This window comes from Paenibacillus sp. 01T431 (assembly GCF_056398625.1).
This window is the reverse complement of record NZ_JBFTPT010000004.1, coordinates 1-230,686: the sequence shown is the minus strand read 5'-3', so window position 1 is coordinate 230,686 and position 230,686 is coordinate 1. Positions and strand designations below refer to the sequence as shown.

Annotated in this window: 207 protein-coding genes, 4 pseudogenes, 1 riboswitch and 1 other annotated feature; of the genes and pseudogenes, 59 read left to right on the top strand and 152 right to left on the bottom strand. The window is 43.2% G+C overall.

Annotated features, from left to right (window positions below):
- Window positions 1–143: 143 nt before the first annotated feature.
- Window positions 144–1,658 carry a carboxypeptidase M32 gene (locus AC1DM9_RS08775; RefSeq protein ID WP_477579772.1) on the bottom strand — a complete coding sequence of 505 codons (1,515 nt, stop codon included), beginning with the start codon at window positions 1,656–1,658 and terminating at the stop codon, window positions 144–146.
- 139 nt (window positions 1,659–1,797) lie between these two features.
- Here AC1DM9_RS08775 and AC1DM9_RS08770 point away from each other — a divergent pair, with 139 nt between their 5' ends.
- On the top strand, window positions 1,798–2,127 hold the full coding sequence (locus tag AC1DM9_RS08770) for an iron-sulfur cluster biosynthesis family protein (protein WP_477549370.1): 330 nt from the start codon (window positions 1,798–1,800) through the stop codon (window positions 2,125–2,127).
- Window positions 2,124–2,690: a beta-class carbonic anhydrase gene (locus tag AC1DM9_RS08765; RefSeq protein WP_477549371.1), complete on the top strand. Its 567-nt coding sequence runs from the start codon at window positions 2,124–2,126 to the stop codon at window positions 2,688–2,690. The genes AC1DM9_RS08770 and AC1DM9_RS08765 overlap by 4 nt, the downstream gene beginning before the upstream one ends.
- Window positions 2,691–2,713: 23 nt before the next feature.
- On the opposite strand, the gene AC1DM9_RS08760 is transcribed toward AC1DM9_RS08765, so the two are convergent.
- Window positions 2,714–3,256, bottom strand: coding sequence for a DUF309 domain-containing protein (locus AC1DM9_RS08760; protein WP_477579510.1), 543 nt, complete (start codon window positions 3,254–3,256; stop codon window positions 2,714–2,716).
- Between the two features lie 192 nt (window positions 3,257–3,448).
- On the opposite strand from AC1DM9_RS08760, the gene AC1DM9_RS08755 reads away from it, so the two are divergent.
- From AC1DM9_RS08755 to AC1DM9_RS08745, 3 genes are all read left to right on the top strand, one after another.
- On the top strand, window positions 3,449–3,865 hold the full coding sequence (locus AC1DM9_RS08755) for a hypothetical protein (protein WP_076265784.1): 417 nt from the start codon (window positions 3,449–3,451) through the stop codon (window positions 3,863–3,865).
- A 2-nt stretch (window positions 3,866–3,867) separates the two neighbouring features.
- Entirely contained in the window at window positions 3,868–4,146 is a 279-nt protein-coding gene (locus AC1DM9_RS08750) for a YxcD family protein (protein WP_076265783.1), read from the top strand.
- A 235-nt stretch (window positions 4,147–4,381) separates the two neighbouring features.
- The gene (locus tag AC1DM9_RS08745) at window positions 4,382–6,247 is read left to right on the top strand and encodes a glycosyl hydrolase family 18 protein (RefSeq protein ID WP_477579508.1); all 1,866 of its coding nucleotides are present in this window, start codon (window positions 4,382–4,384) and stop codon (window positions 6,245–6,247) included.
- Window positions 6,248–6,300: 53 nt separating this feature from the next.
- Here the strand turns inward: AC1DM9_RS08745 and AC1DM9_RS08740 are convergent, their stop codons facing one another.
- The 3 genes from AC1DM9_RS08740 to AC1DM9_RS08730 all read right to left on the bottom strand — a co-directional run bounded on the left by AC1DM9_RS08740 (window position 6,301) and on the right by AC1DM9_RS08730 (window position 9,920).
- On the bottom strand, window positions 6,301–7,431 hold the full coding sequence (locus AC1DM9_RS08740; RefSeq protein ID WP_477579506.1) for an ATP-binding protein: 1,131 nt from the start codon (window positions 7,429–7,431) through the stop codon (window positions 6,301–6,303).
- A gap of 489 nt (window positions 7,432–7,920) precedes the next feature.
- A complete protein-coding gene (locus AC1DM9_RS08735) occupies window positions 7,921–9,297 on the bottom strand; it encodes an MATE family efflux transporter (protein WP_477579504.1) in 1,377 nt (458 codons plus the stop codon).
- 179 nt (window positions 9,298–9,476) lie between these two features.
- The gene (locus AC1DM9_RS08730; RefSeq protein WP_477579502.1) at window positions 9,477–9,920 is read right to left on the bottom strand and encodes a MarR family winged helix-turn-helix transcriptional regulator; all 444 of its coding nucleotides are present in this window, start codon (window positions 9,918–9,920) and stop codon (window positions 9,477–9,479) included.
- A gap of 235 nt (window positions 9,921–10,155) precedes the next feature.
- Between AC1DM9_RS08730 and AC1DM9_RS08725 the strand changes: the two genes are divergently transcribed.
- The 3 genes from AC1DM9_RS08725 to AC1DM9_RS08715 all read left to right on the top strand — a co-directional run bounded on the left by AC1DM9_RS08725 (window position 10,156) and on the right by AC1DM9_RS08715 (window position 13,455).
- A complete protein-coding gene (locus tag AC1DM9_RS08725) occupies window positions 10,156–10,929 on the top strand; it encodes a DeoR/GlpR family DNA-binding transcription regulator (RefSeq protein ID WP_477579500.1) in 774 nt (257 codons plus the stop codon).
- Window positions 10,919–12,076 carry an N-acetylglucosamine-6-phosphate deacetylase gene (gene nagA / locus AC1DM9_RS08720; protein WP_441875522.1) on the top strand — a complete coding sequence of 386 codons (1,158 nt, stop codon included), beginning with the start codon at window positions 10,919–10,921 and terminating at the stop codon, window positions 12,074–12,076. Before AC1DM9_RS08725 ends, nagA begins: the two co-directional genes overlap by 11 nt.
- 110 nt (window positions 12,077–12,186) lie before the next feature.
- Entirely contained in the window at window positions 12,187–13,455 is a 1,269-nt protein-coding gene (locus tag AC1DM9_RS08715; protein WP_441875519.1) for an alkaline phosphatase, read from the top strand.
- Window positions 13,456–13,528: 73 nt separating this feature from the next.
- Here the strand turns inward: AC1DM9_RS08715 and AC1DM9_RS08710 are convergent, their stop codons facing one another.
- The 3 genes from AC1DM9_RS08710 to AC1DM9_RS08700 form a co-directional block, all read right to left on the bottom strand.
- A complete protein-coding gene (locus AC1DM9_RS08710; RefSeq protein ID WP_477579497.1) occupies window positions 13,529–14,356 on the bottom strand; it encodes an AraC family transcriptional regulator in 828 nt (275 codons plus the stop codon).
- A gap of 175 nt (window positions 14,357–14,531) precedes the next feature.
- The gene (locus AC1DM9_RS08705) at window positions 14,532–15,539 is read right to left on the bottom strand and encodes a zinc-dependent alcohol dehydrogenase (RefSeq protein WP_477579495.1); all 1,008 of its coding nucleotides are present in this window, start codon (window positions 15,537–15,539) and stop codon (window positions 14,532–14,534) included.
- 841 nt (window positions 15,540–16,380) lie between these two features.
- Window positions 16,381–17,400 carry a zinc-dependent alcohol dehydrogenase family protein gene (locus tag AC1DM9_RS08700; RefSeq protein WP_477579493.1) on the bottom strand — a complete coding sequence of 340 codons (1,020 nt, stop codon included), beginning with the start codon at window positions 17,398–17,400 and terminating at the stop codon, window positions 16,381–16,383.
- Between the two features lie 114 nt (window positions 17,401–17,514).
- Between AC1DM9_RS08700 and AC1DM9_RS08695 the strand changes: the two genes are divergently transcribed.
- Complete coding sequence (locus tag AC1DM9_RS08695; RefSeq protein WP_477579491.1) at window positions 17,515–17,907, top strand: winged helix-turn-helix transcriptional regulator; 393 nt, start codon at window positions 17,515–17,517, stop codon at window positions 17,905–17,907.
- A gap of 49 nt (window positions 17,908–17,956) precedes the next feature.
- Here the strand turns inward: AC1DM9_RS08695 and AC1DM9_RS08690 are convergent.
- Window positions 17,957–18,121: pseudogene (locus AC1DM9_RS08690) on the bottom strand (ATP-binding cassette domain-containing protein); the annotation flags it as partial.
- 173 nt (window positions 18,122–18,294) lie between these two features.
- Here AC1DM9_RS08690 and AC1DM9_RS08685 point away from each other — a divergent pair.
- Entirely contained in the window at window positions 18,295–18,708 is a 414-nt protein-coding gene (locus tag AC1DM9_RS08685) for a nuclear transport factor 2 family protein (RefSeq protein WP_477511897.1), read from the top strand.
- A 3-nt stretch (window positions 18,709–18,711) separates the two neighbouring features.
- On the opposite strand, the gene AC1DM9_RS08680 is transcribed toward AC1DM9_RS08685, so the two are convergent.
- The 4 genes and pseudogenes from AC1DM9_RS08680 to AC1DM9_RS08665 form a co-directional block, all read right to left on the bottom strand.
- The gene (locus AC1DM9_RS08680; RefSeq protein WP_477579489.1) at window positions 18,712–19,395 is read right to left on the bottom strand and encodes a DUF7002 family protein; all 684 of its coding nucleotides are present in this window, start codon (window positions 19,393–19,395) and stop codon (window positions 18,712–18,714) included.
- Between the two features lie 162 nt (window positions 19,396–19,557).
- Window positions 19,558–21,987, bottom strand: a complete 2,430-nt coding sequence (locus AC1DM9_RS08675; protein ID WP_477549384.1) for a heavy metal translocating P-type ATPase — start codon at window positions 21,985–21,987, stop codon at window positions 19,558–19,560.
- A 24-nt stretch (window positions 21,988–22,011) separates the two neighbouring features.
- Complete coding sequence (locus AC1DM9_RS08670; RefSeq protein WP_477579487.1) at window positions 22,012–22,212, bottom strand: copper ion binding protein; 201 nt, start codon at window positions 22,210–22,212, stop codon at window positions 22,012–22,014.
- Window positions 22,213–22,467: 255 nt separating this feature from the next.
- Window positions 22,468–23,028: pseudogene (locus tag AC1DM9_RS08665) on the bottom strand (chitinase).
- Between the two features lie 646 nt (window positions 23,029–23,674).
- Between AC1DM9_RS08665 and AC1DM9_RS08660 the strand changes: the two are divergent.
- Window positions 23,675–24,022 carry an EamA family transporter gene (locus AC1DM9_RS08660; RefSeq protein WP_441875486.1) on the top strand — a complete coding sequence of 116 codons (348 nt, stop codon included), beginning with the start codon at window positions 23,675–23,677 and terminating at the stop codon, window positions 24,020–24,022.
- Between the two features lie 77 nt (window positions 24,023–24,099).
- Window positions 24,100–25,014: an apurinic/apyrimidinic endonuclease family protein gene (locus tag AC1DM9_RS08655; RefSeq protein WP_477579485.1), complete on the top strand. Its 915-nt coding sequence runs from the start codon at window positions 24,100–24,102 to the stop codon at window positions 25,012–25,014.
- Window positions 25,015–25,063: 49 nt separating this feature from the next.
- Here the strand turns inward: AC1DM9_RS08655 and AC1DM9_RS08650 are convergent, their stop codons facing one another.
- Complete coding sequence (locus tag AC1DM9_RS08650) at window positions 25,064–25,678, bottom strand: TetR/AcrR family transcriptional regulator (RefSeq protein ID WP_076265770.1); 615 nt, start codon at window positions 25,676–25,678, stop codon at window positions 25,064–25,066.
- Window positions 25,679–25,850: 172 nt separating this feature from the next.
- Here AC1DM9_RS08650 and AC1DM9_RS08645 point away from each other — a divergent pair, with 172 nt between their 5' ends.
- Window positions 25,851–26,612 carry an SDR family oxidoreductase gene (locus AC1DM9_RS08645; protein WP_430058767.1) on the top strand — a complete coding sequence of 254 codons (762 nt, stop codon included), beginning with the start codon at window positions 25,851–25,853 and terminating at the stop codon, window positions 26,610–26,612.
- 107 nt (window positions 26,613–26,719) lie between these two features.
- Here AC1DM9_RS08645 and AC1DM9_RS08640 read toward each other — a convergent pair whose 3' ends face one another.
- Both AC1DM9_RS08640 and AC1DM9_RS08635 read right to left on the bottom strand, forming a co-directional pair.
- Window positions 26,720–27,094, bottom strand: a complete 375-nt coding sequence (locus AC1DM9_RS08640; RefSeq protein ID WP_076265768.1) for a DoxX family protein — start codon at window positions 27,092–27,094, stop codon at window positions 26,720–26,722.
- 249 nt (window positions 27,095–27,343) lie between these two features.
- Entirely contained in the window at window positions 27,344–27,781 is a 438-nt protein-coding gene (locus AC1DM9_RS08635) for an RrF2 family transcriptional regulator (RefSeq protein ID WP_477579482.1), read from the bottom strand.
- A gap of 259 nt (window positions 27,782–28,040) precedes the next feature.
- Between AC1DM9_RS08635 and AC1DM9_RS08630 the strand changes: the two genes are divergently transcribed.
- The 3 genes from AC1DM9_RS08630 to AC1DM9_RS08620 all read left to right on the top strand — a co-directional run bounded on the left by AC1DM9_RS08630 (window position 28,041) and on the right by AC1DM9_RS08620 (window position 29,206).
- Window positions 28,041–28,223, top strand: a complete 183-nt coding sequence (locus AC1DM9_RS08630; protein ID WP_477579480.1) for a hypothetical protein — start codon at window positions 28,041–28,043, stop codon at window positions 28,221–28,223.
- 155 nt (window positions 28,224–28,378) lie between these two features.
- Window positions 28,379–28,666: a DUF6199 family natural product biosynthesis protein gene (locus AC1DM9_RS08625; RefSeq protein WP_477512792.1), complete on the top strand. Its 288-nt coding sequence runs from the start codon at window positions 28,379–28,381 to the stop codon at window positions 28,664–28,666.
- A gap of 111 nt (window positions 28,667–28,777) precedes the next feature.
- Window positions 28,778–29,206, top strand: coding sequence for a VOC family protein (locus AC1DM9_RS08620; RefSeq protein WP_430058757.1), 429 nt, complete (start codon window positions 28,778–28,780; stop codon window positions 29,204–29,206).
- Window positions 29,207–29,289: 83 nt separating this feature from the next.
- On the opposite strand, the gene AC1DM9_RS08615 is transcribed toward AC1DM9_RS08620, so the two are convergent.
- Window positions 29,290–29,826, bottom strand: a complete 537-nt coding sequence (locus AC1DM9_RS08615; RefSeq protein WP_477579479.1) for a DUF1697 domain-containing protein — start codon at window positions 29,824–29,826, stop codon at window positions 29,290–29,292.
- A gap of 220 nt (window positions 29,827–30,046) precedes the next feature.
- Here AC1DM9_RS08615 and AC1DM9_RS08610 point away from each other — a divergent pair, with 220 nt between their 5' ends.
- The gene (locus AC1DM9_RS08610; RefSeq protein WP_477549393.1) at window positions 30,047–30,340 is read left to right on the top strand and encodes a hypothetical protein; all 294 of its coding nucleotides are present in this window, start codon (window positions 30,047–30,049) and stop codon (window positions 30,338–30,340) included.
- Window positions 30,341–30,409: 69 nt separating this feature from the next.
- On the opposite strand, the gene AC1DM9_RS08605 is transcribed toward AC1DM9_RS08610, so the two are convergent.
- From AC1DM9_RS08605 to AC1DM9_RS08595, 3 genes are all read right to left on the bottom strand, one after another.
- A complete protein-coding gene (locus AC1DM9_RS08605; RefSeq protein WP_477549394.1) occupies window positions 30,410–31,309 on the bottom strand; it encodes a hypothetical protein in 900 nt (299 codons plus the stop codon).
- A 128-nt stretch (window positions 31,310–31,437) separates the two neighbouring features.
- Window positions 31,438–31,776 (bottom strand): hypothetical protein, encoded by a 339-nt coding sequence (locus AC1DM9_RS08600; RefSeq protein ID WP_477579478.1) that lies wholly within the window; start codon window positions 31,774–31,776, stop codon window positions 31,438–31,440.
- Between the two features lie 239 nt (window positions 31,777–32,015).
- Complete coding sequence (locus AC1DM9_RS08595) at window positions 32,016–32,630, bottom strand: acyl-CoA thioesterase (protein ID WP_477579477.1); 615 nt, start codon at window positions 32,628–32,630, stop codon at window positions 32,016–32,018.
- A 167-nt stretch (window positions 32,631–32,797) separates the two neighbouring features.
- On the opposite strand from AC1DM9_RS08595, the gene AC1DM9_RS08590 reads away from it, so the two are divergent.
- Window positions 32,798–33,688: a LysR family transcriptional regulator gene (locus AC1DM9_RS08590; RefSeq protein WP_441875454.1), complete on the top strand. Its 891-nt coding sequence runs from the start codon at window positions 32,798–32,800 to the stop codon at window positions 33,686–33,688.
- A 36-nt stretch (window positions 33,689–33,724) separates the two neighbouring features.
- On the opposite strand, the gene AC1DM9_RS08585 is transcribed toward AC1DM9_RS08590, so the two are convergent.
- The 3 genes from AC1DM9_RS08585 to AC1DM9_RS08575 form a co-directional block, all read right to left on the bottom strand.
- Window positions 33,725–34,537, bottom strand: coding sequence for a helix-turn-helix transcriptional regulator (locus AC1DM9_RS08585; RefSeq protein WP_477579476.1), 813 nt, complete (start codon window positions 34,535–34,537; stop codon window positions 33,725–33,727).
- A complete protein-coding gene (locus AC1DM9_RS08580; protein ID WP_477549398.1) occupies window positions 34,537–35,286 on the bottom strand; it encodes a phytanoyl-CoA dioxygenase family protein in 750 nt (249 codons plus the stop codon). The genes AC1DM9_RS08585 and AC1DM9_RS08580 overlap by 1 nt, the downstream gene beginning before the upstream one ends.
- 287 nt (window positions 35,287–35,573) lie before the next feature.
- The gene (locus AC1DM9_RS08575) at window positions 35,574–36,980 is read right to left on the bottom strand and encodes a sialate O-acetylesterase (RefSeq protein ID WP_477549399.1); all 1,407 of its coding nucleotides are present in this window, start codon (window positions 36,978–36,980) and stop codon (window positions 35,574–35,576) included.
- A gap of 263 nt (window positions 36,981–37,243) precedes the next feature.
- Between AC1DM9_RS08575 and AC1DM9_RS08570 the strand changes: the two genes are divergently transcribed.
- Window positions 37,244–38,737, top strand: coding sequence for a stalk domain-containing protein (locus AC1DM9_RS08570; RefSeq protein WP_477579475.1), 1,494 nt, complete (start codon window positions 37,244–37,246; stop codon window positions 38,735–38,737).
- A 73-nt stretch (window positions 38,738–38,810) separates the two neighbouring features.
- Here the strand turns inward: AC1DM9_RS08570 and AC1DM9_RS08565 are convergent, their stop codons facing one another.
- Window positions 38,811–39,491 (bottom strand): vWA domain-containing protein, encoded by a 681-nt coding sequence (locus tag AC1DM9_RS08565; protein WP_477579770.1) that lies wholly within the window; start codon window positions 39,489–39,491, stop codon window positions 38,811–38,813.
- A 63-nt stretch (window positions 39,492–39,554) separates the two neighbouring features.
- Window positions 39,555–40,073, bottom strand: a pseudogene (locus tag AC1DM9_RS08560) (TerD family protein); the annotation flags it as partial.
- 188 nt (window positions 40,074–40,261) lie between these two features.
- Here AC1DM9_RS08560 and AC1DM9_RS08555 point away from each other — a divergent pair.
- Window positions 40,262–40,669, top strand: coding sequence for a hypothetical protein (locus AC1DM9_RS08555; protein WP_477579474.1), 408 nt, complete (start codon window positions 40,262–40,264; stop codon window positions 40,667–40,669).
- Window positions 40,670–40,769: 100 nt separating this feature from the next.
- Here the strand turns inward: AC1DM9_RS08555 and AC1DM9_RS08550 are convergent, their stop codons facing one another.
- Window positions 40,770–41,627 carry a helix-turn-helix domain-containing protein gene (locus AC1DM9_RS08550; protein WP_477579473.1) on the bottom strand — a complete coding sequence of 286 codons (858 nt, stop codon included), beginning with the start codon at window positions 41,625–41,627 and terminating at the stop codon, window positions 40,770–40,772.
- Window positions 41,628–41,685: 58 nt separating this feature from the next.
- On the opposite strand from AC1DM9_RS08550, the gene AC1DM9_RS08545 reads away from it, so the two are divergent.
- Entirely contained in the window at window positions 41,686–42,495 is an 810-nt protein-coding gene (locus AC1DM9_RS08545; protein ID WP_477579472.1) for a phytanoyl-CoA dioxygenase family protein, read from the top strand.
- 69 nt (window positions 42,496–42,564) lie between these two features.
- Here the strand turns inward: AC1DM9_RS08545 and AC1DM9_RS08540 are convergent, their stop codons facing one another.
- From AC1DM9_RS08540 to AC1DM9_RS08510, 7 genes are all read right to left on the bottom strand, one after another.
- Window positions 42,565–43,620, bottom strand: coding sequence for a glycoside hydrolase family 88/105 protein (locus tag AC1DM9_RS08540; RefSeq protein WP_477579471.1), 1,056 nt, complete (start codon window positions 43,618–43,620; stop codon window positions 42,565–42,567).
- A gap of 42 nt (window positions 43,621–43,662) precedes the next feature.
- On the bottom strand, window positions 43,663–45,408 hold the full coding sequence (locus AC1DM9_RS08535; RefSeq protein ID WP_477579469.1) for a hypothetical protein: 1,746 nt from the start codon (window positions 45,406–45,408) through the stop codon (window positions 43,663–43,665).
- Window positions 45,409–45,537: 129 nt separating this feature from the next.
- Window positions 45,538–49,245 carry an Ig-like domain-containing protein gene (locus AC1DM9_RS08530; RefSeq protein WP_477579467.1) on the bottom strand — a complete coding sequence of 1,236 codons (3,708 nt, stop codon included), beginning with the start codon at window positions 49,243–49,245 and terminating at the stop codon, window positions 45,538–45,540.
- An 83-nt stretch (window positions 49,246–49,328) separates the two neighbouring features.
- Window positions 49,329–50,921: an extracellular solute-binding protein gene (locus AC1DM9_RS08525; protein ID WP_477579465.1), complete on the bottom strand. Its 1,593-nt coding sequence runs from the start codon at window positions 50,919–50,921 to the stop codon at window positions 49,329–49,331.
- Between the two features lie 25 nt (window positions 50,922–50,946).
- Window positions 50,947–51,843, bottom strand: a complete 897-nt coding sequence (locus AC1DM9_RS08520; RefSeq protein WP_477579463.1) for a carbohydrate ABC transporter permease — start codon at window positions 51,841–51,843, stop codon at window positions 50,947–50,949.
- A 2-nt stretch (window positions 51,844–51,845) separates the two neighbouring features.
- Window positions 51,846–52,703: an ABC transporter permease gene (locus tag AC1DM9_RS08515; protein WP_477579769.1), complete on the bottom strand. Its 858-nt coding sequence runs from the start codon at window positions 52,701–52,703 to the stop codon at window positions 51,846–51,848.
- Between the two features lie 352 nt (window positions 52,704–53,055).
- Window positions 53,056–55,380, bottom strand: coding sequence for a helix-turn-helix domain-containing protein (locus AC1DM9_RS08510; RefSeq protein ID WP_477579461.1), 2,325 nt, complete (start codon window positions 55,378–55,380; stop codon window positions 53,056–53,058).
- A 491-nt stretch (window positions 55,381–55,871) separates the two neighbouring features.
- Between AC1DM9_RS08510 and AC1DM9_RS08505 the strand changes: the two are divergent.
- A pseudogene (locus AC1DM9_RS08505) lies at window positions 55,872–56,172 on the top strand (sensor histidine kinase); the annotation flags it as partial.
- A 44-nt stretch (window positions 56,173–56,216) separates the two neighbouring features.
- Here the strand turns inward: AC1DM9_RS08505 and AC1DM9_RS08500 are convergent.
- Window positions 56,217–56,543: an antibiotic biosynthesis monooxygenase gene (locus tag AC1DM9_RS08500; protein ID WP_076265747.1), complete on the bottom strand. Its 327-nt coding sequence runs from the start codon at window positions 56,541–56,543 to the stop codon at window positions 56,217–56,219.
- Window positions 56,544–56,773: 230 nt separating this feature from the next.
- Between AC1DM9_RS08500 and AC1DM9_RS08495 the strand changes: the two genes are divergently transcribed.
- Window positions 56,774–57,553: a hypothetical protein gene (locus tag AC1DM9_RS08495; RefSeq protein WP_477579459.1), complete on the top strand. Its 780-nt coding sequence runs from the start codon at window positions 56,774–56,776 to the stop codon at window positions 57,551–57,553.
- A 172-nt stretch (window positions 57,554–57,725) separates the two neighbouring features.
- A complete protein-coding gene (locus AC1DM9_RS08490) occupies window positions 57,726–58,493 on the top strand; it encodes a methyltransferase domain-containing protein (protein WP_477579457.1) in 768 nt (255 codons plus the stop codon).
- 100 nt (window positions 58,494–58,593) lie between these two features.
- On the opposite strand, the gene araA is transcribed toward AC1DM9_RS08490, so the two are convergent.
- Complete coding sequence (gene araA / locus AC1DM9_RS08485; RefSeq protein ID WP_339202805.1) at window positions 58,594–60,084, bottom strand: L-arabinose isomerase; 1,491 nt, start codon at window positions 60,082–60,084, stop codon at window positions 58,594–58,596.
- Window positions 60,085–60,392: 308 nt separating this feature from the next.
- Window positions 60,393–60,578, bottom strand: coding sequence for a hypothetical protein (locus tag AC1DM9_RS08480; RefSeq protein ID WP_076265743.1), 186 nt, complete (start codon window positions 60,576–60,578; stop codon window positions 60,393–60,395).
- Window positions 60,579–60,819: 241 nt separating this feature from the next.
- On the opposite strand from AC1DM9_RS08480, the gene AC1DM9_RS08475 reads away from it, so the two are divergent.
- From AC1DM9_RS08475 to AC1DM9_RS08465, 3 genes are read left to right on the top strand one after another with little or no spacing between them, the layout of a single operon-like run.
- Window positions 60,820–61,686 (top strand): class I SAM-dependent methyltransferase, encoded by an 867-nt coding sequence (locus tag AC1DM9_RS08475; protein ID WP_339202809.1) that lies wholly within the window; start codon window positions 60,820–60,822, stop codon window positions 61,684–61,686.
- Complete coding sequence (locus AC1DM9_RS08470) at window positions 61,686–62,399, top strand: RluA family pseudouridine synthase (RefSeq protein ID WP_441875393.1); 714 nt, start codon at window positions 61,686–61,688, stop codon at window positions 62,397–62,399. The genes AC1DM9_RS08475 and AC1DM9_RS08470 overlap by 1 nt, the downstream gene beginning before the upstream one ends.
- A gap of 20 nt (window positions 62,400–62,419) precedes the next feature.
- The gene (locus AC1DM9_RS08465; protein WP_477579455.1) at window positions 62,420–63,667 is read left to right on the top strand and encodes a CapA family protein; all 1,248 of its coding nucleotides are present in this window, start codon (window positions 62,420–62,422) and stop codon (window positions 63,665–63,667) included.
- A 20-nt stretch (window positions 63,668–63,687) separates the two neighbouring features.
- On the opposite strand, the gene AC1DM9_RS08460 is transcribed toward AC1DM9_RS08465, so the two are convergent.
- The gene (locus AC1DM9_RS08460) at window positions 63,688–64,092 is read right to left on the bottom strand and encodes a MarR family winged helix-turn-helix transcriptional regulator (RefSeq protein ID WP_076265740.1); all 405 of its coding nucleotides are present in this window, start codon (window positions 64,090–64,092) and stop codon (window positions 63,688–63,690) included.
- A gap of 204 nt (window positions 64,093–64,296) precedes the next feature.
- Here AC1DM9_RS08460 and AC1DM9_RS08455 point away from each other — a divergent pair, with 204 nt between their 5' ends.
- Window positions 64,297–64,464 (top strand): hypothetical protein, encoded by a 168-nt coding sequence (locus AC1DM9_RS08455; protein ID WP_179089723.1) that lies wholly within the window; start codon window positions 64,297–64,299, stop codon window positions 64,462–64,464.
- On the opposite strand, the gene gyrA is transcribed toward AC1DM9_RS08455, so the two are convergent.
- The 14 genes from gyrA to leuC form a co-directional block, all read right to left on the bottom strand.
- Window positions 64,445–66,907, bottom strand: coding sequence for a DNA gyrase subunit A (gyrA, locus tag AC1DM9_RS08450; RefSeq protein ID WP_477579452.1), 2,463 nt, complete (start codon window positions 66,905–66,907; stop codon window positions 64,445–64,447). The two genes, AC1DM9_RS08455 and gyrA, sit on opposite strands and share 20 nt — an antisense overlap.
- 12 nt (window positions 66,908–66,919) lie before the next feature.
- On the bottom strand, window positions 66,920–68,890 hold the full coding sequence (parE, locus tag AC1DM9_RS08445) for a DNA topoisomerase IV subunit B (RefSeq protein ID WP_076265738.1): 1,971 nt from the start codon (window positions 68,888–68,890) through the stop codon (window positions 66,920–66,922).
- 996 nt (window positions 68,891–69,886) lie between these two features.
- Window positions 69,887–70,174, bottom strand: a complete 288-nt coding sequence (locus tag AC1DM9_RS08440; protein WP_477509611.1) for a YqkE family protein — start codon at window positions 70,172–70,174, stop codon at window positions 69,887–69,889.
- Window positions 70,175–70,204: 30 nt separating this feature from the next.
- Window positions 70,205–71,389, bottom strand: coding sequence for a formate-dependent phosphoribosylglycinamide formyltransferase (gene purT / locus AC1DM9_RS08435; RefSeq protein WP_339202818.1), 1,185 nt, complete (start codon window positions 71,387–71,389; stop codon window positions 70,205–70,207).
- Between the two features lie 156 nt (window positions 71,390–71,545).
- Window positions 71,546–73,369, bottom strand: a complete 1,824-nt coding sequence (locus AC1DM9_RS08430) for an ABC transporter ATP-binding protein (RefSeq protein ID WP_441875380.1) — start codon at window positions 73,367–73,369, stop codon at window positions 71,546–71,548.
- The gene (locus AC1DM9_RS08425) at window positions 73,369–75,156 is read right to left on the bottom strand and encodes an ABC transporter ATP-binding protein (protein WP_441875584.1); all 1,788 of its coding nucleotides are present in this window, start codon (window positions 75,154–75,156) and stop codon (window positions 73,369–73,371) included. Before AC1DM9_RS08425 ends, AC1DM9_RS08430 begins: the two co-directional genes overlap by 1 nt.
- A 295-nt stretch (window positions 75,157–75,451) precedes the next feature.
- Window positions 75,452–79,171, bottom strand: coding sequence for a dynamin family protein (locus AC1DM9_RS08420; RefSeq protein ID WP_477579449.1), 3,720 nt, complete (start codon window positions 79,169–79,171; stop codon window positions 75,452–75,454).
- On the bottom strand, window positions 79,119–79,391 hold the full coding sequence (locus tag AC1DM9_RS08415) for an NAD/NADP transhydrogenase alpha subunit (RefSeq protein ID WP_076265731.1): 273 nt from the start codon (window positions 79,389–79,391) through the stop codon (window positions 79,119–79,121). The genes AC1DM9_RS08420 and AC1DM9_RS08415 overlap by 53 nt, the downstream gene beginning before the upstream one ends.
- 5 nt (window positions 79,392–79,396) lie before the next feature.
- A complete protein-coding gene (nth, locus tag AC1DM9_RS08410; protein ID WP_076265730.1) occupies window positions 79,397–80,092 on the bottom strand; it encodes an endonuclease III in 696 nt (231 codons plus the stop codon).
- A 163-nt stretch (window positions 80,093–80,255) separates the two neighbouring features.
- Entirely contained in the window at window positions 80,256–82,739 is a 2,484-nt protein-coding gene (locus tag AC1DM9_RS08405; protein WP_477509614.1) for an S-layer homology domain-containing protein, read from the bottom strand.
- A 96-nt stretch (window positions 82,740–82,835) separates the two neighbouring features.
- Complete coding sequence (locus AC1DM9_RS08400; RefSeq protein ID WP_477509615.1) at window positions 82,836–83,381, bottom strand: GerMN domain-containing protein; 546 nt, start codon at window positions 83,379–83,381, stop codon at window positions 82,836–82,838.
- A 19-nt stretch (window positions 83,382–83,400) separates the two neighbouring features.
- Complete coding sequence (locus AC1DM9_RS08395; RefSeq protein ID WP_477509616.1) at window positions 83,401–84,816, bottom strand: N-acetylmuramoyl-L-alanine amidase; 1,416 nt, start codon at window positions 84,814–84,816, stop codon at window positions 83,401–83,403.
- A gap of 158 nt (window positions 84,817–84,974) precedes the next feature.
- A complete protein-coding gene (gene leuD, locus AC1DM9_RS08390) occupies window positions 84,975–85,574 on the bottom strand; it encodes a 3-isopropylmalate dehydratase small subunit (RefSeq protein WP_441961270.1) in 600 nt (199 codons plus the stop codon).
- A 32-nt stretch (window positions 85,575–85,606) separates the two neighbouring features.
- Window positions 85,607–87,016: a 3-isopropylmalate dehydratase large subunit gene (gene leuC, locus AC1DM9_RS08385; RefSeq protein ID WP_076265725.1), complete on the bottom strand. Its 1,410-nt coding sequence runs from the start codon at window positions 87,014–87,016 to the stop codon at window positions 85,607–85,609.
- Between the two features lie 162 nt (window positions 87,017–87,178).
- Between leuC and AC1DM9_RS08380 the strand changes: the two genes are divergently transcribed.
- Window positions 87,179–88,072 (top strand): LysR family transcriptional regulator, encoded by an 894-nt coding sequence (locus AC1DM9_RS08380; protein WP_477509617.1) that lies wholly within the window; start codon window positions 87,179–87,181, stop codon window positions 88,070–88,072.
- On the opposite strand, the gene AC1DM9_RS08375 is transcribed toward AC1DM9_RS08380, so the two are convergent.
- Window positions 88,073–88,873 carry a carbon-nitrogen family hydrolase gene (locus AC1DM9_RS08375; RefSeq protein WP_477509618.1) on the bottom strand — a complete coding sequence of 267 codons (801 nt, stop codon included), beginning with the start codon at window positions 88,871–88,873 and terminating at the stop codon, window positions 88,073–88,075.
- A 122-nt stretch (window positions 88,874–88,995) separates the two neighbouring features.
- Here AC1DM9_RS08375 and AC1DM9_RS08370 point away from each other — a divergent pair, with 122 nt between their 5' ends.
- From AC1DM9_RS08370 to mtnB, 8 genes are all read left to right on the top strand, one after another.
- Complete coding sequence (locus AC1DM9_RS08370; RefSeq protein WP_477509619.1) at window positions 88,996–89,460, top strand: hypothetical protein; 465 nt, start codon at window positions 88,996–88,998, stop codon at window positions 89,458–89,460.
- A gap of 86 nt (window positions 89,461–89,546) precedes the next feature.
- Window positions 89,547–90,737, top strand: a complete 1,191-nt coding sequence (locus AC1DM9_RS08365; RefSeq protein WP_477509620.1) for an aminotransferase class I/II-fold pyridoxal phosphate-dependent enzyme — start codon at window positions 89,547–89,549, stop codon at window positions 90,735–90,737.
- Between the two features lie 336 nt (window positions 90,738–91,073).
- The gene (gene proB, locus AC1DM9_RS08360) at window positions 91,074–92,180 is read left to right on the top strand and encodes a glutamate 5-kinase (protein ID WP_441875353.1); all 1,107 of its coding nucleotides are present in this window, start codon (window positions 91,074–91,076) and stop codon (window positions 92,178–92,180) included.
- A gap of 16 nt (window positions 92,181–92,196) precedes the next feature.
- Complete coding sequence (locus AC1DM9_RS08355) at window positions 92,197–93,447, top strand: glutamate-5-semialdehyde dehydrogenase (protein ID WP_477509621.1); 1,251 nt, start codon at window positions 92,197–92,199, stop codon at window positions 93,445–93,447.
- A gap of 47 nt (window positions 93,448–93,494) precedes the next feature.
- Complete coding sequence (proC, locus tag AC1DM9_RS08350) at window positions 93,495–94,364, top strand: pyrroline-5-carboxylate reductase (RefSeq protein WP_477509622.1); 870 nt, start codon at window positions 93,495–93,497, stop codon at window positions 94,362–94,364.
- Window positions 94,361–95,590, top strand: coding sequence for a 2,3-diketo-5-methylthiopentyl-1-phosphate enolase (locus AC1DM9_RS08345; protein ID WP_477509623.1), 1,230 nt, complete (start codon window positions 94,361–94,363; stop codon window positions 95,588–95,590). The genes proC and AC1DM9_RS08345 overlap by 4 nt, the downstream gene beginning before the upstream one ends.
- 8 nt (window positions 95,591–95,598) lie before the next feature.
- A complete protein-coding gene (locus tag AC1DM9_RS08340) occupies window positions 95,599–96,273 on the top strand; it encodes a 2-hydroxy-3-keto-5-methylthiopentenyl-1-phosphate phosphatase (protein ID WP_477579766.1) in 675 nt (224 codons plus the stop codon).
- Window positions 96,270–96,923 (top strand): methylthioribulose 1-phosphate dehydratase, encoded by a 654-nt coding sequence (mtnB, locus tag AC1DM9_RS08335; RefSeq protein ID WP_477509624.1) that lies wholly within the window; start codon window positions 96,270–96,272, stop codon window positions 96,921–96,923. Before AC1DM9_RS08340 ends, mtnB begins: the two co-directional genes overlap by 4 nt.
- Window positions 96,924–97,113: 190 nt before the next feature.
- Here the strand turns inward: mtnB and AC1DM9_RS08330 are convergent, their stop codons facing one another.
- Together AC1DM9_RS08330 and AC1DM9_RS08325 are read right to left on the bottom strand one after the other, a co-directional pair.
- Entirely contained in the window at window positions 97,114–97,488 is a 375-nt protein-coding gene (locus AC1DM9_RS08330; RefSeq protein ID WP_477579443.1) for a helix-turn-helix domain-containing protein, read from the bottom strand.
- A 24-nt stretch (window positions 97,489–97,512) separates the two neighbouring features.
- Window positions 97,513–98,157: a Type 1 glutamine amidotransferase-like domain-containing protein gene (locus tag AC1DM9_RS08325; protein ID WP_441875338.1), complete on the bottom strand. Its 645-nt coding sequence runs from the start codon at window positions 98,155–98,157 to the stop codon at window positions 97,513–97,515.
- Window positions 98,158–98,403: 246 nt separating this feature from the next.
- On the opposite strand from AC1DM9_RS08325, the gene AC1DM9_RS08320 reads away from it, so the two are divergent.
- Entirely contained in the window at window positions 98,404–99,435 is a 1,032-nt protein-coding gene (locus AC1DM9_RS08320; RefSeq protein ID WP_477579764.1) for a MerR family transcriptional regulator, read from the top strand.
- Between the two features lie 52 nt (window positions 99,436–99,487).
- Here AC1DM9_RS08320 and AC1DM9_RS08315 read toward each other — a convergent pair whose 3' ends face one another.
- From AC1DM9_RS08315 to AC1DM9_RS08155, 33 genes are all read right to left on the bottom strand, one after another.
- Entirely contained in the window at window positions 99,488–100,168 is a 681-nt protein-coding gene (locus AC1DM9_RS08315) for a DnaD domain protein (RefSeq protein ID WP_076265712.1), read from the bottom strand.
- 21 nt (window positions 100,169–100,189) lie between these two features.
- On the bottom strand, window positions 100,190–101,410 hold the full coding sequence (locus AC1DM9_RS08310; protein ID WP_339202846.1) for an acetate kinase: 1,221 nt from the start codon (window positions 101,408–101,410) through the stop codon (window positions 100,190–100,192).
- Complete coding sequence (locus AC1DM9_RS08305; RefSeq protein WP_477509626.1) at window positions 101,411–102,346, bottom strand: 3-hydroxyacyl-CoA dehydrogenase family protein; 936 nt, start codon at window positions 102,344–102,346, stop codon at window positions 101,411–101,413.
- A gap of 87 nt (window positions 102,347–102,433) precedes the next feature.
- Entirely contained in the window at window positions 102,434–103,927 is a 1,494-nt protein-coding gene (locus tag AC1DM9_RS08300; RefSeq protein WP_477509627.1) for an AAA family ATPase, read from the bottom strand.
- 1 nt (window position 103,928) lies between these two features.
- Window positions 103,929–104,459 carry a hypothetical protein gene (locus AC1DM9_RS08295; RefSeq protein ID WP_477509628.1) on the bottom strand — a complete coding sequence of 177 codons (531 nt, stop codon included), beginning with the start codon at window positions 104,457–104,459 and terminating at the stop codon, window positions 103,929–103,931.
- A gap of 114 nt (window positions 104,460–104,573) precedes the next feature.
- A complete protein-coding gene (locus AC1DM9_RS08290; protein WP_477579439.1) occupies window positions 104,574–105,104 on the bottom strand; it encodes a cell wall elongation regulator TseB-like domain-containing protein in 531 nt (176 codons plus the stop codon).
- Window positions 105,104–106,405 carry an amidohydrolase gene (locus AC1DM9_RS08285; RefSeq protein WP_477549425.1) on the bottom strand — a complete coding sequence of 434 codons (1,302 nt, stop codon included), beginning with the start codon at window positions 106,403–106,405 and terminating at the stop codon, window positions 105,104–105,106. The genes AC1DM9_RS08290 and AC1DM9_RS08285 overlap by 1 nt, the downstream gene beginning before the upstream one ends.
- Window positions 106,386–107,042: a redox-sensing transcriptional repressor Rex gene (locus AC1DM9_RS08280; RefSeq protein WP_076265706.1), complete on the bottom strand. Its 657-nt coding sequence runs from the start codon at window positions 107,040–107,042 to the stop codon at window positions 106,386–106,388. Before AC1DM9_RS08280 ends, AC1DM9_RS08285 begins: the two co-directional genes overlap by 20 nt.
- Window positions 107,039–109,945 carry an ATP-dependent DNA helicase DinG gene (gene dinG / locus AC1DM9_RS08275; protein ID WP_477549426.1) on the bottom strand — a complete coding sequence of 969 codons (2,907 nt, stop codon included), beginning with the start codon at window positions 109,943–109,945 and terminating at the stop codon, window positions 107,039–107,041. The genes AC1DM9_RS08280 and dinG overlap by 4 nt, the downstream gene beginning before the upstream one ends.
- 16 nt (window positions 109,946–109,961) lie before the next feature.
- Window positions 109,962–110,720 (bottom strand): hypothetical protein, encoded by a 759-nt coding sequence (locus tag AC1DM9_RS08270; protein WP_477579437.1) that lies wholly within the window; start codon window positions 110,718–110,720, stop codon window positions 109,962–109,964.
- Between the two features lie 77 nt (window positions 110,721–110,797).
- Window positions 110,798–111,181, bottom strand: a complete 384-nt coding sequence (panD, locus tag AC1DM9_RS08265; RefSeq protein WP_076265703.1) for an aspartate 1-decarboxylase — start codon at window positions 111,179–111,181, stop codon at window positions 110,798–110,800.
- Complete coding sequence (panC, locus tag AC1DM9_RS08260) at window positions 111,108–112,058, bottom strand: pantoate--beta-alanine ligase (RefSeq protein ID WP_477579435.1); 951 nt, start codon at window positions 112,056–112,058, stop codon at window positions 111,108–111,110. Before panC ends, panD begins: the two co-directional genes overlap by 74 nt.
- On the bottom strand, window positions 112,055–112,966 hold the full coding sequence (gene panB / locus AC1DM9_RS08255) for a 3-methyl-2-oxobutanoate hydroxymethyltransferase (RefSeq protein ID WP_441961192.1): 912 nt from the start codon (window positions 112,964–112,966) through the stop codon (window positions 112,055–112,057). Before panB ends, panC begins: the two co-directional genes overlap by 4 nt.
- A gap of 256 nt (window positions 112,967–113,222) precedes the next feature.
- A complete protein-coding gene (locus AC1DM9_RS08250) occupies window positions 113,223–114,197 on the bottom strand; it encodes a biotin--[acetyl-CoA-carboxylase] ligase (RefSeq protein WP_477579433.1) in 975 nt (324 codons plus the stop codon).
- 52 nt (window positions 114,198–114,249) lie between these two features.
- Window positions 114,250–115,527 carry a CCA tRNA nucleotidyltransferase gene (locus AC1DM9_RS08245; RefSeq protein WP_477549429.1) on the bottom strand — a complete coding sequence of 426 codons (1,278 nt, stop codon included), beginning with the start codon at window positions 115,525–115,527 and terminating at the stop codon, window positions 114,250–114,252.
- 30 nt (window positions 115,528–115,557) lie between these two features.
- Window positions 115,558–116,724 carry an N-acetyl-alpha-D-glucosaminyl L-malate synthase BshA gene (gene bshA / locus AC1DM9_RS08240; protein ID WP_441875300.1) on the bottom strand — a complete coding sequence of 389 codons (1,167 nt, stop codon included), beginning with the start codon at window positions 116,722–116,724 and terminating at the stop codon, window positions 115,558–115,560.
- A 64-nt stretch (window positions 116,725–116,788) separates the two neighbouring features.
- Complete coding sequence (gene bshB1, locus AC1DM9_RS08235) at window positions 116,789–117,484, bottom strand: bacillithiol biosynthesis deacetylase BshB1 (protein ID WP_477549430.1); 696 nt, start codon at window positions 117,482–117,484, stop codon at window positions 116,789–116,791.
- Window positions 117,484–117,903 carry a methylglyoxal synthase gene (locus tag AC1DM9_RS08230; protein ID WP_339202866.1) on the bottom strand — a complete coding sequence of 140 codons (420 nt, stop codon included), beginning with the start codon at window positions 117,901–117,903 and terminating at the stop codon, window positions 117,484–117,486. The genes bshB1 and AC1DM9_RS08230 overlap by 1 nt, the downstream gene beginning before the upstream one ends.
- A gap of 29 nt (window positions 117,904–117,932) precedes the next feature.
- A complete protein-coding gene (dapB, locus tag AC1DM9_RS08225; RefSeq protein ID WP_477549431.1) occupies window positions 117,933–118,739 on the bottom strand; it encodes a 4-hydroxy-tetrahydrodipicolinate reductase in 807 nt (268 codons plus the stop codon).
- Window positions 118,740–118,744: 5 nt separating this feature from the next.
- Entirely contained in the window at window positions 118,745–119,287 is a 543-nt protein-coding gene (locus tag AC1DM9_RS08220; RefSeq protein ID WP_477509639.1) for a tetratricopeptide repeat protein, read from the bottom strand.
- Between the two features lie 54 nt (window positions 119,288–119,341).
- Entirely contained in the window at window positions 119,342–119,677 is a 336-nt protein-coding gene (locus AC1DM9_RS08215) for a nucleotide pyrophosphohydrolase (protein WP_076265695.1), read from the bottom strand.
- 243 nt (window positions 119,678–119,920) lie between these two features.
- Entirely contained in the window at window positions 119,921–120,790 is an 870-nt protein-coding gene (locus AC1DM9_RS08210) for a sporulation protein YpjB (RefSeq protein WP_477549432.1), read from the bottom strand.
- 42 nt (window positions 120,791–120,832) lie between these two features.
- A complete protein-coding gene (locus AC1DM9_RS08205; RefSeq protein WP_477549600.1) occupies window positions 120,833–121,465 on the bottom strand; it encodes a DUF1405 domain-containing protein in 633 nt (210 codons plus the stop codon).
- A gap of 90 nt (window positions 121,466–121,555) precedes the next feature.
- Complete coding sequence (locus AC1DM9_RS08200; protein ID WP_076265692.1) at window positions 121,556–122,425, bottom strand: menaquinol-cytochrome c reductase cytochrome b/c subunit; 870 nt, start codon at window positions 122,423–122,425, stop codon at window positions 121,556–121,558.
- 18 nt (window positions 122,426–122,443) lie between these two features.
- Window positions 122,444–123,115 carry a menaquinol-cytochrome c reductase cytochrome b subunit gene (qcrB, locus tag AC1DM9_RS08195; protein WP_053376377.1) on the bottom strand — a complete coding sequence of 224 codons (672 nt, stop codon included), beginning with the start codon at window positions 123,113–123,115 and terminating at the stop codon, window positions 122,444–122,446.
- A 16-nt stretch (window positions 123,116–123,131) separates the two neighbouring features.
- Window positions 123,132–123,665 (bottom strand): Rieske (2Fe-2S) protein, encoded by a 534-nt coding sequence (locus AC1DM9_RS08190; protein WP_339202870.1) that lies wholly within the window; start codon window positions 123,663–123,665, stop codon window positions 123,132–123,134.
- Window positions 123,666–123,906: 241 nt separating this feature from the next.
- Window positions 123,907–124,329, bottom strand: coding sequence for a DUF2487 family protein (locus AC1DM9_RS08185; RefSeq protein ID WP_441875282.1), 423 nt, complete (start codon window positions 124,327–124,329; stop codon window positions 123,907–123,909).
- Window positions 124,330–124,525: 196 nt separating this feature from the next.
- Window positions 124,526–124,708, bottom strand: coding sequence for an IDEAL domain-containing protein (locus AC1DM9_RS08180; protein ID WP_076265688.1), 183 nt, complete (start codon window positions 124,706–124,708; stop codon window positions 124,526–124,528).
- Window positions 124,709–124,730: 22 nt separating this feature from the next.
- A complete protein-coding gene (locus AC1DM9_RS08175) occupies window positions 124,731–125,237 on the bottom strand; it encodes a gamma carbonic anhydrase family protein (protein ID WP_339202874.1) in 507 nt (168 codons plus the stop codon).
- A gap of 105 nt (window positions 125,238–125,342) precedes the next feature.
- Window positions 125,343–126,518: a hypothetical protein gene (locus AC1DM9_RS08170; protein WP_441875278.1), complete on the bottom strand. Its 1,176-nt coding sequence runs from the start codon at window positions 126,516–126,518 to the stop codon at window positions 125,343–125,345.
- Between the two features lie 189 nt (window positions 126,519–126,707).
- Window positions 126,708–127,289, bottom strand: coding sequence for a histidine phosphatase family protein (locus AC1DM9_RS08165; protein WP_477549433.1), 582 nt, complete (start codon window positions 127,287–127,289; stop codon window positions 126,708–126,710).
- Between the two features lie 69 nt (window positions 127,290–127,358).
- Entirely contained in the window at window positions 127,359–127,961 is a 603-nt protein-coding gene (locus AC1DM9_RS08160) for an anti-sigma factor family protein (protein ID WP_430058651.1), read from the bottom strand.
- Entirely contained in the window at window positions 127,958–128,554 is a 597-nt protein-coding gene (locus tag AC1DM9_RS08155; protein ID WP_076265683.1) for an RNA polymerase sigma factor, read from the bottom strand. Before AC1DM9_RS08155 ends, AC1DM9_RS08160 begins: the two co-directional genes overlap by 4 nt.
- A gap of 396 nt (window positions 128,555–128,950) precedes the next feature.
- On the opposite strand from AC1DM9_RS08155, the gene AC1DM9_RS08150 reads away from it, so the two are divergent.
- The 7 genes from AC1DM9_RS08150 (at window position 128,951) to AC1DM9_RS08120 (ending at window position 132,778) form a co-directional block, all read left to right on the top strand.
- Entirely contained in the window at window positions 128,951–129,295 is a 345-nt protein-coding gene (locus AC1DM9_RS08150; protein ID WP_477549434.1) for a hypothetical protein, read from the top strand.
- Window positions 129,296–129,339: 44 nt separating this feature from the next.
- Window positions 129,340–130,032, top strand: a complete 693-nt coding sequence (locus AC1DM9_RS08145; protein ID WP_477579431.1) for a class F sortase — start codon at window positions 129,340–129,342, stop codon at window positions 130,030–130,032.
- 255 nt (window positions 130,033–130,287) lie between these two features.
- Entirely contained in the window at window positions 130,288–130,473 is a 186-nt protein-coding gene (locus AC1DM9_RS08140) for a hypothetical protein (RefSeq protein ID WP_339202884.1), read from the top strand.
- Between the two features lie 392 nt (window positions 130,474–130,865).
- Window positions 130,866–131,045: a hypothetical protein gene (locus AC1DM9_RS08135; RefSeq protein ID WP_430058644.1), complete on the top strand. Its 180-nt coding sequence runs from the start codon at window positions 130,866–130,868 to the stop codon at window positions 131,043–131,045.
- Between the two features lie 127 nt (window positions 131,046–131,172).
- Window positions 131,173–131,286, top strand: coding sequence for a sporulation protein YjcZ (locus tag AC1DM9_RS08130; protein ID WP_083681477.1), 114 nt, complete (start codon window positions 131,173–131,175; stop codon window positions 131,284–131,286).
- Between the two features lie 202 nt (window positions 131,287–131,488).
- Window positions 131,489–131,599, top strand: coding sequence for a YjcZ family sporulation protein (locus AC1DM9_RS08125; protein ID WP_441875260.1), 111 nt, complete (start codon window positions 131,489–131,491; stop codon window positions 131,597–131,599).
- Between the two features lie 276 nt (window positions 131,600–131,875).
- Entirely contained in the window at window positions 131,876–132,778 is a 903-nt protein-coding gene (locus AC1DM9_RS08120; RefSeq protein ID WP_477579429.1) for an NAD-dependent epimerase/dehydratase family protein, read from the top strand.
- A gap of 12 nt (window positions 132,779–132,790) precedes the next feature.
- Here AC1DM9_RS08120 and AC1DM9_RS08115 read toward each other — a convergent pair whose 3' ends face one another.
- Together AC1DM9_RS08115 and AC1DM9_RS08110 are read right to left on the bottom strand one after the other, a co-directional pair.
- On the bottom strand, window positions 132,791–133,279 hold the full coding sequence (locus AC1DM9_RS08115) for a MarR family winged helix-turn-helix transcriptional regulator (RefSeq protein WP_339202888.1): 489 nt from the start codon (window positions 133,277–133,279) through the stop codon (window positions 132,791–132,793).
- Between the two features lie 123 nt (window positions 133,280–133,402).
- On the bottom strand, window positions 133,403–134,248 hold the full coding sequence (locus tag AC1DM9_RS08110; protein WP_477549436.1) for a copper amine oxidase N-terminal domain-containing protein: 846 nt from the start codon (window positions 134,246–134,248) through the stop codon (window positions 133,403–133,405).
- A gap of 218 nt (window positions 134,249–134,466) precedes the next feature.
- On the opposite strand from AC1DM9_RS08110, the gene AC1DM9_RS08105 reads away from it, so the two are divergent.
- A complete protein-coding gene (locus AC1DM9_RS08105) occupies window positions 134,467–135,957 on the top strand; it encodes an RtcB family protein (protein WP_477579427.1) in 1,491 nt (496 codons plus the stop codon).
- Window positions 135,958–136,080: 123 nt separating this feature from the next.
- On the opposite strand, the gene AC1DM9_RS08100 is transcribed toward AC1DM9_RS08105, so the two are convergent.
- The 3 genes from AC1DM9_RS08100 to AC1DM9_RS08090 are packed head-to-tail and all read right to left on the bottom strand — an operon-like array spanning window position 136,081 to window position 139,135.
- On the bottom strand, window positions 136,081–136,314 hold the full coding sequence (locus AC1DM9_RS08100; protein WP_477509648.1) for a hypothetical protein: 234 nt from the start codon (window positions 136,312–136,314) through the stop codon (window positions 136,081–136,083).
- 10 nt (window positions 136,315–136,324) lie between these two features.
- The gene (locus tag AC1DM9_RS08095; protein WP_441875245.1) at window positions 136,325–137,527 is read right to left on the bottom strand and encodes a Ger(x)C family spore germination protein; all 1,203 of its coding nucleotides are present in this window, start codon (window positions 137,525–137,527) and stop codon (window positions 136,325–136,327) included.
- 3 nt (window positions 137,528–137,530) lie between these two features.
- Window positions 137,531–139,135: a spore germination protein gene (locus tag AC1DM9_RS08090; RefSeq protein WP_477509649.1), complete on the bottom strand. Its 1,605-nt coding sequence runs from the start codon at window positions 139,133–139,135 to the stop codon at window positions 137,531–137,533.
- Window positions 139,136–139,377: 242 nt separating this feature from the next.
- Between AC1DM9_RS08090 and AC1DM9_RS08085 the strand changes: the two genes are divergently transcribed.
- The 4 genes from AC1DM9_RS08085 (at window position 139,378) to cydS (ending at window position 143,354) form a co-directional block, all read left to right on the top strand.
- The gene (locus tag AC1DM9_RS08085) at window positions 139,378–140,475 is read left to right on the top strand and encodes a GerAB/ArcD/ProY family transporter (protein ID WP_477549438.1); all 1,098 of its coding nucleotides are present in this window, start codon (window positions 139,378–139,380) and stop codon (window positions 140,473–140,475) included.
- A gap of 382 nt (window positions 140,476–140,857) precedes the next feature.
- Window positions 140,858–142,210, top strand: a complete 1,353-nt coding sequence (locus AC1DM9_RS08080; protein WP_441875236.1) for a cytochrome ubiquinol oxidase subunit I — start codon at window positions 140,858–140,860, stop codon at window positions 142,208–142,210.
- Window positions 142,207–143,220 (top strand): cytochrome d ubiquinol oxidase subunit II, encoded by a 1,014-nt coding sequence (locus AC1DM9_RS08075; protein ID WP_441875233.1) that lies wholly within the window; start codon window positions 142,207–142,209, stop codon window positions 143,218–143,220. Before AC1DM9_RS08080 ends, AC1DM9_RS08075 begins: the two co-directional genes overlap by 4 nt.
- 47 nt (window positions 143,221–143,267) lie before the next feature.
- Window positions 143,268–143,354, top strand: a complete 87-nt coding sequence (cydS, locus tag AC1DM9_RS08070; RefSeq protein ID WP_441875572.1) for a cytochrome bd oxidase small subunit CydS family protein — start codon at window positions 143,268–143,270, stop codon at window positions 143,352–143,354.
- 63 nt (window positions 143,355–143,417) lie between these two features.
- Here the strand turns inward: cydS and AC1DM9_RS08065 are convergent, their stop codons facing one another.
- The 10 genes from AC1DM9_RS08065 to AC1DM9_RS08020 all read right to left on the bottom strand — a co-directional run bounded on the left by AC1DM9_RS08065 (window position 143,418) and on the right by AC1DM9_RS08020 (window position 154,035).
- Window positions 143,418–144,887, bottom strand: a complete 1,470-nt coding sequence (locus AC1DM9_RS08065) for a phytoene desaturase family protein (RefSeq protein ID WP_477509650.1) — start codon at window positions 144,885–144,887, stop codon at window positions 143,418–143,420.
- On the bottom strand, window positions 144,884–146,119 hold the full coding sequence (locus AC1DM9_RS08060) for a glycosyltransferase family 2 protein (RefSeq protein WP_477579422.1): 1,236 nt from the start codon (window positions 146,117–146,119) through the stop codon (window positions 144,884–144,886). The genes AC1DM9_RS08065 and AC1DM9_RS08060 overlap by 4 nt, the downstream gene beginning before the upstream one ends.
- The gene (locus AC1DM9_RS08055) at window positions 146,074–146,829 is read right to left on the bottom strand and encodes a lysophospholipid acyltransferase family protein (RefSeq protein WP_477549442.1); all 756 of its coding nucleotides are present in this window, start codon (window positions 146,827–146,829) and stop codon (window positions 146,074–146,076) included. Before AC1DM9_RS08055 ends, AC1DM9_RS08060 begins: the two co-directional genes overlap by 46 nt.
- Window positions 146,798–147,472, bottom strand: coding sequence for a carotenoid biosynthesis protein (locus AC1DM9_RS08050; protein ID WP_477579420.1), 675 nt, complete (start codon window positions 147,470–147,472; stop codon window positions 146,798–146,800). The genes AC1DM9_RS08055 and AC1DM9_RS08050 overlap by 32 nt, the downstream gene beginning before the upstream one ends.
- A gap of 44 nt (window positions 147,473–147,516) precedes the next feature.
- Window positions 147,517–148,392 (bottom strand): phytoene/squalene synthase family protein, encoded by an 876-nt coding sequence (locus tag AC1DM9_RS08045; RefSeq protein ID WP_477549444.1) that lies wholly within the window; start codon window positions 148,390–148,392, stop codon window positions 147,517–147,519.
- Window positions 148,393–148,396: 4 nt separating this feature from the next.
- The gene (locus AC1DM9_RS08040; RefSeq protein WP_477549445.1) at window positions 148,397–149,839 is read right to left on the bottom strand and encodes a phytoene desaturase family protein; all 1,443 of its coding nucleotides are present in this window, start codon (window positions 149,837–149,839) and stop codon (window positions 148,397–148,399) included.
- On the bottom strand, window positions 149,830–151,380 hold the full coding sequence (locus tag AC1DM9_RS08035) for a phytoene desaturase family protein (protein ID WP_477549446.1): 1,551 nt from the start codon (window positions 151,378–151,380) through the stop codon (window positions 149,830–149,832). The genes AC1DM9_RS08040 and AC1DM9_RS08035 overlap by 10 nt, the downstream gene beginning before the upstream one ends.
- Window positions 151,381–151,475: 95 nt before the next feature.
- Window positions 151,476–152,402: a MerR family transcriptional regulator gene (locus AC1DM9_RS08030; RefSeq protein ID WP_477579418.1), complete on the bottom strand. Its 927-nt coding sequence runs from the start codon at window positions 152,400–152,402 to the stop codon at window positions 151,476–151,478.
- On the bottom strand, window positions 152,402–152,902 hold the full coding sequence (locus AC1DM9_RS08025; protein ID WP_477509657.1) for a glycosyl-4,4'-diaponeurosporenoate acyltransferase CrtO family protein: 501 nt from the start codon (window positions 152,900–152,902) through the stop codon (window positions 152,402–152,404). Before AC1DM9_RS08025 ends, AC1DM9_RS08030 begins: the two co-directional genes overlap by 1 nt.
- Window positions 152,899–154,035, bottom strand: coding sequence for a glycosyltransferase (locus tag AC1DM9_RS08020; RefSeq protein ID WP_477579416.1), 1,137 nt, complete (start codon window positions 154,033–154,035; stop codon window positions 152,899–152,901). Before AC1DM9_RS08020 ends, AC1DM9_RS08025 begins: the two co-directional genes overlap by 4 nt.
- A gap of 478 nt (window positions 154,036–154,513) precedes the next feature.
- Between AC1DM9_RS08020 and AC1DM9_RS08015 the strand changes: the two genes are divergently transcribed.
- On the top strand, window positions 154,514–156,019 hold the full coding sequence (locus AC1DM9_RS08015) for a phytoene desaturase family protein (protein ID WP_477579414.1): 1,506 nt from the start codon (window positions 154,514–154,516) through the stop codon (window positions 156,017–156,019).
- Window positions 156,020–156,091: 72 nt separating this feature from the next.
- Here the strand turns inward: AC1DM9_RS08015 and AC1DM9_RS08010 are convergent, their stop codons facing one another.
- From AC1DM9_RS08010 to AC1DM9_RS07935, 16 genes are all read right to left on the bottom strand, one after another.
- Window positions 156,092–157,279: a chromate transporter gene (locus AC1DM9_RS08010; RefSeq protein ID WP_477549601.1), complete on the bottom strand. Its 1,188-nt coding sequence runs from the start codon at window positions 157,277–157,279 to the stop codon at window positions 156,092–156,094.
- 134 nt (window positions 157,280–157,413) lie between these two features.
- Entirely contained in the window at window positions 157,414–157,890 is a 477-nt protein-coding gene (locus AC1DM9_RS08005) for a C40 family peptidase (RefSeq protein ID WP_339202917.1), read from the bottom strand.
- 3 nt (window positions 157,891–157,893) lie between these two features.
- Window positions 157,894–158,028, bottom strand: a riboswitch (cyclic di-AMP (ydaO/yuaA leader).
- Window positions 158,029–158,263: 235 nt separating this feature from the next.
- Complete coding sequence (locus tag AC1DM9_RS08000) at window positions 158,264–159,616, bottom strand: MATE family efflux transporter (RefSeq protein WP_477579412.1); 1,353 nt, start codon at window positions 159,614–159,616, stop codon at window positions 158,264–158,266.
- Window positions 159,617–159,694: 78 nt separating this feature from the next.
- Window positions 159,695–160,594 (bottom strand): CehA/McbA family metallohydrolase domain-containing protein, encoded by a 900-nt coding sequence (locus AC1DM9_RS07995; protein WP_477579410.1) that lies wholly within the window; start codon window positions 160,592–160,594, stop codon window positions 159,695–159,697.
- A gap of 24 nt (window positions 160,595–160,618) precedes the next feature.
- Window positions 160,619–161,530 carry a carbohydrate ABC transporter permease gene (locus tag AC1DM9_RS07990; protein WP_477579408.1) on the bottom strand — a complete coding sequence of 304 codons (912 nt, stop codon included), beginning with the start codon at window positions 161,528–161,530 and terminating at the stop codon, window positions 160,619–160,621.
- 130 nt (window positions 161,531–161,660) lie between these two features.
- A complete protein-coding gene (locus AC1DM9_RS07985) occupies window positions 161,661–163,373 on the bottom strand; it encodes an extracellular solute-binding protein (protein WP_477579406.1) in 1,713 nt (570 codons plus the stop codon).
- A gap of 91 nt (window positions 163,374–163,464) precedes the next feature.
- On the bottom strand, window positions 163,465–164,406 hold the full coding sequence (locus tag AC1DM9_RS07980; RefSeq protein WP_477579762.1) for an ABC transporter permease: 942 nt from the start codon (window positions 164,404–164,406) through the stop codon (window positions 163,465–163,467).
- Between the two features lie 50 nt (window positions 164,407–164,456).
- Window positions 164,457–165,182, bottom strand: coding sequence for a glycerophosphodiester phosphodiesterase (locus tag AC1DM9_RS07975; RefSeq protein ID WP_477579404.1), 726 nt, complete (start codon window positions 165,180–165,182; stop codon window positions 164,457–164,459).
- A gap of 266 nt (window positions 165,183–165,448) precedes the next feature.
- Window positions 165,449–166,243, bottom strand: a complete 795-nt coding sequence (locus AC1DM9_RS07970; RefSeq protein WP_339202926.1) for a DeoR/GlpR family DNA-binding transcription regulator — start codon at window positions 166,241–166,243, stop codon at window positions 165,449–165,451.
- Window positions 166,244–166,250: 7 nt separating this feature from the next.
- The gene (locus AC1DM9_RS07965; protein ID WP_477579402.1) at window positions 166,251–168,017 is read right to left on the bottom strand and encodes a LamG-like jellyroll fold domain-containing protein; all 1,767 of its coding nucleotides are present in this window, start codon (window positions 168,015–168,017) and stop codon (window positions 166,251–166,253) included.
- A gap of 5 nt (window positions 168,018–168,022) precedes the next feature.
- Window positions 168,023–168,589: a 5' nucleotidase, NT5C type gene (locus AC1DM9_RS07960; protein WP_477549454.1), complete on the bottom strand. Its 567-nt coding sequence runs from the start codon at window positions 168,587–168,589 to the stop codon at window positions 168,023–168,025.
- Between the two features lie 240 nt (window positions 168,590–168,829).
- Window positions 168,830–169,927 (bottom strand): aspartate-semialdehyde dehydrogenase, encoded by a 1,098-nt coding sequence (gene asd, locus AC1DM9_RS07955; RefSeq protein ID WP_441875172.1) that lies wholly within the window; start codon window positions 169,925–169,927, stop codon window positions 168,830–168,832.
- Between the two features lie 143 nt (window positions 169,928–170,070).
- Window positions 170,071–170,331, bottom strand: a binding site (T-box leader).
- A gap of 179 nt (window positions 170,332–170,510) precedes the next feature.
- Entirely contained in the window at window positions 170,511–171,518 is a 1,008-nt protein-coding gene (locus AC1DM9_RS07950; protein ID WP_441875169.1) for a FecCD family ABC transporter permease, read from the bottom strand.
- Window positions 171,515–172,522, bottom strand: a complete 1,008-nt coding sequence (locus tag AC1DM9_RS07945) for a FecCD family ABC transporter permease (RefSeq protein WP_477579400.1) — start codon at window positions 172,520–172,522, stop codon at window positions 171,515–171,517. The genes AC1DM9_RS07950 and AC1DM9_RS07945 overlap by 4 nt, the downstream gene beginning before the upstream one ends.
- A gap of 18 nt (window positions 172,523–172,540) precedes the next feature.
- Entirely contained in the window at window positions 172,541–173,509 is a 969-nt protein-coding gene (locus AC1DM9_RS07940) for an ABC transporter substrate-binding protein (RefSeq protein WP_477579398.1), read from the bottom strand.
- Window positions 173,510–173,646: 137 nt separating this feature from the next.
- Window positions 173,647–175,302: a helix-turn-helix domain-containing protein gene (locus tag AC1DM9_RS07935; protein ID WP_477579396.1), complete on the bottom strand. Its 1,656-nt coding sequence runs from the start codon at window positions 175,300–175,302 to the stop codon at window positions 173,647–173,649.
- A 325-nt stretch (window positions 175,303–175,627) separates the two neighbouring features.
- Between AC1DM9_RS07935 and AC1DM9_RS07930 the strand changes: the two genes are divergently transcribed.
- A complete protein-coding gene (locus tag AC1DM9_RS07930; RefSeq protein WP_475442594.1) occupies window positions 175,628–175,975 on the top strand; it encodes a winged helix-turn-helix transcriptional regulator in 348 nt (115 codons plus the stop codon).
- A 76-nt stretch (window positions 175,976–176,051) separates the two neighbouring features.
- On the opposite strand, the gene AC1DM9_RS07925 is transcribed toward AC1DM9_RS07930, so the two are convergent.
- Both AC1DM9_RS07925 and AC1DM9_RS07920 read right to left on the bottom strand, forming a co-directional pair.
- Window positions 176,052–176,618, bottom strand: a complete 567-nt coding sequence (locus AC1DM9_RS07925) for an NADPH-dependent FMN reductase (protein ID WP_477579394.1) — start codon at window positions 176,616–176,618, stop codon at window positions 176,052–176,054.
- A gap of 15 nt (window positions 176,619–176,633) precedes the next feature.
- On the bottom strand, window positions 176,634–177,692 hold the full coding sequence (locus AC1DM9_RS07920; protein ID WP_477579392.1) for an LLM class flavin-dependent oxidoreductase: 1,059 nt from the start codon (window positions 177,690–177,692) through the stop codon (window positions 176,634–176,636).
- Between the two features lie 254 nt (window positions 177,693–177,946).
- On the opposite strand from AC1DM9_RS07920, the gene AC1DM9_RS07915 reads away from it, so the two are divergent.
- Window positions 177,947–179,362: a PepSY-associated TM helix domain-containing protein gene (locus tag AC1DM9_RS07915; RefSeq protein WP_477579390.1), complete on the top strand. Its 1,416-nt coding sequence runs from the start codon at window positions 177,947–177,949 to the stop codon at window positions 179,360–179,362.
- A gap of 19 nt (window positions 179,363–179,381) precedes the next feature.
- Complete coding sequence (locus AC1DM9_RS07910) at window positions 179,382–179,873, top strand: FixH family protein (RefSeq protein WP_477579388.1); 492 nt, start codon at window positions 179,382–179,384, stop codon at window positions 179,871–179,873.
- Window positions 179,874–179,939: 66 nt separating this feature from the next.
- Here the strand turns inward: AC1DM9_RS07910 and AC1DM9_RS07905 are convergent, their stop codons facing one another.
- The 6 genes from AC1DM9_RS07905 to AC1DM9_RS07880 all read right to left on the bottom strand — a co-directional run bounded on the left by AC1DM9_RS07905 (window position 179,940) and on the right by AC1DM9_RS07880 (window position 185,044).
- Complete coding sequence (locus tag AC1DM9_RS07905) at window positions 179,940–180,677, bottom strand: ABC transporter ATP-binding protein (protein ID WP_477579386.1); 738 nt, start codon at window positions 180,675–180,677, stop codon at window positions 179,940–179,942.
- Window positions 180,670–181,491, bottom strand: a complete 822-nt coding sequence (locus tag AC1DM9_RS07900; RefSeq protein WP_477579384.1) for an ABC transporter permease — start codon at window positions 181,489–181,491, stop codon at window positions 180,670–180,672. The genes AC1DM9_RS07905 and AC1DM9_RS07900 overlap by 8 nt, the downstream gene beginning before the upstream one ends.
- The gene (locus AC1DM9_RS07895; protein WP_441875133.1) at window positions 181,488–182,057 is read right to left on the bottom strand and encodes a nitrous oxide reductase accessory protein NosL; all 570 of its coding nucleotides are present in this window, start codon (window positions 182,055–182,057) and stop codon (window positions 181,488–181,490) included. The genes AC1DM9_RS07900 and AC1DM9_RS07895 overlap by 4 nt, the downstream gene beginning before the upstream one ends.
- Window positions 182,054–183,394 (bottom strand): right-handed parallel beta-helix repeat-containing protein, encoded by a 1,341-nt coding sequence (locus tag AC1DM9_RS07890; protein WP_441875130.1) that lies wholly within the window; start codon window positions 183,392–183,394, stop codon window positions 182,054–182,056. Before AC1DM9_RS07890 ends, AC1DM9_RS07895 begins: the two co-directional genes overlap by 4 nt.
- Window positions 183,391–183,690: a hypothetical protein gene (locus AC1DM9_RS07885; RefSeq protein WP_477579381.1), complete on the bottom strand. Its 300-nt coding sequence runs from the start codon at window positions 183,688–183,690 to the stop codon at window positions 183,391–183,393. The genes AC1DM9_RS07890 and AC1DM9_RS07885 overlap by 4 nt, the downstream gene beginning before the upstream one ends.
- A gap of 259 nt (window positions 183,691–183,949) precedes the next feature.
- On the bottom strand, window positions 183,950–185,044 hold the full coding sequence (locus AC1DM9_RS07880) for an alpha/beta hydrolase (RefSeq protein WP_477579760.1): 1,095 nt from the start codon (window positions 185,042–185,044) through the stop codon (window positions 183,950–183,952).
- Between the two features lie 386 nt (window positions 185,045–185,430).
- Here AC1DM9_RS07880 and AC1DM9_RS07875 point away from each other — a divergent pair, with 386 nt between their 5' ends.
- Entirely contained in the window at window positions 185,431–186,204 is a 774-nt protein-coding gene (locus tag AC1DM9_RS07875; protein WP_477579379.1) for an IclR family transcriptional regulator, read from the top strand.
- A gap of 18 nt (window positions 186,205–186,222) precedes the next feature.
- Here the strand turns inward: AC1DM9_RS07875 and AC1DM9_RS07870 are convergent, their stop codons facing one another.
- The 6 genes from AC1DM9_RS07870 to AC1DM9_RS07845 form a co-directional block, all read right to left on the bottom strand.
- A complete protein-coding gene (locus AC1DM9_RS07870; RefSeq protein WP_477579377.1) occupies window positions 186,223–187,398 on the bottom strand; it encodes a Ger(x)C family spore germination protein in 1,176 nt (391 codons plus the stop codon).
- 5 nt (window positions 187,399–187,403) lie between these two features.
- A complete protein-coding gene (locus tag AC1DM9_RS07865; protein WP_441875121.1) occupies window positions 187,404–188,882 on the bottom strand; it encodes a spore germination protein in 1,479 nt (492 codons plus the stop codon).
- Window positions 188,879–189,961, bottom strand: a complete 1,083-nt coding sequence (locus AC1DM9_RS07860) for an endospore germination permease (protein ID WP_441875118.1) — start codon at window positions 189,959–189,961, stop codon at window positions 188,879–188,881. The genes AC1DM9_RS07865 and AC1DM9_RS07860 overlap by 4 nt, the downstream gene beginning before the upstream one ends.
- A gap of 215 nt (window positions 189,962–190,176) precedes the next feature.
- Window positions 190,177–191,217 (bottom strand): NADH:flavin oxidoreductase, encoded by a 1,041-nt coding sequence (locus AC1DM9_RS07855; protein ID WP_477579375.1) that lies wholly within the window; start codon window positions 191,215–191,217, stop codon window positions 190,177–190,179.
- 196 nt (window positions 191,218–191,413) lie between these two features.
- A complete protein-coding gene (locus AC1DM9_RS07850) occupies window positions 191,414–191,989 on the bottom strand; it encodes a TetR/AcrR family transcriptional regulator (RefSeq protein WP_339202960.1) in 576 nt (191 codons plus the stop codon).
- A 68-nt stretch (window positions 191,990–192,057) separates the two neighbouring features.
- Window positions 192,058–193,512, bottom strand: coding sequence for an MFS transporter (locus AC1DM9_RS07845; protein ID WP_477579373.1), 1,455 nt, complete (start codon window positions 193,510–193,512; stop codon window positions 192,058–192,060).
- Between the two features lie 158 nt (window positions 193,513–193,670).
- Here AC1DM9_RS07845 and AC1DM9_RS07840 point away from each other — a divergent pair, with 158 nt between their 5' ends.
- Window positions 193,671–194,102, top strand: coding sequence for a MarR family winged helix-turn-helix transcriptional regulator (locus AC1DM9_RS07840; protein ID WP_477509825.1), 432 nt, complete (start codon window positions 193,671–193,673; stop codon window positions 194,100–194,102).
- A 173-nt stretch (window positions 194,103–194,275) separates the two neighbouring features.
- Here the strand turns inward: AC1DM9_RS07840 and AC1DM9_RS07835 are convergent, their stop codons facing one another.
- The 10 genes from AC1DM9_RS07835 to AC1DM9_RS07790 all read right to left on the bottom strand — a co-directional run bounded on the left by AC1DM9_RS07835 (window position 194,276) and on the right by AC1DM9_RS07790 (window position 216,820).
- A complete protein-coding gene (locus tag AC1DM9_RS07835) occupies window positions 194,276–200,590 on the bottom strand; it encodes a family 78 glycoside hydrolase catalytic domain (RefSeq protein WP_477579371.1) in 6,315 nt (2,104 codons plus the stop codon).
- Window positions 200,591–200,631: 41 nt separating this feature from the next.
- Window positions 200,632–201,645 carry an S-layer homology domain-containing protein gene (locus AC1DM9_RS07830; RefSeq protein WP_477579369.1) on the bottom strand — a complete coding sequence of 338 codons (1,014 nt, stop codon included), beginning with the start codon at window positions 201,643–201,645 and terminating at the stop codon, window positions 200,632–200,634.
- Between the two features lie 74 nt (window positions 201,646–201,719).
- Window positions 201,720–207,143, bottom strand: coding sequence for a family 78 glycoside hydrolase catalytic domain (locus AC1DM9_RS07825; protein WP_477579367.1), 5,424 nt, complete (start codon window positions 207,141–207,143; stop codon window positions 201,720–201,722).
- A gap of 181 nt (window positions 207,144–207,324) precedes the next feature.
- Window positions 207,325–208,422, bottom strand: coding sequence for a rhamnose ABC transporter substrate-binding protein (gene rhaS, locus AC1DM9_RS07820; protein WP_477549469.1), 1,098 nt, complete (start codon window positions 208,420–208,422; stop codon window positions 207,325–207,327).
- A gap of 67 nt (window positions 208,423–208,489) precedes the next feature.
- Window positions 208,490–209,479, bottom strand: a complete 990-nt coding sequence (locus AC1DM9_RS07815; RefSeq protein WP_339202968.1) for an ABC transporter permease — start codon at window positions 209,477–209,479, stop codon at window positions 208,490–208,492.
- Between the two features lie 4 nt (window positions 209,480–209,483).
- Window positions 209,484–210,533: an ABC transporter permease gene (locus tag AC1DM9_RS07810; protein WP_441875092.1), complete on the bottom strand. Its 1,050-nt coding sequence runs from the start codon at window positions 210,531–210,533 to the stop codon at window positions 209,484–209,486.
- Between the two features lie 15 nt (window positions 210,534–210,548).
- Window positions 210,549–212,063 carry a sugar ABC transporter ATP-binding protein gene (locus AC1DM9_RS07805; RefSeq protein ID WP_477549470.1) on the bottom strand — a complete coding sequence of 505 codons (1,515 nt, stop codon included), beginning with the start codon at window positions 212,061–212,063 and terminating at the stop codon, window positions 210,549–210,551.
- Window positions 212,064–212,287: 224 nt separating this feature from the next.
- Entirely contained in the window at window positions 212,288–213,937 is a 1,650-nt protein-coding gene (locus AC1DM9_RS07800) for a response regulator transcription factor (RefSeq protein ID WP_477579364.1), read from the bottom strand.
- A 2-nt stretch (window positions 213,938–213,939) separates the two neighbouring features.
- Window positions 213,940–215,775 (bottom strand): cache domain-containing sensor histidine kinase, encoded by a 1,836-nt coding sequence (locus AC1DM9_RS07795; protein WP_441962882.1) that lies wholly within the window; start codon window positions 215,773–215,775, stop codon window positions 213,940–213,942.
- Entirely contained in the window at window positions 215,765–216,820 is a 1,056-nt protein-coding gene (locus AC1DM9_RS07790; protein WP_477579362.1) for an autoinducer 2 ABC transporter substrate-binding protein, read from the bottom strand. Before AC1DM9_RS07790 ends, AC1DM9_RS07795 begins: the two co-directional genes overlap by 11 nt.
- A 365-nt stretch (window positions 216,821–217,185) precedes the next feature.
- Here AC1DM9_RS07790 and AC1DM9_RS07785 point away from each other — a divergent pair, with 365 nt between their 5' ends.
- Window positions 217,186–217,338, top strand: coding sequence for a hypothetical protein (locus AC1DM9_RS07785; RefSeq protein ID WP_477579360.1), 153 nt, complete (start codon window positions 217,186–217,188; stop codon window positions 217,336–217,338).
- A 303-nt stretch (window positions 217,339–217,641) separates the two neighbouring features.
- Here the strand turns inward: AC1DM9_RS07785 and AC1DM9_RS07780 are convergent, their stop codons facing one another.
- The 3 genes from AC1DM9_RS07780 to AC1DM9_RS07770 all read right to left on the bottom strand — a co-directional run bounded on the left by AC1DM9_RS07780 (window position 217,642) and on the right by AC1DM9_RS07770 (window position 220,186).
- Window positions 217,642–217,989 carry a c-type cytochrome gene (locus AC1DM9_RS07780; protein ID WP_477579358.1) on the bottom strand — a complete coding sequence of 116 codons (348 nt, stop codon included), beginning with the start codon at window positions 217,987–217,989 and terminating at the stop codon, window positions 217,642–217,644.
- Window positions 217,990–219,460: 1,471 nt separating this feature from the next.
- Window positions 219,461–219,796 (bottom strand): DUF4181 domain-containing protein, encoded by a 336-nt coding sequence (locus tag AC1DM9_RS07775; protein ID WP_477579356.1) that lies wholly within the window; start codon window positions 219,794–219,796, stop codon window positions 219,461–219,463.
- A 75-nt stretch (window positions 219,797–219,871) separates the two neighbouring features.
- Window positions 219,872–220,186: a hypothetical protein gene (locus AC1DM9_RS07770; RefSeq protein WP_477579354.1), complete on the bottom strand. Its 315-nt coding sequence runs from the start codon at window positions 220,184–220,186 to the stop codon at window positions 219,872–219,874.
- 307 nt (window positions 220,187–220,493) lie between these two features.
- Between AC1DM9_RS07770 and AC1DM9_RS07765 the strand changes: the two genes are divergently transcribed.
- On the top strand, window positions 220,494–222,320 hold the full coding sequence (locus AC1DM9_RS07765; protein WP_477579352.1) for an APC family permease: 1,827 nt from the start codon (window positions 220,494–220,496) through the stop codon (window positions 222,318–222,320).
- Window positions 222,321–222,385: 65 nt separating this feature from the next.
- Here AC1DM9_RS07765 and AC1DM9_RS07760 read toward each other — a convergent pair whose 3' ends face one another.
- The 6 genes from AC1DM9_RS07760 to zwf form a co-directional block, all read right to left on the bottom strand.
- Window positions 222,386–222,967, bottom strand: a complete 582-nt coding sequence (locus AC1DM9_RS07760; RefSeq protein ID WP_477579350.1) for a hypothetical protein — start codon at window positions 222,965–222,967, stop codon at window positions 222,386–222,388.
- A gap of 232 nt (window positions 222,968–223,199) precedes the next feature.
- The gene (locus AC1DM9_RS07755; RefSeq protein WP_477579348.1) at window positions 223,200–223,517 is read right to left on the bottom strand and encodes a hypothetical protein; all 318 of its coding nucleotides are present in this window, start codon (window positions 223,515–223,517) and stop codon (window positions 223,200–223,202) included.
- A 196-nt stretch (window positions 223,518–223,713) separates the two neighbouring features.
- Window positions 223,714–225,132, bottom strand: a complete 1,419-nt coding sequence (gene gndA / locus AC1DM9_RS07750) for an NADP-dependent phosphogluconate dehydrogenase (RefSeq protein WP_477579346.1) — start codon at window positions 225,130–225,132, stop codon at window positions 223,714–223,716.
- Between the two features lie 161 nt (window positions 225,133–225,293).
- The gene (gene fsa, locus AC1DM9_RS07745; protein WP_076265617.1) at window positions 225,294–225,962 is read right to left on the bottom strand and encodes a fructose-6-phosphate aldolase; all 669 of its coding nucleotides are present in this window, start codon (window positions 225,960–225,962) and stop codon (window positions 225,294–225,296) included.
- Between the two features lie 52 nt (window positions 225,963–226,014).
- A complete protein-coding gene (tkt, locus tag AC1DM9_RS07740) occupies window positions 226,015–228,006 on the bottom strand; it encodes a transketolase (RefSeq protein ID WP_477579344.1) in 1,992 nt (663 codons plus the stop codon).
- Window positions 227,999–229,507 (bottom strand): glucose-6-phosphate dehydrogenase, encoded by a 1,509-nt coding sequence (gene zwf, locus AC1DM9_RS07735; RefSeq protein ID WP_477579342.1) that lies wholly within the window; start codon window positions 229,505–229,507, stop codon window positions 227,999–228,001. The genes tkt and zwf overlap by 8 nt, the downstream gene beginning before the upstream one ends.
- 123 nt (window positions 229,508–229,630) lie before the next feature.
- Here zwf and AC1DM9_RS07730 point away from each other — a divergent pair, with 123 nt between their 5' ends.
- Window positions 229,631–230,506 (top strand): LysR family transcriptional regulator, encoded by an 876-nt coding sequence (locus AC1DM9_RS07730; RefSeq protein WP_076265614.1) that lies wholly within the window; start codon window positions 229,631–229,633, stop codon window positions 230,504–230,506.
- A 77-nt stretch (window positions 230,507–230,583) separates the two neighbouring features.
- On the opposite strand, the gene AC1DM9_RS07725 is transcribed toward AC1DM9_RS07730, so the two are convergent.
- Window positions 230,584–230,686 (bottom strand): IS3 family transposase (locus tag AC1DM9_RS07725; RefSeq protein WP_441878013.1); only part of this gene is annotated, 103 nt, incomplete at its 5' end.

Genomic DNA, 230,686 nt, shown 5'->3' with positions numbered 1-230,686 from the left:
TGCAACTATGCGTTTAATAAATGTACTTCAGCCTATGCGCTTTAGCGAAGGGCGGTGAATACATGCACAAAAAGAAGGCTACCCATTATCGTCATTGGACGATTGGACAGCCTTCTCATCTTGTTAGTAAATTTAGCTGCTTATTACAGCTTGTAGATGTCTGTATATTTTTTCGTTAAATAAGCAACCAAATGCTGTGGATCAAGCGGCTTGCCAGTTACGCTCTGGATAAGCTCAGATGGTGTTCTCAGCTTGCCGTATTTGTAAATGCGCTCGCTAAGCCATTGCTTAATCGGCAGTAAATCCCCTTTTTCTACACTGCCCCAGAAACCTTGCAGATCACGCTCCATCGTATCTGCGATTTGTGCCGCATACATATTGCCAAGTGAATAGGAAGGGAAATAACCAAAAGCTCCACCTGACCAGTGAACATCTTGGAGAACGCCTTCTGAATCATTTTGCGGAGTCACGCCTAAATACTCTTTGTATTTTTCATTCCAGATAGCTGGAAGATCTGCGGCTTTCGCGCCGCCATTAAATATAAGCTTTTCGATCTCATAGCGGATAATGATATGCAGATTATAAGTCAACTCATCTGCTTCTATTCTAACTAGCGATGGCTGCACAACATTATTCCCGCGATAAAATTGATCAACGCTTACATCAAGCTGACCAGGAAAACGTTGTTGAAGCTCGCCGAAATAACGATTCCAGAACGGTCTGCTGCGGCCAATGACATTTTCCCAGAAGCGGGATTGCGATTCGTGAATACCCATGGAAGTTCCGGTGCAAAGCGTTGTGCCGATAAGCTCTTCCATAATATTTTGCTCATAAAGCGCATGACCGCCTTCATGAATTGTTCCGAACAATGCGCTTGTTACATCGTCCTCCAAATATCTTGTCGTAATTCGAACATCGCCGGGATTAAGTCCTGTAGCGAATGGATGAGCGCTCTCATCGAGCCTGCCTGCTTCAAAGTTGTAGCCCATTTGCTCCAATATGTATAGACTAAACGCTTTTTGAGACGATTTATCATAGTTTTGCTTCAGAAATGAAGTATCTGGCTGATGCGGCGAGTTTGCGATCGCTGCTGCTAGCGGTACGAGCTGCTCGCGTAAACCGCCAAACACTCGGTCAAGTTCAGCAACGGTCATGCCCGGTTCATATTGATCAAGAAGCGTATCATAACGAGTCTCTTTCGGTCCCCAAAGGTCAATAAATTGATTTGTATAGGAAATGACCTTCTCCAAATAGGGCTGGAAGCTTGCATAATCATTATTTTCCTTCGCTTCTTCCCATTTGCTTTCGGATTGCGAGGATAACACCACATGTTCTTGATAGAGCTTCGGTGGTATTTTGATGCTGCGATCGTACTCCTTGCGAGTTTCCGCAACTAAACGCTGATCAATTTCACTGAGCTCTGAGTATACAGAACGATCCTCCAGTGTGGACAGATTTTCTCCTAGTTCAGGTGATGTTGCCAGCTTAAAATGGTCGCCGGATAACACGCCAATGACCTCTGAGCGATTATCCATTCCTTTGCGCGGAGCGCCTGTGCGCAAATCCCAATATAGAACTCCGAGTGCTTCCTCATAGCTCGAAATTTTGCGAATGGTTTCTCTGAAATTTTGCAGAGCTTCCGTATGTTTTGTAGACATCATTGTTCCACCTTCCTGCTTCGTTTTTACATTGATTATGATTCATGGGATCTTTACTTGATCTTACTTATTCCAATCCTTATAATCATCTTAAACCTGCAAGACATCCAGTGCAAGAGATAGAAAGAGAGGAAACCATATGCATATCATTTTTTCCAAAGCAGCTACTGATCGGTTAACTCCTTATTTAAAAGAGGGGAAAAACCAATTAAAACTGCTTCATGATACAGAAGGATGCGGTTGTGTCGTTAGCGGCGTTCCTGCCCTTCAGTTGATTAGTGAGCCCACGGTGGACGACAAACTCGCACAAGGCGATCCTTTGCCCTTCTATTATGAACCTCGCCATGAAATATATTATGAACCCCAGCTGCGTGTTGATTACAATGAGGAACGAAGCAGCTTTAGCCTCAAGAGCGACAGCCAAATTTATACGGTAAACCTTCGTTTTCTAAGCGGAGGAGAAGCATGAACAAAATTGATGAAATTTTAAATTACAATAAAGAATTTGTTGAGAACCGGAAATACGAGAAATATTCCACGAGCAAATATCCAAACAAAAGAATGGTCATCGTTACTTGTATGGATACAAGGCTGACAGAAATGCTGCCCAAAGCTATGAATCTTAAAAATGGCGATGCCAAAATTATTAAAAACGCTGGTGCTATCGTAACACAGCCTTTTGGCAATATTATGCGTAGTGTCCTTGTCGCCTTATATGAGCTGCAAGCCGACGAAGTATTTGTCATCGGGCATAGCAATTGCGGGATGACTGGTCTCAACCCTGAACTCATCATTCAGCATATGGAAGAGCGAGGCGTCTCCAATGAGACGATTACAACCTTGAAGCATTCAGGTCTTAATCTGATGCGCTGGCTGACTGGCTTCGACAACGTCAGAGACAGTGTTCTAAACAGTGTAAGCATCATCCGCAATCACCCCCTGCTGCCTGCTAATATTTTAGTTCATGGATTGATTATTGATTCAGAAACTGGTGAACTAGAGCTTGTAGACGCTGCAACATCTCAATTGTAAACAAAAAAACGGGAACACAGCGGTTATTCAATCATACCGCTACGTTCCCGTTTTTTTGCTTCATAAGCTGCAACTCTAGCTTCTATCACATCGGATCTGTCTCTCTTTGAATGCCTGTGAATGATTGCATCATCATCTAATGGGCTCGTAGCTCCCCAAATCAATCCTCTTTGGTCACACATTTGCTTACACAATAAAACGACGTCTTCGTTTACAATTTGCAAATTAATATCTGTATAGGGAGTTTCGTCCTCCGCCTGCAAATAAGCTAATCTTGCACTTAATTGCATCTGCAAGCTGTTCTTACCTAAACCAAGCTCATCAAGCGGGGCTGCAGACAGTCTGCGATCTGCTTGTGTTAGCATCTTGACTGCGCCGCGAACATTGCCTCTGCGCTCGTGATAGAGGCCAACAGCCAGTTGAATAAGTCCAACCCAAGTATCTGCAAATCGATCACCGGGATTCTCTTTCCAGTACTCCTCCAGAAGCTCGTGACATTCGAAATAATCTCTGGATGCATGGAACTCCACTAAATAAGCAATATACGCTTTCGGAAAAGAAATCATAAAAACCTCCATATTACTTGTTCCAATCGAATTCATCGTTTCATTAATAATAAAAATATTAGCATATGTCGCTTATACTTTCATACATTTAAACCAATCCTATAGAAATAAATGAAACCAACATGTCTATTAGCCGTATATTATCTATGTTTGTAAAGAATGTATTAAAGATATCAGGAGGAGAAAACACAGATGAAAAAGGGATTCATGGTCATGCTGGCACTCACACTATTCATCACACTAGGTTTCGGACAGTATGCCGATGCAAAACCACGAGGCGGAATGAAATCTCCGAAACAAAGTGTTACGCAAAACCCTAAGAAATCGGATAACGTTAATCAATCGAATCCAGGCAAGAAAGCTGGAGCAACTACTGGCGCTACAAAACCTGGATTTTTTAGCGGCGGCGGCTTGATGAAAGGCCTTATGATTGGCGGTTTGGCAGGCTTGATGTTCGGCGGTTTGTTCGCGGGCATGGGCGCATTCGGTAATATTCTAGGTCTAATGATTAATTTAATGGCTATTTTCGCCATCATCATGCTAATACGTGTAGCATTCGTATATCTGCGCAGCAAGCGTAACCCGCCAGATCAACGGAGACCCTACTAATCGTGCGCATCTATACAGATGAGATTATAAACGCTATCTGCCTTCATATGTCTGAACGACGGGGAGTTAACCCTACCGATGTGGAAGTGCAGCTCTCATGGGAAGAAGAGTATGGGTATACGGCCGAGGTTTGGGTGAAGGGCCGCAGCCAGTACATCATTGAAGCGAATATCCTCGAGGCTATCGAGCAATATATGTTCACACAATATAATCGGCGCGTTTTCCGCTCCAACATTACGCTCGATGCGGATGAAGAATTTTGGGCAGACATTTCCGATTAGCATAAAAGAAGCATCCAATAGCTTGCATTATCTTATGGATAAGCAGTTAACGGATGCTTTTTTTTGTGCCAAAAAATGCTCTACCAATAATTACTAGAGAAATATTAATAGATTTCCAGCAACATCCTCGTCCTCCCTGCGTCTAATCATTAGACTAGAGAGGAGTGTATATGACAAATCTATGAGAAAAAAAATGAGTACAGCGCTGCTTTTGCTTTTCTTTTGCCAAACAATCATGACAGCAACGGCAGGCATTGCAGATGCTGCAGCAAATCAAATGACAAAATTCCGTGTTTATCAAAATGACCAAATGCTCCGTGAGTTCACTACGGAGGGCCAAGCGATTTCCTATGCCGGGAAATTCGGTTACAGTCATGTCGAGAAAATTGCCGATCGTGCTTGGGTATGGGATAACTTCCCTCGTTACAAGGTTTATCAGAACGGTCAAACTCTCCCGAAATGGGAGTTTAGCACTTACAATCAAGCATTATCTGTTGCTAAAAACCTAACTAACGTACATATCCGTGATCTTGAAAACATTGGCTGGAGTTATCAATCCTACGCCAAGTTCAAGCTTTATCAAGGCGAATACACTCGTGACAATTGGTCCTTCCTTACACTTGCTGCCGCTAAGCAGGAAGCCAAAAAATGGGGAAATGCCCATGTAAACGACTTAACAACGAACAAATGGGTTTGGGGAAACCAGACAGCTGCACAAACTAAAGCACAGCGCGCAGCTGCACCCGTCTATCAGATTACTGTGGATGGGGCACCTGTAGAAGAGTTACCGCTTTACTCCTACCTTCTCGATGCTATGAATGCCTCATACTCCATTTCTGGCAGTCAGGTATTAAATACATCAACGAGTAAGATCGTTCATTCGAATGTACCTGCTTATTTAGTAAAACAAAATGGTGCTGTGGTCGGCTCTTCTATTAGCTTAGATGGGGCTGTACAGCTTGCGAAAAAAACACCAAATGCAGAAGTTACCTTTAATGAGAAAGTATACTGGTCCGGTATTCCTTATTTAGCCGTTTATCAAGGCGACAAGAAATTAAGAGCCTTCAATACAAAGACCGGTGCAATTGCGTATGCGAAGGGTTTTGCGAACAGCACTGTTCAAACGAGCGAAGGCCGTAAAATTTTCAGCAATACCAAAAGCCTAGTTTATATGGGATGGAATGGCAGCGCTACAAGCGCAACGATTATCAGCCATGTCGCTAATACGCAAGGATTGTCGATTGACTCCCCTACTTGGTTTGAGCTCTCCGCTGCGGATGGCTCAATGATCGACACTTCAGATCAAGTAGTCGTAGACACATTCAAAGAACAAGGAATTAAAGTAATGCCGCTCGTTCACAATCAATTTAACAAAAAAATGACGACGGAATTTTTAAAGAACAACACCGCCCAGCAAGCTTTCATTAAGACGCTTGTAGCGAAGCTTACTCAACTCGGTGTTGCAGGCATCAATCTTGATTTCGAAGAGGTCGCTGGAACGGATCGGGCTGCCTATACCGCCTTTGTTACAGCACTTGCTAAAGCCGTGCATGACAAAGGTATGCAAATATCTATCGATTTGCCACGCGGCAGCTTAAGCTGGAATGATAGAACCGCTTACGACCATACCGCTCTATCGGCAGTCGTCGATACGATTATCATTATGGCTTATGATGAGCATTGGAAAGGAAGCGAGGTGCCTGGTTCCGTTGCTGGCCTCAACTGGGTTGAAGAAGGCGTTAAGCAATTTTTGAGCTATGGCATTCCGCGTAACAAGCTCATGCTAGGCATTCCTTTTTACGTACGAGAATGGAAGCTTGACAGCACGAATAAGCTAGTCAGCAACCGCGCCATATTTATGAAGGAAATACCTAAGCTTATTGCAGATACGAACGCTCAAGGTGAGATGGACCCGGAATCTGGACAGATGAAATATAAGTATACCAAAGACGGCTTCACCTATTTATTCTGGGCTGAAACCGAAAACACGGTCAAAGCTCGTATCGATATAGCCAAAACTTACGATTTGGCTGGCGTTGCAGCTTGGCGCCTCGGTTATGAAAGCTCTGATTTGTGGACGATGATGCTTCGCAATAAATAACATGAATAGCCCCATTCTCCTATGGAGAATGGGGCTATTCTTCATTTATAGACTTATTTCAATTGATCTACGGCTGGGAATTTCAGCAATACCTTCGTCCCCTTTCCGAGCTCGCTTTGAAAAGCAATTTTACCCTTTAATGCTTCGACAATCCGAAAGGTTACCAAAATGCCTAAGCCTGTCCCCGTTTCCTTTGTCGTAAAAAAAACGGTACCTAATTGCTCCAATTCCTCTCTGGATATGCCCTTTCCAGTATCAATAATTTCTATACAAATTTCTTCTTTGTAATAATAGGCATTGACAGTCACTTCACCTTTATCTGGGATCGCTTCTACCCCATTTTTAATTAGATTTAATATCACCTGAGTCAGCTTCGGTTTGTCTGCCCTTATATAAAGATCCGTTTGATTACAGTTTAAGTGGATTTGCACATTTTGAATTAACCCATAAGAATTCATAATTTCCAATGTATGTACCAGAAATTCAGAAATCTCGATTACTTCCAGCTGATCTGCTTGCGGCTTAGCAAGATTCAAATAATCAGAAATAATATACTCTGCTCTATCCAATTCAGCTAAAGCAATATTCAAGTAATCCTTTTTTTTGTCATCGACAGATTCCTTCAACAGCTGTAAAAATCCTTTCACTACCGTCAGAGGATTTCGCACCTCGTGAGCTACGGAAGCAGCAATTTGACTTACGATCTTCAATTTTTCACTACGCTCCAGCTCATTTTTCAAATATGCCGTTTCGATAAAATGCTCTTTCAGTAATATAGAGACACCCATTCCAATAAATGATGCTGCAGCTAAAATCGAAATGATAAAAATACAGTCTGAATGAATCTCGTTTGTGTAGGAGTTAATCTCTAGATAAACAAAAAAAGATAAAATGAACACAATAACGGAATAAATCGATAAGTTCATACAAATCAGCATACGTCTGGTAGCTTGTTTTTTACGCAACGACTTTAAAAAAAAGAAACACGGCCCCACACTTAGCAACAATGTTGCTGTAGAAAGGAAGACATCATCTCCTCCCATACACAAGCAGTATAAGATGGCAGCAGCAAGGGCAATAATGCCAGGTACAACATACTCATAGCCATAAATGATCAGAACAATTAAAGGAATGCTTCTTAAATCGCCATGAAAGTTGCCCATCACATAAATAGGATAAGCCATACAAAGGATAGAGGATGCTCCAAACACAAATCCATTTAGAACTTGATAAGAAATTCTATTAATTAATTTATTTCGAGAATAAAAAAATTGTTGGATAAAGATCGGAAAACATATGATAATTAGATGAATTAATAATTGATTTATCATATCTAGATATCAATTCCCTCTCCTTTTTGCTATTTTTTCTTCATTCTTTCGAACGATCTTGTCCCCTGTATAATATCATAAAAAATAGAAAATAATCATGAAATTTTTGGAAGATATCAGTAAAAATGAAAAACCCATGTCATAAGACATGAGCTAGTTTAAGATATTGGGAACCTAAGCTTACGTTCTCTGCTTTTCCGCTCTGTTTTTGCTGCCATGAAAAGAAACTATATATTCCTTAGAATGTTATATATTTATTTTTGAGTACGAAGTACTTCTACACAGACTCGATGAAGTTCACTATTGCCGTTACTTACCTTCCTCTTTCCTAACGTTTACATTTCAGCCCTCAAATGAGCCCATTTCCGGCGCTATCGTCAGCTTATTACGAAGTACAAAGAGCAGTACGCTAGCGATGACCAAAGCCATAAAATCAGCGATGACAATGGACCAAATAACACCATGAAACTGCATATAATGATTCATCACAAACAGAGTTGGAATAAAAATAACTCCCTGGGCAACCGCCATAACAAGAGCTGCCTTTCCTTGTGCTGTAGCTTGAAAAATACCAGTAATTAAAAGCGTAAAACCTGTCATAAACAAGGATAGAAAAACTACTTTCAAAATATAACTCCCTGTTGCAATCAGCTCTTGATCGATCGTGAACAGACCTATTAGATGATTCGAGATGAAGAATACAATAGTACCGCATAAGACAGCAATCGAAATGACAGCAGCAGCAGTAAACTGGATGACTTCTTTCATACGTTTCTTATTTGCTGTAAAACAATAGGCTATCAAAGGAATCACTCCTTCACATAAGCCCATTATAATAAATTCAGGAAATTGCATAAGCCGAGAAGATGTTCCAAAGGCCGCAACAGAGGTATCTCCATAAATGGCGAGAAAATGATTAAAAAACAATGCCGTCGTTCCCATAAAAACGCTGAGTAAAAAAACAGGAACACCAACACTTAAAATATTTCGAATCATAGTTATCGTTACTCGACAAGCCTTCAAGGAAAGCGTTAAAAATGGGCTTTTACGATGAATATATTGGCCATAATAAACTACAGACGCAAGGTTTGCGAGCATAGTAGCGACAGCAATTCCTTTCATCCCCCAGTCGAATACAAAAATAAAAAGAGCATCCAAAACAATATTCAAAATCACACTTAATATCATGCCATACATCGATACTTTGGCTGCTCCTTCAGATCTAACAGTCTGTTCCAGCGCAAAATTTGCGATTACAGCCGGAGCTCCAATAAGCATTATGGTCACATAGTCTTTCGTATGGAGAAACGATATGGAGCTCGCTCCTAATCCATAAACGATTGAACTTATGAACGGAATACTAACCAAACAAATGACAATTCCTAAAAGAATCGAACTATAAAATGAAAAAGAAGAAACTTGTTTCACGCTTATATATTCTTTTTCCCCTAAGAGCCGCGATATATAGGTTCCCCCACCGACGCCAATTAGATTCCCAAATGCCATCAGAATAGCAAAGACGGGCAAGGTGAGCGTGATCGCCGTTAACATTTCTGAGTTATGAAGGAAACCAATAAAGTACGCATTAATTATTGAATAAATAACACTAGCAGACATCCCTAACATCATGGGTATGCTAAAATGAGCAATTGCTTTGGGTATTGGGGCTTTTTCAAAATAATAAATACTTTCGTTCGATTCAACGACGGATTGTTCCATGAAAATCACTTCTTTCTGTTTTTTTGAGGAGCCAACAACTGTGATTTTAGTTAGATATCTAACTAAATACTGAAAAATGACAACCCATCTTTCAAATTCAAAGCACGTCTACACAAAAATAATTTCGAGTAATACTGTTAGATATCTAACTATATTCTGAAAATAACTGCTGTTACGTATTATAACAGCTTATTTTCCTGATCAAGATTTTTATTGATTGTATCCAAAAATGCAAATAGCTTCACTTGATCTTCGCTGCTCAATCCTTTCATCATGAGGTTCTCCGTTTCACTGAAAAACTGATCAAAATCCAAAACAACATCTTTTCCTTTTGCTTGCATGCGTATTATTTTTTTGCGTTCATCCTTCGCATCCGTCTTCCTTTCAATAAAGCCGTTTTTCTCTAAATTATGAACGATACTGCTAATGGAAGATCCTTTACGTTGAAATGCACGTTCCAAATCTTTCTGAGACACGCCTTTCTCTTCATTGTGAAATACATATTCAATGAGTTTGGCTTGCTCGAACGTTATTCCATGAGCTTCAAGCTTTTTGTCCGCATAATTTTTTAGTTTGTGGCCAATTGCGCGCACTTGATACTGTAGAGTATGTTCGATTTCCATCAGCCTCCGCATAATCGTTAGATTTCTAACTAATAATAAATCACATCGATTACTAAGTCAATCTCGTAATTGACAAATGGTCTGACTTTCCTTATTGCAATCCGCCCGCCCGAAAAATCACTTCAACTTACTTACAATTTACTTCTAACTACTTAAATAATACTTCCATTTACTTAAAAAATACGATAAACTTACTTACAAGGAGGTGTTCATCATCTATCAAGAGCAGAGATTATTGAAAATACTCGAATATTTAAAAGAACATCAAACGATGAGTGTCATGGATATTTGCACCCATCTCGGTGTATCAAGGGATACAGCTCGAAGAGATATCGTTAAATTAGTACAAGAAGGTGTAGTCAATCGAACACATGGTGGAGTAGCCTCTCCTCAATTACAGAAGGAGCTTGCTTCCTATCAGGAACGGCTAATTGATGAGACAGATAGCAAAATCAATATTGGTTTGGTAGCAGCAAAGCTCATTCATGATCATGAGACGGTCATATTAGACGTTTCTACAACGGTGCAGGCAGTGGCCGAACAAATCTCTGCAAAAAATATTACAGCTATTACTCAGTCCATAGACATCGTAAGAATTCTCTCTGATCGAGATGATCTGCAGGTTTATGTACTCGGTGGTTATTTACACGTAAAGAACCGCTTGCTGTATGGTCCCTCCGTTATTGAAAAGCTTCGTGAAATGAGAGCTGATAAGGTGTTTATTGGCGCCGCGGCGATTCAATCAGATGGGCTCTACTACCCGTTTGAAGAGGATGCTTATATCAAAAAAGAGATGGCACGCAGATCAGACCAGGTTATCGCTGTAGCTGATTTTACGAAGTTTAAAAACAAGTCGGTTTATCGTTTAGATTTTGACTATATTGATATTTTAATTACCGATCAAGAAGTGCCTAGCGAAATAGAAGAAATACTTGATCAGAAAAATATAACAGTTATTTGCTCTGAGATGAACAACAAACTCGAGGAGGAAAATAAAAATGACTTATAAAATCGTGCATAACGTTCAAATAGTTCAGCCTGATGTTATTTTGCCAGCTAGTACCGTCTGGATTAGAAATGGAATCATCGAAAAAATAGAAAATAATCATACTCCCCTTTCGCCTCTTCCAGAGGAGGAATATGAGCTTATAGATGGGAACGGGCAATGGTTAATCCCCGGTATGATCGATGTGCATATACATGGAGCTAACGGGTTCGATATGATGGATGGAAGCGAAGCGAGTATTCAAGAGGTTTCTCGTGCATGTGCTGCAACGGGCTGTACCTCGTTTCTTGCTACATCAGTAAGCTCTACAATGGATGAATTATTAGCTATGATTCGTAGTGTAAAACGTGTCGTTGGGCTTGAGGTCGGCGCCAAAATTGCTGGACTTCATTTAGAGGGACCTTATCTGAATCCGAAACGTAAAGGGATGCAAAATGAAAAGTATTTACGTCATCCGCATCTTGGTGAGATGAAGCGAATTTTCGAAGAAGCAGATGGACTTATTAAAATGGTAACGATAGCCCCAGAATTACCCGGTGGAATGGAACTCCTCTCTTATTTGAAAGAAATGGAAGTTATCATTGCTGTCGCACATTCTGATGCAACGTATGAGGAAGCTAAGTTAGCATTTGATGCTGGAGCTAGCCATGTTACACATTGCTTTAATGGCATGAGGCCGATTCATCATCGAGATCCCGGGCTCGTCGCTGCTGCTTTTGAAGCAGATCATGTGAGTATTCAAGCCATTGTCGATGGCGTCCACCTCCATCCTGCTATTGTTCGTTTGATGCATCGCATTAAAGGACCCGAAAACATGGTACTGATCACTGATGCATTACAAGCTATGGGTTTAGGAGATGGCAGCTATCTCTTTGGCGGCCATCAAGTAACAGTAACCAATGGCGTTGCACAGCTAGCGGATGGAACATTAGCCTCTAGTGTAGTTACAATGAATGAAGCACTCCGCTTCACGACCGAAACCGGTATTTCCATGCTCGACGCTATTCAAATGGCCTCAACGACTCCTGCACGAATATTAGGTATGGATCATATGACAGGTACAATCAAAACAGGATTAGATGCCGATCTTGTTTTGATGAATGAAGATTTCCAAGTAGAATGGACCATGATTAAAGGTAATGTTATCTGAATGTACGGAGGTTGAGAAACCATCTTTTACAATAACAAGAAATGAAGAAAACACTCTCTTAATGTAATTACTCTACTATAAAATAGTAAACTTACTTTAGGAGGGAATTTATGAAACTTGTTAAAAAGAACGGAATTAAGGCCGCGATTGTAGGTACAGCAGCTACTGCCCTTCTGATTACGAGCATTATCAGTACACAATCGCCTAATCAAGTTGAAGCAGCTACTACAAAAACGAAAAATGTCATTTTGTTTATTGGCGATGGGATGGGAACGGCTCAACGTGATGCTATCCGCCTTGCTACCGTCGGTTTAAAAGGCAACCTCGCTATGGATTCAATGCCTTACGTAGGTTTGCTGCACACGAGCTCTACTGTTCCTGTAACCGATTCAGCTGCATCAGCTACGGCATATGCCAGCGGTGTGAAAACGTACAATGGTGCAATTGGAATGGATGCCAATAAAGTAAAAGTAAAAACGATCATGGAATACGCCAAGGAATCTGGAAAATCAACTGGAATTGTAACAACAAGTCAAGTAACAGACGCTACGGGAGCTGCTTTCGGCGCACATGTTGATGATCGCTCTAAACAAAGTGAGATCGCTTTGCAGCTATTGACACAAAGCAAAGTTGATGTCATTCTCGGTGGAGGCGAAGATTTCTGGTATCCAGCTGGAGAGCCTGGTAAATTCCCAGATGAGCCGATCGAAGATCCTTCTGAAAAAAGCAAAGGAACACAAGGAAATCTCGTAAATAAAGCAAAACAATTAGGGTACAGTTACGTTTCAAGCAAAACAGAAATGCAAAAAGTGAAAAAAGGCAAGCTGCTTGGTCTGTTCGCTAATGAAGAAATGTTCCAACAAAAACCTGAAGGCGAAGGCGATATTTATAACCCCGTTGTATCTCTAGCAGAGATGACAAAAAAAGCGATAGATACGCTCGCTACAAATAATAAAGGCTTTTTCCTAATGGTTGAGGAAGAAGGAACGGATGAGTTTGCTCACCAAAACAATGCCAAAATGACGATCAAAGCCGGTCAAGAATTAGATAAATCCGTTCAAGTCGCCAAAGATTTTGCCAAGAAAAACCCGAATACACTTGTCCTCGTATTAGCCGATCATGAAACTGGCGGCTTCTCCATCGAAGAAGTGAATGCCGATGATGAGTCCGGCGACGGAATTTCCAAAGAAGATGGTCCTTTCGCCGTTGCTAACAGCAAATTTAATTTTGTTGTGGATTGGACAACATCGGGCCATACTGCCGTAGATATTCCGATTACAGCTATGGGTCCAAATGCTGAGTTGTTTACAGGAATCTACGAAAATACAGATGTATTTCATAAACTTATGCAAGCTTTAGGACTTAAAATTAAAAAATAACAACGAATTGGCTCCCCATAACAATGGAATACCACACAAAACAGAAATGCCGCCAGATCACTGGCGGCATTTCTCACAATTGTATGACTTTAGTTTGTGCACCCGCAAAGCCACTGGGCGTTATGCCTACAGCGGCTTTAAATGAACGACTAAATAAATAGATGCTGGAGTAACCAACATTTTCAGAAATTTCTGTCACGGTATACTTCCCTTCCATGATCAGTAATTTTGCATGCTCAATTCTAATATGCGTTACATATTTATGAATGGATATCCCAAGCTGCTGCTTAAACAAATGAGATAAATGATTCGTAGACACCCCGACATATTTACTAATAGAAACATTATTTAAATCAGGATCTTGATAGCTGTCATGGATGTAATGGATTGCTCTTTCAATGAATGCCCAGCCTTTAGTCAATTTCCCTTCATTGCGATCCGTTTGATTTTTAAAAAATAAATATAACAGCTCCAAGCATATTGATTTTGTTAATAAAAAATGTCCAGCTCTTTTCTCCTGAAAATGTTTGTGAAGCTGCAAAAACTTCTTTTTCAGCTCTATCCTGTCTGCCAACTGTATGTGTGAAATGGGAATAATGGATGTTAACTGCATTTCCTTATCCACAATGTAAGTATTATGAATTTTAGAAGCTGTTGTGAACTCCAATAAACTTTTTTCCTCATCATAATACAGATCAAAATGAAAAATATATTGAATTAATGGTTGATCAGAGATCGATCGAATAATGTGAGGCATAAAAGGATGCATCAACAACACATCGCCTTCTTGAGCAACATATTTAACACCACTCAAGAAAAACTCAGCTTCACCTTGTTCGATATAGGTAAACACATGATCATGATCCATCCATTCACCGGCTAAGGATGAAGTCGTCATCATTCTCACCGCCCTTACGAAAGGCGATATGCTGTTCATCCAAGACTCATCCATTGCTTTCACCTCTGCTATCGTAACGCGTCTATCCATCCTCCTCCCATTATAAATGAAGCATATTAAAATTACTCATAATTAAATCTGTTAATCCTCTAGAATAGATCATTCAGCCGTTATCCTCTTAAGACCAGTCAAACAATACACCATTATACTGATCTTTATTGACTCTTAGTCCCTCGTACGCTTCTTGTGCTTGCTCCGGCTTAATCACATGACTAATTAATGGTTCGATCTGCAGCCTATTTTGTTTCATAAGCTCAAATACAATTTCTGAATTTCTAACTAATGAGTGTTTAACAAATTCATTAGGTTCAACCGGATAACGCCACTCATGCGCGCCCTTAAACGTAATACAGCCTCGGCCATAAAGATGACAATAGTTTAATATATCAGTAACATCTGTGTTGTACTCTCCGCGAGGACTTCCCAAGAAAATGATTTCGCCAAGCTTAGCAATCCACTTCAGACTGTCAACTCCGACAGCAGGTACGCCAGTTGCCTCAATATGTGTGGATACACCAGCACCCTTGGTTAACATTGATATCTGTTGCTTTGTATCTTCTACTCCACCATCAATCGTGTAATCCACGCTGCATGCCTCGGCAGTCCGAATTCTTTCTTTTGATAAATCGACCCCAATAACCGTAGCTCCCTGAAGCCGAGCTAGCTGAGCAGCCAAATTACCGACTAATCCAAGCCCAGTCACACTTACAAAGTCACCAATTTCAATTTCAGAAACACGTACCGATGTGAAGGCGACCGTAGCCATACGGGTAAATGGCACCCATTTTAAATCCAGATTTTCAGGAACTTGAATACATAGCTCATTCGTGTTAACAACTTGATATTTGCTATGCTGTCCATAATGAAACACGATATCGCCTGGCTGCAAATCTTTAACGCCCTCACCTGTCTCCATTACTTTGCTTACGCTTGCATATCCCGGACATAGCGGAAGCTTAGCCCATTCTTCTTTACCCGTTAACATTGCTAGTTCAGTTCCTGGGCTAATGAGGGAATATATCAATTGCACAAATATTTCATTTTCATTCAATTTTTTTAGAGTGTAATTCTCTTTAACCGTCTCAACTTTTAAGGGGCTCACGAACATGACTTTTGTATTTTCCATCGAAATCACTCCTCTGTAAATGCTTTCCCTATTAATATAAGACTTTGTGATGTCGATGTCTTTGCTCGCTTAAACGATTTTTTATCTAAAACACCGAAATTAATATGAGCTGCTATGTTTGTATTCTATAAGGCTATTATCATACCAGTACAACCATCCAATCACTTCGCTCTATCAATACATAATTTATAGTGTAGTCAAAACACAGGGGGTGAATGTTTGATGGGAAATATCGGTTTTATTCTAGTTCTGTTCATTTTGTTGGTTATTATCGCTACTCACTGCCGTGACCGCGCTTAGAACAAAAACTGTATAGATAACAAACCCTGTTCTGTCATACGTCGAATGAATAAAACCATAACAGCACCTGCCACAATGTATGCTCATTTAACCTATAACATCTCATAGTAAAAAAGAGAAAGTCCATGCCATGGGCTTTCTCTTTTCTTACAAACCGCTTATTGGGCAAACATCCTTACAGAACAAACGTCCAATCATACCGTACCATACACACATAAACTACAGTGTACTTTAAACATTGGAGGTGAATGTTTGATGGGTGGATTTGTTGGTGGTGCTAATCACAGTGTTGGTATTATCCTGGTTCTGTTCATTTTGTTGGTCATTATAGCTTGTAGTTGCGGCATCTTTGGCGGCGGCTGTGGCTACTAATCAGAATGCTTAATGCCTTCCATCTATTCAGACAGTGAATATTTTCTTAAATAGCATGAACACAAAAAGCCCATTGTATGGGCTTTTTGTGTTTTTCTCCTCATCGAACGGGGAAATATTAGATATGAGATTGTAGAAAAAGAATCATGTTTACTTAAAAATAATCGCATTAATGTTTAAATGAAATAACAACTTTCCCAAAATATGACCCCTTCGTCAAGTACTGAAGCGCATCTACAGCATGTTCAAATGGATACACTGAATCAACTATGGGATGTAGCTCGCTATGTTCAATAGCAAAATTCATCGCTTCAAACATGTCCCGGCTGCCTACGTTGATCGCTTGCAGACGCGCTTTTCTAACAATTGCAGGGATAATGTCAAATCCTTCTACACGAAACCCCGATAGACCGCCGATCATGCTGATATGTCCACCTACACGGAGTGCTGAGATCGATCTATTTAACGTAGCTGATCCGCCAAGATCAACGATATGGTCTGCTCCACGTCCCTCCGTCAGTGAAAGTACAGCCTTATCCCATTCGGGTGTTTGCTTATAGTTAATGCCAATATCCGCCCCAATTTCCTTCGCTCTATTAAGCTTCTCTTCACTGCTTGATGTTACAATAACAGTTGCTCCATACAGTTTTGCGAATTGAAGTGCGAACAAGGAGACGCCACCTGTCCCCTGTACGACAACGGTATCACCCGCTTTAATCTTGCCTTCCTCAATGAGAGCATGCCATGCTGTCACACCTGCACAAGGCAGGGTTGCCGCTTCTATATCCGTCAATCGATCAGGTACATGAACTAACCCTTCTTCTGGCAGCACAACAAATTCAGCGAGCAGTCCATTCAACGGACTGCCTAGTGTACTTACCCAGTTTTGTTGTGTCGGCTCACCCGTAATCCAGCTTTGAGTGAAAATTCCATTTACTCTATCCCCAATTTTGAATTTGTTTGAGTTTTCTCCGAGGGATACAACTTCACCTACACCATCAGATACTGGAATTAATGGCTTATTTAAATTGGGGTTATAAAACCCATCGATAACGCCTAAATCTCTAGCGTTTAAAGAAACCGCGTGCATTTTGATAAGAACTTCATTTGAACGGGGCACTGGTATTGGACGGTTAGATAACTTCAATCGATCAATTCCAAATTCACCGTTAATTTCGTATACTTTCATAATATTCTCTCCTTTATGGATAATATAGACATACAATAATATACAAACTAAAATAAAGTAAGAAGGCACTTTAAGGTTTCCAATGAACCAAAAAGTGCATAAGGAGGGCCTTAAATGAAATCATCATCCTCACTTAAAACCGTTCAACCCGACATTTCGATATCTGAATGCTCTTACAGTAAAGTACTTGAAATCATTGCAAACAAATGGTCAGCATTGGTCATTTATGCATTGGAAGACGGTATTATTCGATACGGAGATATTAGCAGACGGATTGATGGAATTTCCAAAAAAATGCTAACGCAAACTTTGCGGCAATTGGAACGTGACGGTTTGGTTCAGCGAGATATGACTCCGTTTGTTCCACCAATCGTTGAGTATTCGCTCACCAAGTTGGGCGAGTCTTTGCTCGAGCCACTGAGTTCCTTGAAGCAGTGGACAAGAACAAATTATTCTCTTGTTGAATTGGCTAGATCATCATTTGATCAAGCTAACGAAAAGGAATAATACAAAACAAAAAAACACCAACTGAGCGTTAGTGTCCTTAGGAGTGATTTTCACCCGCAGCTTTGGAGTTCAGAGCGCCAATTGTTACGTCGCCAAAAAGAATATCAGGCTGATTAATAAGAGCCCTGCAAATAGCTGCTCTTTGTAGCTGGCCATCTGAAACCTGCGTAATATCACGATCAGCTAACTCTCCTATTCCTGTTCTCTTCATTAACTAAGCTAATAAATGATTAAACTTAAACCAACTTAATATCCAAGCGATTATAAGAAAACTTACGATCAACATATGCAGCCCCCGCTCTAGAAAAATAATTTGTATTGTTAGATTTAGCATAAAAGCTTACAATCTGCAATCATCACAGTATGGAATAAGAAAGGAATAAAATAATGTCGCATATGGCTCCTCAAAATCAGGAATTAAAAATACTGTGTCCAGTAGATTGCGGAAACGCGCCTAGAAAATCGATTCTTAAATCATTTAATATTGCTTTTGCTCAAAAGGATATGCCTTTTATTGCGGATCAAATTACAGATGATGTGCAATGGAACATTGTCGGTTCATTTCCCGCTATACACGGAAAAAATGAATTTCTCGAAGCACTCACTCAAATGAACATAAGCAAGACCATCGAATTACAAATTACAAATATCGTCACACACGGAAACACGGCAGCAATGAATGGAGTCATAAAACTTGAGAACGACAAAAGTTATGCTTTTTGTACTATGTATGTGTTTAGCAGCGCCTCCAAACAAGCAAAAATAAAAGAAATGACCTCATATGTAATTGAAGTATCATAAACTCTAAGAGAAACTTTCCAACGGCTTCACAAGTTTTCTCCAGTTCTCAGGTAATCCATTATCATGATCAGCATAAATGACCTGTACATATTGATTAAGATTAATAACTTGGCCTTTGAACAGCAGCTCATGTATTTCAGAAGCTTTCACAGGAACAGTGTTATTCCGTTTTTTCTGGAAATCATCTAAAGAAAGAAACATCTCTAAACTTTTCTTATACTTGCAGCTCTTTGGAAACCTTGGTGAACTCCCCGAATCGTATTTGGACAATTTAACGGCCGAATAATGATCCATCAATAATGGAAATGCTTCGAACTGTAAAATAACAAATGCTTCATCCGGTTCTCTTCGTTTGTATGTATCCAACATTTTGCGACAATCCTTTAATGTGGGCCAAAAGAACACATGTTGATCAAGATAAGCCCGAAATTGTTCATGTGTACAATTCGCATCCATCATACTCTCAACAATCCTTAGATGCGCATTAATGACAACCGTATCTTCGAAATATTTAACTTCTTTGACCTCTGATCGCCGCTCGCCGATATGAAATGGATAAAGATGTTTGCTCGACCAAAGTGCATTATGATGTACGATCGCAGGCAAGTTCCTTACTCGTGTAAAATGGTAAAGGCTTTTCCTGCCTTTTGATTTTGTTATCGCTGAAACGATCGCTTTCTTATCCACTATGCCCTCTCCTTCTGCCCATATGATTTCACGAATCCGATTGAATCATTCCCATCATTAGAGTAAGAACATAGATACAAAAAAAAGGTTGCCGATGGCGACCTTTTTTAAGAACCAAATTTATTATGAAAATCAATTGATTAATATCGAATTTTTAGCTAGTTATACTTTCATCCGCTGCAAACGAAGTGCATTTAACACAACGGATACGGAGCTAAGTGCCATAGCAGCGCCAGCGACCCATGGGGCTAACAATCCGATTGCTGCAATAGGAATACCCAACGAGTTGTAAGCCAGCGCCCAAAATAGATTTTGTCTAATATTGCCCATCGTTTTACGGCTCATAAAGATGGCATCAGGGATGCTATTCAGATCACCGCGCATTAGTGTAATATCAGCAGCCTCCATCGCAACATCTGTACCTGTACCAATAGCCATTCCAATGTCCGCCATTGCTAAGGCCGGTGCATCATTTATCCCATCACCAACCATCGCTACTTTTTTGCCTTGTGCTTGTAATTTTTTCACTTCTTCAGCTTTACCTTCTGGAAGTACTTCTGCCAGCACATGATCAATGCCAACTTGCCGTGCGATAGCTTGGGCAGTTCGTTCATTGTCACCAGTAATCATAACGACTTGAATCCCCATTTGCTTCAAACGAGAAACGGCTTCTTTCGAAGTCTCCTTAATGGTGTCAGCAACAGCTACCATGCCTGCATATTGGCCATCAATCGCGAACAACATCGTTGTTTTTCCTGCTTGCTCTAGGTTGAACATTTGTTCAAAAGCATGCTCTGCTTGAATATTATATTTCCCCATCAGCTTCCGAGTTCCGGCTAAAATCTCTTTGCCATCCACAATTGCCCGAATGCCATACCCAGGAATCGCTTCAAATTCATCAGCGTTTGGAAGCTCAATGTCTTTAGCCAATATGCCGGATACAATTGCTTCCGCAAGCGGATGCTCTGAATTTTTCTCAGCAGCGCCGACGAGACGCAAGAAAGCATCTTCATCCATCGACTCCACAAATACATCCGTTAATTCGGGTTTGCCTTTAGTCACCGTTCCCGTTTTATCCAAAATAATTGCATCAATTTTATGCGTTGATTCGAGATGCTCGCCGCCTTTAAAGAGAACTCCGAGCTCTGCAGCACGACCAGAACCTGCCATAATCGACGTAGGTGTTGCAAGACCGAGAGCACACGGACAAGCGATGACAAGTATCGCGATCGCAATCTCTAAAGCATTAGCGAAATCGCCAGGACTTATCCAGAAGTACCATACAACAAAAGCTGCAAGTGCGATTCCAACAACGATCGGTACAAAGATACCTGAGATAACATCAGCAACACGCTGTATTGGTGCTTTTGAACCCTGCGCTTCTTCTACAACTTTGATAATTTGTGCTAAAGCCGTTTCTTTGCCGACCTTTGTTGCTTTCACTTTCAACCGACCATTTTTGTTAATCGTCGCTCCGATTACATGGTCGCCAATTTTTTTATCCACTGGAATGCTTTCACCAGTCAGCATAGACTCATCCACCGCTGAAGTACCTTCGATGACTTCACCATCCACCGGAACCTTCTCACCCGGTTTTACCAGCACAAAGTCTCCAGTAAGCACTTCCTCGACAGGAATCGTTAGCTCTTGACCATCACGAACGACTAACGCAGTCTTGGCTTGCAATCCCATTAGTGTCTTGATTGCTTCAGAAGTACGCCCTTTCGCCAAACCTTCAAATAATTTACCGAGAATAACGAGTGTAATTAAAACTGCGCTTGTTTCATAATACATGGATGGACTGTGGTGCATATTTCCAGACATCGTTGCCCAATCTATTGTCAGGTATAGGCTATAAAAGTAAGCAGCTGACGTGCCTAGAGCTACCAGAACATCCATATTGGCACTTTTGTTGCGTAGTGCTTTGTAGGCTCCAACATAAAAATGTTTTCCGACATAAAATTGAACCGGAGTGGCAAGTGCAAGCTGAAACCAAGGATTCATAAAAATCTTTGGCATCCAAATCCATGATGTAAATGAAAAATGAGTCACCATGGACCAAAGCAGCGGCAGCGACAAGATGGCAGATATGAGAAGCTTGCGCTTTTGTTGTTTAATTTCTTTTTGACGATGCTCTGCCGGATCGCCAACTTCTTGTTTTGGCACTGCTTTGTAACCGAGTTTCTCGACTCGTTTTTGCATATCTGACAAAGTTACATCTGAAGGATTGAATTCTACATGAGCAGTTTCTATTGCGAAATTAACGGTAGCATTCGTGATACCAGGCAGTTTATTCAATGCTTTCTCGATTTTAAGTGCACAAGCTGCGCAAGTCATCCCAACTAGCTGCAAATCAACGCTTTCTTTAGCAGTGCTGTACCCAAGCTTCTGTATGCTTTGTTCCATATTTGCAATGTTTGTTTTGCTTGGATCATAAATAACGGTAGCGCGTTCCATTGCAAAATTTACATTCGCTTCCGAAACACCTTCAAGCTTATTTAATCCTTTCTCAATCCTATTCGCGCAAGCTGCACAAGTCATCCCAATAATTTGCAGGGAAATTTGTTTCGTATCTGAGCTAGTCGCTTCCATGATGATCACCTCTTTTTTTCTCGATTAATGAACTTCATATCCTTGTTCTTCTATGGTTTCCTTGATCGTTTCAAGTGTTAGATTACTTTCGTCGAACACAACTTGAACCGATTCACTCGCCAGATCCACTTTTCCTTGTGCACCTATCGTCTTTAATGCTCCTTCGATGGAATTAACACAGTGATTACAAGACATTCCTTCAACATTTAATGTTACATTTTTCATTGTTCATATCTCCTTTATGTGAATCATTTATTTTTAACTTCGTATTGAAAATACAATGTTTAAGAAGTTTACTGCTCTTTCTCATAAATACACTATACCCCCCTACCGTATATTGTGTCAATTATTTTATCTATTTTCTTTCTATATTGTGTCATTGACCATTTGCTTACTCCATCTGAAACAGAGCAATTTGCACAAAATGCATAGTATGTTATCCATTTCGATTAATTCATTTAAAAGTTAAACTGGAAGAAATCAATAAAACGCTTCTAATCTAAGCACCATGATGGTAATGCCAAACCCTGGCTGCTTTAAACCTTTTGCAATATCCTCTTTCGATGGCTTCCATTTGTTCACGATAACATCATGAGCTGATGGCTAAGGCGCCTGCGGTGTCATCCAAAATAAAATAGCAATCATAAAACCTACCTTACCGTCCGCAGCTACGATTTCAGGATTGCTAAGAAGCACATTTTTGTCTCCATAAATAATAGAGCTGAACAAGCCGTAGTTGAAATTTCAACTCAACATGATCGGTCCACTTCCATAATAACGTTAGCCCGTTACGTCCGGATAGAGAGCACTGCTTGCTTCATCCACGAAAGCGGATTCATTTACACCCGTTCTTCCAGCAATATTTTCATTCCAGAACAGCCCCCACTTCAGTTCACCGCCAGGTGCTGTAGCCCAGCCTCCGCCAGTCTCATGTGCCAGATTGGCAAGAAATGCGGCGAGATCACGCTTACGATCTTTCTTAAAACCCTCCTTGAGGAATGTGCCAAAATCGATGACAACCGTTTCAATTTCTTTCTTCAAATTGTCTGGCGAATTAATCTCGGCCGAACGGGAGATCAGTGTCTCGATTCTAGCATCCTTATCCAATCTATGTATTTCCTGAGCGCTGTTGTCTCCTTTGCGTGTGCTAACTCTTAACTTAAGATTTGACACCTCAGTTACAACAGCGATCAAATGATCTTAAGAGAAATAATCCGATTGGTCTTCTTTAAAATTCTCCTTGCCTTTAGCTACTTTATACCATTCAGGAGAACCTAAGCGGTTTGGAAACAGTTCTTCGTATATTTTTTGAGGAAGAACTGCTTTAACCGCGTCTACAGCTTTTTCAGGCGTATATTCTGGATCAATTCCATCCCATACYCTTTCAATCTCCTTTAACGATAAAAAATGGTTTTCACCAACCGCAAGTGTGCTTCCTTTGTAAGTAATAGCATTATGAATCGAATGTAAATAGTTCTTACCTCCTGTACGAAAATGATTTCGTTGATTATTTATGATAATTATTTTAAAACAGCTTGATTTTTCAAGTATTCTGTCAGATTAAATCTTTATCATGGATAAAAAAGTTGGCTTCAGGAAACATTAATCGACGAAAGCAATCAAAGATTTTTCACATGCAATTCATAAAAAAACAAACGAATTTAAAAACAATAGTTGGAGGGTTCTTATGACTTACCTGTATAGCTTCGCGCTTTTATTTGGAGGATTATTTGTAGTTAATTTTATTTTTTCTTATCAAGGGAAACATATTGAGCCCCAATTTTGGTCAACTTTAAAGTTTCAATTGCTAATGTTACCCTTCTTTTTAATGGCTAATTTATCTATTGGTTATGGTGTAAAGTATGGTCTCAAATCTTCCGGGAATCTTAGCTTTACTTTAGTAGCCGCTAAGTGTTTGGAAATATTAATTTCGTTAATTATGGGGTACTTGTTTCTAAAAGAATTCCCCAATTGGAAAAACTGGGTTGGCTTAGTGATTATCGTTATTGGGCTGTTCCTCGTTAAACAAAAGTAGCCACTTCCATAAGAGAGAAAAATTTATGACTTCTATAACAGGAAAATGGGGTTTTCTGTCGAATTGTAATGACGTCTATGGAAGAGGAGGAGATTTTCATCAAACAATTTATGATCGGGCAATACGGAGGATTCGATGACCGTAAATATGAAAAGGATTTTAGAGATAGTTTTTATGGGATTGAAGCATGTTTGTTCCATACTCATGAAGATTACTTAAAGCTTATTGAAGAAGCAAAAAAAAGAGGTTTTCATATCGGAGTACATTTTCCTATGCGAGCTAATGCTTCAAGACTAAGAGACGCATTAATTTTATCCTTAGATGATAAGATTAGAACTGATGCATTCAACAATATCGAAGAAGAGCTGAATTATTTAGCAACAGCCCCACTTGATTATATTTTGTTCCATTATCCTAAACCAGTCCTATTGGATGACAGCGTCAACTGGGATACATGGAAATTTACGAATAGCACGGAATACATTTTAGAAAGCAATTATTGTTTTGAGCAATTTGTTGAAAAAAGCGAATACCTTTTCAACTGGCTTACGGAAAAAAGCGAGCAATATCATTTCACCCCATTACTGGAGTTTGACGCACTAAATAAGTATATCTATGATACGGATTTCTTGGAAAATTTGCTTTTAAAGTACCCGAAAATTAAGCTGTGCCTGGATACGGCAAGACTATTTCATCAAGAGAGTATAGATCCTTCGTTAGATGCAAGAAAAATATTTAGAAAGTATACGAAATATGCTGCTTCGATTCATTTGTCAAACATGCAAATTACCGATACCATTCAAAATAGACATCATCCGGCACTCCCCGAACTCAGTCCCGATGAGGGATGGGCACCGATAGAAGATTATTTGAACATTATTAGAGAAGAAAATAATAAAGTAAGGATCATGTTCGAGCACAGGTCTGATCGTATTAGCGAACAACAATTAGAAAGCTGTTATTTATGGGTAGACAGCATTCTCAATAAATAAGATTCACCTATAAGCTGCCATACTAATTAGAGGCAGCTTTTTAATTGCCTTATGGAATGACATATGTCCGCAAATTGAAAACCTGACTAGAAGCCATCGTTATTTTCAGCATCTGCCGTGAAATTTCTTCCTCGGTTTGCCGCATGCCATTTTGCAGCCAGTATTTGTATATTCCTATAGCCCCTCCAACAATCCAGTTCACAAGCAGGTCCGATTCAATTTCCGGATTCTGCTGCCCCATCCGGCGTACTAATTGAAGCAAAGATTCAAACATTTGATCATGAAGTCGATCCGAGAAGTTAAGAACGCCATTTCCAAGCAGCATGATGCTATAGAAATCGGAATGTTTTTTTATATGACCAACGGATAGCCTGATCGTCTTCATATATTCAATGGACGGTCGCTTTGACGCTGGAAATTCTGTAACGCCTTCAATAATATCGGCGTATTCAGTTAGCACGTCTTCAATAAGCTCCATAAGGAGCTCATCTTTCGTTGAGAAATGATCATAGTAGGTCACGCGGTTTACACCCGCTATTTCTGTAACTTCTTTAATTTTTATTTGGTTATAGCTTTTGACAGCCATCAGTGATAACAGCGCTTCTTTGAGAAATGTACGGGTGCGGACACCACGTACATCTAAGGTATTGTACACTTTTGTCATTTGCTCAGCCCCTCGTTCATTCACATGCTTGTTGAACTAATTTATACCTTAAACGACATTTTGACTCGAAATGTCATAGTAATAATCACTTAACTTGTTATCCTAAGTATATACGACAGGACGTCGTCAAATAAAGAAAGAACCAATCTGCCTAGTCGAGAGGATGATACAAATGAAATTACAAGGAAAAACAGCCGTAATCACAGGCGCAGCGTCAGGTATGGGCAAGGAAATGGCATTATTATTCGCACAAGAAGGTGCTCAAGTAGTTGTAGCCGATATTAATGAAGCGGCAGTAACTTCTGTTGTTGAGGAAATTAATTCATCTGGTGGACAAGCCAAAGGCGTAGTTACAAACGTTACAAAGGAAGAAGACGTTGCTCGAATGATTGACACTGCAGTAAATGATTTTGGCAAACTTGATATATTAGTAAATAATGCAGGTATTATGGATCAAATGCTGCCCGCAGAATCCGTAACCGATGAAATGTGGAACAGAGTAATGGACATTAACGTGACTGGTCCTATGAGAGCTATTCGCAAAGCTATTCCCCTCATGACGAAGCAAGGCCATGGCGTCATTATTAACACAGCCTCTGTCGGCGGTCTATTTGGTTCACGCGCAGGCATTGCTTACACGGCTTCCAAGCATGCTGTTGTTGGCATTACCAAAAATGTAGGGTTCCAATATGGCAAGCTCGGCATTCGATGTAATGCTATCGCGCCTGGCGCTGTTGCTACAAACATTGGTGCAGGTATGACACATGCTGATCCATTTGGTATCGAACAAGCTATGGCTGGTATGTCCTTACAACGCGGAGAAGCGGCAGATCCGAAACAAATTGCGAGCGTTGCTTTATTTCTAGCTTCAGATGATTCTAGCTTTATCAACGGCACTGTAGTTACCGCAGATGGCGGTTGGTCAGCATACTAAAACACTTAATGAACAGCAAAGGAGCCATCACTTGTGATGGCTCCTTATTTTGTTATTCACAATAGAGATGAAGATTACGAAATTATGTTTACTCTATCTAGTACTGCTTAGTTAAACCCAGGAAAATCAGATAAATCGGATAGTCTTATAAAAAATAGTACAAAAGATAAAACACCTACGAGGATGATCGGGAAAGTTTGTTTGAAAGAATCTTTTACACGTACATGAGTTAATGTACCTCCGATAGCTGTAACGCCAAGCAATAACGCGCCAGCTGCTGCCCAGCTGTGCTCCCAGTATCCAATAATTAAAGCAATGGCAGCGATTAATTCAACGACACCTGTTACAACTCGGAACCATTGCGGCAAGCCCCATTGTTTAAAGCCGTCAACATGCATCTTCGACCCCGATACTTTACCGAATCCCGCCATCAAAAACATCAAACCTAATAGTCCCTGCAATACCAACGCTAATATTTCCATTGTAGACTCTCCTTTTTTCTCGTTTAATGCAACCTATGAAGGCACACTATAAAACAGACTATTCTTTTCAAATATTTAATGCTTACTGTTGTTATTTCCGATTTAGGTCATACCCCCATAATCTTCAAAGTTAACTGTGCTTGCCGCAAGCACATATAATACAAAAATAAAAGTGCAGTGTTAACTGCAACTCATTTAAGCACATTATAATTCGTTTCAAAACGTTTGACTAGTACTTTGTTGAAAAAATTAAACGACAAAAAAATCTACACGTTCCATCACATCATTAATAGTATACTGTCGAAGGTAATCAATCGTTTTTTGCTCAGCTTCAAACAGAATTTTTTCCAGCTCTACGTCCAGTTTATGGCCTGTTTCTCCACAATTGCCATCACCTTCTGGTTCAGCTGAACATGTATTTACTGCCGCGTAAATGTCGCCTAATGTAATTTCATTCGCTGTTTTTCTTAAAATATATCCGCCTTCTCTACCGCCCTTTGACTCCACAATGCCGGCTGCCGCTAATGCTTGCATAACTCTTCTCATAAAAGTTGCATGCGAATTCACCTGATTTGCAATCATCGCACTTGATAAGATGCTGCCGCTCTGCGCTAACCAGACAATGGAATGAACCGCTATTTTAAATCTAGGAGGTCCGATATTAACTCCACGATTTGCAGTACTCATATCAATCACTCCTTCAGCCACTTATGTGGCTTAAACATCATATTATGAATTGTATTTCTATTAAGCACATTATAAAGTAATGCATTTTCATGTTCAAGTTTGTCACCCCCAAGACAGTCATACTTCTTTTTCGCTTCTGTCTAACTTATAACTAGGCTTATGACATGATTCATTTAGCTAGGTAACAAACACCCAATCAACAAATACCCATCCAGCATAAATTACACAGTACACAGAACGTAAGGAGGTGCAATGAAAAATGTCTGGTCACGTTGGTGGAGCTTTCTCGAGCTTAGGGATCATCTTAGTCCTCTTTATTCTCTTGGTGATTATCGCTTGCAGTTGCGGATTTGGCGGAGTTGGCGGAGTTGGCGGATACGGTGGATATGGTGGATATGGTGGAGTTGGCGGAGTTGGCGCTGGTCATGGTAAAGGATACTAAAAAGAAGGTCTAACCCGTATCGGTGCGAGTATATAGACGTTTATATTATCCACAAGGACCATTTCGTGGGCCTTGTGGTCTTCCTTTTTCCATTACATAATTCAATATTAATAAGGAATTTATTCCATTTTATTAGTCTGCTGTAGCCTTTTATCATGTACAATAAAAGAAATAGCGATCAACTATTTTTAACTTTCTTAATTCCTTCATTTAATCGCGAATACACAAATAAGGGGCTGATTCTTGTGGTATTGTTTGCTATCCTTTTTGTCATCATTGCATTCCTTAATATCTTCTTCCCTAAGTTCGGTTGGTACATGAGATACGGCTGGATGGTTAAAGGAAATTCAGAACCTAGCGATGCTTACATACTAATGAGCCGGATAAGCAGTATCATCATTCTTATTGTTTTTCTATTTGTCATCCTGCCTAATCTTTTCTAAAATAACATCTTAAATTTTCAAAAAAAATTTGATTCCAGACCATCTAATGATACAATTGGAATGAAAATATTGGAGCAATAATGAGCCAATAATCATGAAGGAGTGAATAARATGGCAGTTGATGTTTATTTGAATTTCAATGGGAATTGTCGTGAAGCGGTCGAATATTATGCGCAAGTGTTTGGGGCTGAAATTACAAATTTCACTACTTTCAGCGATATTCCACCAAACCCAGAATATCCCCTTCCTGAGGAAGCAAAAAACTTAGTCATGCACGCTCGCTTAAACATTTTAGGCAGCAATGTTATGTTTTCTGATGTATTCCCTGGAATGCCCTTTATTGAAGGAAACAATATAAGCCTTTCGATCGTCAGCAAAGATAAAGATGAAGTAACATCACTATTTCATAAGCTGAAGGAAAACGGTACGGTCCTAATGGAACTCCAAGAAACGTTCTGGAGCAAATGCTACGGCCAAGTAAAGGACAAGCTTGGCATCTTGTGGCAACTGAACGTTGAAGATGAGGCAGCTAACGGCTAACAAACATTAATGTTAAAAAGGATCGGGTCTATTCTTTTTATAAGAATAGTGCCCGATCCTTTTTTTTCGCTCAAACACTGTACTTATTTTAAAGCTTTTGCCATCGCATCAAGCTTCATAATTGTTTTCCAGTTTCGAGCTGTAGCTGGCAGTAAATTTTGAAATTTTTTGGGCAGCTTGGAATCAAGAATACTGTTTCGATAAAGCACATAAATTTCTTTGCCGCTTATGTAATATTCATCATTGCCTAGGTCTACATCAGGCAGATTATTAATTTGTTCTTGTGTAGGCGCCTCTTTTAATAAAGTGAGATGTATACTCTGACCTTCGGTCAACTCAGCCGCATTGAAAGGTGATTTATAAATAATGCTTACAAGTTCATCCGACGTCCTCAGTATTACAGCGATATTAAATCCAAACACTTCACTAATCTGCTTCTCAATTGTCTCTTCTAGTTTGTTTGCATTCTCGTTTGATTCGAAAATGACATTCCCGCTGTTAATATACGTCTGCACACGTGCAAAGCCAAGCTCCTCAAACATTCGTTTAAGCTCAGCCATTTTTATCATATTATTGCCGCCAACATTAATTCCTCGTAAAAGCGCAAAATAAATGCTCATCTACAAACATCCTTTCTTTCAGCTGCTGATGTTATTTGACATTTATAGTATAACTGATTTCACCATATATCAAGTACGCCATTATTCGTCAAACAATCCTATAAATCGTTCCTACCGTTTGACATACTTTTCTGATAAAATCGTATATTCTTGTCTTGTTCTTATGCGAGCATACATGCTAATATGACAATTATTTTTATAAAGAAAGAGGAGATGAACCATGTTGATCAAAAAGAAAAATGATATTGCATTTATTTTAGAAAACTTCAAGCAACTCGCCCAGTGGGATGCAACCGGTCAAAAATTTTATTTTGTATTCGCAGATCGCAAACGTGGAGGACAGTGGACTCTAATGAATAACTGTGAGGATCGATTCAGCGTACATGGATTAGGTGAAGATTACATGGATGAGCAGGAGCATTTCTTTGATGAGTCAAGCCAAATTCACTCATTCTTATGGGAAAATCGTGCTGCTTTTAATGCCGCCTTAAAACCTGCCACGATGTGCAGCTAGACGTAGATTAACATAAATAACACAAAACACACCTTTTTAAGCGTGTGTTTTGTGTATTGATTCTATAGATTATTTCTTAAAGCTCAGCCGCTGCTGAAGCAGCGCAGCAAGCTCCCCCGCATCATCCCATATCATTGGCCTAATGGACTCCGGCTGAACGCACAGCTCCTCCTCCTGTGTGCTATTCATCGTCCACACGACCTCAACATTTGCGCCAAGCGCATACCCAGCTGCAAAATAAACCTCCGGTGAATGGCTTGTAATATCCGCAATGATAAGCTTGCTTTCAGCTAGCTTCGTTATGGAATGATTTTCATTGCCGCTTGTATCTGATTGTTGAAACATAAACGGCAAATAACCAAACTGCTCTAATTTCGGAAATACATGCTCAAACCATTCCGCTCGCAATGGCTGATTGTCTGGGAGCAGCACACCGCAGGTTTTCAACTTCCTTCCCCCTGCTCTTGCTGCTGCTTCGTTCCATCCCTTCTCCGTAAGCTTAAAAGTAATCCCTTCTCTAACAATCAATTGAGCTTCCCTTAGTTTCTCCACAATGTACACGAGCTCTTGCAGGTTTGGAGAATAAGTTAAATTAAAATTTTGCGAAAGCGGCTGAATGACGATCGGTTGTCCAGGATCATCGGAATGACGATATAAATATTGAAGAAGCCGTGCTTCTTTATCTTCAATTGTAAGCGGAATATGTGGTGCTTTCTCAATCGTTTCCAAGTCATCAATTGTAAGAGTAATCTTTTCACCACAATCTAATTGTTCTCTAATGTACCCCGATATAATGGGAAAACGTTTATTTTTTATAGGATAGGACAATGAGTTAATAGCAAGGTAACTATCTCTTAATAAACTGTAATAACTTCCCGGTGCGCAGTTGCAGCCCAAATAGCGCTCATACTCACCTTTTTGTTCGATGGGTACGATCTCAGAACAGAACAAGCAGCGTTTCTTTTCCATGATCATATAACCTCCCTGTTTACATATCTTTCGCATATCTTATATGAATTCAGGGGCATAACGTCATTAATATTTATTAATATGGCTGGTAATATTTTCTGATCATCCATTTCACTGCTTTGCCTATACTAATCTACATGTCTATTTCCGCACTTATTCTGCTTGCGTTCTGCGCATCGTTCAGAACGATCTTCCGAGTAATTAGCTTGTTCACGATTTCGAATCATGCGGTATAATGCCTCAGTTTCCCCATTCCAACATTCAATTTCACGATAGATGTCCACAAGTGGTGGCGGCGATTCTTTTTCATATGACCACTCACTAAATATTTCGGTTTCTCGCCTGTCTATTCGATATTTATGATCACCTTGTGATAAAAAATGCGAGTAGCCGCTAATTTTCACAATAACATGAAGAATCAACGCAGAAACAAGCATAACCATTCCGGATTTCACATTATCCGTCAAGCATAGCACCAGAATAGAGAACAAAATTGCGGGGAAACTAAAAAGAAGCGAAAAAAGATGAACGATCAGCTTCAAAAATAAAGTCCCTGCATTATGCATCGCATGCTCCTTTGAACGAATTTTTGCTCGTTATAGGATATGCGGCAACAGGTTATCCTTATTTTCAAAACAATTTACCACCTTGAATAAGAAAAACTGCTGTAATCAATTACAGCAGCTTAGTGAAACCAATTATGCGTTTACCAGTCCGAACCCCAAGCAGATTCGTAACCTTTATTAATGGAATGCTGTGGGACTGATTTGGATTGCGCTTCTTTAAAAGCATAATCTGTTCCCATGTAGTTGGCAAAATGCTTACTCTCTTGTCTTCGTATACGTCTTGCCTCTTTCCTATCTGGTGCAGTAGAGTACAATAGCCGCTCTTCATCTGATTCGGCTAATACGCCAGGCACAACCGTTGGTTTATCGTCATCACCTAATGCAACAAACGTCAGGAATGAGGTAGCGCACACCTTGCGACCGCCTGTAAGCAAATCCTCCGTCACTACTCGGACAAACACCTCCATAGACGTTTTATGTGACCAAGTAACGAAAGCTGATAAACTAACTGCATCGCCTTTTCTTACTGGATGAAGAAAATCGACGGAGTCCGTAGAAGCCGTAACGACGGGACGACGAGCATGCTTCGTTGCGGCTATCGTAGCCACATCATCTATATATGCCATAAGCTTTCCACCAAAAATCGTTCCGTGATGATTGGTATCTGGCGGCAGAACAATCGATTCCTTAATGGTTAGTGATGCTGATGCTGGTCTTGATGATAAAGGGACAACTAATTTTTCTAATACGTTCATGGTAACACCTTTTTTCTTCATAAAATTTTTCGATAACGCTAAGTTTACACCCATCTTATATATAGGTAAAATACATATATCGCATAGTTTTCATTCCTTTTCACTATAGGTGCATATAAAGCAGATTATCGATTGATTCCTGCTCTAAAGCTGAAGGAGCAATATAAATGGATCTTAAACATTTAAATTATTTTGTCGCGGTTGCTGAAGCGGGCAGCTTTACACAAGCCGCACGCAAGCTGCATGTAACCCAGCCCTCATTATCAAAAATGGTACGGTTGCTTGAAGAAGATCTTGGTGCACAGCTGATAGATCGCTCCTCCAAGCAGATCGAATTGACGGATGCTGGCCTATCGATTCTCCGTTCAGCGAAACAGATTATACAATCCTTTGAGGATATGTCGAGTGAACTTGAGGAAGTTGTAAAATTAAAAAAAGGAACGCTGCGCTTAGGCATTCCTCCCATGGTAGGCGGATATTTTTTACCGCTCATTATTGAGAAATTTTTGTCTCATTATCCGCAAATTCGATTGCATGTCATTGAACAGGGCGGGAAAAGCTTGGAACAAGATATTCTCCATGGAGAACTGGATTTCAGTATGGTCATTCTTCCCGTTAAGGACGTGGAACGGTATCATGTCCTTCCCTGCATCAACGAGAATTTACGCCTTGTTGTTCATGCTGAACACAAGCTTGCTGGTCAGAGCATGATTGAGATGAAGCAGCTAGAATCAGAGCCATTTATTATGTTTCGCAAAGATTTTACGATCCATCATTTAATTAAAGAACATTGTGAAGCAGCAGGCTTCGAGCCCAAAATCGTGTTTGAGAGCTCGCAATGGGATTTCATGACGGAAATGATTGCAGCTAAATACGGTGTAACGCTATTGCCTGAGGGCATATGCCGACAGCTGGACAAAAAACGTTTTGCTTCGGTTTCCGTTGTTCAGCCTGTAATCCCATGGCAATTGTCGATGATATGGCGCAAAGACAAGTACTTATCCTTCGCTTCGCGCGAATGGATTCGTTTTATAGAAGCAGAGCTTCAGAAGAAATAAGAAAAAAAGTTCGCAGGATATTCACTGCGAACTTTTTTATGCTTTTTCGATTTGATTGCCTTTCCATGAGAACTGCCTTACTTCGGTTGGTGTCTTCCCCATCTGCTTTTTAACTATCCTTGCAAAATGGAAGGTTGATTTGAAACCGCATCTAATTGCAATCTCAGTAATGGATAAACCAGTATGGGTTAAATATTCAACAGCCTTTAACACCCGATAATGCCACAGGTACTTAATCGGAGTCGTTTTTTCGCTCATTCGAAACAGTCGAACAAGATGTTCTGGCGAGACTCCTGCATGCTCCGCGAGCATCGTCAAAGTTATCTCCTCGTGGTAAGTACTGTGAATCAGACTTTTCGCTGTTAAAATAGACGGATGAATCTCCTCAAGTGCTCGAGTCCGCGACATTTCAGAGACATATAACAGGATCGCTGACATACCCAAGCTGCGAAGCAGATCACTTTCGGATGGATGAGCATATTGCACAGAAAGCATTAAATCTGTTAATCGATTCATCTCCTCCGAGATGCGCTGACATAGCGGAAGTTCCTCGAAGTAATCTTTTTCCGTCTCGGATAAGTCCTCAATATGAATAGATATCCAGCGATGCCAGGTTTCACCCTTGCTCGAAAATGTAAACAGTTCATGGTGCCCAGGCTTTAGCAGCACGACAGACCCAGGCGTTATCTCATGAACTTCATCATCAATCTCAATGCTCATCTCGCCCGAATGCAGCAGTACGAGCTGTATATCCTCTTGTACACGAGGGCCATAACGACCGTTAGCCGGATAAATAACTGTGCCTGCGTAAGCCGATTTGATTCTGTTGAACGATACGGAATTAGCCATTAAATCAACGCATATTTCTCGCGCAGATCTTCACGCAATGTAACTGCTGAATCCTCACGAATGTAATGACAAACATAAGAACGACGCCAGCGGTCCGTGCTCCGATTACGGTTAGAGGAATGAATTAAAAGCTCATGGAAGAAAAGAATATCTCCTTTTTCCATAATAACAGGAATCTGTTGATTTAAATCGATGCCTTCTGTCTCGTCCGTCCATTCTTCATGCTCATCGACATTTTTCACCTTGCCATGCGGCAGAAGCCCAAGCTTATGCGTCCCAGGAATAACCCATAAGCAGCCGTTTTGTACATCTACCTGCTCTTCCATCGCAATCCAAGCGGCAACCATGGTCATTGGATCGTTTTTGATATAGTAATAATCCTGATGCGCAGCTTGACCAGGCGAACCCGGCTCTTTATAGAAGAACATACTTTGCACGCAAACAGCCTCCTTCTCCATCAACTGAGCTAGAGCACCCCTAACGATCGGAAGCTTCATCACTTGTCGCGAGAAGCTGTCATGCTGGTGCGGGTTGAACAGCCGAGTAGAATAGCGTGCTTTCTCGGAGGTGCGTGCCCAATCCGGCGTTTCATCAAGTGGCGTAGAACGCAGTTCATAAATATGTCTATTAAAAGCATCGATTAAATCCGCACTGCAGCCTTTTTTAATAATAACAAATCCGTCTTTATGATATTGCTCCAGTTGTTCTTTAGATAGCGGCTTTAATAGTTCCCTTTGTGTTGTAAGCATAATGATAATCCCCTCTCCATTATTCGAGTGTGATTGACGCATCTTGCAGATGTTTTGCTATACTTGTATATTACTGCGCCGTTCCTTCTTCAACAATGGCTCTGATTATCATCTTTGTGTCTGAAATTGATATATCCGTCATTATAAAAAAAGACTGCTAACCTCAGCATTACCTGCTCGTTCAACAGTCCTTGCTTATTTGACTTCAAATTTAAAGCGTCTATTTCTACTCCAACCGCTCTCTTACACTGTAATCTGAAAATATAGACTAGCTACTTTATAATCGTTTATATTTCAGCAACCGCTTTCACATTGTAAAAAGCCAGCATCGGCAAATAAGTCCCCGTATCAATCAGCATCTGAGATGCCGGATTCGTCTGATATGCACCATGAACACTAAGTTTGCCGCTTGGCTTTCTCGATAATTTAAGCAACACTTCATTCCTTGATATAATTGTCCAGCCATTCAATAGAATAGCACCCTCTTCGTCCTCTATACCAAACAAATCCGCTTGTGGATTTATCGCAAATAGTCGTTCCGATACATGCTTAAAGCGCAGCTTAATGGCATGTGAATTCGATTCATGTTCCTGTATGTAAATGGCATGTTCCAAATTAGGCGAGTACGCCTGCCGCTGTAAACCATATACCGCTTGCAATGCTATATTCGCCGCACGGCTCCCAATTATTAAATTTCCTGCAGGGCTGTTGTGAATATCGTCAGACATTGGACAATCAAGTGAAGGTATGACAGAAACCGAAGGTATGGATATTGCAGCTTGCCGCTGTGCTTCGCGCACCTTCCCCCATTGTTTGTCGTGATGCTCTTTGTCTTCTTGAATATTGGTGAAGCGGTTAAGCTGGACCGTTATAAAGGGAAGCTCAGTTATGTTCAAATCCTTACGCCAATATTGAACAACCTTTGTAAAACGCTCCAAGTAAGTATCGGCGCTTTCAGAATTGCAGTCGGAACTGCCTTGGTTCCATACCACGCCAGCCACTTTGCCGCCGCAGCGCTGCACCGTTTCGATCATATTTCGATAAAGATGACCTTCTTCATCAGGATTCCAAGCACGAAGCGCAGAACCGCCAAGAGCCGTTTGTACGAAACCAATAGGATAATGGAGCTCATTTTGCAACAACTTGCCAAAATGCAGCCACGGACTATGTGCTGGATTTACCCACTCCATATTCACCTCATGGATTGTTGCCGTGGAGTCGTTGAACGGATGCGTTGCGAGATCCCACAATCCGTTATTTCTTAGCAAATGAACCCCTAGCATCGGACTATCTTCTACCGTTCCTCTTCCATAACCTGCCGCATTGCTTTGACCGGCTATGATCCATAAATCTCCAACACCGATATGATGGATCATATCTCCGCGTATCGCTCCTGAACCAAGTAGCGCATTCTGATCATGCTGCAAGCAAGTTTCCAAGCGGTATAAACCACCAGTCGGAACATGCAAGCTAACTCGCCATCCATTCTCACCCACCATTTCACATGGTGTCCAGCTTAATACATCTCTACCGTTATTCTCATGAACCACTCTTGCAAACACTTGGAATGGACCAATGTGCACTGCCTGGTCCACTTCCCAAGTGCCCGATAACGCAAGCTTACCTCTTCCGTCTACTTGCTGAATAATTTCCCAAGCCACAGGACCTTTCTCCAAAAAAACGCCAAATGACATGATCAACAAAACCGCCTTTCCTATTTCGTTCTCCTTACAATAGTACTCTTCTTCTTGAATGACTTATATAACAAGTTGGCAATTATTTATTCATTAGCTGTTTCTTTATGCGCGGCCAAAAGTTTCCAAAAAAAGTGAAACAAAAAATGGAAATTTATCGTTTAGAATGTAACATACATCATCGGCATCTATACATTAGGACCAATTTAATACCCATTCAAACAATTGTAATCGCCTAAATGCAAAAAAAGGAGTGCTAACCTTTGAAAAAACGTATTTTCACAAAAGTATGCCTTGCGGTTTTATTAGCATTATCACTAACACCTCTCAGTAATTTAAAGGCTGCAGAAAGCAGTTCCAATTCGCTCACAGGATTTACTCAGGTCGAAATGGCTGGTAACGTAGCATTAGCGTTAGACAATCAAGGAATGGTATGGGCATGGGGCAATAACTTTGCTGGTCAACTGGGAGATGGAACCATTGGTTTCAAATCGGCTGCGGTACTTGTATTCAGTGACGTTGCTAAAGTTCAAGTCACAGGCTTTTACAGCCTCGCACTCAAAAAAGATGGTACAGTGTGGTTCTGGGGCGGGAACGGTGATGGCGTAAGCGGTTTTGATACCTATGATACAAACGCACAAGCTATTGTAACAAAACCTAAAATGGTTAATGGTCTTTCAGATGTTATCGATATTGCTGCAAAAGAAGACCATAATCTAGCATTAAAGTCAGATGGCACGGTATGGTCATGGGGGAACGGCGGGTTGGGTCAATTGGGTCGCATGGACATCAGCGCCTATAAGCCTGAAGATTATCGCAAACGCGTCAGTGAACAAAATATTCCAAAGCAAGTTGCTGGACTAAAAGATATTGTCTCCGTCCACGCAGGAAGCTTCCTTTCAGCAGCAATTAATGCGAAAGGAGAAACTTGGATTTGGGGTCATTACAATGGATGGGGCAGCGATACAGGAGATTTGATGAGTCCATTTAAGCTACCTGGCATTTATGCTAAAAAAGTTTCTGCCACATGGGAAAAATCGATTGTTCTCGACATGGATGGTACAGTGTGGGAAATAAACAAAGGTTTAAAACTCAATAAACTTCTAACATCGGCTTCTGATATAAGCTGTGGAACATTTAGCTGCGCAGCACTTCATTCCGATGGAACATTATGGGGTTTATATAATAATTCCAAAGATTTAGTTGATCCATCACCCATTGCAGGCATCTCGAATGTGAAACAATTTGCGATCCATTCACTTAATCAAGATTTTTTTATTATTTTGAAGGCAGACGGAACTCTATGGTCTAAACAACCATTCGGATATGGAACAGGCAGTGAAACCATTATGGACTATTACAATCAAATGAATATTCCTTCAAGTGAAATGGTTTCAAAGCTGCGCCAAGTGAAGAAAGCCATCACAGTAAAGCTCGACGGAAAGACGATAACGCTCACTTCTAATCCCTATATTTACAAAGGCGTTACTTTCGTACCGCTTCGCAGTACATTTAATGAACTAGGTGCAAAAGTGGAATACGTAAAAGGGAAAATGACCATATCGGATGCTAACCATACACTGAATCTCACCATTAGAGAGAAAGAAGCGTTTATCGATGGCAAGCCGATAACATTAGACTATCCTCCGATGATTATCGATACGATGACCATGGTTCCCTTGCGTTTTGTTATTGAAGGCCTTGATCGTAAAATTGATTGGGATCCTGATAATCGAGTTATTTCCATAAGCAAATAAACAAAAGCCACCAGACCTAATGATCTGGTGGCTTTGATTTTCCATTGTCGTTACTGTAAATAAAAAATGCTAATTAATTTGGTCTAACGATCCTCTTCGCTTTCGCAGCTTCCAACCAGCTCGGAAATTCGTTTAATAGCTGATCATACAATAATTCATCAGATACAGCTGCTATATCATCCAAATGTATAAAGTTTGCGTTATCGACAATCCGGCCTTCCATGGTGTCTAGCTGCTTCAACACCTCAAAATCGGAATGACCAATGCCAACGAACTGCCAGAAAATCGGCTGAACCGCTGCGGCAGTAATGACCTTTTTAATCGGTTTTACGACTCCGCCATCATTAATGAATATAATAAATACTGGCGTGGCCGCTTCCTCTTCCACCGTATATTTACGAATGACATCTTCCATAACTGGAGGTTCATTGTTGCGCCCAAACTTATGTATGTTGTTATTATCCAATATTCTTCGTTGGACATATTGATCAAAATCTTTTTCTGAAACAGAAGGCAATCGGCTAAAATGAGTATCATAAACCCAGACATCGAGCATCCCGTTATCATCAAATTTACTGGCAACCGCGAGAATTCGTTCCACTACTTCCTGCACGGTGCCATTTCTGTATAATGGCTGCATAGAACCTGAAATATCAAGTACAATACCTACTCTAGCCGCAACACTCGTTAATTTTTTCTTCTCCAACGTAATTTGAACGATCTTTTTCCGCAAATCAATGGATGATAAAGTCATTTCGGCTGCAGCAGCTGCTACCTCTGTTTCTTCCCTCTCAATCTCTAGACCAAAGCTTGTACATAACGCTTCAAGCCCTCCGTAAAAACCGCTCCCAATTGCATTAAACTTCCACTCACCGTTATATCTATACAATTCACCGACAACTACAGCCGTTTCCTTTGTAAACGCCAAGCCATAATCAAATCGGAACAACTCTTCATCTGTACTTCCATTTACTAGTCGAATATATAAATGCGATGCGTTTTGCATAAAATGGCCAAGCCGTTCGCCCTCATGGATCGTCACTGTAAAAGCTATTTTTTCCGTATTTTTACTCAGCTGCTTCAAGTGTATCGTGATTGCTTCCTTGTCACCGCTCTTCTCTGTCACATCATGCGAAATCGAACCATCGTGTGCTTGTGGATTGCCATAAAATATAAAATGTTCATCTCTCTCGCAGATATTTCGATCAGATAATAGAAAAGCAGCAGCATCGATGCTCATCGATGATTCTCTAGACGTCCAACCAAATTGAACTCTCACAGATGTAAGTTCGCGTCCTCTAGTGATATCTACCTTTTGACCCTTCGACAATAACATACATCCCGCTCCATTTCGATTTAACTAGTATTCTTCACTCTATTATCTACGAAACTATGGCTAAAGTCCTCCTCCAAACTATCCATTTTTTTCAAAATGTTCGTTTACAAAAGGATATAATTATTATAAAATTCTTTATAACGAACATTAAGTTCGCAATTAGAGCGGGGACGGGAGGTGTTGATGTCATGTCCAAATTCAAAAAAATCTTATCACTTACGTTGCTGATCACCATCTGTATGTATCCTGCTTCCGCATTTGCTGCATCCAGTAAAGAACCATACGATGAAAAGAAAGGTTTCTTATCAAGTATCTTGTCTGTGTTCTCCATTACGAAAAGTACAAACAACAGCAATAGCAGCAACAACAACAGCAATAATAATAAGCAAAACAACAACAAGAATACTAATAACAATAATCATTCAAACCAACCAAGCAATAATAAGAACGACAAAGATTGGGACAAGAAAGGCTGGTTTGACTGGTTCGACAACGATGATTGGTTCGACAATGATGATTGGTGGGATGATATCTGTTGGTGGGATAAGCATAAGGACGATTCATTCAAAATTTGGGAGCGTTATTATTGTTATTGATACCAGCTTGTCCGGTAACCGTTGGGTAAAACCAGCGGTTATTTTTTATTTATGCTCCTTAAGGAAATTTATATGGCATTTATTGTCGAAATAGATTCGCTTAAATCGTATAAGCTTTCCGATAAGAGGACGGGTTCATGCCAAACGATTTCTTGAAGCTTTTGCTCAAATGATGCTCATCCGTAAACCCGCACTGCTCCGCTATTTGCGCAAGCGTTAATGAAGAATTGACTAGCATAAGCTTAACCTTATCCATTCTTAGATTGGCGGCGTACGAACTTGGTGTCGTTTGAAATTCCTGCTTAAACAGCCTGGTCAATTGCACTTGGCTGAGGCCAAGCTCCATCGCGATCGCCTTCAAGGAAACGCCCTCTTCCGCTTGCTGCTGAAGCATATGTACCACGCGCTGCAGGACCTGGTTCTCGCTATATAAATAATTTATCTTACGATTCATGCTTTCAATCTGATAGACATACATCAAATCCCTTAACAGATGTTGCTTGTATTTCAGCGCCAGACTAATCTTCACATAACGAGCTTCGCGAAGCAACGAAAGTGTAGAACTCATTCTTTTTTTGTTCAGCAGAATAAGCTTTCCTGTAGGGGGCACAGTGGTGTTGTCCTCCCCGGCAGCGCTATCTGCATTCCGCCACTGAAACCCGATGAGATGAAATGACAAGCCATCTGTTTTACGGTAAAAGGTCATATGGGGTGGACAAAGCACCATCTCCCCTTTTACAGCTCTCTCGCTCCTCGAATTTCCCATTCTATACTCAAAGCCGCCTTCTTCAACAATGAATAAAGCCCAGTGATCGTAAGTATCCTCTGTCTTCTGAAAATGCGCAGCATCCTTCACGAACACATGGTAAATCAGCTCGGGCTCGCGAAACCAAGGCTTGTCCAATTCCATCATCCCTTTTATGAAATTATTTACAAGAAAGTTGATTAATCTATACATTATACAACGAAAATTTGTCGAATATAATAAAATTAATTACAAGAAGGAGGAGAGGCTAATGCGTACAGCTTCGCTAAATATTCCAGAATTAATGAGCCGTTTTCATGAACAAGGATACTTGGTTTTACCCGATATACTTTCACAGGAAAAGGTATCCCTCCTGAATTCAGCTATCGATGAGGTCCTTGCAGAGGAGGAAGATACGTTCGCTCATAATATTTATAATAGCGTCTCTCGGCACACTGAAATTGCCTCATTGATCGATCACAAAGAAATCCTTCCCTTAATCGTTAATTTGCTTGGACATAATATTCAGCTGCATATTTCTCATCTAACCGTGAGAAAACCTAATCCAAATGATATAAAGACGGCTTCCCACAGCTTTATCGATTGGCATCAAGACGGCCCTCATCCACAGTTTCCGGTTATTGCAGGCTTAACGGCTACTTATTATATAAAAGTCTGTTACATTTTGAGCGATATGACAAAGCCGAACCGCGGCAATACAAAGGTTATTCCGGGCAGCCACAGGCAGCCCTATAATCCGAACCATAAGGATGTGCGCCAGCAATTGGATGGCGAGGTACAAGTGTGCGGAAAGCCGGGTGATGTATTTATTTTCGCACAAAATTTATGGCATGCCGGATCGATCAATCAATCCGAATTTACAAGAAGGCAGCTCTTTCTCGGCTATAGCCCGATCTGGATGCGTCCGATTGACTATCATCAGGCAGACGAGCATCTATTAAAGGATGCCGATCCGATCCGCCGTCAACTGCTTGGACAAATCAGCGACAATAAATTCAAATTTTATGTCCCGGAAGAATCGATGGTACCGCTCAAAAAGATGGTTATCAACAGCGTCTGATAGAGCCGAAGCTGGGCACACATAAGGACCGTTTGCTCACCTCATCGTGATGCAAACGGTCCTTTTAAATCAGCTTGAGATGTCCGATAGCTCCGACAGCAGCATAAGTACAAGTCCCTGCCCATAAAGCGTTGGATAACAAGCGATCTCATTGTAAGCTTCGATTGAAGGCATGATTGGTGTCCCGCCGGACACGCCCATGACTTCCCCGCTCGGCTTTATTTTAAGAAGAATAGCATCTGCCGCAAGGTAGGCAGCATTCAAATAATCCGCATCGAGCAAGCCTTGACGTACCGCTTTCACAATGCCGCAAGAAATGCCGGCGCTGCCCGACGTCTCCGAATAAAATTCAGGACGGTCAAGCACCGTTGCCCATAGGCCTTCCTCATGTTGATAGCGAATAAGGCTGCGCATGAGAAATTGATAACGTTCGAGCGTTTCCTTCGGAACAACTGCTAAACCTTCCAGCTCTTCTACTATCATCGGCACCGCCACCGCTATCCACGCATTAGCTCTCGTCCAGCAGGCAGCCGAAAGATGGTTCCGTGCCTCCGAATTCCAGCCATGAAACAGCACACCCTTATCCTCATCCTGCAGCAGCGTTAAATGCAGCTCCACCTGACGTACGGCCTCTTTCGAATAATCCACATTCCCAGTGAGTTTCGCTAGTTTAGCCAAGAACAAAACCGCCATAAAAATAGTATCCGCCCATACCTGCTCCGGGAATTTCACATTTTCCGTAACCGTATGCTCGAAGGCACCTTCCCTTGTACGGGGCGCCTCCGTCATCATCCATTGTCCAATCCGCTCTGCTGTCTCCAAAAAAACAGGGTCATGCGTATGCTCATAAAGCGCTGGAAAAACCGTATATGGCGCCATCGCATTGATGACTCTGATCTTCTCCGCAAGGTGTAAATTATTTTGCGACCATTTTATTAACTCCGTCATCGTCTCTGATTCACCTGTAAGCTCATAATAAGACAGCATCGCAATGACGCCGACTCCCGGCACCCAGTCCCAATGGTTCAAATCCATGCCCCAACTACCGGAATGTTCCTCCAGCATATAGTGATATACACGATCAGCCGCCTGCTTCACTATTTCCCGCGATAACTTCGTTTTCATGCCCGCTCCTCCACCTCCATTAAATGATGCAGCTTATCCGTTTTATACTGATGGTGATGCTGCTGGCTTCAATGCTAAGGATAGCTTAATTGGATCATCACTGGTTGCGGCAGCATTCTGTTTGCTTGAAAATCTAGCTGCTACAGCATCATCATAGGCCTCTACTATAATTTCCGGCTCTGCTTCACCAATTACTAGCGAAAAAAGAAAAGCTGCTTTGCCCATCTTCTCAAAATCAATTGTACTGTCCTCTACTGCATGTAAAATATGGTCGAAGCAAAAGCTGCTGCTGTTCCTCGCGAGCTCCCACTTCCAATTGTCTTTTTGTTTATCGTCATGCTCCTCCGTCCCTGCACCAAATGCCGTAAACAAAATACGCAGAGCAACTTTGCAGTCACCGATTCTAACCTCCGCTCTTTCCCCGCTCACTTCCGCGTCTACATTATCCAAGCAACCGCCAAGCTCTACCCGAATTCGCAAATCAGATGCAGCTATGCAGCCATTTATTCGATCAAGGCTCGGATGAGTATCTCCTCCATCAGTTAGAAAACAGATGCCGAGCAGCAGTCTACTTCCCTCTACTCTACTGTTCAGTACAGCTGAGCAATAATCATAGCCGTCATGCAGGACGCGCAGCTTCAAATAAGCCGCCTCTCCACCATTATCAAAGAAAATAAGCAGCGGTCTTGTTTGATTCCACATAATTTCCTCGCTGGACACACCAATCGCAAAGGAAGAGGTCATGTAGGTTGTTGCGCACTTTTCCTGCCCGGTCTGTTCATTTCTAGAATAGAGCTGCTGGAGCAGCCTTTCCTCAGACTGTGTGAAAAATGGATCATACTTGTGCGGACAGCAAATCCCGCTCCCAAACCACTCCGCATCATACGGCTGTTCATTCTTAAATGTAAACACAACCCTATTGTTTGTAGCGATTTGCAAAAACGACTTCGCCATATCCGTTAGCAGCGTACTGTAGCTCCGGCTGTGCGGGCCGGACCACTGCTTCGTCGCCGGATGAAAATGCTCTGCTACCATGCGCCATGCACTATCGAGCAAATCTTCCGCAAGCGCTTTAGCCTGAGTGCTCGCCGTCATCTTATAAATTTTGGACAGTTCGGTGATGGCGATAACCGTATAAGTCGGACTGTTAAACTCATGAAACGTCCCTAGCTGATTCGTAAATGCATGGAGCTTTTCCAGCCTTCGAATACCATAATCGGCCAATTCTGGCTCAGCGTATGCTTCGCCCGCGATAAGCGTGACCAAAGCACCCATTAGTGCGATATTCGTATAATTTGGACCTACATCCCGCTTCATAATGGCATCGCATGCGCAGAATACAGCATGACGGATCAGCTCTCGCAGTTCCATAGGTAATCTGTCCCCATGCCGGACTTCGATTTGAACGAGCTGTTTCCCGCAAAAATCAGCCCAGTTCCAATCTGGCGGGGACATTTTCGCAAGCGGCTCCTCGTAAAACCATGACCATATGCCATACGTTAGGTGTGTAGGATTTTGGTCTTGCAGTGAAATCACTTTGCGTATGACTTCATAAGCTCGCGTGGTATAATCCGGCAAACCGCTGTCAAGCAAAGCCAGTGCATAAAGAAGAGAAGGATATGTAGGGTGAACAAGTGGGAACTCCTCAACCGTAAGCGTCGTATGGTAGCCGGGACTATGAAAGGGCAGCTCAAGCATGTTGACTTCCGGGTCAAAAAACGGCTCCCAGTGATGGATTTTTCCGAGCAGCAGCAGCTTATGATCCATTGGATTGTTCGTCTTATCCATATATCCCATCCTCTCAATTACGGTATCCTAGTTGGCGCCAATGAAGTAACAGAGAGCAGACCGCCATTAAGGCGAACTGCTCTCTCCTGCCATTCAACGTGTATCGGTTAAGCTCTGTTCTCTGGCGCTTTAGTCAGTTGGCGCCGGAGTCACTGGATTCGGAGCAGCTTCAGAGCTTCCCGGCTCTGGCGTTTCACTAGGTACTGGCACTACCGTTTCACTTGGTTCTGGAGATTCAGTCGACCCCGGCTCCACGATTTCAGTAGGCACAGGTGTCCCAACCTCCGGGTCAACAACTGGAGCAGCTGTGACTGTAACGATGCAGCTGGCTGTAAATAAACCATCCATCGTCGTTACCGTTATCGTTGCCGTACCCACTCCGACAGGCGTAACTTCCCCTGCATTTACTGTCGCAACATTCGGGTCGCTTGTTGTCCACGTTACCTCTTTACTCGCAGCATTCTCTGGCGTCACCGCTGCAAGAAGTGCAACTGCAGGGTCACTCGCAGTCATCTCAAGTAGGCTTCTGTCAAGCGTCACACCGCTAACGCTTGCTGATCCAGCCCCGCCAATCAACATAGGCTTAAATAGTTTAGACTGTTTATTGGATCCGATGCCTCCGCCCCACTCCAGCCATCCTTTGCGTCCATTGCCGTCATTCTCATTCACAAGAGCGGACAAGCTTAAAATCCCGTCACTTGGAACAATTGGCGACAATTCCGTCCAAGGCAATGCGAGCCGGTAGATCGTATCCTTGTTTGTTTCATCTCTAGTAATCTGGAGCTGGCGATTTGTAACCGGCCCGGTCAATACGCCACTCATCGCCATCCACCGATATAATTCCGGTCCGTCTGGCGTCAGCGCCATTCCGTATTCATACCATTCCGCCGCCTCTCCCGGCGTTCCCAAAGAAATAGCGAATTGAATGCTGTCTCCGCTCCAAATCGCATCTCCTGATTTGGTTTGCGAGAATAGATCGTCATGGATCTTTGCCGACAGATAGAGGTGGTCATTATCATACGTAACCCATAGCTTACCGCTCAAATCCTCCGGCCCATTATGCGGCACCACTCTTGAATGGCCTTCCTCAAACAGGTCGATGCCAGGGAGATCGGTTACATCGTCCAGCGACCCATCCACCTGCACCGTGCGGTTAACGATGGGCGTCATACTTGCGATAGCGATTTTGTTCAAGTTGCCTGAAGAAGACAATACGGTGCCATCATCCAAATAGACGGTAAGCTGGTGAGGCGTTAAAGTTCCATCGGGCAGTGCCGGTATTGGAAGATCAATTGTATAATCCGTAAAACCAGGCAGCACCGTATTATAAGTTTCTGATTCGGTGTTTGCACCCACCTGCCAATCGATCTGTGTCAACCGCCTATCGACCGGTTTTGTATTATCGATTCGAACTCTCAGGAAGTTTCTGCCCTCCTTCAGCACATGTTTGACAGAAAGCTCCTCCGATTGCTTGATCACCACTGTATTTTTTAACGCTCCGATTTTTTTGCCGCCAACGACAAGCTCCGCCGTCGCCGTATAGCTGCCAGGCTCACCTATTCCTTGAAATACGGCAGGATAGGTGCCGACCGAAGAAGCCTGTATATTTTGAATGGATCCTTGCAATTGAATGCGAGCGCTTAGCGGATTCCAAGATGATGCTTTGTATACGGATAACGTTACGCTGATAGGATCACCGGTAAAGGAAGGTTCGCTCTTAAGCCTGTATTTGCTTCCTTGAATGACTTTATCGATTTTTCCTTGGATGAATAGAGGCTCGCTTGAAGCCGTAATGTAAATTTCCCCGTCCTTTGGCGTATAGGTAGCTGAACGGCCCATCATGTCCGTTACGACCAGCGGTCCATTTGTTTTCAAAGTCAGATCGGTTTCGGTATCCGTCCCTGACCAAAGCACATGAATCGATTTCTGGTCCTTCTTAAATTTATAGCGATAGATGCCGTTCGTAATCTCCTGACCGGTTAAGCTTGCGCCAGTCAACTGCCGCGCTACCGTGGCTAACGCCACATAACCCGGTTTTGGCGTATACGCGCCGAGCGGATCACCGCCATTATGAATAATACCGAAGTTATGCTCGTTATATTTCTTATCCGTTCCGTCGTCCATCAGATCGTACCAGAAGATTTTCTCCACTCCTGCTGCCATGCCAAGTACATAGGTGCGAATCAAATAGGCAGCCTGTGTCTTCTCATCCACCCCGCGGGGGTCAAGCTGCGTCGGCCATCCAATTTCCGAGAACCAGATGGGTTTCGTCTGTCCGTTGTTATAGGTTTTCACCAGTTGATTTAATGAGGCTACCTCGTTAAGCAGTCCTTCCGGCTTATCGGGATAACGGTAAGGATGTACGGATAAGGTGTCCATGTAGTTTAACCCTCCGAGCTGGAACAGATCTTCAAGCCACTCGGCTGGAATGCCTGCGGTCGCGCCTCCAAGCACATTCAGATCAGGGCGCACCGATTTGGCAGCCTCATAACCTGCTTTCATTAGATTGAAGTATACTTCGGGCTGTGATGCAGCCGGCCCATTCCCTCCAAATCCGGGCAGGTTGAACTCGTTCCACATCTCCCCCCATTTGATTTGGCCGCCGAATCGGTTCAGTACGGATTTCGTATAATTCGCATAGGCGGCGTGAGCTTCTGCCGAATAAGGCGTTTGAAAATTATCATAAAATTGATTGGAAAAAGCGAAGGTCATCAGCGGATCAATGCTGTTCTCCAGTAGCCCCTCCATATAGAGTGTAAATTTCGGGCTATAGGTGTAGATGCCTTTTTTTAGCTCGATCTCAGACCAAAACATCGCATCCCTCACGCTTTTGGCTCCGGCATACTTGACCAAAGGAAGCATCTCACGGTTCCAGCTATGTGCAAAATGCGTCTGTACGCCAAATGGTGATGCCGTCACCGCTGCCAAATCAAAAGTTGGCACAGCCGCGAATGTCGTCTCTGTTGTTTTAAGCAAAGTTCCCGCTTGATAAGCTGATAGTTTTAAACGATAATAGCCATCTGATTGTACCGGCACCTCAAGCCTGATCTTGCCTCCGGTAACCGGCGCGATTCCAATTGAACCGGGCTCTCCCCAAGCATCATAAGTTTGCCATGTGACGGTATCTCCCGTCGTTAATACATCAAAAGTGCCTTTGCTTGCACCCGCAAATACGTTGCCAACTTGCGTTTGAGCGATGGCTAAATCAGGTACAGTCACCTTGATTCGGAGATCGTCAAGCCATACCGAGCCGCTCTTAAGCCCCGTGCGCAGTCCCGCCCGTGCCACCTTGATCGTCATCTTCTTAAGCGACGGATGAAAGGCTCCGTCATTGGCGCCTCCCCAGTGCGTATATTCGCTGCCGGCATTAAAAGTATTCACGGTAACCTTCTGCCAATCCGTTGTCGGCTGAAGCACCAGCCTTTGCGAGTGGTTTTGGTTCGTTCCGTCCATTAGTACAATATAAATCGATGCAGCATCCGCAGTTTTCACCCAAAAGGATAAGCTTACTGCATCCGCCGGAACTATTCGTTTCGTCAGATACCGCTCCAGTGCAACGTAAGAGCCGCCGCCATTAAAATCGCCAGTCACCTTGGCCGAGGAAAGACCTGTTTTAAATACAGACTGATCTCTTGTAAAGCTTCCTTGTGCCCCGGGAAATTCGGCGCCCAGCAGGAAGTCCCATACTTCGTCGGAGCTCTCATAATCACCAGCTTGCAGCTCTGCGACCACCGCTTCTGCAGCCGCTGCATGTTCATTTTTGCCAAGCGTACCAGATGCCGTCATGATCAATGCAAAGACGAGGAATAATGAAAAAACTTTTTTCATGGTCATCATTTTCCATCCATCCTTTGCTACTCGGATCGGCGATTAACCCTTCCCGAAAAAGTAACTCCTGCATTCGGGAAGGGCCTTCCCCTCTACTTCAGATGCTCTTTGTTCGTTTCATACCACTCCTGCACTAACTTCTCTACATTTTCACCGCCCAAACGCTTCCATTCCTTACGAATATCCTCCATTCCAGCCTGCGGTGTAAGCGCGCCTCCTCCAGTTACGATCTTGGCTTCAATTTGCTGCGCAATCGGAGCGAAGGTAGCAATCAGTTGGCTTACCTCAGGCAGATCAGGATTATAGGCAATATCCCGTCTGTATTTATTTTTCATTGCAATCTCAAGACCAGCTGCTTTAAGCACGGCCTGCTCTTGAGAAATCGGATCCTGCGCCGCCATCACCGCATACCATTCCGGCTTCGGATCCCATTCGTTCAAGATCGCATACTCTCTTGCATAAAACACTTCCTTCTTGAACTTATCAGCGTCGGTCTTCTGTGGAACTTCTCCCACGAGCTTATAATGAACGTCCTTCTCTCCGATTCTGAGCGGCTCCCAGCCCTTCTCCAGCATCCAGTCCAAAAATTTGACGCCTGCTTCGATTTTGTCCTCTTTCATATTCGTATTAAAAGCGATATACATATTGGCCGGCACTTCCTGATAAAGGCCATTTTTTCCATACTTCGAAGAGACAGGCTCCAAAGGCACCACTTTTGCATCCGGCACATTTTTCTTCAAATCAACAAACTCTGCGCCCATTGACCATGAGCCAAGATAAATACCCGACTTGCCTGTCGTCCAAAGCTGCAGCGAGCGCTGAAAATTCGTATCCGTAATGTATTCCTTATCGATTAATCCTTCGTCAAAAAGCTGCTTCTGCAAAGCAAGCGAATCGGTATATCGATCCAGTATCCGTCCGAACGTGAGCTTCCCATCTTCCAGATACCATTGGTTCTCGTTATTGAAGAAAAGGGCTCTTAAAATTTGCACTCCGTTGTAATTAAAGGTGATTGGAACCGTGTCTGCCGTGCCGTTGCCGTCCGGATCGCCCTCTTTGAACTTTCGTGCAACCTCAATTAATTCTTCAACTGTTGTCGGAGCTTTCAAACCTAGCTTATCCAACCAATCCTGACGAATCATAATGCCATGATTGGCTATCGTTTCTTGTCCGCGCGCACTTGCAACCGCATACATTTTTCCATTTATCGTTAGGAAGGGTTTAAGTTCTGGATGCTTAGCCAAATAAGCTTTGTACGTTGTGCTGTATTTTTCGATATATTCGTCGATTGGCTGAATCGCTCCCTGTGCAGCAAGCTGGCTAATATAGCTGCGGTCATATTCCCATATGAGATCCGGAGCCGTGCCCGATGCAATCAGCGTGTTTAATTTTTGCTGTACCTGCGTACGCGGCACGGGTACCCATTTGACCTTTGAAGGAGCATTCTCATTGATCCACTTCGTCCAGCGGTTGTTTTCGTAGCTGCCTTCCTCCGATGACACTTCGCCCCGGTCAAGGATAGATACGCTAATCTCTTTCTTTTGCTCTACCACTGGTGCTGGCGCATCCGTTTTATTCGGTACAGCAGAAGGTTTAGTCGGCTCGGATTTCCCCGTGCAGCCAACCAGCAGTACAACAATTAAGCTAGCCATCATGATCAAATTACGAATTTTGTTCCCTTTCATCAAATACATCATCCCCTTTTCCTTATTAACCTTTAACCGAACCGATCAAGACACCTTTTACAAAATGTTTCTGAAGGAACGGATATACGCATAGAATCGGCGTGACCGCAATGACGATGGCCGCAGCTTTGATGCCTTCGGGCGTTAACAAGATTTGCCCCGCACCCTCGCTTCCCCCAGTATTGTTAAGCAGGCTTGCATCCACTTGATTAATCATCTGATACAGCTTCACCATCAAGGATTGTGACGTCGTTTTTGTTATATAAAGAAGAACGCTGAAATAGGAGTTCCACCAGCCAACGGCGTAGAACAACGACAAGGAGGCGATGATCGGCTTGCACAGCGGAAGCATGATCTGCATTAAAACCCGCCAATCTCCAGCTCCGTCCATAGCAGCCGACTCTTCAATTTCATCCGGAAGGCCTTCCATGAACGTTTTCATCACGAACATGTTATACGTGCTGATCAGCCCTGGCAGCCATAATGCCCAGTATGTGTCCATTAAGCCCAGCGTCTTGACGAGAATAAAGCTCGGAATGATCCCAGAAACGAATAACATCGTGAACGTAACGAACATTAGCAGTCCGCTGCGTCCCATCAAGCGGCGTCTTGAAAGTGGATAGGCAGCCAGTATCGTCATGATCATGTTCAACGCGGTACCAACAACCGTGATCAAGACCGTATTTCGCAAGCCGATCAAAATTTGTCCGTCATCAAATAGCCGATCGTAAGCGTGCAGATTGAATTCAATTGGCCACAGCATCACTTCTCCGGCTGTAATTGCCCGGCTGCTGCTAAAGGATGCTGCCACCTCATACCAAAGCGGGAACAGGGCGATTAAGGACGAGAGGCCAAGAAACGTATAAAGGATGATTTTGCTAATCGATGACAGTACAAAAGCTGCGGCAGCATTCCTTTTCACCGTTACCATAACCCCCTTTCGCCGAACTTTCGGATGATCCCGTTAACGCCCACGACTAGAATAAAACCAATCAAGGACTGGAATAACCCAAGTGCTGTCGTGTAGCTGTAATTCATATTTTGCAAGCCGACCCGGTATACGTAGGTGCTGATGACATCCGCTACATCCAGCACAGATTGATTTTGAAGCACCAGCGTTTGTTCAAGGCCAACATCCATCATATGCCCCATCCGAAGGATCAATAAAATGGCAATCGTGCTGCGAATGCCGGGAAGTGTAATATGCCAAATTTGCCGCAGCTTGTTTGCACCGTCGATTTTGGCTGCTTCATAGAGCTGGGGATCAATCGAAGCCATCGCTGCTAAATAGAGAATCGTCCCCCAGCCCGCTTCGCGCCAAATACCGGATAACGTATACACAACAGGCCACCAAGTCGAATCCGCCATAAAATAGACGGGCTCGATGCCAAATTGTTTTAGAATCAGATTCACGACGCCTGTGCTTGGCGATAGGATCGCAATAACGATACCGCCCAGCACAACCCAAGAGATGAAGTGAGGCAAATACAACAGGTTCTGGATCGTCCTTTTGTACCATTCTCTGCGCACCTCGTTAAGCAGCAAGGCAAGGAGGATAGGTACCGGAAAACCAAACACGAGACTATAGATGTTCAGTAGCAGCGTATTTCTAAGAATTCTCCAAAAATCCAAGCTTGCGAACAGCATTTGAAAATGATGAAAACCGGCCCATTCGCTTCCCCAAATTCCATCAATAAACCGGTAATTTTTGAATGCGATAATCTCGCCCGCCATCGGTGCGTATTTAAAGATGACATAAAACAAGATGACAGGCAGAAGCATCAAATATAAGTGACGATCCCGCTTAAGCCGTATCCAAATCGTCCTCCCCCCCTTTATGTTCCGTCTACAATTCGATCGTACACAAAGCTCGGGAAGCTGAATATAGACATGTTCTGTGCCAGGTGTCTTTTATTGTGAAATGGCCCAGTCACCTTTCTTGAACAGGTTCATTCTTTTGCTGTGACACGAAAGAAATCCCGCCATTACAAGTAAAAACCCCTTCAACTTCTGGATGTTGAAGTAGCTTTGACGGAGAAATATAAGCCTTTTATAAGCTATCAAACTTATAGATTCTTATAGTACAAGGAAAAAACCGGGGCAACGCCTCCGCTTAGGAAGTGTGCCACCGGTCTTACGTTCGCTCTGTGCCTTGCCCTGTTTGTTTGCTGATGGCATGTTCGCGGAACTCTGTAGGTGTCATCCCTGTAAATTTTTTAAACGTCCGCAAGAAGCTGCGGGTATTCATGTATCCAATTGCTTCGGCGATATCGTTCACTTTTTTATCCTTGTTAGCGAGCAGTGCTTTCGAGGCGTCAATTCGAATTTCGATTAGATAGTCGATAAAATTTCGCTCGGTGTATTCTTTAAACTGCTTGCTAATATAGGTTGGGCTCAAATGAAACTGTTCAGCGAGCCGATCGAGCGACAAATCATTTTCATGGTAATGGGCTTGAATGTAGGTAAGCATTCGCTCAATCGTGTCATTTTTCCCTCTCAGGCTTCGTTTGCTCGTAAGCTTAGCAGCTAGCTCCTCAAGAACAGCGAGGACGAGGGCCTCTGCTTGCTTCCAATCCTCACTGTGCTCAATCTTCTCATAAATGCTATCCAAGTTGCCCATCGACTCCTCGGGACCGATTCCGATTGCATCAGCAACCTGCAGCGCCTTCACGATTAAATCGAACGAAAACTGGCGGATGAGGTCAGGAGGCAAGCCTAGTTCCACCGCCTTCTCGAAGGCTTGGTGCACATCCTCCTTTATTTTATCCGTATCCGTCTGTTTGAGCGCCTCCATAATTCGAGTTGCCTTCCGATTCAAACGGTAATAGTCTTGACTGTCCGGCGGTTGCAAATCCTCGATTGAAATGACGGAATGGCTGCCAAAAAGCATCTTGTAGCGGAGCGCCTTGCGCGACTCGCCGTAGGAGCTTTGAATATCGCCGAGTTCCTTGACTCCTCTGCCTACACCCACCGTAGCGACTAATCCGAATTGCTTCTTAATTACCTCAAGTATCCATTCCAAAATTGCGAGCGCGCGCAAATGGTTTTGTTCCGCTTCGCCTTCTGCGAAACTAAAGACAAGCGCCGCTCGTCCGCCGCCTAAATCGATTGCGACTCCAGCATCCTCTTTGCCCATCATCTCCTCCGCCACGTTGCAAAACACATACGTATACAACGTTTCATCACGCAGGCTTAAGCAGCCTTCTGGTTTCGCAATTTCTGCCGTACATACAAGGTAGCGCTCTGAATAGAGCTTAATGCCTGTAAATTCAAAGTGATGCCGCAAAGCTTGGTAGTCCGTTCGGTAGCCGGTCAGCATATCCATAATCAATCTCCATTTGAGCACGGATTTGGAATCCCGCACATGCTTCTCCAAATGCTCCCGATCCTCCATCATTTGCTCAAACACCGTCTCCAAATAAGTGAATCCCGCCGTATCAAATCCACGCTTCTTATCTGGCTGGTAGGTGCCTGAAAGCTTGCTGACCAGTCGATCAAGCGGCTTGAAGGTTAAGCGATTGACGTAGAACAACACAATTAGCGCTAGGACAATCATTACGCCAGCCAATATAAATAAAAGATTGCGGGTAATCTGAAGCGGCTCGTAAATTTGTGATTCCGGCATGATGCTGACCATTTTCCACCCCGTATAGGCGGAAGTCCTGTAAAATACCGTTTGCGGGATGCCGTCCAGCTTGACTGATAGGGAGCCGCTGCCTTCTGCTGAGAGTACGTTTCTCATATAGGGTAATTGCTTTAAATTTTGGTAAAGGAGCGTTTTGTCATCGTGGCTGACGACTTTTCCATCTGCGTCGAATATAAACAGATGGCCAGCCGAGCTTTCCTCATAGACCGATTTAATCATATCGTAGAGAACAACCTCGTTAATGTTAACGGCAACGATGCCATTACGATAACCGGGACTGCTGAGCGTTGGGTAGGAGCGCACCAGTGTCACAACGTTTTGAGTTGTCGTTCCATCCCACACCGGATGGGTCGTCATCCACTTGAAGTAACCCGGCATGTCCATGTAATCAGCCAACCAGTTGTCTACCGATGAGATATCATTCATATAAGCCTTTTCGGTCAAAATATCGCCGTTTACAGCAGAGTAAACAAAAATGGATGAGAATGTGGGATTCGCGTTAATAAAGTTTTTTAATTTTGTTGTAAGCCCATAATAGTTGCTGTATTTTTGGGCATCGTCATTGTAGCTATCCAGCATGAAGTAGACAAATTCGAGTTCTTCCATAAGTGCGAGCAAATCTTTCTCGGTTTGACGGAACGCCACTTCAATCTTTTGGTCTACTTGCTTGAGTAGAGCGAGATTCGTATTGGTCAGATCCGCCTCAAGCGGACCAACCGTACCCCGATAGGACAACCAAAAGGTTAAGACAATAATCAGCAGAAATGTGCTTCCGTAAATGATCATCACTTTTCCCGAAATGCTGGATTTCATTCAAAACCTCCTCACGGGATGCAGCTTGTTCATTACTATATGCATCATATGAGTTTGGCATTATACATTCATAGCCAGTATCATCATTCCTACTAGTGTGCTTCTCATATTCATTATGACTTTCTCGTCTATTGCATTAATGATGATATTTATAAAAAATGTATTATCAAAATATGAAGATACCATTTTATTATTGTTAGCAGCTGCGGGTGTCGCATCAGGTATCATCCGGGGTATCATCAAATCCACTGGGTTAATAAAAATCGGCTAATACCCTTTTGATATGCTTGCTGCTTTTCTCGGATTTGCTGCTTATTGGTTTAAGCGTTATTTTCAAAATACCGTTCGAATGATCAAGCTTGCAAAAGGCTGATAAAACGGAAGATGAATTTTGGTGAATACTTCTTATGAGCTGCGAACTCCCCTACGAGGCGCAATCCGTCATGGAGCGATCAGATCAGGCTGCCGATCACAAAAATACGAATCAATTTGTATCTATTGCACATGAGCTAGAGCTCGTTCAAGCTTACTTGTATATCGAGAAGGAACGTTTTGCTGAACGTTTAGAGATTATCTGGGAAGTACATCGAAATATCGATTGCAGATGATGGAATCGGAATGGACGAAGAAGAATTGGGGCAACTGTTGGATGGGAAGTATAACGAACAAAGAGGAATTGGTTTATTGAATACGGATCGCCGATTAAAACAGTTATATGGCCATGGACTTGTCATTACAAGCAAACTTAATTTTGGAACCACGGTATCATTCCAGATTCCCAAAAATGAATAAATAAAAAAAGCGACATTGCCCGCCAAGGGTAAGTCGCTTTCTGTTTATTTGCCAAAAGTACCTGGTTTGATTTTTTTTACATCATACATATTTACCGATGAATCAACGATATATGAAGGACGCTGCTCATCTTTTTTGTTCCGATGGCCAGCAATATGGACGGGATCTTTCTCCCAGTTTTTCCAAGCTTCATCAGACTCCCAACGGATCATAATAACAACTTCTTCCGTTTCTTTTGCTTTTCTATTCACCATAATATTAATATCGATAAGACCTTCCTTGCCATCAATATAGCCCTCTTGCCCAAAATTGTCGACAACTTGCTGTGAATTTCCCTTTTCCACTACAATTGATCTCAATTGAATGAACACAGAAATCCCTCCTATATCATTTTAAAAACTATCATTTAACTATATCGATAACGATTCTCATTGTCAAATGTACATTGTTAAAATGTTCCTATTCTGGTGACTTGTTTTTCTTCCCTTCCCTTCTGAATTAAGGAAACGACTAAAATTTTATTAATCGTCAGCAAGTAACGACTAACATGTCAAAAAAATGATAAAATAGATGATGATAATACCAAAAAGGCGGAGATTACATGGGACATCCATTCATTATTGAACCGATATCGTACATTAGCTTCGAAAACGAAGCAGAGCAAATAGAAAAATGCAAGGAATGGGGTTTGCTTTCTGAGAAGGCTGCCAAAACAAAAGTATTTTTCTATAAAGGAAACGGCGTGAATCTCGAATGCACTATTATTGGATATGTGGATAAAATGACTGCTGTCATTTCATTTGAAAATGAACAAAAGCATTGTATTCACCCTTCCTACTTGAAGGAAATGCAAGCTTCTAGTTATGGCCAGAAGACTTCCAATGCAGTTGAAGAGATTGCACCTGCACAAGAGATTGAAGCTGATAAAAATGACGCTCTGCTAGAAACATCACAAAATAATGATGCAGCAGCGATTTCTGAGACGATACCAGCGCCTGATTCCGTTGAAGAAGTACATAAAGAACCTAAAGCAGCAGCTGCTCCAAAAGAAAAAACAAAAAAAGAAAAGGCACCCAAACTGCAGCTCCCTGAAGATAAGATCAAGATGGTCGCAACAGTAAAAGAGTTTACGACTGTACCTAACAATTTTTCTGATACAGATGACGAGGTTGTTATTTACAACGCAGTAGCCATTCAAGATCCTGCTATGGAGATCGGCGATGCTTGGTCCAGCCATAGTGCTACCCTCAAAAAGCTTGAGCTGGAAATCGGCGATATCCTTCATTTTGAAGGAAAAATAGTCGCTAAAAAGCTTACTAAGCACCCTGTTCCTTACAAAATCAATAACCCTGCGAAAATTCAAAAAGAAAAATCAGAATAAACCCATTCATAGTTGAGGTATACCTTGAGCTTTGCTTCTAACCTACAGGAGTAAAGCTTTTTTCTGATCGAACTTTATAACTTTAAACTATAAAGAAGATAGGAATAATATATTTTACTTATATACAATCTTTGTGTGAGAATAGGGTTACCAATAGTTAGGGGATGATATTATGCCTTCCGGCCAATTTTGGAAAACCGAATTATATGACAACAAACTGGGTTTTGTATCTGAGTACGGGAAGGAAGTTGTTGAATTATTAAGTCCTGCCCCAGGCGAGAAAATATTAGATGTAGGGTGTGGCACCGGAGATTTGGCCTATGAAATATCGAAAACGGGAGCAACAGTTCTAGGCATGGATTTTTCTGCGGAAATGATTGAAAAAGCACGAGTGAAATATCCAACCATTCTTTTTTTCACTGGAAATGGTGAACAGTTTCAGTTAGATGAATCATTTGATGCTGTATTCTCTAATGCGGCATTGCATTGGATGAAAAATGCGAAACAAGTGGTTGAAAATGTGTGGAATGTGCTAAACAGCGGCGGCAGATTTGTTGCTGAGTTTGGCGGCAAAGGAAATGTTAATCGAATAGTAAAAGCAACAACAGCTGTGCTTGATGAGGATTATGCTATTGATGCAGAAAAGTTAAATCCTTGGTTCTTTCCGAGCATTTCAGAATATAGCGCTCTACTTGAACAACAAGGCTTTCGAGTAACTTATGCCGTTCTTTTTGATCGGCCTACGAAGATGGAAGACGGTGAAGAAGGACTAAATCACTGGTTATCTGGTTTCGCAAATCATTTTTTCGCTAATGTATCGGAAGAAGATAAAAAGTTGCTATACGCTAAAATAGCCGCAAGAGTAAGAAATGATTTATTCCATGATGGTACATGGTATGTGGATTATGTGCGGATTAGAGTAAAAGCTATTAAGCCATAACTTTAAAGCCCCTATAAATAGAGAAAAAGACTGCTGCTTAACCTTGTACGGTTTTAAGCAGCAGTCTTCTCTATTAAGAAGCAATCAGATGATAGGATGTTTAACGAATACGATAGCTGAGATCGTTCCAACGAAGCTCGTTGCGAACACTGCGTACCGTTGAATGCTTATCGATTACTACGGTTTCAATGCCAACTTGATCCGCCCAGTCTACAAGCTGCTCAGTCGTTACGACATATGAGAATACGGTGTGATGAGCGCCGCCAGCGTAAATCCAGCTCTCTGCTGCATCTCGAAGCGATGGTTCTGGTTTCCACAACACACGAGCTACTGGAAGCTTCGGCATTTCATGAGTAGGCTTCACTGCATCCACTTGGTTAATGATCAAGCGGAAACGATTGCCTAGATCGATGAGTGAAGCATTAAGCGCAGCACCAGAGCGTCCATCGAATACAATCCGTGCTGGATCCGCTTTGCCGCCGATGCCAAGCGGATGAACTTCGATTTTTGGACGGCTATCCGCGATTGTAGGACATACCTCAAGCATATGTGATCCAAGTACGAGCTCGTTGCCTTCTTCTAGATGATAAGTATAGTCCTCCATAAATGAAGTACCTTTGTTATTGGCAATCAGCTTCATCATGCGAGTAAGTGCAGATGTTTTCCAGTCGCCCTCGCCGCCAAAGCCGTATCCTTGCTCCATCAAGCGCTGAACTGCAAGACCTGGAAGCTGCTTCATGCCATGCAAATCTTCAAATGACGTAGTAAATGCGGAGAAACCGCCCTCTTGTAAAAATGCTTTTAGGCCAAGCTCAATACGAGCCTGCTCGCCAATGGAAGCCCATGAAGCTGCATTGCCGCGTGTCTCGGACGAAATATCGTACTGCTCGTTGTATTCCTCAAGCAGCTGTTTTACTTCTGAATCTGAAACCTCATTCATACGAGCAACAAGATCACCAATGCCATAACCATTAATCGACCAGCCGAATTTGATTTGCGCTTCAACTTTGTCGCCTTCCGTAACCGAAACTTGACGCATATTGTCTCCGAAGCGAGCAACCTTAAGATGACGGCCTTCATTAACTGCAATTGCCGTTCCCATCCAGCTGGCAATGCGGGAACGAGTAACGCCATCCTCCCAGTGACCCGTAACGACTTTGCGCTCAAGGCCTAGTCGGGCGAAAATATGGCCGTATTCTCGGTCGCCATGTGCGGATTGATTCGTATTCATAAAGTCCATATCAATCGTTTCCCAAGGAATATCACGGTTGAATTGAGTATGAAGGTGTAGTAATGGCTTACGCAGCTCAGACAACCCATGAATCCACATTTTTGCCGGTGAGAAGGTATGCATCCAAGTGATGATGCCTGCACAGTTCTCATCCGCTTTCGCTTCTAAGCAAAGCTTGTAAATTTCTTCTGGAGTTGTTACTACAGGTTTAAATACAATTTCGGATGAAATAACAGAATCATCATTCAACGCCGCAGCAATAATACGTGAATGCTGTGCAACCTCTTCTAATGTTTCTGGTCCGTACAAGTGCTGGCTTCCGGTAACAAACCAAAATTGATAGGGCTTAACTTGTAACATGGAATGGTTCCTCCTTAAGTTTTGCGAATGCAAAACAGCTTCGTAAGCATCCGCTTTAAGTTTTGCGAATGCAAAACAGCTACGTAAGCATCCGCTTCAAGTTTTGCGAATGCAAAACAGCTATGTAAGCATTCACCGAGTATTAAACGTATTTTTAGAGATAACGCCTCTCCTCAACTTGTACGGACATTAGCGCTAGTTATCACTGGTATGACGATGCACTTGTACATACAACTTGACTCACGTTTATCATACTCCGAACCATAAATGTTTTCAATATGCAGCCCCTATAAAATTTCTAAAGAAAATCAAATTTGTTCCAGTCGGTATGTATAGCCGCAAAACGAACAACGAAATAATACGCTTTTATCGCCTACTTTAATAGTAAGCCTCTCGTCGTCCTCGATTTCAATATACTCTCTGCCCTGCTCGTCCCGATCTCCCGTAGCAAACATTACTGTTTTATTCCCGCACTCGCACTCAAAACTCATCATGATATTGTTGCTCCTCTATTATTGTAGATTTACTAAATTATGCTCTTTTTTACACTGATTTTTGCTCTGTCAGCAACAGCATTTACTTATTTGCTGTAATAAACAGCCATTTTCATAACTTACGAATAAATACCAGCCTCTAAATGCGTCGGTTTCATTGCTTCATTGTGTTAGCTTCGATATAATTATCGTTGACATTATTATATTACAAAAACAAGGTCAAGGAAGGGTTACGAATAACATGTACATAGCAGATAAATGGGTAGACTACGAGGTTATAGATACAGGAGACGGAGATAAGCTCGAACGTTGGGGCAATTATACACTCCGCCGTCCAGATCCACAAATTATTTGGCCGATCACAAATGAAACAGGTCTTTGGAAAAAAGCCGATGGCCATTACCATAGAAGCAATTCCGGTGGCGGTCAATGGTCGATGAGCGAATCATTGCCTGAGCGCTGGACCATTTCTTATGGCGAACTAAACTTCCATATCAAGCCGACAAACTTCAAGCATACAGGATTATTTCCTGAGCAAGCCGTTAACTGGAGCTGGATGATGGACAAAATCCGTAATGCAGGACGTCCTATTCGTGTCTTGAATCTCTTTGCCTATTCGGGCGGTGCCACTGTTGCAGCCGCAGCAGCAGGCGCTGAGGTATGCCACGTTGACGCAGCTAAGGGTATGGTCCAATGGGCAAAAGATAACGCCCAGCTGTCTGGACTTGAGTCCGCTCCAATTCGCTATATTACGGATGACGTGTTCAAATTCGTTCAACGCGAACAACGCCGCGGCAAGCAGTATGATGCGATTATTATGGATCCACCTTCTTATGGACGTGGCACGAATGGTGAAACATGGAAGCTCGAAGAAAATTTGTTTCCATTCTTACAATCCTGTACATCGATTTTGTCTGACAATCCATTGTTCCTACTCATCAACTCCTATACAACTGGATTATCGCAATCTGTTCTGCACAACCTGCTGCATATGACAATGAATGCCAAGTATGGCGGCGAGATCAACTGTGGAGAAATCGGATTGCCGATTACGAAATCCGGCCTTAATTTGCCGTGCGGAATACTGGGACGTTGGGAGTCTAAGTAATGACGATCAAGGTTCTGTTCGAGGACAATCATGTAATAGCTGTCGTTAAGCCGCCTGGCGTCCTCTCACAAGAGGATGACACTGGCGATGCTGATATGCTTACCCTGCTTAAACAGGATATAAAGGAACGATACAACAAGCCGGGAAACGTCTTTCTCGGCCTCGTTCACCGTCTTGACCGTATGGTTGGCGGCGTTATGATTTTTGCCAAAACCTCAAAAGCTGCGTCCAGATTATCCGAATCGGTTCGCAGTAGACATTTTGGCAAAACTTATGTTTGTGTTGTACAAGGTACGCCAAAACAATCTCAATCGCGTTTGACTCATTATATTGTTAAGAACAGCAAACAAAATCAAGTAACCGTCTATAACAAACCCACGAATGAGGCTAAAGAAGCGATTTTGGATTACGAGGTAGCAGCTGTATCTGGCCGTTATTCATTGATTGCGGTGAAGCTGCATACCGGAAGGCCTCATCAAATCCGTGCACAGCTGGCTCATATCGGCTGTCCGCTCGTAGGCGACCTGAAATACGGCGCGAAACCAACAAGCGGCATATCCGAAATTGCGTTATGGTCAACCTCGGTTTCAGCCCCTCATCCTATAACAAAGGAATGGATGAGTTTTCGTTCCGTCCCAACCGGCTCTGATGTTTGGAATTGGTGGACTAGTTCGCAGCTTGAAGACGCCTCCAGTATGCTGAGCAATACGTAACAAGGAAGGACGAAATACTAATGCGCCGTAAAAGGCACCGAAAAACAAATTCTATACTATTATTACTAAGTTTACTTGGCTTACTGGTTATTTTTTTATTGCCCTCCATTTACGAGAGGGCTTCTGCACCTGCCAGCTCGCTTCCTACAGCTTCAATTGACCCCACTCCTACTGAGCAAGCAGTCGTAACCCCTTCACCATCTCCTGAACCGACAGCACCACCAGAGCCTGTTTATGCCGATGCCGTATGGATGGCCGTAGGCGACATCATGATGCATACGCCCCAGCTGCCCGGAGCTTTTGACAAGAAGACGAATCGATATAACTTCAAGCCGTTTTTTGCAGAGGTTAAACCGATTTTGAAGCAAGGAGATTGGGTTATTGCCAACTTAGAAACACCAATTGCTGGTGTGGAATATGGCTATACTGGATATCCAACGTTTAATGCGCCAACCGAACTTGGAGAAGCAATCAAGGATGCTGGATTTAACTTAATAACAAATGCCAACAATCATTCACTTGATAAAGGCGAGTCAGGTGTGCTTCGCACTCTTGAGAATTTAAAGAAGCTTGGTCTTCCAAGCAAGGGAACAGCCGCATCGCAAGAAGAAGCAGACCATCCTGTCCTATCCGAGAAAAATGGCATCGTTATGGGATTGTTAGCTTACACCTATGGTACAAATGGCATTCCAATTCCAGAAGGCAAACCTTACCTCGTTTCGCTTATTGATGAAGAGAAAATTAAAGCAGACATCATTAGGCTGCGTGAAGCAGGTGCTGATTTTATTACCGTTTCTCTGCATTTCGGAACTGAATATCAGATTATACCGAATGAAGAACAAAAACGTCTCGCTCGTTCGCTTGTCGCTGCGGGAGCTGATATTATTGCCGGTTCGCATCCCCATGTTGTCCAGCCATATGAAGTGCTTGAAACAACCGATGAGAATGGTCATGTAAAAAAGGGACTTATTATTTATTCTATGGGAAATTTTATTTCTAATCAGCGGGGCGAATCGAAGGATTACGGAGTTATTTTTAAAGTTAATGTTCGTAAAAATATGACAGAAGGCACAGTTACTATTACTGATGTTGAATCCATTCCGACATGGGTGCATCGCTACAAGCCTGATCGTTCCTTTCGATATCGCATCTTGCCAATCGAAGAAACATTAGCTGCTTCAAATGATACCTTGCTAACGCAAGCCGACTACGAGGTGCTCCAAAAAAATTACGATATGCTGCGCAATCGGCTCGATTCTATGAAATAAGCGTTGATGGCGAAATCAGATTACAGATTTGCTACTTTACCCAACAAGTAAACCAGCAGCTGCTGGTTATGAGAGGAAATGCGGTCCAGCGATTGTTCGATCATTTGAGTCCGAATCGTTGTACCGCGCTCCGCCTCAGCTTTGCCCTTCTCCGAAACAGATACCCACACAATTCTTCGATCATGATCATCTCTAGTACGTTCAATGAGCTCATTTCTTTCCATTCGATCCAACAGTGTTGTAATTGCAGCAGGCGTGGTCGCTAAATATTGGAGCAGATCAGATGGCTTCATCGGTTGGTGCTGAAGCATCAGCTCTAATACATTCAGCTGCCCTTCTGTCAAAGGAGCAAGCGATTGTTCCAAGTTGTTTTTCCATTCACGCGAAAGCTTCGTCCATAATCGAGTAAATTCTCCTGACACCATACTCCCACACTCGCTCTCTGTCAATTTCCATCTATTTGCTATTTATTATAGCAGTCTTTATTGTCGAATAAAAGATTAACCCAATTAATAATTTGCGCTATTAATCGATATATTGTTGAACATTATGACAGCGTTAGACATACAATAAGGCGAAAGCCCAGCGCTATGTCTATTCATGCTTAAACAGTAAGGAGCGTGCACCCAGTGGAAGAAAGAAAAGCTGTAATCATTCAAAAAATTAAAAATTATGGCATTATAAAAGACCCACAATGGCTGGACCGCCCGGATGAGCTGGTACCATTGTGGGTCATGCTTGAAGCTATTTTGGAAGTCATTGAACGGTTTGATCCGCCTAATCGACCTTTTGATTAGTGTCTGTTATGGAACGTGCAATCGTGCTCGTAATAACGTCGGTTTTCTCTACTGGGAAAATAAGCTTGCCTATCGATTTGCGATCTTCAATTGGTGCTTTCTCCGATGTAGCAGAAAGTTTCGCTCCAGATGAGGTAATCGCTACAATCTCTTTGGCTGCCTTGCAATAATAAGCACCAATCAGTGAGGAACCATTTGGACGCACTCGTTTGCCTTCTTTAAATTCGAACGTTTGTACACCCTTGCCGCCTCTGCCCTGAATTGGATAATCCAGCAGCAAAGTACGTTTGGCGTAACCGATATCGGTAATGACGAGTAATTCGCCTTCATCCTCAGCAACCCATTCCGCGGTGACAAGCTCGTCTCCATCCTTAAGCTGAATACCTCTTACGCCTGTTGCAACTCTACCCATCGAATTAACTTCGGATTCTGTAAACCGAATACTCATTCCCTGCTTAGTAATAAGCATGATTTGCTTCGAACCATCACTCAAAACAACCCGAATGACTTCGTCGCCCTCTGAAACTTTGCAGGCTGCAACCGCAGTGGATCTTGTAGTTGCGTATTCCTTAAGCTCCGTACGCTTGACTTGGCCACGTTTCGTTACGAAAACAAGTGATGCTGTAGATGCCAAAATATCTTTAATTGGAATGACGCTTACGATCGAATCATCCTTCGGAATAGGTACAACATTCACTATCGCTGTTCCGGTATCCTTCCATTTGAATTCTGGAATTTGATGGACCGGCAGCAAATAATATTGACCTTTGCGTGTAAAGAGCAGCAAATTGTCAATCGTATTGACTTCAAGCAACTCTCGTACGAAGTCACCTTCCTTGACGCCTGCGTTTTGCAGCTCGCCTCCCGATCTCGTAAACGAGAGCATGCTTGTCCGTTTTACATAACCATCCTGGCTTAATGTAACTAGAACATCCTCTGGTGTAACAAGAACTTCGAGGTTAACTTTCAGCTCTTCGATTTCACCGCGCAGAACAGAACGGCGATCAATGCCATATTTGGTTTGAATCTCAAGCAGTTCATCCCTAATAACACCAATCAGCTTCTTCTCGCTAGCCAAGATCGATTTCAAGTAAGCAATCTTCTTCATCGCTTCCTTAAGCTCTTTCTCAAGTGTCGTAATTTCCAAGTTCGTTAAGCGATAAAGCTGCAAAGTAAGGATGGCATCTGCTTGACGAGCGGAGAAATCGAACTTCGCAACCAAGTTGTCTTGTGCATCCCCGCGATTTTTGGATGCTTTGATCGTCGCTATAACTTCGTCTAATATGTTGAGCGCTTTGACAAGTCCTTCTACAACATGAGCGCGATCTTCCGCCTTCTCAAGATCATATTTCGTGCGGAAAGTTACTACTTCCTTCTGATGATCGATATACGCCGATAATATTTGTTTAAGACCAAGCTGCATCGGTGTTTTGTTCACGATTGCGACCATATTGAAGCTGTAAGCTACCTGCAGATCCGTTTTCTTGAACAAATAAGCCAATATACCTTGTGCATCGGCATCCTTCTTAAACTCAATGACGATGCGCAGACCATTGCGTCCGCTCTCATCACGCACCTCCGCAATGCCTTCGACCTTTTTCTCTAGCCGAATGTTTTCCATTGCGGTAACCAACCGTGATTTAACGACCTGATATGGAATTTCAGTAATGACAAGCTGCTGCTTACCTCCGCGCATATCCTCGATAGCCGTCTTAGCACGAATGTATATGCGGCCTTTACCTGTAGCATAAGCGTCTCGAATGCCTTCTTCGCCCATAATAATGCCGCCAGTAGGGAAATCCGGACCTTTCACATAGGTCATAAGTTCTTCTTGCGTCAGCTCTGGGCTTCCCATAAGGGCGATACACGCATCAATAACCTCACGCAGGTTATGAGGCGGGATTTCCGTGGCAAAGCCGGCAGAGATGCCGCTGGTCCCGTTTACGAGCAAGTTGGGGTACCGCGACGGCAGCACAACCGGCTCCTTCGTTGTATTATCGAAATTATCCTTGAATTGTACCGTTCTTTTCTCTATGTCACGAAGCAGCTCCATCGCAATTGGCGATAGACGCGCTTCCGTATAACGCATAGCTGCTGCTGGATCATCATCCTGAGAACCCCAGTTTCCGTGTCCATCAACGAGCGGATGTCCCATTTTCCAAGGCTGTGCCATCCGTACCATACCCTCATAAATCGATGAGTCACCATGCGGATGGTAATTACCCATAACGTCACCGACAGTTTTAGCCGATTTGCGGTATTGCTTGTCCGGTGTGTTTCCTGAATCATACATCGCATATAGAATACGACGCTGCACGGGCTTCAAACCATCGCGAACGTCAGGAATGGCACGGTCCTGAATTATATACTTTGAATAGCGTCCGAAGCGGTCGCCTACCACTTCCTCCAAAAACGCCGGTAAAAACTGTTCCAGCATACTCATGCAGAAATCCCCCTATTCCTCATATTCCATAAAATCGACATTCTCGACAATCCAACGTTTACGCGGATCTACCTTATCTCCCATAAGCGTCGATACTCTGCGTTCTGCTTTGGCTGCATCCTCGATTTGAACCTGAAGAAGCGTTCTTTTCTCTGGATCCATCGTCGTTTCCCACAATTGATCAGGATTCATCTCACCAAGCCCTTTATAACGCTGAAGCTCATAATTTTTACCGTATTCCTTCAAATAGTTTTGAAGCTGCTCATCTGTCCACGCATATCGAATCGTTTCCAGCTTGCCAGATTTACGTGTAATTTTGTAAAGCGGCGGCTGAGCGATATAAACGCGTCCCAAATCGATTAACGGCTTCATATAACGGTAGAAAAAAGTAAGAAGAAGCACTTGGATATGAGCGCCGTCTGTATCCGCATCGGTCATAATAATAATTTTATTATAGTTGCATTCCTCAGCGACAAACTCAGAACCCACACCTGCGCCTATCGCAGAAATAATGGCCTTGTACTCGTCGTTTTTCAAAATATCGATGAGCTTGGCTTTCTCTGGATTCATCGGTTTTCCCTTAAGCGGCAGCAGCGCTTGATATTTCGAGTCACGGCCCTGCTTAGCTGAACCGCCAGCTGAATCCCCTTCCACAATAAACAATTCCGTGCGAGTAATATCTTTTGACTGCGCAGGAGTTAGTTTGCCATTTAGATTAGAGCTCTCGCTCCGCTTCTTGCCGCTGCGGATTTCTTCACGCGCTTTGCGCGCTGCTTCTCTCGCTTTCGAGGCTTGAAGTGATTTTTTTAACAGCATTTGTGCGATTTGAGGGTTTTCCTCAAGAAACACCTGCATCTTCTCCGAAACAATTGCGTCAACAGCGCTACGCGCAGATGAGCTTCCGAGCTGGTCTTTTGTTTGTCCGACAAACTCAACCTCAGACATTTTGATATTAATAACGACCATCATGCCTTCGCGCAAATCGTTGCCTTCAAGGTTTTTGTCTTTCTCCTTAAGCATCGCTGCTTTACGGGCATAGTCGTTCATGACGCGAGTATAAGCGGTTTTAAAACCGGTTTCATGCGTACCGCCGCCGCGTGTCGGAATGGAATTGACGAAGGAAGCGATCGTCTCCGTGTATCCGTCATTATATTGGAGGGCTACCTCCACCTCAATATCATCGCGCTCACTAGCAAAATGAATAACATCATGCAGTACGGTCTTTTCTTCATTCAAAAACTGAACGAATTGACGAGCGCCGCCTTCATAATGAAACACATCCTGCTTGCCGCTGCGGTCGTCTTTAATTGTTACCTTTAAACCAGAGTTTAGAAAAGCAATCTCTTGCAAACGCTCTGCCAGCGTATCATAACTTAATGTTGTGCCATTCTGGAACACGCGGCCATCCGGCTTAAAAGTAACCTTAGTGCCTGTCCGATTCGTAGTGCCAATAATCTCAAGTCCGCGTACGGGCTCACCAACATGCTCACGTCCCGCTTCATCAATCCAATATTCAAAGCGTTGTCTGTGAATTTTGCCGTCTCGGTAAATATCAACCTCAAGCCATTCTGACAAAGCATTTGTAACAGATGCGCCAACGCCGTGCAGACCGCCGGATTTCTTATATCCGCCGCCGCCAAATTTACCGCCCGCATGCAAAATCGTAAATACGACCTGCGGTGTAGGAATACCGGTCTTATGCATGCCGGTAGGAATACCACGCCCGTTATCGTGTACCGTTACTGCTCCGTTCTTGTGCAGCGTCACTTCAATGGCCGAACAAAATTTAGCCAAATGCTCATCGACTGCATTATCGACAATTTCCCAAACGAGATGATGCAATCCCGAACTGCTTGTACTTCCTATGTACATGCCCGGTCTTTTACGAACTGCTGTTAACCCTTCAAGCACCTGTATATCATCGGCCTCATAATTTCGGTCTGCGGCCGCTGTATTTGCGAAGAGATCTGTTTGCTCAGACATGAGCGTCCCCCTATCTTTAATCACGTTTCCGTATCTTCAAGCTATTTTAATTCAATTTGTCATGTTTCGTAAAGTCTCCAAAAAAAACGATTAGTGCAATAACACGATATTCATGCCTTATTTTGCTAATGGTCATAAGAGATACATATAAGGATAACACACTATCCTTGCTTAACAGAACCTTCCAACGATTAGTTTGGAGGGGTTCTATAGTTTCCTGTCTTGTTTCAACAGCAGCACTACTTATTCATAACCTACAGCTCAGCGTATGTAATAATCGGAATAAGCGCAAGCATAATTAACACAATAACAAAAAAACTTTTTTTGTTCCACAAATTCTACAACTCATTTTCAAGAAAACGATTAAAGTTATTCGTGTGTATCCACTGTTTGAGCGTTTCTACCAGCTTCGACCACGAAACATTGCGTTATACGCTTGTCGTACATGTAGAATTTACTGCAATGACATTAGCTAAATCCTTCGAAAATAAAATGGAATGCACACACATCGCTTTAATAACTGTTGTTAGCATGTTTTGCAGAATCATTAGATTTATGTATGCGTGGTAACAATTTGTATTAAAAAAGGTGATTGTGAGGCACTGCCTCGCCTATTTAATCGATTAGGATTGACTTTAATGCTCAACCTTCGTAATATGGTTTACGATTCAAATTCACACCCAAAATCATATTCGAGGTAGCAGAATGAATACGAATGAACGCATTGATTGTTTGAAATGCAAACATTATTTTATTACATGGGAGCCAAGTGCACCTAAAGGCTGCAGAGCTTTTGGATTTAAAACAAGCGTACTGCCGAGCATAATGGTTTTTCGCTCATCTGGCAAACCCTGCATGCATTTTGAAACAAAAGAAAATCATAAAAAATAAGATTATATCAAAAGCTTTGAAATTAGTGTATTTAGGATATTCCGAACAAAAAAAGCACCCTAAGGTGCTTTTTTGAGAACAATGCGAACTGCGACTTTCTTCCTATTACTTATGCTTCGACCAGTTAGGGTCGCTATTCTCAAGCAAATAAGAAAAATCGTTTTCCAAACGCTTTTGCTCCTGCTTCTTCTTTTCTTCTTCCTGTTTGCGAAGCTCTTCTTTACGTGATGCTTCAGCCTGCTTCATATCATCCGCTTGTGCTTTTAGCTTGCCAAGCACCTCATTGCTTAATAAATCCTTGAGCGTCAAGCCGTTTTCCGACTCATTTTTTGGAGCATTTTTTGATGATGATCTAGGAGTTGAAGACGTTATTTTTTTCTGTTTTTTACCCATTGCTGCTGCACCTGCCTTAAAATAAACTTTCTATTCGTTAGTATACGATACGTAAAGAGCTTCTGCAGCTTTACGAGCTAAATCTCGTGCTTGTTCTACATCAGGAGCAGTGCTCAGCGCAACGGCCATTCTTCGTCCAACCTTCGTTTCTGGTTTTCCAAAAACGCGAACCTGTGTATTAGGAACCGACAAAGCTTCTTCAATACCGCCAATGCGGAAATCGGAAGATTCACGGTCTGCTTTCAACGTATGTGATGCACCATGTGACAGCAACCGAATAGTTGGAATTGGAAATCCTAAAATAGCTCTTACATGCAGGGCAAACTCTGAAAGATCCTGAGTCGCCATCGTTACCATGCCTGTATCATGTGGACGCGGCGATACTTCACTAAACAAGACGCCATCCTTTGTAATGAATAGCTCCACACCGTAAATACCAAAACCGCCCAGCTCATCGGTGATGCGTTGCGCTATGGACTCTGCTTGAGCAATTTGGGCCTCAGTCATATGATGCGGCTGCCAGGACTCGATGTAATCGCCATCCTTCTGCACATGTCCAATTGGCGGACAATAGCTTGTACCCGAAACCGATCGTACAGTAAGCAATGTAATTTCAGATTCAAATGTTACAAAGCCCTCCACGATAACACGCTGCTTCTTGGCACGTCCACCTTCCATCGCATAGCTCCAGCATGCTTCAAGCTCCGCTTCAGATCGGCAAACGCTTTGTCCTTTGCCTGAGGAGCTCATAATTGGTTTGATGACACATGGGAAACCAAGCGTTTCGGCCGCAAGAGCAAGCTCTTCAAACGTGTCTGCAAATCGATATGGCGCGGTAGGCAGCTCCAATGTCTCAGCAGCTAAACGGCGAATGCCTTCGCGGTCCATCGTCAGCCAAGCCGCGCGTGCTGTAGGAATAACGCGATGTCCTTCCTTCTCAAGCTCAAGCAGCGTTTCTGTAGCTATTGCTTCGATTTCCGGAACAATATAGTCAGGCTGCTCCTTCTCAATAATACGGCGAAGCTCTGCCCCATCCAGCATATCTGTTGTATAACTGCGATGTGCAACCTGCATAGCTGGTGCTTGATCATAGCGATCTACTGCAATGGTCTCGATGCCAAGCCGCTGAGCCTCCAATACAACCTCTTTACCAAGCTCACCAGAGCCTAGCAGGAGCAACTTGCGAGCATTCGTTGTTAAGGGTGATCCATACATAAAGAAAAAGAACCTCCTGGAAGCAAATCGAATCGTCAGCTCTGTCCTAAAGGCAGAGACTAGCGTTTCGGTTCGTTTTTTCTTCCATTGTGGAGGTTCTAAGCTTAAAAATCAACTATTTTATAAGCATTTGCTGAAATGAATTGTGCTCACGTTTTAAAGAAAACGGTACTGTGCTTCGATCAAGCCGTTGTACACGCCGCGCTTTGCAAGCAACGCTTCGTGATTGCCTTGTTCAACGATTTCACCGTGGTCAAGCACGATAATTTCATCCGCGTGACGAATCGTCGACAATCGGTGAGCAATCATAAAGGATGTACGGCCTGCTAGAAGAATTTTAAGAGCTTCTTGAATTTTCAGCTCCGTTTCAGTGTCAATGCTGGCTGTTGCTTCATCCAAGATAAGGATTTGCGGATCAGCTAGCAATGCTCTAGCGAACGATAGCAGCTGACGCTGACCCATGGAAAGTACATTGCCTCGCTCTTCAACTTGCGTATCATAGCCATCTGGCAGCCCCATGATGAAATCATGCGCGTTAACGGCTTGAGCTGCTGTTACGATCTCCGCATCGGTTGCATCCAAGCGTCCATAACGGATATTGTCACGAATCGTGCCTGCAAAAATAAACGTATCCTGGAGCACGATGCCAACCTGTGAGCGCAGGCTTTCAATCGTCACATCACGAATATCGATGCCATCAATGAGGACACGGCCTTCAACCGGATCATAGAAACGGCATAATAGGTTGATGATTGTACTTTTTCCTGAACCAGTATGCCCTACGAGCGCTATCGATTGGCCTGCTTTTACATCGATCGTGATGCCCTTGAGTGCTGGCCTTCCCTTCTCGTATTCGAACACGATATGGTCGAACTTTACGGCGCCAACAATTTTCGGAAGCGGCTTTGCAACCTTTAGTTCCGCTACCGTCGGTTCTTCATCAATAAATTCAAAAATCCGTTCTGATGAAGCCATCGCAATAAGCAGCTGAGAGTACATTTGTCCTAGTCGGTTGATCGGGTCCCAGAAGTTACCGATATAGTTGGCATAACCAACAAGCAATCCAACGGTAATCGCACCTACTTGAATGAGGTGGGAGCCATACCAGAATAGAATAAAAGTACCGATTGCTGAAGTGATCTCGATTACAGGGCCGAACGTTTGGTTAAGCGATGACGCTCGGTTCCATGATTTATTGTTGATTGTATTCATATGATCGAAGAAGCTCATATTGTCTTTCTCTTGCACGTACGCTTGCGTTACCTTCATCCCTTGAATACTCTCATTTAAATGAGAGTTAATACGGGACTGCTTAATGCGCACATCCTGCCATGCAAAACGAATCTTTTTGCGCAGAGTCGTCGATACAATGAACATTAACGGTACGGTTATCATGACCGCAAGGCCAAGCTTAAAGTTCCATACGAGCAAAATAATGACGATACCGAACAATTGCACACAGTCCATCAATAAATTGACGACACCGTTTGTAAACAAATCCTGCAGCGCATTTACGTCATTCGTGACACGAACGAGTACAGAACCTGCTGGGCGCTTGTCGTAAAAACGGAAGCTTAGCTTTTGAATATGCTGGAATAAATGATTTCTGAGATCGTATATTACCTTTTGTCCAATGATATTCGTATATTTGATCCGGTACGTATTGGATGCCCATTGAATAACATATAAGACCAGCATGATGCTTGCGATCGTAATTAACTTCGGTACACTTGTTTCACCTTGCTCAGGAGCAATCGCTTCGTCAATTGCCAGAATGACGAGCGCCGGCACGCCTAGGCGTGTCAACGTACCAAGAATCATCATAACGATGACAGGCATTAATTGTTTTGTGTAAGGCTTCATATATCCGAATAGGCGGCGCAATTGGCCCCAGTTAAAGGGCTTTTCAATCAGCTCATCGTCTTGGTATATGAAACGTTCATTTTTATTGCTAGCTTTTGCTTTGGCACTCGTACTCATTATACGGTACTCCCTTTCCGCTCATTCGCTTGCGCAGCTATAGCAGCATCATCAAGCGGATAGTCAGCATATTGAATGTTGTAGGTGTCGCGGTATGGTCCTTGCTGCTTAATCAGCTCTGCGTGTTTACCACGCTGAACGACATGGCCCTTGTCTAACACGATGATTTCATCGGCATGTCTAAGCGAAGAAATCCGATGTGCAATAATAAAGGTCGTGCGGCCAGCCATCAGCTCCTTGAAGCCCGCTTGAATTTCATGCTCGGTTTCCATATCTACCGCGCTTGTTGCGTCATCCAAAATTAAAATTCTAGGATTTTTTATAAGTGCTCTAGCAATGGCAATCCGTTGTTTTTGTCCACCGGACAAGCCCATTCCTCTTTCGCCGACAATCGTATCGTAGCCTAGCGGCAGCTCCAAAATGAAGTCATGCGCTTTAGCCAGCTTAGCTGCGTGCTCGATTTGCTCTGGTGTTACATCCCGCACGCCATAAGCGATATTATCGCGAATCGATGCCGAGAATAAGAACGTTTCTTGAAACACGGGAGCTATTAATGAACGAAGGCTTGCGACATCCAAATTTTTAATATCGATGCCGTCTAGCGTAATTGAACCTGTTTTTACATTATAGGCTCTCATTAACAATTGAATAATCGTTGATTTGCCTGAGCCTGTCGCACCAAGAAACCCAATGACAGAGCCTGCTGGCGCATCAATGACCAAATCGGTTACCGCCGGCGTTTTGTCAGGATAACTGAACGTAACATGATCGAAGCGTACATGGCCTTTTACGGTATCGCTGCTAACCTCAATCGCGTGCTCAATATTTTTTACATGAACATGTTCATTCAGCAGTCCTAGTACACGCTCTCCTGAAGCTTTGAACTGCGTGTAGTTATTAATATGGAACCCAAGGCCCCACATCGGACCGATAATGTACCAAATCAAGCTGAAAAATGCGACAAATTCACCGAGCTGCAGTGATCCGTTAATGACAAGAATACCGCCTGTTACAAGCAGGATTACTGCGCTTAAGTTCGCTACAAGCTCCATTACAGGGAAAAATTTCGCCCAAATCTTTGCTGCGCCAACCTGATTCGTTTGATAGGCTTCACTGCGTATGGAAAATTTCGATACCTCATGCGATTCACGTGCAAAAGATTTAACCGTGCGTACGCCCGTAATATTCTCTTGAACCGCTGTCGTTAAATTACTCATCGCTTGACGCATTTCGCGGAACGCTGGATGAATATTGCGTTCAAAACGAATGGCTGCGAAGCCTAGCAGCGGTATCGTTACTAATGTAATCAAAGTTAGCTGCCAATGAATAGAGAGCATCATTGCGCCGCCGAACAAGATCATCAACACCATATTCAAGATTTGTGCAAAGCCAAAACCGATAAAGTTGCGAATAGCTTCTAAATCAGCCGTTAAACGTGACATCAAATCGCCTGTTTTTGCTTTGTCATAATATTGAAACGACAGCGTCTGCAGCTTGTCGTACAAAGCATTCCGCATGTGGAATGCCACTTTGTTACCAAGTCGTGCACCAAAAAAACCATGTAAATACTGCATGCATCCTTTAATGATAATGACTCCGACTACTGTAAAAGAAAGCGTTGGCACTAACTCGAATTTTTTTGGAGTAATGACATCATCAATCAAGAATTTCAGTAAATTCGGATAGACAAGTCCGAGCGCCGTAGCGCACATTAAGCAAAATATCGAGGTGAACATAAACTTTCGTTCCGCCCAATAAAATGCTTTCAACTGCCTTAGTACGTCCAAGTAAATCCATCTCCCCGTATCTATTTTGTAAGCATGAATGAATATTATCAGCATCATCAAATGCGAGCAAACAGTATAAATATGCATATACCTGTTATAAACCGCTTATTGACTCGTTATCTAAATTGGAAACGGTTAATACTCCCAATTGGTCGCAAATCATGACAAATATGTGCCTATTACTCAATTTTTGCACAAAAACACACTAAATTAAAAAAAGCTTTTGCAAGCGTTTTACACGCTCGCAAAAGCATTCAGCTGTTAATGCGATAGAACAATCCGTATTCATTGACAATTAGATATGAATCAACTGATTATACAGCTGCTTCAGCTCAGCCGTGTCCGCACTGCCGGACAACGAGATTCGTTTGCCGCTTTCATAGGCAAGCATATCGTCTTGCAGCTGTTTACCAGCTTGATCAGCCGCTTTCTGCCAAATTTGCTCGTAAAGCGATGTCCACAAGAGCGTTTGCTCGGACATCCATCCATTTAATGAAGGAGCAAGCAGCGCTTCAAGCTCTTTGCGAAGAATCGACTTGCCCTCGCCTTCAAAAAATTGACGCGGTGATTTGAAACGGCTCCAAAGCAGCTTCGCATCAACGTTATCCGCTTCCCAAGCGGTCGGCTCATCTGGCGTTGGCAAAGCAGCTGGCGCATAAGGAACAGCACTATATGCGGAAATTGAATTTTCTAAACGCTGCGCAGTATGAATATATTTCTTTTGCAGCTGAGTATGAATGCCTCGTTCCATCCGAAGCGAGGTTGCCAGCATCTCCTGTGACAGCTCCAGTTGGACGAGCCGCTGCAGCTCCAGCCAAGATGTCCAAATGGCTTTGCGCAAGTCACGTCCATCATCCTGCAAGGAGGCCGGATTAAAGGCTAAGTTATAAAACTCACCAAAACGGTATTGGATACGCTGAACGACATAATACAATAGCTCGCTAAGCTCCTGCTTTAGCTGCTCTGGTATCGTTCCGGTTTGAAGCGCTGATATATCGATCTTCGCTTCGTTCACCGCTTGCAGCAGTGCTATAAGCTCAGCTTCACGCCCGGCTGCGTCGCCCTCTGCACTTTGAAGCCAGCCTGCAACTGTCGCTGCCGCTCGTTTCAAGTCCTGCTCTGCGGCATCAATAGCTAGCCGTCCGAGATCGTTCTGAATAAAGGAAAGGAATGATTGCTCGAAAGCTTCAATGCCGGAGCGTTGCAGCAGCTCTGCATTTCCATCTAATTTACTATCCAGTGCCTGCAAGCTCGATACAGGAAATAAGCGAGGCGAGCGAATCGCATGCTGCAGCAGATTCGTCTCAACATGCTTTAACACACCTGTAAGCTCCTCCTGATCTGCAGCCAAATCGGCAGCGTTAACAAGGAAAAACATTTTATCAAGCTCAAACTGATCCTTCACCCTGCCAAGCTGCATCAGAAATTGACGATCAGCTTGCGAGAAGGCGTGATTGTAATACGTGACAAACAAAACAGCATCAGCGTTTTTAATATAATTGAAGGCTACGCCCGTATGTCTAGCATTTACAGAATCCGCTCCTGGCGTGTCAACGAGCACGATACCCTGCGCCGTCAACGCGCAGTCATAATGCAGCTCGATTTCACTCACGAAGCACGAACGAGATTCCTCAGCGACGTACTTTTCGTATTCCGCTTGATCGACCGACAGCTGCTGACCGAGCAGCGGTTCATGCTTTGCCCAGCCTGCGCGGGCTGCGCGCAGGAAGCTGAAATGCGGGCGACCGCCAGCTCCGATGGAATCCGGAGATAGGCGATCAATCGCCCGCATGAGAGCAGCGTCATCAGACTGCTGCTCTTTTTCACCGAGGAGCGCTAGGGAATAGCGCACATCATCGATAATGGCAGCGCGCGTCTTCATGACAATGCGCGCTGTACCATGACCGTGCTCCGCCGTAGGGGGCACGAGTCGGTTGATCGCTGCCGTCGTCGGATTAGGAGAAACCGGCAGCACCGGTTCTCCGATCAGCGCGTTCGCAAGCGATGATTTGCCGGCGCTGAAGGCGCCGAATAATGCGATGGTGAAGCGGCTGTCCTGCAGCCGCTTCGCCTTATCGCTCATCGCTTGCGCAGCAGCCGCAAGCGCAGCATGCGGCGCCAGCAGCTCCGCGGCGCTGGCTAAGCGCGCTGCAGCGCTGTGCTGCTGCGCCAAAGCTGCACCGCCAGCTAGGGCGCTTCGCCCCGCTGCCACATGATGCTGCCCCTCTCGCGCGCTTCGCCCGCTCTCGCTCGCAAGCACACCCCGCGCTTCAGCAGCGTCGCCGCCAGCTTGCGCGGAAGTGCCACCGCCAGCCACAGCTATACGCGGTGCTGGCAATGCCGGCCTTGCCGGCGCCTCAGGCAGCGCGGCAGTTAGCCGCGCCTTATGCTCCTCGGCGCGCTTCGCCAGCGCCGTAAGCGCATGTAGTGCACCAGCCTGCGCGCGAAGCGCAGCAAGCTGTGACTCTGCCTCAGCGGCGGCGGCTTCGCCTACCGCCGCTGCATGGTCTGCCAGCGCATCGATGATCTCAAGTGAGCGCTGGCGATAAACCGCCTTCACATCCGCGGCTAGATCGCGGCTAAACGTCATCGTATATTCGTTGCTGATGACGGCGCCGGGTTTCACTCTCGCGATAAGCCACTCCGAATCCGGCAGCCAAGCCAAGTTCCGCGCGAGCTCCGATTCCAGCAGCTCGCCATTATATGATTTACGCTCTGCTTCCGTACGCAGCAGATGCTTCACATGCCAGTCGATCGAAGCGCTGATTAAACTGTTTAATTCCTCGCTGAACGCCAGCAAGCGCCGTTCCTGCTCAGCAGCAGTCTTAGCTGCCGCAAAAAGCAGCCCCGCTTTAAAACCAGGCTTACGGCTCTCCAGAAACGTTTGAGCCAAATCACGCAGTCCCGCTGGCGTAATATTCGCATTATCCAGAAGCGTTTGCAGCTCTTTGCGAAGCTGCGCCCGGTAAACCTCTTTCTGCTCCGAAACATGCCTGATCTTCTGTTTCAGCTGATCCATTTGTGTTGTGACAAGGGCAACAGCCTCAACGCCGCCTGCCTCAGCAAGAAGCCGTTCTCGCTCAGGCTCCGCTAGCTGCTCACTCCATTTCAAATGTCCATCAGCTACATGGCGCAATGACGCATCTACACTGTACACACAAAGCGGCTTGCGGATCGTTTGCAGTTTATCTAGCAGCTCAAGCAGTTGCTCCCACTCTTGATGAGGGTGCTCTGGCTCGCGCAACGACAAATAAACGATCCCCGCCGGCTCCAAGTGCCAAGCGTGAAACGCATCCTCAACGCTTTGACGATAGCTTGCGAAAGAAAGCTCGCGATCACGATGCTTATCAATCTGATTCACAATAAAATATAAGGGCTTTCCCCAATCCTTCAATTGCTTCGCAAAAGAAAAATTGATTTCAGACTGCACATGATTATAATCCATGACATAAAAAACAACGTCTGCAAGATGCAATGCGGATTCGGTTGCCATTCGGTGCGCATCATCAGTTGAATCAATGCCAGGCGTATCGAGGAGCACGGTATGATCTCCTAAAAGCTCGGAAGGATACACGATCGATACAGAAGTAAATTGCTCGCCATCGACACAATAGCGGTCAAGCTGGTCGATTGGAACTTCCGCTTTGGAAGCAACACCATTCTTTACGGTTTCAACAGCTGCATAAGCCCGATCCCCGCCGCGAATAGACACAACGTTCGCGCTTGTTGGAATTGGACTAGAAGGAAGCAGCTTAGTCCCGCATAAACGATTAATGAGAGTTGATTTGCCAGCTGAAAAATGTCCACAAAAAGCGACAGTAAGCCGACCATCGGTCAGCTTACTGTTTAGCTCCTGTGCTTGCTTGGCATGTAATGTATCTCCTGCAGCTGACATTAAACCAGCTGCTTCGGATATAGCTCCTGCTATGCTTTGCACGGTTGTTTCTGTCATTTGCTTCTCCTTAAACGGCTTGCTCTTCTTCAGACGGCAAACAAATTTCAAATACGTTGCCATGTTGCAAGATCATAATGTTGCGCTCTTTATCTCTCATCACAACAACCTCAGGTTTAATGCGCATACGCTCGATGTATTGATCAGGCACGTCGCCTGAGCCGCTAACTGTAATGCCTTCTACAAGGATATCCTCGTGCTCCTCTGGCGGAGACTCAAGCACTTGCTCATAAATATCAGAAAAAAGCTCAAAATTGTTTGTGTACACGGAAATACAGTTCATGTTCATCATCCTTCACTGGCTATTTTAGGTTTTATACTCTTATTTTTGGTTTTAAAACCTGGCTTCATACGTTGTTTACCTTCTTTGCACAAATCAAGCAGCGGACAAATTGGACACTGCGGGCTTTGCGCTTTACAGTGATAGCGGCCGAAAAAGATGAGTCTGTGGTGGGTTAATGTCCACTCCTCGCGCGGAACGAGTTTCATCAGCTTCTTCTCTACCTCTAGGACACTGTCTTCGGCCTTAGCGAATCCCAGTCGCTTCGTTACACGATCCACATGCGTATCGACAGCGATGGCAGGCACACCAAATGCATTAGACATCACGACGTTAGCCGTCTTCCGCCCTACACCTGGCAGCTCGGTCAGACCTTCATGACTTTCAGGCACTTTCCCGTCATATTTATCTATGACAATACGGCAAAGCTTTTGTATATTTGATGCTTTACTTCGAAACAAGCCGATGCGGCGAATGTCCTGCTCTAGTTCTTCCAGCGGTACGCTCAAATAATCCTCGGGGCACTTATACTTTTGAAATAAGTTCACCGTCACCTTATTGACCGTCTCATCCGTACATTGCGCAGACAGCAGTACTGCTATTGTAAGCTCAAACGGATTGCTGTGATTAAGCTCACAGTGTGCATCTGGAAACATGTCCGCAATAATGTCTAGCACATGACGCATTTTTTGTTTCGCAACCATCGTCCTCTCCCCTAATCAAACACTATCGTTCAAAGTGTAGCGAAATTTGTCACGCTTCGCAACCGTAAACAAGCATATTCTATAAAAAAACTGCCCCTAAGGGCAGTTTTTTCACAAAAAATGAATATCTCAGCCTATAATTGATGAAAATTTCGTTAAAAAGCTACTTGACGATTGCAATTGCATAGTTTCTAAAGCCATAGATTGTAATCGTGTCGCCTGACTTGAAAGCTGTAACTGAAACCGAATTTCCATTTAAAATGTATTTGGTCTGGCTGTTTACATTAAAATAATTCCGGTTATCCGCATCTGTTGTTTTTTCCGTCCACACTTGTGATGCAGTCGCATTGAAGTTCGTAAATACGCGGCTCTCGCCAACAGCTACAGTCAGTTGTGTTTTGTTGCCTTCAAGCTTCTGAACCTCAACATAGTCCCCCACAGTAAGCAGGCTCGTTGCTGTTCCTTGCGTGGCTCCTTTTACGATTACGAACCCAGCATCGCCATTATAAGCAACAGTTTGACCTACAAGGTCTACAATAGTGACACTGTTTGCTGAGATGGATTGTACTTTGCCATAAGCAACAGAAATAGTGCGTGCACGAACGGCTTCTTTTCCTAAGTAGTTAACAGTAATAATAGAGCCCGGAGTAATCTGTTCAATCGCAAGCTTCGCTCCTGCTTCATTAACCAATTCTGTACCTAGCACATTTAGATCAAATGCGGATGTCATTGCATTTTTAACACGAATTTTTTTGTTGATTACGTCTACTGACATTACATCATATTGAGCATTTGTGTGGACTCTAATCGTTGCAACACGATCTTGGTTGCTGCTCAAATCAAGCGTAAGTTGATCGCCTGCCTTAAGATCGCTGTAAGTTGCATTTGCTATGGCAGCATGCTCAACGTATGCAGTATTATATGGAAGCGACAACGTAGCGCCGTTCTCCAATTTAATGTTCATCAAGTTGCTTTGTGAATTCATTGATAATAAAGTACCTGTATATTTAGTTAAAAATTGCAGGGATACGATCGAATTTCCTGTATAGCTGATAACAATTTTTCTGTTCACGGTTAGTAAGCTATTAGCAGAAGCTAATGAAATAACGTTGCCGCTGTATTCAATTCGAGTTTTATCCGTAAAATAAAGCGCTTGGGCGTTATTGCCATTTGCATCAAGAATGGTCAACAACTTTTTATCGTAAACAAAAGCGGCAACCTGCGCACCAGCAACGACTTTCACATTGCGGTTAACTACTTTCACTTTTGTTACTTTATCTGCATCATTAAGCGTAAGCTCTACTTGATCTGCTTCTTTAATTAAATCGCCGATTGTTGCTCCATTAATGCCTTCAATTTCAACGGAAACCGTATCTGCCATCAATTTAGATACAAGTGTTGAACCCTCCATGACAGTGATCAAATCACCTGTCGAGCCGTAGAATGTACCTTTAACACTCGTTGCCGACGCCTGCGTCGATGCAATAATTTTTATTGTTGCCGGCGCATCACGGAAGCTGTCTTGTACGATGCTTATTTGGCTGTCTCTCTTAATTGAGGTTAATGCTAGCGGTTTGCCATCCGTATCAACGACTACTACTGAATCATTATAGAAAAATTCAACAGGCTTATTGTTAATCCATACATATAACTTCTTCTCATCTGCGATAACACGATCCAACGTTCCAGACGTCGTTTTAGTGTAAGTCTTATCGCCTTTCACTTCAACGTAAAGCGCCTTTCCATCCTTCGCAATGACCGTTACATCTCCGTATTCTAGAAGCTGCTGTCTCGTAATAGGTGTTTCTGTATTGTAGTGATAAAATAAAGTATCTGAATTAATGCTATAGTTGATTTCCTTCTTGTCGCTGTAAACAGTAATTTGAGTATCTGTTATTTTAGTTGCAATCCCGTTTACTTGACCTTCATATGCAACCGGGAACAGCTTCTCAGCACGGCTGAACATCGTAGCCAGACTCGCACGATCCACATTCGCTTTAGGAACAAATTTGTCTGCCGTTACACCCTTTACGAGCTCAAGCTTGGAAGCGGCATTCACATAACCCTTATAAATAGAAGTGATTTGCGCTGCATCCGCGAAAGTCGAGGCTGTATTTTGCAAACGTACCGCTTCTTCCTCTTGCTGGATTGCACGAACCATAAGCTTCGTTACCCATTCACGGGTAGCTGGCTTAGTCCCCCAGGCGATTTTAGGATCTTTAGCTGCGAGTCCGAACTCTTCCACCTGATCAAGCAGGCCTTCTTGGAAAGCCAAAGTTACATAAGGTTTAAAATAAGTGCTTACGGAAAAAGAATTAGGAAAACCGATAATTGCATCTTTATCTGCCTTTTTATCCAATCCCGCGAATCGAAGAGCCATAAGCACAGCCTCTTGCTGACTCACATTTTCTTTCGGACGGAATATAGCAGCTCCGCTTGATGTCTTATTTCCTTCAATAATTCCTTGCAATGCAAGCTTAGCTATATGCTTCTCTGCCCAATGACCACTGCTTACATCGGTAAATGGTGTTGTATATCCGGAGGCTGCTGAGGCATAGGAAGCAGGTATGATTACACCGCTTCCTGCAACTAGAGAAAACGCTAGCGCTCCAATCAAAATCTTTTTGCTCGCAAATTGCATTGTCATAAGTAGATATTCCCCCTGATTAGTATGTAATAACTCATGCAGAACGGCTTCGCCAACCTATTGCTAGGATGGAACGAAGCCATTCATATTTTTTGCTTATTGCTTGTTCATTGGATATTCGAGCTCGACATGACCCATGAGCGTTTCAACCTTTTGTCCATCGACAAGCAGATCGATTGATTTTACAGCATCGAATTGAAACAATGTTTTTTGAAGCGTCTGAATGACAAACGTCTCGCCTGGCGCACCAAGCCGCGCTTCATCAGGCAAATGAATATCCAGTGTAACAAGCCCGTCTGATAGTTGTACGGATTTAACCTCAATTCGTTTCCATAAAGATAATTTATTCTCGTCAGCATCTTTTTGCAGTTCAGCAATTGCTGCTTTGACCAGATCAAGATCCGTTTCATAGGTTAGCTTGACTGGATGCTCTACTGTTTCAGTTAGCTCAGCATCGGTTAAATAAATAATAGCATCTAGTTCGTTTATAACGGGAGTTGGCTCAGGAGAAGGCGAAGGTGAAATTGTAGGCGATACCGTGCTGCCTGGTTGATTTCCCTGCTTATCCTGAACTCCGCATCCTGCAAGCGCAGCGGATAATATAATGACAGCAAGCAGCCCGCGTGCTTTGAAAGTTTTCATAACACTGAACACCTGCTTTCTATTTTACATTTAAGTACTCTTTGATGCCTGCAACCAGTTCAGCAGCTATTTTGTTTTGTGCCGCATCATCAAATAACATTTTTGCATCGTTTGCGTTGGATAGGAAGCCTGCTTCGATTAGTACGGCTGGCATCGTCGTTTGTTTGATCACTTTATAAGCTTCTTTCTTGACGCCGCGGTCTTTAAGACCGGTTGCCGCAATTAGATGCTTGTGAATAATACTAGCAAACGCTTTACTGTTATCGCGATAATAGTAGGTTTCAGTTCCTGTTGCGGAGCTGATACCGCTATTGGCATGAATAGACATAAATAAATCAGCTTTTATGCTTTCTGCAAACTTGACGCGATCATCTAAAGTCGGGTAAGTATCCCCCGTTCTAGTTAAATGAACTTTAATTTTGCTTTCTTTGTCAAGCAACGCCTTCATCTTAAGTGCGATACTAAGCGTAAATTCTTTCTCCGGTTTCTTCAAAACACTCGCTGCACCCGGATCTGAGCCGCCATGTCCCGCATCAAGAACAACGTTGTAGACTTTGGATGATGGAGGAGTTACTGGATCTGTAATCGGCGGAGTACCAGGAACGTCTGCAGCAGACATTAAGCTAAACTGAATTTTTCCTGCTTCCTCAGTCATCACATAGCCGGTATTATCGCCAATAAGAATGACTAAGCGAGCGGTAGCTGGCGTGTTCGAAAATAAGGAATAACGATAACCTTGCAAATAAGTGCTGTCTGTTACATTAACCTCAACTTGTCCATTCAAAAACTGTGAAGATAAGTTTGATGAATAGTTAGTATTCGGAAAATCGAACACAATGCGCTTTGGGTTCTCGAGCAGCATTGGCTTGTTGGCCTTAACTGTTCCTTCATAATTAAGGGTCATGCTGCTTCCGCCAGAGTAATAAATGTCTGTTATCTGGCCTGCTGCTTCCACAGGAAGATTCGGGTCTGGATCAATAGGTTCTGTCGGATCTGTTGGTTCTTTGTTCTGCTCGTACATATGTACTTCTTTCTCAACAGCTTTCCATTCAAAATCCAATCCAAACTGCTCACCAATAAAGCGAAGTGGAACTAAAGTGTAGCCTTTAATGATAGAAACTGACGTGTCCATTTTAACCTTTTTGTCATTGACTACTGCCATATTGTCATTCAGCTTTAGCTTTATGACATTATTGGCATGTGTTACTGTCGCTGTTTTGGTCGTGTTATCCCAATCAATCAGGTAGCCTAATCCTTCTGATACCGTCCGCACAGGTACAACGGTTGCATTATTAATGATTTGCGGATTAACATCAGATTTCAATTGCTGACCATTCAAGAAAAGCTTGGGTACGACCTCTGCAGCTTGTCCTACTGCGGAGAACATCGTGAAAAAAATCGACATAAACATTAATACGGATACAAATCTTTTCATTTCCCACCTCGATGACTGAAATTGCCCGCATCGAATGAGTGCATTCGACTTTAACAGACGCAAATATAGACGCAGCTTGTCAGAAAAAGTTGCGTTTAAAGGAAAAAAGAGGACGAATCATCCGGAGTGGCTGATTCGTCCTCTTCATTTCGTTTTAATTACACAAGACGAGCAATATGTTTTTGCTCATAAGCTGTAATTTTGTCTTCATGTTGAAGAGTCAAACCGATATCGTCAAGACCTTGCAGCAAAAATTGACGACGGTGCTCATCAAGATCAAATGCGATCGTTAGACCATATTCATCCGAAAGCTGTTTGTTTTCCAAATCAACAGTAAGCTTGTAGCCGTCATGCTTCGCTGTACGCTTAAATAGCTCTTCCACTTGCTCTTCGCTTAGCTTGATAGGCAAAATACCGTTTTTGAAACAGTTGTTATAGAAAATATCCGCATAAGACGGAGCGATAATAACTTTGTATCCATAATCAAGAATTGCCCAAGGAGCATGCTCACGGGATGAGCCGCAGCCAAAGTTAGCACGGGAAACGAGTACAGATGCGCCCTCGTAACGCGGCTTGTTTGGTTCGAAATCAACGTTCACTTCACCATTTTCGTGAAAACGCCATTCGAAGAAAAGAAATTGACCAAAACCGCTGCGCTCAATACGCTTCAAAAATTGTTTCGGTATAATTGCATCAGTGTCGACATTGACCCGGTCGACCGGGGCTACGATGCCTGTAAGTTGTTTAAACGGTTCCATATCTTATATACCCCTCTCGCGTTCAATTCGTTCTACACTACGGATTTAATTTCCCAATCGCGTACATCTGTGAAATGACCTTTTACTGCTGCTGCAACTGCCATCGCAGGCGATACAAGATGCGTGCGTCCGCCGCGGCCTTGACGCCCCTCGAAGTTACGGTTAGACGTTGATGCACAACGCTCGCCCGGTTTCAATACGTCAGGGTTCATTGCAAGACACATCGAGCAGCCAGCATCACGCCATTCAAAGCCAGCTTCAGTGAAGATTTTGTCCAAACCTTCTTTTTCGGCTTGAATTTTTACGCGGCCTGAACCTGGTACGACGATAGCCGTTACACGATCGCTAACTTTGTAGCCTCTGGCGATTTCAGCTGCTGCACGCAAATCTTCGATACGGCCATTTGTACATGAACCGATGAATACATAATCAATTGGGATTTCGTTCATTGGTGTTCCAGGCTTAAGATCCATATATTCAAGTGCTGCTTCAGCAGCTTTACGCTCGTTCTCCGTTGGAAGATCAGCAGGGAAAGGAACTTTAGCTGTGATGTTGGTACCCATGCCTGGGCTAGTTCCCCAAGTCACTTGCGGGATTAGTGCGTCAACGTCGAAGTGAACGACTGTGTCATACTCTGCACCTTCATCCGTAGTAAGCTGTTTCCAAGCTTCAACTGCTTCTTCGTAGTTAGCTGGCGCATATTGACGGCCGCGAAGATAGTTGAATGTTGTTTCATCTGGAGCGATGAGGCCAGCGCGTGCGCCTGCTTCGATTGACATATTACAAACTGTCATCCGCTCTTCCATAGTCAAGCTTGTGATGGCTTCGCCAGTAAACTCAATAACATAACCTGTTGCGAAATCTGTGCCGTATTGAGCAATAACGCCAAGAATCAAATCCTTTGCTGTTACGCCTGGCTTGCGAGTGCCGTTAAAGCGAACCTCAAGCGTTTTTGCTTTCGATTGCTGCAAGCATTGAGTAGCCATAACGTGCTCAACCTCACTTGTACCAATACCGAACGCCAATGCGCCGAAAGCACCGTGAGTAGATGTGTGGCTGTCTCCACAAACGATTGTTTTACCTGGATGCGTTAGACCAAGCTCAGGACCCATTACGTGAACGACACCTTGGTCAATGCTGTCAAGATCAAACAACGTTACGCCGAAGTCTTTACAGTTTTGAGTAAGCGTGTCAATTTGTTGTTTGGAAATTGGATCTGTAATGTTGAAGCGATCTTTCGTTGGTACGTTGTGATCCATCGTTGCGAAAGTAAGATCAGGACGACGCACTTTGCGGCCTGATAGACGCAAGCCTTCAAACGCTTGCGGAGATGTTACTTCGTGTACAAGCTGCAAATCGATATAAATGACGCTTGGCTTGCCTTCTTCTTGATTAATGACGTGATTATCCCAGATCTTTTCAAACATTGTCTTTTTCGTCATTATGTTCACCCCACCGTTTCATTGAATCTTCTGCTTTTCTTAACTGAAACTACTATAACATTTCTTTCTTCATTGATCCAAGATATAATATCTATAACGTCTATAGGTAATAACTATAATAGTAGATTCCTTACATAATAAACAATTGAAAGGAAAATTTATATGGAATTGAGACAATTAAATTATGTTATTCAAATCGCCTCAGAGAAAAACTTTTCAAGAGCAGCGGAAAAGCTTCATATCGCTCAGCCCTCACTAAGTCAGCAGCTCTCCAAGCTTGAGCAAGAAATCGGCGTACTTCTGTTCCGGCGAACAACAAATTCTGTAGAACTAACGCAAGCTGGACAAGTATTCGTTCATAAATCACAAGCAATTCTTGACGCTGTTGAGCAGTTAAAGCAGGAAATGGACGATATGGCGCAAATGCGGCGCGGACGACTTGTTGTCGGTACATTGCCGCTAACTGGCTCACATATACTCCCGCTTGTTTTGCCAGTATTTGGTGAACAATATCCGCAGATTGAAGTCGTTCTAGTTGAAGAAACAACTGCAAAGCTTGAGCAGCTTACTGCGAGCGGCGGTACCGATTTAAGTCTGCTCTCGCTGCCGCTCATTGACAACTCTCTCGCATGGGAACCATTCTTGGAGGAAGAAATCTGCTTAGCCGTCCCTCCACAGCACCCTCTTTCACTAAGAGAAGGCTCAATCTCGATTTCCGAACTTGATAAAGAGCCGTTTATTGGACTTAAGCGCGGACAAGGCTTTCGGCAAATTACAGTCGAACTGTGTGAGCAATCAGGTTTCACTCCGCAAATCGTATTCGAGAGCAGCAATATGGAAACCATTCAATCCTTAGTGGCAGGCGGAATGGGAATAGCCTTTGTCCCGCAAATGCTTACGCGAGTCAAAGGCTCTGATTTTATGCCTGTTTACCTTCCCTTGTCGTCCAAGCCTACAAGAACGTTAGTCGTGGCGAGCCGCAAAGGCAGATATTTATCCAAAGCTGCTGAAGCATTTATCCGTACACTCAATATGACTATAAGCAGCTATCGGTAATCAAGCTTCATAAATAGAAGGTCTGCGATCTTCAAAAACAGGAATTTTTGTGCGTACAGCATCAACTAAATCCAAATCGATGTCTGCGTATATAATCGTTTCCTCTTCGCCCGCTTCCGCTATCGTCTCTCCCCAAGGATCAAGCACGAGCGAGTGACCAAAGAAATTAGTGTCACCGCTCGAGCCCATCCGGTTGCACGCGATGACGAACATTTGGTTTTCAATTGCACGTGCCGTAAGCAAAGTACGCCAATGATGAAGTCTTGGATGCGGCCATTCTGCTGGAACGAATAGCAATTTGGCTCCATCCAGCGCAAGCTTGCGAGCTAGCTCAGGGAAGCGGATGTCATAACAAATCATCATGCCTGCTTTTGTCCCTTCTATCTCAAGCCTGCCAAGCTTATCTCCTGCAGCCAAATATTTTTCTTCATCCATAAGACGGAATAAATGAATTTTTGAATAATCGGATACAACATGGCCTGAACGATCAAATGCATACATTGTATTCAGCACTTTGTCTTCCTTAAGTTCCGCGATTGAACCTCCAATAATATGAACGCTGTGCTTCTTGCTAAAATCAGATAAAAAAGCACGAGTGCGTTCGCCTTCACGATCTGCAATCGTTTTTATTTCAGTTAAAGCGTAACCTGTGTTCCACATTTCCGGAAACATAATGACATCCGGTTTACTCGTTTGGCTCATCGCTTCTTCAAGCATGCTCGCCAGCTTCGTGAAGTTAGCTTCTGGATTTCCTGCTTCTATATGCATTTGCAGCAATGCAAGCCGCAATGGTTTACTCATATGCCGTTCCTCCTGTTGATCCTTTTTTCACCTAATGATACCCTGTCATGGTTCTGTGTCAAGATGGGAAACGTAACAACGAGGGATTTACTACTTTACGAACATAAAGGAGAATGTCTGTTATGCTTCCAAAACGAATAGCTGCAATGCTTCTTGCTTGCTGCTCGATTTTCCTGTTTGCCAACTTCGCTTCTGCTCATCAAGCACTTAGCGGCGCTCCTAACCCAGAAACAGGGCTTAAGCCAGTTCAAGTATTCGATGTAGCCGCCGGTAAAGTAACAAAGACAATCCCAAATGACGCCAAATATCAAGAGATGGCTTCTTCATGGGTTGGTTCCATCACTGGTCTTGCTCCACAAATGACAAATGATTCAAGCTGCAGCTATGTGTATCGTGTTCCTCTTGAGAAGGCCGTGACCATCAAAGCAAATGACGTTTCCGTTACATCCGATGATCTTTTTCTCTTTTATTGTAAGGAAAAGCCTCCTCTCTTGCTCGTGTTTGATGAGAAGCGCAGACCTTTTTTATTCCTGTTCAAAGCAGATATTAAACCCTTTATTGACAGGGTAGGCATTCCGGCTGCATAACCAGCCGCTTCTCATCTCCCGCTATTCATGCTACATTAAAGCTATTGCCTAAATAGATAGCGATTTTGTCATGTGGAGTGTGAGGTATGGAAACACAAATCGGTCAACACTTTATTCAACCTGCGGAACGGATGAATGTACTTCCGACGCAATTTTTTGCCAAGCTGGTCGCCAAAGCAAATGCTCAAACGGCCAAAGGACGCGATGTCATCAATTTGGGACAAGGCAATCCGGATCAACCGACTCCTCCCCATATTGTTGCGAAGCTACAGGAAGCTGCAGCTAATCCGTTGTACCATAAATATCCACCCTTTAGCGGCTACCCTTTTCTAAAGGAAGCCGTGGCGAAGCGGTACAAAGAGGATTATAACGTAGATATAGATCCCACTACTGAAGTCGCTATCCTCTTCGGAGGAAAAACTGGCCTTGTCGAAATTAGCCAATGCCTGCTTAATCCCGGCGATGTCTGTCTCGTGCCGGACCCTGGTTATCCTGACTATTGGTCTGGGGTGGCGCTTGCAGGTGCCGAGATGTCATTTATGCCATTAACAGAACAAAACAGCTATTTGCCAGACTATAACGCCATAAGTCCAGAAATAGCCGAGCGCGCAAAGCTAATGTTCATGAATTATCCGAACAATCCAACAGGTGCTGTTGCTAATGCGGAATTTTATGCACAAACGGTGGAATACGCAAAAAAGCACGGTATCGTTGTTGCAAGTGATTTCGCCTATGGCGCAATTGGCTTCGATGATAATCAACCGATCAGCTTCTTGCAGACGCCAGGCGCGAAAGAAGTAGGCGTTGAGTTTTATACCCTATCCAAAACTTATAACATGGCTGGCTGGCGTGTTGGCTTTGCGATCGGAAATGCTCAAATCGTCAAGCTAATCAATTTAATCCAAGATCATTATTATTGCAGCCTATTCGGTGGCATTCAGGAAGCAGCCGCACTTGCACTGACGGGGCCACAGCAATGTGTCGCTGAACTTACAGCAATGTACGAAAGCCGTCGCAATGCCCTGTTTACTGCCCTTGACCGAATTGGTTGGAAAGCCGCTCGACCAGGAGGATCTTTTTTCTGCTGGCTGCCTGTACCTGAAGGCTATACATCTGAATCTTTTGCGGACCTTCTGCTTTATGAGGCTGATGTTGTTGTCGCTCCAGGCGTAGGGTTTGGTACCCATGGTGAAGGCTTTGTTCGGCTTGGTCTTCTTACAAGTGAAGAACGCCTGCAAGAAGCGATTGAACGGATTGGAAAACTAAATTTATTTTAGAATATATCCGCCATTTACCTTGCTTTACAGCAGCATGGGATCGTGATATGCTTGTAGGAATTGAACATGAAACGTGATGACGGGACAATTAAGCAAGATGGGTCGCGATCAGAGAGTAAATTCCATGGGCTGCAAGAATTTACCGAAGGCCGCTTGCTGAACCTACCTCCGAGCGGCCGGCTATGAACCGGACAGCGCCTTCTGTTATAGGCTTAAGCTGGATAATTCTATTTAAGGATTATCAACAAAGGTGGTACCGCGGAAGCAAAGACTTTCGTCCTTTATGGACGAAAGTCTTTTTTGTTGTCACCAAACAAGCATAGGATGGGATTAATGATGACGGAACGTATTGTCGTAAAGATTGGCAGCAGCTCGCTTACCTCGGAAGAAGGGGGTCTAAACCGCGAGCGTATTCAATATTTCGCATCAGAGCTCGCTTCCTTGCATAAAAAAGGAAATGGCGTGATGCTCGTAACTTCAGGTGCTGTTGCAGCTGGCTTTCGTCAAATCGGTTATGCTGCAAAGCCAAAAATCGTTCATGAAAAACAAGCAGCCGCTGCTGTAGGGCAAGCACTGCTTATGCAAGCCTATCAAGAAGCCTTCAACGGTTATGGCATAGTAGCTGCACAAATTTTGCTTACGCGTGCGGATTTCTCCAATCGCCGCCGCATTCAAAATGCACTTATGACAATCGAAGAGCTTCTGCGGCTTGGCATCATACCGATTATTAACGAAAACGATACGGTGGCAACCGACGAGCTTGTTCCTAAATTCGGTGATAACGACAGCTTATCAGCGCTTGTCGCTGCGATGACGAAAGCTTCACAGCTGATCATCATTACCGATATGGACGGCTTATACACAGAGGACCCTCGTAAAAATCCGCAAGCGGTCAAGATCGAGCGCGTCGATCAAATATCTGAAGATATTATGAAGCTCGCAGGCGGAGCTGGCTCTTCCGTCGGAACAGGCGGCATGCGTTCCAAAATCGAAGCAGCACGCATCGCCATGCGCGGCGGCGTACATGCTTTTATCGGTAAGGTGCAGCAAGAAGGCGATCTGAAGCTAGCTGTGGAAGGCAATGGCCGCGGTACATATTTTGATACGAAGCTGAACAGCCTTCCGATGAAGAAGCAATGGCTTGGCTTTCACTCTATGCCGCTAGGCAAGGTTTTTGTAGATGAAGGCGCTGTTCAAGCCTTGCTGGAAGGCGGCAAAAGCCTCCTCCCTGCCGGCGTAAAAGAAATTCAAGGCGATTTCCATTCCGGAGATGTCGTCGAAGTCATTAATCCACAAGGCCAAACCATTGGCAGAGGCGTTGTCAATTATGCAGCATGGCAAATTCAAGCTGTGGCCGGCCTTACTACTGAAGAAGTTAAACGTAGAGTCGATGTATCCCGTATCGAATTTATTCATCGAGACGAATGGATTACATTAAAATAATAAGGGGGATTCCGCTATGATCAGTGAAGTGAGAACAAAAGCAACTTTAGCTCAAGATGCAACTGCCATTATGAATCGTTTGTCCACAGAACAAAAAAATACGGCTCTATCTCGTATGGCTGATGCATTAATCGCCGAGACTAACGCAATTATTACTGCAAATGAGCTTGACCTGCAGCGAGGTCGCGAGCAAGGCACAAGCCCTTCCATGCTCGATCGCCTTGCTTTAAATAAAGATCGTATAGCATCCATTGCTGAGGGACTTAGACAAATTGTTGAGCTTCCGGACCCTGTTGGTGAGCTGCTTGAGCATTTCGATCGTCCTAACGGACTTAAAGTAAATAAGATCAGAGTTCCAATCGGCGTCATTGGCATGATCTATGAAGCTCGTCCCAATGTTACTGTCGATGCGGCTGGCTTATGTTTAAAAACTGGCAACTGCGTCGTGCTTCGCGGCGGATCAGCTGCTATCGAGTCAAATCGTAAAATCGTAGAGGTATTAAAAAATGCACTTTCAGATACGGCAATGCCAGCTGATGCCATTCAGTTAATAGAGGATTCAGATCGTGCCTCGGTTAACGAAATGCTGAAGCTTAATGGCTTGCTTGATGTTGTCATTCCTCGTGGAGGCGCATCGCTTATTCGAAATGTCGTTGAAAATGCCACTGTACCGGTCATCGAAACAGGAGCTGGTATTTGCCATACCTTCATAGATGCCAGCGCTGACTATACGATGGCTGTCGAGATTGCCTTTAACGCCAAAGTACAACGGCCATCGGTTTGCAACTCCATGGAAACCTTGCTCGTTCACGAAGCTTTTGCAGAGCAGCATTTGGCTGCACTTGCTGATCGTTTTGTTCAAGCAGGCGTTGAGCTCCGCGGCTGCGAAAGAACGGCTTCCCTTCTCACAGGCATTAAACCGGCAACTGATGAGGACTATAGTACAGAATACAATGATTATATTATGAATATCCGCGTCGTTTCAGATCTTGACGCCGCGCTTGCACATATCCGCCGTTTCAGTACAAAACATTCCGAATGTATTGTGACCGAAAACTCCGAAAACGCTGAGCGATTTATTCAAGATGTTGATGCGGCTGCCGTTTATCATAACGCCTCTACTCGCTTTACCGACGGATTTGAATTCGGGTTTGGAGCTGAAATCGGCATTAGTACACAAAAGCTTCATGCACGCGGTCCAATGGGTTTGCCTGCATTGACGTCTACTAAATATCTGGTTTATGGAACTGGACAAATACGGGGCTAACAGGACGAATTCAGTCCAATATCAATGGAACAACGGAGGAATACTTCATGACACAGCTTACACAAACAGCAATTGCCAGTCAGCAAATTTGCTTCTATGGTGCCGGATCGATGGCGGAAGCCATTGCCCGAGGTCTAATTAACAAAAACCTCATTGCACCTAGTAAGATTTCAATGCTCAATCGACAAAATAAAGATCGGCTCTCTGAGCTAAATGAGCTATACGGTATACAAACCATCGTGCAAGGCTCCTCTAATGAAGCTTATTTAAAAGAGGCAGACATTATTTTTCTAGCCATGAAACCTAAGGATGCTGCTGAAGCGATCGCATCCATTAAGCCGTTCATTTCCTCTAAACAGCTTATTATATCGGTCATTGCCGGGTTATCGATCAAAGCAATCGAGCAGCTGCTTGGTGGGCAGGCTTCCGTCGTACGCGCGATGCCGAACACATCCAGCACAATTGGTCTAGGAGCAACTGGAATTAGTTATTCAGATATTGTGACTACTTCGCAAAAAGCACTTACAGAAGCGATTTTCAGCTCTGTTGGCATTAATGCAATCGTAGACGAGTCACTCCAGCAAGCTGTCACAGGCGTGTCTGGCAGCGGCCCAGCTTATGTCTATTACTTTATGGAGTCGATGATCGATACCGCAATCCAACTAGGATTTTCGGAGACAGCAGCAAAGGAGCTTGTCGTTCAGACGGTTCTTGGCGCAGCGGAAATGGTTCGTCATACCGGCGAAGAGCCAGCAGAGCTGCGCCGCAAGGTCACATCGCCAAATGGGACGACGCAGGCAGCTCTTGAGCTGATGGCCGAAAATCATTTTTCAGAAACAATCAAGAAGGCTATCCATCGCTCAGCAGAACGTGCAGGCGAGCTTGGAGAAGCTATCGAGAGGAGCATTAACGAATGATTGGAGTTTGTATCGCAACGTATCGTTCTTATGATGATCGAGCGGATTTCAATAAAAAGGCGCTTTCGATCGCTGTTGGCTTAACCGTCGGCAGCTGGACTGAGCTTCCTGAAGCGCAAAAGGCGAATATGGAAAAGCATCTTGGAAAAGTATTGTCCGTTACTGTCCATGAGCCCGAAAATGCATTGCCCGGTGAGCGCTATGCCGACATTCGAATTGCTTACCCAGACATCAACTTCAGCCGTGACCTCCCTGCTTTGCTAGTAACTGTATTCGGCAAGCTGTCCATGGACGGCAAAATCAAGCTTATGGATCTCGACGTTTCTGAGGATTTTGCATCTGCTTTTCCAGGTCCTAAGTTTGGATTAAACGGTGTTCGCGATTTGCTTGGCGTACATGATCGCCCGCTGCTAATGAGTATTTTCAAATCCGTTGTCGGTTATGATCTAGCCAATCTTCAAGATCAGTTCTATAAGCAAGCGCTTGGCGGTGTGGACTTAATCAAGGATGATGAAATCCTATTTGAGAATCCACTTACCCCTCTGGAGAAACGTGTCGAAGCTTGTATGGATGCAGCGCGTCGCGCTGAAGCAGAGACCGGCCAAAAGCTGCTTTACGCCGTTAACTTGACAGGGCCTACCTCAGCTCTTGCTGCGAATGCTCGAAAAGCGATTGACGCCGGCGCCAACGCGCTTTTATTTAACGTTCTTGCTTATGGCTATGATGTGCTTCATGAGCTTAGCAGTGACAAATCCATTAATATCCCTATAGCAGCTCACCCTGCAATGGCTGGAGCGATGTACCCATCGCCTCATTATGGCATTAGCGCTTCTCTTCTTCTTGGGAAGTTAATGCGTCTTGCTGGTGCCGATCTTGTGCTCTTCCCTTCACCTTACGGCTCGGTTGTTATGCCAAAGGAAGAGAATTTAGCGGTTAAGGAAGCTTTGCTTGCGCCGCTTCACGGGCTGAAAACGAGCTTCCCTGTACCATCGGCGGGCATTCATCCTGGACTGGTGCCTCTCATTCTAAAAGATTTCGGTACCGACGTGGTTGTAAATGCTGGCGGCGGTATTCATGGTCATGCCATGGGAACTGCAGCTGGCGGACAAGCATTCCGTCAAGCGATTACAGCAACATTAAATGGAGTACCTCTTCGCAATGCCGCTGAGCAACCGGGCAATGAAGCGCTGTTGGCAGCAATTGAAGCATGGGGGATCAAAGAATAATGACTGAAATGAATACAACTAAGAAACGCATCGTGTTTTGTGATTTTGATGGAACGATTACCGTTAATGACAACATTATCGCAATTATTAAACATTTTAATCCAGCAGGCTGGGAAAACATTGCAGAGCGAACGATTGCGCAAGAGATTTCAATTATGGATGGCGTTGGACAAATGTTCCGCCTCCTTCCTGCTTCTATCCAGAAAGAAGTTATCGATTTCAGTATTTCCAATGTACGCATTCGTGAAGGATTCGCTGAATTTCTAAACTATTGCAAAGAGCAGCAGATTGATTTTTACGTAACTAGCGGCGGCATTGATTTTTTTGTTTATCCTATTCTTGAAGCTTTCGACATACCAAAAAATCATATTTATTGCAATGGCAGTGATTTCAGCGGTGAGCAAATTGAGATTTTGTGGCCAAATCCGTGTGATGCTCATTGCACCAACAACTGCGGCATGTGTAAAACAACCATTATGCGTCGTTTCCCTGAAGAGCAATTCGAGCGCATCATTATTGGCGACAGCGTAACCGACTTTGAAGGCGCTAAGCTTGCTGATATCGTCTATTCCCGCTCCCACCTTACGGTGAAATGCAAGGAGCTCGGACTGCCACATCACGAATACGAAACATTCCACGATATTATCAACACTATGAATGCTGAAAGGAAGTCAACAAAATGAGTTTTGAGCAAATTGCTTTAGAAGACAAGCAGCGCGCTTTATCTGAACTTCGCGACGTTAAGGAGCTGTTCGCTTCACGCGGCTGGTTCCCTGGCACCAGCGGCAATTTATCGATCCGTGTAGGCGACTATAACCCCGACGAATTTCAATTCGCTATTACGGCAAGCGGTAAGGACAAAACGATTCATACACCAGAGGATTATTTGTTTGTTGATCAAGATGGCAAGCCATGCGAAACAACACGCTTAAAACCATCCGCTGAAACACTGATCCATTGTGAAATTTACAAATTAACTGGGGCTGGCGCTATTTTCCACGTGCATACCGTATTTAACAGCGTAATCTCAGAGTATTTCTGGGATCGCAAGTCTGTGCCGGTAGATGGCGTTGAGCTGATCAAAGGGTTTAACATTTGGGACGAGGAAGCACACATTGATATTCCAATCGTTTCGAACTTTGCACATATCCCTTCTATCGTACCGGAAATAACGGAGCGTATATTGAAAAACATACCTGGCATCGTGCTGCGCAAGCATGGCATTTACGCTTGGGGAGCAAACGCATTTGAGGCAAAACGCCACCTTGAAGCATTTGAATTTATTTTTGAATATGTATATCGTTTGGAATTGCTGCAGCATGGTAAAGCTTAAGCATTTTCCAGCTTGATCATTTCATTTTTTAGAAGGACTTTCTCCCGCTTCAGCACTTTTTATGTATCAAAGCGCTGATTAGCGGGAGATTTTCCAGCTAGATTATAACCCATCTAAAAACATGACCATCAAAATGATAACTCTTCCTGAATGATATGTAATCTTCGCTCTTCCCCTTCCCGATCAACTGTTATTGGATAACTGATCCTGCAGCATACTCCCGCCTTTCTCTCGACGTTTCATTAATCCAAACCATTAACTCATTTTTGCTAATATAAAATTTCTCACCAACTTTTATGTAGGGGAACATAACGCCAGAAAAGGACCCTGCTGTAGTCAGCTGAATTTGCTCTGTATGAATGATTTGTTTAATTTCATTTTCCGATAAATGCAAATAATTTGCTGCCTCTTCTGTCGTTAGCAAAGGTTTTTCCATGCTTATCGTGATGTCGGACTGTTCTTTATTAGGCACTTCGTTTTTCTCCAAAAACATACAGCCCACTATAAAAGATACTCCGAGAATAAAGCTTGCTGCTATCATTGATTTACCGTTTGAAATAACCATCTTCCTCCTTCGTTGTAAACACACTCACTCTTTTCCATAATAAAAATAAACTTGTCCCGCCGTCTCTGATATCCGTTCATTTTTAAAATAAATGCCAGAAGCATCATCTATCCCATAACCCGTTGACAAGTTGGTTTTGGAAAGTGCAGCCAATAAGTTCTTTTCTTCATCCCATTTTGAAAAATGTGCGCTAATGACGCAATGATTTATTAATCCAAGACCTTTGAGGAAAAGGTGCTCATTCGCTCTGTTGTCGATGGGTGGAATTACACATACATTAGGACTGATTAAGGCGCCAGCCGAAAAACCTGCAACTGGCACGCCTTCTGTGTATAATGCTTTTATTATTGTGCCGAGCTTTGTTTCCACGATATAATCTCGATAAAGCTCAGTATCACCACCGCTTATAATCACTCCTGTAGCTGATTGAAGCTGTTCCAATAAATCGGTTGATGGTGATGCATCCAAGGCGAAATACACAAACTGATCAATATCATGAAAACCTATTTGATCGGTATATTTCGTCATGTATTCTTGCCAACCTTCTTGCTCAATAAATAAGATAACTACTTTGCTTAACCCTTTTGATGCCAGAGCTCCAAATTTTTTTGCTAAGCTTTCATTGAACGGCGCTCCACCGCCAAACAAAAATAAATGTTTATCTGACATAAATATCCTCCTTGTAGTTAATGCTTCAGCGGGATTTAGTCGAATCACTTTTATCGTAACCTAACTATAAACTATTTTTTAAATGTTTTACCATATTTATCTGCTTATATGAGTAAACTCGGAACGATTTGTTGTCTATAACCATCATGTTAAATTCCTCATTTAACATAAAAAACGGAGTCAACTATATTGACTTTAACGTAACGTAAACGTTCATAATGGCAAGAGGAGGTGGCTCTATTGAAGGTGCATGAAGCTGCAAAACAACTCGGTGTCACGCCGCGTACACTTCGTTTTTATGAAGAAAAAGGTCTAATTCATCCATATAAAGCAATAGAGAATAAATATCGCGACTATTCCATTGAGGACGTCATTCGGCTCCGCTGGATCATATCGCTAAGAGAATTGGGCTTATCCGTATCTGCAATACAGGATGCTCTAAACGTGATCAATGAGCCGGACGCTTTTATTCGAAGTGTGGATGGCGCTCGTGCATTGCTGTATGAGCAATGGATCACAGCAACAAAAGCGCTGCAAGCGCTTGATGAAACGATTTCGGCATGGCACAGAAAAGGAGCAGCTGAATTGACACATGCAGAGCTGGCCGCTGAAGAAATTAAACAAAATCGGCTATCGCGAGCCTCTTGGAGCGATCAATGGAATTACGATGAGATAGCGATTCAGCACGGATATAAAGCACCTATCATTACACTTAGCGGTATTCTTTCGGAGGAGCAATACAATATGGCACTGCTGCGAACCGTTGAATGGCTTGATCCGCGGTTCGATGAGCTTGGCTTAGAAATAGGAGCAGGCAGCGGCAATCTCTCCAGCATGCTAGCTGCGGCCGGCACGAAGCTTACCGTTGTCGAGCAATCGACTGAAATGCTCTCGATCATAAGAGAAAGGCTCCCTGCCATTGATGCAAAACAAGGCAATTTGCTCGCACTGCCTCTCGCCCCATCCAGTTATTCTTTTATAGGCTGCAGCTTTGCTATGCATCACTTGAATCGATCACAACAGCTTCTCGCACTAGAAGAAATGGACCGCGTTTTAATAAATGGGGGACGGCTTGTGATTACGGGCTTAATGGATGTGGACTTGGTTGACGATGATAAAATACATTCTGAAGAGATAGAAACAAAGCTTGCCATACCGCCTAACTGGCATCTTTCCTCTGTATCCGAACATCTGAACTGGTTCAACAAACGTGGATATTCCACTGTCATCAACCGGCTTACCCCATATGTTGGTTTACTCTACGCGATCAAACCTTAGCTATATAATAATGTGACCCTTTTACATAAAAAAAAGAGCTAAGCCGCATGGCTTAGCCTCTTCCTCCACGAAATTTTTGCGCATGTGCGCGAGCCTCATCTGCATTCGTTACTCGATTGCGGCTCCACTCGATAAGTATCCGATCAATATAACGCAAGCTAAGCTTGCCCGCAAAGACGGCTTCTTTTAGAGCAAAACGAATAATTTCGTCTGTATATCGATCATGATCAAGCCAACCTGAAATTGTCTCGCATTCTATTGGAGATAATAAGCGTCCAAACTCTTGCTCGAATACACTGAATAAGTCCGATGATGGCGCGGCTTGCTGCTTGACTGGCTGACGCTCTGCCTTTCGCGATTCACGCTTCTGCTCCGCAGTTAACGCAGCTGCCTTAAGCAGCCAGCCTGTCCAGTTATAACGCTCTGACTGCATTCCTGTAGAACTGTCAACGTACTCGTCAATTGTAAGAAAATCTTCTTTCATCAGCCGGCCAAGGGATTGTCCAACTTCTCTAACACTCAGGCCCATCCGCTCAGCCAATTGCTCTGGCGTCGGGAAATCATTCATGTCCGCTTCCATATAAACCATGATTTGCAGGAGCAGCATCGCTTCTGTATCCGACAATTCCAGCTGGCGGTATGTTCGCAGCAGCATCGCCGATACATAAACGCCGCCTTCCTGCAACGCAGCAGCCATACCATGCGAGTAAGCTTTCCATATCTCGTTGTTCACTGCCAGCTGCCTCCTATACGACTACGCCTGTGCAGACGTATCCTTTTGCTTAACTAAGTTATACGTGTCTCTTGCAATGAGGAGCTCCTCATTCGTAGGAACAACTAAAACTTTAATGCGTGAGCTGTCCGTCGTAATCTCACGAATATCTTTGCGACGCTCTGAGTTGCGCTCTTCATCTAGCTCAATACCCAAGAATGAAATGCCTTCGCATATCGCTTTGCGTAGAGCGACAGAATTTTCTCCTACTCCAGCAGTGAACACAATCGTATCTACACCGTTCATCGCCGCGGCATATGCGCCAATATATTTTCTAACTCGGTAAGCATACATGTCAAAAGCAAGCTTTGCGTTTTTGTCGCCTTCAAGCATCGCCTCTGTTACCTCGCGCATATCGCTGCTAATACCGGAAATAGCAAGCATACCGCTATGTTTGTTCAGCATAGAATTTACTTCATTTAAAGTCAATTCCTCTTTATTCATTACAAATGGCACGATCGCTGGATCAATATCTCCGCTCCGGGTACCCATCATAAGACCTTCAAGTGGAGTCATTCCCATACTTGTATCAAAGGACTTGCCGTTCAAAATGGCTGTACAGCTTGCGCCGTTTCCGATGTGGCAAGTAATCATTTTGATTGATTCCAATGGTTTTTGCAAATACTCTGCTGCATGTGCGCTCACATAGGAATGAGACGTGCCATGAAAACCATATCTGCGAACCTTGTGACGACGGTAAAGCACTGTAGGAATTGGATATAAATACGATGTGTTCGGCATGCTTTGATGGAATGCCGTATCGAATACTACCGCTTGAGGTACATCAGGCAAATTTGTTTCTACCGCCAAAATACCCATCATATGCGCTGGGTTATGAAGCGGCGCCAAATCAAACAATCGACGAATCTCGAGCTTAACCTCTTGCGTTACAAGCACTGAACTGCTAAATGCTTCGCCGCCATGAACGATACGATGGCCAACAGCTTCGATTTCGTTCAGATTAGCGATCGCTCCGAACTCCGGGTTGGTAAGCATATTGATAACCTGCTTAACAGCAGCAACATGATCCAATATTTCACTAACTTTACGAACCTCGGGCTTGTCAACTGGTTCATGAGTAACAATCGAAGAATCCATTCCGATACGTTCCACACGTCCGCTTGCCAGAACTGATTCGTCACGCATGTTGTATAGCTGATATTTTAAAGAGGAGCTTCCTGCATTAATTACGAGTACTTTCATTTAAATCCGATCCCCATCCGTATCATATTTGAAGAAGCCGATTCCTGATTTGGCTCCGAGATGTCCAGCGCGCACCATTTTTTTCAGCACGATCGAAGGACGATATTTCAGCTCGCCATACTCGCGGAACATTCTCTCAAGAGCTGCCAACACGGAATCGAGACCGAAACGGTCACACATCTCGAAAGGTCCATGCTGGAAGGAATAACCGATACGCATTGCGCTGTCAATATCCTCAGCCGACGCGACCCCTTCCTCGAGTACATGCAAGGCTTCGTTAATAAATAAGCAAATGAGTCGTGTAGTTACGAAACCAGGAGATTCAAATACCATAACTCCTTTTTTGTTAATAACCTCTTCCACAAAATGTTTCGTTCGTATAAATGTTTCCTCTGACGTCTTCAGACCACGAACAATTTCCACGAGATCAATCTTGGATACTGGATAAATAAAATGCATGCCAATTACGCGGCTCGGCTGCTTCGTAAAGCTTGCTAGCTCAGTTAAGCTTAGAGTAGATGTATTGCTCGCTAAAATAACATTTGGACCGCAAATTTGATCAATTTGTTCAAATACAGCTTTTTTCAATTCCAAATCTTCAGTTATCGTTTCAATAACAAGCTCACAATCCGCTAACTTCTCGTAGCTTGTTGTCGCCTCTATTCTATTCATAATCAGCTTCTTCTCGGAATTCGTGAGCGCCCACTTCTCGATTTGTTTATCCAAGCTTACTTCAATCATTTGTTTACCATAATCTAGGCGATCGTCCGAACGCTCGATAATGATAACATCCAATCCTTTGGAGGCCAGCATTTCCGCGATCCCTTGACCCATCGTGCCTACTCCTACAACTCCAACTGTTTTGATATGCAATGTATTAGCTCCTTTAGTGTGGGGAGAATTCTTCTTAAAACATAATAGAAGTTTTCTCTGCAAAGATAGTTCAATCTTATTATAACGAATTTCATCAAAAAAAGAAGGCGGACGACAACTCCGCCTTCAAATTGTAATATTGTAAACGCTTCATGCTGCTGTATTGGAAGAAAAGAGCTTTCTAAACTCATCTCCGCTCAATGTTTCCTCACGCAGAAGCGTCTGAAGAGACTTGATAAACACTTCTCTATTCGACTCAAGCAGACCTTTTGTTTGCAGCATCAGCTCATCCAAAATGGTTCGATTGATGCTTGCCCATCCATCTTTTGTCATCATCGAAGAATCAATAATGCCAAGATCAGTCAATCCCGATTCCACTAATGTTTTGACTATATTCATCGATTGTTCGAAGTCACCTCTTGATCCAGTGCTCCGATCACCATAAAACATTTCCTCAGCAGCGGCTCCGCCTAATGCAATCATAATTTGACCGTTAAGGAACTGTTTTGTGTACAAATATTGATCCTGCTGCGGATTGTGACGAACATAACCTAACGCTTGACCGCGCGGAGACAAAGCAACCTGTGACACGCTGCCTGGACGCATTAGTTCTGCCATAATTGCATGTCCGAGCTCATGAAGTGCAATCCGTTCACGCTCTTCTTTTGATGCCTCACGATCCGTTTTTTCACCCATCAAAACCTTATCAATAGCCATCGATAAATGCTGTTCAGCGATGGTTTCACTGCTCTCACGCATCGCATAAATCGCCGCTTCATTCATGACGCTCTCTAGCTGTGCACCTGAGAAACCAAAGGATTCACTCGCAATCCGTTCTAAATTCACGCCTGGGCGGATAGGTTTATTTTTCGCATGGATGTTCAAAATATGCAATCTGCCCTTTTTATCAGGAAGCTCAACACCGATGTGCCTGTCAAATCGACCTGGACGGAGCAATGCGCTATCGAGCATTTCCTTACGGTTAGTAGCCGCAATTAACAAAATACGTGGAGATTCATTTGCATAAATACCATCCATCTCGGTTAATAGCTGATTCAAGGTTTGATCATACTCGCGCTGCTGACCGCCATCTCGTTTGCCGCCAATGACTTCAATCTCATCAATAAATATAACAGCGCTGCTTTTTTTCGCTTTATTGGCTTTTGTACGCGCCTCTTTGAATAGGTCGCGAATACGTCCTGCGCCTACACCGACATACATTTCTACAAACTCACTGCCGGATGCAGCCAAATAAATCGAATCAGTATATTGAGCAGCTGCCTTAGCAAGCAGCGTCTTTCCTGTTCCTGGAGGGCCAGACAGCAAGATGCCTTTTAATGGCCGAATACCAAGCTTAGCAATTTGTTCTTGATGAACGAGAAAATCAAGCGCCTCTACAAGCTCCTGCTTGGCACGCTCCTGACCTCCGATTTCCTCAAAGGTGAGTGGTGTCATTTTCTCCTCAGAACGCCGCTTCTGGCTAGACAACGCGGTCAGCTTGCCTCTACCTCGTGCTGCATAAACTACGGCAAAGCCTAACACACCCAGCAATACGATGGGAACAACATTTTGTCCAATATATATAAAAAAAGCAATAAGTACAGGAAGTGAGCCTATCGCAATTTCTTTACCATATTTCATCATATTACCATGCCTCCAATTGGTTTGGCGTGCGTGGCAGGACGATATATTTCACCGCTTCATTATTTTTAATCGTAATATACACATTCGTATCATCCATTTCAGTCGTCACGGTGACATCTTTCATGGATTTTGCTGCTTCTTTCATCGCATCTGGAATATGAGAGTAGGTTTTGCGCTCCATCGCCTCTGCAACTTCAAACATGGAAGCATACCACAGATCTTCAAGCTGCTTATTCGATTTTTCTTCTATATTAAGCTCAAGCTTACGGTCGCCAACTACATCTTTTCCGTTAGCCGCAATACTTTCATAGATGTCCCGGAGATTCGCATCCGGCGTTAATTCAAGAGAAATAGCTACTTTATTGCGATCCATAACTGGTTTTTCTGAAGAAACAATACCTTTAATGCCTTTTGTAACTTTCTCTAATGGAGCTGCTACAGCCACTTGATTATATACAGCCCAGCCTCCGAACAAAACGGAAGCGGAAATTGCAGCAGTAATCACGATTGGTATTACACGTGGTCTCATCATTATGAAAATCCCTCCTGCAATAAATTTATGAACACTCCGTATATCAACACCGCTATACGAAAGTATATCATGAAATTATGCAAGAATCGTCCATCAATAAAAGGAAACGGAGCCTTATGGCCCCGTTTTTGCTGGTAACGTATAAGAATCAATAAATGCACCATCATCAAAACGGTAGAAATCATATCGGTAATGATCAGGCTTTTCACCGTCATTATAATAGATCTCCCACACCGTTTTGTCATCAAGCAGACCCGGCTGAATTCTCTTTATTTCTGCCAATGGCCTCTTGCTGATGAAATCATCTTTGAGTGACTTCTCAGAAATGCCTTCCGTCGTTCTCATGATAACTGGTTGTTGCTTCTCAGTCAGCCATACGTATACATGTTCATCCTGTTGATTAATACCTTCAACGACCCAACTGTTTTTTTGCCATATATGATGATGTACCTTTTCTATCTCGATAAGATCAGCTGCTTTAGTCGCTTGTTCCTTCGCCGCATTAATTGCTGTCCACTCAGGGGACTGAACTTCACGGAAATAGATAAAGGAAACGGTTAGAAGCAGCAAGAGGAATGCTGTAATTAACAACAACCATCGCTTAAGTGTCATAAACGGCTTTCGTTTCCTTGCTGTTGCTCGCATTAAGCTTGCAGCAAGCGATCAAAGCTCGCTTGTGCCTCGTAACGAATTTTCTCCTCATCAAGCCAAGTGCATTCGCCGTTTTTCAATACTTGTCTTCCATCAATCCATACATGCCGCACATCGCGGCCTGAACCTGAGTAGACCAAATGTGATACGATATCCGTCTGAGGGTAGAAATGCGGCTGTTCAATATCAATAGCGATGAAATCTGCCTTCATGCCTACTTTTAGACTACCAAGGCTCTTCTCTTGCCAAATGGATTTTGCCCCATTCACTGTACCAAGCTTCAATGCTTCCAAAGCAGGGATAGCAGTAGGATCTCCAGATACACCTTTATGAAGCAAAGCCGCGAATCGAATTTCCTCAAATAAATCAAGATTGTTGTTGCTTGCCACACTATCTGTTCCAAGCGATACCGTAACACCTGCGCGAATCAAATCAGGAACACGTGCAATGCCGCTAGCAAGCTTAAGATTGCTTACAGGATTATGTGAAACCGCAACTCCTTTAGCAGCAAGCAGCTCGATCTCAGCATCATTCAGATGTACGGCATGCGCAACAAGTGCAGGACGTGAGAAAAAGCCTAAACGATCCAAATGTTCGACCGGACGAAGTCCATAATCACGCACGTTTTGCTCAACTTCCGCTATCGTTTCCGACATATGCGTGTGCAAAGGCAAATCAAAATCATGAGCTGCTTGTACAAAACGTTCAATATATGCTGGTGGACATGTATAAGGCGCGTGTGGAGAAATCATCGTGGTTATGCGTCCATCGGCTTTCCCGTTCCAATCACGGGCAAAAGCAATTGCCTCAGCAAGCTTAGCTTCCTGTACATCTGGTGGACATAGTCCGATAACGCCTCTTGTCAAAACACCGCGGATACCGCTTTGCTCAACCATTTGAGCAACTTGATCCATGCGATCATACATATCAACAAAAGCTGTTGTACCTGATTTCAGCATTTCTACGATCGCTAGAGAACTTCCTGCACGTGTATCTTGATCAACATATTTGCCTTCCATTGGCCACATTTTCTGTTCCAGCCAAACCTGCAAATTCTGATCATCGGAATATCCGCGAAGCAAGCTCATCGCCGCATGTCCGTGAGTATTAATAAGTCCTGGCATAAAAGCCAGCTTGCTGCCGTCTATTTTTTGCACCGTATCAGAAAGCTGTTCAGGAACAGCCGTACCTATATAACTAATCCGATCATCGGATACAACCATATGTCCTCTAAATGATGGATTTTCGTCATCCATCGTTATAAACAAACCATTTTCAATCCAAATCTGACTCATCCTGCGTCTCTCCCTCTTTGGCTAAATAATAGGCTAAGCTAAGCAATTCCCTTGTGAAATCAGCATTATGTATTCGCATTTCATCCGGTACTCGTAGAATAGCAGGGGCAAAATTCAATATTCCTTCTATGCCTGCTTCGACAAATTGATTAGCTACATTTTGTGCTTCAAATGCTGGAACGGTAATGATGCCGATCCGAATATTTTGCTCTGCAACCGTTGCAGCAAGCTCGCTCATCGGCATTACAATCAAATTATTAATGCTCGTTCCAATTTTGCTCGGATGTACATCGAACACGGCGGTAATCTGCATATTATCCTTGGAGTATTTATTGTAATTGCATAAGGCATGACCTAGATTGCCGGCTCCAACCAACGCAACCTTTATCGTCTGATCAACCTTCAAAATTTGACGTATCTTCTCAATTAAATATACAACATCGTAGCCTACGCCCTTCCGTCCAAACTCTCCGAAATAAGCGAGATCTTTACGAATTTGAGCAGGATTTAAATCAAGCTTTGTGCCTAAATCCTGCGAAGAAATGGTCTGAATCTCACGATTAAGCATTTCATTTAGTACTTGCAAATAAACGGGAAGCCTTCTGACGACAGCCTCCGATATTTTCGTTTGCTTCATCGTTTTTCCTCCTCTTCGCTAGACACAGCTTGATTTTCCTGCGGCAATGCTGCATTTTCATCCGTTAACCATTCTCTCATTCGCACGACCATTTGATCCATATGCATCGTTTCGATTTTTGGTCCTGGCAGTGAATATAAGAAGTGTTTACCGTAGTAAGTGTCGATTATTCTAGTATCATATATGATTACGATCCCTTTGTCTTGTGAAGTCCTTACTAGACGCCCAAAGCCTTGTTTAAAGCGAATGACGGCTTGGGGAATCGACAATTTCATAAAAGGATTTTGTTTCTGCCGCTGCAGCATCTCAGCTTTTGCTTCCACTAAGGGATGGTTAGGCGGTTGGAATGGCAAACGAACGATGGCAAGGCAAATCAGAGCTTCTCCGGGTATATCTACACCTTCCCAGAAGCTGCTCGTGCCAAGTAAAACGGACTCTGGCGTTTGACGGAAACGTCTTGTAAGCTTCGTGCGATTGCCGCTGTCTATTCCTTGTCCTAGTACTTGAATTCCTGCAACGCTTAAAAGCTCTTTAAGCGGCTCGTAGACCTGCCTCAGCATGCGATAGGACGTGAACAGCACTAGCATTCTGCCCTTCGTTTCCTTTGCAGCATCAGAAAGCGATTTTACAAGCATATCCAAATAGGTGTCATCTACAGCTGCTCCCTTGAGTACTGGGAAGTTGCGTGGAATGACAACTAATGCCTGCTCCCGGTAATTAAACGGAGAAGGCAATTGAACGGTTTTAAGCCTGCCCTGCTGTTCATATCCAGTTAACCCAAGCTGCTCCTCCGCGTATTGAAAAGATTTTTGCACAGATAACGTTGCAGAGGTTAATACGATACTTTCTTTGACATCAAAAAAATATTTTTGCAGCTGAGCGCTTACATCTACTGGCACACCGTATAGCTGCACAGATCTGTAGCGGTATACGCTGCTTGCTTCAATCCAAAACACAGAGTCCGCAAGCTCTAAGGTGATAAACGTTCTAAGCTCATCCTTAAGTCGAGACAAATCACGTACCGCGCCATTTAAATCCGTTATTATCGCTTGAACACCGGAATCGTCAACACGGTCTTTAATATCGGTAACCATTTTATCGACGGTTCGAATGACTCGGTTGAGTTCAGTGTGGATATTTCCTTCAACCGTAACACCGTCCTCCCAGCCTGCTGGAAGCTCGTTTTTCTTAAGGCGGCATACCGACTGACCATTCTCAGTTGGTCCATCCGATGAAGTTGAAGTAAAGCTATAAAACATTTCAAACAGCTTATCCCAGTGCTCCTTAATTTCTTGGAAAATAGGAATAACGGTATCAATCGTCTCTAACCAGGAAGCTTGATGTGCGTCATCCTCATACATAAGCTTCTGGCGAAGCCCAGGCAATAATCCAGAGCGCGCATCTTTATAAAGCCGAAGAACAGCCTGCGTCAAAGAGAAGTAGTTAATTTGCATACCTAGATGCTTGCCTGCAACCTCTTCCACATGATGTGCTTCATCAATAATGAGATGAGTATAGGAAGGCAATAAACGATGATCTGCTTGAACATCCGTAAATAACATTGAATGATTCGTTATCGTAACATCAGCAATGTTTGCTTCATGCTTCGCGCGATGATAAAAACATCTTTTGAACCAAGGACAAGCTCGATTTAGGCATGAATCCGTATCGCTCGCTACCGTAGACCAAAACTCAGCACCCTTGTTGCCGAAGTTAAGCTCTTCCTGATCGCCAGTTTCCGTTTCTCCAAGCCATACGACCATTTGAGCAGCTGTAACCGTATCCTCAATCGGCGATACAAGATCTTTTGTGTTGATTTTACCTTCAAATTTGCGCAAGCATAAATAATTCCCTCTGCCTTTAAAGATCGAAGCTCTAAACTCAAATGGCAGTATTTCTTCAAGCAATGGCAAATCGCGTTGACGAAGCTGCTCCTGCAAATTGATTGTATGCGTACTAACGACAACTTTTTTGCCGTTCTGAATGCCATAATAAAGCGCAGGAATTAAATAACCAAGCGACTTCCCTGTTCCTGTCCCTGCTTCTATAAGTAAATGCTGATTCTGATTTAGAGCGCTGTACACCTCTTGAAACATGGCTACCTGCGCTTCTCTTTCCTCATAATTCTCAAATTTCTGTTCGAAGCGTTGTCTTACATCAGCTAAATAATTGTCAAATGAAACATCTGTTAATGGCAGCACACTTGTGCCGCCTGAACGCGGAGGCTGTTCATCGCTCCATTCGCGAACCTTCAATGCAAATTGATTAAAATAGTCATATTCATTCGATTCGAATACAGTACTATATTCCATCTGCTGCCCAGTATGCTTAATAAACCAGCTCAAATCGCTGCCGTCATCTACAAGCGTGGAAAGCCGCTGCAAAGTAAGCAGCGGCAATTTGCGAAGCTTTTTTACCGTTTCAATTAGCAATAGCGCAGTTGCATTTGCATCGCTGTCCGCGCGGTGATGTTGATCATGTGGTATTCCAAAGAGCTCAGAAACAGCTCCAAGCTGATACGTATTAATTGTAGGATATAAAATTCGTAATAATTCAATGGTATCCAGCCTGCGTCCTGCAAAAGGACGCCGACCGCATCGTGCTAATGCTTGGTTTAAAAAACCGGCGTCAAAGCCAACGTTATGAGCGACCAAAACGGCATCATCCAATAACGGAACCAGCCCTGCAATAACCTCTTTGAGAGTTGGGGCATCCGCAACGACCGTTTCATCTATGCCTGTTAATTGTGTAATGAAGGCCGGTATCGGGATATTAGGTCGAACAAAGGAGCTATACGTATCGATAATTTCAAGCTCCTCTGAAACGATGACTAGCCCAACCTGCAAAATATCATCATCCGAGCTGTGTCCCGTCGTTTCTAAATCCAATACTGCAAATTTCATTTATTCCCCGATCCTCTCACAAACAGCACAGCTCCGTGCTTCCGAAATATAACGATAAGTGCTTGGGTGTTTCTTGACATGATTTCAAATTGTTTAACGGATCCTTGAAGCTGGGACAGACCTCATAAGCTTTCATAAATAATTGCTCTGCTTGTGCCAAATTCATTTGCACCGCTTGAATGCATCCTAGCGCATTATAGCCCATTGCAAGCCATTTGGGGAAGTCCGTCAATACAATCAGCAATTGAAAATGCCGCTGAGCTTCACTCCAGTTCTGGAGGTGCATCTGAGTCATGCCCAAAAACAGTCTAGCCAAATTACATTCCGGCGATTGTAGAATAGCCGCTTGAAATTGCACTGCTGCTTGCGAAAACATAAATAGCTTGTAGTAGCCCTGCCCTTTGGAGATGACCGCAGCAAGCTCGTCCGAGATTTCAAAATCTGAAGTTGGACTGCTGACTGCGATACTTACAGGTACACTTGATTGAACCGCCCCTTCTGGGGCTTGTTCCTGAACTTGCGATACTGCTGCTTGATCGCCTTGCTGCTCCTTGAACTCAGAAAACTTCTCTTCAAATTCAAGCCATTGTTCAATAAATGTGTCACTTACTTTTTTGAGCTCAAGCATTTGCTGTTCGAACTGCTGCTTTTCACTTGCACCTGCACCATCGTACTGTTCAATAATTTGATCAAGCATTTCGTTCATGGATGAAAACATATGCTGGAACATACCGCATCCCGCCTTCGCCAAAGAATTAAGGAGTGTTATGTTCATTTTTTGTTTCAACGCCGCTTTTCATACAGCATCCCATTCGTTACATAATACAGGGATTAACGTAGTGAAAGATCAAATTACAGGATTGTCGCGTGCAGCTCTTCGTTTAAAATGGTCAAGGGGCGATTGTTCGCATCCAAAATCGTTACAATCGGTTTGTGTGCTTTAGCATCAGCGTCAGTCATCATCGCATAAGAAATGATAATCACCTGATCACCTGGCTGAACTTGTCTTGCGGCTGCGCCATTTAAGCAAATTACACCAGATCCGCGTTCACCTGTTATGACATAAGTCTCAAAGCGAGCACCATTATTATTGTTAACGATTTGAACTTTTTCATTTTCCCATATGTTAGCCGCATCCATCAAATCTTCATCAATTGTAATGCTACCGACATAATTCAGGTTCGCTTCCGTTACTGTTGCCCGGTGCAACTTGGATTTCATCATCGTTCTGAACATGCTGGTTCACCTCCGCAGTCTGTAATATCCGATTATCTATAAGCCTTGTTGCGCCAAACTTTACAGCTAATGCCAAAATTAACGGTTGCTGAATCGTATTTAATAAAACTTTTGCATCCAGCACCTGCAGGGATGGATAGTGAAGCAGCTCCACATAATCAATTACAGCTTCACTCGCTTTCACCAATTGCAGCTTCACTTTAGCCTCCAGCCGCTCAGCCGTCATATCAGGCTCATTCATCCAGTCGGAAGCCTGCTGCAGCGTTTTGGACAATACGACTGCCTGCTCACGCTGCTCCGCATTAAGAAAAACGTTTCTTGAGCTTAAAGTAAGACCATCTGGTTCTCGAACGATTGGACTTGGCACTATTTCCACTGGAAAATTAAGATCTCCAACCATTTGCTGAATGACAGCAACCTGCTGAGCATCCTTCATGCCAAAATAAGCACGATCAGGAGCAACCAAATGAAACAGCTTGCTAACTACCGTTCCCACTCCGTCAAAATGTCCAGGTCTGGAAGCGCCGCATAAACGATCCGTTACCTGATTGACAATGACCATTGTCAGCGGCTTATTCGGATACATTTCTTGAACGGAAGGAATAAACACGATGTCGATCCCGCATTCTTCTGCAAGCGCAAAATCACGCTTCTCATCTCGTGGATACCGATCCAAATCTTCATTAGGTCCAAATTGCAGTGGATTAACAAATATGCTAAGCACAGCGGTATCATTTTCGGCATGTGCTTGGCGCATTAAGGAAGCATGACCTTCATGCAAATAACCCATAGTTGGCACAAAACCAATGCTTTTATTTCCCTTGCGCACAGCAGTTAACTGCTGCTTTAGCTCAGCTTTCGTGCGGCAAATGATCATTTCAATTTGACCTCCTTATTCGCGAGGTCCTTATTTTCAGTTATGTTAAGATTGCTGCTCTCAGAGGAGCCACCATACAAAGAAGGAATATGGGCAGGTTGTGCATTAAATACATGCTCTTCTTCAGGAAACTGGCCTGTTTTCACATCGTCTACATAAGATTGGATCGCATTTCTAATGGTTGTTCCAATATCTGCATAGGTTTTTACGAATTTTTTCTCAAAATAAGGAGATGAGTATTGCAAAATATCATGATATACAAGCACTTGGCCATCGCAGCCGCGACCTGCGCCAATTCCGATAATCGGAATGGAAAGCATTTCGCTGATCATTGTAGCGATTGGTTCAGTTACTAGTTCAAGAACGATACTGAAAGCACCTGCTTCTTCCAGCGCCTTCGCATCTTTCACTAGCTGCTCCACTTCGGCATCTAATTTACCTTGCACTTTGTACCCGCCAAGCTGATGAACCGATTGTGGCGTCAGGCCGATATGCCCCATAACAGGTATGCCTGCTTTGACAAGCGCGGATACATCAGATGCAATTTCAACGCCACCCTCCAGCTTTACAGCCTGAGCACCGCCTTCTTGCATAATTTTCGCAGCATTGCGCAGTGTTGCTTCACGTCCAATGCCATAAGTCATGAAGGGCATATCAGCAACGATAAACGTTTGCTGGGCACCCCTAGCAACTGCTCTTGTATGATAAACAATGTCATCAATGGTTACCGGGATGGTAGTCTCATATCCAAGTACAACGTTCCCGAGTGAATCTCCAACCAAAATGACATCAATTCCAGCTTCTTCAGCAAGCTTGGCTGAAGGATAATCGTAAGCTGTCAAAACGGAAATCGCATTGCGGTCCTGCTTCATCTTCTTAATTTTTGTAATCGTCAGTCGTTTCCTCATCAGCTTTCATCCTCCCGTTCAATGATAGGATAAACACAAAAAAACCTTTTAGCCGCTGCCAAAAAGGTCCCCAAACTGAAAAGGAAACGTTTGCTTGTTGTGCTTCCTTCTGTCTCGGTCCCTACGGCTCAGAGCAGAGTGTGCATTCCCAACCATTTACATCGTATTTTTTATCATCAGTGCAGCTTCCTTAGAATACCGCCTGATGACTTTAGTTTACCAAACTTTCTTCATTACGTAAACGACTTGTAATGCGTTATAGAGGTTCGCCCATCTCTGCAGAGAAAACAGGCTTAATGGAGCCGTCCTCCAGTTGAATGCGAATAGCTCCGCTCTCTTCTAGTCCAATCGGAACTCCAACCAATTCGCCTTGTGGGGTTGTAAGGCGCACCGTTTTGCCCAAAGATACGGACAAAGCTTCCCATAACGTTACAATCGGGCTAAAGCCTTGCTCCTGATAGAGGAAATACAACTGCTCCCATTCCTTCAGAAAATCAGCAATAACTTCTTCTCTTGACCATTTTTGCTGACCGCTGATGCGAAGTGATGTTGCTTTCTCCAGCAATTCCACTGGGTAATCAGCTTCTTCTAGATTTACGCTAATACCTATCCCTGCAATAACATATCGAAGTCTTTCGTCTTCTGCGGCTGATTCAAGCAAAATACCGCTAATTTTTTTACCTTCAATTAGCAAATCATTGGGCCATTTAATTCCAATTGGCAGCCCAGTTAAACGCTTCAGGCTGCGGCATAACGCTACCGCTGTCAATAAGGTAAGCTGCGGTGCAAAATGAATCGGTACGGAAGGACGCAGCACCATGCTCATCCAAATGCCTTTGCCGCGCGGCGAGATCCATCCTCGTCCCATTCGGCCGCGGCCTTTAACCTGCTGCTCAGCAACGAATAAGGTACCCTCCAAGGTGCCTTCTTCTGCTGCAGCACGAGCAAGATTTTGAGTGGATTCCACCGTTTCAAAATATTGAATATGCTGTCCAAATATGTTGCCTTGCAGCTGATTTTCAAGTTTCTCTACAGACAGCATGTCCGGTATGCTTAGAAGTCGATAACCAAGACGTCTTGAAGCTTCAAATTGATAACCAGCCGCTTCAAGCTTGCGAATATGCTTCCATATCGCTGTTCTGCTGACGCCGAGCTCTTGGCTAATGTTTTCTCCGGACACATATTCACCTGGTTTGTCTACAAACAATTGAAGCAAGAGCTCCTGATTCATCTGCGCGTGCCTCCTCAAATAATGCAAAACAATCTGCTGTGAATGTTATTGTTCATCGCTCGAGCGACGCTTGCTCAAGCAAAACATTTCGTTCATTCTCAATCTCACCGAGTGCTGTTAGCAATAGTAATTTGCTTAATGTTTCACTAACCCATGGTCCAGCATCTCGTTGCAAATGATTTGTTAGATCCTTGCCGGTCACTTTAAGCTGCTTAAGTGATGAAACGGTCAATAAATCAATCCAGTTCTCCAAACGTCTTAGAAACGCAGCAGTGAAGGCTAGCTCTTGCTTCTCTAGCGTTCGCATAACATGAATCCATTCGCCGCAAATCCCTTTTCCATAACGAATGACAAGGCTTAACCAGCTCGAGTGAAGCTCACGCTCATTAGTTTGCGTCGAGACAACTAGCATTTCTTTATGTATCGCTACAATTGTACTTATGGTCTTACTGCGCGTATTTGAAAATTTCAACACTTGCAGCGCCTGCTGCGCTGCCTCAACAGATAAATGCAACCCTATTGCCAGTGCCGCCCAGCGAGAATCAACAGCTGTCAGCTCATGCAAGCGAGAATAAATCGTTTGTGCTTGGTCTCCGTGTCCCATCTCTTTCAGCGATAACAATGTTTCTTCATGAAAGGACTCCTTCAAATGAAACAAAAGTCCGCTTGCGGCAACAAAATGCAGCGCTCTTTGCGGAGCAGTTCCAGCTACCATTTTATCTAGCTCGACTTGCACACGCTCCATCGCAATATAATTTAACAGCTCGCGATAACGAATGACTGCTTTCCATGTTCGCAGCGAAGGAGTGAGCCTGTAGACGCCAATAAATCTGACCGCTCTTAACATACGAAGCGCATCCTCTTGAAAACGTGCGTTCGGATCGCCGACTGAGCGAAGCCTCTTGGACTGCAAATCATAAATTCCGCCATATGGATCATAAAGCGTACCATCGCTATAAAGCGCCATCGCGTTCATCGTAAAATCACGGCGCAGCAAATCACCGTCAAGTTCGGTAATATAAAGGACACTTTCTGGCTTGCGATGATCCTCATATGCAGATTCTTGCCTAAACGTCGTCACTTCATATGTGATGTTGTCTTGTATAACCGTTATCGTGCCATGCTGCAAGCCCGTTGGTATGCATCGCTCAAACAGCTCAAGCACCTGCTCTGGACGAGCAGATGTAGCGATATCAACGTCTTTGATTGGTATATCTAAATACGTATCACGAACTGCGCCTCCCACAAAAACGGCTTCGAAATGATGCTCTCGAAGCCGCTCAATGATAGGCAATGCAGCTATGATCGGTGTTGATAATGAAAGCTGCATGTCATACACCTCTTCTTGCAGGGGAAATGATTAGCTATCGCTGCAAACAGCGATTGGCAAATCTGCCTCTATGCCGAGTACCCGATAATAGATCTGCTCATATTGTGTTGTAATTACGTCATTACAAAACTCGTTTCTTGCTCTAAACATACAAGCCTGCTTAAACTGCTCATGCAGCTTCTCATTCGTAAGCAGTCTTTCCGTATTTTTAGCCATATCTTCGACATCGCCGATCTCTGACAAAAATCCAGTTTCTCCATGGGTAACAAGCTCCGGAATACCACCAGCGTTAGAACCAATAGTTGGAACGCCGCAAGCCATTGCCTCAAGCGCAACAAGCCCGAAGCTTTCTTTCTCTGATGGAAGCAACAGCACATCTGCCATTGAAATGACTTGTGCAACATCCTCTTGCTTGCCCAGAAAATGGACACGGTCTTCAAGACCAAGCTGGCGAATGCGGCATTGAATTTTTGAGAGCTCAGGTCCTTCACCGACTAAGAGAAGTTTCGAAGGAACCTTCTCGGAAACGCGAGCAAATATTTCAACTACATCCCCAACCCGTTTAACCGGACGGAAATTAGATATATGCATCAAAATTTTCTCATTAGGAGCCGCATAATCAGCTCGCAAGGAAACCGCATCGCGTGGATAATAAACACGTTTATCAACAAAATTATAGGTTAAATCAATTGGTGTCGTAATATCAAGCAGTTGTCTAGTCTCTTGAATCAGATCCTTTGAAACGGCAGTTACAGCGTCGCTTTGATGGATCGCAAGACGAATTAAAGCTTTTAACGATTCATCCTGAGCCAGCACCGTTATGTCCGTGCCATGCAGCGTTGTGACCGTTTTTAAGCCATCGCCATTCATCTGCTTCGCCAAATAGGCGCAAACCGCATGAGGCACCGCATAATGGACATGAAGCAAGTCAAGCTGCTGCATTTTTGCTACCTGTGCCATCTTGCTTGCTAAAGCTAGATCATAAGGCGGGTAACGAAACACATAATAATCATTAACTTCTACCTCATGATAAAAAATATTTTTATTAAAGTGTCCTAATCGAAAAGGAATACTGTGTGTAATAAAATGAATTTCATGACCACGTTCTGCCAGTAATTTACCTAATTCGGTTGCAACTACGCCCGATCCGCCCAAGGTAGGATAACAGGTAATACCAATCTTTAATTTTCTCGCCACTGTTGTCGCACCTCCTGTGTTCGTTACGTATAACTATTGTATTACACAAGAGCTGTACGAATTGTCAAAAATATTGTATGGCGTGAGGACGCTTAATTGCGAAACCCTCTGCATATGCCCAGCCTCTTGCTTGTCCAAGCAATGAATCACGTGCTTCTACTCGTTCTATGTAATTATTCGTTAATGGCGTAGCCACTCGGTCGGAGCCTGCTGCCGCATCGAATTGTGAACGGTAAGCAAGCAGCGCGTTTCTTTTGGTTGCTTGAAAATCACTAATATCAACGGTTAACGATACTTGATCCACATCATTTATATAGTAATAAATAAGCTGTGATACCTGTACGGCAGGCAGCTCCGGCATATAGCGGCGCAGCTTGGCGTTAAACACAGCTTCTTCAATTAATCTACTGCAAGCCACATGATCGGGATGACGATCTACCCAGTAAGGGGCAAATACAACCCGCGGCTTAAAATAACGAATTTCTGCTACAATACGTTCGATTTGATCGCGTGAAGGCTCCAAACCCCGATCAGGCAAACCCAAATTAGTACGAGCCTGCAGTCCAAGCACTTTGGATGCTTGATCCGCTTCTTGTTTCCTCAGCTCAACCGTTCCGTTTGAAGACATCTCTGCCATCGTTAAATCACATATGCCGACCTTAAAGCCAGCTTGTACATGTTTGGCGATGGTACCGCCCATTCCAATTTCAGCATCATCCGCATGAGCGCCAAAAACGAGAATATCGAGTTCTGTCGTCATTATTCAATACCTGGTTTATATTTATGGACAAGCTCTCGCCATGCAAAATCACCGCGTTCAAGTGCTTTAACCAGCAGTTCAGCAGACGCTACGTTAGTAGCAACCGGTATGCCTTGTACATCGCATAAACGCAGCAAAGCAATAATATCCGGCTCATGAGGTTGTGCCATTAATGGGTCGCGTAAGAAGATAATTAAATCCATTTCATTTTGGGCAACCATCGCACCGATTTGTTGATCGCCGCCGAGCGGGCCTGACATGAACCGATGAATGGACAAGTTCGTTTGTTCCATTATCCGTGTTCCCGTCGTGCCAGTAGAGTATAGCTTATGCGGTACAAATACTTTCTCATAAGCGATTACGAAATTAACGATTTCTTCCTTCTTCCGATCATGCGCAATAAATGCAATATTCAACATGCGGTTCCCCTCTCCTGCTGCCTAATAATCTAATCCATAATATGTTCAAATCCGTAAATTAAACCGCTGTATGTCATTACCTTCTTCACAGCCACGTTTACACCAGGCATATAGCCTGCGCGATCATAGGAATCATGACGAATTTTGAGCGTTTGTCCATGGCCGCCAAACACAACCTCTTGTTGAGCAAATACACCAGGAAGTCTAACGCTATGTATACGGAATCCGTTGTAATAGCCGCCGCGCGCACCTTCAATGACTTCTTCCTCATTCGGGTTGCCCTGTCGGAACTCTTTTCGCACTTGTGAGATCAACTCCGCTGTTTTTATGGAAGTCCCCGAAGGTGCATCCAGCTTTTGATCTCCATGATATTCAATAATTTCAACATGAGGCAAATATTTTGATGCTTCTGCAGCGAACTTCATCATCAGAATCGCACCGATGGAGAAGTTAGGGGCGATTAAACCGCCGATTCCTTTTTCGAGGCAAAGCTCGTCCAGCTCCACGATCTGTTCAGGCGTAAAACCCGTTGTCCCCATAATAGGACGTACTCCYAATTCAATTGCCGTCTTCGTATGGCCATATGCCATCTGAGGAATGGTGAAATCAACGAGTACATCGGCTTGAGTACCTTGAAGTGCTTCCTCAAGTGTTGCACTGACTATAACTCCAGTATTTGCTTTCCCTGCAAATATACCCGCATCTACAGGACCAGCAGATGGAGCGACGGCCGCCACCAATTGAAGCGACTCGTCCTCCAGCACCATTTTTACAACTTCGCGTCCCATTCTTCCACTTGCACCAGCTACTGCCACGCGTATTTTTTGTGTCGTCATCTTTATCACCTGTTCCTTTTTCTTTTTGCATCCAATTGAAATCGCAGCATACGCCTCTTACGATTAACGTCAGCAAAGAGCCTTCTCGCTGCCGAATGGCTGGGATCGAGCCTCATTGCTTCCCTCGCATGAATAACCGCTTTATCGTATTGGCTAAGCGATGCATACAAAACGCCAAGCGTATAAAATGCATCGAAGCTTAATGGGTCAAGCAGTGCTGCTCTCTCAAGTAACGGTGCTGCCTCATGGAGCTCAGGCGGTACTTTGGCCAGCAAAAAATTAGCCTCCGCTTGCAAAATTCCGGCTTCTACGGTTTGAAGATGATATCTATATTCCGCAAGCTCGGGCGCAAGCCTAACGGCTGATTCTGCATGCTGCTTCGCTTTTGTCCATTTACCGCTTCGTGCGCAAGATACGGCGCATGTATGATAATAGAATGCATTTTCCGGTTCAACCTCAATGGCTTTCTCAAACCAATATATCGCTTGCTCGAAATCACTATTAAAGATGAATTCATAAGCCTTTTTCATGCAGCTCTCTCCATCCATCCGCCCATCCTCCTTGTACACAGGTTGATGGTACAGCATATGTATGGAGCTTGTTTACTGTTCGGTTATTTTCTTCGTCCACCGATTCGCATCGCGCGTAGTGAATTTATGCATAACCTTATTATGCGCTTCGGTTAAATCTATATTGAGGGAATTAGCGAAGCAAGAAAGAATAAATAAAATATCACCAAGCTCCATTTCAACGGAATTATCCGCTTCATCGGCTTTTTTAGGTTTTTCGCCGTAGAAATGGTTTACTTCACGAGCAAGCTCGCCCACTTCTTCGGACATTCTAGCCATCAAAGCAAGAGGACTGAAATAACCTTCTTTAAATTGAGAAATATAATCATCAACTTCTCGCTGAATATCTGATAACGTTTTTTCCGACATCTGTACATTTCCTTTCTGTCGATAGCTATACATTCATATGTTAACTTAAAGACGCAAATAAAATCAATGTTTTTAAATTGCTTTCTTTAGATAGCAAAAAAGTCGTCTATTGCAACATTCTGCAGCAACTAATTTGGCTGCTAAAAATAAATGTGCGCAATATCGACTTTCATGTCTTTATTCTAATCATTGCTTCAAAAAAACAATGCATTTACATATCATTTAGGATCTATCATCTACCCATTAGGAAATAGGCTTGACTCCAAAAGGATTTTCTTTATATTTTCTCCAGCCTGTGTAAGTAAGAATGGCTGAAATAAATGCGCCTAATAAAAGTGTCCAGCGCAAAGGATTCGAAATAGGCACTGCTGCGACAACGGGAACATCCGCTTCTAAATGATTCTGATTAAACATTCGAGTGAGTGTATCCTTTAGTTCCTGCACTGATCGATTAATGCTGGCGACATTATTTTTATCTTTGCGAGATGCTTCCAGCAGTCGATTCGTATACTGAATTCGCTCCATCAACTCTGTTTCATGCTTGCTCCCGTACATCATACTGACAGCAGGTTTAATACGATCTGCATGTTTTTCCAAGCTTATCATTACAGCTCGTGCTGCTATAGCTCCATCATCAGTTTGGCGCTTCCAAGCTTTTTCCACACGCGAAATATCATCCAGCATAATCTTCTCATATTGTAGCCACAAGGCATTATTAGGCCTTGCAAGAGCATCAGCAGTTAATTTAATTCGGGCTGCCTCTACAAACCAGCTTGTCCCAAGTGAGCCTTTAACGAGCGTTTTCTCAATTGTATTGGCATCTCGTTCAACAGCTTGCCACCCTTCGGCATTACCAGCTGCATATTTAAGCTCTCCATCAACCAATTGCTGAAGCTGTTGGACATATTGATAAGCTGCTTGTCGATTATTTGTATAAGCTGCTTCATATAATGAGCTTGCAATATTATCCATCCGTTGAACCTGTTTACTTGGATCTGACGTCAGCCGGGACGCAAAAGCTTGAAGACTAGCTCCGCTGCCCCAGACTAAATTAGCATAACCTATCGTCATGACGATACATACGACGAATGGAATAATAAAACGTATCTTCATGGACATCCCCCCATAATACAACTTATGAAGGGATGTCCATCGTTATACCTTCTTTCTAAAACGCCATACGAGTAATCCAGCTGCCAAACTAAAGAAGGATAAACCGTAGGTGAATATGCGAACTGCATCCAAATCATCGTACAATTGTTTGGCAAGGTATGGAAATATCCCATATGTATAATCAACCGTGTCATTAAGAAGAAGCCATCCTGTAGCTACAATAAGCGAGACAGCTCCTGCTTTCATAAATCTGAAAAAAAGCAATGCCTCAAACGCCATTCCAAGATGTGAAGCCATAAGCATATAGTGCTGCCAGTTCAGCTCAGACCCCTGCCATGCTCCCGCTACAATCATCGACACAGCCCAAATTCCGTATTTGACTGAGCATACAACAGCCAAACCTTCAATAATGTACCGCAAAACTGTTACAAGGCCGTTTGAACGCTTAGGCGGAAACAAAAAATAAAGTAGAGCAATCGTAAAAAACAGACTTGCTGTAGGTGAATCGGGCACAAAAACAATTTGCCATAAGGGGTGGCTATCTAACGTTTCAGCTAATTGTGACTCGTACCAGATGTAGCCATAAACCGTTCCAAAAAAATTAACAATAAAAAGCAACCATAAAAATGGTCGGCTTAGTAAAAATTCACGGCTCCAAAAAATAGCGAGCATGATGAATCACTTCTCCTTCGCTTTATCATTAAAAAGGACTTATATTCGAAGAAAAACCTGACCGTGTAATACGATCAGGTTTTTTTCGATGATTTATTCTGTTGCCGCTTTTTGTTTGGACAGCCAAGTAGTCAGCTGATCAATTTCTTCGGCAGATAAAGTATCAGCGAAAGCTGGCATGCCGTTACGACCATTCGTAACTACTTCTACAAGCTGCTCTTTCGACAAAACGTCACCAACGCCAACCAAGCTAGGAACAGATCCTTGGCCTTTGAGGTCAGCTGCATGACAGCTGATACATTTTGCTTGCTCAGCAATTTTCATTGCTGGATCATTTGCATCAACAAGTGATGCTTCTACTGCTGGTTTCGTGTAGTTCGGACGCTCTTGGCCTGCTAGTGCAGCCTCACGCGCCTTCTCTTCACGCTCAATATGTTCCGGTACTTGTCCGTTAATTTCAAGCTGATGCTGGTAGTGATCCCAAGAAACAACTGTCAAGTAAACGCAAGCTACAAGTGTTAGCCCCATCAATGAAGATGCAATCGGACGACGGTAGAAGCGGCGTTCCTTGCCAGTGTCGAGGAATGGTGCTAGCAACAATGCGCCAAACATGACTCCGGGAATACCTACTGTTCCGAGCAAGATGTAATCTTGCGAAACATATGGGTATTTCAAAAATTGATACAAGAACAAAAAGTACCAGTCCGGCATCGGTATAAATGCCGCATTCGTTGGATCTGCTGGATAACCTAGTGGTGCTGGCTCAGCAATAACCCATACAAGAAAACCAACCAAAACGACACAGCCGACCATCCATTCCTTAAGCAGGAAGTTTGGAATAAACGCTTCCGATTTACCTGGAAAAGACGTGTAGTCCGGAGGAATGTTCGGATGGTTGTTTTTCTTAACACGCGAGTCGCCTACATAGACAACCTTCTCGTTCGAATTATGACCATGCGCCATAAGTATGCCTCCCTTCGCTTAAAGTGGTCCCGAAATACCTTGTTTCCGAATCATGATAAAGTGCGCTGCCAACATTGCAATCAAAGCGCCAGGTAAGAAGAATACATGGATCGCGAAGAAGCGAGTTAGTGTTTGTGCGCCTACGATATCGCCGCCGTAAAGGAATGAAGCGAGATACGGTCCGATTACCGGTACGGATTCAGCAATTTGGACACCAACTTTTGTTGCGTAGTAAGCTTTGTTATCCCAAGGAAGCAGGTAACCTGTAAATCCTAGGCCTAACATGATGAAGAAGATCAGCATTCCGACAACCCAGTTCATTTCCCTCGGCGCTTTGTAAGAACCGGTAAAAAACACTCGAAGGGTATGTAAGAACATCATAACAATAACTAAGCTTGCCCCAAAGTGGTGCATGCCTCGAACGATTTGTCCGAATGCAACCTTGTGCTGCAGGTAATCAACGCTTGCATATGCGTTGATAATATCCGGAACATAATACATCGTCAAAAACATACCGGACAAAATTTGAATAACAGTGATAAAAAACGTGAGACCGCCGAAACAATATACGAATGCGGAAAAATGATGCGCTGGGTTAACGTGCTCAGGCACTTCATGGTCAGCCACATCTCTCCACAGAGGCGTAATGTCAAGACGCTCGTCGATCCAGTTGTAAACACTTTTAAACATCTGCCATACGACCTCCTTATTTCATTCTTGTATTCGGCATTACTGGACCCAAGTACACGAAGCCGTCTTCAAGCTTCACTTCGTACTCATCCAATGGGTTCGGGGCAACTGTAATGTTTTTCCCGTCTTTCGTGTAGCGCGCATCGTGACAAGGACAATCGTATTCATTTTGACCTTTTGTGTTCCATCCGATCGTACAACCTAAGTGTTTGCAAACTGGTGAAAGTGCAAAGATCTTGCCATTTGCATCCTTCGAAATCCAAGCTGCAAGCTCTGGGTCACTTACGTACCAACCGTCGATCTGATGAATTTTAAATTTGAATTCTTGCGGTTCGTTCGTAATTTTGCTCTCTTCCACAACTTTTACGTATGTACCCTCGCCCTTTTTCTTAAGGAGTGGATCCACTGCGAAACGAACCATTGGTAATACCGCGCCGCCCATCATAAATGCAGTTGTGCCACCAAGCGTATATGACAAAAATTGACGCCGGGACATTTCTTTGCGCTGAACCGGTCGATGCGCGGTCTCGTGTTGTTCATGGTTACTCATCTTCTGTTCTAACCCCCTTTGCCAACCATATCTCGCGTCTTGCCGCAGGGCAAAAACACATGACGAACTAGGACATAACTTATAATAGCCTAGGTGCTTGGGAGCGTCAAGAATATGGCTTCATATTTGAACGTTTATCAAATTATCGTTCAATAATTTGTTATCATTTTGTCACATTTGACCTTGTCTGGCATTTGTTTTCCCCGAAATCTAACTATATTATACGACAATTTTATGAAATTCATGTAGTCTGTCCACTCCATAAACTCCGTATCGCATTAGAAACATCAGATTGCTGCGGAAACTCACCATCTTGATTCGGACCAAACCATAAATCCACTTCTGGACACTCGGCAATCAATTGATTATTTGCAGTTACCGCAATAACATAACGAAACCCGCCGCGCTTCGCCGCAGCACACCACTCATTTAAATGCTCTGAGAGACGCTCGCTGTCGGAGATGTAATGCCATGCAGGATAAGTGACCACCCTCCCTTTAAAAGGGATTTCAATTAAATCCATTATGTCCCTAAGCTGCTCAAGCCATTCTGTTGCCTCATACGGCTTTGCTGCATTCGGCATTCCAGTCACAGGAAGCAGGCAAGTATCCAAATATGGACTTAACTCATCCCATTGCTCTTTTGTTATTTCACTAAATTTCATCGTTTACATTCTCACTCCTTAACATAATTGCAGCCTATATCAACATCACTGCTTCTATGTTAACTCCATTTCCGCTCCTTGCCAAACCAAATGTACAGAAAAAAGCCTCCCTGTGTCAAAACCGAACAGATTCGTTCGCATTTAACTGGGAAGCTTCCTCGCTCAATCGTCATTTTTACAAAAAAGACGATACGCGTTATTTTTTTAAAGCATTTAGCTGTTTTGCGAGACGGTAAAACGTATCCTCGTCACCAGCGGCCAATGCTTTGTCAATTGCCGTATAAATTTGGTTGGTTTGAAATTTCAATACCGCTTCGTCAAGCACAAACTCTGCGGCCAAACCTAGCATGGCTTCATACGTTACTTTCATTTTGTCCATAGGATACACCTCCAAACCGGCGTTAAGAGATCCTATATTCTATTCCCTTTGTCACGTAGCTCTCCATCGTTTTTTTCATACGCAGTAAATCGTCCTCTGTTAACTCTCTTACGACTTTGGCGGGTGATCCGATAGATAGAGTATAGGATGGTATTTTTTTGTTCTCTGTAACAATCGAACCGGCTCCTATTAAAGCATATTCACCAATGTCTGCGCCGTTAAGTACGATTGCCCCCATTCCAATTAATGTGCCTCTGCCTATCGTACAGCCGTGTATTATAGCGGCATGGCCGATAGACACCTCATCAGCTAGAATCAAAGGTTGATTCACATTCAAGTGACCGACGACTCCATCTTGAATATTGCAGCTATGACCGATTTGTATAGGTGCAAGATCCCCTCGCAGTACTGCATTAAACCAAACGGTGCTTTTCTCAGCAATCGTTACGTCACCAATTATTTTTGCACCTTCAGCTATGTATACATCTTCATGAATCTTTGGCATTACGCCTTTGTATGGGATCAACAATTTTCTTCAGTCCTCTCCAAGCGATCAAATATAACAAGCCATTTCTGTCGTATTCTTATACTGTAGCTTATATTTGATCTTACTCCAAGAGTACGATTTCCAAAATCAATGGACCACTATCGGACCTGATTCCTCAAGGCTCACGCCAGCAACTACAGCTCGTCCTGCCTTGGTCATACGGACTACAGCCCCATAAATCGGATGCTCCCCAAGCCGAAGCAGCCCCAAATGAACCATCATAGCCATAATTCTCTGTTCCAAAATCGTATTTGCATCATCGTAAAAATAAGGCTTAATGAACGGAACAAGTACCGTTCTGAGCGACTCAACCGTAACCCATTCCACAGCGAGGGTGTTAATCCAATGCACGAGCGACAGTAAATGTGTAATTGGTCCCTTGTATAGCTTCAACCAATATCGATAGATTTGCTCTGCTTCGCTTGAAGGCCTGCTCTTCATGCGCTCTTCACCTGGACCCGTAACTGTCAAAAGCGTCTGATTTTCATTGATATACTTTGCGTGATAACAGTAATCGTATACGAATGAGAAACGATTCGGATATTGGTTAAAATGTCTGCCATATCCAAAACGCCATGCTCCTTTTGCAGGCAGCTCCTCTTGCACGCCAAAACGATCAAGCAGCTGCAGCGTAAATCGCTTGTACATCGACCCATCAGCTGTTAGCTGGATTTCATTATGGTACGTGTAATGAAGCAGATGTGTAATATCGTCGTGAATAAGCATTTGCTCATCCCGGTAAATAGGCGGCTCATCCGTATACTGCAGATCAGCGGCAAACCTCCTCGCAAGCGTATCGCGGAAGCGCGTCTTCAAATCGTTTGGAACCTGAAAGAGATATCTGCTTGGACCACTGAAGCCATTGAACAACCAACCGTGATGCTTGAATTTAGCTATCATTTCTCGCGGGCTAAGCTGCTTTTCGACTGCTTCTGTCTTTTTTTTGCTGCGTTTTGTTTTTTTCGGCGGGTCTAACTCCGGTTTGATGATCTCTTCCCCAAATCTGCTGTGCTGCACCCGAGCGAGCAAATCCTCTAAACTAAAGGAGTTTCTTGCTTCGAATAGCAAAGAGTTGAGGAATCGTAAATCCTCCATCTTCATGCTGCTTATTTGCGCTTCAAAAACATCATTTCGACTTACGGTAGAGAGAATGGATTGGATCAAATCGTTTTTGGAATGTCCATTGCATTCGCAACGGTAAACATCTGCAATTCTGCTAAGTTGTTGAATATCCGCGTACCCTAGCATATCCGATAAATTCATAGCTCTCTCCTTTCTACAGAAGCCGCCTTATCACTCGGGCGCCCCGCTTCGTAAGGGTATTGTGTAATGAATAAGCGTCAGTTGATATCATTATGGGAAAATATCTATTGTTTTATAACCTAGATTACAAGGAGTTTATACAAAAAAAGCCGCACCTTAATAAATAAAGGCGCAGCTCGTATGCGATTCCTATGCTTCATTTAAATGGATCGTGCAATTATACAGCTGCGGATGCCATTTCTCATCACGCAGCTCCAGGATAGAGTAAGACAAGTTGGATAAATATTGATCCTCGAGATCCGAACATATCTCTTCCATGATTTGAGCCAAAAAGCTGCCATGAGAAACGACAAGCAAGTTGCGCTTTGGATACTTCAGCTTCCATTCATTAATTGCGCTCAAGCCTCTTGCTCTGACCTCATCATTAGACTCTACACCTTCAGCAATTTCTCGCCAATTCGTTCCCCAGCGTTCGTGACGCTCCTGCTCCCTCGTGCCTTCAACCTCGCCAAAATACCTCTCTCTCAAGCGCGGCTCACTTTCAAGCAAAGGAATATTTAACTTCGAAGCGATAATCTGTGCTGTCGCATGAGCCCGCTGCAGATCACTTGATATAACAGCATCCCATATCTGGTCTTCACGGCTTAATCGCTCTGCCAATGCTTTGGCTTGTACAATACCTACTTCATTCAATGGAATATCCGTTTGCCCTTGAATCTTTCCTTGTTCATTCCAGTCCGTCTTACCGTGGCGCACTAATCCAATCAACAAGCCGTATTCAGCTCCTTTATATAGTAGACATAACAAAAGCTCCCTAGGGAGCTTTATCATACATCAACATTAGCTTCGTGTTCTAGAGAGCCAGTTCAAAATCAGCAGCGTCATAATAAGACCAAGCAAGGACAATGCAACATAATATTGCGGGAAGGCCGGCATAACCTTTAGAACGAATGGCTCGCTAATGCTGGCAACCGGAACCTCTGCATAAAATCCTGCTGTAATTAAACCATCACCAGACGCATTTGCTGTGTCCATCAATCCGCTTAGCTCGGCAATTTCAGCTTGTGAAACACCGCCATCATTATCAAATATGAATACAAAGAATGCACTTGCAAACAAAGCCATACAAGCTGCAACGATCAGCGCGATATTACGGCGAAACGACTTCGAAAACTGATAGCTTTTGTGCGGAACAGGCATTAACCAAGATTCCTCAGCGTAAATGCGATCCATCACATTTCGATTCACATGCTCCATAGGACCGAGGCTCTCATCTTCCTCCGATAAGAAACGAATGATATCCTCGCTTTCTTCCCACAGCTCAAACTGCTCCGCACATGTCTTGCACTCAAGCAAATGAGTGTCTATTGCTATCCGCACTTCATCGTGATCAGCTAAATCCCAATATTCGCCGAATTTGTCTTGCGCATCGTTGCAATTCATCTCGTATTCATCCCTTCGAATTCCTCCATCAGCGGCGATTGTCCGAAATACGGCTCCAGCTGCGTTTTTACGCTTGCTCTTGCTCGGAATAGCAGTGATTTAACAGAACTGACCGTTTGTCCTAAAATATTAGCAATTTCTTGATAGTCCAGCTGGTCATATTCCCGAAGAATAAGCGCTGAGCGTTGTTTTTCTGGCAAGTTGTTTATCGCTTCTCGCACCATCGCCATACGTTCATTTCTTAGCACATGCTGCTCAGGAACCGCATCAAGCGCTGCGACAGGCTCGAATCCCGATTCATCAAGCGACACATGCGCTGATTTTTGCTTGCGAAGCTCGCTAAGTACTGTATTTCGCGCAATCGTATATAACCACGTCGAAAAAGAAGCATCCAATTCGCGAAACGAATGAAGGCTGCGGTAGGCTTTATAGAAGGTCTCAGAACACAAGTCTTCGGCCATAAGCTCGAGCTTTGCACTCTTCAGCATGTGATAAATAAACGCTAAAATTTTTCGTTGGTAGCGCCGCATAAGCTCGGAGTACAGCTCGACATTGCCATCCTTTATCTCTCGTATCAACTGGGAATCAGTCATGACAGGCGAACCTCCTCCACCTGCGGATTATTCCCGGACCGCTATATATCATTGTACCGTCCCGGGAACGAAAAGTTGCGGTGTTTATCATAATTAATTCAAAAAACACGAATATACATATAATTCGTGTTTCGAGGGCAAATTCCTGCCTCTTTCGACAAAAGGATAAAATACAATATTTTTACAAATGTGGGTGCGCAAATATACGTTTTGGACTCAAGCTGATCAATAACTATGTATTGGAAATAAAGTTTTATTCTACTCGCCTTATAGAGTTCTTGCAATATAAATCGCTTTCTTTAAGCTGGGAAAGGTTCACATTCATGATTTTTGACTCCAATGGGGAACATGACTATGCACAATAATTTAAACAACAACTTGGAGGTAATAACCGTTATGAAAAAAACAATTATCGCCGTTTTCTCAGCATGTTTAATCTTTAGTGCAAGCTCTGCTGTGTACGCTGCTGCTCCTGTATCTGAAAAAGAAATGCATATGAAGAAAGTGGAAGAAAAGAAAAAGCATCAAATGCATGTAAAGAAAATGGAAGAGAAAAAGAAACATAAAATGCATGCTAAAAGCCTTCATGCAAAAAGCATCCATGCAAAAAAAGCTCATGAAAAAAACCTACATGCTAAAAGCTTGAAAGCAAAAACTTTGAAGGCAAAAAACTTGAGAGCAAAAGAAATTACTAAAATGCCGAAAACCGGCTTCGGCGGCGCCAGCGAACAAGCTGAATAAACAGTAAAAAACGAGGGGATCTACTCTCCCCTCTCTTACTAACTTTGAAAAAGTTTATATTGCAATTGATAGCTGCAGCTATTTTTGCCGGTTGTACAGCCTGCAGCTACTCAAATGATCAAGATCATGGTATTAAGCCTCAAATAACAACAACAAAATCTGAGTATAATGAACCCATTGTAAAAGCAGAAACCATGCCGAGTCCACCGCCTACAAATCATAATCAAATCATTCCGAATACAATTTCTAAAGTAAAATTAGAGGGAATCGTACCCATTAAACTTTCCATTCCCGCTCTAGAAATCGATGCGATCATAGATCCAGTCAGCATAACAGAAAACGGCCAAATGGATGTTCCATCAAGCACCAAGAGGGTAGGGCTATTATCTAATGGCATTCTTCCTGGCATGGTCGGCAATTCAGTTATAGATGGACATGTTGACAGCCATACAGGACCAGCCGTATTTTACAGATTAAAGAACATAAAATTAGGTGACATGATTTCAATAAAAAGTAAAGAGGACTGCACCATCGATTTTAAAGTGGAATCGATTGAAATATTCAAAACATCCGAGGCTCCACTTTCGAAAATTTTTGGTCCCGCGGACGAGTCTCGTTTAAATTTAATTACATGCACTGGTAAATTCAATCGTAAAAATCAAGAATACTCAGAACGGCTCGTCGTTTTTGCAAAACGGCACTCCGATAAAAAAATATGCAAATCTGCAAGCAGCTAAAACCCATGATCTGATTCAGTTGAATAGTGGAGGTCAAAACGACGCCATTAATTGAATCATTGATGGGTTTTTTCTATCGTATTCATCCTTCTAACCGCATATGTACATTTACTTTTTTATCATATCCCTCCCCTACCTATTTCCTTCTAATAGTCACATGACATAGAAACTATGCCTCTGTAACAAACACACAAACACTTAAATAGATACAAACATATCTTATATAGCAGTCAAATAAGAGGAGGTTTTTAAATAATGGCTCATAATATCGGTATTATCCTCGTTCTTTTCATTCTTTTGGTTATTGTCGCTTGCAGCTGCGGTGTCTTCGGTCGTAATGAGAGAAACGATGACAGAGAAGAAAACAACGATGTACGCAGCAACGAAAACAATAGAGTAAGCGACAGAGGTTACAACGGCGGTTGTGGAGTAGGCTATTAATCCCTCAATTTAGCTTCAGACATGGATAATTTGGATTTCCCTGCCAAACAACCAATAACTAAACGGCATCCATGTATAACTTACTTTCTAAACAGCAGCAAGGAGGTGAATTTCTTATATCAGGATCAGTAGGCGGTGCTCACAATAACATTGGTTTTATTCTCGTGTTGTTTATTTTGTTAGTCATTATTTCTTGCAGCTGCGGTATTTTCGGTGGCAGATACTAGTCGTATATAAGATCCAGTTTAACAAGATTCCATTAGATTATTTGCTCTATCTTCATTTACTAGTCTAATGACATTGAAACTATGTCTATGTAACAAACACACAATCAAAAAATGAGAGTCAATCATACGTTATATAGTAGTTAAATAAGAGGAGGTTTTAAAATAATGTCTCATAATATCGGTACGATCTTGGTTCTTTTCATCTTATTAGTCATTGTTGCTTGTAGCTGTGGCGTATTGGGCCGCAATGAAAGAAGAAATGAAAATCAAGTTGAAAGTGTCAACGAAAAAAGAAATGACAGAGTGAGCGACAGAGGTTACGGCGGCTGTTGCGGAGGCTACTAATCCTATTTTCACCACTCTGCTCGCTCTATGAGATGGATAAACATACTCTATCTACCCATTATCCTGTCTTATAGCTATAGCTTTAACTAACTTGCTCTATAAGATAATACAAGGAGGTGAATGTTTTATGTCAGGATCAGTTGGCGGTGTAAATAATAATATTGGTTTTATTCTTGTACTCTTCATTTTGCTCGTGATTATCTCTTGCAGCTGCGGAATTTTCGGTGGTAACAACTACTAATCATTAGCGATTGGATATGACTTATTCACTTGTCCTACAGACTACAGAGTATCCTTAACGGTCTTCCCTATACAAAACCTCTAATCCCCTATTATAGGCTAATGATACTGGGCATATGTCACCCCATGACAAATATCCAGTCACTAAGCTTTTGCAATGCATACCTTACAATGTATTCAAGTCGCAAGGAGGTGGATGTTTAATGTCAGGATTCGTTGGTGGTGCTCATAATAATATTGGTTTTATTCTGGTACTGTTTATTTTGTTGGTGATTATCTCTTGCAGCTGCGGTATTTTCGGTGGTGGTTACTAATAAATAATAATTGAAGGGCTTACTGCTGCTCTCACGCATTCAAAATGCTGAATACACTTAAGCCTCTCCAGAAGACCCATTATGTGGGTCTTCTTTTTTTTATTTTGAATCTAATCCTTGCTTACATAGTCAAAAAAATGTTCACACATGCTCTTTCAGATGTAGCCCTTAATTGAATTACCTTTTTTTATGAAAGTATTGACAAAATAGTAAAACCGCTAAATAATAAAATAAATACATTAGTTAGTAAATTAATTAATTTGAGGAGGTCTTTTATTGAAAGTATTCATTACAGGAGTTACTGGGTATGTTGGCTTAGCAGTAGCTAAACAATTCCTATCCCAAGGTTATCAAGTTTCCGGATTAGTTCGAACACATGAAAAAGCTGAGCAATTAATAAAATTAGGCATCTCCCCTGTAATAGGCGATCTTGCTGATCTGGCTTTGCTGGCGGAATGTACTCTTGCTGCTGATGGTGTCATTCATACTGCTATCTCGCATAGTTCTGACATGGAAAAATTAGATGTTCTTGCAGTTGATGCCATGTTAGACGGTTTGGAAGGCACTGGCAAAACATTCGTATATACGAGCGGAACGTTAATCTATAACGATACGCTTCATAATGTCGTTGATGAGGATTCGGCTGTAAATCCATTGCCGTTCTTGCAATGGAAAGCAAATCAGGAGCAAAAAGTGCTGACAGCTGCTGAGAGAAACATTTGTACTGTCGTTATTCGACCAGCTCTCGTTTACGGAGGTGGTGGCGGTTTAGTTGGGGCGACTATTCAAAGAACGAAGCTCACTCAATTCGCCAAATACGTTGGTGATGGACTAAACGCATGGTCAACCATTGATGTAGACGACTTGGCAAACCTTTATGCATGCGCTTATACATTTGCATCTCCTGGGGCGTTATATAACGCTGCTTCCAGGGAACTCATTACGACCAAAGAGCTCATAATAGCAATTGGCAAAATTGCCGGCGTCGCTGAAATTGAATCGTGTAGTTATGAGGAAGCTGTTCATGTTTTGGGCCCTGCTGCTTGGGGAGCGAGCATTARCCAAAGAATATCTGGTTTGCGTGCTGAACAGCAGCTGCAATGGAGCCCCTCTGCCAACTCGATCGTCAAAGAAATGGAGGAAGGTTCTTACCAAGCTCTGGCAAAAATAAAACGATAGTCCGTTACCGGACTATCGTTTGGATGCTTCGCTATCTTCATAAGTATTCAGAAATTTTATGGATTTAGCTAATATTCGTATGAGTTGCTCGGCGTCATCTGCACCTAGATGTTCTCGCAAGTGCTGAAAACGTTCAAATAGCTCTGTCTCCCTTGCTCCAACAAATTCATGTCCAGCTTCAGTTGCTGTAACAAGAATGGATCTCCGATCACTTGCATCCATCGTACGAGTAATATACCCGATCTGTTCAAGCGATTGTATGACATGCGTCACAGCAGCTGAGGTTATTTTCAACTGTTTGCTTAGATCGGAAACTTTAATGCCATTAGAACCCGGCGGACATAAATACGTCAAGTAAACAAGCAAATTGGATTCGCTCTGCCGGAGCTCCTTAGAAGGACTAAACACATGCCCGACACGCTTCAATTGACCGAATACGAGCGCAAGTTCCTTCGTTAAGTGATCTATATTCGTTCCTTGAAAGTTATCGTCATTACTCATACCATTATGAGCCCCCATAAGCTTTTTCCAATTTATTTTTAAATTATTTACTAAATTAATAATGGTGTCAAGATGGAAAGTCAAGCTTCATTTTTTATGGATGACTCAAAGTTAATCCATTCCTTATCTTTCATTTAACGGTTTAAACGTCCTGCCCGCGATGAGTATGTACTGTAATTCATTTGGCTGAATGATCGTGCCTCCACCTGCGTTTAATTGTTTTTTGATGATGGCATCCTTTTTAACAGCTGGTCTTGGCCTATCCTTAATATCCACTGTAGAATCATCTGCATCCATGATGGATGAGTGTTCAAAATATACAAAAGTATGCAGATCCTCTTGTCCCTCCGGTATATCTTTCCCTGTACTATTTTTGGCAGTTACGGTTAGATCAATGAGCGATACTTTATTTTTCACAAAGACATTATATGAAATTTCTATTGGCTGGAACGCATTGGGGTCTGCTGTTCTTGCTATCCCTACTCGGTCATCATCAGAAAGATACTTCAGTTTTCCTTGCTTTAATAATCGTTCGTCATTCAAAGTGATCACATTATTTTCATTCGTGACTTTAAAAGAGAAGGAATCAAAAAGTATTCGAGCTGGAACGAGCAGAAAACCTTTCTCCACTACTGCTTTAGTGTCCATCTCTACATTTTGACCATTAACCTTTGCAGTCTTATTGCCTGCCTGAATTTGAACAATGTTCTCCCCTTCTTTAATTTCAGCTGTTTTCGTTTGGTTATTATAAGAAACTGTAGCACCCAGCAATTCACTTACAGATCTTAATGGTAAAATCAATCGATTCTGTTTATCAACATAAGGCTCCTTTGGATAGGTATATGCCACATAATAATTGTTCATTTTCAAAATAACGGGTGTACTTTTTTTGGGTGCAGCATAACTGACAGCTGTTATGGAGAACATCATTACACCCGCAATGGTCAATTTTATTAATTTTCTCATCATTTAACAAACACTCCTTTTTTAGCATTTATGGATAAAACGTAATTCTCTATCCATTTGTTGCGCTAAAGCCCGAATTAGGTAATGCTTTTCAAATTTTGAAATGATATATTGAAATCATTAGCTAGGAAAGGATGATTGCCGATGTTATGCATCTTTTTCGAATACTTCAATATTACTAATGTCAATAATCTACCTATAAATCAAAAGGATGGTCCTATTTGAAAATTAACAATAGCAAAAATATTCCTGTCCGTTTTTTCATAAACGACAAAATTAAGCTTGAAAAAAATGCTTTAGAAGAACTTGATCAACTCCTCACCGTCAATGAATCTGTAGAAACCCTGAAACAGCACACTAGCGGTTATTTTACGAACGAAAATGCAAAAATTGAAGAGGTAGCGATCACTCCCGATTTCCACAAAGGCAGTGGCATTCCGATTGGTACAACCATCTTCACCAAAGGATTTGTCATCCCTCAAGCTGTAGGCAATGACATTAATTGTGGCATGCGGTTATACACGACATCGCTGAAGGAAAATGATATCCGGTCAAATCTTAAACAAATCGAATCCGATATTCGTCATATTTTCTTTGAAGGCGGACGTCATATACCAATGACAAGGGTGCAGCGTGAAGCTATTTTCAAAGAAGGATTAATGGGTATTCTCGAGACACAGAAATCGATTAAGTGCAATGGTTTGTGGGAATTTTATGATGCTAAGCAGCAAGAGGACGACCTTTTAAAGGTAAATCGATTTGGTTCATTTATTACGGATAAAGTAGATGGACTGGATAGTTATTTAGGCAGCGATGATTTGTCCTATGATAGTCAGATTGGATCGATCGGCGGCGGCAATCATTTTGTAGAAATTCAGAAAGTAGTGAATATACGCAATCATGCTTTGGCAAAGGAATGGAATATCAAAGCTGGCCAAATCGTCGTTATGATTCATACAGGCTCTGTATCTATCGGGCATCACGCAGGTCTGAACATCAAAGAAATGCTTAAAGAAATTTACCCCGCCTCTCTTAAGCATCCAAGCAATGGGATCTATGTCCTGCCTCATTCCGAACAATATGAATATCAATGGAATCGTTATTGGAACCTCCTTCATAACGCAGCAAACTTCGCTTTTGCGAATCGCTTATTTCTGGGGCTTATGCTTCAAAAGTCTTTGTCCAAAAGCTTAAAAGATTTTGAGTATAAATTGCTCTACGATGCCCCTCACAACTTTGTATGGGAAGAAACGATTGATGGCAGCGAAGGTTTTATCCATCGCAAAGGCTCTTGCACAGCAAAGTCAGCTGAACAAATGGCCAACACCCCTTTTCAATTTACGGGTGAGCCGGTCTTTATACCTGGATCCATGGGAGCGAAAAGCTACATTCTTGCAGGACTAGGCAATCGTGAGAGCTTATTCAGCGCTAGTCATGGTGCTGGTCGAAGCCTTTCAAGAGGAGATTCAGTAAAAGTAGATGATGCTTTGTTTCGCGAATTTATTTCCAAGTTTAATATTGTTACACCTATTGATCCGAACCGTAACGATATTAAATCCAGACAGGATATACTCAAGAAATGGGAAGAAGAATTGAAGAAAGAGGCTCCTTACGCTTACAAGGATATCAATGCCATCATCGAATCACATGAAGAACACGGCATGGCACAAATTGTTGCAGAAGTTGAACCTATTTTAACGATAAAAGGGTAAAGCTTTTTATACTGAAGGTTTAGTGGTTTAAACTAAAATATTTCATTTTTAATAATTAAAACAGCAAAAAAGCCACGTCCTTGTGACGTGGCTAACAGATGACATTCTATATTTTAGACAGCTTTATTTTAACCATGTGTCCAATAAGTGTGAAACAGGATTATATATGTAGATAATCCCATCCAAAGGGTTGGGGAGTCCAATATGTAAAGCTTGAGCAATGCCTATTACAGTCCCAAACAGCAGAAGAATGGAAAATATCCATAATTCTTTTTTTGATTTTCCTCTTAATAGCGCAGGAACATCAATGGCAATAATTAAAGCGACCGCTACAAGGATCACTATGATAGGTACCATATGTGCATCTTCACTCCTCTTTCTTCATGTCTTCCAGAAAGGAATTAGACACCGTACCTAAATGTCGAATCTTATGATTTACCTTCACATTTACTGGCATCGTCTCAAAAGTGTGATCCCAATTTTTTTTGAGCTTTCTCCAATCTTTAGGATTCGAACGATGAATAACATCCCCAAATCCAAAAATATCAACTTTGTATTTTTTCTGCACTTTTTTTACTGTCGCGTCAATGAAACCTTCCACTTTGCTGTTTGCTAGCCTTTCTACTTCTGCAATATTTTTCGTCTCCAACAAATCTATGGAGCATTGTACTTCCCCTATATTAATTTCTATTCGTACTTCAATATCGATCTGAGGTTGTCCATTCTTTACGCTGCCTTTGACCTTTGTCTTAGACCGAATGACCTCGAACGTAATTTTGCCGCCTTGTGGACAAGCAACAAAACCAACCGTGCTTTTAATTTCATCGCTAATATAGTTGTATGCTTTGCTTTCAGTTTCATTTAGCCAACCAATCAACTTATCCTTCTTAAATACCGCGAGTCCCGAATATTGCAATGTAGTTGGGGTCAGAACCTTCTCCATATTTCTCTTTTCTTGCCCTATTTGCTCGTCTCCCAAAACAACAAGACCTGTTAATACAGGATCTCTTCCTTCGCTCACGAGTGTAGTAATAAGCTCATCCAATGTAACCGTTGTTGTTGGAGCCCATTGCTGCTCAGAAGTCTGAAGAGTAGAGAACAGACTGACCGCGGGGATCGTTTCCAGCTTTGTTAATACTTTTAGCGTATTCTCGGCAGTCGTATGCTTTGAAACAACGATAAAGAAATCAGTACGAATTTCTTCATCTCTTGACAAGAGATCTAACGCCTGACCGATTCCTTCCTTAGCTAAGGATTCGCCAAGAACCACAATTCGCAGATGGGAAGGATAGATTTTACGAGGGTTTACTGTAGTCATTTTGCGTATTGCTTCGAAAATGGTATTAGCCGTGATTTGATACGTCGTGACGGGTGTCTTGTCACCGCCCTTCTTCCCTGCAACTTCAGTCGGCTCGACGACCTGAACGGAAACCTTATATTGATTTCCGACCTTGTCAATCCCCAAAGCTACAGCGATTGCGAGCTCATTCAACTCACGGCCCTTCCAACAACCTGTGACGAATATAAGCGAGATGACAATTAAACAGAGTAAATATCTTTTATGCATCATCGATTATCCACCTGCATTATCGCGCGACGGTTCAGAATGACTACTTTGTTCGCGAATGATGTTGTTTTTATTGATCAATCTAGGTCGCGCAATCATTGCCCATCGGGGGAATCGGAATATGGTATCCTTTTGCTCTTCAAGATTAAATGGTGCAAATGGACTCAGGTAGGGAACTCCGAATGAACGCAAACTGCACAAGTGAAGTACGAGTGCAAAAATCCCAATAATAATCCCGAACAACCCAAAAGAAGCAGCAAGTATCATCAAAGGAAAACGAAGCATTCTAAAGGTCATGGACATGTCGAAGGCCGGAAGCACAAAGCTGGCAATCCCCGTTAGTGCAACGACGATTACCATGGCGGCAGATATAATCCCCGCCTCAACAGCCGCTGTTCCAATAACCAATGTTCCTACAATGGAGACGGCCTGTGCAATGGCCTTTGGCATTCTTAAGCCAGCTTCCCGTAAAATTTCAAATGTTACCTCCATCATCACGGCCTCGATGAACGCTGTAAAAGGTACCCCTTCTCGTTGAGCAGCCAAACCGATTAACAGCTGCGTAGGCAGCATTTCCTGATGGAATGTAGTGACAGCAATGTAAAGTGACGGACCTAACAGAGAAATAAAAATACTAAGAAAACGAAGCATACGAATCAACGTGCTGATATCCGCGCGCGTATAATAATCCTCAGCAGCCTGTATAAACGAGATAAATAATGCTGGGACGACCAATACAATCGGCGTTCCGTCAACCAAAATGGCTACTTTCCCTTCCAAAAGCTCAGCTGCTATGACATCCGGACGTTCCGAATGATACAACGTAGGAAAAGGAGTATAGGTTTTTTCCTGAATTAATTCTTCAATGTAGCCGCTCTCCAATATGCCATCAATATCGATCCGATCGAGACGACGATGCACTTCTTCTACTATCTTGTCATTTGCAATTCCTTTGATATACATGATCGATACATCGGTTTTTGTCACTCTCCCAATTGACGTTGTTGTGAGCCATAAATTAGGATCTTTTATTTTGCGGCGGATTAACGCCGTATTGGTTCGAATACATTCTGTAAAGCCTTCTTTCGGTCCCCGAATGACGGTCTCTGTCGTGGATTCCGTGACTGCACGGTCTTTCCAGCCTCGCATGCCGATGATGAACCCTTGGGCGCAACCGTCCAATAAAAGAATGACATCTCCAGACAACAAAGCAGTTGTCAAAGCACCAAATTCAGAAACATCCTTGATAGCTCCTACCGTTAGAATTTGATCCTTCACAACTTGGAGGATCTTATCTGGGCTTGATTCGTTTGGGTCAAGCTCCGTATTAGGGATGCTTGGCATAAGCGATTCGATGATGAATTTCTGCACAGATTGCAGATCCGTTAAACCATCTGTATAAAATATCCCGGCTTTAAATTTCTCTCCTGCTCCAATCTGAATTTCTCTGATCACAATATCGCTGCTATGACCTAGCATATTTTTTACATATTGGATATTATCATCAAGGCATAAATTCAACCTTTTTTCTTGGGCAGCTTTGTTGGAATCTATACGCTTGCTTGCTGGAAGATCCATCTTGTTTTTTGATTGATTATTGAAAAACCCCATTTGCCTATGTTCCTCTCTGCTCTGAAATAGGGTAAGTTTTTTGAAAATATCTTTAACATTTGTTAACCAAACTTCGTTGATTCATACATTCATTGAATGAAGAGAGTGACTAGGACAAGTGTTTATCTAACAAAGTAAAAGGTAACAATGAGAAGATGCTGCAATGCTTTAGTCAAAGCTAATGGGGAATGGTTTTTATGGACGATATAATATAATGCAGATAACTTAGAAAGAGGCCAAAAATGGTAAGAGACATCAAAATAAATGTGCGTCAATTTACCGTGTTAGTCATATTGTATTCCGTTGGTACTGCTGTCTTAATTATTCCATCAACATTAGCTGAAATCGTCAAACAAGATGCTTGGATCGCGGCTATTCTCGGTGTGGGATTAGGGATGTTACTCGTATTATTGTACAATGCCGTAGGGAATATTTATCCAGAAATGACCCTAGTTGAAAAAAATGAGAAGCTTCTCGGACGCTGGCTGGGAAAGGCCGTTTCTATTACCTTTGTTTTTTTTGCATTCATTACAGCGGCAGATCTTTTGTATTATATGGCGGATTTTATAACTACACAGATCATGGCCGACACACCAGCGCAAGCTATTCATATTCTTTTTGCTTGCATAGTCATCATGGGAGTTCGTCTTGGTCTTGAAAATCTAGCTCGGACAGCGGAGTTTTTTTTCCCTTGGTTCGTTTTATTATTTATCATATTAGTCATTTTCATCTCGCCGCAAATCGACAATCACAACATTCAACCCGTATTTGATACTGGAATAAAACCGATGATTCGTTCTACTTTAATCTTCACAAGTATTTTCTCTCTTTCCCCTGTTGTTTTTTTAATGATTTTCCCTGTTTCAGTGAATCAACCTAAAAAAGCACAAAAAGCTTTTTTGATAGGCACATTTATAGGGGGAATCATTTTAATTATTATTATCGCTTTGGCTATTCTAGTTCTCGGTCCTGATACAACAGGAAGGCATATGTATCCAAGTTTTGCGCTAGCCAAAAAAATAAACACAGGAAATTTTATACGTATTGAAGCCATAATGGCTGGAATATGGTTTGTCACGATTTTTTTTAGAACATCACTGTATTTTTACGCAGCTGTAATCGGTCTTGCACAAACGTTGAACTTAAAAGACTACCGCTCACTTACGTTACCTTTAGGGATGATCATGGTCGTATTTTCCCTCATTTTACATCCTAATGTCCTTCATGGAATTGAATTCAACAAAGGAGCATGGATACCTTATGTCTCGACATACGGACTCATTCTTCCTTTGATTTTATTAGTCGTTCATGCGTTTCGAAAACAGTTTTTAAAAAACTAACGTTTGAAAATAGGCTGTCCAACAAGTCATTTAGATGATTGGACGGCCTTTATTAATTACACTCCCCTACTCCTGCATTGTTCATCGATTCGTTACATTTCACCCTCCATATAGCTCTATCGAGTCATATTATTTTCACTTCATAAAGGGCATACTGATTTCAGCCCAATTGGAAGCTGTAATCATTTATTCATTGTGAAATACATCACATAGTTTGAAAGCGAGTGAAATCATGAAAGAAAACAAACAAAATCGTCCAAAACAACAGGAAAAAAAATTAATTATGTTATGTGCGGTTGTGACACTGCTCATGCTGCTGTCGATCATCCGAAAATTTATGAGCTAGTTCAAACAAGAATCAATCATCTAAGGAGTGAATTCCATGCTGCTTAACGGCTATGATCCCGTTGTATTCAGTCGTATACTAACCTCTCTCACCCTTGGCTTCCACATCATCTATGCCACGATAGGTGTCGGCATCCCGCTGATGATAGCACTAGCCGAATGGATCGGCATTAAACGAAATGACTTTCATTACCTGCTGCTTGCAAGGCGCTGGGCTCGTGGCTATGTAATCACCGTTGCAGTAGGCGTCGTGACAGGAACAGCTATTGGCCTGCAGCTAAGTCTGCTATGGCCAAGCTTTATGAGAGTTGCTGGACAATCTATCTCCCTGCCTCTTTTCCTTGAAACCTTTGCATTCTTTTTTGAAGCCATCTTTCTCGGTATTTACCTCTACACTTGGGATCGCTTTAAAAGTAGGATGACGCATTTTTGGCTGTTGATTCCCGTCGTTATTGGTTCTTCAGCTTCAGCTTTCTTCATTACGATCGTGAACGCATTTATGAATTACCCGGTTGGATTTACTTTAGTTAATGGTGAAATCGCGGACGTTAATCCTATTGCAGCAATGCTTAGCCCGGCCATGCCGACTAAGGTAGCACATGTGCTCTCTTCAGCTTACTTAACCTGCGCATTCATACTCGCAGCCATTACGGCTTGGTCGCTGCTTAAAGGAAAAAACCATATTTACTATAAGAAAGCTTTAAAGCTCACAATGGTTTGTGCCTTTGTTTTTATGATTTCTACAGCGCTTATCGGAGATTTGTCGGGAAAATATCTTGCAAAATATCAACCCGAGAAGCTGGCTGCAACGGAGTGGCATTTTGAAACGATGGGCAAAGCGCCGCTTATACTCGGAGGTATCCTTACCGAAGACAATGAAGTGAAATACGGACTAAAAATCCCGTTTGGCCTAAGCATTCTCGCTCACAGCAATCCGTTTGCTGAGGTTACTGGATTAAATGAATTTCCTGAGGATGAGCATCCGCCTCTATGGATTCATTACCTCTTTGACATTAAGATGGCTTATGTAGCCTTTATGGTGCTGGTCTCCCTTCTGTTTATTATTGAAATGGTTCGAAAAAAAGGGAATACATACCGCCGCTGGCTTCTTTGCGCCGTTGTTATTGCTGCTCCAGTAGCGATACTCACCATTGAGCATGGTTGGATTTTCTCAGAGGTTGGCAGGCAGCCGTGGATCTTAAGAGGCATTATGCGTACTGCGGAAGGTGCAACGACATCCGATCATGTCGATTTGATGCTTTTGCTATTTGCTCTGCTTTATCTTGTGCTCGGCATTTCTTCTGTAAGAGTTCTAATAAAAATGTTCCGAAATAATCACGCTGAAGATGAAATAGCTGCCTACGAGAAGGAGGCTCATGATCCATTATGAGTTATGAAGTCATTGGTATTACCGTGCTCTGGACTTTTCTGTTTGGCTATCTCATTATCGCTTCTATTGATTTTGGCGCCGGTTTTTTCAGCTATTACAGCTCTATTACTGGAACGAGGCATCTGATCCATTCCATCATTGATCGGTATTTGTCCCCAGTATGGGAGGTCACGAATGTTTTTCTCGTGTTCTTTTTTGTCGGGTTTATCGGATTTTTTCCGGATACCGCCTATTATTATGGAACTGCCTTGCTTATACCGGGAAGCATTGCCATTGTGCTGCTAGCTATTCGAGGGGCTTATTATGCTTTTAATCATTACGGCTCACGAAGTCGGAAAATCTATACACTCATGTACGGGGCTAGCGGCTTGCTTATTCCAGCTGCCTTATCAACAGTACTAACGATCTCAGAAGGAGGATACATCAAGGTTACAGACGAAGGAAAAGTAGTATTTCTCGTTAACGAACTGTTTAGAAGCAGCTATTCCTGGTCCGTTGTTCTGCTCGCCCTTGTAAGCGTGCTGTACATATCGGCTATGTTCTTAAGCTTCTATGCCCATAAAGCAGGCGATGCTCCTGCATTTAAGATCGTTCGAACATACGCGCTCGTATGGAGCTTACCGACAATACTTAGCAGCCTTCTTGTTTTCTTCGCCATCCATGACCATAATCGTGAGCACTATGAGAAAATGCTGGATAGATCATGGATGTTCGCTTTATCCTTTCTCTTTTTTATGTTAGCTGTTTACTTGGTGTGGAAGCGCCAGCGACTTGGATTATCGTTTATCTTCGTCATTTTGCAGTTTGCATTCGCCTTTTATGGATACGGCTCAGCTCATCTGCCTTACATTCTGTATCCCTATTTGACCATACACGATAATTTCACCAATGACTCGATGGCTATTGCGCTAATCATAGCATTTGTACTCGGCTTGCTGCTTCTGATCCCTTCACTATACTTGCTGATGCGTCTGTTTTTATTTAACACTAAATACGTCAAAGGCAAATAAATACCGTAAACGAAAGCAGGTGTACGATATTGGAAATTACTTTAATTATGATTGCCCCTCTTCTCATAATAGGCATTGCAGTTGTGTTCCTATTTGTATGGGGTGCTAAAGGCCAAACTTCGCCTAGGGAATAATCTCATTAAAAAACACGTCTTTTTCCTTTTGGAATTGGACGCGTTTTTTATTAAGATCTATATTCACGATGAAAGTATAGCCTCTGCTACAAGCTGCCCCGATAGGGTTACCATCGGTGTTCCCCCGCCTGGATGCGTCGTACCTCCGACAAACCATAAACCCTTTAGATCAGCTTGATTGGAGGGTCTGGCAAAGGTTTGCCGCGCTGTATTGGAGGAAATGCCATATATAGCTCCGCGGTATGCCGATGTCTGCTTTTGCATTTGGTCAGGAGTGTAGACTGCTGAAAACTCTGAATCATCAATTAAACCAGACAAGCCATATGCTTCAAGTTTCGTTAAAATGTTTTTCTGATACGATTCGGCTTCTTGCTCCCAGTTCAACAGCGGAGAAGTGTATGGAGCGTTAGTCAGGATAAACAGGTTGCTGCCTCCAGCAGGGGCCATCCCATCCTCTGAGTAACCTGAATGGCAAATGTAAATTGCAGGGTTCTGAGGTGCTCTTCTTTGCTGGAAGATGTCGTCAAACTCACTGCCATAGTGTTCTGGGAAAAACACAGTATGATGCAGCAGCTGGCTGTAGGTCTTCTTACTGCCAATGAGGGAAACAAAACCTGATAACGATGGCTCATACGATGAGATTTTGGCATTGCTCATGCTTGGTCGCTTTGATTCTTCCAGCAGGTTTTTGCAAATAGCCAGCACATCACCATTTGCGATGATGATATCAGCTTTATAGTCCGCTTTGCTCGTAACAACACCTGTGATGCGACCGTTTACTGATGTAATCTGTTGAACACTCTCGGACGTATGAATCGTTACACCAAGCTCCTGAGCAAGGCGGCCGAATGCCTCCACAATCTGGTAGGTGCCGCCTCTCACTCCATAAATACCTAACTGCAGCTCCAAATGAGCAAGCATTGCAAAAATAGACGGAGCCGTCCGAGGAGCCGATCCAACATAGGTCGCATACCGTCCTAAGAGTGCAAGTGTATGCGGATGCCTAAAGTAACGGCGAAGCAGCCGTTCCAATGTCAGCCATGGACGAATCCGCAGCAAACCCGCAAGCAGTCGGAAGTCAACTTTATCCTTCCATGACAGCAGCAGCCGATTCATGAATAGCTGATCAGCTTGTTGATATAACGCAGCAGCCTCTTTCATGAATGAGCGATACTGCTTCGCATCCTCTGGACTATATGCTGCAATTTGCGCTTCCATTAGAACGAAATCAGAGCATAAATCAACCGTCGTTCCGTCTGCAAAATGATTCCGCGTGCCCGGGTTCAGCGGATAAAAAGTAACGTAGTCCTCCATTCTTCGACCAACGCTCTCGAATACCTGCTGAAATACATGAGGCATCGTAATCGTGCTTGGTCCACGATCGAAGCGATAACCGCCAAGCTCAATGCGCTGAAGCTTTCCGCCGAGTGCTGCCTGTTGTTCAAGCACAGTGACGTGATAACCCGCATATGCCAATCGAATCGCTGCAGATAATCCGCCTAAACCTCCGCCAATGACCATGACTCGCTTCACGAATACCTCCTCCCCTTCCATTCATAACCAGTGCCATTTAAGCTCGCCCGCCACGAGGCCAACGCAATCGCTGATAGCAGAAATATACTTGCAGGTAAACAGAAGGATAAGTACCAGGGCTGTCCACTTTTCCTATCAATGATTCTCTTCAGACAAACGCCTAGTAGATAGCAGAGCGAGCTTGGCAATAAAACAGTTGTAAGCCATCCTTCCGGATATGTATGCATGAGAAGCCCAGCTAAACTAATGATCATCATTATCGGAGGCAGTATATAAAGCAAGGTGTACATAAACAACATAATTCCAAGCAATAAGCTGCTGCGACCTACACCTGCAAATATATTTTTCTTATAGCCGTTCCAAACCCCGGCAGCGTTCTGATACATACGCATGGAAATTTGGGGGCAAACGTAGGCTAAAGTGACGGGAAGCCCGGCTTTTTTGACAGCACCAGCCAGCTGCATATCATCGACGAGATGACCTTTGAAGCCAGCATGGCCGCCTGTCGCCCAGTAGCTTTCTGCTGAAATCATCAGAAAAGCACCGTGTGCGGCGACGAATTTTGGATCTGGCGATTGCCGAACGAGTCGTATTGGCAGATGGCAGGCAATCGAGAAGCTCATCATCGGGACGATGAGCTTCTCCAGCCATGTTCCAGTTTCCTGCTTAGGGAAACCGGTCACGAGCCCTTGACCTTGCGCTAAAGCGGTGTCAAGCGCATCCGCGAGCGCACCCGGCTCAAGCCGCGCATCAGCGTCGAGAAATAACCACCATTCGCCGTGCGCCGCTTCGACGAGCTGATGACATGCGTGCGACTTGCCCAGCCAGCCGAACGGCAGCACATCACCGGGCAAAACGCGAACACGGCTGTCGCCTGCTGCAGCGAGCCGCGCAGCTTCTGCTGTTCCGTCTGTGGAACGATCATCCAGCACCAGCACCTCAATAAATATGGAAGGCTCCAGCAGCACCGATTGTATACATGCTGCAATGTTATCCGCTTCATTACGCGCCGGGATAAGAACAGACAGCCGTGGTCTAGGTGTAATTCCGTGAACATCTGGAGCATCAGCTTGAATGGACTCAGCTCCTCCTGACAGCCAAACTCGTCCTATACCGCTGCCTCCCAACGAAGGCATTTGCGAGAGGTTCCATAACACAAATAATAGCTGCAGCATCAGGGCTGCAGCTACCGTCCAAAAAAAGATTTCCACCTTGTCACCCCGTTCATCCAAGCATCAAAAACCTCGTTCGTTGACCGTTTCGCCTTCAGTATTGATCGATACTCGGCTAGCTCCCCGCGAGCTGCTGCTATTACTGCAAGGCGGTGTTCATTCAGTTGATCCTCCAAAGCCGATTCAAGCATTGTCGTAATGGTTTTACGTCCCAGCTGCTGCCATGCTCTGTGGATAGGTTTACCGAATTGAAGACTGACTTCTGCCTTTTGATGAAGTCCTAGCGAATAATATGCTGTTACGGGCTGAACAATCGTTCCCGGACAGCGCTCCAATAAATAGCCCGCGCCGGTTTGAAATCTTAAAGGTCTACGCTCCAGATGCTCGATATCTCCTTGTGGAAATAACCAAACTCCATATCCTTGATTTAATAGACTCTCACTATATCGAAGGGAAGCAACGATCGCTCGGCTTGACTTCTTATCAATCGAGAAAGCTCCTATTTTGCGAAAAAATCGATACCGCTTCATTTGCTCTTCATCCATCATCATATAGTGTTCACGCGCTGAAGCGTTTGCGATCGCATGATATACAACCATTCCATCCCACCAAGAGCTATGATTCATAAGATAGAGCACAGGCTCACCTTGCGGAGCTGGATCGATCTCACCGCTCAGTTGAAACGAGTGAAAATGCCGTCTTAACAAATAGTTTTCATTGTATTGCGCGAATATTCGTTTAAACCACTTGCTTGAGTCGGATGCGATCAATCCTTCCCGCTCCTTCCGCCACAACGATAGCTGCCAATGCGATGATGAACGGCATCATTAAACCTTCTTTGGCCCCTAAGAGACCAAACATAAACAGCATCATTTGCGTGAGTCTTACAGCCTCGATTCGAACGTTCGCCGATACTTCTCTTAAAGGGAACAGAAATGATATAGCTGCTGATATAACGAACCAACTGATGAAGTTTGCTGCCGGTATCCCGTAGAAATCACCAGGCTCATGCCAAATCCAGAACTGCCTAGCGAAAGCCACTGGATCGAGTACGAGGTCAAAAACAACCGTCCATAAGCCGGTATGAAGCGCACGCGTCCATCGATTCGAGAAGGCAGTCATTCGCATAACAGTGACAATGACACCAATCCACGCACAAAATATGGCGAGGGGTACTCCGCCAAGCGAGATGCCAAGTAAAGATGTGTATTTGTAGTCTCCAAACGGCCATCCCATCGTCACACCAAGCCATTCTACAGCAAACGTAAGTACCCCAACGAGCATTATTCTACTCCAGCTGCGACGGCGCTCCTCGCCCATCATGCCTTCAATATGAATGGCATACAGGGCAAAAAACACGAGAAACAAACCATTGGAAAAGGAAAGCCACGTTGGAACGCCAATGGTCAGCATGAGGATTAACCCGATGCAATACCAAAAAATAAATAAGTAGCGGATCATAGCGATACCGCATTGCTGTCATTAACCTCTGATACGAGCATATATTTCATTTTTATATTCGTATAAAGCTTTAATTTATTTAATGAGCTGACGATAGCTCGCTTCTTATAGACTTCGTAGTTGGCAGCCTTTACTTCATCCAAAATCGCTGCATAGAAGCTTGCGGCCAGCTCAACTGAAAAAGCGCTGCTGGCAGGATACGTTTCAAGCCCGCGCAAGCCTCGTGCGAACCAACTGCGTGAAAGTGTATCCAGTTCTTGCACAAGATGTTGAAATCGTTCGTCGACAACGCCCATTTCGAAGTCGCTTTCGGTATAGCGATGACGAGCGAGCAGCTCAAGCGGCAGGTAACGACGCCCTCTGCGCTGATCTTCGCCAACGTCACGAACAATGTTTACAATTTGCATGGCTTTGCCAAGCCATATTCCTGCTTCTATTACTTGAATATCTGGCTGATCATGCAAGACTGGCAGAAGCATCTCCCCAACAGTTCCAGCAACCAAGTAGCAGTAGTCCTCCAACTGCTCCATCGTCTCATAGTGGGTGAAAGATAAATCCCGGCGCTGTCCCTCCATTTGTCTGAAAAACGGTTTTTTGCTGAGTGGAAAAGTATCAAACAGCCACCGTAAAGAAGCCCATATGAAATGATCCGCTGCCTGATCCAAACGGTAAAAATGTTGTTCTAGCTCATCAATGGTATAGGGAGAACGTTGCGGCTCATCTACTGCATCGTCTATCATGCGGCAGAAAGCATAAATAACGTAAACGGCTTCGCGCCTTGGGCTAGGCAAATAACGAAAAGCTTTATAGAACGATGATGATCCTTTCTGAATCATCGCTTCACATTGCGCCAAACAGACAGTGGGTTCCATGAGGTCACTCCTTTAACAAATAGTTGGCTAGCAATCTGGCACCTTGCATAACAATCGGGATTCCACCGCCAGGATGCACGGATGCCCCTACAGCATACAAACCTTTTATCGGATATGGCACGATTTGAGGACGGAACACTGCCGACTGTCCAAAAGTTGGCGCGATGCCGAAGCTGCCCCCATGATAGAGTCCATCCGACTCCGCGTCCTGCGGCGTCCTTACTTCCTTCCATTGAATCGCAGCTCTCAAGCCGGGAAAGCCCCTCTTCTCAGCCTCATCAATTACATGCTCGACTAACGCGGGCACTTCATCCTCCCACGCTACAGAACCGTGTGGCGGAGCGGGAATCAGCATATACATGACGCTCTCACCTGGAGGTGCTGCTTCCATATCCATAGCTGACGGATAAAATATGTAAAAGGATGGATCTCGCGGAAGCTGATTGTTTTGAAAAATTTGTTTTAATCCACTTTGTAAATTGTCAGGTAAAAAAAACTGGTGAACGGAAGCTTGCTCCCACTGTTTGTTTAGGCCTAAATAGATCAAGATTGTTCCTGAAGACGGCTTATAGGCTTTCATTGGAACAGTGTTCTTTGGCATCAATGAGGCTAGATGCGGAAAATCACCGTTATATACAATCGTATCGTGCAGCGATTCCCTGCCGCCTTCGTCTATCACGCCAATGCAGCGTCCATTCTCAAGTAACAATTGCTCAATCTGAGTTTCTGTCTTGATTTGAACCCCTCTACTCCGCAGCTCCTCTTCCAAGATGGAAACGATTCCGGCATAACCTCCTTTTACATACCAAATGCCATAAGCATGTTCAGCGAAGGGCAATAACGTATACAATCCGGGAGATTGAAAAGGAGCGCCACCTATGTATAAGGTTTGTAGAGAGAACGCATCAAGCAGCTTCTCACTTCGGAAATATCGTCCTGCAAAGGAACGCACGCTTTTGTAGGCTTTAAGCTTCGTTAATAACGTTAGGTTTCGAAAAGTATAAAACTCTCGTTTTCGCAAAAATGGACGTTCCAGAAAAGCTTCCTTTCCTTGTTTAAAAGCCACTTCCATGTCCGCCATATAACGCCGAAAACCATCGACTTCCTCTGGAAACATTCGCTCAAGCTCTTCGATCTGGCGCTGCTGATTCCGCCATTTGTGAAATACGGTGCCGTCTGCATAATGAATACGGTAAAGCGGATCGCATTCGAGGAGCGGTATGCGTGATCGCTCGATTCCAGCTTCCTCCAAAATACTAAGCAGCATTTCAGGCAACAGCACAATTGTAGGGCCTTGATCGATCCGATAGCCTCCGCCTTCCTGAAAAGCTAATCTACCGCCAAGCCGGGGGCCTCTTTCATAAATAGTAACCTGCTTGCCTTGCTTGCTAAGCAGCAGAGCTGCTGTTAAACTGCCTATTCCACCACCGACAAAAGCTACTCCCACCGAAAGGCCTCCTTCTGTGAGTGGATGACTGCTGAAGATCCGCCAACCCTTATACGTTCACTATCATCCTGCGCCATAAGTAGACGGGTACTAATGCGCGCTGATTCGAAGATCGTCGGCAAGCCGCTGCCAGGGTGAGTTCCTCCCCCTACAAGCCAACAATTAGCGAGCTCTTCGAAGCGGTTATGTGGACGAAGCTTCATCATTTGATCCAGTGAATGTGCAAGATTAAACGTTGCTCCTTCATAGACATGATGATCATTTCGCCAATCTAATGGTGTAATGATGGCTTCCTCTTCGATGTCAGCCGAGAAGCCTGCTAGCTCTGGCTCCTGCTCCATACGCTCGATCATCTTTTCTCTAACGAGTGTCCTCTGCTCCTCCCAACTGACATTCGCTGTCAGATTCGGTACCGGCATAAGCGCGTATAAAGCGGTTTTCCCTTGAGGAGCCAGCGTTGGATCGTTAAGCCCAGGATTATGTATATAAATAGATGCGTCTGTAGACAGCATCTTTTTTGTCATGATTTCATGTACGTTTTGGCGATAGTTGTTGGCAAATAAAATGTTATGGTGCGGCATATGTATTTCACGATTTACTCCGAGGTAGAGCATATAAGTAGAGCAAGAATATTTCTTCTTGGCAAGCTTTGCCGGACTGTATTTCTTAAGCTCACCCGGTTCAAACAAGTGGTTCATAGCGGTTGCAAAATCCGCATTGATGATGATATGATCCGCTTCTATTTTTTCACCATTTTCCAAAAGCAGACCTACTGCTTTACCGCTCCGGCTCAGCACTCTTTGCACACCGCAGGAGGTAACAATCTCGCCATCGTACTCGCGAATCACTTCAGCCATTGCCTCGCAGACGCGGTTAACGCCTCCAACGGGATGAAAAAGGCCAAATTTATGTTCCAAATAAGCAAGTATTGTAAATGTTCCAGGGCATTCCCATGGCGACATGCCTAAATATTTTGCTTGGAAAGTAAACGCATATTTCAGCCTTTCATCTGTAAAATAACGTGAAAGTCTGTCATACACACTTCCTACCGCATTCAGCCGCGGCAGCGCTTGAAACACATCCCGAGAAATATAGTCGCTTAACTTGCTGAAAGGCCGCTGCAGCAGCGGGGAAACCTTGTTATATTTCTCCCCCTCCTCTTTCATAAACTGAAGATAACCTTTACCGTTGCCGGGAAATAGCGCCTCGATCCTCTCAACCATCTGCTTCTCGTCCCGTGTCGGTGAAAATGTAACATCGCCGAATTGCAGCCTATATAGCGGATCAAGCGCTATGAGCTCAACATAGTCGTACAAAGAGCGATTTACAGATTGAAACATTTCTTCAAGCAGGTGTGGCATCATGAAAAACGTAGGTCCTCGATCAAAAAAATACTCACCCAGCTGAAGCCTGGAGGTTCTCCCACCTATATAGGGCTGCTTCTCATAAACGGTAACTCGGTAACCTCGGCCAGCCAGCTCCATGGCAGCTGCTAAACCGCCAGGTCCTGCTCCAATAACGGCCACGATTCCCTTATCCATACCAATTCCCCTTTCCAAAAAAAACAAATTAACTATACAAACATTATACAAACATAATACATACTTGATAATAGTCTGTAAAGTTAATTTATTCATTAGAATTGGAAACTTAACCCTAAAACCTTATCTTTAAACCATCTTTCCCATTCTTCTTGATTGCCATTCGGCAGCACCCAATCAGAATACGGTTCAGGTACGTTTTTGAAGCCTTGTCCGCCTATAACGACTTGCAGATCAGCATGATGAACCAATAAACGGTTTATAAAAGCAAAAGTGGGTTCCATTAAGTTTGCGTCAGTTAACGAAATACATAGGACTAGAATTTGCTGCGACTTAATCAACTCTGCAATGCCATCCTCCGGAGTATCTGGTCCAAGATACAGCACGTCAGCCCCTTTTTTACGCAAAAATAAAGAAAATAAAAGTAGTCCTGCTTGGTGATGTTCTCCAGATGGACATAAAGCAAGCATGCGGGGCACTCGATTATCAATCGGAAAAAGTTGAAAGAAACTAAGACAACGCTGAATCACGAACTGTGTAATAAAATGCTCCTGCGCAACAGAAGCTCTGCCTTCTTCCCACTCCGTGCCGGCTTTAATCATTACTGAAAATAAGATTTGATAGATCATAATGTCATAGCCATACATAGAAAATCCTAAATCAACCATCGTTTTTGCTTGTTCCGTACGAAAGTTGCAAAGCGTGTTATACAAGCGCTCCACCATTTCTTGATGAGCCTCTTCTGCCCCAACTTTAGCATGGGTCTCTGTCTTCGCTTCCAACATCCGTTCACGCAAAAGCTGCTGCTCCTTTAGCAGCCGAACAGCTTGTGAAATCGTCATCCCTTTCTCATCCGTCTGATTTTTGAGGAAGCGTAAATCCTCCATATTTTTATCATCAAAGAGGCGATAGCCTGTTTCTGTGCGAATGGGCTTAATCGCTTCATATCTTGTTTCCCAAGCACGAATCGTAACCGCAGGAATACCTAGCAGTGTTGAAGCTTGTCTGATTGTGTACATCATTACATTTCACTCTTTTCCTTCAGTTTCCAAAAAATGCGCTGCAGCCGAAAACGGTTATAGCGCTGTACAATGATAAATGGGACATTGGCGACAATGGCATAAACGATCATGATCCAGCCATAAATGCTTTCGTTCCATAGGAAAAATAGCGGCGCAGGCAGCATCGAAATGATGTGAGTCCACTCTCCGCGCCGCGTTTCAAGTATAAAGGTCTGCAAGTAAGCTTTCTCAAGGACAGCTAATTTTTTCTTGGCAAAGCCTCCTTGAAACAAGCTTCCTCCGTCTGGCAGTTTGTCTTTCCAAACACGAATGAATAACAATCGTTCATAGACCAATTCTTCTCCGCGCCTCTTTGTCTGAGGTTTCATGCGATCAGCAGTGCGGCTGAACCAAACATCAGGCATTTTCAAAAACAAATAGGACACGCCCATATGCACAAGCAGCCATGCAAAAATATTTACAACCAATGTCCAAAACGGTGAAAATTCAAAAATTCTCACTTCCGCCCGCTTCCCTTCATAGTTGAAATCGAGCGACCTTTCCATGTGACCTTGCGGCGAAAAAAGGTTTGCAGCGTTGAACTAGCGAAGATCCCCATAAAAAAGAGAAGCGGAATAGGAAACAGGAAAGCGGTCTGGAAACCAAAATTTCCAGCTCGGCTCAACTGTATATTTATTAACAAAACATAAGCGAGGTAGCTGATTATTCCTATCGTTATTTGGTCGCTTGATCGCCAAATTTGAGGATTCAACCATTGTGTAACAACCGTAATCGAACCAGTTAGCCACCAGATTATAGCTAGTAAACGCAGCGGTGTCGTAGAAGATGCACCTGATGCGAAGCTTTTACTCCAGCCTGCACACAATTTCCGAATGCCTTCCGGGTACATTCGGAAAGCAATAACACTTTTTCCGCTACAATTCCGAACCGTTTGCTGCTCAGCAAATAGAAGGCCTAAGCTGTAATTTTCGAGAATACGCTCACGAACAGCCTCGTGCCCACCTGTTTGAAAATATGATTCTCGGGTACAGACTATACAAGGACCGAAAGCGCCTACAGCCTTCTTCTTTGTTGCGGCAGCAGTTTGAGGTGCTCCAACCGCTGCTAAGACGATGATGTTGAAGAAAGCTGACAACCATTCATAGCGCCGCTTCATCTTGTGGTAAGGCTGGATCGAAAGCAGCCCGTTCTGCTTGGAATGGGCCTCAGCCAGCACCGCCAACCCAGCATCCTCTAAACAAGTATCTGCATCAAGGAAAATAAGTAAATGACCGCTTGCTGCCTGCGCGCCATTCCAGCACGCCCAGCTTTTACCAAGCCAACCATCCGGCAGCTCGCCCGGGTTTACAACTATTGCACCAAATGATTCAGCGATGGCTGCTGTACGATCAGTTGATCCGTCATCTACTACAATCACTTCAAATGGAGCGAGTTGCTGCCCCTTTATTGATGGCAATAATTGTGTCAGGTTTCTCTCTTCATTTCTAGCTGGAATGATAACTGAAATGCTTGAGAGACTCTTTCTATCGTTCTTTGAGAAAGGCACCAAATCCTCATCTAATGGTCGGATTTTGTTCAGCAGCCATGCACCACAAATAAGTCCGCCAAGCAACAGCACAACATTTCCAATCATAGATCTAATCCTCTGTACAAAAGGTACCAAAATTCCTTATATGACTCGTTATTCCATGTTTTCTTATACAAACAGCTCATTTTCCCCAAAGTTGTGTACCACCTTTCACCAGGCTAATTAGGTCATTCCATTTGGCAGTTGATAATGGGTATACAAACTTACAACCACAGCCCTATCTTTGGTGAAAATGATGGCATTCAAACTATACGAGCCATTATTCGCTTTTTATAGCCTCATTCTCGTCCCTTAACGACGAAATAGCAGGAGCTATCCGAAGATTTGATCCTGCAAAAGCTGCATGTTATAGGTAAAATTTGTTAATACTGAAAGTGAAAAAGTGTTGGTTAAATGCATATCCCGCATTCTGCTTATCGCATTAACCTTTTACGTTAGTTCTACAACGATTATACGATTGTGTATATAGTTTGTCATCTGCATCGTTTCGGCTAAATGACCAATGATGAGAGGAAGTGCTCCTATGAGCAAAAAGATTATTGTCGTCGGAGGCGGTCTCGGCGGACTAGCAGCTGCTATTCGCCTCTCTGTAGATGGGCATCAAGTGACCATATTAGAAAAAAATGAACGCGTTGGCGGCAAATTAAACGTAAGATCAGGGCAAGGCTACACTTTCGATACGGGCCCTTCTATTCTGACGATGCCTTGGGTGCTCGAACAGCTGTTTGAAAGTGCTGGCCGCAATCTAGAGGATTATATGAAGCTGGTTCGTGTTGAACCTCAGTGGAGAACTTTTTTCGAAGATGGGGTAACACTTGATATAACAGGTGACTTCCCTGACCTAATCAAGCAATTCGAACAAATCTCACCGGTTGATGCACAGCAATTCCTCTCTTATTTGGATTATTGTCAGCAAATGTATCAGCTCAACACAAAAAGCTTTTATAACAAGAGCCTTAGTGGCCTGAGCGACCTGCGGCGTCACCACAGTATGAAGGAACTGTTAGCGATGGACCCGATGAAGACCATGCATCAGACGACAAACCGCTTTCTGAAGGACAAGCATTTGCGTCAATTGTTCGATTTTTTCATCATGTATATCGGTTCCTCGCCTTATGCCGCTCCCGCTGTGCTGTCACAATTAATCTATGTACAAATGGGGCTTGGCATCTATTATGTAGAAGGCGGTATGTACCGAATTGCGGAGGGTATGCTTAAGCTGCTTGATGAGCTCGGTGTGGAGGTTCGCACTTCAGCTCCAGTTGCTCAAATAAATACAGTCGGCCAAACCGCAACAGGGGTAACTTTAGAAGATGGCAACGTAATAGAAGCTGATCTGATTGTGTCAAATCTTGAGGCTATTCCAGCGCATCAAACACTGCTGCAGCATCATCCGAAATCGGCCGACCGCGTAAAGGATTTAGCTAAATACGAGCCTACTGTATCAGGACTTGTGCTGCTTCTTGGCGTGGATAAAGTGTATGATCAGCTTCTTCACCATAATTTCTTCTTCTCTGAAGATCCAGATAAAGAGTTCAACGATATATTTGTCGAAGGCAAACCTACAGATGATCCAACAGTGTACATCGGGGTTTCAAGCAAAACGGATCCTGGACAGGCACCGCAGGGCAAAGAAAATCTATTTGTGCTTACTCATGTGCCGCCGCTCAAACCTGGAGAAAGCTTCGAGTTACAGAAGGCGGCTTACAGAGACCTGGTTCTGAATAAGCTCGAACGTATGGGACTAACGGAGCTGAGACAGCATATTGAGTTTGAATATACCTTCACTCCAGATGATATCCAGCACCTTTATGGTTCTAATGGCGGTTCCATCTACGGCATTGTAACGGACCGCAAGCTTAACGGGGGCTTCAAAATTCCAAGCAAAAGCAAGCTGCTCGATAATCTTTATTTCGTTGGCGGATCAACACACCCCGGTGGCGGCGTCCCGATGGTCACTTTATCCGGACAACTCACCGCTGACCTCATTAAAGAGCAATTGAGCATTGCTGCAAAATCCGTCATGTAGGCAGATTCAATTCATATAAAAAACCTCTAATCCGTTATCGCGGATTAGAGGTTTTTATCAATTGATTAATTATTAAATAAGTTCAAGGACCATTCCGCCTAATGCACCGACCACAACAATCATCCAAGGTGGTAGCTTCCAAAAAACAAGCATAATAAACAATACGGCAGCCAGCATAAAATCACCGGACTCTACTATCGCGCTAGTCCAAAGCGGATCATACAGTGCAGCAAGCAATATGCCAACTACAGCGGCGTTAACGCCAACTAATGCACCTTGGATTTTTGAGTTATTTCGCAACACATTCCAAAACGGCAATGTTCCAGCAACAAGAAGAAATGCCGGCAAAAAAATTGCTGTAGTTGCGACAATGGCTCCAGTTAATCCACCAGAGAGAGTACCAAGATAACTAGCGAATGTAAAAAGTGGACCAGGCACAGCCTGCGCAGCGCTATAACCTGCTAAAAAATCCGATTCATTAACCCACCCGGTAAAGACAACTTCATTCTCAAGCAGCGGCAGCACAACATGTCCGCCTCCAAACACCAGTGAGCCTGCACGATAATAGCTATCGAACATCGCAATCCATTCCATATTTCCCCATTGCCTTAGAAATGGCAACACAATTAGAAGCGTGAGAAATATAACGAGGCAGGAGATCGCAAGGGAACGGCTAATTCGAATGTTCAGATCAGGAGTTCCCTCGACTGTTTTCATACGATATAACCATACCCCGATCAATCCAGCTGCAGCAATAATGATTACTTGACTATAGGCCGCTTGCCAATACAACGTTACCGCAGCAGCGATGACTGCTATCGTAGCTCTATTTCGATCCGGTGTTAGTTTCTGCCCCATCCCTAGAATGGCATGAGCAACGATGGCCACCGCTACAATTTTCAATCCATGAATCCAGCCTGTGTTTCCAAGATCAAATCCTTGCAGCAAAAAAGCAAAGGCCACTAATGCTATGATCGATGGCAGTGTGAACCCTAACCAAGCCACTAGTCCGCCCAATAACCCAGCCCTAACTATCCCTATACCGATCCCAACTTGACTGCTGGCTGGTCCGGGTAGAAACTGACATAAAGCAACGAGGTCTGCATAACTACGTTCATCCATCCATTTACGGCGACGAATATACTCATTGTGAAAATAACCCAGATGGGCTATCGGACCCCCAAATGAGGTTAGTCCTAGTTTAGTAGATACAGCTAGTACCTCTACCAAAGATGCGATTGTTCCTCTTTTCAATCCTATAACCTCATTCCATTACTCATGTTATTTACATTGTAAGCTTGCGAATTATTGGCTTACAACCCTTTAACAAATACTTAATAAATGGTTACATAAAAAAAACCACCTCGTAAGGTGGTTTTTAAAATCATTACACATTATTTAGACTCCATCATCGCAGCAAATGTATCTTCTGTTACGACACGCCTTGCTGTTACATAACGTTTTGCGTAATAAGAATCGTTAAGATTTGTAATCGTAACCCCTTTGCTTGTAGAAGAATGAGCAAATTTCCCATCCCCAATGTAAATGCCCGCATGAGAAACGCCTTTGCCGCTTGTGTTGAAGAACACAAGATCACCCACGCGTAGTTCATCTTTATTGACCTCTGTGCCTGTGTCTGATTGCGATTGAGATGTTCTAGGCAGCTTAACATCAAATTGATTAAAGATATGTAGAATAAAACCCGAGCAGTCAAACCCTTTGCTCGTTGTGCCTCCCCATTTATAAGGAGTTCCAACAACCTCGCTAATGGAATTCGTAAGCACTGACTTGTCCGACTTATCTGCAAGCACGCTTCCTCCTCCAGTAAGCAGCAGCAAGCAGGATAACAATAAAATAAAACCCTTCTTCAAAACAACTTCTCCCTTCGGTGCCTACGAGGTTAGCTTATGGGTTCGGTTGAAGATCCCTATGCTTAAAAAAATACATTAAGCAATTCACCCTAGGTGGTTCCCCCGTTTCCGATATACAGAACTCGGCATGTCAATAAACCTTATAGTATCGTTAAATTCGATTGTTTTTACCATAATCCTGCAATTGGTTTATTAGAATACTTTCATTTTTCTTCATTATTATTATTTATTTAGCTGTTCACTACATGATTTTTGTCAAAGGTGCTGATTTTTTTGTAATTAAAATAGATGAATTTCCAATCACATTTTCAAAATATAACGGTTTAAACACAAAAAAAGAGTATCCGTATTTTCATACAGTTACTCTTTCTAGTTAAGCAAGTTTCGCCAAAATATCGACCTTCTGCCAAGAACGTCTCCTCCATCTGTAGAACATCAGTAATGCTCTTATCCATTCATCGATTGAAAAGGCCAGCCATATTCCTACCAACCCCATGTCGAACACGATCCCAAACACGTATGCCAGCGGCACACTAATCCCCCACATGGACACTAACCCGGCAGCAACTGGGAATTTCACATCTCCAGCCGCATTTAGACAACTGATAAGCACCATGTTGCAAGCCCGAGCCGGCTCCAGCATAATCGATAACAACATGAGCTGCTTGCCTAACAATATAATTTCTGCATCATTAGTAAAAAGGCTGAGCAATTGACCTGAGAAGCTATAGATGCAAATACCAAACGCAAGCGAAATGACGAACGCCAGCTTCAAACTTTGAATACTGGATCGATAAGCATCATCCTTCTGCTGGGCTCCAATCAGATGTCCAACAATAATTTGCGTTCCTTGACCAATTGCCATTGAAAAAACAAAAACAAAAGAAGTTTTGCTCTGCGAATAAATTTTTGTCGTTAACGCTGTCGTACCGATCAGCGTGACTAGATATGTGATTACAACCTGTGAGAGATTATAAGAAACATGCTCACCTGCCGAAGGAATACCTAGTTTAAATATAAGGCCAATATTTTTTCTTTGAAACTTAAATGGACTAATCAAGCCAACCTTATACTCCAAGCTTCGAATACATAAAATCAAATAAGCGATCATCCCTATGGCACGGGTTATCCATGTGGATGCTGCTACTCCTTCTACACCTAGATTAGGAAAGCCAAAAGGCTCCATCAGCACCAGATAATTCAAGGTAATATGCAGCACATTTATACCCAATGCGATGAGCATCATTTCTTTCACAATACCGCGGCATCGTAAAATGGTACCTAACGTCATGCTTATTGCAGTAATGAAGACGGAGCTGCCGACAATCGATAAATAACTGACTCCTTCTGCCATCACATCCTCGGGCACTTTAAAAAGCGCTAAAAACACGTCGGCATAGACAATCAATCCTACGCTAGCTATTAAACCGAGCATAACATTCAAAGTAAGCGCCGTTCTCCCGATTCGATCAGCGCCATGCAAGTTGCCTGCGCCGAGCCATTGATTGAGAATGACACTTGTACCCACCGTAACAAATCCAAACATCAAGCCCACTACAACTAAAATCTGATTAGCTATCCCAACCGCTGCCACTGCTCCATCAGAGTAGCTGCTAAGCATCATCGTATCGACCGTTCCAATCAGCATCCCAAATAAAGCTTCAATAAAGATAGGCCATGTTATCGAGATGATGCTCTTTTGGCGCGGATCAACCTGTTTACTCATTCAAATTCACATTCTTCCTGTTCATGTACTACCCTGCTGTTATCGTCAGACTACTGTTATCATGTATGAGAGTACACCCTATCCAACAAATAGGGGTTGAGAGAATGCGCCAAAACCGCCTTCCAAATAAACTGCCGCCCTTACGTAACCTTCATCACCACGACATTTGTAACTAACGCTATTGAAACGACCGGAAGTCTCGTATAATACATTTCCGTCTTTGCCGAACAAAGTTGCATATTTGTACATCCGGTCCAATCCTTCACTCGCAAGCAGTTTAAACTCGATCGTCCCATCGGCTGCATGAATCGACTCAAAACCATAGCCTGTGGAAACATAGAAGCTTCCGGATTTCATCGCTGAAGTAATACTCTCATTGGTGTTTTGCTCTGCAAGCACCATATTCCAAGTTCGTTTCTCTTGCCCATACACATGAAAATCGTCTCCGCCAAACCCCCATACTTTTCGCCCAGCTGAGAGCAGCGCATCCCATTTGTCGAAAGCAATGTCGAACGCTGGATTTCCTTCGCCATTTATGATCTCGATTCCGGTGTAGCAAGGCATCGCGAGCATATCTTCAATCGGCCAATACTGCGAATAATAACGATTCGGATGAACGAGGACGCTCATTCCCCCTTGCTTCGTGCAAAGGTCAGAAAACTGCTGATACCGTTCTATTGAAAACTCGTTTGAATAGTTATCCATCATCGAGCGCGGAGGGTTAATGAGAAGCATATGCCTTTGCGGACTGCTGACCTCCATCGCTTCGAATACGGTCGTGATTGAACGTTTCCCTTCGTGAACGGTAATGAAATCATGGTCGGAAATGCCGAGGAAATCGTATTGCCCATACATCCGGTAAACCGTCTCAAGCGTTTGAGAGCCGCAAGCACTATTTGTTGTATGGTTATGGAAGCTCCCTTTCAGCCACATGCCCTCTTGTTTATCATAAGGATTTGAAATGATTACTTGTGTCATTCACTATGTTCCTCCGTTCCTGCCTTATTCTTTGACCGAACCGATCATAACGCCTTTGGCAAAATACTTCTGAATAAAAGGATAAATCATAATAATCGGTGTGATGACGATAATAATCGTCGCCATTTTCAGCGAGTTTCCTGTCACCTGAATTTTGTCCAACATTTCATATTGCGTCGATCCAGCCGCTTGCTCGAGCGTATTTCGAAGCGCATCTGCCCGGGTCAGCATTTCTTGCAGCAATGTCGATAAAGGCCGCAGATTGCTCTCTCGAACATAGAAGGCACCTGTAAACCAATCATTCCAATGCCCCACTGCGTTAAATAACGCGATGACAGCCACAACCGGCCTGCTGAGCGGCATGATCACCTTCATGAAAATTGAAAAATCATTATATCCATCAATTCTTGCAGATTCTTCGAGGCTCGGACTGATCTCTTGGAAGAAAGTCCGCATAATTATTAAATTCCATGCACTATACAATCCCGGAATGATATAAACCCAGATTGTATTCGTCAAATGCAAGTCTTTCAACAACAAATAGTATGGAATGATGCCGCCGCTAAACAACATGGTGAAAAAAATAAGCATGGTAAAAAATCGAACGCCTGGCATCGCTTTTCTCTTTAATGCGTAAGCTGCCATCGCCGTCAAAAAGACGCTTGCTAATGTCCCGACAATCGTTCGGAACATCGAAATGCCGAATGCACTTATAATATTGGAGGATGAGAAAACTTCCTTATAGTTCTCAATAGACCATAATCTCGGCCACAAATAGATGCCTCCTCTTTCCGCATCTTTGCCTGAATTAAAGGACAAAGCAAAGATGTTCAGAAACGGAAGAATGATAGATAAACATAAAAGAATGATCAATACATAGATGGCAATCTGAACTAATTTTTCTCCTGTAGAAATCTTATAAAATGGTTTATCCACGTTATTTGCACTCCTTCAACATTTGCGAAGCAAAACAGCCTCGGAAGCATGTCCTTAGCGTTAGTGGTCCGTCTCATCGCAGTACATTTCATGTACGAATGAAACAGACCACCAGCAGCTTTAATGAATGTTATAGTTCTACTTTTGTATTTGGATCGCTATCTTTTTTCTCAAGCAATGCTAAGTAATCATCTAAGCCTGCAGCTTTTAATTGTTCAGATGCTGACTCCAATATTTTCGTTACTTGATCCTGGCTTTTAGCATAATAAGCACGTTTGAGGCTTTCGTCATAATTATCAAGTGCAGCTTTTAATTCCGTTTCCTTCGCAAACTCGCCAAGGAAAGCCGTTGGAGCATACGTATCTGAGATTATTGCATTCGCTCTTTTTTTATCCCACTCCCAATACTCAGCAATCTTGAGCGGTCCCTCATTGATATTAGGTTTGGCAGCATTACCGTATTCTGTTTCACCAAAATCCGCTATACGATCAACATCTGTATTGCCAAGAATTTCGCCCCAATAGTTGCCTACGCCAGCAAACCCAAGCGCTTTCGCGGCTTTCGAATCTTTATCTTTCAATTCCAATACTTCATTTTTAACAATCGGATTGCCCTTATCATCAAGTATGTAGTCTCTTCCTTCAATTCCGTATTGCCAGAGCAGCTTGCCTTCGCGGCTCGCCAAGAAGTCAGCGAATTTGACGATATCCTCAGGATTTTTGGTTGAAGAAGGAATTGCCCAAGCGCCGCCAGCCGTTTTATAGCTAAGCTTCATTTGGTAAGGCTTGTCCGCTTCATTTAACGGACCAATCGGCAAGTAATGCATATCCTTATTAAAATCAAGGTAGTTATGCATATCAGCAATAATCGCGAAGGAGCCGTTCAAAATACCTTCTGTTGCACGATTTTCTTCCATCGTATAAAACTCAGGATTCATTAGTTTTTCTTTCAGCAGCTTTTGAACAAACGCTACACGCTTGAGCGGGTACTCCGTTTGACTCTCGTGTACAATTTTACCTTCCTTATTCCGTACAAAGGTTTGGTTCACATTTACAGTCAAGTCACTATACAACGCTTTAACTTCTGTTCCGCCCCAGTATCTTGGGCCAATAACGCTGGCAATGTCTTTTCCATTGTTATCTTTGAAATTTCCAGCTTTAATTTTTTGTGCCGCCTCATACAACTTCTCGGAAGTTGTAATCGTTTTTGGATCGATATTAAGCGCTTCGGCAATATCCTTGCGAATAAATGGTCCGCCTAACATTTTCCGCGTTTCATAGCCTGTTTCTCTCGAAATATTCATGTGCATGAAATAGGCTGAGCCGTTAAACTCTGGACGGAACATGACGCCGTTTTTTGTATCAAGCGGCAGATAGCCATCTTCTAGATACTTGCTGTATATTTTCGTATCCTTCATAAACGGAGTCAGATCTGTGAACATGCCTTCGCGAGCAGCTTTTAGTACAACCGGCATTTCTGGTCGACCGCTATGATTCAAATAAAATCCGATAAAGTCAGGCAAGTCACCCGAAGCTAGTCCAGCAATTAAGCCGTCGAGCGAACGATTGGCCGGCATTATATTAATTTGATAATCAATTCCCGTTTTCTCTTTAATTTGTTTTAATACTTCCGGGTTCATCTCTTCCGTATAATCATCTGCCCCCATAAAGATTAGGCCTTTAATTTTGCGGTCGGCAATCCAAGTCGCAGGTTTTTCTTTGTTATCTTTGACGCCTTCCTGCTTGTTCCCTGAATTCGTTTCTTTGGCTGCACAGCCAGTAATTAACAAGGAAGCTATAATCGGAACCGTCAACAGTCTTGCCCAATTTTTGTTCTTAAACATGATATCTCCATTCCTACCTTCTCTTTTTAATTTATATGGAAAAACGCGGTTAAGCGTCTCTCTTCAAGGAAAAATGCTTCTATCGAACAAATTACCAAACCGATGTGCCGGACACTTTTCGTGCGAAACGATTGGCAGTGACAACTAGAATCAAAGCGATAACACCTTGCATCATACCGACTGCCGTCGCATATCCGTATTGGCCTTGCTGCAAGCCCACGCGGATTACATACGTATCCAGAATATCTACCAGATCACTGTTTCCTGGCATCTTGAGCAAATATAGCTGGTCGAATCCCGCTGACAAAATGCTTCCAAGCGATAGAATAAACACGATGAGAATGGTCGGACGAATCGACGGAAGGGTAATATGCCATATTTCCGCCCATTTGCTTGCCCCGTCAATTTTGGCTGCTTCATACATGTCTTGATTAATTCCAGCGATGGCTGCCAAATAGATAATGGAATCCCAGCCAATTGTTTTCCATATGTGGCTGCCGAACATGATTTGATAAAAATATTTGGCTTCATTCATAAAGAATGTGCTGCCGTCTCCCCCAAAATAGGTGATCGCTTCATTAAGCAAGCCAGTATCCGGCGCCAATGTTCTTTGTACTAAACCAATAACGATGACCCATGACATAAAATGCGGTAAATACGAAATACTCTGGGCGATGTTTTTAAAGGCACGGTTTTTAATTTCATTGAACATTAGCGCAAGTAAAATCGGGAACGGCAAACCGAGAAATAACTTCATTGAGCTGATGATAAGTGTGTTTTTGATCAGCGTCATACTTTGAACATCGTTGAAAAACTTTGCGAAATATTCGAAGCCGACCCACGGACTCTCAAGTATGGTTTGATTAAATTTGAATTCCTTAAACGCTAGAAGCAATCCGCCCATTGGGATATAGGAAAAAATAATGAAGGACGCTAGACAAGGCAGAAGCATGAAGTACAAATAGCGGTATAACCATATTTTTTTCAACAAATAAACAAAACGCTGTTTTTTTCGATTTCCAGCTGGTACTATAGCCACTTTGGTTTGCAATGAGGGCTTCTCCCTTCGTTATCATTTTTGAATTAATCTGTTTCCAACTTTAATTGTTTCAGCAGATTAACCTCGTTTGTCGTTATTTCATCGACACCTAAATGAATCATCTCGATAAGAGATTCCCTATCATCAACGGTATAGACCCACACTGCCAAACCCAGCCTATGTGCATATTCCACCAATTCGCTGCGGCAAGTTCGGTAATTCAGGTTTAAGCCGTAATATCCGCCTACATTTGCCCATTCGCAAACGATTCGTGCCCATCCGATATAGTCAAGTTCCTCTTGTTCAGTAAGTACATCCGGCGTGTTATAAAGAACCTTAATTCCCCGGTGGCGGTTCGTAATTTCGTCCGAGCACCCTGTAATGAATACAAGCTCCTCCATTTCAAAATTCCTGATGCTCTTAATCGCTGGTTCAATTACCGCATTTGTTTTGATATCCAAATTGAGCTTTATCCCGTATTCTCTTGCCAAGCCTAGAACTTCATCGAGTGTCGTAATGGTGTGGCTTTCGTAAACAGGGCTGAGCTTTACGCGGTTTTCCGGCCGGTTCAATTGCTCGAATGTCAATTCGGCAAGCAGCGGGCTATGGTCATGCAGCAATACCACCTTACCGTCCTCTGTCACCCTAAGATCAACTTCTGCCACGTCTGCACGCATAGCTATGCTCTCCAGAAAGGAAGCCCTTGTGTTATCCGGTGCAGCACCGCTCCCTGTATGGGCGCAAATGAGCGGAAAAGTTCGACAAGTCATAAACCATTCTCCTATTCTTCTAATTTCAAAATTTCTCTAATAAGTAATTAATAAAGCACTTATTACTGTTGTTGTGATATTTATAGTGTAGTTAAAGATTGTTATCGTGGTATTTTCGTAATAATAAGGTATCATTAAGCCCGATGTTGTTGTTTGTTGTATGATTGATCAATTTCAAGCCTAAAATCTAGCCGTTCCTATTATTTAAGCTAATCATTTTCGCAAAATAAAAAAGAAGAACCGGAGCTGCGTCCGATTCTTCTCGCTTAATTGATTTGACTTGCGTTAATCCAGGTAATTCCTTTTATTTCGAGCTCTTGTGCCCATGCTTCAGGATGGTCCTTCTCACATACGACAACATCAATCGATTCTAAAGGTGCAATATGGCAAAATGCCTGTATACTAATCTTGCTGTGATCCGCTAACACGATCACTTCCTTCGCCTTCAATATAATCATTTTTGAAATAACGGAATCATTCATATCGTAATCGCTAATTCCTGTCTCGATTGAAATACCGCCTACGGAAACAAAAGCTCTGTCCACGTAAAAGTTTTTAAGTATTTCCTGTGATATATGACCGCTGACTGATTGCTGCTCTGGCGAGATTTCGCCTCCCAAAATAATGACTCGTCCGTTAAACAGTCCTTGCGTTAGTGATTCCGTTAGAAGATTCGCTACCGTTAAGGAGTTGGTAATAACTGTTATCCTTTTTTTACCTCGCAGAGCTCGTGCCATTTCATGAATCGTTGTACCGGTATCCATATAAATCGTGTTCCCGTCATTAATCAGATCTACCGCTCGCTGCCCAATAACCTGTTTAGCTTCAAGATTGAGAATTTGACGCTGCTGATAGGGTGGCTCGCCTTTCTCATATTGCACCTTTACAGCTCCGCCATATACACGTTTAAGCTTTCCTTCCTCCTCCAGCACAAACAGATCACGTCTAATCGTTTCAAGAGAAACCTGAAGCTGTTCCGCTAACGAAATGACCTGCACCTTACCGAAGGTATCCAGCTGAACAAGAATATACTGTTTTCGATCTTCTGATAAAAGAGACATTCAAAGATCACTCCATTTCTAGCCTTAAGCTATTATTCACAAAGGAAAACCGTTTTTTAAAATCAAATGAAAAGGTAAATGAATCATATTTTCCTGTTAAATAGCGATAATCCGGATAGGTCAAAGATTCGCTTTGCCCTAACATGTCCACCCAAGGAGAATAGGTTTGAAAACAAATATGATTGTCGTTCTCGTTAAATTGAGCCAATCTCATCCAACCATTGCCGCCGCGGTAGCTGTCTTGATAATTGATTAGCAGCTGTATAACCTCGTGACCTGAATTGTTCTGCCTTGTTTGATGAAAATTGCCGTTATAATGCCCATTAGCCGTCATGAACACTTGGTTATAGGGAGCAACCAGCTCATCCCATATGATTTTCCCGTTTTCCGATTCATGTGAAATTAGATTTTGACTATCACCGGTTGTATACAAAATATCATGCGAAACAAGAATAGTTGGCATATCGCCATGTTCATCAAGCACTATTTTACACCATGCCAAGTCCTTCATTAGATGCTGCATATCTACCATTAACCATAAATAATGATAGCTTCCAGCCTGGACAATGCCATATGAACTATATCTTGATGGTGAATTGCCCTTATAATAATCTTTGCTGAGAAAACGTTCTGGGCCAAAATAATTCAAATACGTATCTTCATCATTATAGTCATGATTTCCAGCTGTCATCAAATACGGGGTTCGTGACTGATCCATAGCAGAGATTGCACTGGTGGAACGTTCCCACTCCTCTAAGGCATCACTATGATCGACAATATCACCTACATAGGCAGTCATTGCAATTTTGCTGCTCAACTCATTATTCACAATCCAATCAACCTGTGCTTCAAACATTTCTGGATTTAAGTAGACCAGCTTCTGAGCATCTGGAATAAAAGCAAAATTGTAGTTGGTTTCCTGCTGCAGAAGTGAAACATGCTCATTCGTACCTTGAAGAACTTGCTGTGGACTAATGTTTTGCAACCAATCTGCCCTGTCCAGAGGCTCATTAGCGATACGGATTTCTCGAATGGTTCCGGAAAATAATTGATCCAATTGACCTCCCCACTCCGAAGCTCCAATATTCCATCCTTTACCTTCAACGCCAGAAACGCCGACAATTGATTTGGCAGGACTGCTGTAATCACAAATACCGTTCACATACATTAGCGTTTGTTCCTTATCGTTCACAATTGCGATATGATGCCATTGTCCTGGATTCAAATAACGCGACCAGCTCGTTACCGAGGATGATCGATTCGTTGGATGACATATCCACTGGGATTCCTTGCAGTTCGAAACAGACAATGTCGCGAGCAGCTCATTTTCTCCCGAGTTGCCGATGTCAGCGCCCCTGCCCTGTCTCGTAAGCACCCCCATCCAGCTATGTTTATCCTCATGAAATGGCTCAGGCAATTGAACGATTGCTTCAATCGTGTACCCATGTTCTAATCGGTCATGATTAATGGGAGCATTCTCCACCGTTTGAAAATAACTACCGCTTCCTTTATTGCATCGATCATTTTGAAAAGTTAATCCCGCTTCGTCAAGGCTTCCTTCCATCCATCCAAGCAGAACCTTATCAGGCTGCTCCAAAACATCCTGCGTCGTAACCATCTTAATATGATTCCCGTTGCCACTTACATCGTTTAAGACCAAATTCCTTTCCTCAATCGAACCAGACAATGTGTTCACAGAATCAAATATCCAATGCGTCAACACATTTACAGGTTGCTGCCTCTGCGGAATGTGCATAACACGTCCTTGCTCCATAGTGCTCAACCATCCTTCTCTACATTAAGATCGTTTATTTGTCGTTCCTTGTCCATGAAATAGTCCCTTACTTCACCCCAGTTATGCACCCGAACATACCCGGTCTTATGAATATTGTGCGGAGCATCGTAAAGAATGCCTTGACCTCGAAAGCGTTCAAGCTGCTTTACATTGTCATCAATCAAATAATCAGCGTGAATGACACTCTTATTTCCGCAAAACACAAAATTCATATTGTTCAGAAAACTAAAGTGCTCGAGTAACCACTCGTACTTGGCTTTAAATGATGCCGGAACCTCCATCGCAGCAGTCGTAATATAAATCTCATAAAATTGACTGAGCTCGCGTATGACTTCTTGGCTATGTTCAATAACTTTTAGTTCACGAAAAAAAACTTCATTGTCAAAACAACGGTCTATTTCTTTTTTTAGTTGAGGCCTCAATTGCGACAAGGTTGTTCCATGCAAATCCGTAATCAGCAGGTTATCGTTAAAATCCCTGTTGTACCATTCCAAATGCGCACCCGCAGTATCCGCCATTACCTCATCCATATCAATCGCTATGCGTTTCAATGCAATCTCTCCTTGTTCAAAGCATTTAATTGTTCAACAAAACAAAACGAATCGGTAACAAACAGTCTACATACCACAATTATAGGCACGAATTGTTTTCACCATCTCAAATACATATTAACTTACTGTAAATCTAATGGCGTGGAAAGCAGCTAAAAAAATCAACTCGATATATAAAAAAAGACCATCCCGAGGGATGGTCTTTAATCATAATGAACCTGTTAAATCTTATTAAAAAGCTTATGCGTTGCTATACTTTGCCTGAATATAGCCTTCTGCTTTAAGAAGCTCGGCAATCAGTACAGCACCGCCCGCAGCTCCACGTATTGTATTATGAGATAGTCCTACAAATTTATAATCGTATACAGAGTCTTCACGCAATCTTCCCGCTGAAACGCCCATGCCCTGTTCAATGTCACGATCTAGTCTCGTTTGCGGTCTGTTCTCTTCCTCGAAATACGTAATAAACTGTTTCGGTGCGCTTGGCAAGCCAAGCTCCTGCGGACGACCTTTGAATTGCTGCCAACGATCGAGAATTTCTTCTTTCGAAGGTTTGTTTTCGAATGATACAAATACAGTTGCCAAATGTCCGTCTAATACGGGAACGCGGATACACTGTGTAGAAATTAAAGGTGCGTTCGCTTTTACGATTTCATTATTTTCGATGCTGCCCCAAATGCGTAGAGGCTCCTGCTCGCTCTTTTCTTCCTCGCCGCCAATATAAGGGATAACGTTGTCTAACATTTCAGGCCAATCGGTAAAGTTTTTGCCTGCGCCAGAAATCGCCTGATACGTCGATGCAATGACAACTTGAGGTTTGAAATCAAGCAGTGCATGAAGTGCAGGTACATAGCTCTGAATGGAACAGTTGGGCTTAACAGCAATAAATCCAGTTTCTGTTCCAAGTCGCTTTCTCTGTGCTGCAATGACTTCCAAATGACCAGGATTAATCTCTGGAATGACCATAGGAATATCAGGCGTCCAGCGGTGAGCTGAATTGTTGGATACAACAGGCGTGCCTGTTTTTGCATAAGCTTCTTCCAACGCTTTGATTTCATCTTTTTTCATATCGACTGCACAAAAAACAAAATCGACCTGATTAGCAACTTCCTCTACTTTCGAAGCATCCAGAACGACAATATTTTTTACAGCTTCAGGAATAGGGCTGGTGAGCTTCCATCTGCCTTGTACTGACTGCTCGTAAGTTTTACCTGCCGAGCTGGCGCTAGCTGCAATAGCTGTAACCTCAAACCAAGGATGCTGATCCAGCAGGTCAACAAACCGCTGGCCCACCATGCCTGTTCCTCCAACAATACCTACTTTTAATTTTTGTGTCATTAGATATTCAATCCTTTCTATATCGCTTAATCATTCTGCTACTAACGATTCGAATATTTTAAATTGTTATACCTTATATACAATGTACGTTGAGTAAGCTTTGCACCAATAAAAAAAATCCCACCCCCAAGACTATGGTAAGTCTTAGGGACGAGATTAATATGCTCGTGGTACCACCCCAGATTCGTCAATATGTCGCCATATTAACCTCTTCAAGTACGGCTATGCAAGCGCATGCTTATACTCTAGCTCTGTAACAGGAGCTCCTGTCACACCATCCCCGTAACCCGGTTCCGATGTGCTGCTCTAAGTCTTTGTTCAATAAGGAACTCTTACTCCTTTTCAGCTAACGGAGCTCTCTGTGAAAGAATTCATTTATTTACTCATCTCTTCATCGCATTTGAATGTTGCGATTATATTATCAAAAATCTGTTCTAACGTAAACAACAATTTTTGAAAAGTAGAAAAAATTACACATTTAAGTAACTGTGCTCCGTTTAACACAAGTCCTCGAGATGCTGTTTTTTGCCCAAAATGGTGCAATGCTCTCTTCAAATAATCTTTTCATGAAGCTAGAAAACTGTTATTTTTTGAGCAGTAAATAAACAAAATACGGGCCGCCGATCAATGAAACCATGATACCGGCAGGTATACCGTCAGGATCGACGATATTGCGGCCAATTGTGTCCGCCACTAACAGCAGTAATCCGCCGAGCAAAACAGCGACAGGAATGAACAGCTGATTGCGTGGACCAACCAATGCTTTCGCAATATGCGGTGCCATCAATCCAACAAAGGCAATTCCTCCTGTAACCGATACCGCTGACGCAGATGCGGCAACCGCGGTTAGAATCAACACGAGACGTTCCCGTTCAAGCTTTAGACCGACACCAACCGCTGTTTCTTCGTTCAATGAAAGAAGATTGAGCCGATGTGACTTATACAAGGTGAACGGAATGAGTAAGCACAGCCATGGAAGCAAAGCCCAGATGAACGGCCAATCCGCCCCCCATATATTACCTGCAATCCATTTTGCGATAAAATCTACCTTCGAGCGTTCTGCTGAGGAAATAATGACGATCATTATCCCCGACAGCGCCATTGAGAAACCGACACCGACGAGTACCAGTCGAATGGGATCAAGCCCGCGTGTTCGGCTGTACGAGAAAAAATAGATTAGAGCCGCTGTGAGCAATGCGCCAAGGAAAGCGACTAACGGCAAAATATAAACGAATGTTCCTACATCGATCGGAAAGTAGAGAAAAAATATCGCAATCGCCACGCCTGCTCCAGAATTGATGCCGATTATTCCAGGATCTGCGAGATCGTTGCGAGTGACGCTTTGCAATATAGAGCCGGCCAGTGCAAGAGCCATACCCGACAGCAAGGTGATCAAAATCCTCGGCAAACGTACGGAGAACAAGACAAAATCCTCTTTGAAGGTGCCATGGCCAAGCAGCACAGGAAGCAGTCTGTCAAACGACAGCTTAGAGTACCCTACTCCCATGCTGATGACAGCCGTAACAACAATCAGTACTAAACTGGCTAGCAGGATAAAGCGTTGTTTGCGAATGAGAGCTGACAATGTCATGAGAATGCTTTCCCTCCTCTACGCACGACGAATAAGAAGAAAGGCAAACCCAGCATAGCAACTATAGCTGCTACAGGCGTCTCATAAGGTGCGTTAATCGTCCGGCTCAGCATATCAGCAAGCAGCATGAAGATTGCTCCTGCAAAAGCGGAGAAGGTCATGACATGCCGATAATCGGTACCTACGAACCTACGCACGATATGCGGAATCATCAAACCTACAAAGGCCATATTGCCAACAAGCGCAACCGAAGCGCCAGTAAGTACAATAACTAGAACGAACAAAATCGCTTTGATCATCATCAGCTTTTGTCCAAGCCCCGTCGCTACCTCATCACTCAGACTCAGTATGCCTACTTGGTTCGAGAGAACCAAAGCTGCCGCAATGCCAATAAGAATGACCGGTGCAATGGCTTGAAGCTGCCACCAGGTTGTTCCGATCAATCCTCCAGCAGTCCACATCGTTACATCCTTGGAAATTTTGAAAAAGATGCTGACGCCATCTGAGATCGCGTACAAAAAAGCTGAAACGGCTGCTCCAGCAAGTATAATTCGCATCGGAGACAATTTTCCTCGCCGAGTCGCGCCAAGAGCCATGACCAGCGCTGCTCCAAGAGCAGCTCCGAGGAAACAAGCAAGCATGATGCCGAAATAATTCAGCCCCGGTATGAACACGAAAGCAAGCGCGAGCGCCATGTTGGCGCCGGAAGTAAGACCTAGCAAGCCTGGATCTGCAAGTGGATTGCGCGTGACTCCTTGCATGATAGCGCCGGATACGGCGAAAGCAGCTCCGATCAATATCGCTGCTATCGCACGAGGCAGCCGGATCTCGCGAAGGACGAGAATATTATCGTCCTTCACGTTGGTCGTGATAGCCAGCCACAGCTCTCGAAATGTCGTATCCGCTGCTCCGAATTTCATGGATAGAAAGAAGCTCAGAACAAGCATGAGTAAGCAGCCTATGAGCTTATATGAAATTAAAACAGATTGTCGTTTACTTTTCATTGGACTCTCTTCTTTACTTTATTTTCCTAGAAAACTTTGAATGAAAAATTCTAATTGATATTCCATGCTAAGCGGGTCATTAAAGTAGAACGCTTTGGCATCAGCTTCAAAAACGTGTTGGTTTTTTACAGCAGCAATATTTTTGTACGTCTCTGTGTCTTGGAACGTATTGTCTTCATCTGCGTTTTTGCTGAAAATGACATAATCCCCACTGTAGTCCTTCAGAACTTCCGTTGAAACTGCGAAAAATCCTTCTGCTTTCGTCGCTTCTTTAACTTTCTCAGGCATGCCTAGCCCGAATTGTTGATAGAGGATTTCCGTTCCGCGGCCGAAATTGTCACCATAAACATAAAGCTGCTTATTGAAAGTTTCGATAACCGAAACTGTCGCATCCGCACCGATTTTTGCTTTGATTTCTTCGCCAACTTTTTTCGTACGCGCGTTAAAATCATCGACCCAATTTTTAGCTTCCTGCTCTTTATTCAACAGCTTCCCAATTTCAATTTGTTGCGTTAAGAAATCTACTTTGCCGTAAGTATAAGTAACTGTAGGAGCAATTTGCTTAAGCTTGTCAATGTTTTTAATATCGGATAGTCCAATAATAAGATCTGGATTCAGCTCGATAATTTTCTCAAGACTTTCATCTGTAACTGCTTCTGTATTCGCTAGCTTTTCTTTAAAGTTTGGGTTATCCTTGGACATTTCATCCACGCCGACAAGCGGCACGCCTAACGCCATAACGTTACCAGTTAAGAACCTTGTAATTACAATGACGCGCTGTGGATTGGTCGGAACTTCCACAGGGCCATTTTCTGATTGATAAGTAAACGTGCCCGAATCTGAGGTTGTTGATGGTGATGCCTCATCTTTCGGTGCATCCGTGGATGATACTTCAGGCGTGCTGCTTGCATTATTGTTTTGATTGCCGCCGCAAGCGCTCAGAATAAGAACTAAAGATAGAACGAACGGAACAAAAAGCTTTTTCATAAGATGACTCTCTCCCTTTTCTTTTGCTATCATGTATCGGCATTGAAAATAATTATCATTTTCATTACCATAACGTTATTATAGGGATGCATTATGCTCTGATCCATGCCTTTTTGTTGGGAAATTAACTTGGACTATTAGTTGCTTGTGAATAAAGATACAGCGCGTTGAAGCTGCAAACGAATTGAAACGGGATTGTAGGGAATCCATTCATCATGGCTGAGCAGATGTACATTACCATGCTGTACGGCAGGAAGCTGACTCCAATAATTAGATTTGAATATTACATCTGAATGAGCAGTTGATCCTTTCGCATCTGGAAAAACGATAACTAATATTCGATCCCCAGCATATTGTGCAAGCTCCGATATCTTAATCGGAATGGAATGAAATTTATCGCCAAGCTTCTCCATATCCTCTTTAATCCGTGCAGGAGGCTGTAATCCGAGCGATTGATAAATCACACATCCGACATTGCGCGATCCATAAACGAGCAAATGTTCAGGCTTAATGACGAGAATCGTTATTATTTCTTGCGCGGCTCTGCTTTGCTGAACCAAGTAACGCGCGAGCTGTTCCTCGTTCTGATACTCTGTTAGCCACAGCTCTGCTCGATCTCTTCTCTGTATAACTTGAGCGATAAGACGAAGATGCTCTTTCCAGCCTAATTCCATCCACGATATTTCCACAATAGGCGCAACTGCCCGTAATTGTTCTGCATTCAGCCCATACTCATCCAAATGCTGATTTGCCGCAATAATCAGCTCAATGTTGTTTTCGAGCAATAACGATTTCACTTGTTCTGCCGAACAGTCAGCGTTTATAAACATCATGGTTTGAGGCGATTGAAGTCCGGACGTATTCAAATATTCACTGCTGTCTGAGATGATTACCGCCGGCTCCAAACCAAGTAAGAGCAAATGGCTCGCATAAGGTGTCAGCAATACAGCCACTCTCTGGAAAGTGCCTCGGTTGTACGCCGAAGGTGCTGCCCCTGTTTCCTGTTTAAAACGCCGGCTGAGATAAAACTCATCCTTGTAGCCAACCTTAAGAGCAATTTCCCTTAGCGTGCCCGAACCGCTAATCAATAGCTCCTTGGCACGATGCACACGAAGGCGCGATAAGTAATCGCTAGGCGAAAACCCGGTTAACTGTTTAAAGAGAATGGAGTAGTGAGACCGACTTACACCTGCAATTTCTGCTAATTGCTCACGCGTTATTTTTTCACTAAAGTGGCTCTCTAAATAAGCAATGCTGCGTTCCATAGATGGTTTTTCGCTTGAAGCAAACTTAGCCTCTTGCCCCTCCAGCAATTGGAGAATAATTTGATGAAACACAATTTGATTCTGTACGTGGCGGATTTCATTTCCTGGCAATCGGTGAATAAATAGCTCCTCCACAGATGCTGCAATCGCAGGTTCATTTGGAAAAAAATGAACGCTTGAATTGGAAGCTGCCTCACTTTTTCTCATCATTGTACCTGTTGACTGAGAGTTCGCCTGCTCACGGGTATTTATAGCAAGCTTGTACATATGAAGAGGATGCATCATATCTGCACTTAGTACTGCCTCCGTGTTCGCTGGTACGAGGATAACGCTGCCTTCCATCAGCTCGTAGAGCTGATCCCTGATCCGAAGGCTGCCTTTGCCGCTGACAATTGCAATCAGCACCGTTAAGCTCTCGTTTATTTCATACATTGGGCGATTCGTCGTACTATAAATCGAATCAATACTATCAGCCGTATATAATGGAAAGTGGGATTCTGCCCACTCCGAGTCAACATTTTTTTTCACAAATAAAGCCTCCAATAGTAAAAGTGAACACTTGCAGCGTATTCAGAACATACAAATGTGATGATACTGAAAGTCCTGATTTTATTGTACAACCATTAGGATAATATCATTTACACTACGGTTTGGAAACTAGATGCTCTTAATTATAAACGCAAAATAACCTCCATTCGTATGGAGGATTTTGGCTGCAAAAGCGCACACTTCAATGACGGCTTTCTAATCACACTTTAAGATGCTAATATGAATAATGAACTCAATCAAAGTAAGTACATGCTTATATGTACTATAGTATACAAAAAAATACTGTAAGGTGGAACGAAACAAAATGGACAAGCAGCCCGAGTTATGTAATGTAAATGATGCCCTTAGTATTTTAGTAGGCAAATGGAAGCCCCTCATTTTGTTGCATCTTATGCATTCGGGCACCAACAGATTCAGCGAGTTGAAACGTAATCTACCTGGAATAACGCAGAAAATGTTAACCCAACAGCTGCGTGAGCTCGAAGAAGAGGACATCATCTCTCGAAAAGTATATGCTCAAGTACCGCCAAAAGTAGAATATTCCATAACGGAATACGGCAAGAGCATAGAACCTGTTCTGGATATAATGCACGAATGGGGTACCAAGCACACCTTGTATAAAATGCAAAAAAAGAATCAAACTAGCCTTTAAGTAAAAAAGATGAACTCTGCAGTTCATCTTTTTACTCTATGGCACAGCGGGACTGCAACGTTTTCAAATAGCTGTCTTAAAAATCGTACTTTTCTTCTTTCTGTTCACGAATCTTGGTAAATGTGTCGGTCAATACAACGGTATCCTCCACCAAACGCTCAATTCGAAAGATAACATCGTCATTCACAATTTCTTTCCTCTGAAAGTCCTTCTCTTCAATAAACACATAGGTTTGCACGATTTGAGCTTTCATATAAGCTAAAATTGGCTTCAATTGTTGTTCTGCAATTAAATAGTGCTTGGATGACCCAGCTGTTACAAGCATACTCACAATTTTATCGCGAAAAGCATTAACGGGCAGCAAATCAAAAATATTTTTTAAAGTAGCTGGAATGGAAGCTTGAAAGACGGGTGTCCCAATAATAATGGCATCTGCATCCATAATGGTTTTCGTAACGTAGCCCGTATCACCTTCATATTCCAAGTAATTGCGACCATCGCTGAATTGAATCGTATAATCGGCCAAATCAATTAACGTCACTTCCGCATCAGGGTATTGCTTTTTGACCGATTCCAAAGTGTAATTCATTGCTGTTCTTGTTTTTGAGCCCACGATTGATCCCGACAAACCAACGATTTTCATAATGAATCCCTCCTATTATTTCGCTGCTGTATATTTTTTTATTGCGGGTAAAATAACAGTGCCAATGGTTTCAATCATCTCCATGATTTTTTCAAATGATACGCCGCCAAATTCTATTTGAGCGAGAAAACGCTGGTGACCAAATAGCTCATATTGATATAGTATTTTTTCAATAATTTCTTGAGGACTTCCGACCATCAAAGCATTGCGGGTATCGGCACCTTGAGCAAAATGCTGCTTCGGAAAACCGCGTCCGTTAGAAAATTCCATACCTTTGTTAACATGAGGGTAAGCTTCCTTCATCGCTTGCTGTGAGGTTTCCGCTACATAAAACAAGCTAGTGGTTGCAACTGGCAGCGTTGTTGGGTCAAAACCACTTTGTTCAGCAGCTCTTCGGTAGGCGTCAACTGATAATTTAAAGCTTGATGACGGACCCGCTAATGTCGCCAGCATCATTGGCACCCCTGCCATTCCAGCTTTTATCGCACTAGCTGGTGATCCGCCTACTGCACGCCATATCGGTAAAGAGCCGTTTAACGGCCGTGGCAATATTTTCGCATCGTTAAGAGGAGCACGAAATTGTCCATTCCAAGTAACAGTCTCCTGATTATTGATTACATTTAGCAGCTCGAATTTCTCTTCATACAGCTCTTCATAATCACGAAGATCATACCCAAGCAATTGAAACAATCCGATTCGTGATGCCCTGCCAGCCACGATTTCTGCTCGTCCATTCGATATCAAATCGATCGTCGCAAAGTCTTCATAAACACGAACGGGATCGGAAGTGCTTATAATCGATGCTGAGCTTGATATTTTAATTTTATCTGTTGCCTGAGCGATAGCGCTAAGAATAACTGCATGGGCTTGGGATACAAAGTATTCCTGATGGCTTTCACCAACGCTGAACACATCAAGACCTGCTTGTTCAGATAGTTTGGCCGCTTCAATGATTTCTTTAATGCGCTGCTGTGCAGAGATCCGCTCACCCGTATGCGGGTTGGGCAAATGATCCCCTAGCGAGTAAAGCCCAAATTCTATTCCTTTGCTTTGATCAATACGATATTTTTCCACTCTATATCAACCTCTCTCTTATTTAATTAAAGTTAATTACTTTTTGTTATAACTCTATTATTACTCTTTTAAATAGGTAATGGAAGTACGTACTTTCGAGGAACAGGGTATCTAAAAGTATACTATTGTGATATTTACACCTTTTTTTAGATTTAAAATATTTGAAATGATAGCTCTATTGAGTCATCCGATGTTATCCTTCATGACGTTATAATAAATGAGATTTTATTATTACAGGAACGGGGTAACGTTTTATGAGCAATATGCCAGTTGAAAAATTAAACACATCTGAACCCGGGATGAAAAAACGTGCGTCAACAGGAATAGGCCAAGCCATTCATCAGTCTGTGTGGAGATGGCATTTTTACGCAGGCATTATTTTTGCACCCTTCTTGATTGTTTTAGCATTCAGCGGTTCCGTTTATTTATTCAAACCGCAAATCGAGGGATATTTGTACAAAGATATGCTTACTGTTCGTGAAGTTGGAACAACCAAGATGCCGCCTGAAGGAATTATTGAGAAAACAACAAAAGCTTATCCAGGTACTATAGTATCGTCGATTACGCTCGACGATGATCCTAAATCAAGCTACAAAATGTCGGTAAGCCGGAATGGAACCTCCACAACGATGTACGTGGATCCTTACACTGGTAATGTACTTGGCATGATGAACAGTGACAAAACATTTTCCGCTTTTTTCAAAAAAATGCACAGCGAGYTAGTTATAGGCGGTACCTTTGCCAACCGGCTTGTAGAGCTTGCAGCATGCTGGGCGATCATCATGATATTGACCGGTTTATTCCTTTGGTGGCCACGCAATAAATCTGCCATATGGGGAACTATTCTTCCAAGGCTCAGTAAACCCGGAAGCCGTATTTTCTGGAGAGATTTGCATGCGGTTCCTGCATTTTGGATATCCCTCGTTTTGTTAGTCATTATAGCTGGAGGACTGCCATGGTCTGGGATTATGGGTGGACAAATCGATAAGCTGGCTAATTCAACGAACACGAATACGCCACCCTTTGCTTCCATCTTCGGCGCAAAACCTGAATCCGTTACGGTCGCCAAAGATATTGCCGAGGATTTGCCTTGGGCAGCAGAAAGTTTACCCGTTCCTGCTTCTGTACTAGGGGGTTATGTACCTTTAAGCATAAATGAAATGGAAGCTATTGCTGAACAGCGTCATGTTCTGAAACCCTACACGATTACAATCCCTATGGGAGAGAGCGGTGTTTTTACTGTATCCACATCACATCCCACACCGGGTAAGGATGCAACGCTTCACATCGATCAATATAGCGGAGCAGTGCTGACAGATGTACGCTTTGCAGATTATGGAATGATGGCCAAAGCGATTTCATATGGCATCGCTTTTCATGAAGGCACCCTATTTGGCTTAGCCAATCAGCTGCTTGGATTAATTGCCTGTATGGGACTTATCCTGGTAGCCATAAGCTCTTATGTCATGTGGCGCAAGCGTAAGCCTGAAGGCAAACTTGGCGCTCCAGCCAAACCAAAGAGCAGAAAAATAACGATTGGCGTACTGATCATCATGTTGGCTTGCGGCGCTTTAATGCCCTTAGTTGGCTTATCGATTCTTGTAGTTCTTATCCTCGATTTATTCATCCTCCGCAGAATAAAGTCGCTACGGCACTGGTTCTCGGTCTAAGCTTAAGGAGAATGTACTTATGAATGTAACCATCCGCCGTTTGTATAAGTCGGCATTGCCGCTTCTTCTTGTCGTATTGTTATGTAGCTGCACTGCCAAATCTGCTGAAGTTGACGAGAGCGGTCTACCGCCTCATCTAACCGTTAATCTTCTTTTGCCTGAGAACGTCGAAATTGTAAAACCAAACCATTTCTCTGTAGAAGTCCTTAAGAGCGGTAAGCCGATGATAAACGCAGATCAAGCACAATTCATCATCTGGCAGGAAGACGACCAGTCTTCCGCCGTGACCATACAAGCAGAACAATTATCGCCTGGCGTATATAGTGTCACGCATTCAATTGCCAAGGAAGGCCTTTATGTTGTCCAATCTCGCATTCATTTTGCAAACGATCAGGTTATGCCGGCCAAGCGCTTTGCGATTGGCAAGGACGCGATTGAAAAGCTAGCAATGCTGGAGAGCGCACAACATTCTGGTGAACCTGCACCTGTGGAGAGCGGACATCATCATTAAAGAATAGATGCAACAAATCCCCCGCCTAAACAGGTCGGGGGATTTGTTTTGTGTATGAGGGAATAATTAAAATCCGTTAAGGCTGCCCGTTAATCCAAACCACTCTGCGAATGCATCCTGAAGTCCTCTCGCGCCTAATTGCTCCCGAATCTGTACAGAAGAGCCTTCAAGCTCAATATGACCGCCTCTTAACAGAGCAATTCGGTCTGCAAGCGCCTCTGCCACATGAAGCTGATGGGTTGAAAAAATAACTGTTTGGCCATTCGCTGCGATTTCTTTCACCATACGTACGAAGGTTTCAATCCAGTATGGATCGAGACCATTAGTAGGCTCATCCATCAATACAATGGGCGGCTTGGCCAATAAAGCCTGTGCAAACAATACACGTTGTCGCATTCCTTTCGAGAAGGAGGATACTGATTTTTTCCCAGTATCCGCAAGGCCTACTTCCTCCAGTACTTCCCGTACTCTATGTTTTGGTACCCCTCGCAGCGATGCCCAAAACGCAAGTGTTTCATAAGCTGTTAAACCAGTACCAAACCGAAAATCATCCGGCATGTAACCTATAAGCGCAGCATAACGCTTGCGATCATCTTTCCAGCGCAAGCCTTGAACAGCAATAATACCGCTGTCAGGCTGTGATATACCTGCGATCATTCTTAAAATCGTACTTTTGCCTGCGCCATTTCCTCCGCACAAAGCCAAAACTTGACCTCGTTCCACGTTCAAATCAAGCGCATTAATGACGACTTGTTTCTTTATTGATTTCTTGACGCCTTCAAGCTTCACTAAAGGATCAGGCACGTGATCGCCTCCTCTCCCAAATGAACTGTGCAGCTGTGATCACGCATCCTATCCATAGAACAGCTGTAAAAGCGAAACCTATACTCCCCGCAGGCTGCTTGATCCATTTGATCCATTCATAATATTCCGGACCTAATATGGCTCCCCCACCAAGCTTCACTACTGTAAAAAGCCTGGAAAGCTCTGCCGGATTAACAAAAGTGAGTACAGTAACTGCTGGCTTGATAACGGGATATGGCATGAAGCCAAGGACGGAAATAAGCAATGGCGGCCAGCCGATAATAGCAAAAAACCAAATGGCTACACCTATCGTTAAAGCTTGCCAGCGATTTTTCGCGAGTGTACCTATGAGCAGAGCAATGGCAAGAAAAAACAAAGCAATGCTGGCGGAAAAGGATAGCAGCTGCACATATGTCAGCAATCCAAAGCCTGATCCAGCAGCTAAACCAAGAAGACCCGCAGCGCCAAAACCTACAAACACGATAACTAGCAGCACAACTGCAAGCCCTAAGTATTTTCCGAGCATAAATGACCAGGTGCTGATAGGATATGTCGATAATAGCTCCCAGCTCCCGTCCTCCTTCTCTGCGGTCAAAGAAAACGAGCCGAGCAGCAGGGACATCAATGGCAATAAATATAAGACTAGATTAAGCGTTGTTCCGGTAATGCCAGAATAGCCCTGAACATAACCTTGCGCGTTAATTAAGAGCAGGCAGAGCATAAATAATGCAAAAAGACCCATAAAAGAATAGGCCCACGGATTGCGAAACCCTAACTTCAATTCCCTTATTGCAAAATAAATCGTCTGAATCACGACTGGTTACCTTCCGTTTCATGGCCCATGTCCATCTCATCTTTGCTTCCATCGGAATGCATGCTTTCATTGTGCTTCTCCATGTCTTCCATATCCATCATTTCTCGGTTAACTTCCCATTTATGATGAGCAAGCTCATCCGAGCTAAGCAGCTGTCCCTTTCCTTGCTCGTCGATGTAAGCTTGAGCGGACGCTATATCCTCAAAGGCAATAACGCCATAAGCCATTGGAGTAATATACTCAGCATCGTAAGCATAATAAGCTTTCTCATATTTAACCCAATCTCCGCTATTATGATCTCTAACAAACTCTGCACCTAATGTTTCGGTTCCGTTCTCAACTTTCCACTTATTCATGCATCCGATGTCATCAAATTTTAAAGACTGACCGTCCTTTGTTATGATTTGGGTTGCGTAAGGATCATCCTTTACTGCCATATTGCAGATGACGCATTTATCCGTTTCTTCGTTAATTGCTTGCGGCTTGTATTCCTTGGCTCCACAAGCGCTTGCCAGCATCAAAATAACAATTAAAAAAAGTGCTGCACCTAATCGTCCTGTTTTCATCTTTTTCTTACCCCCATATACATGATAAAAAACGCCAAAATCAAAAGTCCACTGCCAACTAATGCAGAATGAAGCAGCGTTTGTGTCGGTAATATAGCATTCTGTTTCCCATTTGGCTGCATCAACGGAGAAAGGTCTGTTGACCAGAGCTGTCTATCCGACTGATAGAGATCTTCGAGAAAGATCATACCTGGCGACTGAAAAAACAATTGAAAACCTGGCTTCGCTTTAACAAGACTTTGAAAAAAAGGATTTAATGCATAGGCTATTTCGCTTCTGCCATCGCCATCCGTATCAATGCCTTGGAAGGAATCCCAGTAGTTACCGTCTAGCGCATTGCCAATACTATTTTTTGCTTCTGCGCTTGCCACATTACCTACAAACTGATTTTTAGTGATCACATTATCTTTAGCATCTAGCAGCTGTATCCCAATAAAATTACCGATTACAGCATTGTCTTCTATTTTGTTTTGCGTGGATTGTTCTACATAAAGCCCGACGCGATTTCCCTCGACATGATTGCCTATGATTGATGTATCATGTGCGTCAAACAATAAAATGCCTTGTGAATTAACACTTTCACTTTGTTTATTGAATCGGTTTCCAGAAACCTCGACATCACGAACAGCCATAATCATTGCTCCAGTAATGTTCAGATTGCCGTAATTATTGCGAATGACCGTCCCTTTGGTATACATGCAATGCACACCATAACGCAGCAGCTCAAAATGATTATTTTCGATTAAATTATCATCGCTATTCTCCATATAAATACCATCGTGCATAGAAGAAATCATATTCCCATTGAAGTTATTCCCATTTGACTCATAAAGATCTATTCCATTTCCTTTGTCAGATAGTTTCAATGGACGATTCTGAGCTACGCCAACCCAATCAATTCTTGTGTTTCGAACTTCACCGTTATTTGCTTTCCTCATCTTGATACCAAAGGAGCCGGTGTGTATCTGCAAACCATCCAGTAAAACGCCATTCGCTTGCACTAAAATAGTAGGGTCTCTCTTAATCTTCTCATCCAAAATGTTAATTCCAGTGATAGAAACGTTGTTAGCCTTTATTAGTATGGCTGATTTTTCAGATGTATTTTTAATCGTAACCTCTGCGCCAGACTCTGCTGCCAGTTGTAACGGTTTATCAATCATTATGGGGCCTTCATATGTTCCTGAAGAAAGCAGCAGAATATCGCCTGCCTGGGCCTCATTAATCAACATCTGCAACGATTTCGCCGTTGCTTCAGCCTTTACACTGCTTGCCCCAATCAAAATAGGCAGCATTGCCACAATTAAACCAAACATTAATTTCTGTACAGCTGCTCTCATTGCACCTCTACCTGCTTCTTTTTCGTCACATGGATATCGTCGGTATACAGATGCATGTAGACCTCGTATGTACCCGGCTCTGGAAATGTGTACGTGCCGCTAAATACATTTTGTCCTTCCTTTTTTGCCTCAATAAACACAGGCTCCTCTTTCACGCGGACTTCAAATGTCATCCCTGAGGAATCGGTGAGCTCAGCTCCCGTGAAATCTGCCATAAGTTCTATCGGCGAGCCTGATACTGGCTTGTCAGGATCTGTCCTCAAGTCCACCTCAATGGCTGCAGGGTCGTTTGTCACTGGAGCCGAAGCAGAGCAAGCTGCTAAGCAAACTAGAATGAAACACAATAACCCCGCTGCTATAATTATTTTTCGCAATGGTTCACCTACTCTCCTAAAAGTACTTCTCTTATTTTAACAACGTATACTTTTAACCAAATGACTCGAAAGAGTCATCTATAGTGCATAATCATCTGTTCACAAAACAAAAAAAGCTGCTTCAAAAGTAAGTAGTTCTACTTTTGAAACAGCCTCTATTCAAGGTTACGGTGATCATTTGTTAAGCAAACAATTCATTTAATCCTTTTGCGATTTCGTTCATACAATCTTCCGCTTGCGGATATAGCCCTATTTTGTCCATAAAAGCATGGTCTACACCGTTGTACCTGATCATCTTCGTCTTGACACCTGATCTGATTAATTTTCTGGCATAAGCCTCGCCTTCCAATCTCAGATAATCATATTCCGCTTCAATAATAAGGGTTGCTGGCAAACCGCTCAAATCGTCTGCTAACAACGGTGATACATAAGGATCGGTTACTTTAGTATTTCCATCCAAATAAATGTTCTCAAGCCCCGTAGAACTGCCTAATGCTCGTATGATTCCCTGAATAAGTTCGTGGTTGTGGTTAACGGTATACTCTTCCAAATTCCATTCAAAATCATCGGTAGCAACGCCGCTCATGCTAACCGTAGGGTAGAGCAACGCCTGATATTTAATCATACCGGTTCCTAAATCCCTATCCATTAGAGAGCACACAGCTGACAAATTCCCGCCTGCACTGTCGCCTGCCACTCCAATTTGTTCCGGGTTGACATTGATTTCAGCTGCATGCTCATATACCCATTTAACCGCATCAAAACAATCGGTAAGTCCGGCAGGATAAGGATTCTCCGGCGCTAAGCGGTAGTCAACGTTCACCACAACGGCCCCTGCTTTTTCTGCCAAACACTTGCACGGGTTTTCAACACTATCTACAGAACCGCCGATAAACCCTCCACCATGGAAAAACACAATTGCTGGCATAGGCCCGCTCTTTTGCGGCGAATAGATACGGATCGGAATCGGACCGTCTTTGCCATCAATCGTTTTATGTTCTGTTTCAATTTCGGTAACGGTAACATCTACGTTTGGCCATCCCATCATAGCTCTGAGTTGACCGATGTTAACCGCAGCGAGTGAACCAAAATCCATCTTGGGTCCRGAAGCCATCGCCTTCAGCATATCCAAAGTAACATTCATCACCCTTGGGTCCAGATCCCCTTCTACATCGGAATCCGGAATTTTTTTAATGACAATATCAAGCCCTTTATGCTTGTTGACCTCAACTCGTTGTTCCATCAAAGAAACTAATTTTTTGTACTCTTCATCCATAACCATGATTTATTCAGCTCCCTTTTCTCGTGTTTTCACGTTCGAAATCATTTAAATATACAGCGCTTTCATATTGCATTTTACTGCTCAGCTTTGTTCATTCCCTTATGGTGCAGACTCACGATATGGTCTGTTTAATTTTATCAAGCAGTTCATTCAAACGTTCGTTCCTCTTGCAAATTTGTAAGCGTTATTAAATCATGATTGAGTCTGATTGCAAAATCAAAAATGTTCCACTTGTCAACTACTCCTCCTTCAAAAAACGTGATTGGATAAGAGCTCTTATGTATGTATAATAATAGGCAAAGTCGACGCAAACAATGTAATTGTTCCTGTATACGGAATTATTAAATTAAAATATAAATCGGAGAATGGGGTTTCAACTCGTGCCGAATACAAATCCGCAGACGCTCTCTTCTGTTAAAAACGCACTACGTTTATTAAAATTGTTTACTGTGCAAACGCCTGATAAAAGACTAACGGAGCTGGCCAAAGAATTAGGTCTAGGTAAAAGTACAACCAGCCGCCTTCTGTCTACCTTGCTGAGCGAAGGTTTTGTTTTTCAAGATCCAGTTTCTCATAAATACAGACTTGGCCAACGCATCGTATCGTTATATCATGTTATGGTTATGTCCTTTGAGGACTTAGCTGAAGCAGCAAGCCCCTTCATTGAGCGCCTCGCGCAAGAAACCTCCGAAGCACTCCGAATAGCTGTATTGGAGGAAAATGAAGTAGCTTATATTTATCAAAGAGAGGGTTCAAGTAAAGAAGACATTGGTTCTTTTGTGGGAGGGAGAAATCCGCTACATTGCACGAGTTCCGGAAAAATGCTACTAGCCTTTCAAAATGAGCTTGAAATGAACAAAATGTTGAACCAACCTCTTAGCAAGTTTACTTCAAAAACAATTACTGACCCCTCCCTGTTGAAAGAGGAACTGAAACGAATTCGGAAACAGGATTATTGCGTCGTAATTGGGGAATTCAACGAAAACTTAGTTTCCATTTCATCTCCAATTCGAGACTCGAACGGTCAGGTTATTTCCGCACTTACTTTAATTAGCTCCATACATCGTATGGATGAAAATCGAATTATCTCCTATACGAATAAAGTCTTAAAAACGGCTAAAGAAATTTCACGGCAGTTTGGTTATTTGAAATGAACACAGCATCGCTTTGTATTATTTCGAAGGGTCTTTATGGTTTGAAACGGAATATTTTTCAGAACTCGAATGCACAATATTCAAGTCAATTTTGACTTCATCAATTGGATTTTCTTTTAACAGAAGTTCCCCTGCCGGAGAGCTGGCTTTCCACTGACGGTAATGGTGTCGATATAAATCATGTTCAAGATTTAAGACATCTGTCTTCGTCTCTTTTCCTGTACGGAATAACTCAACAATTTCTTGATCGATTGTTTTTTTCGTCTCGTCAGTTAATTGCTGCAGCCCAAGAAAGCTGTTCTTGGTCTGGCTTACGATATAAGCTTTCGCTTTTATCTCAATATTATATTTAGGTTTTCCTTCCGCACTTACAAGCTTCAACTTGGTTTTAGGATTTTCAACAACAATTTGAACGGTTTCCTGCGTATTTTTAGGTACAGATACACCTGCACGAATCGTCCCCTGTTGCATCCAGCGCAGTCCGGACAGTTTTTTTAATGGGATGTAGCTTTGATAAGCTTCGTTTTTGAGAAATATAGCCCCATCAATCATCAGTTTGGGCTCGTTTTGGTTTTTTTCCTTCCATTGCTTGTTGTTTACAGCTAGTACTGGAATACAAGAAGTATAGCCAGGTTCATATATCTCTCCGATTAATCGGTGGAGCTTAATCGGTTTTATAGTAGAGCTTTGAGCATAAATTCCTTCCGGTTCATGGAGAATGGTGCTCAGCGGAGACTGTCCTAGAAAACCACCTGTGCTGAGAATATCCTTTACCGATTCTCTTGTCCCGAATACCCAAGGCGTTAAACGAAATTCATAATAACGAACAATACTATCGTAGATTTCTCCAAATCCTCTTTTGAAAGCCGCTTCGCTCACGATAACAGAAGTCAAATGCCCCCAATAAATTCGTTCTTGCGCGGTTTGATATAGGGCAAAGAAGGACTCTTCAAAAGAGCTTCCTACCCCCTCGCCCACCCAAATTTTCGCTGTTTGCTTCTTTCCTTCAGTCGATTTAGCGATCGATTGAAAATCAACAAACTGGATATAACCGTGATATTTTCCATCCTTGTAATCCACGCCAATTGCCGATGCATAATTCAATTTCTCAATATCCTTAACATCTGAAGCACAGCCTGAGATACATAGCGAGAGGACTATCAGAACAAAAGTCAATCGTAAATTACGCATCATTTCTCTCACCTTTTCCTTTTGTTTAACATCGCCGAAGAGAAACGTGACCTTCTGAATGGATCAGCAAGCAATGCTGATAACCAGTCTTTCATTCGCAAGGAGGATATCGGTTCTAGATAGGAAAGCCCAAACGAATCGAGCCTGCATAAATAGATCAGAATCAGAAACATGCACAGAAAGAAACCGTAAATGCCAAGCATAGAGGAAATTAGCAAAATAAAAAGTCTGAGCAGACTCACTGTTCCTGACAGCGACTGATTGACCAAACTAAATGTAGCTACCACCGAAATAGCAATAACAACAAGCAATGTGGGTGAAGCAAGTCCAGCCTTTATTAACGAGTCTCCAATAATTAAACCGCCGACAATACCGATGGTTTGTCCAACAGCTTTAGGCAGCCGAACGCCCGCTTCTCTAAGCAATTCAAATTGAAATAACAGCAGCAATGCTTCAAGGAAAGATGGCATAGGAACACCTTCACGAGATATGACTACTGTTGATAATAAGGAGAAAGGGATTTGATCCAGATTTACGGTCGCAATGGCAATCCAGAAGCCAGGTAAAAAAATACTTAGTATGAGCCCTATAATGCGAAGGGCTCTTTGAAACATGACATAAAAATAGGGGAAGTGGACATCCTCAGGTGATTTTAATAACTCAAAAAAGTTGCTCGGTCCGATCAGTACCATTGGTGATCCGTCTACAACAATGATAAATCTCCCCCGCAGAAGTGTTTCGATAACAAAATCAGGACGACCAATATAATCAATTAATGGAAACAGCGAGAAGGTTCGATCCGATAACCACTGCTCCAACTGCCCACTGCTCACCACACTTTCCAAATCAATGTTACTCAATCGTTTACGTGCTTCAGCTATCATTTCCGGGTTCGCTTTATGACTAAGATAAAGCAAAGATACTTCGGTTTTGCTAATGTTCCCAATGACGAACTGCTCACTGAACAGCAAACCCGTTTGCATCCGTTTCCGAATGAGTGAGATATTCGTAAACAAATCTTCCGTGAAGGCGTCTTTTGGCCCCTTAATTGAAATTTCTGTATTCGATTCCTGCAACGACCGCTGTGGAATCTTAGAAATGTGAACAACCCAAAAGTCCACTGCTCCTTCACAATATATAATCAAGCTGCCGCAAAATAAATGAGACACCATATCTTCAGCTGTCGTTTTTATTGCGAATAAGGGTAATTCGTCCACTTGAGCCTGTACTTCATCCGTACCGCATAACATGGCGTTTATATACTGGCACATTCGGGTGAAATAGATGTTCAACTCCGTTTTATCAACCATTCCTTCACAATAAAATGCCGTCAGCTTATCCTGCATCTCCAGTTGCGGCAGTGGGGGAAATTGTACATCTGAGTAATTGGAGAATACATCTATCAATTGGCTCTTCCTTAGGCTTCCACTTTGCAGGCTAGTTTCCAGATCAACAAAAAGCTTTGATTCTTCAAGCAGCTGATTCATTGGGCTTCCTCTCTTCGATGTGGCATATAGGTGATCATAAAGAGTATCGCCGTTATGGCTACTCCAAACCACAGTGAATAGGTATAGAAGTAGCGCTGAATGAACGCCTGCATGCTAATATCACTAATCATTAATAACGAAGGTATAGAAATGACAACTGTTATGCAAATCATAATCGTTTTTGAATATTTCTCAGAACCACGTCCCATAAGTTGAGCTAAAAAATAGATGATAAGGGCCGTTCTCACGATACTTCCGGCCATTAATTGAAAAGCTGCAAAAAAGTCTACATGCGAAATATGTCTTCCGATCATCACCAGCCTCCACTGCTCAAAAGCGGGAAACCGAAAATTTTCAGCCTGGATCGGCCCAAAGGAAGCTAAAGATCCTATAGTAGGTCCCATGATCAATCCCACTAATAAGGTAAGCAGCACAAAAACGGTGCTATAATTTAAAGGTTTCTTCAATTTATGCTGTAATAGAAGCAGCACCATGAGGTCTATGCTCCCGCCAAAAACGACCACTATTCCTCTCAGATCTGGACCTATTCCTTCTGTCAAAATGGGTTGCAGCATGCCGTAATCTTTGCTGTTCTTTGTCATAATAGCTACGCCGATTCCCAATATCCAAACGACAGGCAATAATACGGTAGACATATATACGATGGTTTTTAGTCCCCCTCTAGCAGCGCAGTAAGCCAAGAAAATAAAGCTGAGGATAACGATAGCACTCGGTGTTCTCGGGAGGAAATAAATATTGACGTTTTTTGTTGTATCAAAAACAATCATCATGCCGGCTACCAGTAAATATAGAGCGAATCCACCGCCAATGACATTAAAACCGATTTTTCCGATTCGGCCTTCAATCCAGCTTTGAAACGATAAAGTACTCATCGATTTTAAAATCCAATATAAGATCAGGCTCCAAACAATCAATCCAACATAAGCAAGCAGAATACTAATCCAGGCATCGCGTCCCGCTGCTTTTAACAGATGCGGAATGATTAGTACATGATTCGATATTCCGAGCGATAACAACAATAAAAAAATGATTTGAAGTCTAGAAAAGGATACTTCCACTGTTATTCACCTCCATTTTCCGGACAATATTTCATTTGGTATAATTACCCTCGAAGCGCCCAATTATGCATGGAGATGGAGCTTTATCCCATTTCACATCAATAGACCAATAATATGTATGCACGATTTAAATGAAATGTAAAAAAGCATGCTGCATTACGCAGCATGCTTACTCACCTATTATTTCCACCTGAAATAGCGATTAATATCCTGACTTAATTTAGTGTTTTTAATGCCTCTGAAGTAAATGGAATCAGCTCGTCTGTCCGGCCATCCCGGATTTTGGCTGCCCAAGCCGGATCAACCAATAGCGCTCGGCCGATGGCTACCATGTCGAACTCTTCACGCTCGAGCCTTTGAATCAATCCTTCAAGCCCGACGTTAGTGGCACCCTTTCCTTCTTGGAAAAGGCTAATGAAGTCGCCATCAAGGCCAACAGATCCAACGGTAATCGTTGGTTTGCCTGTAAGCTTTTTGACCCATCCGGCAAAATTAAGATCAGAGCCTTCGAATTCAGGCTCCCAGAAACGGCGAGTGGAGCAATGGAATATATCTACGCCTGCCTCAACGAGCGGGGCAAGGAACTGTTCCAGCAGTTCCGGGGTTTCTGCTAATTTTGCTGTGTATTCATTCGATTTCCATTGGGATAATCGCAGTACGATGGGGAATTCTGCTCCGACTGCCAGGCGGCAAGCTTTGACAACCTCTACCGCAAAGGTAGTACGTGCCAGCATGTCCCCGCCATAACGATCCGTGCGCGGATTAGTCTTCTCCCAAAGGAATTGATCAATTAAATATCCATGCGCGCCGTGCAGCTCAATGCCATCGAATCCAATCCGCTTGGCTTCCAGCGCTGAATGTGCGAACGATTGGACGATATCTGCAATTTCTGCTTCCGTATAATCGCCAACATGTCCGCGTGCTCCCATATGCCAAATTTGCGGAATAATCTTACCGCCTGCTTCATGTACTTCAGACACCACGTTTGCCCAGCCATTTAAGGCTGCTTCGCCGTAAAAATGGGGAATGTTCTGCTGATTGGATGCATCCGGGTGATTGATTATGGTTCCTTCAGTCACAATCAGTCCTACACCGTTCTCTGCTCTGTGACGATAGTAGGAAGCTACATTTGCACCTGGCACGCCATTAGGTGAAAATTGACGGGTCATCGGTGCCATGACGATCCGATTAGCTAATTCCAAATTTCCTAACTTGAAAGGTTTAAACAGCGGTTCTACGGTTTGAGAATAGTTCATAATAGCCTCCAAAATTAATTTTATAATGTTTCGTAATATAACAGGCAGTCGCCTGCAGCAATCTGCGCAATTTTAATGTGAATGTCCATCCAAAGGGAATTACCTGCCCACCACCTCCTTAAGGTTGTAGTGTTTGTTTATCATCTGAATTTATTTCATATTCTTGACTCATCGGTCAAAATCTTGGCAAAAAAAATCAAGGCAAAATCATTGCAAAAGATGTACGCAAGACCGCCTCGATTTGTTCACGAGCTGCGCCTGACTTCTCTAAAATTCTAGCGCCAGAAATAGCGTTGTTCAAATAAGCTGCAAGCTCTTTGCTGGAAAAACGGGAGGTGATCAATTGCTGCTGCTGACCGCTGCTCATGATTTTCTCTAGAACCTGTTCGGCTTCGAGGAACATGAGCTCGATTTCGCGAGTGACCTGCTCGTCCTCTTTTCCGAACTCCAGAGACGAATTGACCATTAAGCATCCTCGGCACATGGCTTCATCGTTTAGAAGAGATCTGCGTAATGAGTCGAGCTTCTCCAGTGGAGAAATGTTCTGCTCCTCCAGCTCTTTCAGTAACGAAATGCTCTGTTCGCGATAATGTGCTAAAGCCTTCAGGAACAAGGCTCTCTTGTCATGAAATACACAGTATAAGCTTTGCTTCTTGACTCCCGTCATACGGGTTAGATCCTCATAAGAGGTGGACTTAAACCCTTTGGACCAGAACACTTCCATGGACTGGTGCAAAACACGATCGACATCAAATTCTCTTGGTCTGCTCATGAGATAACCTTACCACGTTCTTGACTGTTCAGTCAAGAACGTGGAAGGATACTTAAAGTCATGCGGTTTTAGGCTGTTGCTCTTTTTGCTTTTTTCATAATGACGAGTCTCCAGCCAGTCAGCATTGCACATACTAAGCAGATGGCCGACGATGTCATGAATACAAGATGCATGCCTGAAAGGAAAATAGCGGGTTGGCCTGGAATCAAGTCGGTTACCCGGTGTCCGGCTTTGCTGCTCATTTCGTGAAACAAGATGGTAGTGGCAAGCGTAATGCCGACAACCATACCCACGTTGCGAACCAGTGAGTTGACACTGCCGGCAGAGCCGAGCTGTGTGCGTGGAACCTTGGACATGATTAAAGAATTGTTTGGCGGCTGAAATAAACCGCTGCCGATGCCGAGCATAGCGATCCAAACGCCCACGAGCACAACAGAGCTGCCGTCATGCAGGCGGGCTAGCCCAAATTGTGCGATGACCATCACGATTAGCCCAGCGAAGGTGAGTGCTTCAGATCCGATCTTATCCGATAATGCCCCACTTATCGGAGAGATGACGACCATGCAGATCGGGAATAACATAAGCAGGAACCCTGCATAGAAGGGGGACAGCTCCAGCATATTCTGCGCATAGAAAGGTGCAATAATGTTAAAGCAGAAGTTAGCAGCAAACACAAGAAAGCCGCAAAGAATACTGAGTGAAAACAAAGAATTTCTAAATAGCGAAAGCTGCAACAGCGGATGAGGACTGCGAAGCTCCACTCCTATAAAAGCGATGAAAGCAGCGCCTGCTACGATCAGTGATAAAATAATCAGGCTGTCTCCATACCCTAATTGCTGACCAAGCAGCAGTCCAGCAAACAGCGCGATAATGAACACGGCGAACAAAAGACTGCCGGGAATATCGATTTTAGATTTTACCTTGATAAAGTCCGAAGGCAATACCTTCCATCCGAGGATAATGGCAATCAGTCCGATCGGAACGTTCACCCAGAAAATATATTCCCAGCCTAAGGTCGAGACAATAATGCCGCCCAAGCTAGGTCCCGCAATACTGCCTAACGAAACGAAGGTACCGATCAACCCAATCGCTTTGCCCCTCTCTGTGGACGGGAAAATATCGGTGACAATGCCCTGACTGTTGGCCATGGTCATCGAAGCCCCAATCGCCTGTATAACCCGTGAAGCGATGAGGAAGGGTAGGGATGAGCTTAGTCCGCAAAGCAGTGATCCAAAAATGAAAACGACCATGCCAATTTTGAAGATTTTTATTTTGCCAGCAATATCCCCCAGCTTTCCAAAGAAAAGTATGGCCGTGCAAATCGACATTAAATAGATGGTCGTCACCCACTCTACCTGCGCTAGAGGCAGATGCAGCTGCTTGACCAGCACAGGCAAAGCAATATTGACAATGCTGCCATCAAGTGTCGCCATAAACGTGAATAAATTTAATACGATCAGGATCATCCAGCGTTTTTTCTGGATCGCCTCATCCTCTTGATAGGTTGCACCAATTGTACTCATACCTAGCACCTCATGCCTCTTTATTGATATATAGTTGCGAACGCAACCAAATAATACACCCAGTGTACTACAATGTAGTTGCGCGCGCAACCAATTTCATGTAGTGTTTGAGGAAAGGCTAATCGACGATTTGAAATTTATTTAAAGAGGTGCGCATGATGAAATCGAACCAGGAACCGATCGGCAAGCTGATCTCTCAGCTTCATCGCCAAAATCAAAAAAAGCTCGCTGGTGAGCTTTTGCCCTATGGTATCGGCAGTGGCGGGCAGCCAAGCTTCCTTAAGCTGATTCTGAAACAACCTGGTATAACACAGGATCAAATGACCAATGAGTTGAAATTTGATAAGGCTACAACGGCTCGTTCAGTAAAGCAGCTGGAGGAGTCCGGATATATCGAGCGGAGAGTTGATCCTAAGGACCGCCGCTCTTCCCTGCTCTACCCGACATCGAAGGCACTTAAGTTTGCTCCGGTGCTCCAAGCGATTCTTGCGGAAATAAATAACACGCTTGCCGAAGGATTATCAGCAGAAGAGATAGAACTATTGGTTACTTTGCTCCAAAAGATCAATAAGAATTCTGCGCACTTATAAGCGATTTTGTCAAATATAGAGCGAGAAAATCAGAGATAAGATCTGGAATACAAATGGAATGCAAAAAAAAAGAGCGGGTTATCTTTTCGATAACCTGCTCTTTTCCTTGTTCTTTGGCCCTGTGTCTTAACTTTAAGCATAACCATTATTTTTCTTAATCAATTACAAAAATGCTATTCTGTGCGCCACTCGTCGAGGATCATTTGGGCAACTGCTGCTAAAGTACGAATATCAATTGCTTTTATGCCTAGCACATCCGCTTTCTCAATTTCAGACCAGTTCGGATCTGCTGAGGTTACACCGTAGAATTTCGCAATAATCGATAGATCTCGTATCGTAACCTTCGTTTGTCCCTCGATTAATGTCACGATCTTCGCTGTGAATACTTGAACAGCTTTGTTTAGCAACGTTACAGCTTCATCCACCTGCCACTGGCTGCTGCCAGCATTTTTGGCCGTATTAATAGCTGCTTGAAGCGCCGCTTTTGATCCTGCAGCATACTTTCCAACCTTAGTCCCTTCAATCGCCCTGTCATGTTTCGTCTGTGCTGCTGCAATCGCAGCGTTCAATACGGTTCTGTCCACAGGAATCGATGGAATGACCGAGTCGGCAAACCGTTTCATAGCCGCATTCAAAGCATTAAGCGCACCAGCAACTTCCTCACCTGTCGCATTCGCATCATTCTTGACGGCTGTCGCGCTGTTGATTGCTGCTTGCAATACTGCTTTAGCTCCAATTGGATACTGACCAGGTAAAGTTCCTTCCACCGCAGCTTCATGAGCGGACTCCGCTTGCTGGATTGCTGTATTCAGCGCCGTTTTATCAGCAAGATTCACTTCGATTAATAGCGAAGCTTCGGACACATTCATTATCGTTCCTTTGCCATTCATCGATACTTCGAAATCAGACAACGATGCGGTCGTGTTGCCTGCCTTCGCTTCTGCCTTCACCTTACCGTGAAGGCTGAACAAAGGACCACCGTCGATGCCGCCTTGCTGCTCACCCGTGGTTGCCATAATGATTCGAATCTGGCCAAGCTCTGGTTTAACCGCACTCCCGAATACAGCGAAATTCGGCTTCAACGATTGAATGGCTGACGGATCTAACGCTTGAGATATGCCTTCTTTCACTGTCTGGAATTCAAACTTCTGCGGATCATAATGAAAAATAACATCAAGAGCCGTGAAATTCGAACTTATATTGTCCGTTCCAATTGTCCACTCTGCCAACTGCCCTGCTAAAACCATTGTAGGACCTGACAGTGTGGCCATATCTTTTTCTAAAGCAACTGCGCTTACTTTGACATTCAGTGCAGCTGTTTTTGCTCCATCTTCCGTCTTCGCCGTTATGAGACCTGTTAATGCTTCCGCTCCCTTATTGGTTGCGGTAACGGTTGCTTTGGTTACTGCACTAGCCTCATCATAATGAACATTCGTGACAACGATGTTCTCATGATTAGATACAAAATGCACATTTTTGTTTGTTGCATTCGCCGGAAAGACGGTAGCAGAAATTTCAATGCTTTCACCATCCTTCAATTCGATGGAAGAACGATCGAGCTTTAGTTCAGTAACAGGAATAGTTGCGCTTACTTCGAAACGCTTGATTGCTTGCGTCATACCATTGCCTGCAACCACTGTGTAAGTTCCCGAAGACGCATCTTTTTCTATTAAATAGGATGCACGAAATACACCGCCAGGCAATTCTTTATTGAACAACATTGCTTGATCCGGCCCTAGTACCTTTACCTCCACTTTATCGAGTGTCGTATACCCCGCTATCGTTACGGAGTCCCCAGCTACTCTAGCAGGAATATCCTGTAATGAGACATATTCTGCGTTCAGCGGCATCGTCCAAACGTCGGCAATCGAAGGATCATAATTGCGTCCTTCCTCATCTTCTTGGAACCGAACAGTCACCTTGCCATTCTTTGTTAAAGAGATATCGTCTACAACAAATTGATAGGTTACAATACCTCGGCTATCTTTTTCATTCACGCGGCTGAGCACTTTCGTTCCGTTTACCAATACATAATAATCTTTCATTTGTGCCCGATCATACGTTTCGATTGCCCTAATGATGAAAGGTTTGCCTGGCTCAACGGCCATATCAAATTGGAAATAACCATTTGCGTCTCCATGATTAACATATCTTCTCGTTAATCCCTCCTCAACATTTGCACCGGACTGAGCGGAAAACTTTACATTATGTTTTTGTTCAGAGCCTTGTTCGCCAACGTCTACATGATCGTAAAAGTCTAGCGGCGGGTTTTTATAACGCACTTGAATGGCCGTACTGCTCTTGGCTGCTTCAGCTCCATTAAACGAAGCAATCGCATGCACCTCAACAGCCGATTCAATTGCAAGAAGCGGTGATTTCACCTCAAAACTAATATTCTTTTCTTCACCGGCTTCAAGGCTATAGGCTTGGCGTGCAGGGGAAACCATCCAGTTTAAAGGAGCACTGAGCTCTATAGATCCTTCAACGGAAAAGCTTCCTTTATTTTGAATGGTTGTATTAACCGTTGCTGTACCGCTAGGCTCGATTGTTGCTGGTTCAGCCACTAATGCTTTAATAATGATTGGCGAATCGATCTTTATTGTCGTCTTCAAAGGCACTTCCACTGTTGCATCATTTATTTTGTAGCTTCCGCTGCCAACTATATTAAATAGGCTAGTGGGTTTTTGTTGCTCCGACACTTTCACACGGAATGCAGCAGCAAACGTTTCACCTGGTTTAATGACAGCCATTTGATTATCTCCTATCGAAGTGACTTCCCATCCTTCGGGTTTCTGGAGAGTATAACGCACATCATTAATGCTCGCATCGCCATCGTTCGTTGCTTTCACTTCAACTGTAAATGTATTTCCGGGCAGTAAGGATACCTCGGAAGGGCTAATTAACCACTTTATTCCTAGCTTTTCATTACTAATGGCAGACAAAAACGTTGTTGCGTTTGAAATAAGATTTGCTAAATTTTTAGCAATAATGTCGTTTATTGATCCAGCATTGTTTTGTTCTTGCAACCATAGCTGTAAACCATCTGTTTCATATAAAGCATGATGAACTTGCTCGATAAAGAGAGCATCATCACCGGCTTTGTACGCCTCAATACTTGCTTCAATTCGGCTTGCAAGCGCCTCGCCTTTACCTGAAAGTGCTTGAGTTTGTTCGCTGGTGAGCTCTCCATTATTGGAATAGCTTATTACTTCATTTTGAAATTTCTCCGCCTCATCAAGTGCACTGCCTAAATTTCCAATAATAGGATCAACTACAAACTGATAATCACCCGAGCCTACAGTGAATACTGCATTGCCTTCCTCCATACCAACAAATTGCACACCTTCCACCGACAATGCAAATTGGCCGCTCTCTGTTACTGCCCACTTGCTATCAGCAGGGATATAGACCGTAGCCGTTGTATTTGCTGGAATCGTGACATGCTGGCTAAAAATATCCCCTTCTTTTTTCCAATCGCTTACAATCATGCCATAAACAGAATTGTACGATCCTTTAGCACTAGTCAAATCTCCACCAAGTCGAGGTTTAATCAAAATATGCTTATAACCCGGGCTTGCAGGGTCCTGTTGAATGCCGGCAATATTTTGATACATCCAGTCTCCGACTGCTCCATAAGCGTAATGGTTAAAGGAGTTCATGCCAATGTCTTGGAAACTGCCATCCGGCTTAATAGAATCCCAGCGCTCCCACATCGTAGTCGCACCATTTTTGATTTGATATCCCCATGAAGGATAAGTGTCATTGTTGAGCAATCGGTAAGCAACATCCAAATGTCCCGTTTCGCTCAATACCGGCAATAAATCTCTCGTGCCAAGAAAACCGGTTGATAAATGCCAATCGCGCGCTTTAATCAGCTCTACCAAATGATCCGCCGCAGCTTGACGTTTCGATTCGGGAACCAAATCCATGTACAAAGCCAAGACGTATCCCGTTTGGCTATTTCCTTTAACTTTTCCATCTTCGCTAACATAGGCTTTAATAAACGCTGCTTTCACTTGCTCATAAAGCTGCTCGTACTTGTCGGCATCCTCTTGACGGCCGATGGCATGCCCCATTTCGGATACCAGTTTTGTACTGTACGCAAAATAAGCGGTAGAGATTAAATCTCCTGGCGTTGGATCATTCACATCCAGCCAATCACCATACATCGACGACGGACGAATAAGTCCAGAGCTATTTTTTCTCATATATTCGATCCAGTGAACCATTTCATCATAATTTTCTTCAATAACACGGATATCTCCGTAACGCTGCCAAATGGTATACGGAACGGTAACGCCAGCATCCCCCCAGCCGGCATTGCCTCTTTCTCCGAGAACATTAGGCGCTACATCGGGAAAAGCACCGTTAATCGATTGTCCATCTCTCAAATCTCTCATCCATTTGCTTCCTATAAACTTTGCCACGTCCATATTAAAAGCAGCAGCTCCAATAAAGACATTGATATCACCGGTCCAACCCAAACGCTCGTCACGCGCAGGCGTATCGGTAGGAACCTCCAAGAAATTGCCTCGCTGCCCCCAAGTAATATTGCTTTGCAGTTGATTCAACATCGCACTAGAAGTTTCTAACTTGCCGCTAAACGGTGCTGCTGTATGCATGACCATTCCTGTAACGGCATCCATACTCGGCACACCGGGATAACCCGTTACCTCCACATAACGGAAACCATGAAACGTAAACTTCGGCTCATATACTTCATCTCCGCTGCCCTTCAAGGTATAACGGTCCGTTGCTTTTGCCGCACGCAAGTTTGCTGTATAGAAGGTCCCGTCCGGGTTTAACACCTCTGCATGTCGCAGAGTAACCGTTTGACCTGCTTCACCGCTTACTTTTAGCCTTACGGTTCCGACCATGTTCTGCCCTAAATCAAACACATATTTGCCAGGTACCGGCTCTGTCATCTTAATCGGCTTCATTTCTTCAATTAATTGTACCGTTGGGCCATCCTGGGCGACTAGCTTCCCAGTCACTTCATCCTCTAATTTCTGAACCGAATCCCAGCTCGATGCATCGAAGGCAGGAGTATCCCATCCGTCTATTTCTTTCGTTGCATCATAGGTCTCTCCCATCAAAATACTAGAAGATACAATTGGTCCTGCAGCCCATTTCCATGATTGATCCGTTCCAATCGTTTCTGTTGAACCGTCTGTGTACTCAAGATTTAATTGCATGAACAAATAATTGCTATCGCCATAAATGTTCGGACCAATAAAACCGACATGACCGGAATACCATCCCTCAGCCAATATAGCGCCAATGACGTTGTCACCGTTTTGAAGCAAATCAGTTACATCATAAGTCTGGTATTGAATATGCTTCGTGTAATCTGTCCATCCTGGCGTAAATAAATCTCTGCCTATACGTTTGCCGTTAATGCTAGGTTCATATATTCCGAGAGCGCTGGAGTAAAGTCTTGCTTTTGCAATGGACTTCTCTAAAGAGAAATCTTTACGAATGTAAGGAGGCGAAGCTGTAATTTTTACGTTTTTCCCCCACGGCGACTCCCCATAGGACGCGACGATCATCGCAGCTGACCAGCTGCTGTCATCAAAATCTGATTTCTCCCATCCCTCCATCTTTACCTTGGCCGCTTTCAAACCTTGATCCATATTCAATTGAAGAGGTGTTCCTTCCTCGAATACCACTTTCAAGCTGCCAAGAAGACCAGCAGGTCCGCCATCGTTTGACGTTTGGATTGCAATCGTATTAGATCCAGGAATGAGTGCACTTGAGACATCTACAATTTTGCCTTCTTTCCATGAATCGACCGCTTTGATAGAACTGCCCATTCGCTTTCCATTCACATATAACACGAACCCATCATCCGCAGTTAATAAAAATTTTCCTTGTGTTATTGTCCGGTCTAACGGCAATTGAATGGTTTTGCGAAAATAGCGATCTCCTGCAGGAGCATTTGAAGCCGGGTTCCCTTCCGGAAACCAAACCCATTTAAGACCTTCTGTTGTCATATTGTTCGCGTCGCTCATACCGATCCATTCCGCTTGCCAATCCGAATCATGGAGAAGACCCATTTCCCACCAAGCAGGATCACTCCATTCTGAAGCCTTCTCATTGTTCAATTCCCATACTTTTACTCTCCAAAAGTAACGTTTGCCAGACTCCAGAGGTTTGCCGTCATAAACGACATTTACCGATTGATTCGAATCAACTTTATCGGTATTCCACACATCCGGTTGATTATCCAGCAATTTCTGTTTGGTGCTAGCTACCTGAATGGCGTATGCTGTTTGAAGCTGTCCACGTTTATCGGACTGAAGCTTCCAACTCATCCTCGGCTTCACCACATCAATACCGATCGGATTGTTCGTGTACTCCGTCGTTAAATCGGTTACCGCCATCGTTGCTCCCGTTCCACCCGCTTCGCCATACGCCGTACTAGTCATAGGCAAGCATAATGTGAAGCCGATCACCAAAGCTAATAGAAGACTCATGGTTTTCCTCATACTTTTTTCCCCTCGACTTTCTTTTGTTATTGTTTATCGTTCTATTTTTGCTTCAGCATGGCAAGGATGACGACTACCGACTCAGCCCGAGTAGCATGCTCATGAGGTGCAAACCGGTTACCATTTCGCCCTTTGATAATTCCTGTCTCCACAGCTGCAGCTACGTAACCAGTCGCCCAAACAGGAATTTCTAACGCATCCGCAAACTGCAGCTTCGTTTTTTGGTCTGCTTTTAGATCAAGAGCCCTCATGACGACAGCAACCATTTCTGTCCGATTAATTAACTGGTCTGCGCGGAAGCTTCCGTCATCATAACCTTTTAATAGACCTGCCTTAACCGCTGTTGCGATATACGGTTTCGCCCAAGCAGCAATTCTATCGCTATCGTTGAAGGCAAGTTTACTGTCAGCTCCAAGTTCTAGATGAAGCGCCCGAACCATCATAGCTGAGAACTCCGCACGCGTTACTGCGCGGTTAGGAAGGAATGTTCCATCGGCATATCCCGTAACAAAACCGAGCTCAGCCGCTTCCCTAATCGCACTTTCCGCCCAATGTCCTTTAATATCTTTCCAATCCACAGTAATAGATTTTCCAGCTACAGTTACCTGCAGCATAGTTTTCAGTTCATTCATCTCCAATTTCGAATTAACAAGCTGCACAGCTTGAAGGCTGACCTCAGCATTCCCCTCAGCAATTCGCTCAAATTTCAGCAATACCAGCTCTTTGTCCCCTGTCTCGCCAGCTGAATTGCCTGTTTTCGTATGGGCAAACCGAATGGTCCCCTTCTTTACGATCGGATCGACAGAAAAACCTGTCAAAGCAGTACGTGCTCCAACAAACTTCAATCGAGTGGAATCGTATTTCATCGAAATATCATAGGCAAATACATCGGTTAAGTTTTTTCCCACTACTGAAATTTCAGTTTTGGCTTCTTGACCAGTGAGCTTTAGTTCAAAAGAAGCAGCAGCCATATCCGCCATTGCCGAAATGGGCATTAAACTGAACATACTGATTAAAATTGTGAATACTATCGCCATTCGTTTTGCATTCGACATATCGCATGAATCCTTTCATAGCAGAGTTTATGAGGCAGGTTAGTGTGCCTGCCTCCAATTCGAAATTCGTATGTCTATTCCAAGCTCCACTCTTCAAGAATCATTTGCGCAATGGAAGCTAATACACGAATGTCGATTACATTTGCGCCGATCACATCTGCTTTCTCAATTTCAGACCAGTTTGGATCTTTGGAGGTTACACCATAGAAATTCGCTATGATCGACAGATCTCGAATCGTAACCTTCGTTTGTCCCTCGATCAGTGTCACAATCTTCGCTTTGAAAACTTGAAGAGCTTTGTTTAGCATCGTTACAGCCTCATCTATTTGCCACTGGCTGCTTCCGGTATTCTTGGCTGTGTTAATGGCTGCCAGCAGCAGCGCTTTTGATCCTGCAGCGTACTTGCCGACCTTTGTGCCTTCGATTGCCCTGTCATGTTTTAATTGTGCTTCTGCAATCAATCGGTTTAACTCCGTCCTGTCACCAGGAGCTGATGGAATCACCGATTCGTTAAATACTTTTACTGCTCCATTCAAGCCATTAAGCGCTATGGTGACTTGCTCCACAGTCGCATTCGGATCATTCTTCACTGCAATCGCACTGTTGATTACTGCTTGCAATGCCGCCTTAGAACCCGTTGGATACTGGCCCGGCTGCGTGCCTTCCATTGCGGCATCATGTAACGCCTGCGCTTGTTCGATTGCCGTATTCAGCGCTGTTTTGTCAGCGAGGAGCACTTCCATCGAGAGTACAGCTCGCGATACATTCATCATTGTTCCCTTGCCACTATCCGACACTTGGAAATCAGACAGCGATACCGTTGTATTGCCTGCTTGTGCACTCGGTTTCACCTTCCCGTGGAGGCGGAACAGATTGCCACCGTCAATACCTGCTTGCTGCTGGCCTGAGGTGACCATGATGATCCGAATCTGGCCAAGCTCGGGTTTAACCGCCGTTCCAAACACTTCGAAATTCGGCTTCAACGACTGAATGACCGATGGGTCCAGCGAGAGGTAAGTACTTTCCCCAACCGTCTGGAATTCGAATTTCTGCGGGTCATAATGAACAATAACATCAAGAGCCGTGAAGTTTGAGCCTACATTTTCAGCACCGATCGTCCACTCCGTTCCCTGTCCTGCTATGACAGTGTCACTTCCTGACAAAGCAGCCATATCTCGTTCTGCGGAAGCTGCGGTTACCGTAACATTTAGCGCAGCCGTCTTGCTGCCGTCTTCTGTCGTCGCAGTTATGACGCCATTTACTTGATCTGCTCCCTTATTGGTTGCTGTTACAGTTGCTTTCGTTGTATCGCTAGCTTCATCATAATGAACATTCGTGACGATAATGTTCTCGTGATTGGACTCAAAGTGCACCAGCTTATTTGCAGCATTTGCCGGAAGCACTGTCGCAGCAATTTCGATGTTTTCTCCATCCTTCATTTCGAGCGAAGTACGATCCAAGCTTATGCCAGTAACGGGCAAGCCAGCTTGATTGTTATATACCTCCAGCTCAGCTAATTGGAGCCTATAGTAAATATCGTCTGATGCCATATCCCCAAGCTTATTGACCGACAGCCTCACATATCTAGCGGTTTGGTTTTCAAACGTATACAGCTGTGGCAGCATCAACGGGTTCGGCTCACCAGTCATTCTCTTTACTTCTAAATAATCTCCGCCATCAGGCTTAACCTGAATATGAAAATCGATAGGATAGGAGGCGGTTCGTGAATCCTTTGTACTGGAATCCGTTCTTGGATACAGCACCACACTATTCAGATCTTGATTCGCACCCAGATCAATCTCTACCCAAAGCGGATTGTTTTCTTGCGACTGCGAAGGAGAGCCTGTTGATGAATATTTTCGCGCCAAATTTCCGTCCGTGAGCCCTGCTGCCCCCCACTCTGGCGAAATCTCCAACGTTTCGCGTGCGATTGCCTTTTTGCCTAACGCCAGATTCGCCCCGGTAACTACGATCAACCGAATAGAGGAGGTAAGCACAACTTCTCCTGATTTTACCGTTGCAGTAATTTCTGCGGAGCCGGGTCCAACTGCAGCTGCGATTCCGTTATCAGCAACCTTGATCACATTAGTGTTGCTGCTCTCATACTTAATCTCAGCATTAGTGAAATCGGCTTCCATTCCATTATCCATACTTCCGCTTAATGTGAGCTGAGTTTGTTCACCATGCTGCAGCTTCGTTGCTTTGCTGCTCAAGTTGATGCTTTCCAGCTTTAAGTTGGAATCAGCCATTGTACTAGCGAACGAGTATGCTCCAGATCCGACCGAATAGACCGCTTTGTCCCCTTCCATTCGCAAAAACTTGACACCAACAGCTTCTTCAGCAAGCTGTCCGCCTTCGCTCACGGATGCTTGATCTACCGCTGGAATGTATACGGTCGCTGTTGTATTAGCTGGAATCGTCACATTCAGCTTGAAGGCTGAGCCTTCCTGCTCCCAGCGGCTCTTGATCAAACCGTAAATAGACTTGTATTCTCCATTCACATGGCTAAACTCTCCACCAGGTGTAGGCTGAATGATAATATGTTTGAATCCAGGCTGCTCTGGATCTGCCTCGATTCCTGCCGCATAGCGGAACATCCATTCTCCAACGGAGCCAAGCGAATAATGGTTAAAAGAGTTCATTCCTGCGTCACCGAATCCATTCTCCTGTGTATAGGAATTCCATCTCTCCCAAATGGTCGTTGCGCCATTTTTGATGCTGTATCCCCAAGAGGGGTAAGTATCGTTCGTCAACAAGCGGTAAGCAACCTCTGTATAGCCCGCTTCTGTTAGTACCGGCAGCAAATAACCTACACCAAGAAACCCGGTCGACAGATGCCAGTTTTTACTCTTAATATTTTTAACTAGATGCTCAGCAGCTTTCTTCTTGATATCTCCATCCAATAAATCCATGTGCAGTGCAAACACATAACCTGCTTGTGTATTGCCTTTGATCTGTCCGTCCAAACCAACAAACGCGGTGTTAAAAGCAGCTTTAATATCATTAAATAATTGACTATATTTCTCCGCATCGTCTGTTTTCCCAATGATCGCTGCCATCTTGGACAATAAATTCGTGCTGTATGCAAAATAGGCCGTATTCACCACATCCGTTGGTGTAGTTTCATTCACGCTCAACCAGTCTCCGTAACCACCAGCCGGACGAATGAGCTTGTTGCTGTTCGTTTTGAGAAACTCGATCCATTTCACCATCGCATCATAATGCTCTTTGATTACGGAAGTGTCGTTATAAGCTAAGTACAGTGTCCATGGGATAATAACGCCTGCATCTCCCCAGCCGTTGCTTCCATTACCCATTCCGCTAACATTTGGCGCAACGTCTGGGAATGCTCCATTTGCCCCCTGCGCATCAACAACATCCCGCATATATTTCTCGTAAAACCCAGGAACTTCCATGTTATAGGTAGCAGTGCGAACGAACACCTGAGCATCTCCTGTCCAGCCCATTCGTTCATTACGCTGAGGACAGTCTGTTGGAACGCTTAAAAAATTTCCTCGTTGTCCCCATGTGATGTTGCTATAAAGCTGATTGACCATCGGATTGGAGGTTTCAAATGTCCCGGTCTTCGGTGTATCGGTGTGAACAACAATCCCCGTTATGCTATCTAAAGCAGGTTCACCCGGATAACCAGTCACTTCTACGTAACGGAAACCGTGGAATGTGAAATGCGGTTCATATTGCTCAAGCCCACTTCCTTTTAGGACATATTCATCTGTTTGTTTAGCTGTACGCAAGTTCTCCGTGTAAAGCGTCCCATCATCATTCAGCATCTCGGCAAACCGCAGCTTCACTTTCGTTCCGGCAGTGCCTTCGACTTTTAACCTTGCCCAGCCAACCATGTTCTGTCCCATATCAAAAATATAAGTACCGGCACTAGGTTGCTTCACTGAGTTCGGCTTCAATTCTTCCGTCGCCTTGACAGTAGGGCCTACCTGTGCAACCAGCTTCCCGCGGAAATGGCTGACCTCTTTTACATCGTTCCATGATGAAACGTCATAATTCGAACGGTTCCACTTATCCATTTCTTTGCGCGCGTCATATGTCTCTCCCATTAGAATGTCGGAGTAGCGAACGGGACCCGAAGTCGTTGAATGCCAAGAAGAATCGGTCATTACCGTTTCACTTGTGCCATCCTCATATTCAATTTTTAATTGGAATAAAAACGACAGCTCTGTTCCGTACTGATTTGGACCAACATGTGCCACATTTCCCGCGTACCAACCGTCACCCAGCATTGCCCCAACCGCATTTCCTCCTTCAAGGAGCATGTCGGTTACATCATAGGTCTGATACTGCAAACGCTTATTGTAATCCGTCCATCCCGGATTAAAGAAATCGCTGCCTACCCGTGTCCCATTTAGGCTGAGCTCATAAAGTCCAAGCGCCGTCGAGTAGACAGTCGCTTTGCGTACTGGCTTCGCAATTTCAAAATCTTTCCTCAGCATAGGTGAGCTTCTGCTCTCGACTTTCTGATAAAAGGTGCCGTTCTCTACGAGAAGTTTTCCATCTTCCGTTAATTGTCCCCCTTCAAAGCTTGCTGCTTCCTTATCATCAAAATTTGCTTGAAACAACTCCTTGCCGTGTTCATCCTTAATGACGATATTGTCGAACAAGGCGCGCTCATTCGTCCTTGCGTCTTTATGCTGGCGGAATCCAATAGGACCGAATGATATATTGTCATTTTTCATCGTGTCGATTAACTCATTGTTGATGTAGGTTTTGATTTCTTTGCCGTTCACTTCAATTTTCAGATGATAAGCAACATTCAATTGCTTGTCATTCGGAATGACACGTGAAATATCTACTTCCTTCATAAGCTTCGTACCGCCGACATTCGTGTGTGGCCGAAACTGGGCATACGCTTTTTCTTTTACGTTAAACTGCCAGAAAAAATTATTGGAAGCATTAGGTCCGCCAAACAAAATGGCTGCCCCATCATTTAATATTATAAAATCCAGCTCGATAGAATAGCTTGACGGTACAGTCGCAGGTGTTGAGGCGGCAATCCACTTGGCTTGCCAATCAGCAGGCGCGAGCAATCCCATTTCCCACGAGCCCAGCTCACTCCATGCTGAAGCGTGATCATTGTTATCCCAAACCTTCACTTTCCAGAAATAACGTTTTCCGGATTGTAAAGCTTCTCCTTTGTATTCCACATTGTTGGAATCGCTGGACATGATTTTGCCAGAATCCCAAATGTCTCCTTCATTGCCAGCCAAACGGCTCTCTTCTGAAGCGACAATGATTTGATAGGCAGTTTGCATCTGTGCTCTCTCTGTTGATTCAAGCAACCAGCTGAGTCTCGGCATGGTGTTATCGATTCCGATTGGGTTATGGCTATACTCTGTATGTAAGTCATATGCAGTCATTTGGCCCGTTCCTTCTGCTCCGAATGCGGCTACTGGCTGTAATAAAGCAATTACAAGAACAGTTGCTAAAAATAAACCAAGCAGCTTCTTCCTGAACAAACTATTCATTTGCCAAAACACTCCCTTTTTCATTACATTGGTATCGCTCTCAATTTGGAAGACTAAACATAAATCCAAAAAAAAATAGCCGGGAGTACAAGAAAGGATATCCTGCTTGCTGCAGGTCCTTCAACGACTACCCGGCCAATCTTCTCATTCTTCGATTATGTGTAATGATGAAAGGATTGTTTTAATAAACATCCTTCCATTCAGCGATGTTAGAGGAATCGAATTTGAAGGGATCGCCAAGCATAATTTGCGTGCCTTCACCGTCTTTCACGACTTCTTTCTCACCTAGTTTGCCAGCTGTCAGCTTATCCCCAACCGCACCTGTAATCTTGCCGTTCACCAATGCGTCAGCTGCATAACCGGACAAGTACCCAACATCAATCGGATTCCACAAATACATCCACTGACATACGCCGCTCACGATATATTCCGCCATTTCACTCGGCAGGCCAAGACCGGTCAATTGCACTTTCCCAGTGAGACCCTTATCCGTTAAAACCTTGCCCGCTGCCGCGATTCCTACTGTCGTTGGCGCAATAATACCTTTCAGATCAGGATACGATTTCAAGAGCGCCTCAGTCTCGGACACGCTTTTATCACGCAAATCATCACCATAAGCTACTTTAACGAGCTTGATTTTACTGTATTTCGAATCCTCCAGCTCTTTCTTCATCCATTCGATCCATGTGTTTTGGTTTGTCGCTTGAGAGGTCGCGCTTAAGATCGCAATTTCGCCTTCGCCGCCAATCATTTCCGATACGCCTTGAATTAGTGTGCGGCCGATACGCTCAGGATCTGCTTGATTTACATGAACCATGCGACTGGCTGCGTTAACCGCTGAATCTAAAGAAAGGACTTTAATGCCTTGATTCATCGCTTTCTTCAGCGCCGGCTGGAGCGCGTCCGGATCATTTGCCGCAATTGCGATCACGTCCACCTTTTGCGAGATAAGCTCTTCAATCATTTGAATTTGCGCTTCTGCTGTCGGCTGATCAGGCGCCTTCAAAATCGCTTCATATCCGAGCTCTTCAACAGCGTTTTTGTAGCCTTCCATTTGCTTCTCACCGTATGGATTACCCGTGTTTTTAAAGATAATGGCATATTTCTTCTTTTTCGTACTGTCCGTTGTGTCATTTCCCTTGTTTTTCTCTGTAGCTTCGCTCTTGTTGCCGCCCGTATTTTTGGAATTACTGCCGCTGTTGCCTCCTCCGCATGCGGTTAACATCGAGATCGTAAGCAAAACAGTTAAGCATACAGATAACACTTTGTTTCTTCTCATTGTCTTTCCTCCCTTTTTTGTCCAATCCTTTATATACAAAACAGCCGATCGACTGTATTGCACCAACTTAAGTTTTCTTCGTACGACTCCGACCTACTTTAAGTCTCGGAACAGCGACGGCGAATATAAGCAGCAAGCCTATAATAATGAGCAGGATTTGCGCTTGTACGTTGACTAATCCTAAACCATAACGCAGGAAACCTATGAGGAAGACCGCTAGTATGGCTCCTACCATTCTTCCTTTTCCTCCAGCCGTACTAATGCCGCCGAGAACAACCATGGCAATGACATCGAGTTCATACCCCATCGCAATATTAGGACGCGTGCTTCCCATACGGGAAGTTAGAAACAAAGCAGTCACAGCGGACATCAGTCCTGCAAGCGTAAAGACGATTACTTTTACACGATCGACATTCACACCTGAGAAGCGGGCCGCGTTGATGTTATTCCCCATCGCGTACAATTGTCGGCCGAACACGGTTTTGTGCAGCAGTAAGCTAAACACAATGGCAAATACCGCAAAAACGATCAAGATAAACGGAATCGGTCCCACGTACCCCCAGCCCAAATAGCTAAACCACTCTGGAAAAGATCCTGCTGCTTGATCTTCCAAAATAATGTAGGCGATTCCCCGATAAATGATCATCGTTGCCAAAGTAATGATAACTGCGGACAATTCCTTGTACTTCACAATAAGGATGCCGTTAATCCATCCGCAAATGGTGCCCACTGCCAAACAAATGACCATAGCTAGCACAATAGGGACACCTTTATTGAATAAGTCCGCCATAATAACAGACGATAATGCTACAATCGATGCGACGGATATATCGATATCCGCGAGGATGATGATGAACACCATAGGGAGCACGATAAATGCTTTATCTAGAAAACCCATTGTTGCATCTCGCAAATTATCGTAATCCCAATAAAACTCAGATAGATTCATATTCATGACGGTTATGGCAAGAAACAATACAACCAACATCCATTCCCACTGAAGGAAAAACCGTTTGAAGGAAAAATCCTGCTTATTCGTAACAATTCTCGGCTCCATAGCGTTAGATTTTCCTCCTCATAAGATTGTTGCGATCAACGCCGCGCTTGACGATTGCATTAATAAGGACCGCGATCAAAATAATTGCGCCTTGAATGCCGTTCTGCCAAAAGGGCGATACGTTAATCAAAGGAAGTGCATTATTCAAAATACCTAGTAAAATAGAGCCAAGGATGATGCCCGATATTTTGCCAGAACCGCCTGCAATGCTCACACCGCCTAGTACACACGCAGCAATTACGCTGAGCTCATAACCCGATGCCGTATCACCTTGCGCTGATGCAAATTTGGATACCCATAGCACACCTGCTAAGCCGGAGAGACCGCCCATAATGGAATATACAAGCCATAATATTTTGTCTACCTTAATGCCGCTTATTACTGCCGAATCTGGATTGCTTCCAACAGCATAGATTTGTCTGCCCGTTCGGGTATGATTAACAAAATAATAAGCGACGAAATAAATGAGGATTGCAATAAAGATAAGATTATTGATTCCGAGCGTTGTTCCCGTTGCCATCGCTTTGAAACTTGTAGGCATTTGATGTGCACTAACCCATTTGCCCCCACTAGTTAGATAAGTAAACCCGCGGAACACGTTCATCATCCCGAGTGTGGCTATGATGGGCAGGATACCGATTTTGGAAACCAGGAAACCAATGATCACACCGCTGACAAGTCCCGTTAAAGTGCCGATCAGAAGGGCGACGACAGCTGGAATTTCTGGAAATGCACTGACCGTCTGTGCCGCGATCATGCCTGAAAGAGCCAATGTTGCACCGATGGAAAGATCAATTCCGCGGGTAACGATTACGAGCATCATCCCCACAGCCAAAATGCTCAAAATCGCGGTGTTCGTTACCATATCGTTTATATTTTCCAAGGTCAAAAAGCTGGGGTTGCGAAGCTGGACGCCAATTGAAAGCAAAACAATAAATCCGAGTAGTCCAAGCTCTCTGAATTTGGCGATCTTAGCGCTGAGCGTGCGCGTTGGCCTTGTAGCTCTAAGCGAAGCTGCGGTTATACCTCTCGTACTGAGTTCTCTCTCCTGCATGTGTCATGCCCACCTTTAATGTTGTTGTATAAGAGGGCGATCGTCAGCCATTGATGCTTGAAGTATCGCTTCCTGCGAGATCGAATCGCGGTCTAGAAAAGCTGTTATCCGGCCCTCGCGCATGACGGCTACCCGATCACACATCCCAATCATTTCAGGCATCTCGGACGATACCATCAATATCCCATACCCTTGACATGCCAAATCGCTGATCATTTCATATATGGCAGATTTGGCGCCAACATCCACACCTTTGGTTGGTTCATCCAAAATGATGACATCCACATCAGCAGTCAGCAGCTTTGCAAATACAACCTTCTGCTGGTTGCCGCCTGAGAGCGAGCTGGCCAAATCGAATATGCTTTTTGCTTTAACATTCACCTTCTCAGCTAATTGCTTAGCGATTATCGCTTCCTTATCGGTGTTAAGAACACCTTTGCTTGAAATCTTATCAAGCGATGATAATGTGATATTTCTACCGATGCTCCATTGTAGTACGAGCCCCTGCTTCTGCCTGTCCTCCGGCAAGTAGCCAATCCCCATACGCATCGCATCGATCGGTTTTCGGATGTTCACTTCCTGCCCCTTGAAGAATACCTTTCCTTTGTCGCTTCGCTCAATGCCGAAGATGCTTTGGCAAACCTCTGTCCGTCCTGCCCCAACGAGACCAGTCAATCCTAATATTTCCCCTCTTCGCAGCGCAAAAGAAATATCAGCAAAGTAGCCGGTTCTGCCAAGACCTTCAACCCGAAGCAATTCTTCCCCAATCTGCGCTTCCTTCTTCGGAAACAATTGCGTAATTTCACGACCTACCATCGCAATAATTAGATCTTGGTTCGATATTTCATCCACATTCCAAGTCCCGATGTATCTGGAATCCCGGAATACGGTCACCTTGCTGGCCAGTCGATACATGTCCTCGAAGCGATGAGAGATAAAAATAATAGCTGTTCCCTTGTCACGCAAACGCTCTGTAATGCGATACAAGTCTTCGCTTTCCCTATTGGTAAGAGCGGCTGTTGGTTCATCCATAATAATGATCTTCGCATCAACAGAAAGTGCTTTCGCAATTTCGACGATTTGCTGCTCAGCTACACTTAATGCTCCCATTTGCGTTTTGGGGCTGAATGCTGCGCCAAGCTCCTTCAGAAGCTTATCGGCCTCCTTATGCATTTCGTTCCAAAGAATCCGCTTAGTCCCTTTTTGAATTTTCTCATGCCCCATAAATATATTTTCTGTGACGCTTAAATCAGGATAACAAGTAACATGCTGATAAATGGCTGCAATGCCCATCCGCTTCGCATCCGTAGGATTTTTAAAATCCACGCGTTGTCCATCAAAGAGGATCTCGCCGACATCTGCTGGGTGGACACCGGTAATCACCTTAATAAAGGTTGATTTCCCCGCTCCATTTTCGCCCATCAACGCATGAATCTCACCGGGCTTTAACTTAAAATAGACATTATCAAGCGCCTTGACGCCTGGAAAAGTTTTTGTAATTCCCTCTAGCTCCAAAATGTACTCGGCCATTTCCGGATCACCCTCCATCCTTCGCTGTTCTCTACATGCTGCTGCTTCTTGCTTCCTTCTAGGTCTACCTTACCGAAATTGCAGATCGTGAAGAAGGAGACATTCGTTACTTATGGGGGAGTGTATTCGCTTTGTATATGGAATCCACATTGTATGGCTGTTTGTGAACAAAATAAAAAGGCAGGCGCTAGGCCTACCCTTTAGTTTCTCTACTATACTGACTATCATTTCGAAAACTTCTGTTCTCGATATTTAGATGGCGTCTCCCCAGACCATTGCTTGAACAGCTTACTGAAATACTTTACGTCTTGATAACCAACAAGAACGCTTATATCGTAGAGCTTTAATTGCGAATCAATAAGCAGCTCCTTTGCTTTCTCCATTCTAAGACGCGTGATGTAATCGAGAATTGTTTCACCTGTTTGCGTCTTGAAATGCCGGCAGAAATACGAGGGATTCATATAGACTTGCTCAGCTATACGCTTAATCGTTAAGTCGTCTTGTAGATTGGCTATGATCCAAGCTTTGGCCTGCTCTATCGGTTTCATGCTGCCGCTTTGACGCATTCGTTTCATTTCCAGAACAAGCTGAGCGATCTGCTGATCGAGTTCCACTTTGAGCTCATTAAGATTTATCGCTCGTTTAATCGTTTGAAGTCGGCTCTCGAGCGGATCTAACATTGGCGTATTCACTTTCATTTCAACGCCGACCGAATGGATAAGAATAAATGCGTTCATTATTGCTCGTTGAATTGCAGCAGGCGAATCCATTTTTTCAAGCCGGGCAAAAAACTCCTTCGTAAACTGAACTGCTGCTTGCTCATTTACTTGTTCGACTGCCTGCTTCATTCGCTGCGCAATATGGACAAGCTCATTATCCATTTGGTCTGAAGAGCTCTCCGTCTTGAATTGAATGCCATCTCGGCCAAACAACTGATTGCCGCCATATAATAAACGATAATACATTAATGATAATGCTTGATCCTTTGCTTCTGGCAGCAAATATAAATCCTCAATCGAGCTGCCGCATGAAACAGAAACTGTAAATGGCGTGTAGGACTGAATCGCTGAACGAATTTGACCAGACAGCTCGAACGATGTTTTTTCTAATTTACCGTTGTTTTCGCCATAAGCCTCGGAAAGATGCAGCAATATCCAAAAATTCGAATCGTCCCCTCTCCAGCACCAGCCTATGATTTCTGATTCATTCGAACATTTCTCTACCACCTCTTTGATGATATTCTCAAGCACATAAACATAAGCTTCCCAGTCTTTTGGGGTATAACTTCTTGTCTTTACAGGAAGAGCATCGAGGCTTACATATTGAAGGACGTATCGGCCTTTCGGAAACTCATCCACCCAATATCCTAGCCGTGAGATATCGAGCCCTGCCGAAGTGACATAGCTTAACAGTTGCACTTGCTGCGATGTTTTTAGCTCMTCGGATTTTCTTTCCATCTCGTTCCATTTCATATGCTGAAACCGTCCGCTTTCGATTTTCACCTTAATTTCTGCCATTCGATTCTTAAACTGTTCCCGGTCAATCGGTTTTAAAAAATAGTCAACAGCTCCTTCTCGAAGCGCTGTCTGAATGTATTGAAATTCATCATAACCACTAATCACAAGCGGGAAGAAGGAATAATGGCGTTTTCCCTCGCTTATTAACGTTAGACCATCCATCACGGGCATCTTCACATCCGTAATAAGCAAATCTACTGCTCCTTGTGACTGATGCAAATAATCCATTGCTTCTTTGCCATCAGACAGCGTCGCAACGATTTCCCACCCCTCACCGCAAGAGCGTATGAGTCTAGCAATGCCGTTTCGAATCATTTCTTCATCATCTACAATCAATGTTCTGATCGCCTTGTGCATGCTTACTCCTCCTTGCTTTTCGATTTTTCTGCCACATCGTTCAGGGTGATGACAGGAATACGGATAATAACCTCTGTTCCCTTGCCAAAAATGCTATGAAGCTGCACCCCATACTGCTGGCCTAACATAATCATAATTCTAGCGTTTACATTGCTTAGCCCAAACCCAGAATCCTTGTGGGCTAGTGTCTCCGATCTGAGTGACCTCTCGAGCTTCTCCAATCGATCATGATCGATACCCGGACCATTGTCCCATATTCGAAAAACGATATCTTCTTCTCCAGAACGCGCACCAAATTCACGACTGATGCTTAGACGAATATCGAGTGCTTTACGGGTTTCAAGTCCATATTTAATGGCATTCTCAATAACCGGCTGCAAAATAAATTTGGGTGTATAAAAGGATTCGATGTCCGTTTTTTTATCGATCTCAAACAACAGCCGATCATTGAATCGATATTTCTGAATGGTCAAATAATTGCTAATATGCTGGACTTCATCCGCAATCGCTACAAATTTGTTTTTGTTGCTAACCGAAAAACGAAGCATGCGGCCAAGCAGTGTGACCATCTCGACAACCATTTCCGATCTGCCGTCCTCTACCGCCATGTTAATGGTCTCCAGCGTATTGTACATAAAGTGCGGATTGATCTGAGACTGCAGGGCGTACAGCTCTGCTTCCTTCTGTCTAATTTTGATATCAAAATTCGTTTCGATCAGCTCATGAATCGTAGCTACCATCGAATTAAAGCTGCGCGCGAGTGCTCCAATCTCATCATTGCTTTCGACCTTAAGATCCACCTGAAACCTGCCCATTTCTACATCCTTCATTAGACGGGAAAGCTTCTTGATCGGCCGCGTTACATTCATTGCGAAAAAAATCGAAATGATCGAAGTAATGAGGACAAAGCAAATAAATACAAAAATGGTCACATTCATAACCAAATCTGTACGCTCTGTTAAATATTTTAGCGGTATGCTATGAGCTAGTATCCAATCAAAATCATTTGATTCGCTAAGGCTTACGATCACCGCTTTTTTCCCTGACCCTTTTCGAAAGCTGCCGTTAAGAATGGGATATCGATTTATTTCTTCATCAAAGCCTCCTATTTTCTCCTCATCTGTATGAAAGATAATTTCGCCCTCACGGTTCATCAGCCATAAATCCGCTGTATTGTTCTGTTCAAACTCCCGCAATATGTTGTCAATAAAAGAGAGCTTTACCGCAACCAGCATCGTCGCCAGGCTTTTGCGGTTATCCACATCATTCATCTGTTTCATGATCAGTACATAGGGTTCGTTATTCTCGAATGTCAGATTGATTTGGCTAGGAAGAATAATTTTCGCTTTTCCCCGTAAATCAAGATCCTGCCCATAAGGGATAAAAGCATTATCCGCATTAAGACCTGTGAACTTTGATCTCGCACTGTAAAAAAACCTGTTTTTCGAAAATATGAAAACACCCATAACATCGGGGTTCCCCGTATTTAAATAAGTACGTGCCAAATAATTGTTTACCTCGAATTGGTCCTGATTCAGCTGTGAACGGCTCTGATAGGAGTCGCGACGCAAAATTGCGATCATATTGTCAGAGTTGAACATTAACGTATGCAGCTCTGCAAAATCCTCCATATGCTTCGTTATATTCGCATTTGCTTGATACAGAAAACGCGGCATATATTCACCAATTTGTTCTTCAATTGATTTTGTGTACTGCAAATAAGAAAAAGTACCGAGCAGCGACATGGGGATAACGCTTAGCAGTAAATAAACTAATATAAGCTTAGAGCTGAGCCGATAGTTTCTGAAGCGCAGTTGCTCTGGAAATTTAAAAATCATATTGATCCACATTCTCTGCTGTAAAATCGATCGGTTCTCCCATAATGACCGTATCCCTGTTCACCCTAATAGTTCCGACATTATAAATGTCTTGACCATCATATGGCAGCTTGCCTTCGAGCAGATTTTTTGCAAGCACAACAGTTAAATATCCAAGTTTTTTGGGACTCCAAAGTGTCGCCATTTGTGCCGAGCCGTCCTTTAAATAATCGCGCATCAAATTCGGCGTGGAGAGACCGACAACTTTGACCTGACCTGTTTTGCCAGCTTCTCTTACAGCTTGTGCGGCAGCTGGAGGTCCTACAGAAGAATTGCCGATAATGCCTGCAAGATTTGGGTATTTAGCTAACAGTTGTTTTGCTTTCTCATAAGCCTTTTGCGGATCATCTTCCGTCTCTACAATATCAATCAGCTTCATTTTCGGGTAAAACTCACTCTGCTGATGTTTGATCCATTTGAGCCACTCATTATGATTAGAAGCAGAGAAAGCCCCTGTCATAATTGCGTATTCGCCAGTTTCTTCGGTGTTCCATGCAAGCGTATCCAACAAATGGCGGCCTAATGTCTCTGTATCGACCATGTTGACAAAAAAATCTCTGCCTTCTGGATTCGTATCTGCATCCCATGTAATGACCTTGATCCCCTTGCTTTTGGCTTCTAAAATGATGGGCAGCAGCTTTTCTGGATCGTTTGCAGAAACTGCAATCGCATCTACCGACAAATTGATAAGATGTCTAATTACATTAATCTGCTTTGATGCATCAGCGATTGGAGGCCCTTCATAAATGACGTTAACGTCTAAATCATTAGCTGCTTCCATCGCACCTTCTTCTGCGACATTAAAATAAGAAATCCCCATTACTTTTGGTACGATGCCGATGGTGTACTTTCGATGATCTTCCTGTTTCTCTGAGGTTGAATTCGATTTAATGGAATGGATCACGTCATATTCACTTTGTGAGTAACGCCCCTGACATGCGGTTGCAGTAAAAATTAATAACAGGATAACAATCATTTTCCTGAACATGCCTTCACCCTTTTCCATTAACCGTTTGCGATAGTTTCATTAAATGATGACAAAACATTCGTAGTTGCTTACCAACTGCCTTAGAATTGAAAGCGTTTACTTAAATCAATTGAATTCTCTTTTTATTGACGCCACCCCTCGCTGGAATTCATAGCTACTCTATTCTACATTCAGCCTAGCTATCCTCCCATTATGTAAAATTGATAAAAGTTAAATGCAATTTTGACTCCTACACTGAAATTGATTTGTACATTGCTCACATGAACGAAACATATCGGACACATTTAGCAAGGAAATGACTACTTCGAGCTATTATTTTCAGGCACCATTTCCTTTTATAATAATAGGACTAACGAAATAGATTCAGAAAGGAGAAATGAAACATGCTGTATTGGATTATCTTAGGAGGCTTATTTCTGACAGGCGGATCATATCTCATGCTGAATGGAGCAAAACTCGTTCAAGAAGACAACGTCCTTCAGGATAAAATGGCGAAGTCTTATGTATCAACACCTCATGAGGATGTCATTTCGTAAGCATACACCACATTTGATGCTGCAACAAAAAGCTTAATAAAAACAATAAGATCATACGTTGACAGTTCTCCTGCTCGTTGGTGCGGAGCAGCCCATTCAAGAAAACTTCTCGCTTGGGCGAGGAAATGGTCATCCACTTATCTTGATGAATATAACGAAACACTCGAAAGAAAAATAGTGTTCAGAAACTCTACGTTAAGAGATGAATAAAGGGTCTACTCTATAAGTCAATTTGACTTGTAGAGTAGACCCTTGTTTTTCTTTGTTATAGGCTGAGTCTATTGATTAACGGTTCTTTGGCATTTATTTATGTTCAGCCAGCCATGCAGCCAAACTTTGAATCTGTTCCGTCGTTAAGCTGCTCTCGAACTTTGGCATACCCTTACGTCCATTGGAAACAACATCCACTATTTCCTCTTCTGTCAGCTTGGCCCCGACCTGCTGCAAATTAGGGCCGGCTCTTCCCTGCAGCTCCGTGCCGTGACAAGAAATACACCTTTTCTTATAAAGTGCCACCGCCTCGCTGCTCTCTGTACCTTCACCGCTGTTGTCCTTATTTGGCACTTCTACTGTTGTTCCTCCGCCGCAAGCAGACAATAACAAAACCAACACAACCGCAACACCTACTGAATACTTTTTTAAACTACCCATTTTAGGTTTGCCTCCTCTCTTTTTTGTCGTGGTAACATTACATCCAATCCCCTTCATAGGTTTACCTCCGAGTTGGGTCGGTGATCCACATGAAGGTTGTACCAGCGAGCTTTGATAGCTTTGATAGCTTTTAAGAATCTACAAAAGCTTCAAATCCTTCAAAAACTTCAAAACCACCTAAAGCTCCTAGAACTTCTAGAGTTCCTAAAGCTCTTAAAGTCCTTAGAGCTCCTAGAGCTTCAAATGCTTCAAAGCATCAAAAAGCATAGATTGCTTTAATATCATTTTCTTTTATACTTACTTGCTTACGCATGACTCGATAGAGCTATTGCTGGATAAATTCATATCTTTGTAATAAAGTTTACGATAAATAGCCACATTGAAGCATTTTCACTTTCCATTTTTCATTCCTACAGGAATAACAACTCTATTCCTCTTCACTTGTCCTTGCTCATCTACGTGTATGAATTGAAACAATCTCTATTAGCAAAATGACATTACCGGCACTTATTAAGAAAAATACGAAGAAACGGAAGTCGCAAAAGTAGAACAGTCAGTCCTTATTCCATAAACATCAACTTAAAAGGACAGCTGCATTTTGATAATGATGCAGCTTTATTGTCTTTCACAAAACAATCATTGGCTCATTTCGTTTTCACTTTTCTAGCAAAAATAGAAAAAGGCTGGCTCAAATGTAGATTTATCTACGTTTGAGGCAGCTCCTATTTAACGTTGCCTTGTATTGAAGCAATATTTTTACTTTTTAAACTCATTATGTATCGTAGTTTATCCAAATTCACGTAAACTGCTTACAATTTAGACCTTCAAAACCTTTGTTCGCAGCAAACATCATTTTAGATAAATCGCTTACGAACCTAGCAGCTCTTATTTAGACCTTTTTTAATAAATAAAAATTTTTACGAACCCCACAAACCTTATTTCATGAAAAATAACGCATAACACCCTATACAGCATGAAATAACGACGTTACGGTTCGTTAAAACTTTAGAAGAGTAATTTTATGCATAATAAGGTTGATACAGTTCGTTAGTAAATTGGGCATCGGATGATATGCACTGACGGTGAGACAAATGATTAAACACAAAAGCTTATTCTGGCAAATGATTGATAACTTGAGTTTTTAATTTTATATGTCTCTAGGGTTGCTAAGCAGTAAACTACGAGTCGAAGCCTCTGTTTGCCCTATACACAGGAGCTCAAATTCGCTTGCACACAGAACCTCCAGTGAAAGATTCATCCGTCATATGCACCAAGATATTTCTCTCCTCAAAAGTTTTAGCTTATGTCGATAACGTCCATATATGATGCGGTGAGTAATTCAATCATACCTAGACTCACTGAAACATCGTAATAGGATCTCAGTTTCTTCAATCAAGCACTAGTAGCGTCAAGTGCTCCTCGCGTATTTCGGCTTGTACATCTTCCCTAGCAGCTAAGCCGATCCGAAACACTAGACGATGAAATAAGATAAAGTTACACCAATAACTAGAACGAGAAGTGTAACCATATATTCTTTTGATCCCCTTAGAAACTTCCAATCTACAAATGATTGAAAGCCCGCAACGATAAAAATTAACACCATACAAAACCATTTCATAGCATTTCCTTCTAAATCAATAAAAATAATAATTGCTGTTGCTACGGTTGCTGCTACGATCATTCCCCACATACTCACTTTTTTACCCTTATCTGAAATTTCTTTTTTTGCAGTTCCAACAATCCATTTTCTTAAAAATAAACTAGCAAAAACGAGTAATATTCCTACTAGACCAATTTGACCACCCATTAAATCACTCCCTTGTTCTCTCTCTCACTCACTCGTACTTCCGACCAAATGAACTGCATAGCCATCTCAGCTGAATTATCCTAAAATATTCTCATCGTAAATATTCAACATATAAATTCTTAGACGAAATATCTTTCCCATTATCTTATTATCAAATTTCATATATTTAGCTTCAACAATCATGGTGCTGAATAAATAAAATAATTTCCCTGACACGGTTCGGCTGATTACAGTTGATCCTTTTATCAAAGCTGTATAACAGCCTAATTTTTCATAAAGCTTATTGAATAGTTCTTCATCAATCCTCTTCTTCGGCCGCAGATCAAAAATAATTTGTTTTATTATCAAATCCATTTCTTTTTCCAATTCGAGTAAGCGATCATCAATCATTATGTATCCCCCTCAAAATACAAAATGTAAATGTTAGCGATATCCCCCCTTGTTCACATCAAATGAAATCAAATCCCATTTCATTTGTTTTTGATCCATTGTGGAGAATAAATTTGGCCAACTCATCATTATTTAAACCAAGAACAAATTCCATGTAATAGTAAGTACCATACTACGTTTATGAAGCTCAAAAGGGAAGGAATGATTATGCGATTGTTAAGTCGCTCCAGTTCTATTTCATAAAGTTTATTTATTTCATTTGCAGGGTAATATACACACAATAAATTAAGCGAGGTGAGGCTAACGAATGTTTTCTTCATTAAAAAGGTTTTTAATTGGACGACCATTAAAATCAACGGAATTAGGCGAGCAAAAACTGAATAAAACAAAAGCTCTTGCCATTCTTTCTTCAGATGCCTTATCCTCTGTGGCATATGGTCCTGAGCAAATATTGTTAGTCTTAATCACCGTTAGTGCAGCAGCATTTTGGTATTCCATACCGATTGCCATTGGTGTTTTGATTTTATTATTAGCACTTATTTTATCCTATAGACAAATTATTTTTGCATATCCTCATGGCGGTGGCGCTTATGTCGTATCCAAGAAAAATCTAGGTGTATACTCTGGGTTAGTAGCCGGAGGCTCACTGTTAGTTGACTATATTTTAACGGTAGCGGTAAGTGTATCAGCTGGAACAGATGCCATTACGTCAGCTTTTCCAAGCTTGCATCCTTATAATGTGATTATTGCGATTATTTTTGTATTGTTTATAACCATCTTGAATTTAAGGGGAGTAACGGAGTCCGCTTCAATATTAGCCTATCCGGTTTATTTATTCGTTTTGGCTTTATTCATTTTAATCATTGTAGGCATTTACAACATTCTATTAGGCAATGTCTCGCCTGAATTACATACACCCATTGGAACGCCAGTGGCGGGAATCAGTTTGTTTCTGCTGCTAAAAGCTTTTTCCTCCGGAAGTTCTGCTTTAACAGGGGTTGAAGCTATTTCGAACGCAATACCCAACTTTAAAAGCCCGTCTCCAAATAATGCTTCCAAAACGTTAATTGCGATGGGATCGCTGCTTGCCATATTATTTTCCGGAATCGTTTTTTTAGCTTATTATTATGGAATTAGTCCAAGGGAAGAAGTGACCGTTGTTTCAGACATTGCTGAACATACGTTTGGTCGGAACTTTATGTATTATTTTATTCAAGGAACAACCGCATTAATTCTGATCCTTGCTGCTAATACAGGTTATTCTGCTTTCCCCTTGCTGGCAGTTAACTTAGCCAAAGATAAATTTATCCCTAGAATGTTTACCATTAGAGGAGACAGATTAGGTTATTCCAATGGCATTATTATTTTGGGCGTTTTCTCAATCCTGTTGATTATAGCATTTGAAGGCCGAACTGAGCATCTCATCCCACTTTATGCCGTAGGTGTGTTTATCCCCTTTACACTCTCGCAGACGGGTATGATGGTAAAATGGATTCGCGAAAAACCGCAAGGCTGGGTATCTAAGCTAATCATTAACTCAACAGGTGCGGTTATAAGCTTTATCGTCACCATGATGTTCTTTTTAACCAAATTCGCACAGGTGTGGTCCGTATTAGTTTTTCTACCTCTTATCATTTTGCTCTTTCACCGAATTAGAAAACATTATGAATCTGTAGCCGATCAACTGCGAATTACGACCTCTGAGGCCGCTATTCCAATTGAGGGGAATGTGATCATACTTCCTGTGGCTGGTATTACGCATGTGGTCGAGAACTCATTGAATTACGCCAAATCACTATCTGCTCACCAGATCATTGCGGTTCATATTCCATTTGAAAGAGAGGATGAATTCACTTTCGAAGAGAAATGGAAAACGTGGCAGCCTGATGTGAGACTAGTTACTTTACATTCGCCTTATCGAAGCATCATTCAACCATTAAGTAAATTTATTGATACCGTTCAGCGAAAGGCGAGTGAATCAAATTACAAAGTTACTGTCATCATCCCGCAATTTATACCAAAAAAAGGTTGGCACAATATGCTTCATAACCAATCCAGTTTATTGATTCGTGCTCACTTGTTATATAGAAGAAATGTGATCGTCACTACAGTACCTTATCACTTGAAAAAATAATGACTTGAACGATTATGATGTAATTGTTCCATGAATAAAAGGCTGCCGATGGCAGCCTTTTATTGCTATCTAGTTGCTGCGATCAAATGACCATTGTTATCCATGCCTCGAAAAACAAATCCCCTATTGTCCTTAGGATTAATTTCTAGATATGATACTGCATACCCATTTCGTACAGGTAATTCAATATATACCGTTGAATCACTCTTGATTAATTTCAAATTATCCTCTAAAACATTGCTAAAATTATCATTGCTAATAATGACTCGCTTTATCTCAGGGTTAATCGTCGAGAATGCAAAAATAATGTCGTACATTTTGTTAGCATTCAATTGAGCTGACCATGTTCGTTGAATGGTATTCGGTTCGTTAGCGCTTGGCGCTAATGGAGAGGTCTCGGATACGCGATATAGAAATCCCCATTTCTTCGTAACGAGCTTAACAAAATCCATATCCTCCATTTTCCATATAACTAGTTTATCCTTCCCAAATGCTTGGTGATACACCGCTTCTCCGTCTGCACGAGGATATGCCTCTTTCAGTGCTTTACTTTCACTAAATACATACCCGCTTCTATTTCCAAAATAAACTAGGAGAAGAAATACACATACAGAGTAAATAAGTATTCTCGACCGTTTTGGCTTCATCTTGTCTCCTATTCTTGATTAATGATCTTAAAAGGTTAGATTTCTTTCCAATTTTATGTTTTCAAAATAATCCCATAATTTACAGACGTGTAATAGGATTGAAAGTTGCGCATAACGAATCGTTCCTTTTACAAAGAAAAAAGAATCTGTGCTCTTGTATCCTCCCATGAACACAAATAAGTTGAGCAGAAGTTTTCCTTCTACTCAACTTTTTATTGTGGCTGCGAATGGGTTACTCCACGCCGTCCTTGAAGTTTTTAGTATAGTTTTTATCACCTTTGTGCTCCAGGTCCTTCACCGTTTTCTCCAGCGTAGACACAATCTCTTCTTTAACCTGTGTCAGCGTTTCGTAAAACAACGCCTCTTCCGTACCTATGATTTTGACGCCGCTAATGGCCTGCATGGATTGAAAGCGTCTGTGCTGATCAGCAAGATCGTCAATCGCTTTCAGCGTGTGCATCGTTTGCAGAAATAAATCCTTATGATGCTGGCTGGAAAGTCGATCCTCAAGTTGTTTCATTCGTGTGTTCATCGGCACTCTTCCCTTCATTTACAATATGAGGATGGTTACTTCAAGCAGTTCCTTACTTCCATTGTATAATTTTCCTTCTGTCAAAAACAACTTTTTCCTTCGCGCTCCAAAATCACTATCTCCATACGCCATCTGAAACAAAAAAACTCCTACACAGATAACATGAAAAATAAATTCATGATTATCTGCTAGGAGTTTGTGTTGGTTTTAATCGTTATTCRTTATTTTCCATCCATTGAAAGTGGTAGCTTCCCTCTTTATCAAGGCGCTGGAACGTATGTGCTCCAAAATAATCCCGTTGCGCTTGCAGCAAATTAGCAGGAAGTCTTTCTGTACGATAGCTGTCATAATACGCTAATGCGGAAGCGAATGCTGGAACCGGAATGCCTCTAGTTACAGCGATGGAAATGACTTTTCTCCAAGCCTCTTGATAGTTTTCAACAATATTGCTGAAGTATTCATCCATCAATAGGTTGTTCAGAGATGGATTGCGGTCATAGGCATCCTTAATATTTTGCAAAAATCTTGCACGGATAATACATCCTCCGCGGAAGATCATCGCAATGCTGCCATATTTCAAATCCCAGTTATAAGCGTCAGAAGCAGCTCTCATTTGGGCAAAGCCTTGCGCGTAGGAAGCGATTTTGCTTGTGTACAGCGCTTTGCGAACAGCTTCGATAAATTCCTGCGGATCACCGTCGTAGCTGGATACCGCTGGGCCGTTTAATTTTTTGCTCGCAGCCACACGTTCTTCTTTCATAGCGGAAATAAAGCGAGCGAACACGGATTCCGTAATGATCGACAATGGCACACCCAAATCCAATGCACTTTGGCTAGTCCACTTGCCAGTACCTTTTTGTCCTGCTGAATCGAGAATGACATCAACCATTGGTTTGCCTGTTTCCGGATCAATTTTCTTGAAAATATCAGCCGTTATCTCGATCAAATAACTATCCAGCTCGCCATTGTTCCATTCCGTAAAAATGTCATGAAGCTGGCTAGTGTTCAGGTTCAACACATCTTTGAGCAGGTGGTACGCTTCGCCGATGAGCTGCATATCGCCGTATTCGATGCCGTTGTGTACCATTTTGACATAGTGGCCAGCGCCGTCAGCACCGATATAAGTGCTGCATGGATCACCATTCACTTTTGCTGAAATAGCTGTCAAGATTGGCTCTACAAGCTCGTATGCGTCTCTTTGACCGCCTGGCATGATAGCTGGACCGTTAAGCGCACCCTCTTCGCCGCCAGAAACGCCGGCTCCGATAAAGCGGAAGCCTAATGCTTGAAGTTCTTTGTTTCTGCGCTGTGTATCTGGAAAATAGGCGTTTCCGCCATCAATTAGAATATCTCCTTGATCCAGATACGGCACCAACTGATTGATCGTATCATCTGTCGGTTGACCCGCTTTTACCATGATAAGAATTTTACGCGGCGATTCCAGTGATTGTACGAATTCTTCCACACTGAATGCGCCGACAAAATCTTTTCCTTGCGCCTCCGCCAATAGTTCATTTGTTTTCTCTGCTGAACGATTATACACGGCAACCGAGAAACCTTTGCTTTCTATATTCAAGGCTAGGTTTTTACCCATTACGGCCAGACCAACCACGCCAATTTGTTGTTTTTTCATGATAACTGCCTCCCTGTCATTACTGTCCTGTTGTAGATAAAAAATCAAAAAAACTTTGCTTATGCGCATCGATATCCGACTGGCCTAGCAGTGCGAATATATGAACTATATAGGCTTCTATGCTAGGCTAGTCGAACCGATTAAGGTTTGGAAACTGCAGCTTACTGCTGCGCCGTTTTCTTCCAATCAGCTGCGAACTTCTCCATGCCTTGATCCGTTAGAGGATGTTTGGAGATTTGTTCGATTACAGAGAACGGAATCGTTGCTATATGTGCCCCAGCCATCGCTACACGAGTGACATGATCCGGGTGGCGAACAGATGCAGCGATGATTTGGGCATCCAGATTGTGCGTACGGAACAATTCAGCAATCTTCGTGACGAGCAGAACGCCATCTTCTGAAATATCATCCAAACGACCGAGGAAAGGAGAAACATAAGTCGCTCCAGCGCGAGCAGCCAAAAGCGCTTGGTTCACAGTGAAAATCAATGTTACGTTTGTTTTCACGCCTTTTTTGGTCAAGTAGCGGCAAGCTTCTAGACCAGCTAGCGTCATCGGAAGCTTAATTGTAATGTTTTTATCATTGTTGTTGATTTTGATCAGTTCATTTGCCTGCGCGATCATTTCTTCAGCTGTTTCTGCGTCAGGCGTTACTTCTGCTGATACCGATTCTACCTCAGGCACTTCGCGGAGAATTTCTGCTATGCGGTCTTCGAATTTCACGCCTTCTTTGGCAACCAAAGATGGATTCGTCGTAACACCAGACAATACACCGATTTTATAAGCTTTTTTGATATCTACCAAATTTGCAGTGTCGATGAAAAATTTCATAATTAAAACCTCCGTTTTTTATTATTAAATTTTTATTGTCTTCATGCGTTGCTTAGCGTAATTCTTTCGCCATTCGAACCACGTTATCTACCGAAAATCCGAAAAACTCTAACACTTCACTACCTGGGCCAGAAGCGCCAAACGTATCGATGGACAATACGCTGCCGCTTGGTCCTGTGTAACTATCCCAGCCTAACGAAATGCCAGCTTCAATAGCTAAACGTTTCGTAACAGATGCAGGCAGCACTGATTGCTTATATTCTGCCGATTGACGGTTGAACAATTCACGGCTTGGCATAGCTACTACACGAACTGAAATATTTTCCTTCTCAAGTTCAGCTTTTGCGCCAACTGCCAGAGAAACCTCAGAACCGGTACCGATCAGAATAATGTCAGGCTTGTCGTTTGTCTCCGTTAGAACATAACCACCGCTAGCAACCGCAGCGACATTGCCTTTAGTTTCTTCATAGATAGGCAAGTTTTGTCTGCTTAGTACTAAAGCTACTGGTCCTTCATTTTGCTGCAATGCATAAGCCCAAGCATTAGCCGTTTCATTGGCATCAGTTGGACGGATAACTGTAAGCCCAGGAATCGTGCGCAATGCGGTCAAATGCTCAACGGGCTCATGAGTAGGTCCATCTTCGCCAACAGCGATGGAATCATGTGTAAATACATAAATGACAGGTAGCTTCTGCAGTGCAGCCAAACGAATGGACGGACGCAGATAGTCGCTGAACACGAAGAATGTACTTACAAACGGTTTTACGCCGCCGTGCAGTGCCATACCATTTCCAGCAGCGCCCATAGCATGCTCACGAACGCCGAAGTAAATATTTCGTCCTGCATAGGATTCAACAGCAAAGGTTTTTTCGCCGTTAATATCAGTCATCGTTGAATGGGACAAGTCTGCGCTACCGCCAAAAATTGAAGGCACCGTATTAAGGTAATGATTGATCGCTTGACCGCTCGCTACACGTGTAGATACCGTTTTGGAAGCATCGAAAGTAAGAAGATCTGCAGCATCGATGACAACAGAACCTTCAATGACTTGCTCAAGTTCTGTACCAAGCGCCGGATGCTGTTCTTTATAAGCAGCCATTAGCTGATTCCACGCTGCTTCTTTTGCTTCGCCTTTTTGTTTCAACTGTGCAAAGTGAGCTTGAACTTCTGCTGGAACGGTAAATTCTTCCTCATGATCCCAACCGTAAACCGCTTTTGTCGCTTTTGCCTCTTCTTTGCCTAGTGGATTGCCGTGCACTTTATTCGTTCCCGCTGCCTTGCTTCCGTATCCGATAACCGTACGAACTTCGATAATGGTCGGCTGCTCTTCATTGCTCTTTGCTGCCTCGATCGCTTTCGTGATTTGTTCGATATCATTGCCATCTTCAACTCGCAAATAGTGCCAGTTAGCAGATTCCGCTCTCTTCTGCATGTTTTCACCGAAAGAAAGATTGAGGTCACCGTCTAAGGAAATATCGTTGGAATCGTACAATACAACGAGTTTATCGAGCTTCATATGTCCAGCCATAGACATCGCCTCGTAAGAAATTCCTTCCATTAAGCAGCCGTCTCCAACAAGTGCATACGTGTAATGATCAACAACCGGGTATCCGTTTTGATTAAATTTTGATGCTAGGTGAGCTTCGGCCATTGCCATACCTACAGCCATCGCAAGTCCTTGTCCTAGTGGCCCTGTCGTTGCATCAACGCCATCTGTATGGCCATATTCAGGATGTCCAGGCGTTTTGCTGTTCAGCTTACGGAACTGCTTCAAGTCCTCGAGCGATACGTTATAGCCGGATAAATGCAGCAGGCTGTAAAGCAAAGCTGAGCCATGACCCGCGGACAAGACAAAACGGTCACGGTTGAACCATTTTGAATGGCTCGGATTGTGATTAAGATGGTTGCCCCAAAGTGAGTACGCCATAGGCGCAGCTCCCATTGGAAGCCCCGGATGTCCGGAATTTGCAGCGTTTATAGCATCGATAGACAGTGTACGGATAGTATCAATAGATAGTTGTTCAATTGTTTTTGTATTAAGCATATTGTTCTCCTTTTATGGTTTCGATTTCTTGTTCGGTCTTCTCATCGAACCACCAATGGAAGCCGTCTTGTGCAAGCAGCATATCAGACTCAACCGGACCGTATGTGCCAGCTGCATAACGATGCAGCGGAACTAAGTTTTCTTCATAAGCTTCCAAAATGGGTTGAACCCATTTCCATGACAATTCGACTTCGTCCCAATGCGCGAAAAATGTAGAGTCGCCGTGCAAAGCATCGTGAATCAAATTCTCATAAGCTTCAGGCACATTGTCTCTCGTCGCATGAAAATCGATATTCATGGGCTTGAATTCACCCTTGTGCTCAGGGTCTCTCGTATTTAATTGCAATCTAATGCTCTCGTCAGGACTGATCTCAAATACAAGCAGATTAGGCATTTTGCTATCATCGTTTGTTGCAGCTTGCTTTATTGGTTCTTTGAACTCGATCACAATTCTTGTTGATTTGTCCTTCATTCTTTTGCCTGTACGGATATAGAAAGGAACGCCCCGCCAGAAGTAATCGTCAATTTGCAGTTTAGCTGCAATAAAAGTGTCGTTCATGGAGTTTGCAGCAATGTTTGGTTCGGAGGTATAACCGACTACCGATTTCCCTTGAATCTCTCCTTCTCCATATTGTCCTCTTATCACTTGGGTGTTGACATCTGCTTTTTGCAGCAGCTCCAGTGATTCCATGACCAGTTTCTTTTTGAAACGGACATTTTCTGAGGTGCTGTTGTTCGGAAGGTGAATGGTCAACATCATGAGCAATTGAAGCATATGGTTCTGGAACATGTCTCTGATTGCACCAACATGATCATAATAGCCAGCTCTTTCTTCCACGCCTACAATTTCGTTTGCCGTAATTTGAACGTTGGCAATGTAACGTTTGTCCCAAAGTGCTTGAAGGACTGGATTGCTTTGCTGCAGAACCTCAAGCTTTTGAACCATCGGCTTGCCAAGATAATGATCAATACGGAAAACTTCTTCTTCCGCAAACGATTTGCTCAGGTTTTCATTCAATTCTCGAGCAGACTGCAAATCATGACCAAATGGCTTCTCGATTACAAGCCGCTTCCAGCCATTAGCGGAACCAAGCCCGCTTTCATGAATGTTAGCTGCAATCGGTTCAAAAAATTCAGGTCCAACCGACAAGTAAAACAAGCGATTGGGTGCAACACGCAGCTCTTCTTCCCGTTTCTCAATAAGACGAAGAAGCTTATGGTAATCTTCTTTGCGGCCAACATCCAATACACTATAGCGGAAAGCACGCAAAAAATTTTGAATCAATTCGGGATCATTTGCTTCACGCCTGGAAAACATACGAAGAGATTGTTCGACATTGTCCTGAAAGGTTTTATCGGACAGCTCTCTTCTTCCGAGGCCGACCACGGAGAAGAACTCCGGCAGCTTCTGATCAATAAATAAATTATACAAAGCAGGGTAAATTTTTCTTTTTGCTAAATCCCCTGTCGCTCCAAACAAAACAAATGTGGTAGCCTCCATGTTCTTACTCCTTCCAGCAGTGCTTTGTAGTTAGTACTGGTTTCTATTTCCTAATTCCACTATAATACGAATATGACCTATACAAGTAATTCATATTTTTCACAGGAGCTATAGATACTGTCTATGATCAATTATGAGCTATACAAAGTTTTTTACTGGACGGCGAAGAAGGGAAGCTTATCCCAAGCCGCAAAATCGTTGTATATCACCCAGCCGAGCGTTAGCCATGCCATCAAGCAGTTGGAAGACAGCTTAGGCATCATTTTGTTTTACCGGAATTCAAAGGGTGTTGCTCTGACGCAAGAGGGTGAAATCCTTTATTCCTATATTGAGAAATCTCAGATTCTCATCTCACTAGCCGAAGAAAAGATGGCGGCTCTTAAAAATTTGGACAGCGGTGAGCTGCGGATCGGTGGAAGCGATTCGTTGTTCAAGCATTATTTGCTGCCTTATTTGGAAACCTATCACGAAAAATATCCCGGTATCAAGCTGCATCTGAATCATGGAACGACACCGGAAACCATCGCTTTTCTGAAGGAAGGCAAAATCGATTTGGGCGTCGTTCGTATGCCCATCGTCGATTCTCAGCTAGAAGTTATGAAGGGCATTCAGCTGCAGGATTGTTTTGTAGCAGGAGCTCGATATGCTGAGCTTAAGGACAAAGTGCTTTCACTAGAAGTGCTGCTTCAATATCCAATTATCCTGTTCTCTCGAAACAGTCGTGTACGAATGGCGATTACCGAACTATTCCAAAACTATGGGCATCAAATCAAGCCTGAAATTGAAGTAGGAAGCGTTGATTTGCTCATCGAATTCGCGCGGAAAGGCCTCGGTATTTCTTATGTGACTAAAGAATTTATTGCCAAAGAATTGGAAGAAGGTTCTCTCTTTGAGATTCAATTGGATATTCAGATGCCTCCTTCCCAAGTAGGCTTTATGATCATGCACAATATGCCATTATCCAATGCGGCAAGCAAGTTTTTGGAGCTTGTTAAATAGCAGCTTATGGAAAAAAAGGTCAAGTACGGTGGGGACTGACCCCCATTTGTGAGACAGGGATCAAAACACCTTCAAGTTTAAACGGCCAGTCGCCTGTAATCAATCGGCGACTGGTTCTTTAGTTTCGTTTGAATACGAATTGCGTTATAGTAAGTGATGTAGTCTCGAACGGTCTGTTCA

Bases quoted from the DNA above. Each gene is read 5' to 3' on its own strand.
- AC1DM9_RS08405 (WP_477509614.1), bottom strand. From the start codon at position 82,739: ATGACAATGCAATTTGCGAGCAAAAAGATTTTGATTGGAGCGCTAGCG.
- AC1DM9_RS07830 (WP_477579369.1), bottom strand. From the start codon at position 201,645: ATGTCGAATGCAAAACGAATGGCGATAGTATTCACAATTTTAATCAGT.
- AC1DM9_RS08290 (WP_477579439.1), bottom strand. From the start codon at position 105,104: ATGCGAGCAACAGCAAGGAAACGAAAGCCGTTTATGACACTTAAGCGA.
- AC1DM9_RS07945 (WP_477579400.1), bottom strand. From the start codon at position 172,522: ATGAAAAGTAAACGACAATCTGTTTTAATTTCATATAAGCTCATAGGC.
- AC1DM9_RS08270 (WP_477579437.1), bottom strand. From the start codon at position 110,720: ATGAACATAACACTCCTTAATTCTTTGGCGAAGGCGGGATGCGGTATG.
- zwf (WP_477579342.1), bottom strand. From the start codon at position 229,507: ATGGAGGCTACCACATTTGTTTTGTTTGGAGCGACAGGGGATTTAGCA.
- AC1DM9_RS08595 (WP_477579477.1), bottom strand. From the start codon at position 32,630: ATGAACGTATTAGAAAAATTAGTTGTCCCTTTATCATCAAGACCAGCA.
- AC1DM9_RS07910 (WP_477579388.1), top strand. From the start codon at position 179,382: ATGAATGTAACCATCCGCCGTTTGTATAAGTCGGCATTGCCGCTTCTT.
- AC1DM9_RS08760 (WP_477579510.1), bottom strand. From the start codon at position 3,256: ATGATTTCTTTTCCGAAAGCGTATATTGCTTATTTAGTGGAGTTCCAT.
- AC1DM9_RS08365 (WP_477509620.1), top strand. From the start codon at position 89,547: ATGGAAACACAAATCGGTCAACACTTTATTCAACCTGCGGAACGGATG.
- AC1DM9_RS08575 (WP_477549399.1), bottom strand. From the start codon at position 36,980: ATGTCATTTGGCGTTTTTTTGGAGAAAGGTCCTGTGGCTTGGGAAATT.
- AC1DM9_RS08125 (WP_441875260.1), top strand. From the start codon at position 131,489: ATGTCAGGATTCGTTGGTGGTGCTCATAATAATATTGGTTTTATTCTG.
- AC1DM9_RS08300 (WP_477509627.1), bottom strand. From the start codon at position 103,927: ATGATGAAATATGGTAAAGAAATTGCGATAGGCTCACTTCCTGTACTT.
- AC1DM9_RS08620 (WP_430058757.1), top strand. From the start codon at position 28,778: ATGGCAGTTGATGTTTATTTGAATTTCAATGGGAATTGTCGTGAAGCG.
- asd (WP_441875172.1), bottom strand. From the start codon at position 169,927: ATGACACAAAAATTAAAAGTAGGTATTGTTGGAGGAACAGGCATGGTG.
- AC1DM9_RS08020 (WP_477579416.1), bottom strand. From the start codon at position 154,035: ATGATTGGAAATGTTGTGCTGTTGCTTGGCGGACTTATTTGTGGTGCA.
- AC1DM9_RS08170 (WP_441875278.1), bottom strand. From the start codon at position 126,518: ATGAATTTATCGGATATGCTAGGGTACGCGGATATTCAACAACTTAGC.
- AC1DM9_RS08155 (WP_076265683.1), bottom strand. From the start codon at position 128,554: ATGACTGATTCCCAGTTGATACGAGAGATAAAGGATGGCAATGTCGAG.
- AC1DM9_RS08495 (WP_477579459.1), top strand. From the start codon at position 56,774: ATGGGACATCCATTCATTATTGAACCGATATCGTACATTAGCTTCGAA.
- AC1DM9_RS08395 (WP_477509616.1), bottom strand. From the start codon at position 84,816: ATGAAAAGATTTGTATCCGTATTAATGTTTATGTCGATTTTTTTCACG.
- AC1DM9_RS08190 (WP_339202870.1), bottom strand. From the start codon at position 123,665: ATGAGTAACCATGAACAACACGAGACCGCGCATCGACCGGTTCAGCGC.
- AC1DM9_RS08135 (WP_430058644.1), top strand. From the start codon at position 130,866: ATGTCTCATAATATCGGTACGATCTTGGTTCTTTTCATCTTATTAGTC.
- AC1DM9_RS08080 (WP_441875236.1), top strand. From the start codon at position 140,858: ATGCTGCTTAACGGCTATGATCCCGTTGTATTCAGTCGTATACTAACC.
- AC1DM9_RS08645 (WP_430058767.1), top strand. From the start codon at position 25,851: ATGAAATTACAAGGAAAAACAGCCGTAATCACAGGCGCAGCGTCAGGT.
- AC1DM9_RS07815 (WP_339202968.1), bottom strand. From the start codon at position 209,479: ATGGAGCCGAGAATTGTTACGAATAAGCAGGATTTTTCCTTCAAACGG.
- AC1DM9_RS07730 (WP_076265614.1), top strand. From the start codon at position 229,631: ATGATCAATTATGAGCTATACAAAGTTTTTTACTGGACGGCGAAGAAG.
- AC1DM9_RS08250 (WP_477579433.1), bottom strand. From the start codon at position 114,197: ATGAATCAGGAGCTCTTGCTTCAATTGTTTGTAGACAAACCAGGTGAA.
- AC1DM9_RS08340 (WP_477579766.1), top strand. From the start codon at position 95,599: ATGAATACAACTAAGAAACGCATCGTGTTTTGTGATTTTGATGGAACG.
- AC1DM9_RS07970 (WP_339202926.1), bottom strand. From the start codon at position 166,243: ATGTCTCTTTTATCAGAAGATCGAAAACAGTATATTCTTGTTCAGCTG.
- AC1DM9_RS08605 (WP_477549394.1), bottom strand. From the start codon at position 31,309: ATGGAAAAGAAACGCTGCTTGTTCTGTTCTGAGATCGTACCCATCGAA.
- AC1DM9_RS08230 (WP_339202866.1), bottom strand. From the start codon at position 117,903: ATGTTGAATATTGCATTTATTGCGCATGATCGGAAGAAGGAAGAAATC.
- dinG (WP_477549426.1), bottom strand. From the start codon at position 109,945: ATGAAATTTGCAGTATTGGATTTAGAAACGACGGGACACAGCTCGGAT.
- AC1DM9_RS07940 (WP_477579398.1), bottom strand. From the start codon at position 173,509: ATGAAAAAGCTTTTTGTTCCGTTCGTTCTATCTTTAGTTCTTATTCTG.
- AC1DM9_RS07790 (WP_477579362.1), bottom strand. From the start codon at position 216,820: ATGGAAAAGGGTGAAGGCATGTTCAGGAAAATGATTGTTATCCTGTTA.
- AC1DM9_RS08640 (WP_076265768.1), bottom strand. From the start codon at position 27,094: ATGGAAATATTAGCGTTGGTATTGCAGGGACTATTAGGTTTGATGTTT.
- AC1DM9_RS07755 (WP_477579348.1), bottom strand. From the start codon at position 223,517: ATGAAGGGAAGAGTGCCGATGAACACACGAATGAAACAACTTGAGGAT.
- AC1DM9_RS08635 (WP_477579482.1), bottom strand. From the start codon at position 27,781: ATGAGTACTGCAAATCGTGGAGTTAATATCGGACCTCCTAGATTTAAA.
- AC1DM9_RS08510 (WP_477579461.1), bottom strand. From the start codon at position 55,380: ATGAAATCCAGCATTTCGGGAAAAGTGATGATCATTTACGGAAGCACA.
- AC1DM9_RS08220 (WP_477509639.1), bottom strand. From the start codon at position 119,287: ATGGATGGAGAGAGCTGCATGAAAAAGGCTTATGAATTCATCTTTAAT.
- bshB1 (WP_477549430.1), bottom strand. From the start codon at position 117,484: ATGACGACAGAACTCGATATTCTCGTTTTTGGCGCTCATGCGGATGAT.
- AC1DM9_RS08695 (WP_477579491.1), top strand. From the start codon at position 17,515: ATGAAATCATCATCCTCACTTAAAACCGTTCAACCCGACATTTCGATA.
- AC1DM9_RS08535 (WP_477579469.1), bottom strand. From the start codon at position 45,408: ATGGATAAGACGAACAATCCAATGGATCATAAGCTGCTGCTGCTCGGA.
- leuD (WP_441961270.1), bottom strand. From the start codon at position 85,574: ATGGAACCGTTTAAACAACTTACAGGCATCGTAGCCCCGGTCGACCGG.
- AC1DM9_RS08140 (WP_339202884.1), top strand. From the start codon at position 130,288: ATGGCTCATAATATCGGTATTATCCTCGTTCTTTTCATTCTTTTGGTT.
- AC1DM9_RS08330 (WP_477579443.1), bottom strand. From the start codon at position 97,488: ATGGTTATTTCAAACGGTAAATCAATGATAGCAGCAAGCTTTATTCTC.
- tkt (WP_477579344.1), bottom strand. From the start codon at position 228,006: ATGCTTAATACAAAAACAATTGAACAACTATCTATTGATACTATCCGT.
- fsa (WP_076265617.1), bottom strand. From the start codon at position 225,962: ATGAAATTTTTCATCGACACTGCAAATTTGGTAGATATCAAAAAAGCT.
- mtnB (WP_477509624.1), top strand. From the start codon at position 96,270: ATGAGTTTTGAGCAAATTGCTTTAGAAGACAAGCAGCGCGCTTTATCT.
- AC1DM9_RS08115 (WP_339202888.1), bottom strand. From the start codon at position 133,279: ATGAGTAATGACGATAACTTTCAAGGAACGAATATAGATCACTTAACG.
- AC1DM9_RS08460 (WP_076265740.1), bottom strand. From the start codon at position 64,092: ATGGTGTCAGGAGAATTTACTCGATTATGGACGAAGCTTTCGCGTGAA.
- AC1DM9_RS08245 (WP_477549429.1), bottom strand. From the start codon at position 115,527: ATGCAGCTTTCATTATCAACACCGATCATAGCTGCATTGCCTATCATT.
- AC1DM9_RS08660 (WP_441875486.1), top strand. From the start codon at position 23,675: ATGACTTACCTGTATAGCTTCGCGCTTTTATTTGGAGGATTATTTGTA.
- AC1DM9_RS08210 (WP_477549432.1), bottom strand. From the start codon at position 120,790: ATGAAGATACGTTTTATTATTCCATTCGTCGTATGTATCGTCATGACG.
- AC1DM9_RS08295 (WP_477509628.1), bottom strand. From the start codon at position 104,459: ATGATGAGACCACGTGTAATACCAATCGTGATTACTGCTGCAATTTCC.
- nth (WP_076265730.1), bottom strand. From the start codon at position 80,092: ATGGTTGCGAAACAAAAAATGCGTCATGTGCTAGACATTATTGCGGAC.
- AC1DM9_RS07760 (WP_477579350.1), bottom strand. From the start codon at position 222,967: ATGAAGCCAAAACGGTCGAGAATACTTATTTACTCTGTATGTGTATTT.
- AC1DM9_RS08085 (WP_477549438.1), top strand. From the start codon at position 139,378: ATGGTAAGAGACATCAAAATAAATGTGCGTCAATTTACCGTGTTAGTC.
- AC1DM9_RS08430 (WP_441875380.1), bottom strand. From the start codon at position 73,369: ATGAGTACGAGTGCCAAAGCAAAAGCTAGCAATAAAAATGAACGTTTC.
- AC1DM9_RS08100 (WP_477509648.1), bottom strand. From the start codon at position 136,314: ATGGTACCTATCATAGTGATCCTTGTAGCGGTCGCTTTAATTATTGCC.
- AC1DM9_RS07925 (WP_477579394.1), bottom strand. From the start codon at position 176,618: ATGAAAATCGTTGGTTTGTCGGGATCAATCGTGGGCTCAAAAACAAGA.
- AC1DM9_RS08550 (WP_477579473.1), bottom strand. From the start codon at position 41,627: ATGTATAGATTAATCAACTTTCTTGTAAATAATTTCATAAAAGGGATG.
- AC1DM9_RS07985 (WP_477579406.1), bottom strand. From the start codon at position 163,373: ATGTTTAAGAACAAAAATTGGGCAAGACTGTTGACGGTTCCGATTATA.
- qcrB (WP_053376377.1), bottom strand. From the start codon at position 123,115: ATGTTTAAAAGTGTTTACAACTGGATCGACGAGCGTCTTGACATTACG.
- nagA (WP_441875522.1), top strand. From the start codon at position 10,919: ATGACTTATAAAATCGTGCATAACGTTCAAATAGTTCAGCCTGATGTT.
- AC1DM9_RS08355 (WP_477509621.1), top strand. From the start codon at position 92,197: ATGATCAGTGAAGTGAGAACAAAAGCAACTTTAGCTCAAGATGCAACT.
- AC1DM9_RS08655 (WP_477579485.1), top strand. From the start codon at position 24,100: ATGGAAGAGGAGGAGATTTTCATCAAACAATTTATGATCGGGCAATAC.
- AC1DM9_RS07785 (WP_477579360.1), top strand. From the start codon at position 217,186: ATGCTGTATTGGATTATCTTAGGAGGCTTATTTCTGACAGGCGGATCA.
- AC1DM9_RS08765 (WP_477549371.1), top strand. From the start codon at position 2,124: ATGAACAAAATTGATGAAATTTTAAATTACAATAAAGAATTTGTTGAG.
- AC1DM9_RS07810 (WP_441875092.1), bottom strand. From the start codon at position 210,533: ATGCAGGAGAGAGAACTCAGTACGAGAGGTATAACCGCAGCTTCGCTT.
- AC1DM9_RS08090 (WP_477509649.1), bottom strand. From the start codon at position 139,135: ATGGGGTTTTTCAATAATCAATCAAAAAACAAGATGGATCTTCCAGCA.
- AC1DM9_RS08555 (WP_477579474.1), top strand. From the start codon at position 40,262: ATGTCCAAATTCAAAAAAATCTTATCACTTACGTTGCTGATCACCATC.
- panB (WP_441961192.1), bottom strand. From the start codon at position 112,966: ATGAGGAAACGACTGACGATTACAAAAATTAAGAAGATGAAGCAGGAC.
- AC1DM9_RS08630 (WP_477579480.1), top strand. From the start codon at position 28,041: ATGTCTGGTCACGTTGGTGGAGCTTTCTCGAGCTTAGGGATCATCTTA.
- AC1DM9_RS08180 (WP_076265688.1), bottom strand. From the start codon at position 124,708: ATGGACAAAATGAAAGTAACGTATGAAGCCATGCTAGGTTTGGCCGCA.
- AC1DM9_RS08345 (WP_477509623.1), top strand. From the start codon at position 94,361: ATGATTGGAGTTTGTATCGCAACGTATCGTTCTTATGATGATCGAGCG.
- AC1DM9_RS08440 (WP_477509611.1), bottom strand. From the start codon at position 70,174: ATGGGTAAAAAACAGAAAAAAATAACGTCTTCAACTCCTAGATCATCA.
- AC1DM9_RS08310 (WP_339202846.1), bottom strand. From the start codon at position 101,410: ATGAAAGTACTCGTAATTAATGCAGGAAGCTCCTCTTTAAAATATCAG.
- AC1DM9_RS08285 (WP_477549425.1), bottom strand. From the start codon at position 106,405: ATGAGTCAGATTTGGATTGAAAATGGTTTGTTTATAACGATGGATGAC.
- AC1DM9_RS08045 (WP_477549444.1), bottom strand. From the start codon at position 148,392: ATGGAACCCACTGTCTGTTTGGCGCAATGTGAAGCGATGATTCAGAAA.
- AC1DM9_RS08000 (WP_477579412.1), bottom strand. From the start codon at position 159,616: ATGAGTAAACAGGTTGATCCGCGCCAAAAGAGCATCATCTCGATAACA.
- AC1DM9_RS07950 (WP_441875169.1), bottom strand. From the start codon at position 171,518: ATGACATTGTCAGCTCTCATTCGCAAACAACGCTTTATCCTGCTAGCC.
- AC1DM9_RS08770 (WP_477549370.1), top strand. From the start codon at position 1,798: ATGCATATCATTTTTTCCAAAGCAGCTACTGATCGGTTAACTCCTTAT.
- AC1DM9_RS08675 (WP_477549384.1), bottom strand. From the start codon at position 21,987: ATGGAAGCGACTAGCTCAGATACGAAACAAATTTCCCTGCAAATTATT.
- AC1DM9_RS08590 (WP_441875454.1), top strand. From the start codon at position 32,798: ATGGATCTTAAACATTTAAATTATTTTGTCGCGGTTGCTGAAGCGGGC.
- cydS (WP_441875572.1), top strand. From the start codon at position 143,268: ATGATTGCCCCTCTTCTCATAATAGGCATTGCAGTTGTGTTCCTATTT.
- AC1DM9_RS08580 (WP_477549398.1), bottom strand. From the start codon at position 35,286: ATGCTTACAACACAAAGGGAACTATTAAAGCCGCTATCTAAAGAACAA.
- AC1DM9_RS07865 (WP_441875121.1), bottom strand. From the start codon at position 188,882: ATGAATCAGCTGCTTGAAGAATCAAAGCTTTTTGTTGATCTGGAAACT.
- AC1DM9_RS08215 (WP_076265695.1), bottom strand. From the start codon at position 119,677: ATGTCGGAAAAAACGTTATCAGATATTCAGCGAGAAGTTGATGATTAT.
- AC1DM9_RS08185 (WP_441875282.1), bottom strand. From the start codon at position 124,329: ATGAAATTTAGTGAAATAACAAAAGAGCAATGGGATGAGTTAAGTCCA.
- AC1DM9_RS08735 (WP_477579504.1), bottom strand. From the start codon at position 9,297: ATGGAACAATCCGTCGTTGAATCGAACGAAAGTATTTATTATTTTGAA.
- AC1DM9_RS07850 (WP_339202960.1), bottom strand. From the start codon at position 191,989: ATGAGCAGACCAAGAGAATTTGATGTCGATCGTGTTTTGCACCAGTCC.
- AC1DM9_RS08325 (WP_441875338.1), bottom strand. From the start codon at position 98,157: ATGTCAGATAAACATTTATTTTTGTTTGGCGGTGGAGCGCCGTTCAAT.
- AC1DM9_RS08110 (WP_477549436.1), bottom strand. From the start codon at position 134,248: ATGATGAGAAAATTAATAAAATTGACCATTGCGGGTGTAATGATGTTC.
- AC1DM9_RS07895 (WP_441875133.1), bottom strand. From the start codon at position 182,057: ATGAAAACAGGACGATTAGGTGCAGCACTTTTTTTAATTGTTATTTTG.
- AC1DM9_RS07835 (WP_477579371.1), bottom strand. From the start codon at position 200,590: ATGAGGAAAACCATGAGTCTTCTATTAGCTTTGGTGATCGGCTTCACA.
- panD (WP_076265703.1), bottom strand. From the start codon at position 111,181: ATGTTCAGAACGATGATGAAATCCAAGTTGCACCGGGCAACAGTAACG.
- AC1DM9_RS08465 (WP_477579455.1), top strand. From the start codon at position 62,420: ATGCGCCGTAAAAGGCACCGAAAAACAAATTCTATACTATTATTACTA.
- AC1DM9_RS08050 (WP_477579420.1), bottom strand. From the start codon at position 147,472: ATGCTGACCATTGGCGTTCCAACGTGGCTTTCCTTTTCCAATGGTTTG.
- proC (WP_477509622.1), top strand. From the start codon at position 93,495: ATGACACAGCTTACACAAACAGCAATTGCCAGTCAGCAAATTTGCTTC.
- AC1DM9_RS07825 (WP_477579367.1), bottom strand. From the start codon at position 207,143: ATGAATAGTTTGTTCAGGAAGAAGCTGCTTGGTTTATTTTTAGCAACT.
- AC1DM9_RS08710 (WP_477579497.1), bottom strand. From the start codon at position 14,356: ATGATGACGACTTCATCCTTAGCCGGTGAATGGATGGATCATGATCAT.
- AC1DM9_RS08280 (WP_076265706.1), bottom strand. From the start codon at position 107,042: ATGAAGCAAACGAAAATATCGGAGGCTGTCGTCAGAAGGCTTCCCGTT.
- AC1DM9_RS07975 (WP_477579404.1), bottom strand. From the start codon at position 165,182: ATGACTTGTCGAACTTTTCCGCTCATTTGCGCCCATACAGGGAGCGGT.
- AC1DM9_RS08515 (WP_477579769.1), bottom strand. From the start codon at position 52,703: ATGCTTCTGCCTGTCATCTTGTTTTATGTCATCTTTAAATACGCACCG.
- AC1DM9_RS08470 (WP_441875393.1), top strand. From the start codon at position 61,686: ATGACGATCAAGGTTCTGTTCGAGGACAATCATGTAATAGCTGTCGTT.
- AC1DM9_RS07840 (WP_477509825.1), top strand. From the start codon at position 193,671: ATGAAATCGAACCAGGAACCGATCGGCAAGCTGATCTCTCAGCTTCAT.
- AC1DM9_RS08700 (WP_477579493.1), bottom strand. From the start codon at position 17,400: ATGAAAGTATACGAAATTAACGGTGAATTTGGAATTGATCGATTGAAG.
- AC1DM9_RS08540 (WP_477579471.1), bottom strand. From the start codon at position 43,620: ATGAAAACGAAGTTATCGCGGGAAATAGTGAAGCAGGCGGCTGATCGT.
- AC1DM9_RS08715 (WP_441875519.1), top strand. From the start codon at position 12,187: ATGAAACTTGTTAAAAAGAACGGAATTAAGGCCGCGATTGTAGGTACA.
- AC1DM9_RS08400 (WP_477509615.1), bottom strand. From the start codon at position 83,381: ATGAAAACTTTCAAAGCACGCGGGCTGCTTGCTGTCATTATATTATCC.
- AC1DM9_RS08610 (WP_477549393.1), top strand. From the start codon at position 30,047: ATGTTGATCAAAAAGAAAAATGATATTGCATTTATTTTAGAAAACTTC.
- AC1DM9_RS08035 (WP_477549446.1), bottom strand. From the start codon at position 151,380: ATGGATAAGGGAATCGTGGCCGTTATTGGAGCAGGACCTGGCGGTTTA.
- araA (WP_339202805.1), bottom strand. From the start codon at position 60,084: ATGTTACAAGTTAAGCCCTATCAATTTTGGTTTGTTACCGGAAGCCAG.
- AC1DM9_RS07855 (WP_477579375.1), bottom strand. From the start codon at position 191,217: ATGAACTATTCTCAAACCGTAGAACCGCTGTTTAAACCTTTCAAGTTA.
- parE (WP_076265738.1), bottom strand. From the start codon at position 68,890: ATGTCTGAGCAAACAGATCTCTTCGCAAATACAGCGGCCGCAGACCGA.
- proB (WP_441875353.1), top strand. From the start codon at position 91,074: ATGACGGAACGTATTGTCGTAAAGATTGGCAGCAGCTCGCTTACCTCG.
- AC1DM9_RS08380 (WP_477509617.1), top strand. From the start codon at position 87,179: ATGGAATTGAGACAATTAAATTATGTTATTCAAATCGCCTCAGAGAAA.
- AC1DM9_RS07795 (WP_441962882.1), bottom strand. From the start codon at position 215,775: ATGATTTTTAAATTTCCAGAGCAACTGCGCTTCAGAAACTATCGGCTC.
- AC1DM9_RS08150 (WP_477549434.1), top strand. From the start codon at position 128,951: ATGAAAAAAACAATTATCGCCGTTTTCTCAGCATGTTTAATCTTTAGT.
- AC1DM9_RS08705 (WP_477579495.1), bottom strand. From the start codon at position 15,539: ATGGAAAATACAAAAGTCATGTTCGTGAGCCCCTTAAAAGTTGAGACG.
- AC1DM9_RS08415 (WP_076265731.1), bottom strand. From the start codon at position 79,391: ATGAACTGTATTTCCGTGTACACAAACAATTTTGAGCTTTTTTCTGAT.
- panC (WP_477579435.1), bottom strand. From the start codon at position 112,058: ATGATCATTTGCCGCACGAAAGCTGAGCTAAAGCAGCAGTTAACTGCT.
- rhaS (WP_477549469.1), bottom strand. From the start codon at position 208,422: ATGAGAAGAAACAAAGTGTTATCTGTATGCTTAACTGTTTTGCTTACG.
- AC1DM9_RS08530 (WP_477579467.1), bottom strand. From the start codon at position 49,245: ATGATGACCATGAAAAAAGTTTTTTCATTATTCCTCGTCTTTGCATTG.
- AC1DM9_RS08730 (WP_477579502.1), bottom strand. From the start codon at position 9,920: ATGGAAATCGAACATACTCTACAGTATCAAGTGCGCGCAATTGGCCAC.
- AC1DM9_RS08775 (WP_477579772.1), bottom strand. From the start codon at position 1,658: ATGTCTACAAAACATACGGAAGCTCTGCAAAATTTCAGAGAAACCATT.
- AC1DM9_RS08200 (WP_076265692.1), bottom strand. From the start codon at position 122,425: ATGGCGCATGGTCATAATTCGAACGAGAAGGTTGTCTATGTAGGCGAC.
- AC1DM9_RS08375 (WP_477509618.1), bottom strand. From the start codon at position 88,873: ATGAGTAAACCATTGCGGCTTGCATTGCTGCAAATGCATATAGAAGCA.
- AC1DM9_RS08420 (WP_477579449.1), bottom strand. From the start codon at position 79,171: ATGGCAACGTATTTGAAATTTGTTTGCCGTCTGAAGAAGAGCAAGCCG.
- AC1DM9_RS08545 (WP_477579472.1), top strand. From the start codon at position 41,686: ATGCGTACAGCTTCGCTAAATATTCCAGAATTAATGAGCCGTTTTCAT.
- AC1DM9_RS08130 (WP_083681477.1), top strand. From the start codon at position 131,173: ATGTCAGGATCAGTTGGCGGTGTAAATAATAATATTGGTTTTATTCTT.
- AC1DM9_RS08370 (WP_477509619.1), top strand. From the start codon at position 88,996: ATGCTTCCAAAACGAATAGCTGCAATGCTTCTTGCTTGCTGCTCGATT.
- AC1DM9_RS08585 (WP_477579476.1), bottom strand. From the start codon at position 34,537: ATGGCTAATTCCGTATCGTTCAACAGAATCAAATCGGCTTACGCAGGC.
- AC1DM9_RS08160 (WP_430058651.1), bottom strand. From the start codon at position 127,961: ATGAATTGCAACGATGCGCAAGACAAATTCGGCGAATATTGGGATTTA.
- AC1DM9_RS08745 (WP_477579508.1), top strand. From the start codon at position 4,382: ATGACAGCAACGGCAGGCATTGCAGATGCTGCAGCAAATCAAATGACA.
- AC1DM9_RS08650 (WP_076265770.1), bottom strand. From the start codon at position 25,678: ATGACAAAAGTGTACAATACCTTAGATGTACGTGGTGTCCGCACCCGT.
- AC1DM9_RS08565 (WP_477579770.1), bottom strand. From the start codon at position 39,491: ATGACTTTATCATCCATTGATTTGCGGAAAAAGATCGTTCAAATTACG.
- AC1DM9_RS08475 (WP_339202809.1), top strand. From the start codon at position 60,820: ATGTACATAGCAGATAAATGGGTAGACTACGAGGTTATAGATACAGGA.
- AC1DM9_RS08740 (WP_477579506.1), bottom strand. From the start codon at position 7,431: ATGGCTTATCCTATTTATGTGATGGGCAACTTTCATGGCGATTTAAGA.
- AC1DM9_RS08525 (WP_477579465.1), bottom strand. From the start codon at position 50,921: ATGAAAGGGAACAAAATTCGTAATTTGATCATGATGGCTAGCTTAATT.
- AC1DM9_RS07780 (WP_477579358.1), bottom strand. From the start codon at position 217,989: ATGGGTAGTTTAAAAAAGTATTCAGTAGGTGTTGCGGTTGTGTTGGTT.
- AC1DM9_RS07765 (WP_477579352.1), top strand. From the start codon at position 220,494: ATGTTTTCTTCATTAAAAAGGTTTTTAATTGGACGACCATTAAAATCA.
- AC1DM9_RS08030 (WP_477579418.1), bottom strand. From the start codon at position 152,402: ATGATGTACACAATCAGACAAGCTTCAACACTGCTAGGTATTCCTGCG.
- AC1DM9_RS07890 (WP_441875130.1), bottom strand. From the start codon at position 183,394: ATGAGAGCAGCTGTACAGAAATTAATGTTTGGTTTAATTGTGGCAATG.
- leuC (WP_076265725.1), bottom strand. From the start codon at position 87,016: ATGACGAAAAAGACAATGTTTGAAAAGATCTGGGATAATCACGTCATT.
- gyrA (WP_477579452.1), bottom strand. From the start codon at position 66,907: ATGAGTATGCTGGAACAGTTTTTACCGGCGTTTTTGGAGGAAGTGGTA.
- AC1DM9_RS07995 (WP_477579410.1), bottom strand. From the start codon at position 160,594: ATGACACAAGTAATCATTTCAAATCCTTATGATAAACAAGAGGGCATG.
- AC1DM9_RS08490 (WP_477579457.1), top strand. From the start codon at position 57,726: ATGCCTTCCGGCCAATTTTGGAAAACCGAATTATATGACAACAAACTG.
- AC1DM9_RS07870 (WP_477579377.1), bottom strand. From the start codon at position 187,398: ATGATGCGTAATTTACGATTGACTTTTGTTCTGATAGTCCTCTCGCTA.
- AC1DM9_RS08685 (WP_477511897.1), top strand. From the start codon at position 18,295: ATGTCGCATATGGCTCCTCAAAATCAGGAATTAAAAATACTGTGTCCA.
- AC1DM9_RS07775 (WP_477579356.1), bottom strand. From the start codon at position 219,796: ATGGGTGGTCAAATTGGTCTAGTAGGAATATTACTCGTTTTTGCTAGT.
- AC1DM9_RS07770 (WP_477579354.1), bottom strand. From the start codon at position 220,186: ATGATTGATGATCGCTTACTCGAATTGGAAAAAGAAATGGATTTGATA.
- AC1DM9_RS08075 (WP_441875233.1), top strand. From the start codon at position 142,207: ATGAGTTATGAAGTCATTGGTATTACCGTGCTCTGGACTTTTCTGTTT.
- AC1DM9_RS07845 (WP_477579373.1), bottom strand. From the start codon at position 193,512: ATGAGTACAATTGGTGCAACCTATCAAGAGGATGAGGCGATCCAGAAA.
- AC1DM9_RS08015 (WP_477579414.1), top strand. From the start codon at position 154,514: ATGAGCAAAAAGATTATTGTCGTCGGAGGCGGTCTCGGCGGACTAGCA.
- AC1DM9_RS07805 (WP_477549470.1), bottom strand. From the start codon at position 212,063: ATGGCCGAGTACATTTTGGAGCTAGAGGGAATTACAAAAACTTTTCCA.
- AC1DM9_RS08095 (WP_441875245.1), bottom strand. From the start codon at position 137,527: ATGATGCATAAAAGATATTTACTCTGTTTAATTGTCATCTCGCTTATA.
- AC1DM9_RS08670 (WP_477579487.1), bottom strand. From the start codon at position 22,212: ATGAAAAATGTAACATTAAATGTTGAAGGAATGTCTTGTAATCACTGT.
- AC1DM9_RS08480 (WP_076265743.1), bottom strand. From the start codon at position 60,578: ATGATGAGTTTTGAGTGCGAGTGCGGGAATAAAACAGTAATGTTTGCT.
- AC1DM9_RS07965 (WP_477579402.1), bottom strand. From the start codon at position 168,017: ATGGAGCAAGGACGTGTTATGCACATTCCGCAGAGGCAGCAACCTGTA.
- AC1DM9_RS08755 (WP_076265784.1), top strand. From the start codon at position 3,449: ATGAAAAAGGGATTCATGGTCATGCTGGCACTCACACTATTCATCACA.
- AC1DM9_RS07930 (WP_475442594.1), top strand. From the start codon at position 175,628: ATGGACAAGCAGCCCGAGTTATGTAATGTAAATGATGCCCTTAGTATT.
- AC1DM9_RS08615 (WP_477579479.1), bottom strand. From the start codon at position 29,826: ATGAGCATTTATTTTGCGCTTTTACGAGGAATTAATGTTGGCGGCAAT.
- AC1DM9_RS08625 (WP_477512792.1), top strand. From the start codon at position 28,379: ATGTACAATAAAAGAAATAGCGATCAACTATTTTTAACTTTCTTAATT.
- purT (WP_339202818.1), bottom strand. From the start codon at position 71,389: ATGTATGGATCACCCTTAACAACGAATGCTCGCAAGTTGCTCCTGCTA.